This is a genomic window from Streptacidiphilus sp. PAMC 29251, assembly GCF_054208735.2.
In genome coordinates, this window is sequence record NZ_CM135725.2 from 2,268,231 (window position 1) to 2,495,230 (window position 227,000).

Sequence of the window (227,000 nt, forward strand, 5' to 3'; positions counted from 1 at the left end):
GTTGATCAGCGACTCCAGCACCCAGCGGGCCACCCGCTCGTGCTCGGTCCAGGGGCGCTGCGGGGCCTGGGCGGCGACTCTCGGCTGCAGCCGGGCCAGCACCTGGTCCCGGTCGGCGCCGGTGTCGAAGTCCATCTGCAGGGTGACCAGGTCGATCGCGGACAAAGCCACCTCGGCCATGCCGTAGACGGCGTACTCGCCCGCCAGGTTGGCCTTGCGGCTGTCCAGGTCGTGCAGCGGGGCGGTGCAGGCGAGCGCGCGCAGCCGCCGGGCCAGCCCCTCGTCGGCGGCCGGACCCAGCGCCGGGCGACTGGTGTCGGCGGTCGTGGTCATGGAGCAAAGGTTAGGGGGTGGTACTGACAAGCTCCCAAACACCACAGATTGCGGGCAATTGTGTGACCTTGCACACGCGGCCGCTCCCCTAGGATCTCGGAGCATGGTGACGATCGATCTGAACGCGGACCTCGGCGAAGGCTTCGGGCGCTGGACGTTGACCGAGGACGAGGCCCTGCTCGGCGTGGTGACCAGTGCGAACGTCGCCTGCGGCTTCCATGCGGGAGACCCTTCGACGATGCGACGGGTGTGCGAGTCCGCGGCCCGGCGCGGGGTGCGGATCGGGGCCCAGGTTTCCTACCGCGATCTGGCCGGGTTCGGACGGCGGGCGATGGACGTGCCGCGAACCGAACTGGCGGACGAAATCGCCTACCAGCTCGGCGCGCTGGACCTGTTCGCGCGGGCGGCCGGGACCGGGGTCGGCTATCTGAAGCCGCACGGGGCGCTCTACAACCGGGTGGTGCGGGACGAGCAGCAGGCCGGGGCGGTGGTGGACGCGGTACTGGCCTACCGGCGGGCGGACGGACGGGGCCTGCCGGTGCTGGGCCTGCCGGGATCGGCGCTGCTCGCGGCCGCGGAGGCGGCCGGGCTGCCGGTGGTGCCCGAGGCCTTCGCGGACCGCGGGTACACCCCGGAGGGGACGCTGGTGCCGCGGACCGAGGCCGGGGCGGTGGTGCACGACCCGGACCAGGTGGTGGCCCGGGCGGTACGGATGGCCAGGGACGGCGAGGTGGTGGCGGTGGACGGCTCGCTGGTCGCGGTCCGGGCGCGGTCGCTGTGCGTGCACGGGGACACCCCCGGCGCGGCGGCGCTGGCGGGGCGGGTGCGGGAGGCGCTGGCCGCCGCCGGGGTCACCGTGCAGGCGTTCGTATGAGTGTGACGGTGCGTCAGGTGGGGCGGGCGGCACTGCTGCTGGAGGCCGGCGGGGACGCGGAAGTGGCGGGCCTCTACGCCGAGTTGACGAGATGTCAAAATGCGGGCCTGTTGGGCCGGGTGGCGGAGATCGTCCCGGCGGCGCGGACGGTGCTGCTGGACGGGGTGGAGCAACCGGCCCTGGTCACCGCCCGGTTCGAGGGGTGGCGGCCGGAAACGGTGGCGGCCGCGGACGGGCCGCTGGTGGAGGTCCCGACGGTGTACGACGGGGCGGATCTGGCCGAGGTGGCCGAGCTGTGGGGGGTGTCCGCGGAGGCGGCGCAGCGGATCCACGCGGAGCGGGAGTACCGGGTGGCCTTCTGCGGCTTCGCCCCAGGCTTCGCCTATCTGACCGGTCTGCCCTCCCGGTACGCGGTTCCGCGGCGGGCCACGCCGAGGACCCGGGTCCCGGCCGGGTCGGTGGCCCTGGCCGGGACCTACACCGGCGTCTACCCGGGGGCCTCGCCCGGCGGCTGGCAGCTGCTCGGGCGCACCGGACTGCCCCTGTGGGACCCGAGGCGCGAGCCTGCGGCGCTGCTGGCTCCGGGCACCCGGGTCCGCTTCCGCGCGGTGCGGCCCGGCGCGGCAGTTGGGGGCGTGAAGCCCGGCGGGGAGGCTGGGGCGCCCGGGCCGGGTCACGTTGGCGGTGCTCGGGTGGTGGAGGTGACTCGGGCGGGCCGTTGACGACGGTGCAGGACGCCGGGCGGAGCGGGGTCGCGGCGTTGGGGGTGCCTCGGGCCGGGGCGATGGATCCGGAGGCGTTTCGGCTCGCGAATCTGCTGGTCGGCAATGCGCCCGGGGCCGCCCTGCTGGAGACCACGCTGGGCGGGGTGGGCCTCCGGGCCCACGCCCCGCTGGTGGCGGCGGTGACCGGCGCGCCCGCGCCGGTCACGGTGGACGGCCGGGCCGTCGCCTGGGGCGCGCCGATCGCGGTCCCGGCCGGCGCGGTGCTGGAGCTGGGGGCAGCGACAGCCGGGCTCCGCTGCTGGCTGGCGCTGAGCGGCGGGGTGGAGCTGCCCCGGGTGCTGGGCAGCCGCTCGGCGGATCTGCTGTCCGGGCTGGGCCCCGCCCCGCTGGCGCCCGGGCAGCTGCTGCCGCTGGGCCCGGTCACCGGCCCCCCGCGCTGGATCGACGGGCTGCCACTGCCCGCGCCGCCGCGCGAACTACTGCTGCGGCTGGACCTCGGCCCGCGCCAGGACTGGTTCACCGTCGACGCCCTGCGACTGCTGCTGACCACGGCGTACGCGGTCTCCCCTGCCAGCAACCGGGTCGGGCTGCGACTGACCGGCCCGGCGCTCGAACGGCTGCCGGGCCGAGGCGAGCTGCCGAGCGAGGGCATGGTGCTGGGAGCGGTGCAGGTGCCGCCGGACGGGCTGCCGGTGGTGTTCCTGGCCGACCATCCCACCACTGGCGGCTATCCCGTGGTCGGGGTGGTCAGGCCCGAGGACCTGCGGGCCGCCGCCCAGGCCATCCCAGGAACAAGGGTTCGATTTATTCGCTCGTCCCGGTGAAAGACGCGAGGCGCGCTGCCCGCGCAGAATGAAAGGAGGATGGAACCGGCGTGGAAGGAGTGGTCCGCGATGGGTGAGGTACTGCTGGCCGTCGGCACGGCCAAGGGACTGTTCCTGGGGCGCAGCGGGGACCGCCGCGCCTGGACCTGGAGCGGCCCGCACTTTGTGATGCAGGGCGTCTACTCGGTGGCGATCGACCGCCGCAGCGGCCGGCCCCGGATCCTGGTGGGCGCGGACAGCAGCCACTGGGGCCCCTCGGTGTTCCACTCCGACGATCTGGGCGCCAGCTGGCAGGAGCCCAAGCAGCCCGCCGTGCGCTTCCCCGAGTCGACCGGAACCTCACTCGAACGGGTCTGGCAGTTGCAGCCCGCGGGTCCGGGGGAACCCGCCGTGGTCTACGCCGGGACGGAGCCCGCCGCGCTGTTCCGCTCCACCGACGGCGGCGAGTCCTTCGCGCTGCTGGAGCAGCTCTGGGAGCACCCGCAGCGCAAGGACTGGGGCGCCGGCTTCGGCGGCCAGGGGCTGCACACCATCCTGGTCCACCCGGCCGACTCCGACCTGCTCACCGTGGCCGTCTCCACCGGCGGCGTCTACCGCTCGCCGGACCGCGGCGAGAGCTGGGCGGCGTCCAACACCGGGGTGGAGGCCCGGTTCCAGCCGGACCGCTACCCGGAGTTCGGGCAGTGCGTGCACAAGATCGCGGCCGATGCCGGGGACCCCTCCCGGCTGTATCTGCAGAACCACGGCGGGGTCTACCGCAGCGACGACGCGGGGGCGACCTGGCAGCCGATCGACGCGGGCCTGCCCGCCGACTTCGGCTTCGCCGTCGCCGCTCACCCGCACCGCTCCGGCACCGCCTATGTGTTCCCGCTGGTGGCCGACTACGAGCGGCTACCGCCCGAGCACCGCTGCCGGGTCTACCGCACCGAGGACGCGGGCGGGACCTGGCAGCCGCTGTCGGCAGGCCTGCCGCAGGGGGCGCACTACGGGGTGGTGCTGCGGGACGCGCTGAGCCTGGACGACGCCGATCCGGCCGGGGTGTACTTCGGCAACCGCAACGGCGAGGTCTACGGCAGCGCGGACGAGGGGGACTCCTGGCAGTTGCTCACCGAGCACCTGCCGAGCGTGCTCTGCGTCCGCGCGGCGGTGGTCAGCTGACCGCCCGCAGCGGGCCCGCCGATCCTGCCGCAGCGGCCGTGCGCCGGAAGCGGGGTTCGGCGAGGACCTCGTCGTAGTGGCCGATCAGCTGGTCGCCGACCGACTCCCAGGTCCGGCCCGCGACCTCGGTCCGGGCGGCCTCGCCGTAGCGGGCACGCAGGGCCGGGTCGGCGGCCAGGGCGGCGACCGCGGCGGTGACCGCGCGGGCCTCCCTGGGCTGCACCAGCAGGCCGGTCCTGCGGTGGGCCACCAGGTCGAGCGGGCCGCCGACGGCGGGGCCGACCACGGCGACGCCGCTGGCCATGGCCTCCTGGATGGTCTGGCAGAAGGTCTCCATCGGCCCGGTGTGGACGAAGACGTCCAGCGTGGCGAACAGCGCCGCCAGCTCGTCCCCGGTCATGCCGCCCAGGAAGGCGGCGCCGGGCAGGGCCTGCCGCAGCATCGGCTCGCTGGGGCCCTCGCCGACCACCACCGGGACGCCCGGCAGGCCGCAGACGCCGGCCAGCAGGTCCACCCGCTTCTCGGGGCGAGCCGCCCGACGTAGCCGACCAGCACCTCGCCGTCCGGGGCCAGCCGCCGGTGCAGCCGCTGGTCGCGGTGCTTCGGGTGGAACCGCACCGAGTCGACCCCGCGCGGCCACAGCCGCACCCGGGGCACGCCGTGGGCGGTGAGGTCCTGCGCGGCGGGGGTGGAAGGGGCCAGGGTCCGCGCGGCGCGCCGTGCACGGCGCGCAGCCGGCGCCAGGCCGCGACCTCGCCCAGGCTGCTGCCGGCCCGGTAGGCGCGGGCGTAGCCGGCCAGGTCGGTCTGGTAGACGGCGACGGCGGGGATCCCGAGCCGGTCGGCGGCGGTCATGCCGCGTGCGCCGAGCACGAAGGGGCCGGCCAGGTGGACCAGGTCGGGTCGGTGGCCGGCGATGAGCTGGTCCAGCCGCCGGGTCGGCAGGGCCAGCCGCACCTGGGGGTACCCGGGCAGCGGCACGGCCGGGAGCCGGACCACCGGGCAGGGGTCGGCAGCGGTGGCGGGGGCGGCCGAGGCCGGTGCGATCACGAGTGGCTGGTGGCCGCGTCGCACCAGGTGCTCAGCCGTGCGGAGGACGGAGTGGGCGACGCCGTTGATGTCCGGCGGGAAGGATTCGGTGACGATGGCGACACGCATACCTGCGTTATGTCCAGGCCCGACGTGCGCCGGGCCACGGGGATCTTTCGCACGGACGAACGACTCCCGAACCCTGGCCTCCGTCGAGCGAACCCTCGCCTCCGCCCGTCAGACGGCGTCCCGCCGGGTCAGCCCGAGCTCAGCCGGCCCCTCACCGCGGCGTGGACCTCGGCTTCCTCGCCGGGATCGGCGGCGAGCCGGCGCAGCCGGTCCAGGACCTTGCCGTCGCCCTTGGTGAGCACATGGCGCGCGGCGAGCTCCCTGGTGGCCTCCTCGCAGTCCCAGAGGCACTCCACGGCCGCTCCGGTCGGGAAGCAGGGATCCGTGGCGGCCAGGCTGCGGGCGGCGCTGCCGCGCAGCTGCGAGCAGCTGGTCTCGGCGTAGATGTGGCGCAGGGCGGTCACCCCGGCGGCGGCCGCCAGCCGCCCGACGCCCTCGACCAGCACGGTGAGCCCGTCGCCCTCGGCGCCGCGCTGGTAGACCCAGCGGTGCAGGGCGGCGACCACCAGCGGGGCGTCGGCCGGTTCGCCGACGCAGGCCAGCAGCCCGGCCGCGGCGTCGGCCAGCGGGCCGCCCCCGGTGTCGGCGGCCCAGACCCTGGCCCTGGCCACGAAACGGGTGCTTCGCATCCGGGCCAGCGTCGCCAGGCCGAAATCGGCGACCTGGCGCGAGGCGGCGTCCTCGGCGGCGCGGCCGACCAGCTCGGGCGCCTGGGCGTGGTCGTGGTCGGCGAGGTGCCGCAGCGCGGCGCAGCGGGCGCCGTCCTGACCGTCGCGGGCGGTATCGAGCAGCAGCGGCAGGTCCTCGGGGCCGACCACCGCGTCCAGGCAGCGGGCGGCGGCGACGACCCGCCGTTCGAAGCCGTCGGGCCCGGCCGAGGCGCCGGCCGGATTGGCGTCCGCCCAGGCCAGTACGGCCGCGGTGCTCCAGGCCGGAGCGTTGGTCGGCCGGTCGAGCTGTCGTTGCCAGAGGTCGAAGGGCGCCTGCTCGGTGGCGGCGGCGACCCGGGGTTGGGATTGGGCCCAGAGGTGCCAGGGCCGGGGTTCATAGGCGTTGCGGACGGCCGCGCGCAGGGCGGCGTCGCCCTCCGGGCCCTCCGGGAAGCGGGCCAGTACCGGCGCGGCCAGGGTCTCCAGCGCGGCGTCGTCCTCGCGGACGGCCAGCTCGTCCAGGGCCCAAGCCCAGTTGCTGCCGGCCGCGGCATAGCGGTGCAGCAGCAGCACGGCGTCGCGGCGGCCGTAGCCGGCCAGTCGGCCGAGCACGGCCAGGGTGAGGCCGGTGCGTGACTCCTCCTCGTCGAGGAGGTCCTCGACATGGAAGAGGTGGTCCTCCAGGCCCTGCAGCGGGGCCTCCAGCTCCATGTACAGGCGGGCGTAGTAGAGCGACCGGTTCTCCACCTGCCAGTCGCGGCGGGGATCGCGGGTGACGCACTCCTCAAGGGCGGCGAGAGCGTCGAGACGCTCGGCCGCCAGAGCGTGCAGGGTGCCGTCTCCCCGGCCCCGCTGAAGCAGGCCGAGAAGGGAGGCGCTGGGCGCTATCGCGGGCTCGAACATGAGGTCAGCATCCGTTGCGGCGGTCCTGGAGGCAAAGGGATTTCCCTGCGGGATACCCATACGGCTGGTCGACGGGCACCTCCGGACCGATTCCTACCGGTAGGAGGCACGGAATCGTACCGTCCAGGTGGCGACCTGCGCACCTTTGCCTTGCGGACCAATCACACGATCTGCGGCCTGCTGTGCTCGGGCATCGCCCGGAGGATGTTCGCGCGCAGTTCCTTGACCTCGGAGAGCTGCTCGTAGCGGCCGGTGAGCCGGTACATCTCGCGGAGCCGGTCCCAGGTGCGGTGGGAGGACATCTCGCTGGTGGACTCCAGCGCCATCGTGGCGTAGTTGCCGGCCTCCTCGGCTTGTTGGCGATGTAGCAGGCGGAGGCCAGCGACAGCCGGTCGAACAGCATCGAGCGCTCGTGGCCGCCGGTCCGCAGGTCTATGGCCTGCTTGGCGTGGTACTGGGCCAGCGGGGCGGCGGAGGGGTCGTGCTCGGCCAGGGTCCGGTAGGCCAGGGCCTCCATCCCGTGCAGGTCGGCGCGGTCGAAGAACTGGAGCCAGCTGGGGCCCGGTTCGCCGTTGTCCTGGGCGAACAGGTCCTCGGCCTCGCCGAGGGTGCGCCGGGTGGCCTGGCCGCGGCCCATCGAGGCGTGCGCCCAGGCCTCGACCGTGCGCAGCATCGCCCTGGTCCGGGGCAGGGCGTCCTCGCCGCTGCCGCTGTCGGCCACCCGCATCAGGTCCAGGGCGTCATTGGGACGTCCCAGGTGCACCATCTGCCGGGCGGCGCGGGACAGCGCCTCGCCCGCGCGGGGCTTGTCGCCGGCCTCGCGGGCCGCGTGCACGGCCATCACGAAGTACTTCTGCGCGGTCGGTTCCAGGCCCACGTCGTGGGACATCCAGCCGGCCAGCACCGAAAGGTTGGCGGCCACGTTCCAGAGCCGCTTGGACAGCGCCTCGGGGTGCTGGAAGGTGAGCATGCCGCCGACCTCGTTCAGCTGGCCGACCACGGCCTTGCGCTGCAGGCCGCCGCCCCGGGAGGCGTCCCAGGCGCGGAAGACGTCGACGGAGGCCTCCAGCGCCGCCACCTCCTCCTGGCCGACCGGTCCTGCCTCGTAGAAGTCGCCCGCGGGCAGCGCGGCGACGCCGGGGGTGCGTACGTAGGCGCCGGAGGGGACGTCGCCGGCGACGTCCCGGCCGGTCATCCAGTCGTGCAGCGGGTTCGCGATGGCCGCGCCCGCGGCGAGCGCGGTGCTCGCGCCCATCAGTCCGCGTCGGTTGAGCATGAGGTCCATTCCCGTGAACTCGGTGAGGACCTCCGCGGTGCGACCTGGATCACAGGAGGGTTCGTCCGACGCGTCCTTCGCGCCGCCGTTCGAGCCTGCGTGCCGGTGTCGCTGGAACCCGAGGTCCTCAGTGGTGACAACACGGCCGAGCCGCTCGGTGAACAGGGCAGCCAGCACCCTGGGCACCGGATCACGCGGAACCTCTCCGCGTTCGATCCAGCGCCGTACTCGCGAGGTGTCGGTGGACAGCTGCTGCTGCCCACCGCCGCACCCCGCCGGTTGACCAACCTCGCCAGCTCGCCCTTGGACCATCCGGTCAGGGCGAACAGGTCGGCGAATCGGGTGTTGGGTCCTCTGCTCACGTCAAGCCCCCAGGTTCCTCGGCAGTTCTGAGGCTATCCGTGCGTCATGTGCCAGGCGAGCATTCGCCAGGGTTCGCCAGGGTGCGCCAACTGATGCGCCAGGAGCGATCGGGTGTCATGTAGGAAAGCGCCACCCCGACCCCACTGCCACCAGGCTTGTGTAAGTGGAGGCAGGGCGGGTTTCAGGAGTGGCGCAAAGGGGTGGCGCGGGCTTCGCCGCACGCCAGGGAACCCCCGGACGGCGCACTCCCCAGGGCGCGCCGTACGGGATCACTCAAGGGCGTGCACTCCGGCGCCCGCGCCCCCTCGGAAGCACCGCAGCAAGAACAGAACGGCAACAGAACGGCAGTTGGCACGACACAGCACACGCGGTGGGCCGATCCGGCCCACCGGCGGCAGCCCGCCAGGAAGGGACCCGGATCCACCCATGTACTCTCCTTCGCTCTCCCCCGCCCCAGTAACGGCCTCCCGGGTCACCGCACCGCCGCGCCACCGCCCTGCCATCGGCGCCGACCCGAGGACCCGCGAGCGGGATCCGTACGGCCAGCCGGTCCGGCCGCAGGCCGCCCCCTCCGTCCCCCGCCGGCCCGGCGCGCCCGACGGCCGCCGGGCGCTCCCCGGCACGGCCGCGCCGCGGCTGGACAACCCGGCCGAGCAGTCGCCGGTGCTGCGGGCCGCGCTGGCCGGGATAGCCAGGATCTGTCCCGCCTTCGTCCCCCGGCAGCTGCTGCGCGAGGACCGCCAGCACGTCCTGGTGGCCGGCACCGCCGGGCGCACCCCGGTCGTCGCCAAGTGCCTCACCCCGTCCCTGGCCGGACGCGAGACCACCAGGGCCGGCCGCGAGTCGGCCGAGCTGCTGCGCCGCGAGGTGGCGGCGTACCGGACCTTCGTCCGGCACCGTCCGCCGGTCCGGCTGCCGAAGCTGGTCGCGGCCGACAGCGACCGCTGCGTGCTGCTGATGGAGCGGGTGCCGGGACGGCCCGCCGCCCGCGAGCGGCACCCGGTCAACACCCCCTCGCCGGGCGAGGTCAGGGCGATCCTCGGCGCGGTGCGGTCGCTCAACCTGTGGCGCCCGCCGACCGGTTCCTTCGACGCGCCGCTGGACTACCCGCGCGAGATCGCCCGCTACCACGCGCTCGGGCTGCTCACCGACCGGGACGCCGGCGACCTGCAGCACCTGCTGCACGGCCTGGCGCACACCGCGCCGCAGTTCTGCCACGGGGACGCGCTGCTGACCAATGTGCTGCTGGCCCCCTCGGGACCGGTGCTGGTGGACTGGGAGCAGGCCGGCTGGTACCTGCCCGGCTACGACCTGGCGGTGCTGTGGACGGTGCTCTCCGGGGACACCGCGGCCCGGCGGCAGATCAGCCAGGTGGCCCAGTCCTCGGGCACGCTGCCCAGGGACGCCTTCCTGGTGAACCTGATCCTGGTACTCATCCGGGAGATCCGGCTGCACGACGTGCCGGGGGCGAACGAGGAGCAGCGGATACTGATCCGGCGGCTGCACGAGGACGCGACGATGGCGCGGCGCGCGGTGCGGGCGGCGGTCGGCACCCGCTGACCCGCGCTCAACCACCGCTCAGGGCTTGCCGTTCCAGGGTGTACGGCTCAGGGCCTGCCGCTCAGGGCCTGCCGCTCAGGGCCCGCCGCTCAGGGCCCGCCGCCCGGCCTCGGCGAGCAGGTCGGGGGTGCGCGGGCCGTGGGTGCGGGCGTGCTGCACATCACGGAAGTGGCGTTCCAGCGGGTGCGCCCGGCTCAGTCCGGCGCTGCCGCTGAGCGCCACCGCCTGCTCCACCACGCCGATCGCGGTCCGGGTGGCGACGATCCGCCCGGCGGCGGTCCGGGCCGGGCCGGCTGGGTCGCCCTCGTCGATCCGGCGGGCCAGGGAGTGCAGCAGCTCCCCCGCGGTGACCAGGTCGACCTCGATACTGCCCAGGGCGGCGTGCAGTTGGCCGTCCGCGGCGCCCTGCCGAAGCGTGGCGACCAGCCAGTCCCTGGCGGCGAGGGCGACCCCGAGGTAGACCGCGGGCAGCGCCAGGTCCAGCCAGGACGGGTCGAGCACCGGCGAGGCGGTGTGCACCACCGCGTCGGCGCCGACCTGGACCTGGTCGAACAGCACGTCGTGGCTGGCGGTGGCACGCAGGCCGAGCTGGTCCCAGGTCGGCTCGACCTGCACGCCGGGGGTGTCCCCCTGGACCAGGAACAGGCCGACCTCGTCCTGCTGCTCGCCGTCCGGCTCCTCGCCGACCTGCTGCTCCCCGGTGCGGGCGCAGACCACCATCCAGGCCAGCGCCTCGGCGCCGGCCACCCGCGGGGTGCGGCCGGTCAGCCGCCAGTCCGAGCCGTCCCGCAGCGCGGTGACGCCAGGGGCTCCGTCCTCGGGGCCGAGCACGCCGACCAGTGCGGGACCGCGCACCGAGTCGGCGAGCAGGTCCGCGTACACCGGCTCGGGCCAGTAGGGGGCGTGTGCCTGCTGCGCATGGGTGAGCAGGGTGAGCGCGCTGACCAGGGCGACCGAGGGGTCGCCCCGGCCGAGCTCGGTGAGCACCCGGACGGTGTCGGCCAGACCGCAGCCGGGGCCGCCGTACCGCTCCGCCACGGTCAGGGTGAGCAGGCCCGCCTCGTGCACGGCCTCGATCCCCCGGTACGGGAATCCGGCGTCGCGGTCGTGCTCCTCGGCGCGGGCGGCGAGCAGGTCGACCACCCGCGGCAACCGGGCGAGAGCGTCGGCGAGCAGGGGCTGGCGTGCTGCGGTGGTCATGCGCGGAATGTACGAAGTCGACAAGGCAGCCGTCAATTAAACCTCTGCGGCCGAAAATCTCGGTAGCAGAGGACTTCTACGCCTGGAACATCTCCGCAGGCAGCGGCTTCAGCAGTTTGTAGAGGTCATCGGTGATGGGGCGTCCCAGGTGGTGACGGTGACCTGGATTCCGTCGCTGCGGCCGAACTGGACGCAGGACACCCGGCTTTCCGAGAGTTTGACCTTCTTCACGATCAGCAGGTCGTCGCCGAGCATCACCGGGAAGTCCTCGGTGTCGACCACGCCGACCGGCTCGTCGTTGCCGATCGCGGCCAGCAGCTGGCGGACCTCGAACGGCACGCCGTCCTCGGGCTCACGGGCCGGGGAGCCCTCGCACAGGTTGCCGATCAGCATCGAGGGGCCGCGGCCGGCCAGCAGGTCGTAGCTCAGGAAGACTCCCTGACAGCTGCCGTCCTCGGGGTCAGCGAGCAGGGCTGCGCCGAAGTCGCCGGGCCAGTCGTCGGGATCCATCGCGAGAACGTCGAAATCCGGACCTGCCGGTGTGCCGGAACGGCGGCGGAGGAAAGCCATGGGGACATCGTACGTGGCACCGCGAGGACAGTGGAACCGCCCTGCTCCGCACGCGATCGAGGCCGCCCCCGCCGCGCATTTCCGGACATCTGAAGCCGTTGGTTGACGGATTGACAGTTGACTCACCCATCACGTTCCGATTACGGTCAGCGACATGGGGAGATCAGTACGACTTGTTCGTCGGGGTCATGTCGACTTTCAGCGCGTTGCGTCCGCACGTTGTCCGTGAAGTTCACCGGTCAAGGTCAATTCCGCTGAGGAACACAGTTACGTGTCCCGTTGTTCATTGTCGAGTGTTTTCCTATTCACCGAGCACGCCCGCGGATCGCACCACCGGCCGACCAGGCCCTGGTGTCCTGCGGGCGGGTCTGTCGCCTCGCCGCGTGGGGGTGTGCGAGAGACGGACCGCAGGATGCGCCGCGTCGGCCCCGTGGGGGTGGCCGGCGCGGCGCATCCTTTCCCTATCTATTCCCTGTCAGTGCCCTGAGCTGCCAAAACTCGGGCCGCTCGGATTCAGGTGAGGTCGAACTCCCCGTCCCGGGCGCCGAGCACAAAGGCCCGCCACTCCGCCGGGGTGAAGATCAACGCGGGGCCCTCCGGGCTGCGCCCGTCCCGCATGGCGATGTAGCCCTCGACGAAGGCGATCTGGACATCACCCACTCCGTTGCTGCTGGACAGCCACTCGGCCTCGGTCAGGTCGAGCTGCGGCTTCTTCATCTCGGATCCCTCATCGAGCAGACTGCGCTGGATGAGGACGCCGGCCCCCGCACTGTCACCAAAGAATGCGTCGCTTGCCACGTCGTGATCCTCCCGTCATCGTCATGCCACTGTAACTTCCGGCAGCGGGCCTAGAGGAGGGCTTTGACCGGATCCACCCGCATGGATTCACCGGTGCGATTCAGACCTCCCGGCCGGAGGTCTCAGCGGTTCGGGGGTTCACTGCCGACCAGCCACATGGCGAAGAACTGGGCACCCCCGCCATAGGCATGACCGAGGGCCAGCCGGGCGCCGTCGATCTGGTGCTCACCCGCGCGTCCGCGCACCTGCAGCGCGGCCTCGGCGAAGCGGATCATGCCGGACGCTCCGATCGGATTGCTGGAGAGCACCCCGCCGGACGGATTGACCGGGAGGTCCCCGCCCATCTCGGTGACCCCGGACTCGACCAGCTTCCAGCCCTCGCCCTCGGCGGCGAAGCCGAGGTTCTCCAGCCACATCGGCTCGTACCAGGAGAACGGCACATACATCTCCACCACGTCGATCTGCCGGCGCGGATCGGCCACCCCGGCCTGCCGGTAGACGTCGGCGGCGCAGTCCCGGCCGGCCTGCGGGCTGACGTAGTCCTTGCCGGCGAAGATGGTCGGCTCGCTGCGCATCGCGCCGCCGTGCACCCAGGCCGGACGGTGCGGGGCCCGGGCGGCGCCGCGGGCGTCGCTGAGCACCATGGCGCAGGCGCCGTCCGAGGAGGGGCAGGTCTCGGAGTAGCGGATCGGGTCCCAGAGCATCGGCGCGGCCCTGACCTTCTCCAGCGTCAGATCCCGCTCATGGAGGTGGGCGAAAGGGTTCTTCAGGGCGTTGCGGCGGTCCTTGAAGGCGACCAGCGAGCCGATGTGGTCCGGGGCTCCGGTCCGGCGCATATAGGCGCGCACATGCGGCGCGAAGAACCCGCCCGCGCCCGCGGTCAGCGGGGCCGTGAACGGGACCGGCAGTGACAGACCCCACATCGCGTTGGACTCCGACTGCTTCTCGAAGGCCACGGTGAGCACCGTCCCGTGCACCCGGGCGGCGACCAGGTTCGCGGCCACCAGGGCGGTGGAGCCGCCGACCGAACCTGCGGTGTGCACCCGCAGCATCGGCTTGCCGACCGCGCCCAGCGCCTCGGCCAGGTAGAGCTCCGGCATCATCACCCCCTCGAAGAAGTCCGGGGCCTTGCCGAGCACGACGGCGTCGATGTCCGCCCAGGTCAGCTCGGCGTCCTCGAGCGCACGGACGGCGGCCTCGCGGACCAGTCCGGCGATGGAGACGTCCTGACGGGCCGCCACATGGTGGGTCTGGCCGACACCGATCACGGCCACTGGTTCACGGGCGCTCACTGATCCGCGGGTGCTCACTGGTCTCCCTCCAGAACTGCCACCAGGTTCTGCTGCAGGCACGGCCCGGAGGTGGCGTGGGCCACCGCCCGCCGGGACTCGCCGCGATGGATCCGGGCGGCTGCCTCGCCGATCCGGATCAGCCCGGCGGCCATCATCGGATTGGCGGCCAGCGGGCCGCCGGACGGGTTCACGGTCACCTCCTCGCCCATCCCCAGCTCCCGGCGCAGGATCAGTTCCTGCCCGGTGAAGGGCGCGTGCAGCTCGGCGGTGTCCACCGGGGCGTCGAAGAACCCGGCCCTGCTGGCCGCGAGCCGGGTGGACGGCGAGCCGGTGAGGTCGCGCACGCCGGGCTGGTGCGCCTCGATCCGGTGGTCGATCCCCCGGATCCAGGCCGGACGGGGGTGCAGGGCGCGGGCGGTGTCGCCGACGGCGAGGATCACCGCGACCGCCCCGTCGCTGATCGGCGGGCAGTCGTGCCGGCGCAGCGGCTGCACCTCGTAGGGCTGCCGCAGCAGCTCCTCCACGTCCGCGCTGCCGCGCAGTTGGGCATGCGGATTGGACTCGGCCGCGCGGCGGGAGCGGACCGCGGTGGCGGCCAGCGCGCGCTCGTCGGTGAGCCCGGCGTCGATCAGGGCCTGGGTCTGCAGCGCGGCCAGCGCAATGGCATCGGGCCAGAGCGGGGCCAGGGTGTAGGGGTCGAGCTGACGGGTCAGCACATCGCGGACGCTGCCGGGCGAGGACTTCCCGTAGGAATAGACCAGGGCGGTGTCCGCCTGCCCGGTGCGCAGCTTCACCCAGGCCTCGTAGAGGGCCCAGGCGCCGTCCATCTCGACATGGGACTCGGAGATCGGCGGCCAGGCGCCGACGCCGTCCAGGGTCATGGTGAAGGAGAAGGCGCGGCCGGCCAGGTAGTCGCTGCTGCCGGAGCAGGTGAAGCCGATCCGGTCGGTGGTCAGCCCGGTCTGCTTGAGCACGTCCTGGAGCACCGGCAGCACCAGCTCCAACTCGGACAGCTGGTCGGTGCTGCGGCGGTGGCTGGTCTGGGCCACGGCGACGACGGCGACGTCGCGGTTGTCGTTCGGCATGGCTACATCCACCTCAGATAGGTCTCGGGGTCGGCGTCGGGGTCGCCGGTGGGACGGAAGTGGCTGATGGCGGCGAGGCTGGGCCGGACCTCCTGGCCCTCGGACCCGCTCTGCTCGCGCCAGACCGGTTCGACCCGCTGCCCGACATGGACCTGGTCGTGCGGGATGTCGCCGATCCTGGCGTGCAGCCCGACGTGCGCACCGTCGATCAGCACATAGGCGTAGCAGTAGGGGACCTCCACATCGAGGCCCTTGGCGGCGATGTTGACGATGCAGAAGGTGGTCACCGTGCCGATGTGGGGCAGGTCCAGCTGCTCGGTGGTGGCGATGCCGCAGGTGGGGCAGACGCCCCTGGCTGGCAGGTAGACCCGGGTGCAGGAGGGGCAGCGCTCGGCCAGCAGCCGGCGCTCGGTCAGCGCGTTGAGGAAGCGGGACTGGGCCCCGCCGGGGGTGTAGACGTAGTCGAGCCGGGCCGGAATGGTGACCCGGGTGACCGGTTCCGCGCCGGCCAGGGCCGGGATGGCGGCGAGCAGTTCGGCGGCGGTGGTCATTCCGCACCTGCCTCGGTGATCGGTTCATTGGTCGGTTCATTGGTCGGCTCCGTGGTCGGGTCAATGACCGGCTCAGTGATCGGCTCGAAGCAGGCGATGTCGGTGATGGCGCCGCTGCGCTCCTCGGCCCAGCGGACCCGCACCCGCAGCCCGGTGCGGACCTCGTCCGGCTCGCCGCTGCCGGGCGGTGGCGCGTCCAGGGCGTGCAGCAGGGCGGTGTCCGCGCCGTCCAGCCGGACCAGCACCCAGGCGAAAGGGGTGGCCAGCGGCTGGAACCGGCGCGGGGCGGGGTTCCAGGCCCAGGTGGTGACGGTTCCGGTGCCGGGGAGTTGGACCAGCTCCGCCAACGCCTCGGCGGTGACCGGGTCGTACTCGGCCGGCGGGCAGAGCACCCGGCCGTTGCTGCCGCGGATGCCGAGGACGACGCGTTCGCGCAGCCCGGTCAGGAAGGCGCCGATGACGGGTCCGGTGGAGCGGGTGAAGGGAAACTCGACGACCATGGGTGCGCTGAGTACGTCAGGCATCTGCAGTCCTCTGCTGATGGGTGGGGAACCTGGCTGGTGGCGGGTGGTGGCCGGTGGCCCCGGCTAGTGCCGCAGGAAGACCGGGGCACGGCGTTCGGCGAAGGCGCGGGGGCCCTCCTTGGCGTCCTCGGTGGCGAAGATCGGCCAGCCGATCTCCAACTCCCGGGCCAACCCCTCCTCCTCGCTGAGCGACGCCGTCTCGTAGACGCTCCTTTTGACCGCCTCGACGGCCAGCGGCGCGGCCTCGTTGACCGCCTCGGCCAGCTCCAGCGCGCGCTTGAGGGCGGTGCCGTCCGGGACCACGCTGCCGACCAGGCCGATCGCCGCGGCCTCGGCGGCGCTGTAGCGGCGGCCGGTGAGCAGCATCTCCAGGGCGTGGGTGCGCGGGATCTGGCGCTGCAGCCGGACGGTGGAGCCGCCGACCGGGAACAGCCCGCGGCGCACCTCGAACAGGCCGAAGCTCGCCGATTCGGCGGCCACCCGGATGTCGGTGCCCTGCAGGATCTCGGTGCCTCCGGCCACGCAGACGCCCTCGACCGCGGCGATCACCGGCTTGCGCGGCCGGTAGTGCCGGAGCATCGCCTTCCAGTGCAGATCGGGGTCGGCGGCCATCCGGGCCCGGTAAGGGTCGTCCTCGGCGAAGCCGCCGCCGGTGCCGCCCTGGGCCAGGGCCTTGAGGTCCATCCCCGCGCAGAAGGCGCCGCCGGCGCCGGTCAGCACGACCGAGCGGATCTCGTCGTCGGCGTCGGCCTCCAGCCAGGCGTCGTGCAGGCCGACCAGCATCGGGATCGAAAACGCGTTCTTGGCCTCGGGCCGGTTCAGGGTGAGCACCAGAGTCGATCCGTGCCGTTCTGTCAGCAGATGTTCGGTGCCGCCCATGCGCAGACCCCTCTTTTTTGACACACCGTCAGATCTAGAACAGGTTGCAGTCTTCTTCCATGGTTTTCAAGGGCGTCACCGCTCTGGAGTTCTCTGCCTGGCGCTCCTACTCTCCGCGCATGGAATTCAACCTGGCCGATCTGTTCGAGCAAGCGGTTGACCACTTCCCCGGACGCGAGGCCATCGCCTGCGCCCGCGTCGACACCACCACCGTCCAGCGGCGGACCTTCGCCGAGTTGGACGAACGGGCCAACCGGCTGGCCCACCACCTGCTGGAGACCGGCGTCGGCCCCGGCGACCGGGTGGGCGTCTATGCCCTCAACCGCGCCGAGTGGGTGGAGTCGCTGCTCGCGATCTGCAAGGTGCGCGCGGTCTGCGTCAATGTCAACTACCGCTATGTCGCCGATGAGTTGAGCTACCTACTGGGGATGGCCGAGCCCAGCACACTGATCTACCAGGAGCGTTACGCGCCCGAGGTGGCCGCGGTGCTTCCTGGCCTGCCGGGGCTGCGGCACCTGCTGGTGATCGAGGACGGCGACGGCAGCAAGGGCGGCAGCAGCGAGGACGGCGACGGCGGGGGCAGTTCCGAGGTACAGCTGCCGGCCGTCCCCTATGAGAAGGCACTGGCCGACGGCGGGCCGCAGCGGGACTTCGGGCCGCGCTCGCCCGACGACCACTACCTGCTGTTCACCGGCGGCACCACCGGGCTGCCCAAGGGAGTGGTCTGGCGGCAGGAGGATGTCTTCTTCGCGCTCGGCGGCGGCATCGACGTCACCAACGGCCATCGGATGGCCACGCCCGAGGAGATCGTCGGCACCGCCTACGACAATCAGCTGACCTTCTTCCCGATCGCCCCGCTGATGCACGGCGCCACCCAGTGGGGCCTGATGCAGCAGTTGTTCCGGGGGAACCGGGCGGTACTGCTGGACCGGTTCGACGCCCGGCGGGTGTGGGAGCTGACCGCGTCCGAGAAGATCAACCTGGTGATGATCACCGGCGATGCGATGGGTCGGCCGCTGATCGAGGAGCTCGACGCCGCCGACGGGCCCGACTACGAGCTGAGCGCCTTCTTCGGGCTGGTCAGCAGCGCGGCGCTGTTCTCAGGCTCGGTGAAGCAGCGCTTTCTTGACCGCTTCCCCACCCTCTACCTCAGCGACGCCATCGGCTCCTCCGAGGGCGGCGCGGGCGGCATCAGCCAGTACAGCAGCGGCGCGACCGGCGCGGGCAGCTCCACCGGCGGGGTCACCACCACGGCGATCGGCGACTCCGAGGTGCTGGACGAGGACCTCAACCCGCTGCCGCCGGGCGTGGTCGGACGGCTGGCGCGCCGGGGCAACGTACCGCTGCGCTACCTGGGCGACCCGGTCAAGAGCGCGGAGGTGTTCCGCACCGCCGCCGACGGCACCCGCTACGCCATCCCCGGCGACTGGGCCAGGCGTGAGGAGGACGGCCGGATCACCCTGCTCGGACGGGGCTCCTCCTGCATCAACTCCGGTGGGGAGAAGATCTTCCCGGAGGAGGTCGAGGCCGTGATCAAGGCCCATCCGGCGGTCTACGACACCGTGGTCGTCGGCGCGGCCGACGAGCGCTGGGGCGAGACGGTGGTGGCTCTGGTCCAAGCCCGTTCAGGGACAGGCGAACTGACGCTGCAACAGCTCCAGGAGCACTGCCGGGCGCATCTGGCCCGCTACAAGGTCCCACGGCGGCTGCACCTGGTCGCCGAGGTCAGGCGCACCCCGACCGGCAAGCCGGACATGCGCTGGGCCCAGGGGCTGGTGGTCGCCGAGTGACGGATCGTCAGACCGCTTTGGCCGGCACCCCGTGCGGCGAGGCCTCGGCCAGGACCACGCGCTCATCGGCTCCCTGACGGACACTCAGTCGGAAGCGGAACCGCTCGCCGACCCGCTCCGGCTCGAAGGCGATGAGGGCGAACGGCGCCTCCGGCGTGCTCGACGCCGCCAGTCGGTCGAGCTCAAGCTCTACCCTGGCCCATTCCTCGGCCGGGACGTACTGGCGCATGATCGAGTGCCACACCACGGTCAGTGTGCCGGTGCTGGTGCGCACCCCGGCGAGGAACTCCGCCGCGCCCAACGGCCTTACCGTCACCGGCAGTTCCGCGGCCAGCCGCAGCGCACCGGCCAGCCGGGCGTGCCGGGCGGCCTGGTCCGGCCAGACATAGGCACGCAGGGCCAGCGAGCCGGTCGCGGAGAGCGGGTCGATCGGGCTCGGATCGCAGCCCTGGCGTTCGACGACGGTGATCTCGGGATGCGCGGCGGCGGCCGCCACCAGCCAGCCGGGCGCGCCCCCGGTCCAGGCGTCGGCGAGCAGCACCGGCGAGTCGGCCGGCCCCCAGCCGAAGCCGTCCGCGGCCGCTGCTGCTGGCGCTGGCGCTGGCGCTGCTGCTGCTGCTGCCGTGTAGCGGAACTGCTCCGGGCGCAGATTGAGCCCCGAGCTGGAGCCGAGCTCAAACAGCCGCACCGGCAGCGGGGACGGCGACGGCAGCGGCGACGGCACCGGCACGGTTCCGAGTACCTGGAGCAGCCCGGCGATCAGCAGGTTCGCCCGGCCGACCTCATTGGTCTGCGGCGGACGCGTCATCCAGTCCCGCACCCACGGCAGCTCGGCGGCGACGGCGGCCCGGAACGCCTGCCAGCAGCGCTCGGCGTCCTCGGCTGCATACGCGCCACCGGCGGAGGGGTAGTACGCGGCGAGGGCGGGCGCGCGCCCGGTCAGTACCAGGGCGTGGACGCCGCCGGCCAGGCGCAGCGCGATGGCGTCGGGGCCCGGCGCGTCCTCGTACCCGGCGACGGCGTCGGCGCAGGGGCCGCCGGCCCGGATGTCGTCGGCGACGCGGGCCAGCAGCTCCCCGTACAGGGCGGAGCCGATCGAGGAGCAGCCCCGGGCCTGCTCCTCGAACATCCGCGCGGCACGTTCGCGCGCCGGGGTGGCGGCGGGTGAGGGGGTGGACATGCGGCGGCTCCTCGACACGATCGGTTCCTCGACACGACAGGAAGACGATCATGCCCCCTCGCCCCGGCCGCGCACACCCACCACCCACGTGACGTGCCTCACCGGCCCGAGGCCGGACGTCAGGGCGTGAAGGACGGGTCGGGGACATAGGTGGACGGATCCGATGAAGTGGAGGACATGAACGCCCACAGCCCGAAGCCGCCGCCGGCGAAGAGCAGGCCGACCAGCACGAACATCGCGCAGACCACCAGCGCGATGAGCAGCCCGCAGCCGGTCGCCGCACCGCCGCCGACCTCGACCAGGAAGGCCAGCTCAGGGCGCTCGGGGTCATAGCGGACCGTCACGAAGTCCCCGGGGACGATCGGGGTGTGAATGGCCGGCTGGATCCTGATCTCGCGACCCTCGCGGGTGGTGAAGGTCAGGACGGCATGCCGGGTACTGGCCCCCTCGGTATTGCTCCGGCTGTAGGTGTCCAGGCAGCGTGCCTCCACGGTCACACCGGTGGCCAGCACCCGGTTGCGCTTGAGCACGCTCCGGATCAGCAGGATCGCGATCACGACGCCGACCAGCGCGAACAGCAGTCCGGCCGTGCCGAACACAGCACTCGTTCCTTCCACCATGAGAACCCCCGTTGTGGAGCTGTGACCAGCTCTGTGACGCGAAGGATGCACCACGGCGGACAACGGTTCCACGCCGGGGCCGCCAAATATTCCGATGCGCCGGCAGCCGGTCCGGAATAGCGTGCTCGGGTCAGTCAGCCGCACCGAAAGGCCCCCGTGCCATGCCCCAGCTCGCCACCCTCGCCCCGATGGCCTCCGCACTCGCCGATCCGGCCAGGCAGCGCCTCTACGCCCAGCTCGTCCTGGCCGGGGCGGACGGCCTGGACGTCGCCGTGCTGGGGGCCGGGGCCGGACGGCTGCTGGCCCGGCTGGCGCAGGCCGGGCTGGTCGAGCTGACAGCGGAGGGCAGCCGGGCCGCCGTCCGCGAGCAGGCCTTCGCCGACGCGCTGCGCGCCGAGTCGGACCCCGCCGCGGACGAGGGCGCCAAGCTGCTCAAGGACGGCCGGATCGCCGAGATGCCGGTCCGCCCGGCCCGGCGCCAGGCGCTGCTGGAGTACCTGACTCGCCGGGTCTTCGAGCCCGGGGTCAGCTACGGCGAGCCGGAGGTCAACATCGCGCTGCGGCAGTACTGGGAGGACACCTCCGCGCTGCGGCGCTACCTGGTGGACGCCCGGCTGCTCACCCGCTCCGCGGACGGCCGCAGCTACCGGGTCACCGCGGCGCTCGGGTAACTACACCTGCCGGGTCCGCCCCTCCCAGTAGGGCTCGCGCAGCCGCCGCTTGTAGAGCTTGCCGTTGGGGTCGCGGGGCAGTTCGGCGATGAAGTCGATCGAGCGGGGGCACTTGTACTTGGCCAACTGCCGTTCGCAGTGGGCCAGGATGTCCGCCGCCAGCGCGTCCCCGGGTTCGTGCCCGGCCGCCGGTTCGATCACGGCCTTGACCTGCTCGCCCCAGTCGTCGTGCGGGATCCCGAAGGCCGCGGCGTCGGCCACGGCCGGGTGGGCGAGCAGGGCCGACTCGATCTCGGCGGGGTAGATGTTGACCCCGCCGGAGATGATCATGTCGATCTTGCGGTCGCGCAGATAGAGGTAGCCGTCCTCGTCCAGCAGCCCCAGGTCGCCGACCGTGAAGAAGTCGCCGACCCGGTTCTGCCGGGTCTTGCCCTCGTCCTTGTGGTAGCTGAAGCCGCCGGTGTTCATCTTCATGTAGACGGTCCCCAACTCCCCTGCCGGGACCGGCTTTCCCTCGTCGTCCAGCACCGTGACCTCGCTGATCGGCCAGGGTCTGCCGACCGTCCCCGGGCGCTGCAGCCACTCCCCCGCCGTGGCGAAGGTGCCGCCGCCCTCGCTGGCCGCGTAGTACTCCTCGACGCACTCGCCCCACCAGTCGATCATGGCCCGTTTGACGTGGTCGGGGCAGGGCGCGGCGCCGTGGATGGCGTGCCGCATGGACGACACGTCGTAGCGGGCCCGGGTCTCCTCGGGCAGCGCCAGCAGCCGGTGGAACTGCGTCGGCACCATATGGGTGTGGGTGACCTGGTGACGGTCGATCAGCCGAAGCATCTCCTCCGGCGTCCAACGGTCCATCAGCACCACCAGGTGGCCCAGGTGCAGCGAGGCGGCCGCGAACTGGAGCACGGCGGTGTGGTAGAGCGGCGAGCAGACCAGGTGGACGTTTCCACCGCCCGGCCTGATGCCGAAGATGCCCAGGAATCCGCCGAGCGGGGTCTGCTCCGGGGGTCGACCGGGCAGCGGGCGGCGGATGCCGCGCGGGCGGCCGGTCGTCCCCGAGGTGTAGTTCATCACCCAGCCGGTGGTGCGGTCGGCCGGCACCGCGGCCGACTGGCCGACCAGCAGGTCCGCATACGGGCGGAAGCCCGGCAGCTCGCCGACGGCGTAGCGGCGCTCCTTGGGCAGCCCGGCCTCGTCCGCCGCCGCGGTGGACGCCTCGGCGAAGCGCTCATGGGCGATCAGCACCTTCGCTCCGCTGTCGGAGACGATCCAGGCGATCTCCGGGCCCACCAGGTGGTGGTTCACCGGCACCAGGTAGAAGCCGGCCTGGGCGGCGGCCAGGTAGGCGGTGAACAGCTCGATGCCGTTGGGCAGCACCGCCGCGAAGGCGTCGCCCGCGGTCAGCCCGGCCTCGCGCAGCCCGTGCACCAGCTGGTTGGCGGCGGCGTGCAGCCGTCCGGCGGTCCAGGGGGTGCCGTCCGGGGCGATCATGGCGATCCGGTCGTAGTCGGCGCCGGCCTGGGCCCAGAATCCGGCCGGTCCGGCCGCGGGGGTGCTCATACCTGGTCTCCCTTCGTCGTGCTCCTGCTCGTTGCTTTCGGGCTCGGGCTCGGGTTCGGGCTCGGGCTCGTCCTCGGGCTCGTCGTCCTCGGGCTCGGCCCGCCCGGGCCCTGGTCGGCGGCGATCCGGTCCAGCCGGGCCACCGCCCGTTCGAATCCCCTGGTCAGCTCGTCCATCACGGCGGCGACCGAGCGCTCCTCGGTCATCTGGCCGACGATCTGCCCGACCGGGGTGCCGATCAGCTCGGCGGTCTCATAGGTCTGGATCCGGCTGACCGCGTCGGCGACCAGCAGGCCCTGCAGCGGCATCGGCAGAGTGGCCGGGCTGTCCGGCTGCTCCCAGGCGTCGGTCCACTCGGTCCGCAGCTGGCGGGCCGGCTTGCCGGTCAGCGCCCGGGAGCGGACGGTGTCGCCGGAGCCGGCCGCGAGCAGCTTGGCCCGCAGCACCGGCGAGGCCAGGTCGGACTCGGTGACGGTGAGCCAGACCGAGCCCAGCCAGACGCCCTCCGCGCCCAGCGCGATCCCGGCCGCGGCCTGGGCCCCGGTGCCGATGCCGCCGGCCGCGAGCACCGGGATCGGGGCGACCGCGGCGACGATCTCCGGCACCAGCACCATGGTGCCGATCTCCCCGGTGTGGCCGCCGGCCTCGTAGCCCTGGGCGATCACCAGGTCGATCCCGGCCTCGGCGTGGTGCCGGGCGTGCCGGGCGCTGCCGGCCAGGGCGGCGACCAGCACCCCGGCGGCATGGGCCCGGTCGATGACATCGGCCGGCGGATGGCCCAGCGCGCTGGCCAGCAGCTTGATCGGGTGCTCCAGCGCGACGTCGACATGGGAGCGGGCCACGTCCTCCATCCAGCCGGTGATCCGCCAGCCGCCCCGCTCGCCCTCGGGCAGGTCAGGGACGCCGTAGCGGGCCAGGGTCTCCCGGACGAAGGCGCGGTGGCCCTCCGGGATCATCGCCTCGACCTGGGCGACGGTGACGTCCTCGACCTTCTTGGCCGGCATCACCACGTCGACGCCGTAGGGCAGGCCGCCGACATGGGCGTCCATCCAGTCGAGCTCCTTGGCCAGCTCCTCCGCGGTGCCGTAGCGGACCGCGCCGAGGACGCCGAGGCCGCCCGCGCGGGTGATCGCGGCGGCGACGGCGGGGAAGGGCGTGAAGCCGAAGATGGCGTGCTCGATACCGAGCCGTTCGCTGAGTTCCGTCCTCATGCAGGGCAGCATGGCGCAGCGGCCCGAAGACCGGAAGAGATTTTCTGACGGTCAATCAGATATGTTGCGGAGCCGACTTCTCGGTCACCCAGCTGCGGGTCAGCTCGGCCACCGCGGGGCTCTCCCTGACCACCCGCACCAGCGAGACGGGGATCGGCCCCATCTCCAGCGCCCAGTCCGGCAGCGGCAGGCTGAGCTGCGCCATCGTCCCGGTCCGCCCGGCCGGGTTGAGCTCGTCCAACCGGCGCAGCACCTCGCGGGCGTCGGCCGGACGGTCCTCCGGGTCCTTGGCCAGCAGGTCGAGGACGATGTCCTCCAGCAGCCGGGGGATCTCCCGGCGCAGCTCGCGGGGCGGGCGGGGCGGGGTGTCCCGGTGGTCCAGCAGGATCACCAGCGGGTCGCCGACCGAGAACGGCGGCGCGCCGACCAGCAGTTCGTAGAGCACACAGCCGAAGGAGTAGAGGTCGCTGCGGTGGTCGACGTCGGTGCCGTCGATCTGCTCCGGGGACATGTAGTACGGCGTGCCGACCGGGAACGCGCCGCCGCCGAGCCGGGAGGTCAGGCCGGTGTCGCCGCCGAGCCGGGCGATGCCGAAGTCGCAGATCTTGACGGTGCCGTCGCCGGTGCGGATCAGGTTGCCCGGCTTGAGGTCGCGGTGGATCACGTCGCGGGCGTGCGTGTACGCCAGCGCGGAGGCGATCTGGCGGGCCGTGGACAGGGCCTCGGCCAGCGGCAGCCTGCGGTCCGGCGCCGCGTCCAGCACCGCGCCCAGGTCGCTGCCGTCCAGCAGCTCCATCACCAGGTACGGGGCGCCCTCGGCCTGGCCGAAGTCGTGCACCACGGTGATGCCCGGGTGCTGCAGCCCGGCGGCCAGGCGGGCCTCGCGGCGGAAGCGCTCCTGCATCAGCTCGGCCTGGCGCGGATTGCGGTGCGGGGTCTCGGCGCGCAGGCACTTCACCGCGACCGGGCGGCCCAGCGCCTCGTCCTCGGCCCGCCAGACCTCCCCCATGCCACCCCGGCCCAGCAGGCCCAGCAGCCGGTAACGGCCCTGGATCAGGGTTCCCTCGTCCACCTGCCCGCCGCCCCCGTCCGCTCCGCTGCCCACGGCGACCACAGTAGTGCCCGTCGGCACCGTCGCGGGGCGTCAGGCCCCGGCGGGGCGCGTCAGGCGCTTTCTGCGGCGGCCGGAGGCGATGACGCCGAGGAATCCGCCGACCACGATCCAGCCGAACCCGGCCGGGGCCAGCAGGTTCCAGAGCAGGTCGGAACCGGCGTGGCGGAGCACCAGCACCGCCGGGAGCCCGGCCAGGACGGCGGTGGCAGCCAGCGAAGCCGTGCTCCAGCCGTCGGCGGCGAGGGTCCGCCGGGTGGTTCCGCGACCGATCCAGTAGTCGATGCCCAGCGTCCCGACCGCCACCACCACCGGGACGGCCGCCAACTGCAGCCAGGCCCACCAGGACGCGGGGGTCTGCCCGTCCGCCCTGGCAGCGGTGAGGAACATCGCGGGCATGCTGAGCAGCGCGACCGCCGCGGCGCCCAGCGGCGCGCCCCCGTGCAGTTGCTCGGCGGTGGCGAACCGCCGCCGGGTCAGCTCCCGACTGGCGGCGGCGTACTCGCGGACGCCCTTGCCCCGGCGGCGGATAGCCAGCGCCTGCAGCACCACCAGGGCGAGGCCCAGCAGCGCGAACACCACGATCCGGCCGGGGGTGCCCGCGGCGTCGCCGGTTCCGAGGACCTTGACGGCCAGCAGGACGACGACGACGGCCAGGCAGCCGGGCCAGATCCGCCCGTCGCGCCGGGGCCGCTTCAGCTCGATCGGGTCCGCGCCCAGCTCAAGGGCCCGGTCGAGCTCGGCGGTGGCCTCCTCGGCGTACCGCTTCTTGGACGGTGTCATCGAACGCAGGGCGAAGGCCAGCGCGAGGTGGGTGCGCGGCTCGCCGGGGGCGCAGGCGACGGCGCGGCGGGCGTGGGTCACAGCCTCGCTGGCCAGGTTGCGTGCGGCCACCACCTCGGCGAGGGCCGCGTGGCCGCGCCAGTCGGCGGGGTCCAGGTCCACGGCGCAGCGGGCGGCCAGCTCGGCCTGGCGGGCGTCGCCGAGCAGCAGCAGCACCCCGGCGGCTGCCGCCTCGGCCCGCGCGTCCACCGGTGCTGCTTCGGCCAGCGCCGCCGCCAGCGCGGCCCGGGCCCGGGGCCGTTCGCGCTGCCGCGCCAGCAGCCCGGCCCGGGCGATGAGCAGCATGAACCTGTCCTCGTCGGCGCCGGTCCCGGGGTCGGCTTTCTGTGCCTCGACCGTCTGCGGGGCGGTCGTCTGCGGGGCGACCGTCCGCGGGGCGGCCAGCGCGCTGTCGAGCAGGGCGTGCGCCGCGTCGAAGTCGTGCTGGTCCACCAGGGCGCGCAGGCGCACCCGCAGCGGGCGGGGTCGATCCGCGGTCATGTCCGTGCCGTCCGTTCCAGGGCGGTGGAGAGGCATGATCACCGCGCGCGGGCATGCTAACCCGCGACTTCTACGGCCCTCGGCCCGGGTCGCTCAGCTCCAGTCGAAGGTCAGCAGGGCCAGCCGTTCGACCGGCTCGAAGAACAGCAGGATCTGGTCGGCGCCGCTGTCCCGGTAGTGCCAGCCGGGGACCGACGCCACAAAATGGAACCGGTTGCCAGCCGGGCTGACCGGCCAGATCCGGTCGCCGTCGTACTCGCGGCGGAACAGGCCCGACTCGGCCCAGTTGCCGGCCGGGTCGGCGTGGCCGCCGAGTTGGTCCAGCAGCGCCACCTCCTCGTCCGTCCCGTACAGCGGGGAGCCGTCCTCCTCGAACCTGCGCAGCCGGCCGTCCTGACGGAAGGCGTCCCGGTGGGCCCGGAAACTGCGTTCCTGGCACTCGCAGTGCTCGTCGAGGCGGGCCCGGAAGCCGGGTTCGGGATCGGGCAGCTCCTCCGGAGCAGTCTCCCGCACGAAGTAGCGCCGGTCGCCGAGCAGGCGGTAACGGTCGCCGTCCATGGCGAATCCGAGCCAGTTGCTGGTCTGCAGGGCGGAGTGGAAGGCCTCGGTGTGGTCGCCGAGATAGCCCTCGGCCGGTTCCAACGGGCTGACCAGGTGGATCCAGCCCTGCCAGGCCGGGTCGACCTGGGCCAGCTCGATCGAGACCAGCGGATGCAGATGCCGGGCCAGATCGAGCTGGTCGGCGACGAAGACGGAAGCCGGGTCGGGGTGGACCCGCAGGCCCGGTCCGGCCGTCATCACGTCCTCCCGCATGGCCGGCTCTCCCCCGGCCGCGGGAGACTCCTTCGTGGACATGGACAGCCCTTCTGTCACCGCACCCGGTCGGCCGGTCGACTGAGAGTGTCCGGCACTCCGAGCACCGACCCTACCGACCGGGACCGACAGACACGGCCGGTCCCCGGCGCGGGATGCGCCGGGGACCGGTCCGAACCTGATAGGACGGTCAATCAGGCGGGGAGGTGCCACTGCTGGTTGGCGCCGCCGGAGCAGTCCCAGATCTGCAGCCGGGTGCCGTTGGCGGAGCTGGGTCCTGTGGCGTCCAGGCAGCGGCCGGAGCCGGTGTTGACCAGGGTGTTGTTGCTGCCCACGGTCCATTTCTGGGCGTTGCTGCCGTTGCAGTCGTAGAGCTGGACCTTGGTGCCGTTGGCGGTGCCCGCGGCGGTGACGTCCATGCACTTGCCGAGGGCCTGGATCGACCCGTCGGCGCCGACGGTCCAGCTCTGCGCGGCGGTGCCGTTGCAGTCGTAGAGCTGGACGGCGGTGCCGTTGGCGTTGCTGGCCGCGTTGACGTCCACGCACTTGCCGCCGTAGCCGGTGATCGCACCGGTGTGGCCGGTGCCCCCGCCGCCGCTGCCGGTGGTGGTGTACGCCGCCACATAGCCCACGCTCATGGTCGCGCCGGAGGTGGTGGCGGAGGTGGGCGAGGTGCAGCCGCAGACGCCGTTGGGGAAGCCCCCGCCCATCGCCAGGTCGAAGATGATGGACAGATTGTGGTCGAACGCCTGCTGCCAGGTACCGGTGCCGACCTGGCTCTCACTCACGCTGAAGTACTGGGCGCCGTCCAGGTACCAGGTGATGCTCTCGGCCGAGGTGTTGGTGCGGTCCAGGATCATCGAGTAGGTGTGGTAGCCGGTCTGGCAGCCGGTGCAGGCCTTCAGCCCGCTGCCGATGCCGTTGCCCTCGTTGCACACGCCGCCGGGCGAGGTGCCGCAGTGGATGGTGCCGGCCACCTGGGAACGCGCGTTGACGTCCTCCATGATGTCGATCTCGCCGTTCTCGGGCCACTGGCCCGGGCCCAGCATCCAGAACGCGGGCCAGTAGCCGAGCCCGCTGCTGGGGTTCGGCTGCTCGATCGACGCGGTGACCTGCAGCTTGCCGCCGGCCGGCGCGCCCACGTCGGCGGTCGGGGTCTGGATCCGGCCCGAGGTCCAACTACTGCCGTTACGAAGGGCGGTGATGTCCAGATGACCGCTGCCGTCCAGGTGGACGTTGCTGGTCGAGTTGGTCATCGTCTCGATCTCACCGGTGCCGAAGTTCGACCCGGGACCGGTGTCGTAGATCCAGTTGGACGAGGACGGCGCGGTGCCGGCCGCGCCGGCGAAGCTGTCACTGAACGCGGTGGTCCAACCCGAGGGCGGCGCGGGCACGGTGACCGCGCCGGCCGAGGTCGGAAACGCGGTAAAGGCCGCCAGCAGTGCGGCCGCTGTCAGCGCGACGACGCGCCGACAGCGGCGAGCGAACGAACGCGGGGCAGTGGACCCGCGCGTGGTTTCGGTTCCGGATCTCATCCGTCGCTCCCGGTGGGGGTGGGGGTACGCCAGGACTGGACGCGGAGCGGACGCGGGCAGGCAGGGACCCCGCGGAAGCGCTCCCAGCGCCACTTTGTTCAGGACTTGATTGAACTCATTCCGCATGGCCGCGTCAATGGTCTGGGCCAATTTCCCAAGCCGGGCGGAACCGGTCGCAGGTGGGGCGGGGCCGGTCGCGGCCGGGGCAAACCCGGTTGCAGGCAGCCGAGTTGGGCCGCGACCGGTCCACACCGCTGCGGCGGGACCGGGAGCGGGTCTAGGACGACGTGATGCGGCGTGCGGTCGCGGCCAAGTTCGCCGCGCACACCGACATCCGCGACATCCTGTTGTCCACCGGCGACGAGGACATCGTCGAGGACACCACGACCGACCACTACTGGGGCCGGGACAGTCACCGGGTCAGTCGCGGAAGTAGGAGGCCTCACGGCGTCGGCGGTCGACCCGTACCTCGAAGACGTCGGGCCGGCTGTAGTGGCCGGTCGGGTCGAAGTTCTGCCGTTCCGCGGCGACCAGGGCGAGATCGAGGTCGGCGACCACCAGCCGCTCCTCGTCGACGACCGGCTCGACGATCCAGCTGCCGTCTGGCGCCGCGATGGCGGACCCGCCCCGGCAGTAGTCGGCGATACCGGCCTCCTCCAGCTCGGCGCGCAGCGGGAAGTCGGCCGGGACGTCGGCCAGCCCGAGCAGGCCGTTGGCCGCCAGCGAGAACACCCGTCCTTCGCGGGCCAGGAAGCGGGTGATGTCGGCGGTGTTGTGCGGGTTGCCGGGCCAGACGCTGACGTGCAGTTCCTCGCCCTGCGCATACAGGGCGTGCCGGGCCTGGGGCATCCAGTTCTCCCAGCAGTTGAGGCCGCCCACCCTGGTGGCCCCGACCTGGTGCACCCGCAGCCCGTTCCCGTCGCCGATGCCCCAGACCAGCCGTTCCTCGTGGGTCGGCACCAGCTTGCGGTGGGCGCTGACGACGCCCGCGGCGGGGTCGATCGCGACCAGGGTGCAGAACACCGTCCCCCGGGCGTTGCCGGTGCCCCGCTCGGTGGTGCCCAGGTAGACGAAGACGCCCAGGTCGCGTGCGGCCTCGGTGACCAGGGCCAGCTCCGGGCCGTCCAGCTCGACCGCGGCGTTCAGGTACGCGGCGTAGGCGCGCTTCTGCAGGGCGTCGTCGAAGCGGGCGCCGCCGGTGTGCTCCAGCCAGGACGGGTAGCCGGACAGGAAGGTCTCCGGGAAGGCGACCAGCTCGACGCCCTCGGCCGCCGCGGTCTCCAGCCAGGCGACGACCTTCTTGGTGGTCGCGGACGGGTCGAGCCAGTGCGGCCTGGCCTGGGCGGCGGCAACGCGCATAGCAGTCCTCCTTGATGGATGTCGGGATGTTAACATGCAGACAAGATGACAAGAGAGGGCGGAATGGCCGAGCAGGGCGGCATGGCACCGGCCCGCAGACGCGGGATGGCGAACGAGGTAGCCGACCGGATCCGGGAGGCGATCTTCTCCGGGATCTACGCACCCGGCGCCCCGCTGCGCGAGGTCGAACTCGCCACGGTGCTCCAGGTCAGCCGCGGCCCGGTGCGGGAGGCGCTGCTGCGGCTGGAGCGCGAGGGCCTGGTCCAGAGCGAGTGGCACCGCGGCACCACCGTGACCACCCTGACCGCCGAGGACGCGGCCGAGCTGTACAGCCTGCGCGGCGCCCTGGAGCAGCTGGCGGTCGAACGGCTGCTGAGCCACGCCACCGAAGCGGACCTGGCGGCCGTGGAGCGAACCGCCGACCGGATGGCGCACGCGGAGGACAAGCACGCGGTGGTCCGCCTCGACCTCGCCTTCCACGACGCCGTCTACGCCGCCGCCCACCACCGCCGGCTGGAGACGGCCTGGCAGGCGATCCGCTCCCAGGTCCACCTCTTCCTGCTGACGCGGATGGGCCTGAGCGGCGACGACTACGCCGCGCACATCTCGGCGGAGCACCGCGAACTCGCCGCCGCGCTCCGCGCCCGCGACTCCGAACGCGCGCTGCGGCTGTTCGCCGAACACCGGGACCAGGCCTTCGAGGTGCTGACGGGCGTGCTGGCAGGGGTGTTGGCAGGCGTGCCGGAGGGCGTCCGGGCCGGGGCGGCCGGAGGCTCATGAGCGACGGTCCCGAACATCCGCGCAAGCTGCTCGGCCGGCTCACGTTGACCTCGATCGCCATGATCGTGGTGGGGCTCTGCACCTTCGCGGCGCTCATGGTGTTCACCGTGCCGGGCCACACCAGGGTGACCCTCGCGCTGAAGAGTCGCGGGGTGCAGACCCGGGCCACAGTCACGGAATGCGCGCAGGCCCTGCACGACGAGAACGGCGCCGAGCTGCCGGTTGCCTGTACGGTGCGGTTCACCCCGCCGGGCGGGAGCCCGGTCGAATCCCCGCTGGCCTTCAGCACCCACCGGGTCGCCACCGGCCATACCGTGCTGGTGGTCTACGACCCCCGGGACACCGGCACCGTGGCCCTTCCGTCGGACCTCGGCTACTGGACCACCGTGGTCAGGAACGCCGGCGATGTGCTGCTGCTGCTCATCTCAGCGGCCATGGTCCCGTTGGGCCTGGCCGGCCTGGCCCTGCGGAGGTTCCTCGGGCCGTCCTGAGTTCCTCAGACGGCTCAGCTCCACCACCACCCAGCCATGGGCATGGCGTCACCGAAGTGGCTCGCCGCCGGCGACACCGTGCGCATCGAGATGGCCGGGCTCGGCCGCATGGAGTCCACCGTCAGCGAGGAAGCCATTGGCTGACAGTTCATCAACTGGCAGTCCGTCAGTTGACAGCTCGTCAGTTGACAGTCCGGCGGCCGACGGGCAGGCGCCCGCCTGCTCCCCGGGCAGGCACTCCTCGGCCCAGCGGCCGAGTTCGACCAGCGCGGGGCGCAGCGCGGCCCCGACCTCGGTCAGCCGGTAGCTGACCCGCAGCGGGGGTCCGGGGTCGACGTCCCGGAGCACCAGTCCCGCGGTTCCGAGTTCGGCGAGCCGATCCGAGAGCACCCGTTCGCTGATGCCGGGGACCGCGCGGCGGAACTCGGCGAAGCGGACCGGGCCGCCCATCAGCGCGGCGACGATCATCCCGATCCAGCGCTTGCCCAACAGCTTGAAGACACGTTCCACCGCGCTGCCGGCCCCGGTGCAGATCGCCTCGGCCTGCTCGTACCCCTGTGGTTCGCGCTGTGTCGTCATACGGCCAGCCTACGCACATCGAGCTGTAGAAAAGTAAGTAGATAGGATACCGTTAGCTACGTACTAATAATTCTCCTTGCTTCCAAGGATCCCCGGAAAGGCGGCATCGCCATGCCCAGCAACACGACCGACCCCACGTCCTCGACCTCCACCGCCGCGCTCGCAGACCTCAGCGTCGGCCACTGGACCCTGGACCCGGCCGCGTCCTCCATCGGCATCAAGCACAAGTCGATGTGGGGCCTGGTCACGGTCCAGGGCTCCTTCACCCGGCTCAGCGGTGAGGGCGAGATCGGACCCGAGGGCACCGGCCACGGCACCCTGGTCGTCGACGCCGCCTCGATCGACACCAAGAAGGCCAGGCTCGACACCCACCTGCGCTCCGCCGACTTCTTCGACGTCGCCAAGCACCCGACCTTCACCTTCACCGCCACCAGCGTCGCCCCCGACGCCAGTGGCAACGCCGTGGTCACCGGCGACCTCACCGTCCTCGGCACGACCGCCCGCTGAGCTTCACCGCCCGCGCGACCGCCGTCGGCAGCACGGACGTCACCCTCACCGGCGAGGCCGTCGTCAACCGCGACGACTTCGGCATGAGCTGGAACCGGGGTGGCATGCTCAAGGGCCTCACCACCGTCGTCCTCAGCACCCGCTTCAACCGCGGCTGATCAACCGCGGCTGACGCCACCCCGCGACAGGCCGGGCACGGGGGCCCGGCAGGGGATCTGATTTCCCGTCAGCTTGTTCGCGCCACGGTCGGCGGAACCGTGGCTGCGATGCTGCGACGGCCTGCAAACGGTGGGGACGGTCGCGACAGGAGTAGGGCGTGGATGACGAAACCCGCTTTCGCGAGCTCTTCGCCCGCGCCTATCCGGCGCTGCGCCGTTATGCCCATCATCGGGGGCTGTCCGCCGCCGACTCCGACGACCTCGTGGCCGGGACACTGGAGGTCGCCTGGCGGCGGTTCTCCGACGTCCCGACGGACGAGCCGATGCCGTGGCTCTACACGGTCGCGCACAACCTCTGGCGGAACCAGCACCGCACGGAAGGCCGCCGGGCCTCCATCCTGGCGCGCTTCGGCGCGCCGCCGGCCGTCAGCGGTGATCATCCCGGCGATCCCGGCGACCGCGGGGATCCAGGAGGTCTGGACGAGGGGGCGCTGCGTGCCGCCTTCGCCGACCTCGGCGCCGACGACCAGGAACTGCTGCGCCTGATCGCCTGGGACGGGCTCACGCCGGCCCAGGCCGCGACCGTCCTTGGCTGCACGCCGGTCGCCGCGCGCAGCCGACTGCACCGGGCCAGGAACCGGCTCGCGTCCCGGATCGGCATCGATCCGCGAGCCGCCGCCGTGCAACAAGCCGCCGTGCAACAAGCCGCCGACGCGCAACGAGCCGCCGTGCAACAGAGCGGGGCGAAGCGACAGATACCGGGTGAAGGCTTCACTCTCCAGGAGGTGCTCAATGACCCCGCTCGCTAGGCCCTTGCGCGGCGAGGAGTCGGATCCGGTATCGGACCCCGTCATGGCCGCGCTGCGCTCGGCCCGCCCGGTGCTCGACCCGGCCCCCGACCCCGCCGCACCGGAGTCGACGGCCATGCTGGCGGCGATCCTCGCCACGCCGACAGGTGCGCGGAGCCCCGTGGCGTCGCCCGCGCGGCCCACCCGGTTGCGCCGCCGGTGGACGATCGGCGTCCCGGCCGGTCTCGCCGCCGCGGTGGTCGCTGTCGTCGTCCTCTCCCCCGCGGGCGGCGTTCCGGCCGGCGGCGGGCAGGCCGCAGCGCCGTCCCGAGTGCCGATCGCCCCGTCCGCGCCGCTCTCCCCCTCCGAGACCGCACTGCGTGTCGCGGTGCTGGCCGCCTTCGACACCTCGGCCGACAAGATCTCCCACACCGTCAGCACCCTGACCGCCACCGGTGAGCAGCCCAGCACCCTGGAAGTGTGGAGCTGTCCCGCCCTGCCCAAGCCGGGGGACCAGGTCGTCTTCCGCAGTCTGCTCAGCCGGCAGGGAAGGCCCGTCCAGGACACCGAGATCCGTTTCACCATGCCTGCCTCGACCGGGGATCCGGCGCGGGACGCCAAGGTGCAGACCCTCGGCGAGTCGATCGACGTCGAGTACGGCAGCCGCACCTGGTCCGACCAGCGTCGGACCCCGGTCAGCACACTGACCGACCAGGGTGCGGCCGCCGTCCGACAGCGGCTCGCGGCCGGCGGATTCTCGGTCTCGGGCCCGCTGACCCTGGACGGGCGCACCGCCATCGAGCTGACCTGGTCGGCCCTCCCCGGGACGACCTCGCAGCTGTGGGTCGACGCGAGCAGTTACGTCCCGTTGAAGTCCAGCGTCAGCAGCAGGGTCGGCAACGCCGACCAGTCCTTCACCAGCACCAGCGTCACCTCCTACGACTACCTGACCGCCAGCGACGCGAACAGGGCGCTGCTCACCGCCACCGCGCCACCCGGATTCCGGAGGACCACGGCCCCGGACACCAGGCCCGGCGGCTGACCGGTCGCCTGTTGGGCACCGCCCCGTAGCCGGCGACCGGGGCGGGGCCCGGCGGGCGGAATCGCCCCGCAGCCGCAGACGCAGACGCAATGGCAATCGGCTACCGGCGGACGCGGGGCATGCCGAGGCCGATCCAGGAGATGATCTCGCGCTGGATCTCGTTGTTGCCGCCGCCGAAGGTGAAGATCACCGAACTGCGGTAGCCGCGTTCCAGGTTGCCCTGGAGCACCGAGCCGGCCGAACCCTCCTTGAGCGGGCCGGCCGCGCCGACCACCTCCATCAGCCAGGAGTAGGCGTCGCGCCGGGCCTCGCTGCCGTAGACCTTGACCGCGGAGGCGTCCTGCGGGGTCAGCACGTCGCGCTGGACCGCGTCCACCATCTGCCAGTTGAGCAGTTTCACGGCGTCCAGCCGAGTGTGCGTACGGGCCAGCCGCTGGCGGACCCAGGGCAGGTCGATGACTCGCTTGCCGTCGCTCAAGTCGGTCTCGCGGGCCCACTGCTGGACCTCGGCGAGGGCCCGGTTGGCCATCGTGGTGTGTGCGGCGAGGGTGACCCGCTCGTGGTTGAGCTGGTTGGTGATCAGCCGCCAGCCCCCGTTCTCGGCGCCGACCCGGCGACTGACCGGGACGCGGATGTCCTGGTAGTAGCTGGCGGTGGTGTCGTGCCCGGCCAGGGTGCGGATGACGGTGGTGGAGTAGCCGGGGTCGGTGGTGTCGACCAGCAGCATGGTGATGCCCTTGTGCGGCGGGGCGTCCGGGTCGGTGCGCACCGCGAGCCAGACCCAGTCGGCGGTGTCGCCGTTGGTGGTCCAGATCTTCTGGCCGTTGACCACGTACTCGTCCCCGTCGCGGACGGCCCTGGTCTTCAGCGCGGCCAGGTCGGTGCCCGCGTCGGGCTCGGAGTAGCCGATGGCGATGTCCAGTTCGCCGGCCAGGATCCGGGGCAGGAAGTAGGCCTTCTGCTCCTCGGTGCCGAACTTCATGATCGAGGGGCCGACCGTGTTCAGCGCCATGATCGGCAGCGGGACGCCGGCCTGCGCGGCCTCGTCGAAGAACACGAACTGGTCCACCGGGCTCATCCCCCGGCCGCCGTACTCGACCGGCCAGCCGACGCCCAGCCAGCGGTCGGCGCCGAGGCGGCGGTTGACCTCGCGGTAGAAGGTCTTCTGCCGCTTGGGGTCGTTGAGCCGCCCGTGCGCCTCCGGCGGCATCAGCTCGGCGAAGTACGCGCGCAGTTCGGCGCGGAGTCGCTGCTGCTCGGGCGTGTAGTCGAGGTGCATCGCGGTCCCCTCGGGTCGGCACGGTCTGGTGACCGGTGGTCACGCTAGAACACGTTCTAGAAGAAGGGAAGGCACGCGCCCGGACAAGGCAGTTCCCGCGCGGCGCGGTGGACGACGGGGCCCGGCCGCCTAGGTTGGTGACTGCGGCGGCGCGGGCACCATGGACCCGGGTGGCAGCGCGGGTGATGCGGGTGGCGTGGGTCATGCGGGTGATACGGGTGACCTGAGTGATGCGGGTGGACAGCGCGGGCGACGCAGGCAGGCACGGAGGGCAGGGAGCGGCGGAGATGGGTGGCGAGGCGCGGGTGATGGCGTTGCGGCCGGAGGCGGAGGAGGCCGAGGGGGACGTGGCCGTGGTGCCCGCCGCCCGGTCGCTGCGGGTACTGCCGCTGGCCGGTCTCGACCGGGTCGGCGTGGTCCTGGTGTCGCACAGCGCGCGGGTCGCGGACGCCGTCGCCGCGCTGGCCGTGGAACTGCTCGGCACCGGCGATCCCGGCCCGTTGGCGACCGCGGGCGGCGACGCGGACGGCGGGGTCGGCACCAGTGCCGCGCTGGTGGTCGCCGCCGCGAAGCAGGCCGACCAGGGCATGGGGGTCGCGGTGGTCGCCGACCTGGGCGGTGCGGTGACGACCGTTCAGGAGGTGCTGGCCACTGCCGAGGCGCGCGGACTCCCCTTCCCGGTGCGGCTCGCCGACGCGCCGTTCCTGGAGGGCGCGGTCGCCGCGGTGGCCACCGCCTCGGCGGGCGGCGACCTTGCGGCGGTGATCGAGGCGGCGGAGGACGGTTACCTGGTGCGCAAGCTCTGATCCCGGTGCGGGGTGGGGCCGTTCGGGTTGTTCTTGTCGTGCGGGCTGTGCGGGCTGTGCGGGCTGGTGGAGTTTCGCGGGTCGTGCGGGTCGTTGCTGTGGTCGGGGTCAGGGGCGATGGGAGCCGGAGCGGTGGGGGCCGGGGCGAGGTGGAAGTGGGCTTCGGAGGCGCCGCTGAGGGCGTGCCGCAGCCGGTGCAGGGCGGACTCGCCGAGATCCTCCGGCAGGGCGTCCCGGTCGAACCAGCCGACCTCGAGTGACTCGTCGTCATTGACCCGTGCCTCGCCGCCGATCGCGCGGCAGAGGAAGGTCAGTTCCAGGTACTGCGCCTGGTCCCCGTTGGCGTGCACGATCGGGGCGGAGACGGAGACGCCGGTCAGCCGTTCCGGGACGACCTGGACCCCGGTCTCCTCCAGGCACTCCCGCACGGCGGCGTCGGCCGGCTGCTCGCCCGGGTCGATGATGCCGGTGATGAGGGCCCAGCGGCCGTTGTCCGAGCGCCGCCCCAGCAGCACCCGTCCGTCCTCGTCGAGCACCACCGCGGTGACGCCGGACATCCACAGCGGGCGTTGGCCGATGGCGGCGCGCAACTCGCGCACGAACTCAGGAATGGGCATGGCTCGACACTAACGGGAAACGGAACGGCGGACCACGTCATGGCGAAGCGTGGTGAGCTGGGGTGTCATGGACAGCGAATCTTTGTACGAGGCGGGGCCATTCGGCCGATCACGGTCTACCGTAGGGCTCGCCCGGGCACGGACGGCTGCTGCGCCGCACCGCCGGGGGGACCGCGCTGGGGGTGGTATGAGGGCCGTCGGCACGTCGTCGTCCGATCGGATTCCCGTTGCCCTGTCCGGCGCGGAGGGCTCCGCGGCGGACGTGGTCGGAGCCCTGCTGCTGGCCGGCTGCGCCGCCTGGACCCTGTATACCGCGAACGGCCGCGACACCCATCCCGAGGGCGTCCTGCTGGGGCTGTTGGCCGTCGCCGCCGGCTACGCGGCGGACGGGTCGCCGGGGCCGTCGTCCCGGTCGGCGCGCCGGCCGTGGTGGCCCTGGCCGTGGGTGTGGTCACGCTGCTCGTCCCCGCCGGCCTCTCCGGTGACCCGGCCGCCCTTCCGCTGGGCGACATGGACGCTGACGCCGCGCTGCTGGCCCTGGCGGTCGGCGCGGCCTGCTGCGCGGTGCAGGCCGCGCACGGGCGGACCCGGCTGCTGCTCGGCGCCCTCGCCTTCGGGATCAGCGCCGAGGCGTTGGCGACCGGCTCGGTGGCCGGCCTGCTGGCCTGCGGAGCGACCCTGGTCGTGGCCAGGGCAGTGACCGTGGTCCGGCGGCGGGTGCCGGTCCTGCTGCTGCTCGCACTGTGCGCGGGGCTCGCCGCCGGGGCGCCGCTGCTACTGGCCCGTCCGGACAGTCGGCCGGAGGGTGTGCTGAGCAGTGCCACTCCGCTCGCCGACCAGCGCGGGGCGCTGTGGCACGACGCCGTCAGCGAGGCCGAGGGAGCGCCGCTGCGCGGGGTCGGGCCCGGGCGGTTCGCCGAACTGAGCCCCGCCGCACAGGAGTCGGCGACGCCGGGGGGCGCCTCCTCGGCGGCGCTGCAGGCCGCGGCCGAGGAGGGCGTGCCGGGGGTGTGCCTGCTGGCCGCGTCGTTCGGCTGGATGCTGTGGACGTTGCGGCGCTCGCCCGGGCCGACGGCGGTGGTCCTCACCGCCGCGGGCGCGCTCACGGCGCTGGCCGCCGAGGCGGCGGTGAGCCCGGTGCTGAGCTATCCGGGGATCACGGCGGGGGCGGGCCTGCTGGTCGGCATGGCGACGGCGCGGCCGCTGGCCCAGAGCCAGGCTCGGGGCGTGCCGGGGGCGGGGGCGGCACCAGGGCGGACGGCGCAGGGGCAGGGGCGCGCGGCGCCGGGGTACGAGCGGGGCGGCAGCGCGGCGGACTGAGGCGGGGCCGGGCCCGGCGGGGCGGGTTCGGACGGGTTCGGGCGGGTTCGGACGGAGCAGGGCTGGACAGGCGGGACGGGCTGAGCCGGCGGGGGTCTGGCGAAGGTGGGGTCAGGGGGTTTCCGGGAGGCCGAGGAAGTCGGCGATCTCCTCGATGGTGTGGGCGAAAAAAGGCGTCGGCGGGGTCGGCGGAGCCGACGAAGTGGCCGAAGAGTTCAAAGCTGACCAGGCCGAAGAGCTGGGTCCAGGCCGAGAGCCCTCGGGCGAGCAGGGCCGGCGGCAGGCCGGGCACGGCGCGGGACGCGAGGTCGGCGAGCTGCTCGGCCAGCGGACCGCGCAGCGGGCGGACCGGGGCCGGGATGGCGAACCTGCCGACGGTGTCCTGCAGCAGCCCGACCAGCACCAGCGGCACCCGCGCGGCCGGGGCGACGGTCTGCTCGGGGGCGCTGTAGCCGGGGACCGGGGTGCCGTAGAGCAGGGCGTACTCATGGGGGTGCGCCCTGGCCCAGGCCCGGACGGTGACGCAGGCGGCGAACCAGCGGGCACGGGTGTCCGAGCGCGGGACGGTACTGGAGACGGCCTGCTCCACCTGGTCGCCGAGGGCGTTGTAGGCGTCGATGATCAGCGCGGTGAGCAGGTCGTCGCGACTGGGGAAGTAGCGGTAGAGGGCAGAGGACACCATGCCGAGCTCGCGGGCGACCGCGCGCAGCGAGAGTTTCTGCGGGCCCTCGACGGCGAGCTGCCGCCGGGCCTCCTCCTTGATCTCGTGGGTGAGTTTCCTCACGGGCTCGCTCGCGGGCACCTCGAATCGCAACCATGCCGGAAGTCTGCCACAAACGAGAGCACTGAACCACAACAAGAGCAGTGCTCTTGACACGGTGCACTGCCCCAGCCATAGTGGAGAAGGAAGCGAGAGCAGTGCTCTCGAATGAGATCGGTGCACACGAAATCCTTCATGACAGGGAGACTCACGATGTCCGAGACCGCCGCCCAGCCCGCACCGCAGAGCGCCGCACCCCGCCTGGTCACCACCGAGGGCCGTCTCATGCGGAGCGTCGACGGCGCGAGCCGCCGGGTCATGATCTGGCTCGGCCGGATCGGCATCAGCGTGATGGGGTCGCGCACCCTCGCCGTCCGCGGCCGCAAGAGCGGCGAATGGCGCACCACCCCGGTCAACCTGCTGCCCTTCGAGGGCGAGCGCTACCTGGTCGCGCCGCGCGGCCACACCCAGTGGGTCCGCAACATGCGCACGGCGGGCGGCGGCGAACTGCGGCTGGGCCGCCGGGCCGAGAGCTTCCACGCGGTCGAGATCCCCGACGCGGACAAGCCCGCCATCCTGCGCGAGTACCTGCGGCGCTGGGCCTGGGAGGTCGGCATGTTCTTCGAGGACGTGGACGCCAAGTCGCCGGAGAGCCGGCTGCTGGAGATCGCCCCCGGCTTCCCGGTCTTCCGGATCACGCCCGGCGCCTGAGCCCCGCCCGACGCCCCGCCCCGCCACCCGGCCACCGGGCTACCCAGCCCAGCCCAGCCCCGCCCGTCCCGTACCCACGCCGCCCCGCACCTGGCCGTGGCGAACCGGCCGCGTGGCGCGCGGTCAGCCGGCCCGTGTGGCACCCGGCGCACCCACGCCTGGCCACCCCGCCCCATGCCACCCCCGCGCCGCATGCCCTGGCGCACGCCCCGCGCCCCGCGCCTGCCCCTCCCCCACTCCCCCCAGAGCCTCAGCCCGTCCCGCTCAGGCCCCGCCTCCGCGGCCGCTCAGGGCCCCACCAAGCCCAGTGCCGCTCAGGGCCCCAAGCCCAGCGCCGCCCAAGGCCTCGGCCCGACCCCGCCTATCGCCCGAGATCCTCGCGCACCCACTGCGCGAGGATCTTGGCGCAGGTGTCCACCGAGTCACGCCAGGTCTTGGCCGCCCCCTCCACCGCCTCGTCGCTGACGTACTTGACCAGCCGCACCCGCACCCCGGCCGCACGGGCCACGCTGGCCAGCGCGTACCCCTCCATGTCGACCAGGTGCGCCCGCTCGGCGAGCCGCTGCCGGGCTGACTCCTCCGCCACGAACAGGTCGCCGGTCGCCAGCACCAGTCCGTCCGCCGCGCGGCCCGGCAGGTCCAGGGTCAGCGGCGCACCGATGGTCTCGCCGGTGAGGCTCCGCAGCACGTCGGTGTCCAGGTCGTGCTGGAGCACGGTGCCGATCTCGTGCGTGGTCCCCTCAAGTCCGGGGCGCAGCGCGCCCGCCGTGCCCAGGTTGACCACCTCGGACGGGTGCGGTCCCCGGGCCAGCACGGTGGCGAGCGCGGCGCTCGCGTTCACCTTGCCCATGCCGGTGAGCAGGACCGGGAACTCCTCGCCGAGGTGCGCCGCCTCCTCCGCGACGGCGACGACAAGCAGCGGACGGGCGGGGTCGATGTCTCCGATGAGGCGCATGCCGACAATCGTAGGACGACCACGTCGAAGACTCGTCGGGCCATCCCCGACCGCTGCCGTCGGTCAGTTGCCGTAGGCACGCCGCCGGAGGGTACGTTGCCGGTGGACGACTTTGCCGGTACCGCGTCGAGGAGACTCCCGTATGAGCACGCATGAGCAGCACGAGCAGTGGAACGCAGTCGACAGCTACCTCAGCGACACCCTGGGGCTGGCCGACCCGGCACTGGAGGCCGCGCTGAAGGCCAGCGACGCCGCCGGGCTGCCGCAGATCGCCGTGTCCGCGCCGCACGGCCGGCTGCTGCAGCTGCTGGCCCGGATCCACGGAGCCCGCCGGATCCTGGAGATCGGCACCCTGGGCGGCTACTCCGCCATCTGCCTGGCCCGGGCGCTGCCGGAGGGCGGCAAGCTGGTGACGCTGGAGTTCGACCCCCGGCACGCCGAGGTGGCCCGGGCCAACATCGCCGCCGCCGGGCTCGCGGACAAGGTCGAGGTACGGGTCGGCCCGGCGCTGGAGACCCTGCCGCTGCTGCAGCGGGAGGGCGCGGAACCGTTCGACCTGGCCTTCATCGACGCCGACAAGGTGAACAACCCCAACTATGTCCGCTGGGCGCTGGAGCTGGGCCGGCCCGGGAGTCTGATCATCGTCGACAACGTCATCCGCGACGGCAAGGTCGTGGACGCGGAGAGCGAGGACCCGGCGATCAGGGGCACCCGCGAGGCGCTGGAGTTCATCGCCGCCGAGCCCCGGCTGACCGGCACCGCGATCCAGACCGTGGGCTCCAAGGGCTACGACGGCTTCGCCGTGGCCGTGGTGACGGAGTAGCACCGGGAGCACCGGCAGCAGCAGGAGCAACGGAGCAGCCGACTCACCGGACGCCCCGTCAGCCGCCGATGCTGAACGCCCCGTCCGGCGGCGCCGGGGAGGCCACGGCGGTGGCGTCGGTGACCGGACGGGCCCGGCCCACCAGCAGGTCGAGCCGGTCGCCGTGGACGACCCGGGCCGGGAAGACGTCCCCGGCGGTGCGCCGGGCCAGCTCGGCGACCGGGAACCCGCGTCGCCCGGCCAGCAGCACCAGGTTGCCGTAGCGGCGTCCGCGCAGCACCGAGGGCTCGGCGATCAGGCAGACCTCGGGGAAGACCGCCCGGAGGCCGGCCAGCTGGGAGCGGGCGAAGTCCAGCGGCGCGGCGTCGGCGAGGTTCGCCAGGTAGAGGCCGTCCGGGCGGAGCACCCTGGCGGCCTCCCGGACCAGCTCGACCGAGGTGAGGTGGGCCGGGATCCGCGAGCCGCCGAAGACGTCGGCGACGATCAGGTCGGCGTCCGCGTCCGGGGTGTCGGCGAGGGCGGCCCTGGCGTCCGCCGCCCGGACCTCGATGCCGTGCGCGGGCGGGTCCCAGGGCAGGTACTCGCGGACCAGCCCGGTCAGCGCGGCGTCCAGCTCGATGACGCGCTGGCGCGAGCCCGGCCGGGTGGCGGCCAGGTAGCGGGGCAGGGTGAGCGCGCCGCCGCCGAGGTGCAGTACGTCCACCGGCTGCCCGGAGGGAGCGGCCAGGTCGGCGGCGTGGGCGAGCCGCTGGACGTACTCGAACTCCAGGAACAGCGGGTCGTCGAGGTCGACATAAGACTGCGGGGCCCCGTCCATGGTGAGCAGCCAGCCGCGGGGGCGGTCCAGGTCCGGGAGCAGGCGGGCGACGCCGAGGTCGACGCGGCGCTCGACGGGGCGGGGGTCGTTCGACAACTCGGTCACAGGTGCATTCTCCCGGGAACCGTAAGGGGTCGGAAACTCGTCCGAAACTTCTCCCCGAAAGCAGTACAACCTTCTCCCCCATGAGCGGGTCTTCCTTACGTCTTGAGTGACAGCGCGCCGGTACTCCCTCCCACCGGCCGCTCGGCGCGACGGAAAGGAAGTCCGTGCGACAGCCGAACCTCGCCACCATGCCCAGGCCGGTCGAGCACCTCGGAACGGAGCGGCCGCGAGGCCGCGCCGCCCGGCGGCTCTCCGTGCTCACCTTTCCGGGGGCCGGCGACCCGTCGGTGTTCCGGGCGCAGGTGGAGCGGCTGGTCCGCACCGCGAGCCCGGTCTCCCTCCCGCAGGTCCAGGAGGCGCTGACGAGCGGTGCGCCACTGCCCCCGCACGCCGTGCTGGTCAGCTTCGAGCACGGCCACCGCAGCGCGGTGACCACGGCGCTGCCCGTGCTGGCCGCGCGCGGGATCCCCGCCGTGGCCTTCGTGGTCGCCGGACTGGTCGACACCGAGCGGCCGTACTGGTGGCAGGAGGCGGAGTTCCTGGTCGAGCAGGGCGGACGGGCCCGCAACCTGTCCGTACGGGAGCCCGGCGGGGTGGCGGCGGCCATGGCCGCGCTGCCCGACCCGGACCGGCGGAGCTGCCTGCAGGAGCTGCGGGTGACGGCCCGTCGGCCCGCCCCGGGACAGCCCCAGCTGACGACGGCGGACCTGCTGGCACTGCGCGACGGCGGCGTGGAGATCGGCAACCACACCTACGGCGACGCCAGGCTGGCCACCTGCGACGACTACGTGGTCCGGGAGGAGGTGGTGGGCGCGCACGAGCGGCTGACCAAGCTGACCGGCATCGAGCCCAGCGCCTTCGCCCATCCGGGCGGGGTCGCCGACATCCGGGCCGAGGCACTGCTGCGCGGCCTCGGCTACCGCAGTGCCTTCCTCGGCGACGGACACACGTTCGACCTGCGGCCGACCGCCGTCTCCCGGCCCAACCCGCTGCGGATCAGCCGGCTCTCGGTGAACGGCCGCACCTCGCGCAACCTGTTCGACGCCGTGCTGGCCGGCTGGAGCCCCACCGTGCGGAAGCTCCGCGGCGCGGTGGCCTGCCGGTAGCGGCGGCCCGCAGGTAGCGGTGGCCCGCAGGCAGCCGAGCCCTCAGACCTGGACGCCCGCTCCGGCGAGCAGCGCCCGCCCCTCGGGGTAGTGCAGCGCGGCCGGGGGCAGTTCCTCGGTGCGTCCGCTGCGGAGGACCAGCAGGGTGCCGACGCCGACCGCCGCGACGGCAGCGGGGTCGGCCCGGCGCAGCGCCTGCCCGACCACGGCCTGCGCGGAGTCGTGCAGGGTCAGCGCGTCGGCGCCCATGTCGAGCCGGGAGCCCAGCGCGGCCCTGATCGGGGCGTGCAGCAGCTCGTAGTGGGTGCAGCCGAGGACCAGCGCCCGGATCCGGGCCGGCGTGCGCTCGGCCGCGTCGGCCACCGCCGCGGCGATGGCGTCCTCGTCCGCGTGTTCGACCGCGTCGGCGAGCCCGGGGCAGGCGATCTCGGTGACGTCCAGACCGGGGGCGAACTCGCTGATCAGCCCGCGCTGGTAGGCGCTGCCGGTGGTGGCCGGGGTGGCCCAGATGGCGACCGGGCCGCCGGTCACGGCGGCGGGCTTGATCGCGGGCACCGTGCCGATCACCGGGATGCCGGGCTCCAGCTCGGCCCTGATCGCCTCCAGGGCGTGCACCGAGGCGGTGTTGCAGGCGACGATCAGCGCGTCCGGACGGTGCACGGCCGCCGCGCGGGCGCAGCCGAGCGCGTGCTCGGCGATGTCGGCCGGGGTGCGCGGGCCCCAGGGCAGTCCGTCCGGGTCGGTGGACAGCACCAGGTCCGCGTCCGGGCGCAGCGTACGCAGCGCGGCGGCGGCGGGGAGCAGGCCCAGCCCGGAGTCAATGAGTGCGATCTTCACAACGCCCGACCTTAGTCGATGGACCCGCCCGGACACCGGGCGACCGGCTCAGGTCGAGTCTGCGGCATACTCGCGCAGGTGACCGTACTGATGTGGGTGACGAGGGCGTCCTTGCTGGCCTGGCTGTGGCTGACGTTCCTTCAGGGTGGCTTCTGGCGGACCGACCAGCGGCTGCCGCCGCGTCCCGAGTCGGCCCGGCGGGCCAGCGTGGCGATCATCGTCCCGGCCCGGGACGAGGCCGAGGTACTGCCGCTGAGCCTGCCCTCGCTGCTGGCCCAGCAGTACGAGGGCGCGGCGCGGGTGATCCTGGTCGACGACAACAGCTCCGACGGCACCGGCGAGCTGGCCCGGCGGCTGGGCGAGGCCCCCGGCTCGCTGCCGCTCACGGTCACCACGCCCGGCGAGCCGCCGGAGGGCTGGACCGGCAAGCTCTGGGCGCTGCGGCACGGCGTGGAGCTGGCCGGGGACGCCGAGTACCTGCTGCTCACCGACGCGGACATCGCCCACGGCCCCTACTCGCTGGACAGCCTGGTGGCCGCCGCCGTGGGCTCGCCCACCGAGTCCTACGACCTGGTGTCGCAGATGGCACGGCTGCGGACGGAGACCCGCTGGGAGCGGCTGATCGTGCCGGCCTTCGTCTACTTCTTCGCTCAGCTGTACCCGTTCCGCTGGGTCAACAAGGCCGGTTCCCGCACGGCCGCCGCGGCCGGCGGCTGCACCCTGGTCCGCCGGGAGGCGCTGGAACGGGCCGGCGGGGTGGCCGCGATCCGCGGCGCGGTGATCGACGACGTCAATCTGGCGAAGGCGGTGCAGCGCAGCGGCGGCCGGATCTGGCTGGGCCTGGCCGACCGGGTGGACAGCGTGCGCCCGTACCCGGAGTTCGGCCAGCTGTGGCGGATGATCTCGCGCAGCGCCTACGCGCAGCTGCGGCACTCGGTGCTGCTGCTGGTGGGGACGGTGCTGGGGCTGACCCTGGTCTACCTGGTACCGCCGGTCCTGCTGGTCACCGGCCTGGCCGCCGGGAACTTCGGGCTGGCCTACACCGCCGCGCTGGCCTGGGTGCTGATGGCGGCCACCTTCGGCCCGATGCTCCGCTACTACCGGCAGCCGCCCGCCGCCGCGCTGCTGCTGCCGTTCACCGCGGCGCTTTACCTGCTGATGACGGTCGACTCGGCGGTCCAGCACTGGCGCGGACGCGGCGCGGCCTGGAAGGGCCGGACCTACCCGGCGCCCTCGGCGGCGTCCCAGGCGTCCGAGGCGAACATCCCCAGGTAGCGGTCGGCCAGGTCGAGCGCCACCTCGGCCGCCGCCTCGATCCCGGCCTCGACCTCCGCCTCGGCCTCGGATGAGCAGGCGCGGTGGAACGCAGCCTCCACGGCGGCGCGGAGCCCGGCCGAGCGCAGCCAGGCGACGACCTGCGGGACGGCCGCCCGCTGCCAGAAGGCGTTCGCCAGCCGGGTGCCCCGGCGCTTGAACAGCACCGCGGCGTTCGCCTCGACGAACTCCGCGAGGTGCTGTGCAGCAGCGGCGGACCCGCCGTCCAGGGCGGCCGTCCAGCGGTCCAGGAAAGAGGTGAGGTCGGCCACCGCACCACTCAGGGCGCACAGGATCTCGTCGATGGAGTAGGCGGTCGTGAAGCAGGCCAGTGAGGCGTCCCAGAAGGCATCGAGGACCTCACCCACGGCTGTCCGCTCGGCCTCGGACCAGGACGTCCATCCGGCAGCCCCGAGCCGGCCGAGGGCAATCTCGATGTCGAGGTGCTTGAGGTCGCCCGACACGACCAGCTCCAACACCCGAGGGGCGAAGTAGCGGAAGTCCTCGGCCGTTCCGACCGTGTGCATCGCGGAACGCAGGTACTGGTCCAGCTGCTCCGCGTCCATGCTGCGCAGCGGGGGGCGCAGCAGCTCCGCGATCTCCTCGGGCGTGATGCAGCAGGGACAGCCCTGCATGCCGAGCGGCTTCGCCACCCCCGCGAACGCCTCGTACAGCCCTTCCACCGCCACCCCCCGGGGTCAGCTCAGAGTGCCACTCCCAGCAGCGCGTCCACCGTACGGGAGATCACGCCGGGGGCACCGGTGTCGTGGCCGCCGAAGTCGTCCTGCTTCGTGGCCCAGGCGTCGATGACGGCCAGGGCGCGCGGGGCGTTCAGGTCGTCGGCGAGGGCGGCGCGGACCTCGGCCAGGGTCTCGGTGGCATCGGGGCCGTCCGGACGGGAGACCGCGGCGCGCCAGCGGGCCAGCCGGTGCTGGGCGCGGAGCAGGTCGGCGTCGGTCCACTCCCAGTCCGAGCGGTAGTGGTGGCCGAGCAGCGCGAGCCGGATCGCGGCCGGTTCCACGCCGTCGCGGCGCAGCCGGGAGACGAACACCAGGTTGCCGCGCGACTTGGACATCTTCTCGCCCTCGAGGGCGACCATGCCGGCGTGGACGTAGGCGCGGGCGAACGGGTGCAGCTTGGTCAGCACCTGGGCGTGCGAGGCGCCCATCTCGTGGTGCGGGAAGGCCAGGTCGCTGCCGCCGCCCTGGATGTCGAACTCCATGCCGAGGTGGTCCAGCGCGATGGCCACGCACTCGATGTGCCAGCCGGGGCGGCCGCGGCCGATCTCGGAGTCCCAGGCGGGCTCGTCCGGACGGGCGGCGAGCCACAGCAGCGGGTCGAGCCGGTGCTTCTTGCCGGGACGGTCGGGGTCGCCGCCGCGCTCGCCGAAGAGGCGCAGCATCTGCTCCTCGCCGAGCCGGGAGACCTCGCCGAAGTGCGGGTCGGACGCGACCGAGAAGTAGATGTCGCCGTCGAGCTCATAGGCCGCGCCGGACGTCAGCAGCTCCTTGATCAGCGGGACTATGCCGGGGATGGCCTCGACCGCGCCGATGTAGTGCGCGGGGGGCAGCATCCGCAGCGCGGTCATGTCCTCGCGGAACAGCGCGGTCTCCCGCTCGGCCAGCTCGGTCCAGTCGATGCCGGTGGCGGTGGCGCGCTCCAGCAGCGGGTCGTCGACGTCGGTGACGTTCTGGACGTAGACCACCTCGTGGCCGGCGTCCCGCCAGACCCGCTGGATCAGGTCGAAGGCGTTGTAGGTGGCCGCGTGCCCGAGGTGGGTGGCGTCGTAGGGGGTGATCCCGCACACGTAGAGCCGGGCGGTCGGGCCCGGCTCCGTGGTCCGCACGGCTCCTGCGGAGGTGTCGAAGATACGCAGGGGACTCCCCTGGCCGGGGAGTGCGGGGACGTCGGTGGCGGGCCAGGCATACATACAGATGACTCTAACCGGACTTGGTTGATCTTCGCACCAGTGCCTCCCCCGGCCGCCGGATCTCCGGCGCCCGCCTAGGCCGGCCGCTCGGCGCTCGGCCCGGCCCACGGGTCGGGCTGCTCGGCGGCGGCCCGCAGCACCTCCTCGGGCACCAGCGCGGCGAACCACGCCAGGGTGTCGACCAGTTGGAGCATCGCCGCCGGGGGGCGGTGGTCCGGCGCCACGGCGAGGAGGGCGCGGCCCTCCATCCGCCAGTCCAGGCCCAGCGCGCGGCTCCGGCCGAGGACCTCCGGGGTGAACAGCGCCGCGGCCGCCCCCGGATCGAGGGAGTAGCCGCGCAGCCCCGCCCAGAGCGGTCCGAAGGTGGCCTCGTTGTAGGACTGGGCGTGGCCGTCGCCGACCGGGACCGGGGTCGCCGCCTCGGCGGGGTCGCCGGTCGGACGCACGGACACACTCGGCAGCGGTCGCGGGACGACCACGGAGGCGACCGTCCAGGCGGTGACGACCGCACTCTTGTTCTGCCGGTAGGTGGTGCTGAAGTGGAACACCTCCGCCTGCGCCCCGCCGGGCAGCGGACCGTACAGGAGGGTGCGGAAGCCCGGGTTGGGCCCGTTGAACGGCCGGCCGCTGCGGTAGCGCCGGTGCAGGCCGCCGGGGGCCGGTGCGGTGACGCCGGTCCAACCGGGGCGCAGCACCGCGACGGCGTCCACCGCCTGCCGGGACCGCTGCTCACGGTGGCGCACCACCAGCACCAGCGGGATCACGACCAGTGCGCCGAGGAGCGGCAGGCCCACCACCACGAACAGCAGAAAGGGGGTGACGATCACTGGGGAACCTCCACGGCGCCGTCGAGACCCTGGTTCTGCTCCGGAAGGGTGGGGTTGTTGTTGAGCGCCCCCTCCAGCGCGCCGCCCGCTCCGTAGACCGCGCCGTTGCCGCCGATCTCGACGGTGACCGGAGTCAGCGGGTTGGGTGCGGCGTGCTTGCCGGTGCTGTTGGTGGTGCTCTTCACCGAGCCGGCCAGGCCCGCGCCGACCCCGCCGGTCAACCCGTCGGTGACGGTGTCGACCACGGTGGCGCGCAGCCCGTTGCCCTCGACGCCGTCGGCGAGGGCGCCTCCGGCCGCGCTGGTGACCGCGCCCATGCCGATCGTCCTGACCGTGTTCATGCCGCTGCTGAGGCCGTCGCCGCTGAGGAGCTGGACTATCCGGCTCGGCGGCGCGGCGTGGGCGCCCTTGGACGTCAGGGCGCCGCCGACGCCCTCCAGGGCGCTGCCGAGGCCGGCCGCGCCGAAGCCGGCCAGCCCTGCGGTCTCCGCGTCCTTGGCGCCGATCAGGCCCTTGCCCGACATCAGGTTGCTCAGTTGGGTGCCCAGCAGGTTCATCGAGGTGTTCTTGAGCCCGTCGACCAGGATCCGGGGGACCACTCCGAGCTTCCTGATGTCCTCGACCAGTTCGGTGATCACCCGCTCCGCTTTCTGGGCCATCTCGATGAAACGGTCCAGCAGTTGGACGATCTTCAGCGCCCGCTCCCCCGAGGCCGCCGCGCTGACGGCGTCGGAGATCCCGGCGGTGAACACCGTCAGCAGGGCTCCGGCCAGCTCGAACTCGGCTATCTGCAGCGCGATGTCGACGATCGCCGCGATGATCTGCTCCGCCTCGTCGGCGTAGGCGTCGAGTTCCTTCGCCACCGCCTGGAAGTTCTTGGCGCTGTCGAGCAGGGCCTGGTGCTGCGCGGCCCAGTGCGCGGCGAAGGAGTCAGCGGCCGAGCCCTCCCAGGACGAGCCGACCACCCCGTGCACGGCGCCGTCGAGATGCTCCGCGGTCGTGGTCAACCGACCGGCCAGGGACCGCCATTCACGGGCGAGCCGGCGCAGGGCGTCCGGGTCCCCGCCCGGCCAGGGGAGGTCGATCATGGACAGCACCTTGGCGACCTTGCCGGCGACCGCCCCGTTGATGTTCAGGCCCATGCGCTCAGTTCCCCCCGAGCAGAAGCGAGTTGTGACGGTCCGTGCTGCGGTAGAAGGCGGCGTTGAAGTCCAGCCCCTGCTGGTCGCCGTCCAGCACCTCGGCCAGCTGGTTCAGGCCGGTCACGGTGTGCCGCACCAGGTTCTGGTACTGGTCGGCGGCGCCGGTGCAGGCTCCGAGCAGCCCGAACGCCTCACCGACCGCGAACACGTCGCTCTCGAATCCGGGGATCGCGTGCTGCAGGTTCTCCGCCGCGGTACGGAACTCGCCTGCCAGCTTCTGGATGGCCTGCGGATCCGCGAGGAACGTCGGCTTCATCGGTTGCCCCCTCGTCACTGTGCGGTGCGTACACCGACTGTGCGGTGTCCACCGACGACGGGAAGCAGGATGCCACAGCCGGTCCGGCGCCGGACCGCAGGGGGTGGGTGCTGCTCAGATCGGCGGCCAGGGGACGGCGGGCCAGTCGCCGGAGGGGACCGGGTGCAGTCCGGTGCGCAGCAGATCCGCGACCCGGAGCCGCAGGGCGTCGATCTCGGCGGGGGTGAGCAGCGGCGCCAACTCCTTGGCGAGCGTCCCCTTGAGCTCGGCGGCGAGGGCGGTGAGGACGGCCACCGCCTCGTCGTCCAGCGGCTCTCCGGCCCAGCCCCAGAGCAGGGTGCGCAGCTTGCCGGGGACGGCGAAGGAGACCCCGTGGTCGATGCCGTAGAGCCGGCCGTCCACCGCGGGCAGCAGGTGGCCGCCCTTGCGGTCGCCGTTGTTGATCACGGCGTCCAGCACGGCCAGGCGGCGCAGCCGGACGTCCTCGGCGTGCACCAGCAGCGCGGTCCTGCCCCGCCGACCTCGGCCCTGGCGATGGGCCGCCAGCCCCGCTCGGCCTCCTGCACGTCCTGCAGGGCCAGCAGTTGGGCCTCCGGGTCGGCCTCCACCCAGATCTGGCACATGCCCAGGCCGAGCGGGCCCTCGCGGAGCACGGTCGGCGGCACCAGGCCCCAGCCGGTCGCGGCGGAGACCAGGTAGGCGGCGGTCTCCCGGCCGGCCAGCGTGCCGTCCGGGAAGTCCCAGAGCGGGCGCTCGCCGCGGACCGGCTTGTAGACGCAGACCGCCTCGCCCCGGCCGTCGCTGACGGTGCAGTAGAAGACGCCGTTGGATGCCTCGGTGAGCTGGCCGTGGATCCGCAGCTCGCCGCCGCGGAGCAGGGCCAGGGCCCGTCCCGGGTCGGCGGCGAGGGCGGCCGAGGCGACCGGGTCGGCCTCGGGCGGCTCGGGGGTCTCGTCGGAGGTCCCGTCGGAGGTCTCGTCGAGGGCCTCAGGCGCCTCGGGGAGCTCGTCGGAGGCGTCCCGGCCGGTGTCGGCGCCCGTGCCGGGGGCGTCCGGGGGCCTGCTCAGCGCCGGTATCCGTTCTGGCGCGGGCACACATGGCCCTGGGGGTCCAGCGGGAGGCTGCAGAACGGGCACGGCGGCCGTCCCGCCGAGACGAGCTCCAGGGCCCGCTTGGCGAAGACCCGGGCCATCGCACCGCTGAGGCGGACCCGCAGCATCGGCGGACCGTTCTCGTCGTCCTCGAAGATGTTCTGGTCGTCGGGGTCGCCCTCCGGGTCGACCTCGATCAGCGCCTGGGCCTCCACGATCAGCCGGTCGATGGACTCGTCCCAGGCCAGGGCCATGGTGCCGACCCGGAACTCCTCCTGCACCGGCTGGTCCAGCGGGGCGCTGTCGATCAGTTCGGACGGGGCCACGGCCGGGACCGCGGTGCTGCCGCCGCTGCGCCGGACCACCTCGTCCAGCAGCTCCTCGACACGTTCGGCCAGCGCCGCCACCTGGGTTTTCTCCAGGAGCACGCTGGTCACCCGCCCTCGCGCGCTGGCCTGCAGGTAGAAGGCACGCGAACCGGGTTCGCCGACCGTACCGGCCACGAATCGCTCGGGCGGATCATAGAAGAACACCTGGCGGGGCACGGCTTGCTCCAGATCTGGACGTCGCTGTTCGAGCCAACCCTACCTACGCGTCAGCGGACTCCGGTGTCTCCCCCGATCACTGCGTCCCCCGAACCGTCCTCGGCGGCCCCGTCCGCGGTCTTCTCCGAGGTCGGGCGGGGGGCGAAGCCGCTGAGGTCACCGGTGTCGCCGAGGCGCAGCAGGAAGGGCCGCAGCGGGGTGTAGCGGATGACGGTGACCGAGCAGGGCTCGACCGAGATCCGCTGGAAGTTGTCCAGATGCAGGCCGAGCGCGTCGGCGACGATCGCCTTGATCACGTCGCCGTGGCTGCAGGCCAGCCAGACCGCGTCGGCCCCGTGCTCGCGCTCGATCTCGGCGTCCCACTCACGGACGCTCTCCACCGCGCGGTGGCTCAGCTCGCGCATGGACTCGCCCTCGGGCCCGGGGAAGACCACGGCGGACGGGTGCGCCTGCACGGTCTTCCACAGCGGCTCGGCCGCCAGCTCGGCCAGCGGACGGCCGGTCCAGTCGCCGTAGCGGCACTCGCCGAGCCGCTCGTCCAGCCGCTGGACCAGCTCGGGGCGGGCCTCCAGCAGCGGCGCCAGGGTCTGCCGACAGCGGTCCAGCGGACTGCTGACGACCCCCGCGAGCGGCACCCCGGCCAGGCGTTCGGCCAGGTCCTTGGCCTGCTGCTCGCCGTGCGGGTCGAGGTCCACGCCGGGGGTCCACCCGGCGAGGATCCCGGAGGAGTTGGCGGTGGAACGGCCGTGGCGGACGAGCAGCAGGGTCGGCATGGGATCAGCCTACGACGCGCCCCCGCCGACCGGCCGCCGGGCCGGTCCCGCCGCCGACCGTCAGCTCTCGATCACGGCCGTGCCCGTGTGCCGCCGCGGCAGCTTCCACCCCGGCCGGATGAAGTGGCAGGTGTAGCCGGCCGGGTAGCGCTCCAGGTAGTCCTGGTGCTCGGGCTCCGCCTCCCAGAACGGCCCTGCGGGTGCCACCTCGGTGACGACCTTCCCCGGCCACAGACCGGAGGCGTCGACGTCCGCGATGGTGTCCTCGGCGATCCGCTTCTGCTCGTCGTCCTGGTAGAAGATCGCCGAACGGTAGCTGGAACCGATGTCGTTGCCCTGGCGGTTCGTCGTGCTGGGGTCGTGGATCTGGAAGAAGAACTCCAGGATCGAGCGGAAGTCGGTGCCGTCGGGATCGTAAGTGATCTCGATCGACTCGGCATGCGTCCCGTGGTTGCGGTAGGTGGCGTTCGGGACGTCGCCCCCGGCGTAGCCGACGCGGGTGTCGACCACTCCGGGCTGTCGACGGATCAGCGCCTCCATCCCCCAGAAACACCCGCCTGCCAACACGGCCTTCTGCGTCTGCGTGCCCACCGGTTCCTCCTCAGGATCGTGTTCACTCCACGCAACGCACCGACACCACCCCGGAATTCCACGATCACGGTCCCGATCCCCGGGACGGGTGGAGAGACACGGTGCAACTCTGCGCTGCGGGCCTCGCCTGGCTGGCCAGAGGGGTGTTCGTCGACCTGCGCGACCGCTGGTCGGGTGGATTCGTCGAGCAGACGGACCAGGCGATCATTCGGTCGATTTCCCGCTTCGGAAAGAAATACCGGGATTCCATCCTGCCGAAAGTCCGGGGATTCGACGAGAAAGGGCAGGGAATTTTCGGGTGAGCCAGGTGAACCAGGTGAGCCAGGCCATGCTGGCCGACCTACCGGACGACGCCATCGGGCGCAAGGATCTCACTCTTGATGCCCTGCGCCGAGGCGCCTGAAAACCCCGACGAGGCTTCAGCCGCACCCGGCGCCGGGACCCGACCGGTGCTGAACGCCCGGAGAGAGTCCCCTCAGGCCAGGCCGGCCTGCTCCACCGCCGCCACGGCGGTGCGGAGGGCCTCGACGCGTTCGTCCAGGGTGAAGCCGCCCGGGGAGAGGTTCAGCGTGGTGACGCCGGCGGCGGCGAAGGCCTGCAGGCGGTCGGCGAGGCGGTCCTTGGTGCCGATCAGGGTGGTGGAGTCGATCAGTTGCTGCGGGACCGCGGCAGCGGCGCCGGCGTAGTCCTTGGCCAGGTACTTCTCCTGGATCTCGTCGGCGGCCTGGTCGTAGCCCATCCGCCGGGCGATCCGGTTGTAGAAGTTCTGGTCCTTGCTGCCCATGCCGCCGACGTAGAGCGCGGTGTACTGGCGGAACAGGTTGCCCGCCGCCGCCAGGTCCTCCGGCTTGTCGCTGGCGCTGACCGCGATCGGGACGTTGGGCGCGACGTCGAAGCCGTCCAGGGTCTTGCCGACCTTGGCGCGGCCCGCGGTGAGGTGCTCCAGCGACAGCTCGGCCTGCTCGGGGGCGAAGAAGATGCCCAGCCAGCCGTCCGCGATCTCGCCGGTCAGCTCGAGGTTCTTGGGGCCGATCGCGGCGATGTAGAGCGGGATGTGCTCGCGCACCGGGTGCACGGTCAGCTTCAGCGGCTTGCCGGGGCCGCCGGGCAGCGGCAGCGTCCAGTTGGCGCCGTCGTGGACCACCCGCTCGCGGGCCATCGCCATCCGGATGATCTCCACGTACTCGCGGGTCCGGGCCAGCGGCTTGTCGAACTTGACGCCATACCAGCCCTCGGAGACCTGCGGCCCGGAGACCCCGAGGCCGAGCCGGAACCGGCCGCCGGAGAGGGTGTCCAGGGTGGCCGCGGTCATCGCGGTCATGGTGGGGGTGCGGGCCGGGATCTGGAAGATCGCCGAGCCGACGTCGATCCGCTCGGTCTTGGCGGCGACGAAGGCGAGGACGGTCGCGGCGTCCGAACCGTACGCCTCGGCCGCCCAGCAGACCGCGAAGCCGAGCCGGTCCGCCTCCTGCGCGACGGCGATGTTGTCGGCGTCGTTGCCGAGGCCCCAGTAGCCGAGATTGATGCCGAGTCGCACGGTGCTGCCTCCGTTGGTATGGGCGTCACCGCGACTGTATCGGGGGCGGGGCCCGGAAGCTACCGACGAGTATCGAGCTGTGGCCTGCGTCGCACCCGGCCGTGCGACCACTACGCTCACCGGTCATGGAACTGCGACATCTGGGCCGGACCGGGCTGCGCGTCTCCCGGATCGGTCTCGGCACCATGACCTGGGGCCAGGGCATGGACGAACTCGACGCGGCGGAGCAGCTCAAGACCTTCGTCGAGGCCGGCGGCAACCTCGTCGACACCGCCGACGTGTACGCGGACGGGGGCGCGGAGTACCTGCTCTCGCGCCTGATCGAGGAGTTCGTGCCCCGTTCCGAACTGGTGATCGCCACCAAGGCCGGCAGCGTGCCGGACCCGGACCGGCGCTTCGACGGCTCGCGCGGACATCTGCTGTCCTCCCTGGACGCCTCGCTGCGCCGGCTCGGCACCGACTACGTCGACCTGTGGCAGGTCCATGCGTTCGACCCGGGCACCCCGACCGAGGAGACCCTGCACGCGCTGGACCTCGCCGTCTCCTCAGGCCGCGCCCGCTATGTGGGGGTGTCCAACTTCTGCGGCTGGCAGCTCGCCAAGGCCGCCACCTGGCAGCGCGCGGTGCCCGGCCGCACGCCCCTGGCGTGCACCCAGATGGAGTACTCGCTGCTCCAGCGCGGAATAGAGCGCGAGGTGCTGCCCGCGGCCGTCGACAGCGACATGGGCCTGCTCGCGGCCTCGCCGCTCGGGCGCGGCGTGCTCACCGGCAAGTACCGGCACGGGACTCCCGCCGACTCCCGTGGCGCCTCCCCCTACCTGGCCGCCTTCGTCCAGCCCTACCTGGACGAGCGGGGCCGGCGGATCGTCGACGCGGTCGCCACCGCGGCGGACGGCCTCGGCGCGACCCCGCTGCAGGTCGCCCTGGCCTGGGTGCGGGACCGCCCCGGCGTGGTCGCACCGATCGTGGGCGCACGGAACGCCGCGCAGCTCGCGGCGGCGTTGTCAGTGGAGTCCCTTACGCTCCCGGGAGAGATCTGCAGAGCACTGGACGAGATCTCGGCGCCGATCCACTTCTACCCCGACCACGACTGGAGCGCCCTGTGAGCGTGGAACCGACATCGACCACAGACCCCGCCGCCACGGCGGGGGACGCGGCAGAGCAGGCGGCTGCGCCGGAGGGGGGCGCGGGCGCTCCCGCGGGCTCGGCTGCGGAGCAGGTAGCTGCGTCGGGCGGGGCGGAAGGAGCGGCTGCGGAGCAGGTCGTAGGCTCAGCCTCGGGCGGGGCCACGGCCGCGATGTTGGCGCAGGCGATGCGGGCGATCGACGGCGGGACCGGCGTCATCGTGACCCGCCGGCCCCCGCCCCCGCGCGTGGACCCGGACGAGGACTCGGACGACGAGGGCGAGGGCGGCAGCGAGGGCCCGGAGGGCCGCCAGGCGGCGGCTGAGCAGGACGGGGGTCCGGCCGGCCGCGCCGAGAGCCACGCCCCTCCCTCGGAGGACGCAGCACGGCCCTCCACCGAGCAGCTCGCCGACGCCATCCGCGCCGTCGGCGGAGCCGACGTTCCCGCCGCCCGCACCGACTCACACCCCGACCCAGCCAACGACGACGACGCCGTCGGCGCAGGCGGCGCTCCCGCTGCCTCCCGCCCTGCACCGGCTACCGACGCCGACAGCTTCTCCCCCGCGACCGCGTCTGCGGCGCCGCCCGCCCAGCCCGCTGCACCCGCCGACCCGTCCCGTCGCTCCCCCTCAGGCCAGGCGGCCTCAGGTCAGGCCCGCTCGGCCCCCGCCGCCGCGTCCTCGCCCGCCCCGCGGGCGGACGCGCTGCGGGCCACCGCTGAGGTCCTCGCCGCCGGCGGCGCCCCCGCCGAACTGGTCACCGCGACCGTGGCCACCCTCGGCGAGGCCGCGCCCGTACTGCTACGGGAGAACCCCTGGGCCGTCCTGGGCGTCCCCGGGGTCCGTCCCGAGCACGCTGACGGCTTCGCCCGCGGGCTGCTCGGCGCCGCCTGCGGGCCGGACGACCCGCGCCGGGCCCAGGCCCTCGCGGTCTGGCTGCTGTCACGGGCCGCCCTGCGCGGACACACCGCCGTGGAGCTGACCGACGTCAGCGCCGGCCTGGAGAAGCAGGGCGTCACGGACGCGCCCGGCGCTCTGGTCCAGATGCTCGGCGAGGGCGGCGACGGCTCGGTGATGCACTTCCCCGAGGCCCTGCCGCAGGAACCCGGCTCACACCGCGCCGCCGGCCCCTCCGCCTCCTCCGCCGACGAGGAGGACGAGGAGGAGCCGCCGGTCCGCGTCCTGCTCGCCCTGGACCGGCTGGCGCTGGCCGAGGACAGCCTCGCGGACGGCCTGGTCCGGCTGATCTCCACCTTCGAGGGCGATCCCGTCCCCGCCACTGACGGCTCCGACACCGACGGCTCCGACGCTGACGGCTCCGACACCGAACCCGACGTGCCCGCCGAGCCCGCCGCACCCGCCCTGGACTGGGACGCGGCCGCCTCCGCCGCCCCCTCCCCCTCCGCCGCCGCGCTGATCCGCGCCGTCGCCGAGGCCGGCCTCGTGCTGCACACCGGCGGCGAAGCCGCCCGCGCCGAACCCGTCGCGCTGGTGCGCGCGGCCCGCGGCCTCGGACTGCGCGCCTGGGTCGCCGCCGCGACCGCCGACGGACGGCGGCGGCTGGCCGACGAGAACGCCGTGACGCTGGCCGGGCTGCTCGCAGGCGCCGAGGGCCCGGGCCGCTCCGCCGACGGGACGCTGGCCCTGGACCTGCTGGTGGTCTGCGACTCCCCCACCCTGGACGTCGAGTCGGCCGCCACCCTGGTCGAGTCGGTCGCCGACGGGGCCCGGCTGGTGCTCAGCGGCGACCCCGCCGAGCTGTGGTCGGCCGGTCCCGGACGGGTCTTCGCCGACATCCTGGCCGCCAAGGCCTGCCCGGCCGTCGCCTCCCGCACGCCCGACTTCGGGCCGATCGGCGAGCTGGCGTCCGGGGTCGGCGTGGGCGAGCTGCTGCCGGTCGAGGCGCCGGACAAGGAGGTCGTCATCGTCACCGCCAAGGACGGCGCCGAGGCCGTGCACCGGGCGCTGCAGCTGGTCGGCGACTCGATCCCGCGTGCCCTGGGCATCCCGGCCGAGCAGGTCCGGGTGCTGACCGCCGGCCACGGCGGCCCGGCCGGGACCAGGGCCCTCAACGCGGCGCTCAAGCAGCGCTTCAACCCGGGCCCCGGCACCTTCGGCGGCTTCGACGCGGGCGACGCCGTGGTGCACTCCCCCGTGCCCGGCACGGCCCGTCCCGGCACGGTCCGGGCGGGCGGGCCGCAGGGTCTGCTGCTGGACTGCGAGGGCGAGGAGGTACGGGTGCCCCGCGAGCAGGTCGGCACGGTCCGGCACGGCTGGGCGCTGACCGGCCATCAGGCGGTGGGACGGCGCTGGCCCGGCGTGGTGGTGCTGCTCGCGCCGGACGCGGCGAGCGAGCTGACCCGGCAGTGGGTCTACACCGCGTTCAGCCGGGCCGAACGGCACCTCTCCGTGGTCCACGCGGTGGGCCCGGCCCTGGTCCAGGCGGTGGCGGCGGTCCCGGCCCAGGGCAGGACCACCCGCCTGCGCGGCGTCCTGGCCGAGCAGACGGCCGACCTGCAGGGCTGAGGCCCGGAGCCCTCAGGGCTCCGGGCCTCAGGCCGCCGTCCGCCCAAGGGCGGCTGCTGCTCAGTGCTCCTCGGGGTCCAACGACTCCAACTCGTCGTCGTAGACCTCGCTGACGTCGAAACGGCAGATCAGCAGGTCGGGGTCGGCGTCGTCGAAGGGCTCGGCCAGCCAGTCCCCCGGCTCGGCCGGGTCCGCGGCGGTGACCCAGAGCGTGGAGTCGCCCTCCTCAAGACCGAACTCCTCGGAGCGGGAGGCGATCTCGTCCGGCTCGTACTCGCCGAAGATCGCACCGAGGGCGCTGGAGACGCTGGCCGAGACCGGGCCGGGGTCGGCGACCGTGGTGCCGTCGATCCGGAGCGCGGCCGCCCGGAGCCGCAGCGGATCGGTGATCAGGTAGTCCCGGCGGATCAGCACGCTGATCGCCTCCGGGTCGTCCGGGTCGGCGAACTGGGAGAGATCGCTGTCGTGCGGCACCTCGAACGGGGTGACCTCGTCGTAGGCGTCGTAGAGGGCCTCGTCATAGGCGTCGGCGGCCTCCGCCAGCGCCGCGTAGGCGGTGGCGACCCCCGGGTCGTTCTCCCCGGTGCGGGCCTCGACAGCGGCCAGATGGCGGTCAATGGCGGCCTTGACCGCCTCGGCGGCGCTACGTACCTCGGCGATGGTGGGCTGCGCGACATCAGGCATGGTGCTGACGCTATCCGCTGTTGGGCCCGTAGTGCACAGAAGTTATCCGCTCGCGCCCGATTCGAGTGGAACTGCACACCTTGCGGATCCGGCAGATCACGGAATCGAGAGCGTTTCGTGCCATGAACGTGGCCCAGAATGGGCATCACCCGTCCGTGCGACCCGACGTAGGCTGGCACCGTTGCGTTCTGCAGGAGGAAGAGACTTGGCCGCACCAAAGTTCGTCCAACAGCCCGAATACGAGTTCCGCTCACTCCTGCTGGCCAGGGACGTCTCGCGCAACGAGGCGAGGCGGCTGCTGACCGAGGAGGCGGAGTACGGCCACTGGGAGCTCGACCGGCTGAGACTGTTCCCGGACGGGCGACGCAAGGTGGTCCTGCGACGGAAGATCATCCGTCAGGTCCGCACCTGGTCCTACCTGGCAGAGTGACGGCGCTGCGCGCTGACGGCGCCCCAGCCCGACGGCGAGGGATGACGACGAGGGGTGGTGCCACCCGGAAGCCCCGGGAAAGCACCACCCCTCGTCGCCCCTCGTTACCAAACGGCGCTCAGCGCTGGGCGACCCGGGAGCGGCGGTAGAGCAGCAGCCCGCCGAGCGCCATCGCGGCGCCGGCCGGGGCGAGCAGCAACGTGCCCGCGTCCGCGCCGGTGGAGGCCAGGACGGCCTGCGTCGGCGGCGTCGCACGGGCCGGGGCGGGCGGCGGGGGCGGCGGGTTGTGGTGGACGGCCGGCGGGGTCACCGGCGGCTTGCTGTGCTTCGGCGGCGGGGGCTGCGGGTGGCCGTGGTTCGGCGGCGGGGTGCAGGAGCAGTGCTCCGGCGGGGCGGGGGTGCCCCCTCCACCGCCGTGCGTGGCGCACTGGTTGCCGAAGGCCGGGTTGGCCAGGCCGATGACGCTCGCCGAGTCACCGCAGAGGTTGACCGGGGCGCCGATCGGCGCCTGGACGGTGTTCCCGGCGCCCACGCCGGGAGAGTGGCTCGCGCCGCCCTGGCTCCCCGCGGCGGGCGCGCCGCCGTGCCAGGGAGTCCCGTGCTGGGAGCCTCCGGACTGCGAATCACCGGACTGCGAACCACCGGACTGGGAGCCTCCGGACTGGGGGCCTCCGTGCTTAGAGCCCCCGTGCTGGGAGCCGTTGGCGCAGTTGTTGCCCATGGCCGGGTTGAGCAGCCCGACCACGTTGATCGTGTTCCCGCAGACGTTCACCGGGACATCGATGGGGACCTGCACGTTGTTGCCGGATCCGACGCCCGGCGACTCGGCGGCCGTCCCCACGGCACCGGCGTCCGCGTAGGCGTAACCCGCGGTGGACGCGAGAACGCTCCCGGTCGCCATGACCGTGAGAAGTCCGCGTCTGGCAGCTTGTCGCATGGATTGCCCTGCCCTCATTTTGTCTTTTAATTCTGTACGGGACCTATGACCTGCACTCTCGCTGTCAATTCACGTAACGAGAGCGCGGGGTCGCGGTACATGGCGCGCCTCGCCTTTCATTCGTCCGAGTGAGCCCATCCGATGGGGTGACGCCCGACGAACGACGACATGGCCCCGGGAGGCATGGCTCGCCTCCCGGGACCACATGACTAAGAGCCCGCGCAGATAGGCGTGTGCTCATGGGCGGTGGTTCGGGCGATCGTCCCAGCGGTGGGTGGTCCATGCCTGTCGGATCAGGCTACGGACGGTTATGACGGTGTCGGCGAGGTCGAAGAAGGCGTTGATGACGTGGGTGCGGCGTTCGTAGCAGCGGGCGAGTCGGTGGAAGGCGTTCTGCCAGGCGTGTGTGCGTTCGACCTGCCAGCGCTGGCTGGCCTGGATCGGTGCTTTCTCGCCCTTGTGCGCGATGCGGCCGTGCAGCTTGCGCGCGCTCAGTTCGCTCCGGGTCTTGTCCGAGTCGTAGCCGGCGTCCAGGTGCACGGTGATGTCGTCGGGTAGCGGGCCGAGGTCGTCCAGCAGGTCCAGGGTCGGGGCGAGCAGTGGGGAGTCGTGGCGGTTCGCGCCGGCGAGGATCCGGCCGAGCGGGATTCCGTAGCCATCGGTCATTCCCGAGCGTTTCAGGCCCTGTTTGCCGCGATCGACCGGTGATCGTCCGGCGGCCTCGCCGCCACCGGGGGCCTTGGTGATGGAGCCGTCGATGGCGATCTGGTCGAGCACGAGCCCGACCATCCGGTCGTAGGACTCGAGCGCGATCTGCTTGAACCGGGCGAAGACGCCGAGCCGGATCCACTCGTCGCGGCGGTTGCGGATAGTGGTCGCCGAACAGGTCGAGTCGGCGATGGCTTCGTAGGAGCAGCCGAACCGCAGCAGTTGCAGCAGCTTGTCGAACACGATCCGGTCGCTGATGCGGGGGCGGTGGCACCCCAGCGGATGGGTCGGATCGACTGTCGGCCGCTCGGGCAGCAGGGCTGCGAATTGGTCCCAGAGCGGGTCGGTCAGCCATGATGGCAGGACGGGCACAGGTCTCCCCGGTGATCACAGAGCGTCGTAACTCCATGATCGCCGGGACCTGTGCCCGCCTTGCTGCCGGGGCTCCCCACACCGCCTATCTGCACGGGCTCTAAAGGTCCGGATTCATCCGGAAGACGCTCAGAAGTTCTGGCAGTTGTTGCCGAAGGCCGGGTTGAGCAGCCCGATCACGCTGATGGTGTTGCCGCAGAGGTTCACCGGAATGTGGATCGGCACCTGGATGGTGTTGCCCGAGAGGACGCCCGGGGAGCCCCAGGTAGCGCCCTCGGCGGTGGCGCCGCCATGGGCGGACGCGGCACCGGCGCCGGCGAGAACCAGACCACCCGTAGCGGCAGCAATCGCAACGATCTTCTTGACCTGCATAATGTCCTCCTAGTTCCGTCGCAGCCCGTTCGGCGGGCTGCATATGAGTGAACGAGGCTCCGGCAAACGGGGTACTAGTACGCACGGGCATTCACCCGCAACGGTGATCAATACGCACGGCTGAGCGAAAATAATCGAAGCATTTATCTGCTGCGCGGCCGTCCTCGCCCGCACATGCGAAAGACCCGCCGCTCCCACCCCTCGGAGGGGGGAGCGGCGGGCCTCGGCAGTTCCAGGGCAGGGCCCTCAGCGGCCGTCAGCAGGCGTCGATGAAACGGTCCAGCACCCGGACCCCGAACTTCAGGCCGTCCACCGGCACCCGCTCGTCCACGCCGTGGAACATCCCGGCGAAGTCGAGGTCCGGCGGCAGCTGCAGCGGGGCGAAGCCGAAGCAGCGGATGCCCAGCTCGGAGAACGACTTGGCGTCCGTGCCGCCGGAGAGGCAGTAGGGGACGGCGCGGGCGATCGGGTCCTCCGCCTTCAGCGCGGTCTGCATGGCGGCGACCAGCGCGCCGTCGAAGTCCGTCTCCACCGCCTTGTCCGCGTGCACGGTCTCGCGGCGGATCCGCGGGCCGAGGACCCGGTCGAGCTCGGCGTGGAACTCGTCCTCCAAGCCGGGCAGATAGCGGCCGTCGACGTGCGCGGTGGCCTGCCCCGGGATCACGTTCACCTTGTAGCCGGCGCCGAGCATGGTCGGCTGCGCGGTGTTGCGCAGCGTCGCGCCGATCAGCTTGGCGATGCCGCCGAGGCGCTCCAGCACCGAGTCCATGTCCTCGGGGTCCAGCTCCATCCCGAGCGCGTCGGACAGCTCGTCCAGGAAGTGCCGGACGCTCTTGGTGACCCGCACCGGGAACTGGTGCCGGCCGAGCCGGGCCACGGCCTCGCACAGCTCGGTGATGGCGTTGTCCTTGTTGGTCATCGAGCCGTGCCCGGCGGTGCCGTCCACGGTGAGACGCATCCAGTGCATCCCCTTCTCCGCGGTCTCCACCAGGTAGAGGCGGAGGTTCTCGTTCACGGTGAAGGAGAAGCCGCCGACCTCGCCGATGGCCTCACTGACGCCCTCGAACAGCCCGGGGTGCTTGTCGACCAGGTGGTGCGCGCCGAAGACGCCGCCGGCCTCCTCGTCCGCGAGGAAGGCGAGCACGATGTCGCGCGGGGGCTTGCGACCGGTGCGCAGCCGGTCGCGGACGACCGCGAGGGTCATCGCGTCCATGTCCTTCATGTCGACCGCGCCGCGCCCCCAGACGCAGCCGTCGGCGATCTCCCCGGCGAAGGGGTGGTGGGTCCAGTCGTCCGCGTTGGCCGGGACCACGTCGGTGTGCCCGTGGATCAGCAGCGCGGGACGGGACGGGTCCTCGCCGGCGATCCGGGCCACCGTGCTGGCCCGGCCCTTGGCCGACTCGAAGATCTGCGGCTCGAGACCGAACTCGGCCAGCTTCTCGGCCACGTACTCGGCGGCGGCACGCTCACCGGGGCCCGATCCGTCGCCGTAGTTGCTGGTGTCGATCCGGATCAGCTCCCGACAGAGGTCGGCGACCTCGTCCTCGCCGGTGACCTGACCGCCCTTGCTCTGTCCCTGGGTCTGCCCCTGGCTGCGGCTCTGGTTCGGATTGGTCCCGCTCACGCTGCACCACCTCTCTCGTGGTAGCCGGCCCCCTCCGCCCGACCTCCGGGGGACGCACCGGCATGATCCCTGCCATCCTCTCTCCTGCCCACCCGGAACCCCAACCCCCACCCCGGCCGCCACCTCTTCCGCCCTTCATCCGCCCGTCATCCGCTCCTCTTCCGCTCCTCTTCCGCTCCCCCGCCCACCGCCCGCATCACCGCAGGTCCAGCCGCCAGCAATGCGTTCGGAACCACAGCTGATCTTTGCTATGGTTATCCACGTCAGCCCGGCGGAGACGCCGCGTTGATCACCCGGTCCGGGTGGCGGAATGGCAGACGCGCTAGCTTGAGGTGCTAGTGCCCTTCGGGGCGTGGGGGTTCAAGTCCCCCCTCGGACACAGACCATTTCCCCACGGGGAAGTGAAGGTGCAGCAACCAGGTGCGGTTCGAGGTTCGCCTTGATCCGCACCTGCTGCTTTCCGGGGTGGTACGTCCCCCGGTGCCGAGGGCGCGGTAGACCGGGACTCACCTCGCGGGACGCCGGGCAGAAGTGCAGGCTCGGTGTCGGGTCATCAGGCGCTCGAGTCACTGCGCGCCCCATCTTCCGCTTCCACGAGCACCGGCCAGCGGAGCACCACAGTCTGGTCAACGCCTTGGTCCCGCATCGCCTGAGTCCGGTGCTGCCCGTTCGTCAGGTGCGTCGACCTGCGCCCGAACATGATGGCCTCGCTGGGAACGAAGAGGAACCTCACCTCTCTGCGGTCCCTCTTGCCGGGGGGCACCGTGTCGAGTCCGGCCTGTACGTAGTCGTAGACCTCGCGCGCGTAGACAAGGCCGTCGCGTCGGGCACCATCGAGCAGCACCATGGCCGCTTCGGAGATCGCGCACTGTCGACCTAAGAGTGACCAGCAAATGGTGGCCGTCGTCCCTTCCTGGCCGCGGCTGTCCGGGCGAGCGCAGGAGTTCTCCGACCCCCGGCCGGGACCCGGGGGTCAGTGGCGGGCGCGTAGCCTGTGCGGATCAACATGGGGATCTTGGGTCTTGGGGGCAAAGGCATGCGAGCGTGGGTTGTACGAGCCGGAGAGGAGGCCGCGCAGGCGCAGGAGGCCCTCGATCAAGAGGTGGTGGTCGTCGGCTGGGACGAAGTCGGTGATCTCAGCGGCCTGCGCACCCGCGAGGACGTCCGGACAGCCGTGGCCGAGACGTACCCGGACCAGGGCAGTCGCACGGTCGGCAACTGGACCGGCCAGCTCTTCCGCTTGCGGGAGGAAATTGAGGTCGGCGACCTGGTCATGCTGCCGCTCAGGTTGCGTCGTGTGGCCATCGGCCGCGTGGTCGGGCCCTACCGGTACCGGCCGGACGCCGGTGATGGCCTGCGTAATACCCGCCCGGTCCAATGGCTCGTCCGCGACCTGGAGCGATCAGCCATCCAGCAGGACCTGCTGAACAGCATCGGCTCGGTGCTCACCGTGTTCGAGCTGGTCCGCAACAACGCGGCCGTGCGGATCGCCGCCCTCGCCGAGACCGGGGTCGACCCCGGACCGCAGTCGACGCCAGGCGCTGTTGCCATTCTCCCGAATACGCCGTCCCTCCTTCGTGAAGCCGTCGAGCAACGGCGAGCTGCCGACCCGCTGCGCATGACCGTTGAGGATTTCCTCGCCATTTGGAATGCTCCGGGCCGGTTGTCCAGTGCCGTCGATCACATACGCGTCGATCTCGACCGGATGGGACTCACCACCCGCCCGTCGTTCACTGAGGGCTCATTGAAAAGCGAGATCACGGTGATGGCGATCGGCGAGGCGCTGAGCGCCCGCCGAACCAGCTCGACGGCACAGCTGGCGGATACAAACACGGACACGGACACGGTCACGGACGCTGTCGCGGGGCGAGCGGAAGCGGACAGGAGCCCCATTGCCTATCTGGTCAGCAACATCCCCTCGGCCATTCTCACGCCCAGGTCCTCCCTGACAGCGGTGCGCCTCACCGACTCCCTGACGGTGGCTGTCACCAAGATGATCAGCAGCCGCTGCAGTCAACTGCCCGTGCTCGACGAAGCCGATCATCTGCGTGGGGCGGTCAGTTGGGAGTCCGTCGGCCGGGCGCGGATGTCGACGGCCACGCCCAGTCTGGAGGACGCGACGGACAGTCAAGCCCGCGTTGCCCGGCACGACGACGACCTCCTGCGGTGGATTTCGGAGATTCACGAGCACGGTTACGTCTTCGTTCAGGACCACGACCTCAAGGTCTGTGGCATCGTCACCACCGCTGATCTCACTCTCCAGTTCGACATCCGGGTACGACCGATGGTGCTGCTCGAAGAGGTCGAACAGCGCCTGCGTCGCACCGTCGACGAGCGGTTCACCCTTGACGAGATACGCCGGGCTGCCCGGGGGCGTCGACCCGAGGAGGTTCTCTCCGCCTCGGCTCTCAATTTCGGCAACTACCAGCACCTCCTGGGCCCGGAGGAGCACTGGAACCGTCTGGGCTGGGGCGCGGACCACCAGCTCTTTCTCGCTCAACTCGATCTTGCCCGACAGGTCCGGAACAACCTCATGCACTTCAGCCCCGACCCGGTCTCTGTGAACCAACTCGGGCCCGTCCAAGGACTTCTGGACCTGCTGCGTTCGCTCGACCCGCGCTCGTGAGATGCCGGTCGGCCAACGACTCCGCGCCCGAATGACGCGCACGTTTTCGAGATCACAGTGCTGTGCTGCCGGGTAGGACGTAGAGCGGTGCGCGGGATATTTCTTGCTGCCGAGGGGGCTAGGGGGAGCGATGGGTTGGCGCGAAGAGATCGCCACGGCGTTGGATGCCTGGATCGCCGACGAGGGTGGTTCCGGCAGAGCTCACTGGCAGCGCGTCGGCGCGGCGGTACGGGGTGCGGAGCCGGGTGAGTTCAGCGTGGACACGCGTGGCGCGGAGATCAGCGCCGACCTGCTCGACAAGTTGAGGCTCGACGGTCCCGGCGAACCCGACGACGAGTCCGGGTTCCCCGTGATGGAGGCGACCAGCGAGGGCGCGGTGCTACGGGTGAAAGTGGCGGAGTTCGCCGAACTTCCCGAGCCGTACCTGTGGCTCTACCGGGAGGTACCCACGTTCCTGATCACGGCGTTGAAGGACGGCCTGGCTGCGCTGACGGACGCCGGTCTCGCCGATCGACTGGCGCGCGGTGAACTGGGTGGCTCGCCGGGGCCGCTGCTGGTGCCCACCGGACTGCTCGCCGCTCAGGAGGAGGCGTATCGCGCCTGCCTGGGCACGGGGGTGTGGCTGGTCTGGGGGCCGCCCGGCACAGGCAAGACCCGACTGCTGCGCCGGGCGATCGGCGACCTGATCGGGGCCGGCAAGCGGGTCCTTCTGGTCTCCGGAACGAATATCGCTGTGGACAACGCCCTGCTCGGCGTAGTGCGGGAGAAGTCCCACGGCCCCGGGCAGATCGTCCGGGTGGGACCACCGCAGCTGCGGGAGATCGCCGACGACCCGGGCGTGTGCCTGCCGTTGATGGTGCGCAGCCGACTCAGCGAGGTGGAGGAGCAGCGCCTGGCACTCTCCGCGAACCTGCTCCGAGCTCGTCGACGTGCCGAGGAACTGCAGAAGTTGGAAGCATGCCTGGTGGGATTCGACGTGGCGTCCCATCGTGCGGCCCTGGCTTTTACGGATCGCCCGGAGCACGATGAGTCGGCTCTGTCGGCTTCCCTGGCCAGGGCCCGTGCTCGGGTGGCTGCGGTGTCGGAGGAGATCGGTACAGCGGAGTGGTCTCTGGTCGCTGCCCGCGCAGCAGCGGAGGAAGCCGAGCTGTCGCGGGACCTGTGGCAGTCGGCGGACGTGAAAGGGAAGGAGTGTCAGGAGGTCGAGCAGGCAGCGGTTCAGGCGGAGGGAGACGCGCTGGTGGACCGCGCCGAGGTTCGACGTCTGGAAGTCGGAATCGAGGCACTCCGGAACGACTCCGGCAAGATCCGCCGACGTGATCGCGCCTCGGTCCGGGACCTGCAGGACCGACTCGCCACCGCGGATCAAAGGATGCGCGAGAGCAGCCGGACCGCTGGTACAGCCCGTGCCACAGCGGATCGGTTCACCGCGCAGATGCGGGAGCACCTACGGGTCTTCGAGGCTGCCATCCCCCACTCTCGGATGGAGATCCAACGGCGGCAGGAGACCGCCCAACTGGCGCAGCTCCATGTGACGGAACTTCGCCGACAGGAACGCATCTGCACCGAAGAGCTCGCCACGGCACGTCAACTCAGCGATCTGGCCGTCGACTTCCGTGCCTTGATCGAACAATCTCGACTCCGGGACTGGCCGGCGCTCCATGTTCGGGCCGAAGAGGTACGCCCCCGGGTAGCCATGGACCGTGCACAGCAGGTTTCCCTGGAGAAGCAGTACGCCGAACTGCAGGGCGTATACGACAAACTGGCGCGCGATGCTCAGGGAGAGATCATTCGCTCGGCCCGACTGGTGGCCACTACGCTTGCCCGGCTGCGCACCACCAAGGCTGTCCTGGAGGGCCCCTACGACGTTGTCCTCGTGGACGAGGCGGGGGCCGCCACCTTGCCCGAGGTGCTCCTCGCCGCTGCCAAGGCCAAGGACGCCGTGGTGTTGTTGGGCGACTTCATGCAGCTCGGCGCGGTACTGCCCAAGGCACTGAAGGAGAAGAGGCGCCCCGATATCCAGCGCTGGATTCTCCCCGACGTCTTTGCTCACTGCGGGATCGTTTCCCCCGAGGCCGCCGACCGACGCGCCGGCTGCATCGTACTGGACACCCAACACCGTTTCGGCCCGGTCGTCATGGACCTGGCCAATGCCATCGCCTACGACGGGACCCTCAAAGCCGGACCGAATGTCCGAGCACACAGCCCGGACGATCCGGAGATCGTGCTGGTCGACACCGATGACATGAACGAACTGACCGAGGTTCGGCTGATCAGTGCCGCCAGCGGGTGGTGGCCTGCGGGTGTGCTACTCGCCCGTGTCCTGGCCGATTACCACAACGAGGTTGATGCCACCGAGGCCGTGGGGGTGGTCACTCCCTACCGCACGCAGGCCCGGGCCACATTGGAAGCCCTGCGGGATGTGGAGGGCACTGGACGCGCCCTGGCCGAGGTGGGCACCGCGCACCGCTTCCAGGGCCGTGAGTTTCCCGTTGTCATCTTCGACACGGTCGAGAGTCTGCACGGGACAGCCATGTGGATGGCCAAGGCCTCACGGCTGCCGGACGCCGGCGACTGGGCCCGTGACGGTGCCCGGCTGTTCAACGTGGCTGTCACCCGCACCCAGGCCCGGCTGTACGTCATTGCGAGCAAGGAGCGGATCGGTCACGCCAGACCCGGAACCGCACTGGCGCACCTCGCCCAGCTGATGAGAGAGGGAGGTGTGCGCACCGTTCCCGGCCGGAGCCTGGTGACTCCCAACGACCCGGGGGTGCCACCTCTCGGGGAAATCGGCAAACAGCTCGCCGACGTACTCGCCCGCCATGTGGAAGTCTCCGCGATCGACGACGAACGCTCGTTCTACGACACCTTCGCGGATCATCTGGACACGGCCCGGGAGTCGGTCTGGCTCTGGGCCCCCTGGGTCGCCAGTCGGGTGCACTCTCTGCTTCCCGTCCTGAAGCGCGCCGTTGACCGAGGCGTGCGCGTCACCGTCTTCGTTCGGGATCCCACCGACAATCTGCAGCGAAAGAATCCGCAGTACGTCACTCAGTTGCGCGAAATAGTGCCCACCGTTGTCCCCGTCAACGTGATGCACCAGAAGATCGTCGTCATCGATGAACGGATCACCCTGATCGGCAGCCTCAACCCGCTGTCCCAGAAGTGGACCCGGGAGACCATGGTCACCCTCCGCGGCCGCCATTTCGCCCGCTGGCTCCTCAGCGAACAACACGCCGAGGACTTCGCCCAACCACCCACGTGCGACCGCTGCGGCCTCGATCAGGTCGACCTGCGTCGTGGGAAGGGCGACAACTGGTGGTGGCACTGCTACAACACCGAGTGCCCGGCCCGCAACGGCACCCGCGCCTGGAAGAAGGACATCCGGCTGACCCGAGCCCGTCACTGACGACCGTTGGAGCAGCCATCACCCCGATCGGCAGGAACCATAGGCGCCGCGAACAGGGCCGCCGGGACGGCAACGGGTGAAATGGGGAGGCGTGGCGGTCGGGTGGGCTGGTACGTTCCGGTCTGCGGGACGGCTCTCGGGTGTGCTTCCTTCTCCATACCTCTCTGATACGAGTGCGCCCACTCTCCGTCCCGCCTCTCGACTTTTGTGTCGCGCCGGCCTCCTTCGGGGTCGGCGCGACACTGTTCACCCCCCCAGTGGGGCGCGCGGAGGAGACGGCGACGATGACCGCAGCAGGGACCCGTCCGAAGAACAACACCGGCAACGGCACCGGCAACACCGCCGGCAGCGCGACCTCGTTGCGGAGCCCGGCTGCCGTGATGCTGGCTCGGCGCGGAAGCGTCTACCTGCCGGCATCCGTGACGGAGCCCGCCGCCGGGCAACTGGCCGGCACCGCCCTGCTGGAGGCGGATCTGCTGGAACGCGGCTACCTGCTCTCGGCGCCGCTGCGCTCGGCGCTGGCGTCGCGATCCTCTGCGGCGCTCACCGCCGCCGGTCGGGAGCTGCTGGCCGGCATCGACCACGAGTTGGGCGCGGACCGGCCGCACCTTCCGCTGTTCCGGGACTTCCCGCACAGCATTCCCACGGACACCGTCGCCTTCTACGTCGACCGGGTGCTGACCGTGCTGTTCCAGCACCCGGAGCAGCCCTGTGTCCTGTGCGGGACGCACGGCACCGTGCACGCGGTGTCACCCTGTGCGCACCTGGTGTGCCGCGCCTGTTTCGACGGCTCGGACTTCAGCGCCTGCCCGATCTGCCACCGTCGCATCGACGTCGACGACCCGTTCCTGCTGCCCCGCGCTCCCCGCCGGAGGAAGTCGGGCGCGAGCGGTGGCCCGGTGCGGCTGCGGCTCCTGGCCCATGGCGGAACCGGCACGGACCTCATCGCCGACGCGGCCGAAGAACTGCGGACCCTGTTGGCCCGACCCGGCGCGCTCAGCCCCTCGGACGCCGACGACCTCATCGTCCTGTTGGACTGTCACAGCCGCAGCGACCTCGCCTGGCTTCCAGCGAACATCCCCGGCCGCGAGACCAAGGCCCGCACCCTGACCTGGCTCCTGGCCGCCATCGACCCGGGCAGCCTGGCCGCGGCGGCGGAGCAGTTGGACACCGCCACCGACGTCCTGCGCCTGCTCGCCGTACGCTCCGGCGGTGACCCGGGCCTGTTCGACGTACCGAGGTTCACCAAGGTCCCACGCCCGCTGCGACGCACCCTGCTCGCATGCCTGGACCGGTTGGACCCGGCGACCGCCGTCGAGGAGATGCGCCGCCGCCGACGTCTGTGGCTCCACGCCGCTGAACGGCTGCACCCCTTCGAACACGCCTCCCGCCACCCGCGTGCGGCCCTGGCCTTCGCCGCTCTCCGCGGCACCCCGCTGACCGGCGACGCGCCGGACGGCCGCGCAGCGCGCCAGGAGCCGGGGCCCGCGCCAGTACCGGCGCCGGCACAGGCACATGCATCGGCGCCGACACAGGCACAGGCGCGGAAGGCTCGGCTTTCGGCGCTTCTACGGACCGCGGCCGCCGAGGCCCCCGGCGTCGACGTGTCCGGTGACACGGTCCTCGCGCGGGGCTGGGGCGCCCGGGTCGAGGTGGCGTTCGCCGCATGCGACACGGTGACCGCGACCACGCTGCTGGCCCAGCGCCCCGGAGAACTCCTCCGTCGGCTGGACCACCTGTTGCGAACCTCGCAAGCGGACGACTCCCTGGACGGTTCCGGGGCCGACTCCGTCGTGGCCGCCCTCGCACGGGTGGTCGGGCGGGTGTCGCCCGCCGTGCTGCTGTCCGCGCTCGGCGAGATCCGGGGCCGGACCCGTCCCGCGGGCCGGGACCGGGTGTTCTTCCCCAAGGGCGGTTCCGCGCGAATTCACCTGATCGAGGACGAACGCCCGCCCCTGCCAAGTGCGTTGGTGGAGGACGTGGTCACCGTCCTGATCGACGAGGTACTTCGTCGGGCGGCTCGCGGTGCGCGCGTGCCGGTCGCGGTGATCGACGCCGACCTGGACGCGATGATCGCCCCGTTCACGCAGCGGACCGCGTCGCGGTCGCTGGTCGCGGTGCCGCGCGGCAGCGCGCTGCGACTGCCGCAGGGCCGGACGCTGCGACTGTTTCTGCATTGGATGGAGAGTGAGACCTCGGGGCGGGTGGACCTGGACCTGTCGATCGCGATGTTCGACGCCGACTGGAACCACATCGGCACCTGCGACTTCGGCAACCTGCGGTGCCACGACGCGGCCGTCCACTCGGGCGACCTCACGAGCGCGCCGCCGCCCCTGGGCGCGGCCGAGTTCGTCGACCTCGACCTCGACCGGCTCCACGCGGCGGGAGTCCGCTACGCGGTGCCGGTCGCGTTCTCCTACAACAACGTCGCCTTCGAGGACCTCGCCGAGGCCTTCGCCGGGATCATGGTCCGCGACCAGCCCGGCGACACGGGCGAGGTGTTCGACGCGCGTGCCGTGGAACAGCGGTTCGACCTCACCGGCCGTTCCCGCGCGAGCGTGCCGCTGATCGTGGACACCGCGGAGCGGACCATGCGTTGGCTGGACGTGGTCAAGGGAGTCACCGGCACCGATCATTCCATCGGCCGCCACGCGGACGACCTTGCGCTCCTGGGCCGGGCCCTGACCGAGCAATTCGCCTCCGGCAACCGGATCAGCCTGGGCGAACTCGCCCGCTGGCAGGCCGCCGCCCGCACCGACACCGTCCTGCTCCGCCGCGCCGACCACACCGCCGGCAGCTACCGGCGTCGCGCCGGCGAGGTCGACCGGGCCTTCGCCACCCGCATCGGCTCACCCGACACCGACACCGACAGCGACACCAAGTCCGACACCGCGCCCGCGTCCGCGACGGCAGGAGGGGCCGGGCTCGCCTACCTTCTGCGCGGTGATCTTCTCCTGCCCAAGGGCTGCGAGGTCTTCGCCCTCTACCCGGCGGACCTGGACGCCGGCGCGGTCAAGCTGCTGACCGCCGACGACATAGTCACCGCACTCGCCGCGGACTGAGGACCACCGGTATTAAGACCGCACTGATGACGGTCAGGATTGATTTCGCTCAGCCTCAACATATTTCTGCGGCGAGGACGGTCAACGGAAATCGGACTCAAGGCCGGCCGAAAGCTTGTCGAGAAGAGTCCGCAACTCCTCTGCGCCGGACCGGCCGAGAATCGCGACGATCGACTTCTCCAGATCCTCCACTTCGGCCTCGGCCAGCGCGAGCAGCCGGCTCCCCTCCGGGGTCAGCCAGGTCTCCAGGACCTGTCGGTGCCGCTCGTGCGGGTGGCGTTCGATCAGCCCACTGCCGACCAGACGGGCGGCGAGTCCGGCGATGTTCTGCGGCGAGACACCCAGTTCGCGGGCCAGCTCGGCACCGGTGATGCCGGGGTTGGCTTCGACCGCGGCGAGCAGCGAGTAGTGCGCTGTCACCAGGCCGAGCGGACGCAGCCGCAGTTCCTTCGCCGACTGGAGCGCCACCCCGGCCCGCCGTGCGGACCAGATCACCCTGGTCAGAGCCTGATTATGCATTGTCACATGGTATCTGACGAGACAACAGAGCGCTCCGGCCTCAGCAGCAGCGGATAGCCGCCGGGGGCGGGGGCGGGGCTGGAGCGGGGCCGGGGTGGGGCCGGGGCGGCCCGCCTACCAGCGCGAACCATCAACCACTTGACGGATATCCAGCACTTGTCGAAGATGGAGAACAGGCACCCTGCCGGCGCCGCCGCGTATGGGCGGTGGGCACCCGTGGCATGCCCGTCACCCGGGTCGGCGACTCTGGCCAGGAGTTACCGGTGCCCGTCGATACAGATCCAACCATTTCGTTTCACGTGATCGCGTGCTCCATCTGGTCTGACATCATTCGTCTACGCAAGGAGTCCAAGGTGGCGAAAAGCAAGACGGGAAAAGCGGACCGCGGCAATAACTCGGCCGTACCCAAGAAATGGAATACCGCCAACATTCCGAGCCAGGCCGGCGCGCTCGCCGTGGTGACCGGCGCCAACAGCGGCCTCGGCCTCGTCACGGCCCGGGAGCTCGCCCGGGCCGGCGCCCAGGTGGTGCTCGCCTGCCGCGACACCGGCAAGGGTCAGGACGCCGCCTCCGAGCTGCGCGCCGCCGTCCCGGGCGCCCGGCTCGACGTCCAGCGCCTCGACCTGGCCGATCTGGACTCCGTGCGGACCTTCGCGGCCGACTTCTCACGCAGGTACGACCATCTCGACCTGCTGATCAACAACGCCGGGGTGATGGCGCCGCCCAGGCGCACCACCGCGGACGGCTTCGAACTCCAGCTCGGCACCAACCACCTGGGCCACTTCGCGCTGACCGGGCTGCTGCTGCCCCGGCTGCTGGCCGCGAGCGACCCCCGGGTGGTCACCGTGAGCAGCACCCTGCACGCCTACGGCAGGATCGACCTCGACGACCTCCAGCGCGAGAAGCACTACCAGCGCTATCTCGCCTATGGGCAGTCGAAGTTGGCGAACCTGCTCTTCACCTTCGAGCTCGACCGGCGCTCCCGGACAACCGGCACCCAGCTGCGCGCCATGGCCGCGCACCCCGGTTACGCGGCCACCAACCTCCAGCTGGCGGGCCTCGGCCGGTCGCCGCTGCGCTCGATCATGGCCGCCGGCAACCAGCTGTTCGCCCTCAGCCCGCTGATGGGCGCGCTTCCCACGCTCTGCGCGGCCACCCAGCCCGACCTGCCCGGCGGATCCTTTCTGGGCCCGAGCCGGATGATGGGCTACCGCGGCCACCCCGGGCTCGCCAAGGCCCACAAGCGCGCCACCGACCAGGACACCGCCCGCCGGCTCTGGGACCTCTCCGAAGCCGCGACCGGGGTCCGGTTCAGCTTCACGGCCGACACGCTGCAGGCCTGAGGCCATGGGCGTCTGCCGAGGCAGGCCCTGCCCGCCACGCCGTCAGTCGGCCGCCACCGCCGTCTCGACCACGGGGGTCGGCGCGACGGCCGGCGCGTCCGATCCGCGCAGGGCCAAGGTGGCGTAGAGGCCGCCGGCGACGACCGCGACTCCCCCGATCAGGTACAGGGTGTCGATGGGGCGGACAGGGCTCCGACCACCGCGCCGACGCCTTCCCCCATGCCGATCGCGCCGAACCAACTGGCTTCCGCGTGCAGGTTCCTGGGGACGAAGAACACACTCAGCGAGTTCAGCGTCGTCGCGCCCAGGGTGAGCACGGCCAAGGTCCCCAGCAGCACTCGCAGCACCTTCGTCGAAGAAGATCCATCCGTTCTGCCCATGCGGACTGCCGCGGCGCAAATCAGCGGATCCAGCGGGGAAGACGGCGAGGAAGCCGACTGCCCCTTGCTGTGCGGAAAGTGCGACCAAGCCGCACCACAAGTTCGTGCCCAAGGGCGGCGGCAACAACTACGGCGACCTCGGCGGAGCGGACGCCCCCGGGGGAGACCGGGCGGCCCGGCCCGCACCGGCTGGCGCAGCCAGGTGCGGGCCCTCCCCGTCCCCGCCCACGGCGATCCTCACCCGCCGTTGGTACGCACACCACATATCGCCCTTGCCAGCCCGCCGCAGCCGCGCTACGCCGGAAGGGTCGCCCCATGCCCCCTGCTGCGGAGCCCTCCATGCCCCCGATCTCCTACCACGAAAGACTGGTGACGGCGTTCGTTGAACTGGCCGACACACTCACCACCGACTTCGATGTGATCGCCTTCCTGCACACCCTGACCGAGCACTGCGTGGACCTGCTCGACGTCCGAGCGGCCGGAGTCCTGCTGGCCACTCCCCAGGGCCACATCGTCGACGCGGCCGCGTCCGACGCGGACACCAGGAGGCTGGAACTCAACAGCATCGAGTGGGAGGAGGGCCCCTGCCACGACTGCTTCCACTCCCGGGAGCCGGCCGGCGAACTCGCCCAGCACCGCCGGGTCAGCGTGGACGAGGCGTTCACCCTGTTGCGCGACCACGCCCGCGCTCACCAGCGACTGCTGGCCGACCTGGCCCGCGAGGTGATCGAGGGCATCGCGGACCAGAGCCTCCTCGCCCCGCCACCCGCTGAGCGGCCCCGACCGCAGGAGGAGACTCCCCGCACCGCTTGAGCGACTCCCAGCGACACCTGAGCGACTCCTGCACAGCACCTGCCACCCGATCCGTGCGCCGGAGGTTCCAGAAGTGACCAGTCCGTCCATGGTCCGCCTGCTCCGACACATCGGCGAGCACAGCGGGCCGGACATGCTGCCGCTGCCGCTGCGGGAATGCGCGGTGCTGCTCGGCCTGGACGGCCTGGCGCTCTCCCTCGACGCCGACTCCCACTCCGAGCTGCTCGACTACACCGGCGCACGCACCACGCAACTGGACGACCTGCAGTTCACCCAGGGGCACGGTCCCAGCATCGACGCCTCGCGCAGCGGAGCCCTGATGCTGCTGCCCGACCTGGACCGGGTCGCTCCGGGCCGCTGGCCGGACCTGGTGCCGGCCATCGACGCGCTGGGCGTCCGGGCCGTCTTCGCCTTTCCGCTGCTGATCGGCGCGATCCACCTGGGCGTCCTCACCGGCCACCGCACCACCCGCGGCTTCCTGACCGAATCCCAGCTCGCCGACGCGCTCACGCTGACCATCGGCCTCACCCTGTTGCTGCTCGGCACCTCGGCCCATCCGCACGATCCGGCCGCCTGGCTCAACGAGGAGCCGGCCCTGCACCGCGCCGAGGTGCACCAGGCCACCGGAATGCTCGCGGCGCAACGGGACATCAGCTGTGCGGAGGCGCTGCTCCGCATCCGGGCCCACGCCTACCAGCGGAGCAAGCCGATCCTGGACATCGCCCGGAGCATCCTCGACCGCAGCCTGGACCTCAGCGGCGACTGAACCGGCGATCGGGGCCGGGCGTCAAGGGGGCATCAGAGTTGGCGCCCCGACGGTCAACGGGGCGCCAGGGGCGTACGGGTCAGCCGAACGGGCTGGTCACGCCGCGTGAGTGCTGCGGGTCCATCGGGCCGGCAGGGTCATCGGCTCGCCGTCGCGGGCGGCCTGCTCCAGCGCGTCCAGCAGCTCGGACGGCGGCACGGCGGTCACCGCGCAATGGGCGTGCGCCAGGCAGTAGCGGCTCACGGAGCCGTGGAACACCCGGGCCAACCGGCCCTGCCGACCGGTGCTGACCAGCAAGTGGTCCCCGGGCTGGTCGGCGATCTCCACCAGGGCGCGTCCGGGCTGCTCGTCGCGGACGACCATCGGCTGGATCCGCAGGTCACTGGGGTACCCGCCGAAGCACTGCTCGAACGCGGTGTCCAGGCGCTTGCACGCCGCCTGGTGCCAGACCTGGAGCAGCGGCGGGCACGGGTGCGAGCGGTAGGCGAACTCCCCGCCGACCGGGTGCCAGACCAGCACCGGCACCAGCACCGCGTCCAGCCGCCGGGCCTCCGCCACGGCGTGGTGCAGTGCGGCCAGGCTGCTCAGTGATCCACTGACGCCGACGACGACAACACCAGTGCGTTAAGCCTGTGACCTGCGGCGCAACCCCGGCGTGAACGTCGAACGGGACTCCTGATAGATCATCTTGCTGCCAAGCTCGGATGATCATCGGGAGTCCCGTTGCGCGATCAGTCTGCCACCACGCCCGCCATGCAGGTGATCCCGGGGGTCTACGCGCCGGGCCACTTGGGCGAGTTGACCCAGATCGTGGATTTTGCCCTGGTGGACGCCGTGCTGGAGGAGACCGGGGCGCGGGAGAAGCGGCTGCGGCTGCTGCCCGCCCGCGTGATGGTGTACTTCGTCCTGGCTCTCGCGCTGTTCGAGCACGCCTCGTACCGGGCGGTGTGGGGAAAGCTGACCGCGCACCTGCCCGCGGCCGTGATCGTCCGGCCAGCCGTCTCCTCGCTCGCCCGGGCGAGGCGCCGCCTGGGTGCCCGCCCCCTCAAGGTGCTGTTCGAGACGCTGGCGGGTCCTGTCGGCGAGCGCCACCGCCCCGGCTCCTTCTACCGGGGGCTGCGCACAGTGGCCGTCGACGGCACCAGTCTGCACGTGCCCGAAGACGCGCAGGTCACCTGGCTCTATCCCAAACGGGTCGGCGAGAAGAGGGAGTTCGGCTACCCGCTGCTACGCCTGCTGGTGATCGTCGAGTGCGGCACCCGGGCTCTGCTGGGCGCGGCCTTCGGCCCCGAGGCAACCGGTGAACTACCCTACGCCACACGCCTGTTGCACGTGCTAGACGCGTCGATGCTGCTGCTGGCCGACGCGGGCTTCGACGCCGTGCACTTCCTGGCCGACACCGCCGCGACCGGCGCCCACTTCCTGGTGCGCTCGGGCGCCAGCCGCTGCCCCACCGCCCTTCAACACCTCGCAGACGGCTCCTACCTGGCCCGCCTGCGCGCCCCCTACCGGGCCGGCCTGGGCTACTCGCCCCTGCCGGTGCGCGTGATCGAGGCCGAGGTCACCGTGACTCTGTCCGACGGCACCGTACGCACCGAGCAGTGGCGCCTGCTCACCAGCCTCCTCGACCACACCACCCACCCCGCAAGCGAACTCCTGCACCTCTACCACGAGCGATGGCAGGCGGAGACCGCCTATTTTTCGATCAAGGCCAGCATCCTGGACGGCCGCGTCCTACGCTCGCGCAGCATCGACGGCCTCGACCAGGAGGTCTGGGCACTGCTGACCGCCTACCAGGTGCTGATTCGCGCCGCTGCCGACGCGATCACCGACCAGCCCGCCCTGGATATGGACCGCCTCAGCTTCACCGTGCTGCTGCAGGCCGCCGCAGACACCGTCCTGACCGCCGCCGGCACCACGATCCAGGACAAGGCCGACCTGGTGGGAAGGATCGGCGCAGCGATCCTCGCCGACCTGTGGCCCGCGCACCGCCGACAGCGCGTCAAGGCCCGCAGCAAGAAGAACACCACCAGCAAATACGCCCCGAACGCGGGCAAGCACCCCCAGAGCGCACCCACCTACACCTTCAGCGCCAAGATCGGAATGCTGGAGAACGGACTCACTGCCCGCCCACGACGCTGACAGCCACGCAGGCCACGGTTGCACCGCAGGTCAACGCCCTAACGCACTGGTGTTGCCGACGACGACCCGGATGTTCTCAGCCATGACGTTTCGCTTCCCTTACGTTTCCAAGGAGGATCCGTTGAACTCCCTCGTATTCATAAAACATCCACCACCCAGCCCTTGCAAAGTGCCTTAACGCTTCCCATATACAGACCATCGCCCCCTTGACGCCGCCTTGACCGCCGCGGCTACCGCGCGTCGCGTGGTGCGAGGAGCGCACGCATGGCGGAGACGGGAAGCGAGGGGTTGGCGGCAGCCGCGCAGCGGACCTGTGAGCGGGGGTCGTCCATGAGTCCGGCGAGGACCGGTCCTGGCAGTGCGGGGTGGGCAGCCGCCGCTGGGCCGCCCTGGGGGTCGGAAAGGCACAGCAGCAGCGTCTCGGGGGTCGCCGCCGGATGCCGGGCGATCGCCCGCAGGGCTTTGGTGACCGGTGCCGCACCCAGGGCCATGCGGTGCAGCAGGCCGGCCGGGCAGTGGGGGTTCCGGGCCAGTGCGGCGTACAGCCGTGGTCCGTGGCGTTCGGCCAGGGCGCGCATCTGGTCCGGGTCCAGGTCGGGGTCGGGGGCGATCCGCTTGGCGACACCCGGGTCCGGGTCGGCGGCCAGCCTGGCGAGCAGGTCCGCGGGCAGGTTGCGCCGGTCCGCGACCATGGCTCGGACCTGGGCGGTGGGTGACATGGCGAGTCGGCGCAGTTCCTCTTCGGAAGCGGCGAGGATCCGGGGCAGGGGTGCCGGTCCCAGCCGGTCGGCGGGCGCCGACCGTTCGAGCAGGGGCAGCGGAAAGGACGGGTTGAGGGCGGCGGCGCGGCGCACCCTCGGTTCGGGGTCGTCGGCGAGCAACTGGATCAGCGCCGGGGCGAGGACCGGGTTCTCCGCGAGCGCCGCGCGCACCTGCGGCTGCGGGTCGGCGGCCAGCCGCCGCTGGAGCGGTTCCGGCAGGTCGGGGCGCTGGGCGAGGTCGGCCCGGCCCCACAGGTCGGGAAAGTCGACGAACCGCTCCAGGCCGGCGGACGGGGTGCTGGGGTTGCCCAGCGCGGCAGCCTGGATCACCACGATGCCCGCGCGATGGTCGCCACACCGTTCGCGCCGCTCAGCCTCGTCCGGCAACTGGCGGCAGACCCCGCAGCAGCTCAGCGGCGAGCCCCCGCCGTCAGCGAGCAGAGCGGCGAGGACCTCGGGCGGTACAGCGGGGTTGTGGGCCAGGGCTGCCCGGACGACCTGGTCCGGATGCGCCGCGAGCTGCCTGGCCGACTCGGCCGGGAGGGCCCGGTGCTCCGCCACGGCGCAGGCGACGGCGACCTCCGGATCCCGGGCCAGCAGGAGCAGCAGGACAGCGGGGAGGTCGTCACGTTCAGCGATCTCCTGCCGGACCTCCGGATCGGGGTGGCGGGCCAACCCTTCGATATGAGCAGGCGTCAGATCGCTGCGGCGGGCGACGCCGACACCCGCGTCCTGGCCGTACCGTGGGACGTCGGCCAGCGGGATCCGGCCGCCCGCGATCAGCGCGAAGGCCACCTGCGAGCCGCCGCCGCGGACCGCAAGGCGGTGCGCCTGACCCGGGGTCAGATCGTCGCGTTCGGCGAGATCAACGCACAGCTCCGGGTCGGCAACGGCGATGAAGCGGTCCAGGAGGTCCGGTGGCAGCGCCGGATTCTCCGCCAGCCGACACAACTGCGCGGAGTGCGGCAGCCCTCCGACCGTCACCATTGCCGCACCTGTTCGAATGAGGACCGGCCGGTGGCCGGGTGGTCGGTCAGGGTGACGACGGTGATCCCGTCAGCGGCGGCGACCGCGAAACGGGTGCCTGAAGGATGCACGGCCACCGGGGGTACAGATGCCCTGTTGATGATGCTGGACTCCTGGTGGCCGGTGACGAGATCCGGCCAGTCCTGCACTACCTCGCCTGAATTGGTGTCGACGACCTTCGGGTGGCCGTACAGGCTGAGCACGAGGGCGCCGTGCAGCGTGAGCATGGTGCCGATGCGGACGTCCATGGTGTGACGGGTGGTCCAGGCAGAGTCGGTGAGCGACCACACACCGATCTCGTCGGGGCGCAGGTCGTCGTCGGGGCCGACCGCGTCTCTACCGCTCCAAAACGGGTCGGGCAGGCCGGAGAGGACCAGCGAGTCGTCGGACAGCCAGCAGGCGGACTCGATCTCCGACTCGAATCCGAAACCGGCCGCCAGCAGACCCTCGCCGTCGAGCGTGGCGGGGTCCGCGAGGGCGGTGGCGACGTCGAAGACCATGGCGCTGCTGATGGGGTGCCAGCCCCAGCCCGCGGACAGCAGCCGGCGCCCGTTGGGGCTGAAGGCGAGCCGGGAGTGGAAGAAGTCCTCACTTTCGCCGTCACGCGCGGTGAGGCGGCGGCCGGTGGCGAGTTCGTCGATGTGGAGCCGGTCGTAGACCTCCGGGCAGTGCGCTATCACCTCACGCCCGTCCGGAAGCCAGCCCAGCGCGATGGGGTACTCGTAGGCTCCGGAGGAGTAGCGGGAGCGGTTGATCTCGCGCAACTTCTCGGTCCGGTCGAAGATCGCGCCCTTGGTCCCCCGCACCCGGTAGACGGCGTGGAAGCGGCTCGAGGGTGAGGAGACGGCTCGGTCGAAGTCGAACCCGTGGTGATGGAAGGCCAGCACCTCGGTTCCGTCAGCCTGCCAACGGCGGTTGCCGCCGGCCCAGTCGACCAGTTCGTCACCATCCCAGTTCAGCGACAGGACCGGAGCGGTGAGGGGCCAACGAACGACTGACATGGGGCGCATCCTCGCAGCAGCACCCGCAGGCTGTCGCCGGAGTTTCGCCGGATGGGCCAAACGCCTCTATGAATGATCACGATCCGTTCGTGATCTTGTCGCTCGTCGGGGAGCATCGCGTCGACTGCGTGGTGGGGAGGACGGCACTGATGGTGATGGCGGGAGGGGAAGTTGTTGCACCGGAGCGGGTTCCTGCCCATCGACTGTGTCCATACCGGGCAACATGTCCTGGCCCGTAGGTGGCCGGGAGCCAGTCGTATGTGCAGGCGGTTCCAGGACACCACGACGAGTCAGTTCGGCAACGTCAATGAGCGTTCCGGAAACCACACGATCGAGCAGCGAGGCTTGCTCTGGCTCCAGTTGGGTCAGATGACGCAGTACGTTGAGAATCTCGATGAACTCGGTGCTCCAGTCCGGGCTCCAGCGCCTGTTGCGTATCCCGTCCAACTGGCTTCCGACTCTTCCCGTGGGGCGGCTGCCGCGGGCGGACAGCCAGTGGTCCAGGACACTGCGGCCGCCCACATCGTAGGCGCGCATACGTTCAGTGACTCCGGTGAACATCCCCGCACCGACGCAGAGTTCCTGGCTGGCCGGGTCGTAGATCAGCGATTCAGGCAACGGGGTGGGAGCGATACCCCGGGCGTACTGGATGTCGGGGTAGGCCTGGCGCAGCCCCGCACGCCCTGCAGCGCGGTGATCATCTACGTCGACATACCGCTCACCGAAACTGGAGGCCCAGATGACGCGCCGCCCGAGCCGAACGCCTTCACGCCACAGGTCATGCTCCGCGGTGAGTGGGAGGTGTATACCCGGCGAGTTGAGGTCCTCGGCGAATAACTGCGTGAATCGGGGATGCGCCGAGACACCGGCGATGTAGGCGGCCAAGTCGTCGACTGTGACTGTCTGGAGCCCGTAGGAATTGGCCAAGTGCTCCAACAGGCCAGGGGCCAACGTCGCTTGGGAAGCTCATGATCGGCTAAGGTCTGGATCTTGTGCCACGTGATCACATAGCTGGTGAGAGCTACCCGGAGCGGCTGCGGATGGGGCTGCTGTCGCGCACCTTTACGCCCGAGTTGGTCGACTTCGTCGTCGATGAGGCCGGGGCGCGGGAGGAGCGGACCAAGTCCCTGCCCTCGTCGCTGATGGTCAACTTCGTTCTGACGATGTGGCTGTTCACCGGCTACGGCTACGGGCTGGTGCTGCGCGAGCTGGTGGAGAACTGGCCGCGCCGTGCGGGCGAGACCTGGCGGCCGGCGACCACGGGAGCCCTGACCGAGGCGCGGGCGCGGGTGGGGCCCGGTCCGCTGCGGCTGCTGTTCGACCGGGTCGCCGGCGCCAGGGGGACGCCCGCCACACCGGGGGCGTTCTGGCGCGGACTGCGCCTGGCCTCCATGGACGGAACCCTGGTCGACGTCCCCGACAGCGAGAAGAACACCGCCGCGTACACGCGCTCCTCGAACGCCGCCGGCCCGGGGCCGTATCCGCAGGTACGACTGCTGGCCCTGGTGGAGTGCGGCACCAAGGCGATGATCGGGGCCGTCTTCGACTCCTTCGCGGTCGGCGAGCGGACCCTGGCGCTGCGGCTGCTGCCCCTGCTGGGGCCAGAGATGCTGCTGCTGGCAGACCGGGGCTTCCCCGCCTACGGCCTGTGCACCGACACCGCGGCCACCGGGGCCCAACTCCTGTGGCGCGTCTCGCAGTCGTTCGCCCTGCCGCTGGTCCAGGTGCTGCCCGACGGCACCTACCTGAGCGAACTGCGCGGGCGACGCAAGGGCGAGCGGATGCCGGTGCGGGTCATCGAGTACACCGTGACCACGACCACCTGGGGCCCCGACGGGACCACGGAGGAGACCTCGGAGCTGTTTTGCCTGATCACAACCCTGCTCGACCCCGTCACCGCGCCCGCACAGGAGCTGGCCGAGCTCTACACGTCCCGCTGGACCAGCGAGACGATCTTCAAGCACATCAAGATCGAACAGCGCGGCGGGCGCACCGCCACCCTGCGCTCGAACAGCCCCGCCATGGTCGAGCAGGAACTGTGGGCGATGCTCTGCGTCTACCAGGCAGTCCACGAGCTGGCCCTCGACTCCGCCGAGCAGGCCCACGTTCCCGCCGCGGAGATCAGCTTCAAGAACACCCTCGCCGCCGTCCGACGCACCGTCGGGACGGCTTTTCCCCCCTCGCCAGCTGGCCGCCAAGGCCCGTGACGTCCGCGCCGACCTCATCCGCCAGGCCGTCACACCCCGACCCGGACGCGCCGCACCCCGTGCCGCCAAGCGCAGCGGCACCGGATACCGCACCCTGAAACCCGACGAGCCCGCCACCACCCGCGTCACACACACCGTCAAGCTGCAGCTCTTCCCCCAGGCACACCGACCCGGCAACCCGGCAACCGTCGTCACCCTCTGCACCCACAACAACCTTGACGAACAATCACGAACACTCGAACACTTCACCGCCGCGGCCTAGCCAAGCGACGTTGGGCCAGGGGCAGTGTTGGGGGAGCCGTCGGCGTGCCGCACGGGCAGGACACGGCCTCCGTTGTTGTTGAAGTAGTGCATGTCAGGGACGAGTCGGGAGAAGGCAACGGCGGGACCGCTAGACAGTGGCTGTAGATTCTGTTCGACAAGGAACACCTGCTGGTCAGCCTTGAGGGCATCCCACAGGGGCCGCCGAGGATAGTCAACGACGCGGTTGTCTGGGATCAGCCACTGCCGGTCGAAGCTTCGGTGGGCCACTCTCACCGGCTCCAGGCAGCGGTCGTGTTCGTCCAGCAGTGGTGTTCTTCCGTCGGACCGACCAGGGAACGACTGGACGAGTTGCTCGATCCTACGGTCGCGGGTTTCCTTGAGCAGCTCTCTTTTCACTTCGGGATCACGCTCGTGGGTCAGCCGCTCCCAGCGCTCCTTCAAGACCTCGGGGTCTGGGCTGTAGACCCAGGTGCGGTTCGTCTTGATGCCGGGCTCGTGCCAGGGCATCAGCGATCCGAGCGCGGGATACTCGTCCCAGCCGCTCTCGGAGGCGGGCGTGAAGGGTGCAAAGGGCGCCGTACGGACGGTACGCCAACCAGGCCCACCAATATGCAGCCCCTGAAGTTGGTGGAGTTTCTCTTCCCGGTTGCCGGTGAGCGCGGCGTAGTGGACCGCAGCCGAGGGCTGTTCAGTTTCACCTCGGCGCCTGACAAACAGTGCGATCGCGAGTTCCTGCTGCACACCAGGGAAGAAGCGGCTTGCCACCGGTGGCTGCTTGCCCTCCGGTGTGAGATCGATGATCCAGCCCTCGCTGCACATACCACGCAGATACGCCCGCATGCCCTGAAACCCGGGCCCCCGAAGGAATCCGGCAGTGGAGACAAAGCAGACCACACCTTGCTTGTGGTCTGGCGCTTCGTCCTCGAAGACCTTGCGGGTAGCCCAGCGCCAGAAGTAGACGTATAGGTTCTTGAGTTTGTTCTCGTACCGGCCATTGGCGCCGCCGAGGCGGAACGCATCAAGAGGTGGCGGCCCCTGCCCGGGCGATCCCAACTCGATCCAGCCTCCCTCGCCTTGAGCACGTTCCCGGTCGGGCGGGTTGCCGATGACGACGGTCACCGGCTCGTCCCGCTGGATCTCGCTCGCAGCCTCGGCGTCCATGCGCAGTGCGGCCATGGCAGCACCGCCGTAACCGAACAGTGTGGCGGGGCGCCAGGGGTCACTCAGCGTGTCGGTCAGGTGAAGACGCAGATCTCGCAGCCGGATATGGGCGTGCTGGGCACGGAGCGTCTGAGAGATTCGCATCTGAGCCACAGCGAACGCAGCCATCTGCTTCTCAAACCCGATGAGACGACGGGCGAGTTGCTCGACTGCCTCAGCACGGAAGCCAAGGTTGCCACCTGCGGACTGGCGGTCGGCGACGAGGTCGATGATCGCACTGAGAAAGGTACCTGTCCCCATCGCCGGATCGATGACGGTGACGCGCGAGTCGGCAAAACCCTCGGTGCACTCAAGCCGCTCCTGTAGGACCTCATCCACCAGGCGGACCATCTCGTGCACCAGGGGCGCCGGCGTGTAGTAGGTTCCTGACGCTTTGCGCAGATCCCGGTCGTATTCCTGGAGAAAGTGTTCATAGAGGTGGACATGAGCACCGGGCTCCCGCTCGAGGATCGCTGGCCAGTCCACGGCATCCAGGACCCGAACAAGCATGTCGAGGCCGTTCTTGAAGTGTTCCCCCACCGGGTCGGTGAGAATCTGCAGCGCCCGACCCATGACCGTGTGGTCGGCACCGAGAAGACCGCCGATCTCATGGAGGCCGTGGCTGGTCAGGGAGATCCCCTCGGCACGGGCCAATAGCAACGCAAAGGTGACAGTCTGTGCGTAGCGGTCCGCGAAGGCCGTGTGCCGGTCCCGTTCATCCGTGCGCGGGAACAGAACGTCCTCCCATACCTGGGCCAGTTCGGTGAAGGGACGCTCCCGGGCACGTTGTCCGCTGACGGGCGTTCGGGACTCCTCTTCGAGACGGTCACGAACCTCGGCGCGGAGCAGCCGGCACAAGGGGGCCGCTGAGCTGACCAACTGGCTGATCGTGCGCAGCGGCTCGGGCTGCCAGCTAAGGAAGTCCCGCAGCAGCCGCTCAAATGCGACGCCGATCGAACCGGGTGCTCGTAGCCGGCTTCCGGCCTGGTACAGATCCCCGGCCAGATGCACAGTCTCACCGCGCTGTTGACCGCCTCGGTACAAGATCCATGTCTGTCCGTTCGTGTAGATCAAATTCGGTAACTTGGACATCCCCTCCCACTGCTTACGGTCGCCGCCACGAAGACCGCCAGGGCTGATGTCCTTCTTCCCAGGACTCTTGAGCTCGATGTAGCCGACAATGCGGCCCTTGCTGGGGCCGACTCTGGCGGCAAGGTCAGGGCGGATTCCAAGATCTGGTCGGCGCGCCTCAGGATGGAGATGGAGCTCCAGCCCAAGTTGGCCAGCTGCCCCTTCAAGCAGGTCTTCGACCGCCCGACGGATGGCCGCCTCATCCTCTGCGACATCCCCAAGGATCTGCTTGCACCGCGTACCGAACTTGCTGACGAGCCGTTCGACCCATTCACTGGCCTCCACGTACTGCCCCCCGAGTCCGGCGCCATATCCGCACGAACTACTCACGGTAAGGTTCGGAGTACAGTGCGTCGAGAGGGCCTGCAGATACCTGCGTGATGGATGACTCAGGACTGGAGATCACCTCGCCCCATTACCTTCTTGGTGGCCCCGCAATGGGGCGCCCGGCCTGCGCGTCCGGCATGACTGTCTCCCCCCCTGTCGAACGCATGGCCCAGGGGGGTGGTGTCACCGGCCCAGAGGCATCGACAGACCGCTGATTAGGGGCATGACCACAGGCTTGCCCTCAGGTCGGGAGGCCTTGACGTTTAACCACTTGTGATCGTCATTGGAACACGTGGTCCGTGGTGATCATCATGCGGAAGAGTGTGTGCGTGACGCTTCCTACTCTGCTTGCCGCTGCTGAAGAGATCCACGACTACCTCATTGATCAGCTCAACCTCGCCCTTCGCCGGCCCGGGATGTTCGGGGGCGAGGTGGCCCTTCGGGTCCTGGTTGACCACCTGCTGTTCGTGGAGCGCCAGCCTGAGGTGTGGGCCGAGTTGGTGCAGGGCTGGGAAGATCGGGGGCACTGGACCCCCATCGGCCCCAGCGGGGCCTTCCAGGATGTCTTCCCCAGGCAGGTCGACTGCTCCGAAGTGGCCTCGGTGTATGCGGAGTTCGCGCAGCAACGCGGCTGGCTCAAGCCCGATCGGGTTCTCACCGGGGAGGAGTACGAGGTTCTCACGGGGCGAGTCCGGCGGTGGGCTGCGGTTGACCGCACCTGGGCTGACGTGACGGCGGAGTTCGGCCCTTCCTCTGTGCTGTTCGGAGGGAACAATCCTCTGTACGGGAAGACACTCGGCTACCTCTCGGAGGACCCGCACCAGCCGATGGTGGTCTTCCACCTGTGGAACGGCAGCGAACCGGGGGCCGAATCATGGCCACCTGAGCATGAGCAACCGTTGCTCCTCGCAGTGCATTTCGGCGGCGGCTCGTTCCGCGGATCGTTGATCTTCACTCCCGAGGGCGAGCGGAGAAAGCCGACGATCGGGGATCGTAGCCTGACTCAGTAGCAGGCCCGACGGCGAGTGCAGGTCACCCACTTGGGGATTTCCAGGACAGCGGATCCGCCTCCGCATGATTCTGAACCTCCAAGGGGTACAGGACTCGACGCGAAGGCCGTGCTGGTGAGCGTGGTGGAACAGGGCGAGCAAGGCGATCTACACGCGGAACTGTCACGCTTCCGATGGGTCTTCTACGACTGCCTGACCGGGCGGCGCGACGCGCTGTTCGAGCTGACCGATGCCGTGCTGTGCACCGACGGGCTGGTGCGGACGCTGGTGGATCTGGCACTGGCGCCCGAGCACCGGCGCGCCCACGGAGCCCTGTACGCCGCGCTGAACAAGGGCCGCCTCGACGTCGACCGGCTGCGGTCGGAGCTGGCCGGCCTGCCGCTGCCCCGCGCCGCCGACGGCCACCTGGTCGGTGGACCTGGCTGGTGGTCGCTGCCCACACCCAGCTCCGCCTCGCCCGCTCGCTCGTCGCCGACCTCCGCCACCCGTGGGAGAAGCCGGCGGACCGAACAGGCTCACCCCCGCCCGCGTCCGACGCGGGTTCAGGAACCTCCATAGGAAGGCCCCCTCACCAGCGCAAGCGTCGAAACTCACCCGCCCCGGCCCTGGCCGGCCACCCGGCTCGAAGAACAACCGGCCCGCCGGCCGCTACGAGGTGGGAAGAGTCCTGGCCACCGGCGAGGCGTACGCACGGCCGCCCACCACAAGAAGGGCACCAAGCCCCGACGAACCACTACACGCGGTTACACGACAAGCCCAGCGTTCACCGCCCTGGCCGACCCCACCTCGCGGACCTACTACGACAAGAAAATCGCTCAGGGAAAGCACAACACCCAGGCCCTGCTCTGCCTCGCCCGACGCCTAGCCGACGTCCTGTTCGCCATGCTTCGCGACGGCACCCTCTTCAAACCCTCACCGCTGAACACGGCGGCAGTCCAGAGGGGTCAGACCATGCTCAGCAAGTGGCCGGTGGGCCCGTAGTCGATCTTCCAGTCGACATAGGCACCTACAGCTCCATCCTGCCGACACCGCAAACCAACGGTCACCCAACGGACCGATCCGCCGTCGGCGAGCGAGAACGCAACAGCTGCCTCGAACTCCTCCTCCCCCCACACACAGGCAGCCAGCTAGCCGCACCAGGTCCGCATCCTCCCAGAACTCCCCGCTGTCTGCGACAAACGCACGACTGCCACAGCCAGAGCACTCCCGCTCAGCTCCGCCCTCGACGTCATCAACCAGCATGAAGAACAGGCGGCCGCCGCACACGCCGCACACAGAAGGAGCGATCTTCACCGGGCAGTCGTCGACGGCGTCTCGGAGGAACGCCGCGAGCTCTGCAGGGACACCGTCACCAACCTGATCATCAACATGCACAGGCACATCCTTTCAGACGGCCCGAACCAGCACCCGTCCAGCTTGATCAAACGCATAGGAGCACACCCCGATGACCGCAGGCGTCAGTGTCGGCATCGTCGAGCGGGCGAGCACCTACTGGGGACGGAGCGACGGGGTTCGGGCGGCGACAGGGGGAGTATCCAGGGCCGGGGCGGTGAGGAAGAGGCGGCCGCGGAGGGCTACTTCGAGTTCAAAGCGGGCGTCGGGGTCGTTCAGTGCCGCTCCGAACAACTCCTGGACCCGGTGCAGTCGTTGACGGGCCGTCTGCGGGTGGATGCCCAGCCGGGCGGCGACCTCGGGGGCGCTGCCGCGGTTGGTCTGCAGCCAGGCCAGCAGGGTCACCCCGAGCCGCTCGCTCTGCTTGGGCGTCATTCCGGCCAGGGGCTGGAGCCGGCGTTGCGCCATCAGCCGGACCAGCGGCGCGTCCGCGAGCAGCAGCAGGTCCGGCAGTCGGCCGTCGCAGGTCAACGGCTCGCTGCCGGATCTCGGCCGGGCTCCGGCGGCGACGGCCCTGGCCCAGCGCAGCGAGTCGGTCGCCAGGTCGAACGGCACGGTCGGGCCGACCACCGCCCCCCGTTCCAGCATCACCGCCCGCACCTGGCCGTCCTGCAGGAACAGCGCCGGCTGCGGCACCAGCAGGAACGGGGCCGGGCCGTCCAGGTCCGACAGGACCAGGTCGGGCAGCCGCAGTCGGCCGCCCCGGCGCCGGCCTGCCTGGTTGAGGGCCACGCAGGCCGCCTGTTCCGGCAGCGGCCAGTCGGCTGCCGCCGCCGCCTTCTCCACCTGCTCCCTGGTCGCACCGTCGACCAGCAGGTCCAGCAGGCTCCGGCGCAGCCGGACCAGCGTCCCGGCGTCGTCGGCCTTCGCTTCGGCGTAGCCCTGGACCGAGGCGGAGGCGATCTCGTCGATATGGGCGAAGACCGCCTCGGCGACGGCGACCAGGAGGTCGGGGCTCAGGCCGCTGCGGCGTGCGGTGCGGGCGTAGCGCCGCCAGGCGACCCGCGCGCCGAGCCGGTACGCGGCCTGGAGCGCGTCCAGGCTCCGCCCCTCCGCGAACTCGCCCCGGCCGAGCGCACGATAGACGCACAGTCGTTCCTCGGCGGATTTCAACTGCACGCCCGCGACGAGGTCGGCGAACCCGGCCAGCGCCGTCTCCACGCCGTACTGAATTCCGACGCCGAATTTCCCGTCGAGCGGGCGGGCGAATTCGGGGATCTGCTGCCTGATCTCCCGTATGATCTCGGCGGCCAGGGTCTGCCGCTCTTTTCCCAGCTCGACCGCGAATTGGCGCGGCAGAGCAGCCCACGGTCCGGTCAACTGCCGCTCCTCCGCCACTCCCCCGACCAGGGCTCCGCGGCCATGGAGGCGGAGCCACCCGACGTGAGTATGAGCCGATGTTACTGGCGAGTCAATACTTCTGACATGGCCCTTTGTCTCAACACGGGCCACCTGCCCGGTCGGTGTGCGCTGTGGTGCGGCGATGCGCCGGAAGCGGTACCGCTAGGTTTGATGACAGCCGCCCGATCCGCCGCCGGAAGATTCCTTGCATCTGATCGCGCACTTTCCGGTAGCGCTTGCGTAAACCGTTGACGGGCACCTGCCCCACTCCTAGCGTCACCGTCCGTTCGTAGGTCCGGAAATCCCACTCGATTCCGGACCAGGGGTTTCTGAAATTCCACGACAAGGGACGGTACTCGACATGAAAGCCAACCTGGGAAACGGCCGACTGCGCGTTCTGGCCGCAGCCGCGGCGGCCGGCGCCATGAGCCTGGCGGTCGCCGGCGCACAGCCTGCGACGGCCTCGACCTCGTACCCGGTGAACTACAACTTCGCGACGGGGGTGCTGGCCGGGGCGCTCACCCCGACCGTCGCGCCGCCCGGCGCCGACAACTGGTCCTGCAAGCCGAGTACCGCCCACCCCTACCCGGTCGTCCTGGTCAACGGCACCTTCGCGAACATGCACGACAACTGGGCCGGGGCCTCGCCGCTGCTCGCCAACAACGGGTACTGCGTCTTCGCGTTCAACTACGGCGGCAGCTCGCCCACCGCGATCCTGCAGAGCACCGGTGACATCGCCACCAGCGCCGGGCAGTTGTCGGCCTTCGTCGACCAGGTGACGGCCGCCACCGGCACCGCCAAGGTCGACCTGGTCGGCCACTCCCAGGGCGGGATGATGCCCCGCTACTACCTGAAGAACCTGGGCGGGGCCGCCAAGGTCGACAAGCTGGTGGCGCTCGCCCCCAGCAACAACGGCACCACCCTCGACGGCATCACCGAGCTGGGCCGGCAGCTCAACATCATCGACCCGATCAACGGCCTGCTGAACGGGCCCTGCGCGGCCTGCGTCGAGCAGGAGGAGGGCTCCCCCTTCCTGACCGCGCTCAACGCCGGCGGCGAGACCGTGCCGGGCGTGCAGTACACCGTGATCGAGTCCAGGGACGACGAGGTGGTCACCCCGTACACCAACGCCTTCCTCCCGGCGGCGTCCAACGTCACCAACATCCTGCTGCAGAACCAGTGCGCGCTGGACGGCACCGACCACCTGGAGATCGCCGCCGACCCGATCGCGCTGACCGACGTGCTCAACGCGCTGGACCCGGCGCACAGGCGCAGCGTCCCCTGCGAGGTGGTACTGCCGATCACCGGGCCGCTGTTCTGACCGGTCGTCAACCAACAGTGGAGTGGCGGGACGGCTGGGGTCAGGCCCAGCCGAGCCAGCCGAGCAGGGTCTGCACCAGCAGGATGGTGGACATGGCCGCGACGCCGACCACCACCACGGTGGCGGCGATCCGGTAGCGGGGCCCGTTCGCGGCCGGGCCCAGCACCGCGCGACGATTGGTCAGCACCAGCAGGTAGACCAGCACGACCGGGCTGATCAGCCCCTGCAGCACCTGGGTGCCGATGAGGAGTTTGATCACGTCGATCGGGGTCATCGCCACCGCAGCGCCCAGGATGATCTGGGCCGTGAACAGGCCCAGGAACAGCGGTGCGTCGCGGAAGCGGCGGGAGACCGAGCGCTCGACGCCCGCAGCCTCGCCGACCGCGTAGCTGGCGGACAGCGGGACCACGGCGCCGGCCAGCGCGGAGGCACCGATCAGGCCGAAGGCGAACAGCAGTTCCGCCCCCTGCCCGGCCACCGGCTTCAGCGCCTCGGCCGCCTGGGCGGCGGACTGGAGCGGCCCGGTGCCGCCGATCGCGGAGGCGGTGGCGATGATGATGGTCAGACTGATCACGCAGGCGAAGACCGCGCCCAGCACGGCGTCCGCCCGGATCAGCTTGTAGTCCTCCGGCTTGGCGCCGCGGTCCACCACCCCGGCCGCGGCGTAGAACTGCATGTACGGGCTGACCGTGGTGCCGATCAGCGCGACCGCGAGCAGGATGAACGCCTTGTCGGCCTGGACGTGCGGCACGACCAGGTGCGAGCCGACCTCGCCCCAGTGCGGGTGCCCCAGGATCATCGCCACCGGGTAGGCGAAGAACGCCAGCGACATCAGCAGGAAGATCCGCTCGGCCCAGCGGTAGGAGCCGAACAGCACCAGCGACCACAGCAGCAGCGCGGCCGGCGGGATGACCGCCCACTTGGGCACCCCGAGCAGCTCGAACGCGGCGCCGATGCCCGCGAACTCGGAGACCACGAGGCCGGTGTTGGCCAGCAGCAGGCAGAACACCGCCAGCGCGGTCAGCCGCAGGCTGAACTGCTCGCGGATCAGCGCGCCCAGGCCCTTGCCGGTGTAGGCCCCGAGGCGCACCGCCATCTCCTGGACCATGACCAGGGCGATGGTGACCAGCACCATGAAGAACAGGGTGCCGTAGATGAACTCGGAGCCGGCGCTGGCGTAGGTGGCGATACCGGCCGCGTCGTTGCCCGCGTTCGCGGCGACCAGACCGGGCCCGGCAATGGCCGCGACGGCGGTCAGCCGGCGCAGCCCGCGGCGACGGCCCGGGGTGCGGCCGGAAGCGGCGGACCCGGGCGCGTCGGACCCGGCTCGGGCGGCAGGCACGGCCGGGCCGGCGGGGTTCAGGTCGGTGCTGCCCAGGTCGGCAGGGTTCAGGTCGGCAGTGTTCAGGTCGGCAGGATTCAGGTCGCGGGTCACTGGAGGAACCTCCGGAAGTGGCGGCGCCCGCGCTGGGGCATCAGGGAGTCGAGGACGTCGTCGGCGAGGATCCGGCCGACCGGGCGTTCGCCGGCGTCGACCACCAGCAGCGAGGAGGCCCGTGAGCCGACCAGGTGGTCGGCGGCCCGGTCGAGCCGGGTGTCAGGGCCGACCACGACCTGCGGGCCGAACTGGGCCAGCCAGTCGGTGACCTCCCCCATCGTCGCCGCGTCCTCGGCAACGGTGAGGTGGAACAGCGGCACGTCGGCGAGCAGCCGACCCTGCGGGTCGAGCACGGCCACCGCGTCGATCTCGGTGCGGTGTTCGGCCTGCTCCGCCAGCAGCGCGCGGACCTCGGCGACGGTGTGCTCGCGCCCCGCCGTCACCAGACGGGTGGTCATGGCGCCGCCCGCGGTGCCCTCGCGGTGGGCCAGCAGTCCGCGCAGCCCGGTGGCCTGGGCGGCGGGCATCCGCCCCAGCAGGTTCTCGCGCTCGCCGGAGTCCAGGTCGCGCAGGGCGTCCACGGCCTCGTCCGGCTCCATCTCCTCCATCAGCCGCGCGGCACGCTGCGGCTCGACCTCGCGCAGCAGGTTCTCCAGCTCGCCGGGCTCCATCTCCTCCAGCGCGTCGGCGGCCTGGCCCGGTTCCAGCCAGGCCAGCAGCTGCTGGCGCTCGGCCCGGCCCAGGTCCTCCAGGACGTCGGCCAGGTCGGCGGGCCGCATCCGGTGCAGTGCCGAGCGCGGGGCGCGCAGCTGCACCTGGGCCGGTCCGTCGGTGGCGTGCTCGGCGAAGGGGGCCACCGCCTGCCAGTCCAGCACCCGGTCCGGGGTGGGCCGCACCTGCCAGCGGCGCGGGCCCAGCCGCCGCAGCAGCGTGGGCAGCGACACGTCCACCCCGACCAGGACCGTCCGGTCGGACAGCGGGGCCAGGTAGAGGTCGGCGGCGCGGGTGACCTGGAAGCCGTCCACGTCCACGAGTTGGTGGTCCAGCAGGTCCCGGGCGAGCAGCACCTCGCCGGGGCGGCGGCCGTACTCGCGCAGGTCCATCCGGGAGGTGCGCAGCCGCACCCGGCCCGCTTGGAGCTGCTCGACCGCGTCCGCGACCAGGAACGCCCGGCGCCGTCCGACCCGGACCACCAGGCCGGTCACCGGTGGATAGGGGTCGCTGCCGTAGAGGCGGGCGACCACGTCCACCACCCGGCCGACCTCCTCGCCGGCCTGGTTGGTCACCGGTCCGCCGATCAGCCCGGCCAGTGAGACCAAGGAGCCGCGGACCGCCTTGGACGCGGTCGCGCGGCGCTCCAGTAGCACCCGGCGGTCGCGCAGACGGGCTGAAGCGGTCATGAAAAGAGCGTTGGAAGCCACAGTGGAACACCCCCTGGCCCCGATCGAGCGGGGCACCGGGCAGCACCGGGCAGCCGGACCGACCCGGCACCGCCGACGCGACTCGGCGCCCCCGGTCGCGGCTCCCGTCGCGGGGAGTCGTCAGGGGTGGGCGGGTCGGGCTGGGGCAGTTACCGGAGGGGCTGTCTGGTGCCGCGGAAGAACATGCCGCGAGGACACGGCAGGGACGGCAAGGACTGTGCGGAGTGGGGCCGACTATGGCCCGGACTGCTGTCCATCTCGCCTCCCTGCGGTCGGGCGCGCTGCGCACCGGACATGCGGCTGCGGGAGAATTCCGCGGGCAGAGGCCCGCCAAGCTCACCCCTACTCGTCAGAGCTTTGGCACTCCACGGCGTAATCCCCGGTTCGGGGAAGCCACTTGGGATCACCCCTTAGGTCGGGGAGACCTGTCCTGATCCGGAGCGTCTCTCGACGGGTGGGATCAGTGGCCTGTGTCCGTGAAGACGCCTCACCGAACGAGGTGCCTTGAACGGTGCGTACCCTACGCCTTCACGGCACGTCCACGCCAACCGGGTTCAGCGGGGCTGCCCGGGCCGCTTCAGTCGGACCGCCCCGGTTGGTCCTGCTGGTCCTGCCCCGCCAGCAGTTCCACCGCGCGTTCGCGCATCTCGACCTTGCGGATCTTGCCGGTGACCGTCATCGGGAAGCCGTCCACCAGATGGAGGTAGCGCGGGATCTTGTAGTGGGCCAGCTTGCCGGAGCAGAACGCGCGCAACTGCTCCACCGTCAGCTGCGGCGCACCGGGACGCAGTCGGACCCAGGCCATCAACTCCTCGCCGTAGCGGGCGTCGGGGACCCCGATCACCTGCACGTCCTCGATGTCGGGATGGGCGTAGAGGAACTCCTCGACCTCGCGCGGGTAGACGTTCTCGCCGCCGCGGATGACCATGTCCTTGATTCGTCCCACGATTGACACATAGCCGTCGGAGGCCATCTCGGCCAAGTCCCCGGTGTGCATCCAGCCCTCCGGATCCACTGCCTCGGCGGTGCGGTCGGGGTCCTCCCAGTAGCCGAGCATCACCGAGTAGCCGCGGGTGCACAGCTCGCCCGGCGTCCCGGTCGGCACGGTCGCGCCGGTCTGCGGATCCACCACCTTGATCTCGACGTGCGGATGCACCCGGCCGACGGTGGCCACCCGGTGCTCCACCGAGTCATTGCGCCGGGTCTGGGTGGAGACGGGTGAGGTCTCGGTCATGCCATAGGCGATGGTCACCTCGGTCATGCCCATCTCCCCCATCACCCGCTTCATCACCTCCACCGGGCAGGGTGAGCCGGCCATGGCCCCGGTCCGCAGCGAGGACAGATCCCAACGACCCGGCGCGGCCGCCAACTGCGCCAGCTCGGCGATGAACATGGTCGGCACCCCGTACAGCACCGTGCAGCGCTCGGCCTGCACCGCGTCCAGGGTCTGCACCGGATCGAACAGGACGCCGGGGACCACGATGCACGCGCCGTGCGAGGTCGCGCCGAGGTTGCCCATGACCATGCCGAAACAGTGGTAGAACGGGACGGGCAGGCAGACCCGGTCGGCCTCGGTCCAGCCCTGGATCTCGGCGACCTGGAAGCCGTTGCCCAGGATGTTGCGGTGCGAGAGCGTGGCGCCCTTGGGGAAGCCGGTGGTGCCGGAGGTGTACTGGATGTTCACCGGGTCCTCGGGGCTCAGCCCGGCCTCCCGCTCGCGCAGCCGCTCCAGCGGGACGGCGCGGCCCGCGTCGACCAGCCCGTCCCAGTCGGGCGTGCCGATGTGCACCACCCGCTCCAGCGCCGGGCAGTCCCCGCGCACGGCCCCGATCATGGCGACGTAGTCGCTGCTCTTCACCACGGTGGCCGCGACCAGCAGCCTGGTCCCGGAGTGGCGCAGGGTGAAGCCGATCTCATGCTCGCGATAGGCCGGGTTGAGGTTCACCAGGATCGCGCCGACCCGGGCGGCGGCGTACTGCAGCAGCACCCACTCGGCGCAGTTGGGCGACCAGATCCCGACCCGGTCGCCGACCTCGACGCCGGCCGAGAGCAGGCCCCGGGCCAGGTCGTCGACGGCGGTGTCGAACGCGGCATAGGTCCAGCGGCGTCCGCTCGCGCACTCCACCAGCGCCTCGCTGTCGGGGAACGCCCGCGCGGTCCTGGCCAGGTCCGCGCCGATGGTGAGCTCCGGCAGCGGCGGCTCCGTCCCGCCCCTGCGCTGCGACAGCTGCGGATCGAGATCAACGGACATCGTCGTCCTCCTGCTCGAGTGCCAAGATTGCGCTCAGTCTCGCAGCAGGGACGGCAGCGTGCCGAGAGGTCAGGCCGTCACGGTCCGCCGGTCCCGGTCCCGGTCCCGGTCCTGCTCTCTGCCCTGGCCCCCCTGGCCCCTCGCCCGGCTCCGGCTACGGCTCCGCCTCCGGAGCGGCGCGATCAGGAAGGTCGCGGCGTAGACCGCGGTGGCCGCGGCCATGATGGCGAAGCTGGGCGGCAGGCTGGGGAACAGCGCGCTCGCGGCCAGGCCGGCCCACATCTCGCCGACCGCCAGCCCCGCGGACAGCGCCAGCCCGTGGAACGGACGGTCCGTCAGCCGGACCGCCGCCCCGGCCGGGGCCGCCAGCAGGCCCAGCAGCAGCAGCGACCCGACGGCCTGGGTGGCCTCCCCCGCGCAGGCCCCGACCAGGGCCAGAAAGCCGAAGCCCAGTACCCGGGTCGGGATGCCCCGCGCGGAGGCGACCGCCTCGTCCAAGGTGGCGAACAGCAGCGGGCGGGCGATCAGCACCACAGCCGTGCTGATCGCGGCGGCGACCAGCACGGCGACCAGGGCCTGCCCGGCGCTGAGGCCGAAGATCGAGCCGAACAGCACGGTCGTCCCGGCGCCGCCGACCATGGAGCCGCTGCGCGAGGTGGTGTAGAGGGTCAGGAAGAAGGAGCCCAGGCCGAGGATCCAGGCGAAGGCCGCGCCGATGACCACGTCGTCGGCCCGCCCGGCGCGGCCGATCCCGGCCAGCAGCAGCCCGGCCCCGACGCAGCCGACGAACAACCCGACCCGCAGGTCGTAGCCGCCGGCCAGGGCCGCCATCGCACCGGTGAAGGCGACATGGCTGAGCGCGTCCCCGGTGAACACCTGGGCCCGCAGCACCAGGAAATAACCGACCAGCCCGGCCGCGAGGGCGATGAACGTCCCGGCGAGCAGCGCGTGGTGGAAGAACGGCTGGGACCAGGCGGAGCCGGCGAGCGTGGAGCTGGCGGCCGGTGAGGTGGCGAGCAGGGAGGGGTTCATGCCGGTGCTCCCAGCGGACGGGGTCGCGCCGCGCGCAGCGGGCGGGCACCGCCGAGTGCGCGGACCGCGGTGGCGGCCAGGAAGGCGGCGAAGGCGAAGCTGGTGACGAAGAACCCCAACGGATACGGCCAGTAGAAGGCCGCGATCAGGCCCAGCCAGGTGACCGCGAAGCCGATCAGCACACTCAGCGCCAGTCCGAGACCGGGACGGGCGGTGAGCCGCTGCGCGGTGGCGGCGGGGAGCACCAGCAGCGCGAAGACCAGCAGCGCCCCGGTGATCTGGGCGGCCTCGGCGGTGGCCGCCCCCAGCAGCACCAGGAACAGCGTCGACAGCAGCCGTACCCGGACCCCGCGTCCGGCCGCGACCTGCGGGTCGACCGAGGCGAACAGCAGCGGGCGGCCGATCGCGGCGAGGCAGGCCAGGGTGACCACGCCCACCACGGCCAGGGTGACGACCTGGGCCGAGGTGATGCCGAGGAAGCTGCCGAAGAGCAGCGACTGCGGGCCCTGCATCAACCCCTTGTAGAGGGCGGTGAAGAGGTAGCCGCAGGCCAGCAGGAACGCCTGGACGATGCCGGTGGCGGCGGACTCGTGCGCGCTGTCGGCCTGGCCTCCGTCGACCTGTCCGCTGCCGGCCTGTCCATTGCCTGCCCGGCCGCCGTTGGCCCGGCCACCGTTGGCCCGGCCGCCGCGCCGCAGCACCGCGATGACCAGGGCGGCGGCGATGCAGAAGCCGAAGTAGCCCAGGCTCAAACTGGCCCCGACCAGGGTCGCGAAGGCCGCGCCGGGGAAGGCCACCACCGAGAGGGTGTGCCCGGCGAAGGTCTGCCGACGCAACACCATGAACCAGCCCACCGCCCCGGCGACCACGGCCACCACCGCGCCCGCCCGGAAGGCGTTGACCATGAAGGGATAGGACCACATCACCTGAAGGTTCGTCAGAAGATTCCAGGAGAAGGCAGGTGACGTTGCGTCAGCGAGATGCATGGTGACCCCCGTGGGTGGACGGAGCCTCGGGCTGGCCGACCACGACCAGCCGTCCGTCGCCGGTGCGCAGCACCTCGACCGGGGTGCGGTAGAGCCGGGTCAAGGTCTCCGAGGTGATCACCTCGGCCGGGGTCCCGATCACGGCACCGCCCTCGGCGAGATACACCACCCGGTCCAGGTGGTGCAGGATCGGGTTGACGTCGTGGGCGACCATCACCACGGCGACCCCCTGCTGGTGGCAGATCCGTCCGATCAGGGCGGCCACCGCACTCTGGTTGGGCAGGTCCAGACTGTCCAACGGCTCGTCCAGCAACAGCAGTTCGGGGCGGCTGACCAGCGCCTGGGCGATCAGCAACCGTTGCTGCTCACCACCCGAGCACTGCCCGATCGGACGGTGCGCGTACGCGCTCGCGCCGACCAGTTCGACCACCTCGTCGACCCGCTCCCGATCCCGGCGGCGGGCCCGACCGAACGGCAGCGGGACGCCCCAGCGGTCGCCGTCCAGGCCGAGCCGCACCACGTCCAGGCCGCGGATCCGCAGGCTCGCGTCGAAGCTGCGGCGCTGCGGCAGATAGCCGATCCGCGGCCCGGCTCCGCCGGGTGGCCGCCCCAGCACCCGAACCTGGCCCGCGGCGGCGGGAAGCAGTCCGAGCAGCAGCTTGACCAGGGTGGACTTGCCGACGCCATTGGGACCGAGGACGGCGACGAACTCCCCCGCCAGGACCGCGAGATCGACATCCGACCACAGCGTCCGACCGCCGATGTGCACGGCCGCGCCGTGCAGTTCCAGCACGGGTTCCGCTGCTGGTGACGGCGGCTGCACTGGGGGCTGGGCCGGATTCGCGGTTGGATTCATGGTCCGCACTACTTCCCGGTCGCCTTGGCGAGGGCTGCTTTGATCCCCTGCAACTCGGCGACCTGCCACTGCTGGAAGGTGTCACCGGCCGGACTGAGGGTCTCGGTGACGGTCGCCACCGGGATCCCCTCCGACTTGGCGAGCTTGACCTGGGCGTCGACGTCCGGGGTGGAGTTCTGGCTGTTGTAGACGTAGACCTTGATCTGCTTGGTCCTGATCTGCTGGTCGATGGTCGCCTTGTCGGCGGCGGTGGGGTCGGTGCCCTCGCTCATGGCGTCCAGGAAGCTCTCAGGGGTGAGCATCTTCAGCCCCAGGCCCTGCGCCAGCGGGGTCACGATGGACTCGGAGGCGCCGATCGGGGTGCCCGGGTAGGTGGTCTTGATATCTGCTATCAGCTGGTTGTACTCACCCAGCGTCTTGGTCTCGAAGTTCTGCTTCTGCTGGTCGAAGTAGGCGGCGTCGGCCGGGTCGAGCTTCTTGTAGTCGGCGGTGATCTGCTCGATCACCTGGTGCACGTTGTCCGGCGAGTACCAGCGGTGCGGGTTGTCACCGGGCTTGAGCCCGACCAGGTCGCCGACCTTCAACTCGGCCCGGCCGTTGCCCGGGTTGGTGGACAGCAGCTTGTCGGCCCAGGCGTCGTAGCCGATGCCGTTGACGATGGCGTACTGGGCCGTGGTGACCGTACGGGCGTCGGCGGCGGTGGGCTCGTAGTCGTGCGGGTCGGTGTCCGGGTTGCTGATGATGCTGTCCACCTGGACCCGGTCACCGCCGAGCTGGGTGGCGATACTGCCCCAGAAGTTCTCCGCCGCCACCACCCGGATCACCTTGCCGCCGGCGGCGCTGGTGGCACCGCCTTGGCTGCTGCTCGGGGCGGCGGCAGGCGCCGTGCTGGTGGAGCAGCCCGTGGTGACAGCGAGTGCCATGACACCCGCGGTGCCAAGCACCCACCGAAGGGGCCTGCGGCGAGCGGGTACGGAGCGGGGGTTCATGGACGCGGTTCTCCTCGGACAGGTCGGATCGGGGTGCGTCCACCACTCTAGATGGAAACGATTTCCATCTCCACTTCGATCAAAGAAGAGATGAAAACCATTACCAAAACTTGACCGGACCCGTTGCCGCCTCCAGGTCTCCCCGGACAGCTACTGCCTGCCGCCGCGCGGAGGCCCATCTGCGGGCGCACGCTTGAAGCATGCGCAGAACCCTCACCCTCACCGTCTGCGCGGCCACCCTCGCTCTCGCCGCGTGCAGCAGCACCGCAACCAGCATCACCACACCCGCCACATCACCGCCCAACACCACGGCCGCCCCGCCGACAAGCTTCAAGCCCAGCCCCCTGAGCCGCACACCAGCCACAGAACCCACCACGAAAAGGCCGACGACCCGGCCTCCGACGCCCGTGCCACCCCCCACCACCCATGCCCCGCCGCCGCCCACGACCTATCGGCCACCCGCGCCGCCGACTCACACGTACAAGCCCGCGCCGACGCCCGTGCCGCCCCCTCCACCCGCTGACAACAACGTGCTCAAGGCACCGTCCGGCAACTTCTACAGCGCGGGCGAATACTGCCCCACCAAGGATGCTGGGCTGTCCACCGTTGACGGCAGCGGGAACACCATCACCTGCGTCTTCGAATCGGGCCGCTACCACTGGCACCACTGACGACGGGACCACCAGAAGCGTGCTGCCGCGCTCAGCGCAGGAGGTTGGCCAACTGGGCGCCGAGGACGGCCGGGGCGTCGGCCAGGGAGGGGCCGTACCAGGTGAGGTGGCGGCCGCTGAGGAGGGCGGCGGGGACGCCGGGGAAGGCCTCGGGGCCGTCGGTGGGGGTGAAGCGGTAGGGCTCGTCGGGGAGGACCACCAGGTCCGGACCCGCGGCCAGCAACTCCGGTAGCGGGACCGCCGGGTAGCGCTCGGGGTGGGCGGCGTGGAGGTGCTGGACGCCGAGGCGGGCCAACAGGTCGCCGGCGAAGGTGTCGCGGCCCACCACCATCCAGGGCCGCCGCCAGATCGGGACGACCGCGCGCAGCGCCCGCGCCGTCGGAGTCACCGCCTGCCAGGCCCCCTCGGCCTGGTCGAGCCAGGACGGACGGTCCAGGCCGCAGGCGAGGGTCAGCATCCGGTCCAGGGAGCGGAACGCCTGGTCCAGGGTGCGGATCTCGGTCACCCAGACCACGACTCCGGCCGCCCTGAGCGCGGCCAGATCGGGTGCCCGGTTCTCCTCCTCGTTGGCGAGCACCAGGTCGGGCTCCAGCGCCAGGATCCGCGCGACGTCGGGGTTCTTGGTGCCGCCGATGCGCGCCACCGCCAGCTCGGCCGGGTGGCTGCACCAGTCGGTGGCCCCCACCAGCAGGCCGGGCGCGGTGGCGGCCACCGCCTCGGTCAGCGAGGGCACCAGCGAGACGACCCGGCGGACCGGGCCCAGACTCATCACCGTGCCCTGGTCGTCCCGCTGCGTCATGTGCGTCGTTGGAGCCATGGCGTCACCGTACAAGGCGCCAGCCTGCGCTATTCGGGCCAGGCCGAGCCCAGGATGATCTCGACGAAGTCCTCCCGGACGAAGCCGGGTACGAAGTGGGCCAGGACGTCGTCGTTCATGGTCCCGAAGGTGGTGTCGGGCCGGTCCCTCATCCCGTCGGTGAAGGCCTTCAGGATGTCCTGCTTGAAGTTCGGCCGCTGGTGCGCCTCGGTGACCGCGGCGATCTGCTCGGCGGTGATCTCGTCCAGGTCCAGCCCGAGGACGTCGGTCTCCACTCCCGCGGTGACCAGGGCGGTCTCCGGCTCCAGGTGTTCGACGATCCCGGGCGTGGTGTGCAGGGCGATGCCCAGCCAGACCGCCCGGGCGTCGGCCTGGCTGCGGCCGTGCGCCAGCAGGAAGTCCCTGGCCAGGTCCGCCCCGTCGACCTCGAAGCGCTGGTCGGTACGGCGGTGCCGCTCGGTCAGCCCCAGGTCGTGGAACATGGCGCCGACGTAGAGCAGCTCGGGGTCGGCGTTGAGGCCCCGGTGTCGGCCCTTGAGGGAACCGAACAGGAACACCCGGCGCGAGTGGTCGAACAGCAGCGGCGAGGCGGCGGCCCGGACCAGTTCGGTCGCCTCCCGGGCGAGTGCCGTGTCGGGGATCGCGATTCCGGCGATGGTCTCGGTCATCATGCTCTCCGTCGCTCTGAGGGATGTAGCTCTGAGGGATGTAGCTCTTGAGGGATGCCGCTCTGGTGGGATCTGCCTGCGCGGTGTGCTGGGCTTGTGCTTATAGCCTGGGTCCGACGGCAGCTCGCGCGCTCCGCGTGACCGGCCACGCTTCCCACGGATTCGGACGCATGACACCGAGCTGCATGACACCGACCTGCACAGCCCGGAGCCGCACGCCATGAGCACCGCGCGCAACCCCCGCCCGCACCGGGTCGGCGTGGTGGTCTTCGACGGGGTGAAACTGCTCGACGTGGCCGGCCCCAGCGAGGTGTTCAGCGAGGCGAACCGGATCGGCGCCGACTACACGCTGACGCTCTGCTCGGTCGGCGGCCGCCAGGTGGCCTCCTCCACCGGCCTGCGGATCCCGGTCGACGCGGACGCCGCAGCCGAGGGCCTCGGTTTCGACACCCTGCTGGTCATGGGCGGCGACGCCGTGCCGACCCGTCCGATCGACCCCGCGCTGCGCGACTCGGTCGGCGCCCTGGCCGCCCGTTCCGGACGGGTCTGCTCGATCTGCACCGGGGCGTTCATCCTGGCCGCGACGGGCCTGCTGGACGGCCGCCGGGCGACCACGCACTGGCGGCACACCCGGCTGCTCGCCCGCGCCCACCCCGGGGTCACCGTCGAACCGGACGCGATCTTCGTCCGTGACGGCCGCACCTTCACCTCAGCCGGTGTCACGGCCGGGATCGACCTGGCGCTGGCGCTGCTGGAGGACGACCACGGCGAGGACATGGCCAGGCAGGTGGCCCAGTCCCTGGTGGTGTTCCTGCAGCGGCCCGGCGGCCAGTCCCAGTTCTCGCCGACCCTGCTCGGCCCGCGCCCCCACACCTCGGCGCTGCGCTCGGTGTTCGACGCGGTGGCGGCCGACCCCGCCGCGGACCACACCGTCCCGGCTCTGGCCGCACTCGCCGCGCTGAGCCCCCGTCATCTGACCAGGCTGTTCCGCGAGGAGTTGGACACCACGCCCGCGCGGTACGTCGAGGCGGTGCGCTTCGACAGCGCCAAAGCCGCGCTGGAGGTCGGCCGCAGTGTCGGCGAGGCCGCGATGCTGGCCGGCTACGGCAGCGCGGAGACGCTGCGGCGGGCGTTCGTGTCCCGGCTCGGGGTGTCCCCCCGGACCTACCAGCAGCGCTTCCGCTCGGCGCAGCGGTCCGACGCCGGCTGAGCCGGCGCCGGCTGAACCGAAGCCGTAGTGGCGATGCCGCAACAGCAAGCCGGGGCCCGGTTATGCTGCCTGGACTGCACCGCCACCACCGGGATCCGGGAGACAGGCATGGCCGAGGTCAACATCCGTCTGGACGCCGCGCTGGTCGTGGAGGTGATGCTGCTGTCCGGGGTCAACAACCCGCAGGACGCCGTGGAACTGCTGGTCCGCGACTACCTCGCACGCGGCCACCGCACCGAGGCCCGGACGGGCTCGGTGGACCAGCAGCTGAAGGACATCGAGAGCCGCCCGCAGCGCCCAGCCGAGCACGGCTGAGGCACGACAGAGGCACGGCTGAGGTACCGCCCAGGCACAACGCATGCGGAACTGATTTGCCATGTTCCATTCAAGTCCTCGTTGCCGGACCATGGGGGAACACGCCACCGCGAACGTCCAGGCTTCTTGCTGGCACTCGCCTACGCGCGTAGCGAAACCTCTGTCCCCCAGCCCGAGGAGTTCGACGGATGATCAGAAACCGTACGGCAGCCCTGTGCACCGCCGCCCTGGCCGCACTGGCCACCCTCGCCGCCGCCCACTCCGCCGTGGCCGGCACGGCTGCCGCGACCGGCACGTCGACCGGCACCGTCGCCCCCGCCGCGGCTGCCCCCGCCGCCACCGCACAGCACCGGGTGCTGTTCGACAACACCAAGGCCGAGACGGCCGGCAACGCCGACTGGGTGATCAGCACCAGCCAGCCCGACCCGCTGGCCCAGAACGCCAACCCCACCTCGGAGACCAGCTGGACCGGCGCGCTGTCCGCCTGGGGCGTCGCCCTGCAGAAGACCGGGAACTACAGCCTGAAGACGCTGCCCTCGGGCAACACCATCAGCTACGGCAACAGCGCCAATGCCCTGGACCTCTCCAACTTCGACACCTTCGTCCTGGACGAGCCCAACGTCCGGCTCAGCGCGGCCGAGAAGACCGCTGTGCTGACCTTCGTCCAGAACGGCGGCGGGCTGTTCCTGATCTCGGACCACAACGGCAGCGACCGCAACAACGACGGCTACGACTCCCCCGCCGTCATCAATGACCTGCTGACCAGCAACGGCGTCGACAACACCGACCCGTTCGGCTTCTCCGTCGACATCAAGGACATCTCCACCGACAACCCGCGTGCCATCACCGACGCCACCAACCCGGTGCTGCACGGCCCGTTCGGCGCGGTCACCGGCAGCATCCTGCGCGACGGCACCACCTTCACCCTCAAGCCCGCCGACAACCCGGCGGTCAAGGGCCTGCTCTACCTGAGCACGGGCGCGAGCGGCGGCAACACCAACGCCTTCTTCGTCACCAGCACCTTCGGCCAGGGCCGGGTCGCCATCTGGGGCGACAGCTCCCCGGTCGACGACGGCACCGGCAGCAGCGGCAACACCCTCTACAACGGCTGGGACGACCCGGCCGGCACCGATGCCGCGCTCGCCCTGAACGCCACCGCCTGGCTGGCCACCGGCTCCGGAACCACCGGCGGCGGTGGCGGTGGCGGAACCGGCAGCTGCACCGCAACTCAGCTGCTTGGCAACCCCGGATTTGAGACCGGCAGCGCCGCCCCCTGGACCGAGACCGACTCGGCCGGTGGCAGCGCCGTCAACAGCAGCTCGACCGAACCCGCCCACAGCGGCAGCTACGACGCCTGGCTCGACGGCAACGGCAGCGCCACCACCGACACCCTCGCCCAGACCGTCACCGTGCCGAGCGGCTGCAACAACTCCACGCTCAGCTTCTGGCTGCACGTCAACACCGCCGAAACCGGGACCAAGGTCTACGACACCCTCAAGGTGCAGGTCCTCAACTCCTCCGGCACGGTGCTGTCCACGCTGGCCACCTACTCCAACGCCGACGCGGCCGGCGGCTACGCCCAGCACAGCCTCAGCCTCGCCGCCTACGCCGGACAGACGGTGACGCTGAAGTTCACCGGCGCCGAGGACTACACCAAGCAGACCTCGTTCGTCCTGGACGACACCGCCGTCACCACCGGCTGACCCGCTGCCCACCGGGTCGGGTGCGGCGCCCCCACGGCGCCGCACCCGATCCGGCTACGACCGCTACGACCCGGCGCCGCCCCGACGGGCCCGCCAGCCTCTGACCGCCGCGACCGCACGGCGGAGCAGGTGGCGGCGCTTCGGCGGAACGACCGGAAGGCCGAGCGGCATGATCGGCTGTGGTGTACTCATCTGTGCTCTCCCCGTGAATGAGTGACTGACCATCATGGTGTCACCAGGGCCGGTCGGTTACTACTCCCTTCGGCCGGCCGAGCGCCGTACCACGCGCAGCAGGTAGTCCTTCCGGTGCAGCGGGTCATGGTCGGTCCGCGACCGGGTCGGGGCCGGGCCCTGGACCGGCCGATAGTGGTCGAAGGCGGACTCCAGCACGCCCTCGCCCCGGGTCAGCCCCGGCAGCTGCTGCTCAAGGGCATGCACCGACGCGGCCGGGATGTCACCCTCCACCAGGTACGACGCACCCCGGGTCGCCGGGGCCCGCGGCACCGCCCGCAGCTTGGCCAGGGCCGGCACCAGCACACCGAACGCGTCGGCCGGGAGCTCTACTTGGAACCGGTGCATCGGCTCGCACACCACGGTCCCGGCCTGCCGCAGGGCGTCCATCAGCACCAGCGGGGTGAGCAGCCGGAAATCCCCCGCCGTGCTCGACATACTCTTGTCGAAAACCGCATGGGCATGGCTCTGCCGAGGCCAATATCCGGAATGGGTCATGGTGACGGTGCAGTCGGGAACCTCCCAGCCGTGAATTCCCTGCAGCAATGTCTCCCGCACGGTTTCCTCGACTGCTTTGAAGAAAGCGAAAGGCATCGAACCGAGTTCGACCTCCAATCGGAATTCCACCCCACGGCCGACGGCCGCGGGGTCGACCCGGAGTCCGACGGTCGCCAGGAACGGATTGGGCTCCTGGTCGATGATCTCGGCAGCGGCCCCGGTCCCCACCAGCCGTTCCGTGCAGATGGTGGTCGTTCCGCGGAATTCCACAGCGATGCCGAACTCGGCGGCCAGGGTCTCCTGGATGACCTCCTTCTGCACCTCCCCGTAGAGGGAGAGCGAGATCTCCTGCCGGATCGGGTCCTGGCGCAGCCCGATCAGCGGATCCTGCTCGGCAAGCTGGGTGAGGGCCGCATGCAGTGCTCCGGCGTCGGAACGGTGGCACGGCAGGACGACGGTCTCCAGCGTCGGCGGGGCGAAGTGGTGCAGCAGGGCGTCGGCGCTGCCGCGCGGCACTCCCACTGCATCGCCGATCCTGATGTCGCCGAGCCCCCAGAGCCGGCCGATCTGCCCCGCGCCGACCGAGGAGCGCGAGACGGCCGCGCCCTGCTCGAAGACACTGATCGCGGTGACCTTCTCCTCACCGTGCCCCTGCGTGCCCTCACGGCCGAATCGCAGCAGTTCACGCACCCGCACCGTGCCGGAGAACAGCCGGACACAGGCGATCTTCTCCCCGGCCGGGCCGCGTTCGACCTTGAAGACCGTGCCCGAGACCGGGCCGGACGCATCGCCCACGACCGCGGGGAGCAGGTCCCTGATCCCGCCGATCAGCGCGTCCACACCGGCCCCGGTGATGGCCGAGCCGAAGAAGACGGGTTGCAGCAGCGCCCGGCCGGTCTGCGCCGCCAGCGCGTCCCGGAGCCGGTCGTACGAGGCCGCGGCCTCGTCGTCGAGGTAGTCGGCCAGCAGCGCGTCGTCGTGGTCGGCGAGCAGCTCGACCAGCCGTGCGGTGAAGCCGGCGTCCTCGGCGGTGTAGGGGCAGCTGACGGCGTCCCGGGTGCCGAGGCCGCCGACCGAACCCATCGGGACGATCGCCGGGGTCAGCTTCTCGGCGATGCCGCGGAGCACCCCGTGCTCCTGCGCACCGGACCGGTCGACCTTGTTCACAAAGATCAGCGTGGGGATGCGCAGCCGCTGCAGCGTCCGCATCAGTACCCGCGTCTGTGCCTGAACGCCCTCCACGGCGGAGACGACCAGGACGGCGCCGTCGAGCACGCCGAGCACCCGCTCCACCTCGGCGATGAAGTCCGGATGGCCGGGGGTGTCGATCAGATTGACCGTGGTGTCCTCGTCGATCAGGAACGACACCACCGCGGACTTGATGGTGATTCCGCGCTGCCGTTCCAGCGCCAGGGAATCGGTCTGGGTGCTGCCGTCGTCAACACTGCCGATCTCGTCGATCACGCCGACGGAGTGGAGCAGCCGCTCGGTCAGGCTGGTCTTACCGGCGTCGACATGCGCCAGGATCCCGAGGTTCAACGTTCGCATACTGCTTCATGTCCTCTAGATAGGTGGTGATTACCTTCTGGATGGGCATGGAAGCTCGGCGCACAATCGTCTCCTCGGTGAAACAGCTGCATCGGACAGGTCGTCAGGAATTAGAGCACCCAAATCCTCCCCGAGCAACGGATTAAATTCGGACGCACCCCGCGGACCTTCCGCGGGGTGCGCCGACGGAGGGTCAGCCCGGTATCAGTGAGAAGCTGCCGCCGTTGAGGGCGGTCGGGACGTACTGGCCGCTGGCGAGCGGGATCGGGTTGTAGGCGCTGAAGGTGTTGCCGTTGACGGTGATGCCGGTGAAGGTCAGCGACTTGAAGGTGGGGTAGCTCTGGGTGGGCGACTCGATGATGGCCTCGGCGCTGACGTTCGCCCCGCGCAGCCGCTGGGTGGTGGTGTAGGTCCAGCCCTTGGTGTTGTCCGTCAGGACGAGCTTGTAGCTGCCGCTGCCCGCCGTGGTGACCGACCCGGTGAAGCTGTCGCCGACCGAGACGGCGTTGCCCAGGTAGACCGGCTGGGCCGGGTACATCTCGTACCAGGCGCGGTAGACCGGACGGCCGCTGGAGCAGGAGGTCTCGACGCCGGTCTGCTCGACGGTCTGCGAGCCGTAGCCGTCGATGCCGACCCAGGGGGCGAAGAGGTTGTTGCTGCTGGTGCAGGTCACCGCGGGCTCGGTCCAGGAGCCGACGATGCTGCGGAAGCCGCTGCCGGTGGCCGCGTAGCCGCCCCAGGGGCTGCTGCTGGCCAGCGGGCCGATGCCGTGGCCGTGAACGACGGGCGCGATCGGCGCGTAGCTGTACCCGTGCGGCTGCACCACGGAAGCGGCAGCAGCGGTGGCGGTGGACGGGAGCGGCGCGACGGCGGCGAGCGCGCCGACGGCCGCCAGGGCGAGGGCAGTGCGGACCAGACGCGGCGAAGTGGAGATGGGCATGCGGAACTCCGGGGTGTGGGAAGTGGGGGATGGGGCGGCCCCGCGGGGAGGGGGTGCGAGGACTGGGCCGCGTCTGAATGCTCGTGAGTTGCGGGGGGCGGCGGAAGCACTCGCGCATTGCGGGATCCAGACATGACAGGTTTCCGTCAACTTCATCTGCGATGATGTCCCGAGCAGGCCGAACGACAGGAAGAGGTGCCGTGCCCGCAGTGCACGCAGACAGCCCGGAGGGGTCGGACGGGATCAGCAGGACGCAGGAGGCCGCCTACGTCGAGCTCTGCCGCCGGGGTCCGACCAGCCTCGCCGAACTCGCCCTCGCACTGGGGGTGGACCCGGCGACGCTGCTGCAGCAACTGGCCGCGCTGGACGCCCGCGCCCTCGCCCGTCCGCCCAAACCGCGTACGGAGACCGGACGGTGGACGGCCGTCGCCCCGGATCTGGCGCTCCAGCGGATCCTGCGCGACCGCGAGGCCGAGTCCCGTCGTATGCAGGAGGAGATCACCCGGCTGCTCGACGGCTACCACCGAGCCCGCGGCCACCGCGACCCGGCCCTGCGCGACCTGGTCGAGGTGGTGACCGGCCGGGAGGCCATCGCCGACCTCTGGCTCGGCCTGCTGGACGGGGCGGCCGAGCAGGTCGACATCCTCGACAAGCCGCCGTTCGTCCAGATCGACAACGCGGGCCCGGAACTGTCCGTCCTCTCCCGCGGCACCCCGGTCCGCTCGGTCTACGAGCGCGCGGCGCTGCTGCAGCCGGAGAAGCTGGAGGAGGTCCGGCAGCTGGTCGCGGCGGGCGAGCAGGCGGGCACGGTGGCCGACCTGCCGTTCAAGCTGGCGCTGGTGGACCGGCGCTGGGCCCTGCTGCCGCTGGCCACCGGGGCCGAGCTGAGCGGCGCCCTACTGGTCCGCCCGTCCCCGCTGCTGGACGCGCTGGCGCAGACCTTCGACGCCCAGTGGGCGCAGTCGATCCCGGTCCCCACCCCGGACCGGCAGCCGGACGCGGACCACTTCGAGCTGCTCACCCTGCTCGCGGCGGGCATGACCGACGACGGCATCGCCCGCCACCTCGGCATCTCGGCCCGTACCGTGCAGCGCCGGGTCAGCGCGCTGATGGCCGGGCTGAGCGCGGGCAACCGGTTCCAGGCGGGGGTCCAGGCGGCGCGGCGCGGACTGCTCTGACCCGCCACCGCCACCCGTGGGTCAGCGCTCCGGGGTCAGTACTCCTTCCAGCAGATCAGCACCGTCTGCGCCACCGTGCGGGCCGCCGTGGCCCGCGGCCGCACCGGCTCGCCGACGTTCACCGGCAGCGCGGTCACATCGACGACCATCACCGCGTTGTCCTTGCGTACCACGACATTGCCGTTCGGCTCCTGGAAGGCGCCGTCGCCCATGCCGCTGAGCGCGGTGCTGCCGGCCGCGGCTGTCCGCAGCGAGGTGAACCAGGCGGTGGTGGCCGCCTGGTCGGGGAGGTCCTTGACCGAGAGCCGCAGCGAGCCCGTGCTGAAGACATAGCGGCAGGCGTAGGTGTGGTCGGTCCAGGTCGGCGCGAGCGGCTTGGTGGTGTCGATGCCGAGCGCCCCGGTGATCTGGGTCTGCGCGGTGCCGGTGCAGACGATGTGCGCGGCATCCGACGGACCGTCACTCTGGGTTGCGGAGACTGTCGCTGCGGCCGTCGCTGCGGCCGTCGCCGAGACAGCGGCGGGGTGACTCGAAGCGCACCCGCTGACAACACCGGTCACCAGCAGGGCCGTGGCAGCAATCCAACGTGCTTTCATTGCAGGCTTCCTGACGATGGGACGGGGACGGGCTCCCGGTCCATCTCCCGCCGCAACGGGGGATGGTGGACCGGGAGCCCTGGGGAGGAAATCGTGCTGGTCAGGTCAGAGCAGGTAGCCCTGGCTGTTGAGAACCGCGCCCTTCTGCGGCTGGCTCTGGTCGTAGCCGGTGTCGTCGCACTGGAGCCCGCCGTTGATGCAGTGGGTCACCATTCCGGCCAGGGTGGCCGGGTCCCAGCCGTTGTAGAAGTCGTAGTGGAAGGAGAAGCCGCGCCCGCTGGAGAGGTGCACCTGCGACATGTCGCCGCTCACCGGGAAGGCCATCTTGAACTCGATCATCGGCAGCGCGACCGGGTGGTCGTTCGGGCAGACGCCGTTGACCGGGTAGGCCATGTGGCTCTTGTGGTCGGGGGTGTCCAGGTGGATGCCGTCCCAGCAGCTGGGGGCCTGGTAGCGGATCTCCAGCTGGCTGCCGGCCGCACAGGTGACCGGGATGTCGATGCTGTTGTAGGTGTCGCCGCACTCCCAACCGGCCACGTAGCCGGGGTCGGTGGCGAACTGGGTGGCGGTCGCCGCCGGGCTGCCGACCAGGAACCGCAGGCCGACCGGGAACGGCCGGACGCTGGTGTAGTCGGTCACGCCGGTCTTGTAGTAGATGGTCTGGGTGCCGACCGGGATGATCTGGGTGGTCCCGTTGAGCACGGTGGGCATCCAGTAGCCGGACTTGTCGAGCGGGGCGAAGCAGGTGCTGGTGCTCGCCTGCAGCGACGCGACCGTGGTGGCCGCGTTGGTGCCGGTGTTGCCCAGGAAGGTGTGCAGGTGTGAGGCGCCGGGCTGGTTCGGGAAGACGATCGGGTCGTCCGGCAGCACGTGGTTCGCGGCGCACTGCGCCTGGAACTCATGGAAGTAGGCGTGCGGGGGGGTGTTGGTGGACGGCACCACACCGGTGACCGGCGGGTTGGCGAAGACATAGCCGGTGGTCGAAGCCGTGGCCGTGCCGTAGACCTTGAACTCGTACAGCGAGTAGCCGTACTGGGTGCCCCTCGCGGTGCCGTACATCCGGATGTAGCGGCCGGCGCCGGTCACATTGAGGACCTGGTTACCGCCGGTGCTGGTGGTGGTGCTGTAGATCGACGTCCAGGTGGTGCCGTCGGTCGAGGTCTGCAGCTGGTAGGCGCTGGCGTACGCGACCTCCCAGTCCAGCTCGACCTGGCTGATGGTGGCTCCGGCGCCCAGGTCGATCTGGATCCACTGCGGGTCGCTGTTCTGGATGCTGGCCCAGCGGGTGGTCTGGTCGCCGTCGACGACCGCGCCGGCCGGGAAGTTGGCGCTTTCCAGGGACGAGGCGAGGACCGGCCGGGACTGCGAGATCAGCGTCCCGGCGGCGCTCGCGGTGGGGGCGAAGGTACCGCCGAAACCGAGCATGGCCAGCAGGACGGCGATGGTGACGGACAGTGCGGTTCGCCGGTAGCGGCGTGGACGCTGGGTCCACCGTCCGGCGGCCGACCGTCCGGAAAACAGGGAGCGGGGCCTCATGAAGACCTACCAATCCAGAGGGTATGGGTGGGGGGTGTGGTGCGCCGCCCCGGGGTCGTTGCCGCCTGCCCGACCCCGACCCCGGGGCAGCTCAGTGCTCGTCCCGACTCAGCTGTAGACGCCGAACTCGTACAGCGAGTAGCCGTACGCGGTGCCGCGCTGGGTCAGGTTCAGCCGCACATAGCGGCCTGACCCGGTGACGTCGAAGTCGTCGACGCCGCCGGACGCTGTGGTGGTGGAGTAGACGTTGGTCCAGTTGGTGCCGTCGTTGGACACCTGGACCTGGTACGCCTTGCCGTAGGCGGACTCCCAGCCGAGCTGGATGTGCTTGATGCTGGTGGTCTGGCCCAGGTCGACCTGGAGCCACTCGGCGTCGTCCCAGTTGCTGGCCCAACGCGTGGACCAGTCACCGTCGGTGGCCTGTCCAGGGGTGAAGTTGCCGAGCGTGGTCTGGTACGACGAGGCGGTGGTGGTCTTGCCCTTGGCCACGTTGGTACCACTCACCGGCGGGGCGATGACCTTGAAGGAGCGGGTCTCGATCCCCACGTTGCCGTGGCCGTCGGAGGCGTAGACGTAGACCTTCCAGGTGCCCAGGGTCTTGGGCGCGGTGACGGTGAACTGCCCGTCCCCGGTCTGGGTGAAGGCCACCTGCTGCAGCCCGGTGCCGCCGTCGACGTACTTGCTGGTGTACATCAGGTTGTAGCGGATCAGGTCGCCGTCGGGATCGGTGGTGCTGGTCGCGACGTTGAAGGTGCCGCCGGCCGGGACGGTCGCGGTGTTGCTCAGCGTCATGCTGCTGATCACCGGCGGGGTGTTGGCCTGCGGCGTGCCGCCGAAGTCCTTGGCCACCGAGTAGTACGCCAGCCGCTTCCAGCCCTCCGGGATCAGGTTGAACCAGACCCCGCCGAAGTCGTTCTCGATGCCGTAGCTGAACATCGTGCCGCCGAAGGAGACCCCGGTGTGCCCGGCGATGCAGTTCCAGGCACTGGTGTACCCGTCACGCATCTGCTGGTCGGTGGGCTGGGTCGGCACCCCGTTGGCATCGTTGGGGACCTCCCACTCACCCGAGTCACCGGACTCGGTGACAATGTACGGCTTGGTGTAGCCGCCGCTGGTCCAGTCGCCCTTGACACTGCACACCGCGCCGTAGGAGTTCACGGCGTAGAGGTCCAGGTCGGGGGTGTACTGCTTGTAGTAGGGCCAGGCGCCGGTGTACGCGTCGGTGGAGGTCACCGGGTGGTTCGGGTCCGCGGCGTGGATCGCCTGGACGATCTGCTCCACGTACTGCGCGTAGGCGATCCGCTGCTGCTCCACGGCAGCCCCGGTGTAGTGGTCCTGGGTGGTCAGGATGACCTCGTTGCCGACGTCCCACATCAGCACGCCGGGGTGGCTCTTGTAGGTGTTCACCCACTGCACGATCGAGTTGAGCGTGCTGGTCTTGTAGGCGGTGTCATTGACGTAGTCGGCGCCCTGGTTCAGCCAGAAGCCGTTGATCACCTTCAGCCCGTTGGCAGCCGCGGCGTCCAGCAGCGGCTTGGTGGTGGCGTCGGTGCCCCAGGTGCGGACGGTGTTGACGCCCATCGACTTGAGGTCGCGCATGTGGGCGCCGGCGGTGTCGGTGCCCGGGCCCCAGGTGACGCCCTTGACCTGCCACGGCGAGCCGTTGACATTGAGCTGCCAGTTGCCCTGGGAACCGGTCACCTTGACCACGCTGGGCGTGGTCGGCACCGGCGGGTCGGTCAGCGGGGCCGGCGCGGTGCCGGTGGTCTGCGCCACGGTCACGGCGCCGATGCTCAGCGTGCCGCCGGAACTGGTGCCGCTGCTCGGCGAGGTGCAGCCGCAGACGGCGTTGGGGTACGAGCCGCCGATGGAGAGGTTGGCCTGCAGGTAGAAGCCGTGGTCCACGGCCGCCTGCCAGGTGGCGACGCCGACCTGGGACTCATTGACCTGCCACACCTGGTAGCCGTCCAGGTAGAAGCGGATCTGCTCGTCGGTCTTGGTCCGGTCGATCACCTCGGAGTAGGTGTGGTAACCGGTCTGGCAGTTGGTGCAACTGGCGAGGCCGCTGGTCAGGCCGTTGTACTCATTGCAGTTGCCGTTGGGCGCGGTACCGCAGTGCAGCGTCGCGGAGAGCTGGCTGCGCCCGTTGACGTCCTCCAGGATGTCCCCCTCGCCCATCGCGGGCCAGGTGGTCGGAGCGGTGCGGTAGGCGGCGCCGACGGCCTTGAAAGCGGGCCAGTAGCCGAGCCCGTTGGCCACGTTGGGCTGCTTGATGGAGGCCTGGATCAGCAGCTGGCCACCCGCCGGGGCGGCGAAGTCGCTGCGCTTGGTCTCCACCCGGCCCGAGGTCCAGTTGCCGCCGCCGTCCTTGAGCGCGGTCAGGTTGAGGTGGTTGCTGCCGTCGACCGAGACGTTGGCGGCCGCGTTGGTGTTGGTCTCCACCTCACTGGTGCCGTAGTTCGCCGGACCGCCCGCGTAGGCGGTGGTGCCGGTGTCCGTGGTCCAGTCGGCGGCCGAGGGCGCGCTGCCGGCCGCACCGCCGAAGTTGTCGCTCCACACCGGGGTCCAGTTGCCGGGCGGAGTCGTCCCGTTCGGCGGCGGAGAGGTGGGCGGGGTGGTGGTGGGCGGGGTGGTGGTCGGCGGCGCGGTGGTGCCGGCCGTCCCGTAGACCTTGAACTCGTAGAGCGCGTAGCCGTAGCCGTTGGAGCGCACGGTGCCGTACATCCGGACATAGCGGCCGCTGCCGCTGATGTTCAGCGTCTCGGTGCCGCCGGGGCTGTTGGCGGTGGTGTAGATGCTGGTCCAGTTGGTGCCGTCGTTGGACGTCTGGATCTGGTACGCCTTGGCCGCGTTCTCCCACTGGAGCACCACCTGACTGATGCTCGCGGTGGCCCCGAGGTCGACCTGCAGCCACTGCGGGTCGGCCCAGGCACTGGCCCAGCGGGTCGTCCCGTCACCGTCGACCGCGTTCGCCGGGCCGAGCCCCGCGCCCTCGACCGAGGAGGCGGTGGCGGTCTTGCCCTGCGACAGCAGCGCCCCTCCGCCCTGCGGCGGGGTCGTGGTCGGCGGCGCGGTGGTCGGCGGCGGCGTGGTGGCGCCGGTCGTCCCGTAGACCTTGAACTCCCAGAGCGCGTAGCCGTAGCCGTTGGAGCGCACGGTGCCGTTCATCCGCACGTAGCGCCCGGTGCCGCTGACGCTCAGCGTCTCGGTTCCGCCGGGGCCGGTGGTGGTGCTGTAGATGTTGGTCCAGTTGGTCCCGTCGTTGGACGTCTGGATCTGATACGCCTTGGCCGCGTTCTCCCACTGCAGGACGACCTTGTCCAGCGTGTAGCTGGCGCCCAGGTCGACCTGCAGCCACTGCGGGTCGGCCCAGGCACTGGCCCAGCGGGTCGTCCCGTCACCGTCGACCGCGTTCGCCGCGCCGAGACCCGCGCCCTCGACCGAGGACGCCGTGGCGGTCTTCCCCTGCGACAGCAGGGTGTCGTCCGCGTGGGCCGCGACCGGCCCGGCGACGAGAGCGTAGAAGAAGAGCGAGAAGGCCACGACGGCCAGCACGGCCACCCGTATCGGCGCGGGTGGTCGCAGCAGCCTCGGAGGTGCGGGGGCTTGCATGGGGGCTCCTGACGGGTGGGTACGAGGGCTTGGAGAGCGCTCACCAAGAGAGCGCTCTCCCATCGGGCCGATGGTTGCGCTCTTGTTTCGGGGACGTCAAGAGTTTTGTCAGAATGAGTGGTTCCGGTACTGCCTGAACGTTGACTGGCAGTCATATACCGGTTAATTGCGACAAAGCGACGGGCTGATTTGTGGTTCCGCATCAGCGCCGCCCTTGACGGACTCAACCTCGGTGCGAGACCTTTGCAACGCGGGAGAGCGCTCTCCCATGCGGGGGTGCCTCCCCGCACGAATCCGGGACGCCTCTCCGACCTGACCGCGGAGGGGCGCCCCCTCGCCGGCTCCGCGGGGGCCACCGCCGGGCGGCCACCTGGCCGCCACCGGACGCCGCCACCCCGGCCGCGACGGCCTCAGCGGCCGCTACCGCCGCAGGCGCCCGCGCGCATGGCTACGCCGGACACCCCGCAGCGCCGGACACCCCGCAGCGGCGCCCGCGCACCCGCCTACCCGGACTGCCGCACCACCAGCACCGGGTCGAAGACCGCGGACTTCGGCCCGGAGGACGTCCCCTCGATCAGCTCCAGCAGCATCCGGGTCATCTCCGCCGCCATCTCCTCCACCGGCTGCCGCACCGTGGTCAGGGCCGGCCGGCTGGCGGTGGCCGCGCTGCTGTCGTCGAAGCCGATCACGCTGACGTCCTCCGGCACCCGCCGCCCGTGCTCCCGCAGGATGTGCAGCGCCCCCTGGGCCATCAGGTCGTTGGCGGCGAACACCCCGTCCAGCTCCGGGAGTTCGGCGAGCAGGCGGAGCATCGCCTGCTCCCCGCTGGCCTGGGTGAAGTTCCCCACGGCGGTCGGGACCACCGGCACCCCCTGCCGCGCCATCGCCTCCAGGAAGCCGTCCCGCCGTTCCCGCGCCGCCCGGACGTCCAGCGGCCCGGAGATCAGCACCACCCGGCGGCAGCCGTTGTCGAGCAGCCGGGCCGCGGCCAGCCGCGCGCCCTCCTGGTGCGCCAGATCCACGAAGCCGATCGGCACAGGCCCCGGCGGGCGGGCGAACAGCACCGCCGGCAGCCCGGCCCGGACCAGCAGCTCGGGCAGGGGGTCGTCCGCGTGGGTGGAGACCACCACCGCCCCGTCCGCGTTGCCCTGCCGCAGGAAGGCGACCACCTGGTCGCGCGCCTCGGGGGTCTCGGCGAGCATCAGCACCGGGTGCATGCCCTGGGGGCGGAGGAAGCCCATCACCCCGTTGATCACCCGGCTGAAGAAGGGGTCGGTGAACACCTGGTTCCGGAACTCCTCCTCCATCCCCTCCCCGCGCCGGAGACCACCAGGGCCACCGACCCGGTCCGTCGGGTGATCAGCGACCGGGCGGCGCTGTTGGGCACATAGCCGGTCTCGGCGATGGCCCGACGCACGGCCTCCTGGATCACCGGGTCGACATTGCGGGTGTGGTTCACCACCCGGGACACGGTGGCCCGGGACACGCCGGCCACCCGGGCGACATCCTCCAAGGTCGGAGCGGTTCCGGCGAGTGCGCTTCGGGGCTCGTCCATGGGGCTGTTATAGCAGAGGCGGAGAGCGCTCTCCAGCTGATTCGGAGAGAGCGGGGAATTAGCTGAGTCAAACTCACTATTAGCAGGAATAACTATGCGCTACCCTCAGTTGAACGTACCGACAGAATCGAAGCCTCTCTGGAGCCGCCCGTGAAACCCCAAGGCCCTGCCTGGACTCCCCCCGTCCGTGACCCCAGCACCCCCAAACCGCCCGCGCAGCTCCGCCGGATCCTGCGCCTGTTCCGCCCCTACCGGCGCAAGCTGCTCATCGTCGGCGTGTTCGTCGGCCTGTCCTCCCTGGTCTCCGTCGCGTCGCCGTTCCTGCTGCGGGCGATCCTGGACACCGCCATCCCGCAGGGGCGCACCGGGCTGCTGAGCCTGCTCGCGCTCGGCATGATCGCGGTCGCCGTCGCCAACTCGGTGTTCAACGTGCTGCAGACCTATCTCAGCACCAGTGTCGGCCAGCGCGTCATGCACGACCTGCGCACCAGCGTCTACAGCCATCTGCAGCGGATGCCGCTCGCCTTCTTCACCCGCACCCGCACCGGCGAGGTGCAGTCCCGGATCGCCAACGACATCGGCGGCATGCAGTCGACCGTGACCAGCACCGCGACCTCGCTGGTCTCCAACCTGACCACCGTCCTGGCGACCATCGTCGCCATGGTCGCGCTGGACTGGAAGCTGACCATCGTCTCGCTGCTGCTGCTCCCGCTCTTCGTGTGGATCAGCCGCCGGGTCGGCAACGAGCGCCGCAAGATCGCGACCCAGCGACAGAAGCAGCTCGCCGCCATCTCCTCCATCATGCAGGAGTCGCTCTCCGTCAGCGGCATCCTGCTCGGCCGCACCATGGGCCGCTCCCGGGCGCTCAGCGACGAGTTCTCGCGCGAGTCGAACTCCCTGGCCGACCTCGAGGTCCGCGCCGACATGGCCGGCCGCTGGCGCCAGTCGACGATCCAGATCGTGATGGCCGCGATGCCCGCGGTGATCTACTGGACCGCAGGCCTCACCACCGGCCACGGCGTCGGTTCCGCGGTGTCCATCGGCACCCTGGTCGCCTTCACCTCGCTGCAGCAGAACCTGTTCCGCCCCACCGTCCAGCTGCTCCAGGTCGGCGTCGCCGTGCAGGTGTCGCTCGCCCTGTTCCAGCGGATCTTCGAGTACCTGGACCTGGTCCCCGACATCACCGAGCGCCAGGACCCGGTCACCCTCCCCCGCCGCAGCGGGAACGCCCGCAGCGGCGAGGTCCGCTTCGACCAGGTCGGCTTCTCCTACGAGCCGGACGCGGGCACCCCGCCCACCCTGGACGGCATCGACCTCACCGTCCCGGCCGGCAGCAGCCTCGCCGTGGTCGGCGAGACCGGCTCCGGCAAGACCACGCTCAGCTACCTGGTCCCCCGCCTCTACGACGTGCTGGCCGGGCGGGTCCTGGTCGACGGCGTGGACGTGCGCGACCTCAGCTTCGAGTCGCTGGCCGACACGGTCGGCGTGGTCTCCCAGGAGACCTACCTGTTCCACGCCTCGGTCGCCGAGAACCTGCGCTTCGCCAAGCCCGACGCCTCCGACGAGGAACTCTACGAGGCCGCCCGCGCGGCCCAGATCCACGAGCACATCGCCGGCCTCCCGGACGGCTACGACACCATGGTCGGCGAACGCGGCTACCGCTTCTCCGGCGGCGAGAAGCAGCGGCTGGCGATCGCCCGCACCATCCTGCGCGACCCGCCGGTGCTGGTCCTGGACGAGGCGACCAGCGCGCTGGACACCCAGACCGAGCAGGCCGTGCAGACCGCGCTGGACGCGCTCACAGCGGGCCGGACGACGATCACCATCGCGCACCGGCTCTCCACCGTCCGCGACGCCGACCAGATCGTGGTCCTGGACGCCGGGCGGATCGCGGAGCGCGGCACCCACGACGAGCTGCTCGCCCTGGGCGGCCACTACGCGGCGCTGGTCTCCCGCGACAGCACCCTCACCCCGGCCTGAGCCGGGTTTTTCGGATCACCGGCCTGAGGCCTGCCTGTCGGGTCACCGGCCCGAGCCCGGACTGTCGAGTCACCGGTCTGAGCCCGGACTGTCAGGTCACCGGCCGGCGTGCTGGCCGGCGAAGTACAGCAACATCGCAAAGCCCGCGAAGACATGCAGGCCGATGACGTAGATGAACACCCGTACGTTCACCCCGCGTCCGGTCCGGGTGCTTCCGTCCTCGACGGGATAACGGTTCGTGGCCATGGCTTCCTCCTTTGATTCTGCTACGGCTGACGGCTAGTGAAGGCAGAGTTCCGAGGTCGGGCTCTGCAGCAGGGTGTGCAGGAACAGCAGTTCCACCCCCGGCTCCCCGCCGCGACCAGCCGGTGCGGCCGCATCGAGTCGAAGTGCGCGGAGTCGCCCGGATCGAGTTGATGCTGCTCCCGGTCAAGGGTGAGCAGCAGCCGCCCCTGCAGGACGTACAGCCACTCCTCGCCGGGGTGGACCCGGACCACCTCGTCCTGCACCCGGACCGGGATGTGGACCCGCAGCGCCTGCATCGCCCGTCCCGGCACGCCCGCCGGACGGTACGTCCAGCCGCCGGCCGAGGTGGGCTCGCCCTCGCCGGCCCGGACCACGGGGGCGCGGACGACCGGTGAGGGCTCGCCGCCCTCGCCCAGCAGGACCTCCACCGGCACCCCGTAGGCTCGGGAGAGCCCGAGCAGCACCGGCAGCGAGGGCTGCCGCTTGGCGGTTTCCAGCCGGGACAGATGCGCGGGTGAGAGCCCCACCCGGGCGGCGGCGACCTCCAGCGTGAGCCGACTGCTCAGCCGCCGCTCCCGCAGCCGGGCGCCGAGCCCGGGCAGATCCTCGCCTGCGGCGGTGCCTGCGGCCGGGTCGGTGCCGGTGTCCGTGTCGGTGTCCATGCCCCCAGGTTCACACCACCACCGAGCCTCAGGCAAGCAACTTGCCTCTGAGGCAAACCACCTCGATGAGGGGCGTCAGCAGATCTGGTCGAGCCAGGCACGGAAGTGGCTCCTGAAGGGTTCCGCACCCGTGCGCAGCGCGGTCTGGAGCCAGTCGGCCGACGCCGCAGCCCGCGCGATGACGTCCGGCGGGTACGCGTACCGGACCTGGTGGTCGGCGAACTCGTCCTCGTCATCGACGAAGATCTCGCCCCCTTCGCGTACCCGGCAGACGTCGAGACCCAGGTCGACCATGGTGACCTCGCCGGAATTCGGCCACCAGGACGGCGTGGTGACGTCGCAGTAGGCGTCCAAGCGCTGGGGCGCGTCCAGGAAGAGCGCCGTCCATCAGGCATCGCGAGGGATGAGCTTGACCCGGGCCTCTTGCGACTCGTACACCGGCCCCTGGTCGCCCTTGCTGTGCACAGTGCCAGCTGGCATGCCGAGCCAGACGCCATGGTCGTCTTCGCCCAGCCGGAACATGGTGCAGTGCCAGTGCAGGCTTCCGTCGTACTTGCGGGCGGAGAACAGAACCTCGGCAGCGTCCACGACCAGAACGCTACCGCGAGGACGCATTCGGGGCCGTGTGCTCCACAGGACCACTCCGCGCAGAACTCGGACGCGACGGCGCCTTGATCCTTTCTGTTCGGAGCCTGTTCAATCAGCAGATGAGTGAGAGCGATGCTGCCCCGGGTGGCTGGGCCGCGCTGTGGAAGGGCTACCAGCCCTCCGCGTGCACGGCTGCCGCGTGGTTGGGCGGTTTGGGCTTCAACCGGGGCGCATCGGCGGAGGCCCTGGTCAATCTCTTCGACACGGGCAAGCCGCTCTTCGTGCATTTCCTGTACCGCGCTGACCTCCCGTCCAGCGTCCTGGACGCGGCAGTAGTCCACCCCATGAGGGCAGTCCGCCTCACAGCGGCAGAATCGGGGAAACTCTCGCCCGAGCAGTGGGGCCGACTGCTCGCCGCCACCGCAGGAACGGCGCTCCGCGAGGTTCTGGCGGACCTGGCAGCGGAGCAGGCCACCCAGCGGGTTTCCGGAGCACGGGTCGGTATCGAGGGAGCGCCGGACTCCGAGTCCCGACCGCCTACGAGTCCGGCCGAGATCGCGGCGCTGGCGGCCACCGTTCCGCACGTCACCACTGATCACCACACACACGCGGTGTGGTGGATCGCCGCCCTCCACGATGACGCCGACGCGATGCGCCAGCTCGCGATGTCGCCGAACTTGCTGATCCGGCGCAGCGTGGCCCGTGCCCGGCACCTGCCGCCGGAGGTGGCGGACCTCCTCGCCCACGACGAGGACCGCATCGTGCGCCTCTTCCTCACCGAATCCTGCGACGATGCCCCAGCGGACGTGCTCCTGGACGTGTGGAACTGGTGGCCCGGCAGCTTCTCGTTCCCGGGACGCCCCCGCAACCACCCCAACTTCCCCTGCCACGACCTGCTCCGCTTCGCCGAGGACCCGGAACCCCGCATCCGCCTGCTGGCGCTCGACGATCACGCGTCGGACGCCGCCCTCGTCGAACGCTTCAGCCGCGATCCCGAAGCCCAGGTGCGAAGCGCTGCCGCCGCCGACCCGCGCCTGTCGCCCGAATCCGCAGTCAGGCTGGTCGACGATGCGGACCAGTCCGTCCGCAGCTTGGCCCGGAGGAACCCGGCCCTGCCGCCGGATGCTCTGATCCCCTTGCTCCTAGACGAACACAGCGCCGAGGACGCCGCCCAGAACCCGGCGATTCCGACGGCCGCCATGCACCGCATGATCGCCCTGGCCACCGCGCGCCCTGACACCCATGCGAGCAAGCGGCTGCCTGGGTCGGCCGACCCAGGCAAAAGCGATGCTGTGCCTAAGTCTGTGACTGGGCCACGATCATGACGGAGCACCCCGGTGTCGGCGTGATGCTGGCGTGTTTGCTGGAGCACAGAGAACTCAGCGGGCAGGATCTGGCAGATCGCGCCGGGTTGTCGGAAAGCGGAATCCGCGCGCTGCTCGCGGGAGAAGCCCCCAGTGAGGGGCTGCTCCGACGGATCGCCCCTGCCATTGGTTTCCACGCTGTCGACCTCTTCATCCTCGCTGGGTTGGAGGTCCCGGCGACATGGCGCCGTTGGACGCCGCGGCCGAGCGGGGGGCACCGTGTCAGCCGCGCCACCGTCCACCGCGTCCTCGAACGCGCCGCTCATGGCAGTAGGGTGGACTGGCATGAGACACCGGGAGGCCGAGTCCGACCGAGACATGGCCGCACTTCTGGCGACCATGGCGTTCATCGAGATCCGGCATCTGGCCGGGGGCGCACGGCGCGTGGCACAGGACAACTCCCATGACGAGGCTCTGGACCGCATCAGGTTCCTGGCTGACTTGAGCCACAACCTTCCGGGCGTCGCACGGCCACTTCCCAGGAGGCCGTCCCGCCAGGGCAAGCCTCTCGGGAGCTTCGACCAGGCGATGGCCGACCGACCGATGAGCTGGGCTTGGAATACCGCCGGCCCGGAAGCCCGCGCATGGATGCTGCGTCACATCGACCAGGCAGGGCGAAGCTGGACGCCGCCCCCGCCGCTGCCGCAATCCCGCAAAGACCCGTCGCCGATGACGTGGCGGCAACAGATGGACTTGCTACTCAGACGCTGGCCGGTCAAGGCCCCTGCCGGGCGCCGGCCACTATCGGCGGAAGCGAATGTTCTCAAGGCTCTCGACACTGAAGCGGTTTGCGTCTTGCACGAGGAGGCCGGACGGCTCCGGCTCGGCCTGGGTGGAGGCGGATCATGGCTCCGGGCGCATCTTGATCCAGACGGCGTGCACTATCTGCTACCGGATCCGGCGAGCTACTACTGGCCCGGAAACCCGAACGGTCGCGGCGGCGAGATCGACTGGTGGCAGTGCACCACGCTGCTCCAGATGTTCAACGGAGAGCAGGTCAGCGGCATGGTCGCCGTACTTCCGGAGACCTTCACAGCATTGGCCTCAACCATGCCCCGGAAGGAACAGCTCCGACTCGCCCACCGAGTCCGCTCCATCGAGCGAGATGCCTCCCAATGGGGCCGGGGCCACAAGGCCGAATGCGCACCTCAGCTTTGCGGCTACGTCCCCGAAGCAACCAACAGCGCTCCGCCGACAGAACTCCCGCCCGGCAAATGATCGCGGTCACCGCATTAGGCTTCAGCCATGAACGTGATCCTCTTCGGTGCCACCGGCATGATCGGTCAGGGTGTGCTCCGCGAGTGCCTGCGGGACGAGCGGGTCGAGCGGGTGCTGGTCGTGGGCCGGACGGCCCTGGGCGGCGGCATGGAGCACCCCAAGTTGCGCGAGGTCGTCCAGCCCGACCTGACCGACCTCTCCGGCTTTGAGGCCGAACTCGCCGACTACGACGCCTGCTTCTTCTGCCTCGGCGTCTCCTCCGTCGGCATGAAGGAGGAGGCCTATCGTCGGGTCACCTACGACCTGACCCTCTCGGTCGGACGCACCCTGGCCGCCGCCAACCCCGAGCTGACCTTCATCTATGTCTCGGGCCAGGGGACGGACAGCAGCGAGCGCGGACGCACCATGTGGGCCCGGGTGAAGGGCAAGACCGAGAACGACCTGCTCCAACTCCCCTTCCACGCCTACATGTTCCGCCCAGGCTTTGTTCAGCCCATGGACGCCGTGGTCTCCAGGACCCGCCTCTACCGCATCGCCTATGCCATCACCGGCCCGCTGATCCCGCTGCTCAAGCGGCTCGCCCCGAACGCGGTCAACGACAACCGCCAGATCGGCCGCGCGATGCTGGCCGTGGCCGCGTCCGGCCCGGAGACCCGCGTCTTCAGCCCCAAGGACATCAACACCCTGGCCACCCCGCAGCCGAACCACTGACGGACCGCGTGCGGGCCCTATGCGGTTGGCCCTGGGGCGGGGGCAGGCTGGGAGACCGTGGTCGTCCAGCCCTGGTCGAGCAGGAGGCAGGCCTGGTCGATAGCGGCGGCGGGGTCAGGACGGGAGCCGGCGAACGCGAGGGCTTCGAGGGCGAAGCGGGCGTAGGCGGCGCAGATGAGGTCGTCCTGCGGCCGGCCGGTCTGGTCGGCGAGCGCGCGGGCCAGCGCGTGCTCGTGGCGCAGCCACATCGTGCGGGAGTACTCGCGCAGGACCGGGGTCTCCTGGATGAGCTGCTGGAATTCGGCGAAGCGGGGATCCCGGGTGTGGGTCGAGTCGACGAAGCCGATGAGGTAGGCGCGTAGGGCCTGAGGGACGGTCTGACCCGGCGGCCGATCGGTGACCACGCTGACCAGCGCGGCCTCGTTGCGGGCTTCCTGGTCGAAGACCAGGGCCTCTTTGCCCTGGGGGAAGTAGTTGAACAGGGTCGACACCGACACGTCGGCTCCCTCGGCGATCTCGCGTACGCCCACCTGCTCGTAGCCGCGTTGCAGGAACAGCCGCAGCGCCGTGTCGGCGATCGCCTGGCGGGTGGCGGCCTTCTTCCGTTCGCGCCGCCCACCTGTTCCCACGCCGCCGATCGTCTCTGCCATGTCCGCAACCCTACCGGGTGTGCGCCAAACTTGGAACTGTTGTATATTTGGAGCCGTTGCATAAACGCACGCATCGACGAAGGGAATCACCATGAGCTCCGCGAACCGCATCACACCTGGCCAGGCCAGGATCAGCATCATCGGCGCCGGCCCCGGCGGGCTGACCTGCGCCCGTATCCTCCAGCGGCGCGGCCTGACGGTCACCGTCTACGACCGTGACACCGGCCCCGACGCGCGCAACCAGGGCGGCACCCTGGATCTGCACGCCGACAACGGCCAGATCGCCCTGCGCGAGGCCGGTCTGCTGGAGGAGTTCTTCACGCTGGCCCGCCCCGAGGGGCAGGAAATGCGCCAGTTGGATTCGACCGGCACGCTCACCTCGCACCGGGTCCCGGAGCCCGATGAGCTCTTCAAGCCGGAAATCGACCGCGGCCAGCTGCGCGACCTGCTGCTCGGCTCCCTGCAACCGGAGACGGTGCGGTGGGGGCAGGCTCTCGACGGGATCACCGGTCCCGACGACGGGCCACGGCGGCTGCACTTCGCCGACGGCACGTCCATAGAGACCGATCTGGTCATCGGCGCCGACGGCGCCTCCTCCCGGGTACGCCCGGCCGTGTCCCCCGCCGTCCCCGGGTACACCGGGGTGAGCTTCCTGGAGGCCTGGTTCTCCGATGTCGACGCCCGCCACCCCGACCTTGCCGAACTGGTCGGCCAAGGCGGCGCCCACGCCGCCGACGGCGACCGCGGCATGTTCGCCCAGCGCAACAGCGGAAACCACATCCGGGTCTATCTCGTCCGGCGGGTCCCGGTCGACTGGATAGGCAGGAGCGGCCGCAGCATCGACGACACCGAGGGCATCCGCACCCTGCTCCTGGACGAGTACGCGCACTGGTCGCCCGGCTGCGCCGGATGATCACCGACAACGAGGGCCGCTACGTCGACCGGCCGATCTTCGCCCTGCCCGTCCCGCACACCTGGGCGCACAACCCGACGGTGACCCTGCTCGGCGACGCCGCCCACCTGATGCCCCCGCTCGGCGTCGGCGTCAACCTCGCCATGCTCGACGCCAGCGAACTCGCCCTGGCCCTGGCCGACTCCGCCACCGTCGACGACGCCATCCGCGCCTATGAGGCGACCATGCTCCCCCGCTCCACCGAGACGGCCAAGATCCTCGAAGGCGGCGCCGAGCACCTGCTGTCCACCGACATACCCGACTTCGACGAGGGCGACGCCCCCCAGGCCTGAGCCCTGAGCCCTGAGCCCTGACCCCCGAACCGTGCCCAGGGCTCAGCCGCAGGCGCCGATGACGGCGTCGCTGATCCTGCTTTCGTAACGGGAGCCCTCGCTCTGGGCGACAAGGTGGTTGGTGAAGTGGACAAAGACCAGGTCGCGGGTGGGGTCGGCCCAGGCCAGGCAGGTGCTGCTGCCGTTGTGGCCGAAGGCCTGCGGGCTGCCGAGCTGGCCCATCGGGCGGCCGGCCGCGGGGTCGGGTCCTGCGGCGCCCAGTTGGAAGCCGTGCGACCAGCGCACCCGCATCTGCAGGAAGTGGTCGAGGTCGCCCTCCTCAGCGGTGGACAGCCGCCTGGCCTCTGCGACCGAGGCCGGTTCGAGCACCCGCACCCCGTCCAACTCCCCACCGCGCAAAAGCATCTCGTAGAAGCGGGCGAGGTCGCGCGCGGTGGTGGACAGCCCGGACGCGGGGACGACAGCCCGCCGTACCGCGCGGCGGTTGAAGAACATCCGGCGGAGCCGGTCGGCCCGGCGCGAGGTGGACACCAGCGGCACCGCCCGGTGCCGCAGCTCGCGACCCACGCCGAGGTGCGTGTCCCGCAGCCCGAGCGGTTCCAGGAACTCCGTCCTGAGCAGTTCCCTGACCGGGGCGCCGCTGACCCGCCGGAGCAGCTCACCGAGGATGTAGCCATAGCTGATGATGTGATAGGCGGCTACCTCCCCGGCGGGTACGCGGGCCGGGCCCGCTCGATGTGGCGTACTGACCGCTCCCAGTCCGTCATCGCCCAGGCGTCCCGCAGCAGACTCCGGGCCACCGGCACGCCCGCGCGGTGCTGGAGCACCTGGCGGACGGTGACCGCTTCCTTGCCATTGCGGCCGAACTCCGGCCAGTACGCGGCCACCCGCTCGTCCAGCGACAGTTCACCGCGCTCGGCGAGCTTGTGCACCAGCAGCGCGGTGAGCGGCTTGCCGGCCGAGAAGGTCAGGAACAGCGCGTCGGGCCCGCAGCCGAACCTGCGGTCCAGCACCACCCGGCCCTTCCGCAGGACGCAGAGCTGACCGGCGGTGCCGCGTGCCTGGGCCAGCTCCCAGGCCCGGTCCAGCCCGTCCGGATCCATGCCGACCTCGGCAGGCCGGGACTCTTCCCAGTCGAACACCCGTCCCCCTTGACTGTCGATCACGAACTGCCCAGCACCGACTGCCCAGCACGATGGCTCCTGTTGCCGCACACCATCCTCCCGCACCGCGAGCGCCGCCGGACGCCGCTGAACAGCGCCGCAGGGGAAGCGTGCGAGGATTCGCCATGTTGAGGCTGGATGGAACGACCGCTGCGAGTGGAAGAAGATGACCGGCATGGGCGATGTGATCCTGGTCCGACACGGTGCGACGGACTGGAGCGAGGCCGGGCGCCACACCAGCTACACCGACCGTCCGCTGAGCCCCCACGGCGAGGAGCAGGCCGCCGCGCTCGCCGGGATACTGGCCGAGCACCCGGTCGGGTACGCCCTGAGCAGCCCGCTGCTGCGGGCCAGGACCACCGCCAAGCTGGCCGGCCTGGACAACCCGCAGATCGTCCCGGACATGCACGAGTGGGACTACGGCGGCTACGAGGGCATCACCACCGCGGAGATCCACCAGACCCGCCCCGACTGGAACCTGTGGACCGACGGCGTGGTCCCCGGCCCGGAGGGCCACCCGGGCGAGTCCCCGGACGAGATCGGCGCCCGTGCGGACCGGGTGCTGGCCCTGGTGGACGAGAAGCTGCGCGCCGCGGACGGCCGGGACGTCGCGCTGGTGGCGCACGCCCACTTCCTCCGCGTGCTGACGGCCCGTTACCTGGGCCTCCCCGCCTCCGCGGGCTCGCTGTTCATGCTGGCCACCGGCACCATCAGCCGACTGGGCACCGAGCACGGCCACCACGCCGTCGCCGCCTGGAACGAGCGCCCGCGGCGGTAGCGGCGGCGGCACCGGCACCGGCAAAAGACACCCAGGCAACACCACGAACACGGCCCCTCGGCGAATGATCGCCGGGGGGCCGCCCGCTGCGCCCTGTCTTATGCTCCTTTTGATCCCATAACGGACATATGGTGCTATCGGGGCGCGTCCCGCCGGTGCCGCGGACGGAGGCAGTTCCCTTGGGCGCGAGCGAGGTCACCCCCTTGGACCAGGCGGACCCCAGCCAGGACCACTCCTTCTTCGGCCACCCGCGCGGACTGCTCACCCTCTTCGGCACCGAGATGTGGGAGCGCTTCTCCTACCTCGGCATGACCGCCATCCTGACCCTCTACTTCACCGAGTCGGTCGCCGACGGCGGCATGGGGATGTCGGACAGCACGGCCTCCTCCGTCTACGCCGCCTACAGCACGATGATCTACCTGGTCTCGGTCGGCGGCGGCTGGCTCGCCGACCGGGTGCTCGGCTCGTACCGGGCGGTCCTCTTCGGCGGCATCTGCAATCGCCTGCGGGCACTACGTCATGGCCATCCCCACCACCAGCATGACCTGGATCGGCCTCGGTCTGATCATCGTCGGCACCGGCCTGCTGAAGCCCAATGTCTCCACCCTGGTCGGCAAGCTCTACGCCACCGAGGACGAACGCCGCGACGCCGGCTTCGCGCTCTACTACATGGGCATCAACATCGGCGCCTTCCTCGGCCCGCTGGTGGCCGGCTGGCTGGGCCAGAAGATCGGCTACCACTGGGGCTTCTCGGCCGCCGCGATCGGAATGACCTTCGGCGTGGCGCAGTACGTGCTGGGCCGGCGCCATCTGGCCGGGCGTCAGGACGGCGCCGAGTCCGCGCTGCCGCCCGAGGCGATGCGACGTTCGGTCCGGCTGATCGGGGCCGGGGCGGCGGCCGTCGCCGTGCTCTTCGGCGTGCTGGCCCTGGCCGGGGTGCTGACCATGTCGCTGGTGGTCGACATCGTCACCGCGGTCTCGATCCTGGCCCCGATCGCCTACTTCGCCTTCCTCTTCCGCAGCCCCAGGGTCACCCCCGCCGAACGCGGCCGGCTGCGCCCTACCTGGTGCTGTTCGCCGCCTCGGTGGCCTTCAACCTGGTGCTGTTCCAGTCGTACTCGACCATGAACCTGCTGGCGCTGAACCACGCCGACACCGAGTTCTTCGGCTGGCACTTCCCGTCCTCCTGGTACGGGTCGGTGCTCGGCGTCGCCGAGGTGGCGCTGGCGCCGGTGGTGGCCGCGGTCTGGGTGCGGCTGGGCCACCGTCAGCCGCACGCGTCCAACAAGATCGCCTACGGGGTGATCCTCGGTGGGCTGTCCTTTCTGATCATGGTTCCGGCGACGATGAACCGCACCGGCGACTGGGTGATGGCCGGGTGGTGGCTGATCGTCTGCTACCTGGTGCTCGGCCTCGGCGACATCCTGCTGGAGACCACCGGCATGTCGGTCACCACCAAGATCGCCCCGGTGGCCTTCGCCAGCCAGGCGATGGCGCTGTGGTTCCTCTCGCTGGCACTGGCCAACGGCGTCCAGGCGCAGACCGTGAAGCTCTACGGGCGGATCTCCGACCCGGCCTACTTCGCCGTCAACGGCAGCTTCGTGGTGCTGGTCGGCCTCGCCGTGATCGCCGCCGGGCCGTGGCTGCGCCGCACCATGGCCCCCATCCGCTGACCGCCGCCCGCTGCGCCCCTGACCGCTGACCGCCGCCCGCCGACCTCTGACCGCCCGCTGCACCCCTCAGCACCGACCCCGGGAGGACCGGACCATGCGCTACCGCGAGGACTTCCCGTACCGGACCACCTGCGAGGACGTCCGCATCCCGCTCCCGGACCGGACCGAGCTGTACGCCCGGATCTGGCGCCCCGTCACCACCGCACCCGTTCCCGCGCTGCTGGAGTACCTGCCCTACCGGCTCAGCGACTGGACCGCGCCGCGCGACGCCCAGCGGCACCCCTGGTACGCCGGGCACGGCTACGCCTCGGTCCGGGTGGACATCCGCGGCCACGGCAACTCCGACGGCCTGCCCGGGGACGAGTACGACGCCACCGAGCTGGCCGACGGCGTGACCGTGGTGGAGTGGCTGGCGGAGCAGCCCTGGTGCAGCGGGAAAGTGGGGATGTTCGGGATCTCCTGGGGCGGCTTCAACAGTCTGCAGATCGCCGCTCTCGCCCCGAACCGCTGAAGGCGATCGTCACCGTCTGCTCCACCGACGACCGCTACGACAACGATGTGCACTACCTGGGCGGCTCGGTGCTGGCCGTGGACATGCATGCCTGGTCGGCCACCATGCTGGCCTTCGCCGCCCGCCCGCCGGATCCGGCGTTCGTCGGCGGACCGCTGGCGCGCGATGTGGCTGGAACGGCTCGAACACCTTGACCCGCTGATCCACACCTGGCTGCAGCACCAGGCCAGGGACGACTACTGGCGGCACGGCAGCGTCTTGCGAGGACTACTCCTCGATCAAGGCCGCGGTACTCGCCGTCGGCGGCTGGGCCGACCCGTACCGGGACAACCGTGTTCCGGCTGGCCCAGCACCTGGACGCGCCGATGCGCGGGCCTGGTCGGCCCCTGGTCGCACCAGTACCCCGACCGCGGCCTGCCGCCAGGCCCGGCCATCGGCTTCCTCCAGGAGACCCTGCGCTGGTGGGACCACTGGCTCAAGGACGGCCACCCGACCGAAGACCGGTCAGCCGAAGGCCGCTCAAGCACCGGAATCATGGCCGAGCCCAAGCTCAGGACCTGGATGAACGAGTCCGTCCCGCCGGCCACCCACTACGACCAGCGCCCGGGCCGCTGGGTCGGCGACGATGCCTGGCCCTCCGCCAATGTCACCATGACGCCCTATCGACTCGACGACAGGCTTGAGGACCAGCGTCCCCGGCCCGGTCGCGGTGGTCTCCCCGCAGCACACCGGCGTCGACGCGGGCCGCTTCTTCCCCTTCGGCAACCTCACCGACCTGCCGCCGGACCAGCGCGAGGAGGACGGCCGCTCGGTCTGCTTCGACTCCGCCCCGCTGGACGCCAGGGTCGAGATCCTCGGCAACGCCCGGCTGCGGCTGCGGGTCACCAGCCCCACCGCGCGCGGCCAGATCGTCGCCCGGCTCTGCGACGTGGCTCCGGACGGCTCGTCCACCCTGGTCACCCGGGGTGTGCTCAACCTGCTGAGCCGGCACGGCCGGGAGCGTACGGTCGCGTGGGTGCCGGGCGAGACCGAGGACCTCTCCTTCGACCTGATCGGCATCGCCCACGCCTTCCCGCCCGGGCACCGGCTGCGGCTGGCGCTCTCCTCCGCGTACTGGCCCTGGTCTGGCCGCAGCCCGCCGACCTGGGCTTCACCGTGGACCCGGGGGCCAGCGCGCTGCTGCTCCCGGTGCGCGACCACAGCACCGACCGGGCCAGGCTCCCGATCACCTTCGACGAGCCCGAGCAGTCCCCGCCGCTGGCGGTGGTCTACGCCGACCCGGACACCCTCGGTCCCGAACGCGTGGTCCGACACGATCTCGCCACCCGCGAATGGCTGCAGCAGGTCGACCCCCGCTACGGCGGCTCGCGCACCTACCCGGACGGCCTGGAGTTCAGCGAGGACGCCCTGGAGAGCTACCGCATCCGCAGCGACGACCCGCTCAGCGCCCACACCCGCTCGGACTGGACGGTCGGCCTCAGCCGCCCCGACCTGGGCTGGACGGTGCGGATCCGGACCCGCTCGGAGATCCGCGCCGACTCCGACCACTTCCTGACGGACAACCAGGTCACCGCCGAGGAGGACGGCACCGTCCTGTTCGACCGCCGCTGGCAGCGCCGGATCCCCCGCACCCACGGCTGATGCCTGGGCCGCACCCGGTTCTGGCCCTCGCGTCAGGCCGGCCCGGCCCCCGCGCCCGGCTAGCCTGGCCACCATGCCCTGGATCACGGCCCTGCGCAGCACCGCCCGCACCGGCTTCACGCTGGAGCGGGCCTACAACGAGCCGCTGCTGGCCGCGCGCGGGGCGCTGGGCGTAGCCCTGGTGCTGTTCACCGCGCTGGCGCTGGGCTCCCCCGCGCTGGCCACCTCCGCCGCGCTCGGCGCGTTCATCGCCGGGACCGCGACCTTCCAGCGCAGCTACCGGCCGCGTCCGGTGCTCGCCCTGGTGGCGGGCGCCGGGCTGTCGCTGAGCACCCTGCTCGGCTATCTCGCCTCGCCCTGGTCGCCGCTGTTCGTGCTGGTGGTGGGCCTGTGGGCGTTCACCGCCGGGCTGGCCTGGGCGCTCGGGCCGACCGCGGGGGTGGTCGCCGCCACCACCGTCTCGGTGATGCTGGTCGTGGTCAACCTCACCGAGAGCGTGCCGCAGGCCCTGGAGCACGCCGGGGTGATCGCGATCGGCGGCGTGGTCCAGGCGCTGCTGGTGGTGCTGATCCCGATCCGGCGCTGGGGCGCGCAGCGGGACGCGCTCGCCGACGCCTACGCGTCCATGGCCGACTACGCCGGCGGCTGCGGCACGACCCCTTCGCGGCGTTCGACCCGGAGGCGCTGATGACCGCGCGCAACGCCGCCGCGCTGACCCGGGGCCAGGCCCGGCGCCGGCCGGCCGAGCTCGGCGGCCGGCGCAACCCGATGGAGCGGATGCGCCCGGTGATGGCCGCGCTGGCGGACCCCCGGGTCGGCGCGGCCGAGGAGGGCCCCGAGCGGGACCGGGCCAGGGAGATCCTGGGCGCGGCGGCCGAGGTGCTGGACGCGGTGGCGCGCTCGATCCGCAGCGGGCTGCCGACCCCGGTGGCGGACCGGACCTACCGCGCGCTGGCCGTTCCGGCCGCGGGTCCGGTGCTCAGCGGCCCGGCCCGGCAGTCGGCGCTGCTGCTGGTGGGGCTGCTCGCGGACACCGCCGACTCGCTGGAGGCCCCCGCCGCCACCGGCCGGGACGCGGACAACGACGAGGTGGGCCATCTGCCCCGCCCCTCGGTGCCGGAGATGCTGCCGATCGCGGCCCACGCGGTGCGCCGCAACTGGACCTGGTCCTCCCCGGTGCTGCGGCACGCGGTCCGGGTCGGCGCGGTCGCCGCGATCGGCGAGACCATCGGGCTGCTGCTGCCCTTCGGCCACGGCTACTGGGCGCCGCTGACGGCGGTGATGGTGATGCGGCCCGACTTCTCGCAGACCTACTCCAGGGGCGTGGCCAGGATCGCCGGAACGGTCCTCGGGGTTGCTGGTGGCCAGCCTGGTGATCCTGCTGGCCGCCCCGGACGACTGGGCCTGCTCGGCGCTGGCCGTGCTCTGCATCGGCGGCGCCTACGTCACCATCAGGACCGGGTACGCGGCGATGAGCGCCTGCGTCACCGGTTATGTGGTGTTCCTGCTGGCCATGGGCGGCGGCAGCGTCACCGTGACGGCCGAGGACCGGATCGGCCAGACCCTGCTCGGCGGCGCGCTGGCGCTGGCCTCCTACGCGCTCTTCCCGACCTGGCAGACGGTACGGCTGCCGGACCGGCTCGCCGCCTACATCGAGGCCGGCGGACGCTACGCGGCCGCGGCCGTCGCCGCCTTCGGCGCCCCCTCCTCGGCGAACCGCCGCGCCGTGCGGGAGACCCTGTTGGACCACCGGCAGGCCCGTGCCGACCTGCTGACGTCCAGTCAGCAGGCGGCGGTGGAGCCGGTACGGCACCGCGGGCTGCGGCACTCCCAGGTCACCGCGGCCCGCTCGGCGATGGCGGCGCTGGGCCGCACCGCGCTGCTGCTGGAGGCCCATCTGCCGCCCCCGCACACCAAGCCCGCCCCGGAGCCCGTCCCCGGCGCGGACCGCTTCGCGGCGGTGCTGCGCGAGGAGACCGCCCGCGCCGCCCAGGCGGTCCGCCTGGAACAGCCGGTGGACCTCACCGCCCTGCGGCTCCACTACGACGCCTGGACCCTGGAACTCCCCGCCCCGCCCGACGCCAGCACCAACCCGGCCCACCTCCTGGTCCGCGACGCCGGCTTCCTGGTCGACGCCCTGGAAGGCCTCCAGAAGGCCCTGGACAGCTGACCGGTAGGCTGCGGGGCCATGACGTCGCAGCCCGCACCCGTACCGCCGCAGGCAGGGGACCCGCAGACGGCGGTCCCGCTGGCAGGGGTCCCGCAGGCAGGGACCCCGCAGATCGTGGTCCCGCCGTGGAACCCGCCCGCCGGGCTGGAGCTCGGCCCGCTCCCCCGCCGCTCGCGCGGTCGACTGTGGTTCCAGTACCGGGCCCAGTGGCTGTATGTGGCGCCGCTCTACGCGGTCCTCGGGATCCTGTGGGTGCTGTGCCTCTTCAGCGACAGCGCCAGCCCCTTCGGGGACGGACGCGGGCAGCACCATCCGCCACTGGCGGCTGACGAAGCGCCAGTACCTGATGGAGCGTGACGGGACGGTGGCGGACTGGCACGGCTACGCCGCCGAAGACCTGTCCAACCGCTGCGGGACCGCGATCGCGTCCGAGCTGGGAACCCGGGCCTGGGCCCGCACCGCGGTGACCAAGAAGATCAAGAACCGCCCGCACGCCCAGCCGTCCGTCCTGCTCCCGGTGCGCGCCTACCGGGGCCTGGGCATCCACGGCGTCGCCGAGCTCGCCAACGCGGAGCACTGGGCGATCGTGTGGAGCAGCAGCCGCGACCCCCGCAAGGCGCTGGTGCTCCGATACCTGCGGCCGATCGACGAGGCCGCTTGAAGCACGAGACAGCGCGGCAGTGTGGCGCGTTTGCAATAGTCAGCGTCTGCAATTACCTTCGAAGGGAAGCAACCGTACCCCTGGAAAGGCAGCACCATGCAGATCGACCTCACCGGACGTACCGCCCTGGTCACCGGATCGACCTCGGGCATCGGGCGGGCCATCGCCGTCGGCTTCGCCGCCGCGGGGGCCGCGGTGGTGGTCAACGGCCGGGATGCCCAGCGGACCCAGGCGGCGGCCCGGGAGATCGCCGAGGAGACCGGGAGCGCGCTGGTGACCGGCGTGGCCGCGGACGTGGCGACCGCCGAGGGCGCGGCCGCGCTGATCGCCGCGGTGCCGGACGTGGACGTGCTGGTGAACAATGCCGGGATCTTCGCGGCGGTGCCGGTGTTCGACATCCCGGACGCCGAGTGGCTGCGGTTCTTCGAGGTCAATGTGCTCAGCGGGATCCGGCTGGCCCGGCACTACACCCCGCGCATGGTCGGCCGCGGGTGGGGCCGGGTGGTGTTCGTCAGCAGCGAGTCCGCGGTGATGACGCCGACCGAGATGGTGCACTACGGCATGACCAAGACGGCGCAGCTCGCGGTGTCGCGAGGCATGGCTCAGGAGGTCGCGGGTAGCGGTGTGACGGTGAACTCCGTACTTCCCGGCCCCACGCTCACCCCCGGGGTGGAGGAGTTCATCGCGTCGCGGGTCGGCGCGGGCACGGACTTCGCCGAGGCGGAGCGCCGGTTCATCGCCGAGGAGCGGCCGACCTCGCTGCTGGGCCGGCTGATCCGGCCCGAGGAGGTCGCGAACCTGGTGCTCTACACCAGCTCGCCGCTCGCCTCGGCGACCACCGGCGCGGCGCTGCGGGTCGACGGCGGCGTGGCCGCGACCCTGTGACCAGCAGGATCAGCCCGACCAGCCCGGCCGGTCCCACCAGCACGATGACTACGAAAGGCACCCCATGAACCACCCCACCGTCACCCTCAACAACGGCGTGGAGATCCCGCAGCTGGGCTTCGGCGTGTTCCAGGTCCCCGACGCCGAGACCACCGAGGCCGTCGCCAACGCCCTGCGGACCGGCTACCGCAGCATCGACACCGCCGCCGCGTACCAGAACGAGCGCGGTGTCGGCGACGCCATCGCCGCGTCCGGGCTGCGCCGGGACGAGCTGTTCGTGACCACCAAGCTCTGGAACAGCGACCAGGGCTACGACAGCGCCCTCGCCGCCTTCGACGCCAGCATGAAGAAGCTGCGGCTGGACCAGGTCGACCTCTACCTGATCCACTGGCCGACCCCGGCCAAGGACCGCTATGTCGACACCTGGCGCGCGCTGGAGAAGCTGCTCGCCGACGGCCGCACCCGTGCCATCGGCGTGTCCAACTTCCAGCCGGCGCATCTGCAGCGGCTGCTGGACGAGACCGGCATCGTCCCGGCCGTGAACCAGGTGGAGCTGCACCCGCAGCTGCAGCAGGCCGAGCTGCGGGCCTTCCACGCCAAGCACAGCATCGCCACCGAGGCCTGGAGCCCGCTGGCGCAGGGCGCGCTGCTGAAGGACCCGCTGCTGACCCGGATCGCCGAGCGGCTCGGGAAGACGCCCGCACAGGTGATCCTGCGCTGGCACCTCCAGCTGGGCAACATCGTCATCCCGAAGTCGGTCACCCCGGCCCGGATCAAGGAGAACGCCGACGTCTTCGGCTTCGCGCTGACGGACGAGGACCTGGTCGACATCGCCGGCCTGGACCGGGGCGAGCGCACCGGTCCGAACCCGGACGAGTTCAACTGACGCCAGATCGACCCTGATCGGCCCAGATCAGCCCTGATCAGGACCGGGCCGGCTGGCGAACCAGCTGGCGGCCAGGTCCTGGCCGCCGTGGCCCTGCGCCTCGGCGCGGGCCAGGCGGGTGACGGACGCCTCGGCCAGGTCGAGGGTGAGTCCGGCCCCGCGTCCGGCCGAGGCGATCAGCCGGGCGTCCTTGACGCCGCCCTCCACGGTGAAGCTCGGCTCGAAGTCGCCGTCGAGCATGGCCGCGCCCTTGGCCTGCAGGTAGCCGACGTCCAGCGGGCCGCCGGCCACCGTCTCCAGGAAGGCGCGCGGGTCGACGCCCAGACCCTCGGCCAGGGTCAGCGCCTCGGCGGTGCCGTTGACCAGGGTCAGCACCCAGCCGTTGAGCACCAGCTTGAGCCGGGTGCCGGCCCCCGAGGCGGCGTCCTCGGACAGCCAGCGGGTGCTGGCGCCGATCACCTCGAACACCTGGTCGGCCAGCGCCCGCGCCGAGGACGGGCCTGCGGCGAGCACGCTGAGCTGCCCGTTCTCCGCCGGCTGCCGCGTCCCCAGCACCGGCGCGTCGACCAGCTGGAGCCCGTGCGCGTCGGCGAAGGCGGCCAGCTCGGCCAGGGCCTCGATGCCGACCGTGCTGCACTGGGTCCAGACCGTGCCGGGCCGCAGCGCGGGCGCGGCGTCCCGCATCGCGGCCAGCACCGACGGGCCGTCCAGCAGTATCGTCAGCACCAGATCGGCGTCACGCACGGCCTCGGCCGGATCGGCGGCGATCACGGCGCCGTCGGACGCGAGGGGCTCGGCGCGGGCCGCGGTGCGGTTCCACACGGTCACCTGGTGCCCGGCCTTGAGCAGGTTGCGGGCCATCGCGGCGCCCATGATGCCGGTGCCGAGCAGGGCCACCTTGAGAGTGTCGGTCATGCCCCCACGCTACGGGCCCGGCCGGGGCGGTGGTCAACCGACCCGGCCGGGTGTCTCGGACACCCCCCGGTCACCACACTGCTGAAAAGCTGTCAGCTCGGCACGCCCCGCGCCGACCTGGCCTCCTCGTCCGCGGCGCCGCCGCGGCCGACCAGGCCGCGCCGGGTGTCGGCGGTCTCCCGCAGCCGGGGCTCCAGCTTGCGCAGCTGCAGCGGGGCGATCCGGCCCAGCACCCCGGGGATCTGACCCCGGATCAACTGGTAGCCGCGCAGCCAGCCCTGGGCGTAGACATGCGGCGAGCGGCGGGCGATCCCGTCCGCGATCCGCTGCACGGCGGGGGCCAGCGGGTAGGTGCGGTTGGTCGGCCAGGGCAGGCTGGCCCGCATCTCGCGCATCACCTCGTCCTCGTCCGCGCCGCGCACCATGTCGGTGTCGGTCCAGCTGAGGTAGCCGACGCCGACCCGGACCCCCTGGTTGGCGACCTCGCCGCGCAGCGCGTGGGCGAAGGCCTCCACCCCGGACTTGCTGGCGCAGTAGGCCGTCATCAGCGGCGCCGGGATCATCGCCGCGAGCGAGGCGATCTGCAGCAGGTAGCCGCGGGAGGCGATCAGCGCGGGCAGGAAGGCGCGGGCGGTGGTGGTGCTGCCGAGCAGGTTGACCTCGATCACCCGTTGGAAGGCGACCGGGTCGGAGTCGAGGAAGCTGCCGCCGATGGCGATGCCGGCGTTGGCCACCACGATGTCGACCCGGCCGAAGCGCTCGACCACCTGCTCGGCGACGGTGCTCAGCGCCGCCAGGTCGGTGACGTCGGCCTCCCACCAGCCGACGCCGCCGGCCGAGCCGCCGCACTCGGCGGCGGCCCGCTCCAGCTCCTTGGGCTCCAGGCCGACCAGGGCGACGGTCGCGCCGCGGGCGGCGAGGGCCCGGGCCAGCTCGGCGCCGACCCCCCGGGCCGCCCCGGTGACCACGGCGACCTGGCCGCTGAGGGAGTTCTTGGGCATGGCGTGCTCCTTTCGGACAGCGACGTCGGACAGCGACGTCGGACAGCGACGTCGGACAGCGACGTCGGACAGTGACGTCAGACAGCAACGGAAGGGGTGGCACCAACAGCCTTGCGGACCAACTGGTACTCCGAAAGGTCCACACTGCGGGTCTCCCGCCGGAAGTGCGCGGTGGTGCCGGGCCAGAGCACGGTGTTGTTGCCGTTGCCGTCCAGGTACCAGCTGCGGCAGCCGCCGTTGTTCCAGACCGTGCGGGCCATCCGCCGCTGCACCTCCTCGTTCCAGCGGCGCTGGGCGTCCGGGGTGGCGTCCAGGGCGGCCGCGCCGGAGGCGTCGAGCCGACGGAGGTAGTCGGCGAGGTAGTTCAGCTGGGACTCGATCATCAGCACCATCGAGCTGTTGCCGAGGCCGGTGTTGGGGCCGATCACGAACAGCAGGTTGGGGAAGCCGCTGACGGTGCTGCCGCGCAGCGCGGCCATGCCGTCCTTCCACTCCTCGCCGAGGGTGCGCCCGGCCGCGCCGGTGATCCTGGAGCCGATCGGCATGTCGGTGACATGGAAGCCGGTGCCGAAGATGATCGCGTCGACCTCGTGCTCGGTGCCGTCGGCGGCGACCACGGTGCTGCCGCGCACCTCCTTGAGCCCGGAGGCGACCAGGTCCACATTGGGCTGGGCCAGCGCCGGGTAGTAGCTGCTGGACAGCAGCACCCGCTTGCAGCCGAAAGCGGTAGTCCGGGGTCAGCTTGGCGCGCAGCGCCGGGTCCTTGATGTGCCGGTCGATATTGCGCTTGGCCAGCGCCTCGGCGGCCTTCAGCATGCCGGGGCGCTTGACGAAGGCGCCGACCTGGGATTCGCGCAGGCTCCACAGCGCGGCCCGCAGCGCCCGCTGGGTGGCCGGCACCCGGCGGTAGAGTCGGCGCTCGGCGGAGGTGATGTCCCGGTCCATCCGCGGCATCACCCACGGCGGGGTGCGCTGCAGCAGCACCAGCTGGTCGACCTTCGGCTGGATCATCGGCACGATCTGGATCGCGGACGCCCCGGTGCCGACCACGGCGACCCGCTTGCCGGTCAGGTCGTAGTCGTGGTCCCAGCGGGCCGAGTGGAACACCCGGCCGGGGAAGTCGGCCAACCCGGGCAGGTCGGGGACGGCCGGGTCGGACAGCGGGCCGCAGGCCGCCACCATCACGTCCGCGGTGTAGCGGCCCTGGCTGGTGTCCAGCTCCCAGTGCGAGGCCTCGGCGTCCCAGCGGGCGCCGAGCACCTCGTGGTCGAAGCGCAGGTGCGGGCGCAGCTGGAAGCGGTCGGCGACGCGCTCCAGGTAGGCGCGGATCTCGGGCTGCCCGGAGAAGGTGCGGGGCCAGTCCGGATTGGGCGCGAAGGAGAAGGAGTAGAGGTGCGAGGGGACGTCGCAGGCGCAGCCCGGGTAGCTGTTGTCGCGCCAGGTGCCGCCGACGGATCCGGCGCGTTCCAGGACCAGGAAGTCGGTGACGCCCTCCTGGCGCAGCCGTACCGCCGCCCCGAGGCCGCCGAAGCCTGAGCCGACGACCATGACGCGTACGTGCTGAACCACCGTTTCGGTGCCGCTCATTCTGTCTCCCATCGTGCCAGTAATCAGTGGCGCAATCAGGAGACTAGGGCACAGCTCCGCCCTCGGGAAGAGTTATGACTCGCGAGTAACAACGGATCGGCCGACGGATCCGGCCGACCGGATACGGGCGGAGCGCTACGCCGACACGCCCGGGACCGCATTCACTCCGCGGCCGAGTCCGGCCAGCAGCCGCTCCAGCACCAGGCCCGCCTCCTCGCGCGCCCGGACATGGTCCTCGGCCCGGGCGATGTACAGGCTGGCCTCGGAGATCAGCGCCGCCAGCATCCTGGTCAGCGGCGCGACCGGCAGGTCCTGGACGTTGCCCTCGCGGATCGCCTCGGCCAGCACCTCCCCCAGCAGGACGTAGCCGTGCTCCTCCACCAGGGCGTCCCAGGCGCTGTGCCCCAGCACGGCGGGGCCGTCGATCAGTACGATGCGCTGGAAGTGCGCGTCGTTGCAGGCGTCCAGGAAGGACTGGAAGCCGCTGCGGAGCAGCTGCCAGGCGTCGCCCGGCTGCAGCTCGGCCCGCGCGGTCTCCTGCTCCACCAGGCGTTGTGCCATCTCCTGGGCGCATTCGGCCATCACCGCACGGAACAGGTCGGCCTTGTCCTTGAAGTGGTGGTAAAGCGCGCCACGGGTGACGTCGGCCGCGGCCACGATGTCCTCGGTGCCGGTCGCGACGTACCCGCGCTCGGCGAAGAGTTCACGCGCGGCGTGCAACAGCGCACGCCGGGTGTCCGCCACATGGTCCGCACGACGACTCCGTCTGATTCTGGGCGCTGGCATACCTTCATCCTGTTCCATACAGTCTGTATGTTAGTGGAGGGTCTCAACCCTTGGGGCCCGGGGGAACGGAGACAGTGATCATGGGACTCCCACTTAATCTGACCGTCAAGATGGGCACGTACCTCCTCAAGCAGAAGATCCGTCGGGTGAAGAAGTTCCCGCTGATCGTGGAGGTCGAACCGCTTTTCGCCTGCAACCTGTCCTGTGCGGGCTGCGGGAAGATCCAGGAACCTGCCAGCATGCTCAAGCAGCGGATGACGGTCGACAAGGTGCTCAACGCCGTGATGGAGGCCGGCGCGCCGATGGTGTCGCTGGCCGGCGGCGAGCCGCTGATGCACCCGCAGATCGCCGAGATGACGCAGGCGCTGCTGGACAAGCACAAGTTCGTGGTGCTCTGCACCAACGCCGTGCTGCTGCCGAAGCACCTGCACAAGTTCAAGCCGAACCGGAACTTCGCCTGGATGGTGCACATCGACGGGCTGCGCGAGCGGCACGACGAGTCGGTGAGCAAGGTCGGCGTGTTCGACCAGGCCATCGAGGCGATCAAGCAGGCCAAGGCGGCCGGCTTCACGGTGTTCACCAACTCGACCTTCTTCAACAACGACAGCCCGCAGGACGTCATCGACGTACTCACGTACCTCAACGACGACCTCAAGGTCGACCGGATGCAGCTCTCGCCCGGCTACGCCTACGAGAAGGCCCCGGACCAGGACCGCTTCCTCGGCGTCGAGCAGACCAGGTCGATGTTCAAGAAGGCCTTCGCGGAGGGCCGCCGGAAGAGCTGGCGGCTCAACCACTCGGCCCTCTACCTGGACTTCCTGGAGGGCAAGGTCGACTTCGAGTGCACCCCCTGGGCGATCCCCTCCTATTCGCTGAAGGGGTGGCAGAAGCCCTGCTACCTGATGTCGGACGGATACGTGGACACCTACCAGGAGCTGCTGGACAGCACCGAGTGGGACAACTACGGCCGCGGCAAGGACCCCCGCTGCGACAACTGCATGGCCCACTGCGGATACGAACCGACCGCCGTGCTGGCCACCATGGGCTCGCTCAAGGAGAGCCTGCGCGCCATCACCGCGGGCTGACCTGCCTCCCCTCCCTTTTCCCCGCCTCCGCACCGGACCCGAAACCGGCACTGGCCCTGGGCGCCACCGCGTCACTACCATGGGCCGACTCCGGGCCCGGGGCGGAAAAGGAGGGGGATTCCCATGGCACAGGCCGATGACGATGCGTTCTACGTACTGAGTGCGGTGCTGCTGACGCCGGGGCAGTTCCCGAGCGTGCTCGGCGACGACTACCCCGCCGCCTGCGAGGCGCTGGGGCAGGAGCCCTGGGCGGACGGCTACGGACTGCTGTTCGGACAGGACCGGTCCGGCGCCCGCTGGACCGTGGTGTCGGACGACGCCGCGCTGGTCGGCTGCGCCATCGCCGCCTGGGACTGCGGGATGCCCTACGACCTCTCCCCGCCGGAGCGCACCGTGGTGGACTCGCTGCCCGGGTGGCCGCTCGGTCTGTCCGTGAGCGCCCCCGGGCTGCCCGAGCCGCACGACCCGGAGCCCGACCCCGAGGACGGCGGACGCCCGCCGCTCAGCCCGCCCGACCCGGAGGCCTGGGGCCCGGCCCAGCGCCGGATGGGGGCCGACGAGGTCGCCAAGCAGTGGTCCGCCTGGCGCGAGCGGATCACCGCCACGGTGACCTTCGACCAGGCCACCGGCAACGCCCCGGCCGAGGACGTCGGCCGGGTGCTCGCTGAGGCGCACGCCTACACCCGCACGCCCCCGCCGGCCGGCCGGATCCGCTCGGCCCCGGCGGCCGACGGCGCCCGGCTGGTACGGGCGGACGGCCCCGGCTGGAGCCTGGCCGCCCGTACCGACGACATCGCCGTGGTGCTGCTGGACGAGCGGCCCGGCGAGGTGGTGCCGATCGGGCGGGGGCCCGACCTCCCCGCCCTGCTGCACGCCCTGGACCGGATGGCCCGCGCGTCCATCTGAGGCCGGTACTTCCGCGACTCCGTCAGTGCGCGGGCGCCGCCACCTCGGCCGCGTCCGCGCCGTCCTTGCTGCTCAGCGGCTTCTCCTTGAGGAAGAGGCCGAAGACCAGGGCGATCGCGATGAACGGCACGCCCGCCAGGAAGAGGTTGCCGATGGCGTGCGCGAAGGCCGCCGTGACGTGCTCCTTCACCGGGGCGGGCAGGTGGTGGATCGCCTGCACGTTGTTGGCGTCGATCTTCGCGCCGCCGGCCCCGCCGGTTCCGCCGGGGAACTCCTGCTTCATGTAGTGGGCCAGCCGGCTGGTCAGCACCGTGCCGAAGATGGCGGTGCCGATGGAGGCCCCGATCTGCCGGAAGAAGGTGGCCGAGGCGGTGGCCACGCCCATGTCGCGGAAGTCGACCGAGTTCTGAATGGCCGTCACCAGGGTCTGCAGGGTCAGCCCGAGGCCCGCGCCGAAGCCGAAGGCGTAGATCGCGACCTGCCAGTACGGGGTGGTGTTGGTGAGCGTGCTGAGCAGGGCCAGCGAGGTGATGATCACCACGGCGCCGACGATCGGGAAGATCTTGTAGCGGCCGGTCTTCGCCATCAGCCGGCCGGAGCCGACCGAGGTGAGCATGATCCCGGCGACGGCCGGCAGCATGCCCAGACCTGACTTGGTGGCGGACATGCCCTGCACGGCCTGCAGATAGACCGGCAGGTAGATGATGCCGCCGAACATGGCGAAGCCGGCGAAGAAGCCGAAGCCGTTGCCGACCGAGAAGATCGGGTTGCGGAACAGCCGCAGCGGCAGGATCGGCTCGACCGCCCGGCGCTCGACGAAGACGAAGCCGACCGTCAGCAGCACCGAGCCGCCGAGCAGCAGCAGGCCCTGCCAGGAGTACCAGCCGTAGGCCGTCCCGGCCCAGTTCAGGTAGAGCAGCAGGCTGGTGACCCCGGTGACGATGGCGGCCGAGCCCAGGTAGTCGATCGAGTGCTCGCGCCGGTTGACCGGGAGCTTGAGCGCGAAGGAGCAGACCACCAGGGCGCCGATGCCGATCGGCAGGTTGATGTAGAAGATCCAGCGCCAGCCGATGCTGTCGGTGAACCAGCCGCCCAGCAGCGGTCCGGCGACGCTGGCCAGGCCGAAGACCGCGCCCATCAGGCCCTGGTAGCGCCCGCGCTCACGCGGGGGTATGACGTCGCCGATGATGGCGAAGGCGAGTGACATCAGACCGCCGCCGCCGATGCCCTGGACCGCGCGGAAGCCGATCAGCTCGCCCATGTTCTGGCTCAGCCCGGCCAGCGCCGAACCGACCAGGAAGATCACGATCGCGGCCTGGAAGATGATCCGGCGGCCGTAGATGTCGGAGATCTTGCCCCAGAGCGGGGTGGCCGCGGTGGAGGTCAGCAGGTAGGCGGTCACCACCCAGGAGAGCTTGTCGATGCCGCCGAGCTGGCTGACGATCGTGGGCAGCGCGGTGCCGACGATGCTCTGGTCGAGGGCGGCGAGCAGCATTCCGGCCATCAGGCCGCCCATCACCACCATGATCTGCTTGTGGCTCAGGTAGTTGGGCCCATCGGCGGGCGGGGCGGGGTCGGTCGCTGTGTCGACCGGGGACTGTGACATGCGGCAGGGCTCCAGGGTGGTTCACCGTCGCTGCTCGGGACCGGGCAGGAGGGCACCGTACCGCGAGGCACCGACAGCCCCGGATCCGGGGCTTGCCTTACGGCAGGTAAGCAGCAGGGCCCCGGTCGCCGAGGAGCGCGACCGGGGCCCTGTTTCAAGCGTTCATGCAGGTCGGGCAATTGTCAGGATCAGGAGACGCTGACCGCGGTGTCGTCGATGACGAAGCTGGTCTGCAGGCTGCTGTCCTCGGCGCCGGTGAACTTCAGCGTGACCGTCTTCCCCACGTAGGAGGAGAGGTTGACCGTCCGCAGGGTGTAGCCGGTGGCCTTGTTGAGGTTGGAGTAGGTCACCAGCGTGGTGGTGGTGCTGCCGGTGGTGCCCGTGACCTTGAGGGTGTCGTAGGCGGTGCTGGTGGTGGTCTCCGCGGTGTCGATGTGGAGGTAGTAGGTCAGCGTGGCGCTGGTGCAGCTGGCCGGGATGGTCACCGACTGGGACAGGGTGTCGGTGTGGGTGGTGCCGTAGCCGTTCAGCCAGGCCTTCCAGCTGCCGGAGTGGGCGGGCTCACCGGTGGAGCTGTCGATGACGCCGGCCGTGGCGGTCCAGGGCGAGGCGCTGCCGGTCTCGAAGCCGGGGTTGCCGAGCAGCTGGGCCGCGGTGCAGCCGCCGCCGCCACCGCCGGTGCCGGCGATGGTCCAGGTGAAGGAGGAGCTGCCGCTGGCGCCGGTGGTGTCGGTGGCGGTGGCGGTGACCGAGTACGTCCCGGCCGTGGTCGGGGTGCCCGAGATCAGGCCGGTGGAGGAGTTGACGGACAGTCCGGCGGGCAGGCCGCTGGCGCTGTAGGTCAGGGTCTGGCCGGTGGCCGAGTCGGTGGCGTGCAGCTGCAGCGAGGCCGCGGTGCCGACCGTGCCGCTCTGGTTGCCGGGCGCGGTGACGGTGACCGTGTTGCCGGTGCCGCCTCCGCCGCCGCTGGTGAAGGCGGTCAGACCGTTCGGGGTGCCGAGGCCGGTCGGGCCGTCGTAGCCGGTGCCCGCGGTGCAGAGGTACGTCGGCGAGCAGGAGCCGTTGTTGCCGCTGGTCACGTCATTGAGGGCGGTGGTGTGCTGGTAGGGGTACTGGGCCGGGTACGTGCCCGCGGCCGGGGTGCCGGCGTCGGCGTAGACGCTGGCGATGATCGGGGAGGAGGCGCTGGTGCCGCCGTAGACGGCCCAGCCGCTGCCGCCGTAGGTCTGGTAGACCGCGACACCGGTGGCCGGGTCGGCGACCGCCGAGACGTCGGCGATGGTGCGCTTGGAGCAGCCGGTGTCGGTCTGCCAGGTGGGCTTGGCGTCGTAGGCGGAGCAGCCGGAGCCGGTGCCCTCGGTGCTGCTGGTGCTCCAGACCGTCTCGGTCCAGCCGCGGGCGTTGGAGGCGGTCCTCAGCGCGGTGCCGCCGACCGCGGTGACGTACTTGGACGCGGCCGGGTACTCCGCGCCGTAGGCCTCGTCACCGGAGGAGACGGTGATGGCGACGCCGGGGTGGTTGAAGTAGCTGCTGTCCGACGCGGTGTCGGTGGAGTCCTCGGAGCCGCCGTAGCTGTTGGAGACGTACTTGGCGCCGAGGGCGACCGCCTCGTTGACGGCGGTGCCCAGGTCGCTCATGTTCGCCGAGGTGGCCTCGACCAGGATGATGTGGGCGGCGGGGGCGACCGCGGAGACCATGTCGAGGTCCAGCGAGATCTCCCCGGCCCAGCCGGTGTCGGCGGTCGGGTAGCTGGTGCCGCCGGTCTGGTTGACCTTCTTGAAGCAGCCGTTGGCCGTGGTGCAGGCGGAGAGCCCGAACTGGGTCCGGTAGGCGGCCAGGTCGGATTCGGCGTTGGGGTCGTCCTGCGCGTCCACGATGGCGACGGTGGCGCCGGCGCCGCCGTTGGCCGGGAGGGCGTAGGCGCTCTTCAGGTCGGTCGGGCCGTAGCCGGAGGGGGTCGCCAGCGGCGAGACCGCGTTGGCGATCAGCGCGGCGGGCTGGGTGACGTCGGTGCGCACCAGGGCCAGGCAGGCCATCTGGCCGACATGGCTGGGCGCGGCACAGGCGTGCTTCACGTGGACGGCGGTGGAGGAGGCGCTGGTCTGACCGGCCGCCGCGTCGGCCGGGGCGGCGGCCGCGAGGACGCCCCCGATCAGTGCGGCGACGGAGAAGGAGGCTGCCGCGGCCTTGCGCAGGGCGCGGCGTGGCCTTCTCGGCATGGGGCTGGGTGTCGTGCTGGGGGTTTGCAACGGACGGCCCTCCATGGGGGGTGAGGACGGCACCCGGGCCCGCTCTTGTGGAGCGGCCCGCCACCGACAGGGGGTCCCAGGTCCAGGGCATGACTGATCAGCATGATCATGTCATTTCATGGGATCTGACACCCCGTTGAGTGGTGCTCAGCGCCATGAAGATAGCGAATGCATGACAACGGCACAAGAACCCCGTAGCGTCGCCACCCCCACCGCAAGATCAGCGGCGAAGGGGCCGCGGAAACCGCCAGATGGTCGCCACTTGCCAAATGAGGGACCAACGCCGCTACGGTGCAGCCATGCATACGGACGACAGGCGCGCAGCTGACCTCGAAGAGCTCGGCCTCACCAACTACGAGGCGCGGGTCTACCTCGCCCTGATCCGCCGGGACATCTTCACCGCGGCCGAGGTCGCCCGCGAGGCCCAGGTCCCCCGGCAACGGGTCTACGACGTGCTGGAGGGCCTGACCCGGCGCCAGCTCGCGGTGCTCCATCCGGGGAAGGTGGCCGGCTACTCCGCGGTCGCCCCGGAGATCGCGGTGGACCGGCTGATGGAGCAGCAGCGGCGCTCGCTCGGCCGGCTCGAACGGCTCTCCGACGAGCTCGCCCAGGAGCTGCTGCCGACCTGGGACAGCGGCCGTACCCACACCGACCCGCTGGACTACGTCGAGGTGCTGCGGGACGCCGCCGACATCAGCGACCGCTTCGACCGGATCCAGTCCGAGGCCGAGCGGGAGCTGCTGAGCTTCTCCCGGCCGCCGTGGGTGACCCCGTCCGAGAACCTGGCCGGGCTGGAGGCCTCGGCCCGGCTGCACGCCGCCGGACGGGCCGTCCGCTCGCTCTACAGCCGGGACGTGCTGGACGACCCGGTGATGCTGGAGGTGGTCCGCCGCTTCGGCGAGGCCGGCGAGGAGATCCGGATCGCCGACTCACTGCCGCTGAAGCTGATCGTCGCGGACGGCTCCACCGTGCTCTGCGACATGCCCGACCCGGTGGCCCGGGCCGGCGCGACCACCTCGCTGGTGATCCGTCACCCCTCGCTGGCGCAGACCCTGCGGATGGCCTTCCAGAGCATCTGGGAGCAGTCGCCGACCCTGGAGGAGGCGCTCAAGCTGCAGCAGGGGGCGCTGGAGGCCGCCGCGGCTGCTTCGGCCGCGCAGACGGAGGAGGCGGGCCAGGCGGAGGCGGTACCGGCGGCGGAGTGACCCGACGGCGTCAGCCGTCCTCACCCCTGAGCGCCTCGTCCCTGAGCACCCGGCGGAGCACCTTGCCGAGCAGGTTGCGCGGCAGCGGGTCGACCCGGAACTCGACGATCTTGGGCACCTTGTAGCCGGTCAGCCGCTCGTGGCAGTAGCCGATCAGCGCGCCCTCGGTCAGCCGGGCGCCCTCCCTGACGATCACGCATGCCTTGACCGTCTCGCCCCGGTAGGCGTCCGGCACGCCGACCACGGCCGCGTCCGCCACCGCCGGGTGCGCCAGCAGCACCTCCTCGATCTCGCTGGGGAAGACCGAGAAGCCGCTGGCGATGATCACGTCGCGCTTGCGGTCGATCACGGTGACGAAGCCGTCCGGGCTCATCACCGCGATGTCGCCGGTGAACAGCCAGCCGTCGTGCAGCATCCGGGCGCTGTCCTCGCGCTCGTGCCAGTACCCGGCGAAGACCTGCGGCCCGCGGACGATCAGCTCACCGGCGGTGCCGGCCGGCTGCTCGCGGTCGGGGTCGTCCTCGTCGACGATCCTGGCCTCGGTGCCGGGCAGCGGGACGCCGACCGTTCCCGGCCGGGCGTTGGCGTTCAGCGGGTTGGCGAGGACCACGGGGGACGCCTCGGACAGGCCGTAGCCCTCGACCAGCCGGGCCCCGGTCAGCTCCTGGAACCGGTCCACGGTCTCCGGTTCCAGCCGCATCGCGCCGCTGATGCAGTAGCGCACCGAGCGCAGTCCGCGCAGCCGCGCGGCGCCGTGCTCGCTGCCCTCGGTCATCAGCGCCTGGTACATCGGCGGCACGCCGGGGAACAGCGTGGGGCGCCAGCGGACCAGCGCCTTGACCACCAGGCCGACGTCGAAGACCGGCAGCAGCACGGTCCTGGCCCCGGCCAGGGTGGCCACGGTGAGGCACATGGTCATCCCGTAGACGTGGAACATCGGCAGGGTTCCCAGCAGCGTCTCCCGGCCCTGCCGCAACTGCGGGTACCAGGCCCGGACCTGGTGGGCGTTGGCGACCAGGTTGCGGTGGGTCAGCATCGCCCCCTTCGGCGTCCCGGTGGTGCCGCCGGTGTACTGGAGCACGGCCACCGCGGTGCGCGGGCTGACCGGTCCCGCGCCGGCCGCGGCCGACCGCGGTCCGCGGGCGACGGTGGCGAAGGGCACCGAGTCGGCCCCCTCCGGCAGCCCCGGGCCCAGCCGCTTCCGCAGCGCGCGGGACCGGGCCAGCGGCAGCCGCAGCAGCAGCCGCGAGCGCAGCGGCAGCGCCTCGGCCAGTGCGGTGGTGACCACGGTCCGCACTCCGGCCTGAGCCCGGACCGCGTCGACGGTGCGGAAGGCGCCGTCGTACACGATCACCACGGTGCTGCCGGAGTCCTGCAGCTGATGGGTGAGCTCGGACTCGGTGTAGAGCGGATTGGTGGGCACCACGATCGCGCCGAGCCGCAGCACCGCGTAGAAGGCGACCACGTACTGCGGGCAGTTGGGCAGCACCAGCGCCACCCGGTCGCCCCGGCCCACCCCGAGCCCGACCAGCCCCCCGGCGAACCGGTCCACGGCCTTCCGCAGCGCCCGGTAGCTGGTGCGCCGGCCGAAGAAGACCAGCGCGGTACGGCGGCCGTGCCGCGCCGCGGCCTCGTCCAGCAGCGCGGTCACCGGCACCGTGGGAATGGCCAGTTTGTGCGGTACCCCGGCCGCGTAGAAGCGGTGCCAGGGCCGCGCCGATCTGTCGGTGGTCGCCACCGGGCCGCCCCCCTCTGAACGCTGTTGACGTCAGGTCTCACAGCTTTCCAAGATCGTGGCAGCGATTCCTGGTGTATGTCCAGAGATGGGGACGACCCGGTGGGGTCTTAGGAGGGAACAACAGGTACGACTAGTACCAGTTGTTGGCCTGCCAGAACTGCCAGGCGGCGTTCGGGCTGCCGTAGCGGTCGTTCATGTAGCCGAGGGCCCAGCGGATCTGGGTGGCGGCGCTGTCCTGCCAGTCGGATCCCGCGGAGGCCATCTTGGAGCCGGGCAGGGCCTGGGCCAGGCCGTAGGCGCCGGAGGAGGCGTTGGTGGCGTGGACGTCCCAGCCGCTCTCGTGCGAGATGATCTCGCTGAACGAGGCCAGCTGGTCGGCCGGAACGATCTGCGCCGCTATGGCCTGCGGGCTCCCGCTGAGCGTGCTGCGGGTCTCCGAGCGGGAGGCGGCCTGCTGGTCGGCGGCGGCGCGGGCCGCAGCGGCCTTCTGGGCGGCGGCACGGTCGGCGGCGGCCTTCTGGGCCGCCTTCTGCGCCACGGCCTTGGCCGCGGCGGCCTTGAGCGCCGCTGCCTTCTTTGCGGCGGCCTTCTGGGCGGCGACCTTGGCGGCCGCGGCCTTCGCTGCCGCCGCCTGCTGTGCGGCGGCGGTGGAGGCCGAAGCAGAGGCCGAGGCGGACGCGGCGGCGGAGGCGGCGGTGGACGCCTGCAGGTCGGCGACCTTGGCCAGGGAGTCGGCCTGCGGGCTCACGGAGGTGCTGGGCGTGCTCGCCGAGGACTCGACGACGACCCCGCCGGCGATGGCGAGACCGCTGACGGACACCGCGGTGACGATGGCCACGGTGCGCTTTCGGACATGCAGAACAGGCTTGCGTACGGACATGGGAGAAGACCTCAATCGGCTGGCTGTCTCGGCATACCGGCCGACTGGTTCCGCACGGCGGGACAGGTGCCCTGCGGAGCCGGCTCAGCGCCAGGGGCACCCCAGTTTCGGTTGGTGCCGGACTGAAGGCGGCCAGGCTGTGATCAGCTCGGGCCGCCGTGACGACTTCGCCATTCTTAACGGGTCTCCACACCAGAACCAAGAACCCCCTCTACTATCGGGGTCCGTAGTAGAACACTGTTCGTGCAAGCTGGTCGGACGGCGCGGGTTCCCCTCCCGGCGCGCCGCGAAACCTGTGAGCCCACTGTTCGAAAAACCGCTCCGCACGCTGCGAGCTGGCGATACGTCCAGGAGCGGCGGCGCTCATACCTCAGCAGGACCCCGGCCCCCGCCGAATGGCGGAGACGGGGGTCCCGGGTAAGGAAAGGATCAACTACCGGGCTTCGTGGACGCCCTCCGCGCTGTGGCGGGGGTCACTCCGCCGAGGCCTGACCAGCCCCATCCGCCACGCAGTTTGCCGCGATATTCGCTGCGTTATCTGCTGCGTTCCCGGTAGCGGCGCAGCAGCCAGCCGAGCGCGACGCCGACCACCAGGATCACCAGCAGCACGATCCACAGCGGCGAGGTGGCCGTGGAAAGCCCCCAGAGATGGATCTTCACCGAGGCGGTGTTCATCAGGATGAACCAGACGGCAAGGATCGCAACGACGACGAAGCCCACCGTCCGGGCGTTCACCGGGACTCCGCCGATCCTGCGTTCGGTCGTGGCGTCGCTCTTCTTCACCATGACTCCATCCTCCGCACAGCCTGCCGCGCGGCGCGCGTCGACACGTCCAAATGCGTCCGGAGGTGTAGACAGCGGGGGCCAAATTAAGTTAAGTATCTTAACTAGTACAGTGATCAGGAATGATCAGGGTGGGAGCACCGGAGAGAGGCAGTCGAGCGCAGGATGACCGAGCCCAGCAGTGAGCCGCACGCCGAGCATGTGGTCGACCACCGGTGGAACCGCCGGCGGCTGCGCAGCAACAACGAATGGCTGCTGCTGGAGCGGCTGCGCACAGCCGGGCCCGCCTCCCGGGCCCAGTTGGCCAGGGATTCCGGCCTCTCCAAACCCACCGTCTCCACCGCCCTGGCCGCGCTGGAGCAGGCCGGCCTGGTCCGCGAGGCCGGCACGGTCGCCCCGGACCGGGGCCGGATCGCCGTCCTCTACGAGTCGGACCCCACCGCCGGCTACGTGCTCGGTGTGGACATCGGCCGGGCCTGGCTGCGGCTGGCGGTCGCGGACCTGGCCGGCACCGTCGTGGCCCGGGCCGACGTCCCCAACCGGGGGCGCAGCGCCAGCGCCGTCGCCCGCGCCGTGGTCAACGCCGCGGCGCAGGTGACCGAGGAGGCCGGGCTGCGGAGCGAGGACATCGTCGAGGCCGTGGTGGGCACCCCCGGCGTGTTCGACGAGCAGTCCGACCGGGTCCGCTACGCGGTCAACCTGCCCGGGTGGGGCCGCAGCGGCCTGATCGCCGGGATGCGACAGGGCCTGGGCACCTCGGTGACCGTGCACAACGACGCCAACCTGGCCGCGCTCGGCGAGTACGCCTTCGGCGCCGGGGCCGACAGCAGGCTCTTCCTCTACATCCTGATCGGCACCGGCCTGGGCATGGGCGTGGTGGCCGAGGGCGAGCTGTTCCGGGGCGCCCACGGCGCCGCCGGCGAGATCGGCTTCCTGCCGCTGCTGACCCAGCCGATGCCGGGCGAGGCCGCCCCCGAGGGGCTGCCCCGCCGGGGCATGCTGGAGGACGCCGTGTCCGGCGACGCCGTGGTCCGCACCGCGCGCGAACTGGGCATGACCGGACCGCTCACCGCCAAGCAGGTGTTCGACGAGGCCAGGACCGGCACCCCGGCCGCGGTGGCCGCGGTCCGGCAGGAGGCGCAGCGGCTGGCCCATGTGGTCGCCGCGGTGTCCTCGGTGCTGGACCCGGACCTGGTGGTGCTCGGCGGCGGCGTCGGACACAGCGCCGACCTGCTGCTGAGCACGGTGGAGGAGACCCTGCACCAGCTCACCCCGCTGCGCCCCCGGGTCGCCGCCAGCGCGCTCGGCGAGGACGCGGTGCTGCTCGGCGCCATCGCCACGGCGCTGCGCACCGCCCGCCCGCAGGTCTTCGACCGGCGGACGGGCGAGCTGTAGCGGCCGAGCACCGGGGACCGGTTACTCCGTCCCCTCGTCGCGCCAGGACTGCCAGAGCGCCGCGTACGGGCCGCCGGCCGCGATCAGCTCGGGGTGGCTGCCGTACTCGGTGATCCGGCCGTCCTCGACCACGGCGATCCGGTCGGCGTCGTGGGCGGTGTGCAGCCGGTGCGCGATGGCGATCACCGTGCGGCCGTCCAGCACCCGGGCCAGCGAGCGCTCCAGGTGCCGGGCGGCGCGCGGGTCCAGCAGCGAGGTGGCCTCGTCCAGGACCAGGGTGTGCGGGTCGGCCAGCACCAGCCGGGCCAGGGCCAGCTGCTGGGCCTGCGGCGGCGTCAGCTGGGTGCCGCCGCCGGAGCCGACCTCGGTGTCCAGGCCGTCCGGGAGGGCCTGGAACCAGCGCCCCGCGTCCACCGCGTCCAGCGCTCCGCGCAGTTCCTGGTCGTCCGCCTCCGGTCGGGCCAGCCGCAGATTGTCGCGGAGGGTGCCGACGAAGACATGGTGCTCCTGGTTGACCAGGGCGACCTGGGCCCTGACCCGCTCCGGCGGCATCGCCGCGAGCCGGGCGCCGCCGAGGGTGACCTCGCCGGTGCGCGGGGCGTAGATCCCGGCCAGCAGCCGCCCCAGCGTGGACTTGCCCGCGCCGGACGGGCCGACCAGCGCGATCCGCTGCCCCGGCCGCACGTCCAGGCTGATCCCGTGCAGCACGTCGGCGCCCTCGCGGTAGCCGAAGCGGACCTCGTCGGCCCGCACCGTGCGGCCCAGCGGGTGCAGCGTGTCGTCGGCGTCCTGGTCGGGCACCTCGCGGACGCCGACCAGCCGGGCCATCGACGCCTGTCCGATCTGCAGCTCGTCGTACCAGCGCAGGATCATGTCGACCGGGCCGACGTACATCTGTGCGTAGAGCACCCCCGCGGTGAGCTGGCCCGGGGTGGTCCAGCCGTGCAGGGTGTAGAGGCCGCCGAAGGTGAGGGTGGCGATCAGGCAGAGGGTGTAGGGGAAGTCGACGGCCGGGAAGAAGACGGTGCGCAGCCACAGGGTGTAGCGGGCCCAGTCGATCCAGTGCCGGATCCTGGCGTCGGTCAGCTCCACCCGGCCGTCGCCCAGCCGCAGTGCCTCCACGGTCTGACCGGCGTCCACGGTCTCGGCCAGCACCGTGTTGATGGCCGAGTAGGCCGCGGCCTCGTCCCGGTAGGCCTGCGGGGCGCGGCGGAAGTACCAGCGGCAGCCGGCCAGCAGCAGCGGCAGGCCGACCAGCGAGGTGACCGCCAGCAGCGGCGAGGTGACCAGCAGCGCGCCCATGATCAGCACCAGCGAGACCACCGCCACCGAGAGCTCCGGCAGCGCGTCCCGGACCGAGGTGGCCAGCCGGTCGACGTCGGTGGTGGCCCGGGAGACCAGGTCCCCGGTGCCGGCCCGCTCCAGCACGCCGGGCGGCAGCGCGACCGAGCGGACCAGGAAGTCCTCGCGCAGGTCGGCCAGGATCTCCTCGCCGAGGATCCCGCCGCGCAGCCGGGAGAGGCCGGTGAAGACGGCCTGCACCAGCAGCGCGGCCAGGTAGAACAGCGCCACCTGGGCGATGTAGCCGTCGGTGGTGCCGGCGCCCAGGCTCTGCACCAGGTCGCCGAGCACCCAGGGGCCGACCAGCGCGGCGGCCGCACCCACCGCGTGCAGGCCGACCACCGCGCCGAAGCCCCGGCGGTGCCGGGAGGCGAGCAGCCGCAGATAGCCGCGCACGGCGGCGGGCGACCCGACCGGGAGCATGGTCGCGGTCTGTTCCGCCGGACGTTCCGGGGCCTTCATCGGTTCTCCTCCAGCTGTGCGGCGACGGCCTGCAGGGCGACCGGGTCCTCGCGGGTGACCACGGCCCGGTACTCGGGTTGACTGTGCATCAGTTCGCGGTGCGTCCCCTGCCCGGCGACCCGGCCCTGCTGGAGCAGCACCACCCGGTCGGCCCGGTCCAGGATCAGCGGGCTGGTCGCGAAGACCACCGTGGTCCGGCCCCGGCGCAGCTGGGCGATGCCTGCCGCCACCCGGCTCTCGGTGTGGGAGTCCACCGCGCTGGTGGGCTCGTCCAGCACCAGCACCGGCGGGTCCGCGACCAGGGCCCGGGCCAGCGCCAGCCGCTGCCGCTGGCCGCCGGAGAGCGAGCGGCCGCGTTCGGTGATCCTGGCCCGCATCGGTTCGCCGCCGGCCGCGGGCGAGCCGTCCACCAGGGCGGCCAGCACGTCCTCGGCGCAGGCGGCGGCGAGGGCCTCGGCCGGGTCGACCCGGCCGGACCGGGGGATGTCGAAGAGTTCGGCCAGGGTGCCGGAGAGCAGCACCGGGTCCTTGTCGTGGACCAGCACGGCGGCGCGGGCCGCGCCCAGCGGGAGCGCGTCCAGCGGCTGCCCGCCCAGGGTGGCCGAGGGCGGCCGGGACGCCACGCCCTCGCCGTCCACGGCGTCCGCCCCGTCCAGCGGCACATGGCCGCCGAGCCGGGCCGCGACCGCGCCGGCCAGGTCCGGGTCGCCGCAGACCACGGCGGTGAGCCGGCCCGCGTGGGCGGTGAGCCCGGTGGCCGGATCGTGCAGGTCGGCCCGCTCGGGGGCGGTCAGCGGCGCCGCCGCCGTCCCGTCGCCGGCCTGGTCCCGCTGCACGGCGAGCACCCGGACCGCGCGGGCCGCGGCGACCCTGGCGGCGGTCCAGGCCTCGGCGGTCTCGCCGAGGATCCGCAGCGGTCCGGCCAGGAAGGCGCAGGCGCCGTAGACGGCCACCAGCTCGCCGACCCCGATCCGCCCGGTGACCACCAGGTGCGCGCCGTACCAGGTGGTGCCGACCACGAACATGCCGGGCAGCAGCACCTGCTGGGCCTGCATCAGGGCCCAGGTGCGGTTGGTCCGCACGGCGGCGCCCCGTACCTTCTGCGAGGCGGTGCGGTAGCGGTCCAGGAACAGCTCCTCACCGCCGATGCCGCGCAGCACCCGCAGCCCGGCCACGGTGTCGGCGGCCAGTTCGGCGGCCTTGCCGCCGAGCTCGCGCTGCCGGGTGAGGCGGGCCTCCAGCGGGCTCAGCAGCGGCCAGACCGCGCCCGCCAGCACCGGGACGCCGAGCAGCACGGCCAGGCCCAGCTGCGGCTCGCGCCAGAGCACGGCGACGGAGACGCCGAGCCAGACCAGCACGGCGGCGCCGCAGCGGGAGGAGACCTCGACGAACCAGCCGATCTTCTCCACGTCGCCGGAGCTGACCGCGACGATCTCGCCGGTGGCGATCCGCCGGGAGAGCCCGGCGCCGAGCGCGGAGGCCTGGCGGGCGACCAGCTGGCGGACCTGGGAGGCGGCGGTGACCCAGTTCCAGACGGCCTGGCGGTGCAGCAGCACCGAGCCGGCCACCTGGACCAGGCCGAGCAGCAGGGCCCCGGCCCCGGCCAGCCAGACCCGGCGCTCCTGGTGGTTGATCGCGGCCTGGATGCCGATGCCGACCAGGAAGGGGGTGGCGGCCTGGCCGCCCATCAGCAGGGAGCCCCAGAGCACGGACAGCAGCTGGCCCTTGCGCTGGGAGCGTCCCAGCCAGGCCAGCAGTCGCAGCGGGGAGCGGAGATCGGGACTGCCCGGTTCGGACATGGGCAGGTGCAGCAAGGACATGACGCTCCGTCAGGTCGGGGTGCGGGCGGGCGGAGCCGCAGTCCCCGAAGGGTCACTCGCGCAGGGGCGCGAGGACACGGGGCGCGGGCGATGACGTCATGTCAGCAGGTGGCCATACCCCGTGACGATCCGCCATCGCCCGCGCCCCCGCAAGCGATTTATTGTCCGTTACGTGCTGCCCGACGAGGGCGCGCCGCTGCTACTCGTCCGTCTCCGCCAGCCGGGCGATGACCGCGAGCAGGTCCACGATCCGCTCCCGCTCGGCCTCCTCCAGCGGTGCCAGCAGCTCGAACTGCACCGTCCTGACCCCGGCGCCGACCTGGTCCAGCAGCTGCGTCCCGGCCGGGGACAGCGCCAGCAGGTTGCGCCGGCCGTCGGCCGGATCCCGGCGGCGCAGCACCAGGCCGCGGCGCACCAACCGGCTCACCAGTTCGGCCATGGTGGCCTTGTCCAGCGAGGCCCGCTCCCCCACCGTGCGCTGGTCGATCCCCGGCTCCTCGGCCAGGGCGGCCAGCACCGCGTGCTGCGGGGCGGTGAGCTCGCCGGAGGCGTGCTCGGTCCACAGCCGGGTGTGCACCTGCTGGGCGACCCGGATCAGATAGCCGACCACCCGCGGCGCGTCCAGGATCGGCCGGGCGTCGACCATGGTCTCCAGGGCCATGTCCTCCATCCGGGCCATCCGGGCCAGCCCGGTCATCAGCTCGGTGCGCTGGGCCTCGTTCAGCGGCGCCAGCAGCTGCTGCTGCACCAGCGCCACGCCCGGGGAGACGTCCGCCACCAGCTGGGTGCCCAGCGGCGACAGGGTGAGCAGCTTGCGCCGGCCGTCGGCCGGATCCCGGCGCCGCAGCACCAGGCCGCGGCGCACCAGCCGGCCCACCATCTCCGCCATCGTCGCCTTGTCCAGCGACGCCCGCTCACCGACCGTGCGCTGGTCGGCGCCCGGTTCGACGGCGAGCGCGATCAGCGCGGCGTACTGCGGCGCCGTGAGCTCCTGTCCGACGTGCTCGGCCCAGAGCCGGGTATGCACTTGCTGGGCTATCCGGATCAGCTGCCCAGGTGCCTGAGAGAGGCGGAGTGGAGAACCCGTCATGTCGATCTCCCCCAGAACCATGGAACCGTCCTCATGTCTTACGCCTTCGCACGACCCCTGTGGGGGACCGGGCGGCATGGCAGCGGCATACCCGCTTCCCGCGGGCTCCATGTGAGAGCTTTGTGTGCGGGGAGGCTGACCGAGCAGCCGACGGCTGCTGGCGCACACTATACAAACCAACCGAAGCCAGGCGACACGCCCATAGGACCTGCGGCCTAATCGTGATCCGGGATGGTCGATTCCGGTCCTACTCGATCATCAAGGCCCCTGAGCAACAAGTCGGCAAAGGTTTCTCCGATCGATTCGGGTGCCAACTCTCCGTCCGCGTGGTACCAGGTGCCGAGGTGGTGCACTCCGCCGAAGAACTGGTGCGCGGCCAGGTCGGCGGAGATGTCGCTGCGCAGCACCCCCTCGGCCTGCCCCTGCTCGATCAGGGCCCGGAACCGCTCGTGGAAGTGCCGGCGCTCCAGCCGCACCTCGGCCATCCGCTCGGGCGGCAGCATGTGCATCGAGCGCCAGGACACGGTGGCGTCGTCCAGGTTCTCCAGGGTGCTGACCACCAGGTCGGCGGCGGCGGCCCGGAGCCGCTCGCGCACCGGCACGCCGGGGGCGTCGGCGATGGCGATCAGCCGGACCGACTGCCCGGCCAGCAGCCGGCTGTAGATCTGCTGCAGCAGATCGTCCTTGGACGCGTAGTAGTGGTACATCGCACCCTTGGTGACACCGGCCCGTTCGACGATCTCCTGGACCGAGGTCAGCGCGAAGCCGCGCTCGGCGAAAAGCCGACTGGCCGCGGTGAGCAGCCGCTCCTGGACCGGCGTCCCGTCGTCCGGAGCCTCGGCCGGCTCCCGGACCGGGCCGGGCAGGAGCGCGGCGCGGCTGCCCCTGCTCCCCACTGCCCTGCGTGCTGCGGCCACATGAGCCCCTCGTGTGCGTCCTGGTGTGTGCTGCGTGCGTGCTGCGTCCGAGTGTGACGCGTGCTGGTGTGTGACGTGCCACTCTAGCCGACATACCTACCAGTCGGTATGGTGGCGACGACGGCGGCACAGCACCACTCTGCCGCATCCCGAGCCAGGAGGGCCGCATGTCCGAGCAACACCTACCAGGCCTGGATCTGGTCAGGCTGCGCGCCCACCTGGAGCGCGACAGGCCCGAACTGGTGGACGGGCCGCTCACGGCGGAGCTGATCACCGGGGGCAAGTCCAATCTCACCTACCTGCTGCGCGACGACCGGCACCACTGGGTGCTGCGCCGTCCGCCGCTCGGCCACGTCCTGGCCACCGCGCACGACATGTCCCGCGAGTACCGGGTGATCGCCGCCCTGGCCGGCACCCCGGTCCCGGTCCCGGGAGTGCATCTGCTCTGCACCGACGAGGAGGTCCTCGGGGCGCCCTTCTACCTGATGGACGAGGTGCCCGGGCTGGTCTACCGCTCGGCCGAGGACTCGGCCGGGCTCGGCCCCGAGCGCGCCCGGGCGATCTCCTACCGGCTGATGGACGTGCTGGCGGAGCTGCACTCGATCGACCCGGCGGAGGTGGGCCTGGGCGACTTCGGCCGCCCCGACGGCTATCTGGAACGCCAGGTCTCCCGCTGGTTCCGGCAGTTCGAGTCCTCCCGGAGCCGCGACATCCCCGGCATGGACGAGCTGCAGCAGCGGCTCAGCCACGGCATCCCGGCGAGCCAGCGGACCACGATCGTGCACGGCGACTACCGTCTGGACAACACGGTCGTCGCGGCCGACGACACCATCGCCGCCGTGCTGGACTGGGAGATGGCGACGCTGGGCGATCCGCTCGCCGACCTCGGGCTGATGAAGGTGTACTGGGAGATCGCCGGAGACATCCCCGGCAACCCGGTCGCCCAGGCGGTCAACCCCTCGGCCGGCTTCCCCGGCATGGACGAGCTGGCCGGGCACTACGCCGGACGCACCGGCCTGGATCTCACCCCCCTGCCCTGGTACACGGCCTTCGCCGGCTACAAACTCGCGGTGATCGCCGAGGGCATCCACTTCCGCTACACCCAGGGCAAGACCGTCGGGGAGGGCTTCTCGTTCATGGGCAGCCTGGTTCCGCCGCTGGTCACCGCGTCCCTGGAGACCCTGCTCAAGCTGGAGGCGCACTGATGGACTTCCTCTACGACGACCGCACCCGCGAGCTGCAGCAGCAGCTGCTCGCCTTCATGGACGAGGTGATCTACCCGGCCGAGCCCTTCGCCGGCGCGGTGGACGAGTGGTCCCGCCCGGCGATCATGGCGGAGCTGAAGGCGGAGGCCCGCAAGCGCGGCCTCTGGAACCTCTTCCTACCGGATCGGGAGCACGGCGCGGGGCTGACCAACCTGCAGTACGCGCCGCTCGCCGAGATCACCGGCCGCAGCCCGCACCTCGCCCCCGAGGCCCTGAACTGCGCCGCCCCCGACACCGGCAACATGGAGGTGCTGGCCCAGTTCGGCACCCCCGAGCAGCAGAAGCGCTGGCTCACCCCGCTGCTGGAGGGCGAGATCCGGTCCGCCTTCTGTATGACCGAGCCCGAGGTCGCCTCCTCCGACGCGGCCAATATCGCCACCAGGATCGAGCGCGACGGCGACAACTACGTGATCAACGGCCGGAAGTGGTGGTCCTCCGGCGCGATGGACCCGGCCTGCGAGATCCTGATCGTCATGGGCCGCACCGATCCCGACGCGCCGAAGCACCGGCAGCAGAGCATGATCCTGGTCCCCAGGGACACCCCGGGCGTGGAGGTCAAGCGCGGGATGCATGTCTTCGGCTACACCGACGGCGCGCACGGCGGCCATGCCGAGATCGTCTTCCACGACGTCAGGGTGCCCGCGGAGAACCTGATCGCCGGGGCCGGCGAGGGCTTCGCGATCGCCCAGGCCCGGCTCGGCCCCGGCCGGATCCACCACTGCATGCGGCTGATCGGCATGGCCGAGCGCGGTCTGGAACTGATGTGCCGTCGGGCGATCGACCGGACCGCCTTCGGCAAGCCGCTGGCTGAGCAGGGCGTGGTGCAGGAGTGGATCGCCGAGTCCCGGGTGCGGATCGAGCAGCTGCGGCTGCTGGTGCTGAAGACCGCCTGGCTGATGGACACCGTCGGCAACAAGGGCGCGCACAGCGAGATCCAGGCCATCAAGATCGCCACCCCGGCCACCGTGGAGTGGATCCTGGACAAGGCGATCCAGGCCCACGGCGGCGGCGGTGTCTCCCAGGACTTCCCGCTGGCCCAGCTCTGGGCCGGTGCCCGCACCCTGCGCTTCGCGGACGGCCCGGACGAGGTGCACCGCCGCTCGCTGGCCCGGCGCGAGCTCAAGAAGTACCTCACCGAGCCGGCCAACTGACCCGTACCACTTCTCCCTTCCTCTTTTCCCCTCAACTGAAGGAATGACCGGACCCATGACTGACCAGACCACCCCCCGCGTCGCCATCGTCACCGGCGCGGCCCGCGGCATCGGTGCCGCCACCGCGATCCGCCTCGCCGCCGACGGCTTCGCCGTGGCCGTGGTGGACCTGGAGGAGGCAGCGGGCAAGGACACCGTGGAGAAGATCACCGCGGCCGGCGGCCGGGCGCTCGCCGTGGGCGCGGACGTCAGCAACGCCGAGCAGGTCACTGCGGCCGTCAGCAGGATCGCGGCCGAGCTGGGCGCGCCGACCGTGCTGGTCAACAACGCCGGTGTGCTGCGCGACAACCTGTTGTTCAAGATGTCCGAGCTGGACTGGGACACGGTCATGAACGTGCACCTCAAGGGCGCGTTCCTGATGTCCAAGGCGGTCCAGAAGCACATGGTGGACGCCGGCTACGGACGGATCGTCAACCTCTCCTCCTCCTCCGCGCTGGGCAACCGGGGCCAGGCCAACTACTCCGCCGCCAAGGCCGGGCTGCAGGGCTTCACCAAGACCCTGGCCAAGGAGCTCGGCAAGTTCGGCGTCACCGCCAACGCGGTCGCGCCCGGGTTCATCGCCACCGACATGACCGCGGCGACCGCCGAGCGGGTCGGCCTCGGCTTCGAGGACTTCAAGGCCATGGCCGCCAGCCAGATCCCGGTGGCCCGGGTCGGCGTGCCGGACGACATCGCGCACACCGTCTCGTTCCTGGTGAGCGAGGGCGCGGGCTTTGTCTCCGGCCAGGTCGTCTACGTGGCCGGCGGCCCGCTCGACTAGTCGTCCCGCCGGTGTCCCCTCCCGGTGCGCCGCGATGGCTGCGGCGCACCGGGCCACCCGTCCGTCCCGCTCACCGCCGAGAGGGCTCCATGTCATGAGCACACCACTTACCGAAGCCGGACTGCGCGACGCGGTCCAGGAGCTGCTGGCCGCGCACGATCCGCTGACCACCCCGGTCGGCGAGTTCCTCGGCGCCCGCTACGACGCCGGGCTCGCCTGGATCCACTTCCCGGTCGGCCACGGCGGCCTGGGCGCGCCGCGCTCGCTGCAGCAGGGCGTCAACGACGCCTTCGCCGCCGCCGGGGCGCCCACCCTGGACCCGGGCCGGCACGGCATCGGCCTGGGCATGGCCGCGCCGACCATCCTCGCCTTCGGCGACGAGAGCGTCCGCACCCGCTTCCTGCGCCCGCTGTGGACCGGCGAGCAGGTCTGGTGCCAGCTGTTCAGCGAGCCGGGCGCCGGCTCCGACCTGGCCGCCCTCGGCACCAGGGCGGTCCGCGACGAGGACGGCGCAACCTGGACCGTGGACGGCCAGAAGGTGTGGACCTCGATGGCGCACGAGGCCGACTGGGCGATCCTGGTCACCCGCAGCGACCCGGGCGTGCCCAAGCACCGCGGCATGACCTACTTCGTCTGCGACATGAAGGCCCCGGGCGTGGACGTCCGGCCGCTGCGCCAGGCCACCGGCGAGGCGGAGTTCAACGAGGTCTTCCTGACCGGCGTGCGGATCCCCGACAGCCAGCGGCTCGGCGAGGTCGGCGACGGCTGGCGGGTGGCCACCACCACCCTGATGAACGAGCGGGTCGCCATCGGCGGCCACGCCATGCCCCGGGAGGGCGGGCTGATCGGGCTCGCCGCGGAGACCTGGCGGGAGCGGCCCGAACTGCGCACCCCGGGGCTGCAGGACACCCTGCTCCGGCTCTGGGTGGAGGCCGAGGCGGTCCGGCTCACCGGCGAACGGCTGCGCCAGCAGCTCGCCTCCGGACAGCCGGGGCCCGAGGGCAGCGCCGCCAAGCTCGGCTTCGCCCGGCTGAACCAGCAGATCTCCGGCTTCGAGCTGGAGCTCCTCGGCGACGAGGGCCTCCGCTACGACGACTGGAGCTTCCGCCGCCCGGACCGGCCCTCGATGGAGGGCGGTACGCCCGGCTACCGCTATCTGCGGGCCAAGGGCAACTCGATCGAGGGCGGGACCTCCGAGATCCTGCGCAACATCATCGCCGAACGGGTGCTCGGCCTCCCCCAGGAGATCCGGGTCGACAAGGACGTCGCATGGAAGGACCTGCCCCGATGAGCCAGACCCCGGATCTCCAGTACTCCGAGATCGAGCAGGAGCTGCGCGGCAACGTCCGGGCGCTGCTCGCCGCCCGCGCGCCGCACTCGGCGACGCTGGCCCGTACCGAGAGCGAGCAGCCGGTGGACACCGGGCTGTGGCGCGCGCTGGCCGTCGAGCTGGGCGTGACCGGGCTCGCCGTGCCGGAGAAGTCCGGCGGCGCGGGTGCCAGCTGGCGCGAGACCGCGGTGGTGCTGGAGGAGCTGGGCCGCGCCGCCGCGGCCGTCCCCTACCTCGGCAGCGCGGTGCTGGCGACGGCGCTGCTGCTGGCGGCCGACGAGTCGGCGCTGCTGCCCACGGTCGCCTCCGGCGAGCATGTGGCCGCGGTGGCGGTGCCCTTCGGCACCGCGCCCGGCGCCGCCTTCCCCGAGGCCGTCCGGGCCGACGCCGAAGGGCTGCTGCACGGCACGGTCCGGCTGGTCGCCGACGCCAGGACGGCCGATGTGCTGCTGGTCCCGGCCCGTTCCGCCGCGGGCCCGGCGCTGTACGCGGTCGGGCAGTTCACCGCCGAGCCTGTGGTCAGCCTGGACATGACCAGGCCGCTGGCCGACCTGGTGCTCGACGCCGCCCCCGGCCGCATGATCGCCGAGGGCGACGCGGCGGTCCAGGCCCTGGACGCCGCGCTGACGGCCGGGGCGGCCCTGCTCGCCTCGGAGCAGCTCGGGGTGGCCGAGTGGGCGCTGGAGACGACGCTGGCCTATGTGAAGGAGCGGCACCAGTTCGGCCGCCCGATCGGCTCCTTCCAGGCGGTGAAGCACCGGCTGGCCGACCTCTGGGTCTCGGTGGCCCAGCTGCGCGCGGTGGCCCGCAACGCCGCCGACGCGCTGGCCACCGGCTCGGCCGACGCCCCGGTCGCCGCGGCGCTGGCACAGGCCTTCGCCTCGCAGCTGGCGGTGACCGCCGCCGAGGAGGCGGTGCAGTTGCACGGCGGCATCGGCTTCACCTGGGAGCACCCGGCCCACCTCTACCTCAAGCGGGCCAAGAGCAGCTCCATCGCCCTGGGCACCGCCGACCGGCACCGGGCCAGGCTGGCCGTGCTGGTCAACCTCCCCTCCTGACCCCCTCTATCTCTGTAGGAGACGAGCACAGTGACAACGGACAACACCGCCGGGACCGGGAAGGTCGCGCTGATCACCGGCGCCAGCCGGGGCATCGGCCTCGCCGTGGCCGAGGCCCTGGTCGCCAGGGGCGAGCAGGTCGTGATCACCGGCCGGGACGCGGGCAGCCTGGCCGAGGCCGTCGCCCAGCTGGGCGGCGAGGAGCGGGTGCTGGCCATCGCCGGCAAGAGCCATGACGAGGCCCACCGCACCGAGGTGGTGGAGCGCACGATGGAGCGCTTCGGCCGGATCGACTCGCTGGTCAACAATGTCGGCACCAACCCGGCCTACGGCACCATGGTCGACCTCGACCTGAACGTCGCCCGGAAGATCCTGGACATCAACCTGGTGTCGACGCTGGGCTGGGTGCAGCTGGTCCACAAGGCCTCGCTGGGCGAGCACGGCGGGGCGATCGTCAATGTCTCCTCGGTCAGCGCCCTCGGCCCGGCCCCCGGCATCGGCATGTACGGGGCGAGCAAGGCGGCGCTGATCCAGCTCACCCAGCAGCTGGCCCTGGAGCTGTCCCCCACGGTACGGGTCAACGCGGTGGCCCCCGCCGTGGTCCGCACCCGCTTCGCCGAGGCGCTGTACGCCGGGCACGAGGAGCAGGTCGCGGCGACCTACCCGCTGAAGCGGCTGGGCGTTCCCGAGGACGTGGGCGCGGCGGTGGCCTTCCTGCTGTCCGACCAGGCCTCCTGGATCACCGGCCAGACCCTGGTGCTCGACGGCGGGATCACCCTCGGCGGCGGACTGGCCTGACCCGGCCGCCGCCCCGGGCCGCCGTCCGGGGCCCGGTTCCCGGGGAATTCACATTTCTTTCCCCGGGAATCGGACAATGGCAGGGACGCGGTGACCGCGGATTTGATTTCCGTCGCCCGAAACGCTATAGGATACTGTTCTCATGGGATTCTTACTGACATGTAGAACCTGGCATTCCGCTTTGAATCCGCCATGTCTGCCCGCAAGCTCGCCGGTCAAACCTCTGTACGACAGAATCTGACGCTTCCCGCGCCCAATGCTTGGCATATCCGACCACTCCTCACTGGCGCCTGGCGGCGTTTATCCGGAGCTTTCGCTCAATCAGGTCACATGGTTATTACGAACAACTGATCGGCGTCGGCGCCCACAGCAGCGCACTGTAACGTCAAAGGCGTGCGTAACCAGAGGAATGAGGTCGCCCTACTCGAGCGTCCGCAGACGACAGCCCCGCGGCCACCCGAGCGACCTCTTCGCTGGCGGCCGCTGAGCCGTGCCCACAAGGGCCTCTTCGTCGGGACGACGGCCTTCTACCTGGTCGTCATCGTCGCGGTGCTCACGACCTCGCGCCTGGTCGCGTTCGACTGGTCGGTCATGATGTTCCGGCCCTACGAGCACTGGCCCGCGATCCAGTCCTTCCTCAACGTCTATGTGATCGCCGGTCAGCGCGGCCCCTCGGCCATCGCCGTCGCGATCTGGCTGGGCTGGCGCTGCTGGCGCACCCGGAGCATGCGGCCGCTGCTGGTCCTGGGCGTGGCCCTGGTGCTGCTGAACATGTCGGTCGGGGCAGTGAAGATCAGCATGGGACGGCTGGGCCCGCACTACGCCCACGTCGCGGGCTCCAACGAGATATTCCTCGGCGGCGGCATCTTCCCCTCGGGGCACACCGCCAACGCCGTGGTGACCTGGGGCGTCCTCGCCTACCTGGCCTCGCGCTGGCGGCGGAGCGGGGCGGTGGTGGCCGGCTTCATGGGCCTCAGCGTCGGACTGACCACCGTCTACCTCGGCACGCACTGGGTGACCGACGTGCTCGCGGGCTGGGCCGCCGGCGTCCTGGTGATGCTCGCGCTGCCGCTGTTCGAGCCGGTGGTCGCCAGCGCGGACGAGCGGATCCAGCGGGCCTGGGCGGACCGCCGGGCGCTCTGGGCCAAGCTGCTCCGGCGGCCGGCGCCGTCGGAACCGGCGCTCGCACCGGCACTGGCGGAACGTGAGCCGGCCGCCGAGCCGACCGCCGCCGCGGTCCCGGTAAAGCGCGTGGTCAGCCAGCGCGCGGCCGGCGAGCACTCGGGCGCCAGGGGATAACACTTCACTGTTACCTTCGTCACAGGCGAAGGTCTTTTTGGCGTTCCCGGGGACCGGTCGGACGGCATTTTCCCGGCCCACTTCGGCGTCGAAACGGTGTCGTAGAAAAGAAGGGCACTAAAGGACATCCAGCGATCAACAACAGTCGCCCCATCGTCCCCTTCTGATCACTTTCGCCCAAGCGGCATGTGCCGCTGGATGGCTCTCCTAGGGTCGGTAAGAGCGGGGGCCACGAACGGTCCACGCGATTGTTGACCCGTTCCAGGAGGATGCCCGGACATGTCGAACATGGAGACCGCACTCAAAGAGGCCATGAGCGTCGATGGAGCGCTGGGCGTGGCGATCGTCGACTACAGCAGCGGCCTGGCCCTGGGCACCCTCGGTGCCACCAAGGAGCTCGACCTCAACGTCGCCGCCGCGGGCAACACCGACGTGGTCCGCGCCAAGATGCGGACCATGGAGATGCTCAATCTCCACAACGAGACGATCGAGGACATCCTGATCACCCTGACCAACCAGTACCACATCATCCGACCGCTGACCCGGCACAGCAGCAAGGGCATCTTCCTCTACCTGGCCCTCGACCGGGTCCGCGCCAACCTCGCGCTGGCGCGGCACCGGATGAAGCAGATCGAGGAGAACCTCGAGGTCTGAGGCCCGGACTCCGGGCCCCGGCAGGTCTAGCGGTTGGCGACGGCCTGCTTGATCAGGGTGCGGCCGAAGTCCCGCATCAGGCCGGTGCCGCTGTGGGCCTCGTCCATGATCTCGGCGAAGGCGTCGACGAAGCGGTCCACCTCGGCCTCGCCGATGGTGAGCGGCGGGATCAGCTTGATGACCTCCAGATGGTCCCCCGAGACCTGGGTCAGGATCCGGTGCTTCTGCATCAGCGGCACCACGACCATCTGGGCGAACAGCCCCTTGCGGGCGGCCTGCAGCGCCGTCCAGCCGGTGCGCAGCTTCAGCGACTGCGGGCGGCCGAACTCGATGCCGATCATCAGGCCGCGGCCGCGGACGTCGGCCAGCATCTCGTACCTGGGCTTCAGCGCGCTGAGCCGTTCCCGGAACAGGTCGCCGACCCGGCGGGCGTTCGCCACCACCTGCTCGTCCTCCATGACGTGCAGGGTGGCGAGCCCCGCCGCCATGGCCTGGGCGTTGGAGCCGAAACTGGCGGAGTGCACCAGCACCCGGTCCATCGAGGAGTACACCTTCTCGAAGATCCAGGCCTTGCCCAGGGTCGCCCCGACCGGCACGTAGCCGCCGGAGAGCGCCTTGGCCGCGCAGACCAGGTCGGGTTCCACCCCGTCCTCGTGCTGGTAGGCGAAGAAGTCACCGGTGCGGCCGATGCCGGTCTGCACCTCGTCGGCGATCAGCAGCGCCTTGTGCTTGTGCAGCAGCTCCTGAGCGGCCTTGAGGTAGCCGGGCGGGGTGGCGTGCACCCCCTTGCCCTGGATCGGCTCCACGATCAGGGCGGCGACATCGCCCTTCTTCAGCTCGCGCTCCAGCGCGGCCAGGTCGCCCAGCGGCAGCGCCGTGTCCGGCAGCAGCGGGGCGAAGCCCTTGCGGAAGCCGTCCTCGCCGTTGACCGAGAGCGAGCCCGTGGTCAGCCCGTGGAAGGCGTGGTCGCAGTAGAGCACGCGGCGCTTGCCGGTGGCGTAGCGGGCGAACTTCAGCGCGGTCTCGACCGCCTCGGTCCCGCTGTTGCCGAAGAACACCCGGTCCAGGTGCGGGGTGTACGAGAGCAGCTTCTCGGCGAGCAGCCCCGGCAGCGGCTGGCAGTCGAACCGGGTCAGGTCGGCCAGGTCCAGGTCCATCACCTGGTGCACCGCGTCGCGGACCACCGGGTGGTGCCGGCCGAGGGCGAAGATGCCGAAGCCGGCCAGCATGTCGAGGTAGTCGTTGCCCTCGGCGTCGTAGAAGTAGGCGCCCTGGGCCCGCTCGTACACCTTGTCGAAGCCGATGGTGTGCAGCATCCGCGGCAGCTGGTGGTTCAGGTACTCGCTGTGCAGCTTGTAGCGCTCCGCGCCGCGCTCCGCGAGCAGGGCGGCCACGTCGAACGGCTTGGCCGTCGGCGCCGGGTCCGGCACTGTGTCCGGGGCCGCGTCCGATGCCGCCGAGAGCGGTGCTGCCGTGTCAGATGCCACGCTGGGAATCCCCTCCTGTGATGCTGCTCGGTACCCGTGTCTCCTGCTGGCGGCCGAGGCCGATCGCCTTGGCGAACCCCGCCGTCTGCGCCGCGATACCGGGCCCGGTGAGCCCGATCTCGTCCAGGATCTCACTCCTGCTGGCATGGGTGAGGAACTGCTGGGGGATCCCGAGCTCCCGTGTCGGGACGTCGATCTCGGCGTCCCGCAGCGCCATCGCCACGGCCGCGCCGACCCCGCCCACCCGCCCGTTGTCCTCGACCGTGACCACCAGCCGGTGCCGGGCGGCCAGCTCGGTCAGCGCCGGATCGACCGGCTTGACCCAGCGCGGATCGACCACGGTGGCGGTGAGCCCGTCGGCGGTCAGCAGCGCCGCGGCGTCCAGACAGGCCGGGGCCATGGTGCCGACCGCGACCAGCAGGATGTCCGGGGCGCTGCCCGGCGCCGCGGTCCGCAGCAGCACGTCGACCCCGCCGATCCGCTCGACCGCGGGGATCGGCGGGCCGACCTCGGCCTTGGGGAAGCGGACCACGGTGGGGGCGTCGTCGACGGCCAGGGCCTCGCGCAGTTCGGCGCGCAGTTGGTCGGCGTCGCGCGGGGCGGCGATCCGCAGCCCGGGCACGACCTGCAGGATCGACATGTCCCACATGCCGTTGTGGCTGGCCCCGTCGGTGCCGGTGACGCCGGCCCGGTCCAGCACGAAGGTGACCCCGCACTTGTGCAGCGCCACGTCCATCAGCACCTGGTCGAAGGCCCGGTTCAGGAAGGTCGCGTAGACCGCGACCACCGGGTGCAGCCCGCCGGTGGCAAGACCGGCCGCGCTGACGGTGGCGTGCTGCTCGGCGATGCCGACGTCGAAGATCCGGTCGGGGAACTCCTTGGCGAACTTGCCGAGGCCGACCGGCTGCAGCATCGCGGCGGTGATCGCCACCACGTCGGGGCGCTCCTTGCCGATCGCGACCAGCTCGGTGCCGAACACCGAGGTCCAGGAGATGCCGCTGGACGGGCGCAACGGCTCGCAGGTGATCGGGTCGATCGCGCCGACCTGGTGGAAGTGGTCGGCCTCGTCCAGCTCGGCCGGGCGGTAGCCGCGCCCCTTCTCGGTGAGGCAGTGCACGATGACCGGACCGCCGAAGCCCTTGGCGCGCTTGAGCGCGGACTCCAGGGCCGGGGTGTCGTGGCCGTCGATCGGGCCGATGTACTTCAGCCCCAGGTCCTCGAACATGCCCTGCGGGGCGACCGCGTCCTTGAAGCCCTTCTTCGCTCCGTGCAGGGCCTCGTAGATCGGGGTGCCGAAGGCCGGGGTGCGCTGCAGCGTCTCCTTGCCCCAGGACAGGAAGCGCTCATAGCCCTGGGTGGTGCGCAGGGTGGCCAGGTGGTTCGCCATGCCGCCGATGGTGGGGGCGTAGGAGCGCTCGTTGTCGTTGACCACGATCACCAGCGGACGGTCCACCGACTCGGCGATGTTGTTCAGGGCCTCCCAGGCCATGCCGCCGGTGAGCGCGCCGTCGCCGATCACCGCGACCACGGTGCGGTCCTCGTGGCCCTGCAGCTGGTTGGCCTTGGCCAGGCCGTCGGCGTAGCCGAGGACGGTGGAGGCGTGCGAGTTCTCGATCACGTCGTGCGCGGACTCGGCCCGGGAGGGGTAGCCGGACAGGCCGCCCCTGGCCTTGAGCCGGGTGAAGTCCTGACGGCCGGTGAGCAGCTTGTGGACGTAGCTCTGGTGGCCGGTGTCGAAGAGGATCCGGTCCTTCGGGGAGTCGAAGACGCGGTGCAGCGCGATGGTGAGCTCGACCACGCCGAGGTTGGGACCGAGGTGTCCGCCCGTTCGGGTGACGGCCTCGATCAGAAAGTCGCGGATCTCCTCCGCGAGCCTGGGGAGCTCGGCTGCGGGGAGCATCCGAAGATCGGCGGGGCCTTGGATGGACTCCAGTAGCGACATGGGATCACCTTCGTTCTGCGGCAGGTCGGTTGGCCGTTCTGGTCCGGAGGGTCCGTCAGCTGACGGCGACGGTGGGCTCGCCCGAGGCGACGCCCGCATCCTGCATCTGCTCCGCCAACTTCAGTGCCCCCTCGATCAGCGTCTCCACGATCTTGGATTCCGGCACAGTCTTGATCACCTCGCCCTTGACGAAGATCTGCCCCTTGCCATTGCCCGACGCCACCCCCAGATCCGCCTCACGCGCCTCACCGGGACCATTGACGACACAGCCCATCACGGCCACCCGCAGCGGCACCTCCATGCCCTCAAGCCCCGCGGTGACCTCCTCCGCCAACTTGTACACATCCACCTGCGCCCGCCCACAGGACGGGCAGGACACGATCTCCAGACCCCGCTGCCGCAGATTCAACGACTCCAGGATCTGATTCCCCACCTTGATCTCCTCCGCCGGCGGAGCCGACAACGAGACCCGGATCGTGTCCCCGATCCCCTCCGACAGCAGCGCCCCGAACGCCACCGCCGACTTGATCGTCCCCTGGAACGAGGGACCCGCCTCGGTCACCCCCAGGTGCAGCGGATAGTCGCACGACGCCGCCAGCAGCCGGTACGCCGCGATCATCACCACCGGGTCGTTGTGCTTCACCGAGATCTTGATGTCCCGGAACCCGTGCTCCTCGAACAACGAGCACTCCCACAACGCCGACTCCACCAGAGCCTCCGGCGTCGCCTTCCCGTACTTCGCCAAAAGCCGCGCATCCAGCGAACCCGCGTTCACCCCGATCCGGATCGGCACCCCCGCCGCCCCCGCCGCCCGCGCGATCTCCTTGACCTTGTCGTCGAACTGCCGAATGTTCCCCGGATTCACCCGCACCGCCGCACACCCCGCGTCGATCGCCGCGAACACGTACTTCGGCTGGAAGTGAATATCCGCGATCACCGGAATCTGCGACTTGCGCGCGATCGTCGCCAACGCATCAGCATCATCCTGCGAGGGACACGCCACCCGCACGATCTGACACCCCGACGCCGTCAACTCAGCGATCTGCTGCAACGTCGCATTGATGTCCGAGGTCACCGTCGTGGTCATCGACTGCACCGAGATCGGCGCATCCCCACCCACCGCCACACTGCCGACCATGATCTGACGACTCTTCCGCCGCACAGCAAGCGGCTTGAGCGGAGCGGACGGCATTCCGAGCGAGATCGCGGTCATGCGTTGTACCGAGCCTTTCAGAGGTACCAGGTGGCGAGGACGGGGGCGGCGGTGCGAAGGGCGCGCCAGGCGCGCAGGCCGTGGAGCAGGATGCCGGGACGCAGCAGCTCGTGCTCGGGGGTGTCCACCACCACCCGCACGGCCGCGGCCGGCGTCCCCCGGGCAGGGCCAGCAGCGCCCCGGCCGTCTCCATCTCCACGCCCAGCACGCCTTCGGCATGCAGGGTCGCCCGCCGGGCCCCCCGCACCACCCGCTCCGCGCTGAACAGCGGACCGGTGTGCACGGTCAGCCCGACATGGCGCAGTGCCCCGGCGAGCGCATCCGGGCACGGTAGTTCGATCGATCCACTGTCGGCATCGCGCACCTCAGTGGCAACCAGGACGTCTCCGGGCTGTATTCCCGGTCCCACCGCAGCTCCGAAGCCCGCGAAGAGGAACGCGCCGGGAGCGCGCGCCCCCTGCGCCAGCGCGTCGCTGACGGAGCGTCGCGCCCGCTGCTGGCCCATCCCGGTACGGAGCAGGGTGGTCCCGGCCGCGGAGCGCGCGCCCGCGCGCAGAGCCGCCTGTTCGGCGGTCAGCGCGCAGGCGAGCAGCAGCGGCCCGGGTTCCGGCTCCGGGCCTGCGGCCCCCGGTCTGGCGGGCTCCTTGGTCATGTCGGTGACACCTTCATCTCGACCGCCCTCACCGCGACCGCCTTCCGGTCAGCGACGGCAGCAGCCGTGCCGGGGGCGGAAGCTCGGCGGTGAGCCGGGCCATCGCGGCCCGCTCGTCGGAGGGGACGCCTCCGTCCAGCTCCGGGGTTCCATGGAGGTAGCGGCCGAGTGCGGTGACCGGGAACACCAGCCGGTAGAGGTTGTAGTTGATGGAGAAGTCCCAGGGGAAGCCGGTCCCGGTGAACTCCGGCTCGTCCCAGGTGCCCTCGGGGAGCTGGGTGGCGGCCAGCCAGCCGATACCCCGGTCGACCACCTCGCCGGTCTCGCCGGCCGCGAGCAGCGCCATCAGCGCCCAGGCGGTCTGCGAGGCGGTGGAGGTGCCCCGGCCGGCCCAGCTGCGGTCGCTGTAGGAGCGCATGTCCTCGCCCCAGCCGCCGTCCGCGTTCTGGTGCTGCTCCAGCCACTCCACGGCACGGCGGATCGCCTGGTGGCCGGCCGGGAGCCCGGCCGCGACCAGCGCGGGGAGGACCGAGCCGACCCCGTAGATGTAGTTGGTGCCCCAACGGCCGAACCAGGAGCCGTCCTCCTCCTGCTCGCGCAGCAGCCAGTCGATGCCCCGACGCACCCGCGGGTCGCCGGCCCGGCCGACCGCGGCGAGCATCTCCACCACATGGGCGGTGACATCGGCCGACGGCGGGTCGACCACCTCGCCGAAGTCGCAGAACGGCAGCTTGTTGGGCAGGGTGCTGGTGTTGTCCACGTCGAACGCGGCCCAGGCGCCGTTCTTGGACTGCATGCCCATGGTCCACTGGACCCCGCGCTCCACCGCCGCGTCCACCCGCGCGGGCTCCGGGTGCTGCACCCGGCGCAGGGCCAGCACCACCTCGGCGGTGTCGTCGATGTCGGGGTAGTTGTCGTTCTCGAACTCGAAGGCCCAGCCGCCCGGGCTGAGCTCGGGCCGCTGCACGGCCCAGTCCCCCGGGCTGGTGATCTCCTCGCCCAGCATCCAGTCGCTGGCGCTGACCAGCGCCGGGTGGTCCTTGGGCAGCCCGGCGTCGGCCAGCGCGACCACGGCCAGGCAGGTGTCCCAGACCGGGGACTGGCAGGCCTCGATCCAGCGGTGCCCCTCGTCGGTGTGCACGGTGAAGCGTTCGAACGCGGCCAGTCCGGCCTCCATCACCGGGTGGTCCAGCGGGTAGCCGAGCAGGTGCAGGGCGATCAGCGAGTAGACCGCGGGGGGCTGGATCCCGCCCCAGCAGCCGTCGGCCTCCTGCCGGTCCACGATCCACTTGGCGGCCTGGCTGAGGGCCATCCGGCGGACCGGGCGGACCGGCATCCGGTGGTACAGGTGCAGCACCCGGTCGAGCCGCTCGAACACGCCGTCCCAGGTGTACGGGGCGGCGAACGGCCGGACCGGGTACGGGTCGGCCCGGTCGGCGTGCAGCTCGTCCAGGTCGAACGGGGCCGGGCGGACCGGGCGGTGCGCCGAGACCACGGTCAGCGGCACGATGGTCTGCCGGGCCCAGCAGCCGAACGAGTAGATGTTCAGCGGGAAGCCGCGGGGCAGGAAGATGACCTCGGGCGGGAGCTCCGGCAGCCGGTCCCAGGGCCACCAGCCGAACAGCGCCAGCCAGATCCTGGTGAACACCCTGGCCGCGGCGAGGCCCCCCTGCGCGCGGACGAACCCGGCGGCCCTGAGCATGTGCGGGGCCTGCGGGTCGTCCCCGGCCAGCTTCAGCGCGACATACGCCTCGACCGTGGTGGACAGCTCGGCGGGGCCCCCGTAGAAGGTGGCCCAGGTGCCGTCCGGCTGCTGCTGGGAGCGGATCCAGTCGGCGGTGGCGCGGGTCTGCTCCTCCGTCCTGATCCCCAGGAACTGACGCAGCAGCAGGTCCTCGGCGTCCATGGTGACGTTGGTCTCCAGGTTGCCCTTCCACCAGCCCTCGGCGTCCTGCAGGCCGAGCAGGTGGGCGGTGGCCCGCTCCAGCGTCTCGGCCGCCAGCGCGCGCACGTCCCGGACCGTCCCGGCCGGCTCCGCCGCCGCTGACTCCGATTCGGGCCCCTCCCCCTCCTCGGCGGTACTGCTCTCCGCGGCCGGCTCTGCCTCGTACTGTGGGTCGAGCCGGCCGTCCGCGGTTGCTGTCATCCCGTCACCTCTCCCTGACCACGACGAATTCGGCGAGCGCTGCGAACTGCTCCCGAACGACGGCGGACATGGGTACCTCGTCGAGGGCTGCCAGCGCGGTCCGGTGCTGGCGGCGTGCCTCCTCGGCGGTCCAGGCACGACCGCCCGCCTCCTCGATCAAAGCCGCGCGGACCGCGAGTTGTTCCTCGTCCTCGTCACCGCGTCCCTCCGGGTCGGCCAGCAGCTCGGCCAGCCGGACCGAGGCCCGGCCCCCCTCAGCCAGCGCGGCCGAGACCGGGAGCGACTTCTTGCGCTGCCGCAGGTCGCCGAAGTTGGGCTTTCCGGTGACCTCGGTGGCGCCCCAGATCCCCAGCAGGTCGTCCACCGCCTGGAAGGCCAGGCCCAGGTGGTAGCCGTAGCGCTCCAGCGCGTCGGCGCCGGCGTCGTCGATCCCGGCGAGCACCGCGCCGACCGAGGCCGAGGCGGCGAGCAGGGCGCCGGTCTTGTTGCCCTCCATCTCCAGGCACTCCTCGACGCTGACCCGGTCGCGGTGCTCGAAGGAGAGGTCCTGGGCCTGACCGTCGATCAGTTTGCGGGTGGCCAGGGTGAGCCGCTGCACCGCGCGCCCCGCGTCCACGCCGGTGGCGCCGCCGTTGTCGGCGGCCTCCAGCAGCACCTCGTTGGCCAGCGCGAACATCGCGTCACCGACCAGGATCGCCTGGGCCGGGCCGAACACCGTCCACACCGTGGCCCGGTGCCGGCGCTGCTCGTCGCCGTCCATCAGGTCGTCGTGCAGCAGCGAGAAGTTGTGCACCAGTTCGACCGCGACCCCGCCGGGGATGCCGATCTCGGCCGGGACCCCGGCCGCCTGGGCGGAGAGCAGCGCCAGCGCCGGGCGCACCGCCTTGCCGCCGTCGCCCTCGGTGGGACGCCCCTCGGCGTCGGTCCAGCCGAAGTGGTAGGCGGAGACCCGGTCCATGGGTGCTGCCAGTCGTCCGATGGCCTCCCGCAGGACGGGAGTGCAGAGGGTTCGTCCTCGTTCGAGCAGGGCCCGCACATCCACCGACGACCCGACCGGCCGCACCGGGCGGGTCTCTTCAGGGCTCGAAACCACGCTTGCTCCCTCTCCGTTCTGGTTGTTCGTCAGGGGCACTGCTGTCGCTGTCATAACCAACCTGTCTACGGTCCGTCAGTTCGTGCCGCTGAAATCCATGAGGGCCGCCCGGGCCGCGGAGTTGCCGCTGCGAACAGCGCCCTCCATGGTCGCGGGCCAGCCGGTGGCGGTCCATGCCCCGGCCAGGTACAGGCCGGGACTGAGGGTACGGGCAGAGGGCCGCAGCCTGGCGGACCCCGGTGCTGGTGCGAAGGTCGCGGTGCGCTCCCTGGTGACGAAGAACTCGGTGACCGATGCCTCTCTGGACGCCGGCAGCAGCCGCTCCAGTTCCGGCAGATAGCGCTGCCGCAGCTCGGCCACCGGCAGGTCGATCTCGTCCCGCACGGCGGACTGGGACAGGGCCAGGTACTGGCCCGGGCCGCGCAGCCCGGAGTGCCGGGTGCGGTCGAACACCCACTGGATCGGCGAGCCGAGAGCGGCCAGGAACGGCCGGTCCAGCACCACCCGGTCGTAGACCACATGGACGTTCAGGATCGGCGCGTAGTCGAGTTCGAGCAGCCGTTCGGGGTGCTCCAGGCTGCCCGGCGGCAGCAGCTCGTGGGCGGCGTCCTGGGCCACCGCGAGCACCAGCGCGTCCACGTCCTCGATCCGCTCCGCGCCGCCGTCCAGGCGCTCGCCCTCCAGCAGCACGCTGTGGCCGCGCGGCGAGCTGGCCTTGACCTCCGCCACCCGCGCCCGCAGCAGCACCCGCACCCCGGCGCGTTCCAGCACCGCGCGCGCCGCCTCGTCGTGCAGCGCGCCCAGCGGCACCTTGGCGAAACCGATGTCGGAGGCGCCCGGGTCGCTCAGCAGTCCGGTCTTGAACACCATCGCCGCCAGCGCCAGCGAGGACTCCTCCGCGGTGGCGTTCAGGGTGGCCACCCCGACCAGGTCCCAGAGCGACTCCACCGCGCGGTCGGACTGGCCGTGCCGGCGCAGCCAGGCGCCGAAGGACTCCTCGTCCAGGGCCGGATCGTCCAGGTCGAGGCCGCGCAGCGCCAGCGCGGCGCGGCCTGTGGCCGCCTTGTCGGCCAGGCTCATGTGCGGGTACAGCGCCAGGCTCTTCACCAGGTGCAGCGGCACCGGCAGCCCGGCCCGGCGCAGCGACCCGGTCCGCCCGGTGGCGACGTCCCGCACCGGGACGTCCAGCCGGGGCTGGATCTCCACCTGGTCGGTCACCCCGAGCCGCTGCAGCAGACCGCGGTAGGCCGTGCAGCAGCGCAGGAACACATGCTGGCCGTTGTCGACCCAGAGCTCCCCGCGCTTGAAGGAGAAGGCCAGCCCCCGAGCCGGGGGCGCGCCTCGACCAGGGTGACCGCCATTCCCGCGTCCGCGAGGCGGAGCGCCGCGGTGATCCCCGCGAGCCCCCCGCCGACGACCACGGCCGTCCGCCCGTTCATGCGCCTCTCCCTGTTCGTGTCCCGGTTCGTACCGCTCGTACCGCACCCTCGTTGTCTGCTCTGGTGACTCCCCGGCAACTCTGTGTGACAAACGCACCACGCCACGTCGTCAGCATCCGACGGGCCCGCGGCACCTGTCTCAAGAAGCACGCCCTCCGGCGAGACCGGCGAACGCCACATAGGCCTTCTCCCAGGCCGGAAGGGACATCCGGCCCCGGAGCACGGCCTCGGGCTCGCGCACGATCCGCTCCAGCAGCCGGTGGTAGATCCCGGCCATCGCCGCCACACAGGCCCGACTGCGGCGGTCCAGCATCGGCAGCAGCAGCAGCCCCTCGTCGAAGTACTCCTGGGCCCGGCGCGCCTCGAACAGCACCAGGCCGCGGAAGTCCGCGTCCGGGGCCGGACTGCCGCCGAAGCCCTGCTCGCAGCCGAACCTGGCCAGATCCTCGGCCGGGAGGTAGGTACGCCCGTTGGCGGCGTCCTCGCGGACGTCGCGGAGGATGTTGGTGAGCTGCAGGCCCAGGCCCAGGGTGTCGGCGAACTCGGCCCCGCGCTTGGGGTCGGCGCAGCCGAACACGCCGAGCGAGAGCCGGCCGACCGTGCCGGCCACGCAGCGGCAGTAGACCCGCAGCTGTTCGAACGTCTGGTAGTCGGTGCCCCTGACGTCCATCTCCACGCCGTCGATCAGCTCGTCGAAGGCGTCCAGCGGGATCGCGAAGCGGGAGCAGGCGTCGGCCAGCGCCAGTTTCACCGGGTCGGTGTCCAGCGGGTCGACCCCGCCCTCGCGGACCTCGTCCAGCAGTGTCCTGGTCCGGCCCAGGTACTCGGCCTTGCGCTCGTCGGGCCAGTCGCCGTCGCCGATGTCGTCGATCCGCCGGGCCAGCGCGTAGATCGCGGACATGGCCTGGCGCTTGGCGCCGGGCAGCAGCCTGATCCCGTACGAGAAGTTGCGCGCCTGCGCGCCGGTCACCGCCTCGCAGTACCGGTACGCCGCCGCGGCCTGCGGGGACACCGGCCGGGAGACCAGTAGCGAACCCTCTGAGGAGCCCTCCATTCGCCGACTCACCTTCCTCTCACCAATGTCGCCGCGACCTCACGCAGGAGGCGGCTCTTGCGGGGCTTGGGCGCCCCGGCCAGCACATCGTTGTCGACCGCCGCGACGGCGTCGAGGGCGGCGTAGCCGCCGGCCGCGAAGCCGGCCAGCAGCAGCCGGAGCCGGCCGCCGACCGAGCCGACCAGCGGGGCTCCCTGGTCCAGCAGCTCGCGGGCACGCTGCGCCTCGTACCCGATCAGGGCACGGAGGGCGGGCCCGGCGTGCGGGGCGTCCAGGTCGGACTCGGCGACGCCAAAGCGTTCGAGGTCGGCCAGCGGAAGGTAGATCCGGCCGTTGCCGCGGTCCTCGGCGACGTCCTGCAGGTGTTCGACCACCTGGAGCGCGCTGCAGATCGCGTCGGAGCGGCGGATCCGCTCGGGGGTGGCCAGCCCGGCCAGCTGCAGCACCAGCAGCCCGACCGGGTTGGCGGAGAGCTCGCAGTAGCCCAGCAGCGCGTCGAAGTCGGCGTAGCGGGTGGTGACCTGGTCGACCCGGTTGGCCTGGATCAGCGCCCGGAACGGCTCGGGGGTGAGGCCGTGCGCGTCCACCACCGGGACCAGCGCGGCCAGCAGCGGATGCCGCGGCGGCCGGGCGCCGGGCGAGCCGAGGACGGTTTCGAACACCCGGTCGAGATCGGCTTCGAGGCCGTCGAGCAGAGCCAGCCGGAAGGCGGTCTCCGCCGCGGCGTCGGCGGGGGCGGGCACCGGGGCGAGGCCGAGGGTGGCGGCGGTGTCCGCGGGGTCGGCGAGATCGCCGTCACCCGCGTCGTCGACCAGCCGGGCGAAGCCGTAGACGGCCATCAGCCCGGTGCGCATCACGGGGGGCATGAAGAAAGGGGCGACGGGGAAGTTCTCCCGGTCCGCCTTGTCCAGCACAGCGCCTGGCCCCACCTGATCCAGAGTCTGCCGACGCACTGTCATGACCGCCACCCCCCCGTTCTACACCGATCTTCACGACCTGCCCACAGCGGACACACCCGGAGACGATCCGGGGGGATCTTGTCCATAGCTTAGGACTCTGGTGTGACAACCCGTCGCCGGGGTGGTGCGAACGGGCTGTCACATCGTCACCAATCCTGCCGCAAGGACTCTTGTCCCGTGCTTACCTCTTCTTCATCCAGGCCTCGTACTCGTTCACGATCTCGTTGGTCGGGCCGTCGGCCCTGATCACGCCGTGCTCCAGCCAGATGGTCCGGTCGCAGGTGTCCCGGATCGACGCGCTGCTGTGCGACACCAGGAAGACCGTGCCGGCCTGCTTGCGCAGTTCCTTGATCCGGGCCTCGCTGCGGCGCTGGAACGAGGCGTCACCGGTCGACAGCGCCTCGTCGATCAGCAGCACGTCGTGGGTCTTGGCCGCCGCGATCGAGAACCGCAGTCGCGCCGCCATGCCGGAGGAGTAGGTCCGCATCGGCAGCGAGATGAAGTCGCCCTTCTCGTTGATCCCGGAGAAGTCCACGATCTCCTGGTAGCGCTCGCGCACCTCGGCGTAGCTCATCCCCATCGCCAGGCAGCCGAGGACCACGTTCCGCTCGCCGCTGAGGTCGTTCATCATCGCCGCGTTCACCCCGAGCAGCGAGGGCTGCCCGTCGGTGTAGATCGCCCCCGAGGCCGTCGGCAGCAGGCCGGCGACCGCGGACAGGGTGGTCGACTTCCCGGAGCCGTTGGAGCCGATCAGGCCCACCGCCTCGCCCTTGTAGGCGGTGAAGCTGATCCCGCGCACCGCGTGCACCTCGGTGATCGCCGGGGAGGCCTTGCGCCGCACGATCCGGGAGAGGGCCGAGGTGGCCGAGCCCTTGCCGCTGCCGCCGCCGTAGACCTTGTAGATGATGTGGACGTCGTCCACGATCACCGTCGGCGTCCGGGCCTCGACCGGGGCCGGCTCCGGCGCGCTGTCGGCACTCACGTTGGCGTCCACGTTCGCGTCCACGCTCACATCCGTCGAAGTCTCAGCCACGGCCGTACTCCTCCTCTGCCTTCCAGAAGAACAGGTATCCACCGATGCCGATCACGACCGCCCAGGCCAGGGCCATCGGCCAGACGTGCGCCGGGAGATTGCTGGCGGGGTAGGAGTCGAGCAGGGCGTAGCGCATCAGGCTGATGAAGATCAGCGCCGGGTTGGCCTCGATCACCAGCGTCACCCAGTGCGGGGCGTGGTCGGTGATGGACGAGATGCTCCAGAAGATGCCCGACATGTACATCCAGGTGCGGATGATGAAGGGCATCAGCTGCGCCAGGTCGGTCGTCTTGGCCCCGATCCTGGCCATGAACATCGCCACGCCGGTGTTGAAGACGGACTGCAGCAGCAGCACCGGCACCAGCAGCAGCCAGCGCAGCGTCAGCGGCTCGCCGGTGGCCAGCACGATCACGCCGAGCACGCCCATCGAGAACAGCAGCTGCTGCAGCTGGATCAGGGTGGAGGCGATCGGCATGCAGGCCCGCGGGAAGTGCAGGGCCCGGATCAGACCGAGGTTGCCAGCGATCGCCCGGGTCCCGTTCAGCACCGCGGACTGGGTGAACTGGAAGACGAAGACGCCGGTGCAGAGGTAGGCGATGAAGTTGGGAATGTCACGCTTGGTCCCCAGCAGCAGACCGAAGATCAGGTAGTAGACGGCCGCGTTCAGCAGCGGCGTCATGACCTGCCAGACCTGGCCGAGCTTGGCCGTGGTGTACATCGCGCTCAGCTTCGCCGTGGAGTAGGCCACGATGAAGTGGCGCCTCCCCCACAGCTGCCGGGCGTACTCCACCGCGCCGGGGCGGCGCCCGCTGACGGTCAACCCGTACTTGGCCGCCAAATCACCCGGGCTGAGGCCCGAGTCCTGACCGAGGCCGGTGACCCCGGCCACCCGCTGCTCGTACACCGTAGACACGCTACTCCCAAGACTTTCGTCCCCGACCGACACGACGGAACGGTATCGTCTCGTCGCAATAAGAGGAAACTAAGGGGTCCGAGGAGAGAACGCAACCGTTCCGTCCTCACGCTAGACTCACTCTCATGCTGACCGGGGAGCCTTCCAATGCCGCCAAACCGCGGACGCTGAAACGCGCCCCGGCGGGCGCCGCCGTGCTGCGCGACGACGTGACCGAGGCGATCCGCGGCGCGGTCTTCGAGGAGCTCGCCGTCAGCGGGTACAGCAGGCTCTCGATCGAGGCCGTCGCCCGTCGCGCGGGTGTCGGCAAGACCGCGGTCTACCGCCGCTGGCGCTCGAAACTCCCCATGGTGATCGACGTGGTCTCGGAGGTCGCCTCGCTCGGGCTGATCCTGCCGGACACCGGCTCGCTGCACAATGATCTGCGGATGTTCGTGCATGTGGTCGCCCGGGTGCTGCGGCATCCGCTGGCCGCCCAGATCGTGCCGGACCTGCTGGCCGAGGCGGCCCGGAACCCGGAGATCGCCGAGACCCTGGCCGGCGCCCTGAACGAGGCCCAGCGGCAGAGCAGCGCCGCGCTGGTGCGCAAGGCCGTCGCCCGCGGCGAACTCGCCCCCGGCACCGACCCGGATCTGGCGCTGGACCTGATCGCGGGCCCGCTGTACTGGCGGCTCGCCGTGGTGCGGACCCCCATCGGCAAGGACTACCTGGACCGGCTGGCGGCCTCGATCGCCGCCGCCCTCGGCGCGGCGCCGGCCTGAGCCCGTCGTTCCTGCTGTTCCTACTGCTCCTGCGGCCGGTCCTTCAGCAGGGCCGGCGCCTCGGTCGGGGGCGCCGGGGAGACCGGTTCGGCCGCCGGAGCGGGCGCGGCGGGCACCGTCCCCCGTGCCGGCGGGGAACCCGGCGGGGCACGGCGCGGCGCAGCTGCACCATCCGCAGCGTGCCGCCGATCACCGCGACCAGCGCGCCGCCGGCGACCGCCGCGAGCAGCGCCACCGCCAGCGGGAACCGCCCGTGCAGCATCAGGAACGAGACGTCCACCGGGTGCGTGTTCTGGGCGATGAAAATGACCAGCAGGATCAGCAGCAGCACCGCCGTGACGATCGACGCCCAGGCCGTTCCGGTCCTGGTCCGCGGCAGCCCCCGGCCGTGTTTCACGGTCGGCTCGTGAGCGGGCCCGGCATCGGGCGCGATCGGCTGGGTCGGTGCGGTCGTCGGGGTCGGTGGCACCGGCTGCTCGTCGGAAGGGACGGCCATGGTTCTCACATCCTCACGTCCCCCAGCGCGTTCCCCGCTTTCCCCGGCTCATTCCAGGCTCATTCCAGGCTCATCCTGGAGCTAGCATGTTCGCCACCCCAGCCGAGCCCAGGAGCAAGCATGGCCGCGACGGCCCCCGTCCCGATGACCGTCCGCGAGCTGCTGTTCGGGGTGCCGATGCTGGCCCCGCCGCTGCCCTCGTTCGACCCCCGCGCCGTCCCCGACGCGCCCTTTCCGCTGTTCCTGGACTGGCTGCGGCTGGCCGTGGCGGCGGGGGTCAGCGAGCCGCACGCAATGACGCTGGCGACCGTCGACGCCGACGGCTGCCCGGATCTGCGGATCGTGGCGCTGCGGGACGCCGCCCCGGACGGCTGGACCTTCGCCACCGGCGCGGGGAGCGCCAAGGGCCGGCAGCTGGCGGCGCAGCCGCAGGCCGCGCTCGGCTTCCACTGGCGCGAGCAGGGACGGCAGATCCGGCTGCGCGGCCCGGTGCTCCAGGCCGACCCGGACGCCGCCGCGGCCGACTTCCTGTCCCGGCTGCCCGGCTCCCGGGCGGCGAGCCTGGTCGGCCACCAGAGCGAGCCGCTGGCCGACCAGGAGCTGCTCGCCGCCGCCTTCGCCGAGGCGCTGGACCGGGTCACCGCCGACCCCGGACTGGTCGATCCGGAGCATGCCGTCTTCACCGTCCGGCCGACCGACGTCGAGTTCTGGCAGGGCGTCCCGGGGCGGGGCCACACCCGGCTCCGTTACACGGCCGAGGGCGGCTCCTGGACCCGTGAGCTGCTCTGGCCCTGACCGGCCCGGCCCTGACCGGCTGATGGGCCGTCAGGAGCGGCTCAGTGGTGGAAGCCGGTCGAGGTCTCCGGCCGGCGCAGCGGGCCGGGCTGCTCCTGGAGTTCCGGGAGCAACCGGGTCAGGTCCGCGATCAGCAGGTCGGCGAGGTCGTTGGAGAAGCCGTTGCGGCAGACGATGCGCAGCGCGGCCAGGTCGGTGCGGTTCGCCGGGAAGGTGTACGCGGGCACCAGCCAGCCGCGTTCGCGCAGCCGCCGGGACACGTCGAAGACGTCGAACGCGGTGACCTCGTCCTTGGTGGTGAAGGCGAAGACCGGCAGCTCGTCCCCCTTGCTGAGCAGCCGGAACGGCCCCAGCGCGGCGATCCGCCGGGCCAGCGAGACCGCAATGTCGCGGCTGGCCTGCTGCACCGCGCGGTAGCCGTGGAAGCCGAGCCGCAGAAAGGCGTAGTACTGGGCGACCACCTCCGCGCCCGGCCGGGAGAAGTTGAGGGCGAAGGTCGGCATCTCGCCGCCCAAGTAGTTGACCTTGAAGACCAGTTCCTCCGGCAGCGCCTCCCGGTCGCGCCACAGCGCCCAGCCCACGCCGGGGTAGACCAGGCCGTACTTGTGGCCCGAGGTGTTGATCGAGGCCACCCGGGGCTGGCGGAAGTCCCAGCGCAGGCCGGGGTCGAGGAAGGGCGCCACCATCGCCCCTGACGCCCCGTCCACATGGACCGGGATATCCAGCCCAGTGCGCTGCTGGAGGTCGTCCAGGGCCGCGCAGATGTCCCAGACCGGCTCGTAGGAGCCGTCGAAGGTGGAGCCGAGGATGGCGACCACGCCGATGGTGTCCTGGTCGCACAGCGCCGCGGCGGAGGCGGCGTCCAGCTGGTAGCGCTCGCCCTCCATCGGCACGGTGCGCGGCTCGACCTCCCAGAAGTTGCAGAACTTCTCCCAGCAGACCTGGACGTTGATGCCCATCACCAGGTTGGGGCGGTGCCCGGCGGCGTAGCGCTCCGGGTTGCGGCGCATCCAGCGGCGCTTCAGCGCCATCCCGGCCAGCATGCAGGCCTCGCTCGACCCGGTGGTGGAGCAGCCGATGGCGTGCTCCGGGTCGGGCGCGTGCCACAGGTCGGCGAGCATGGCCACGCAGCGCCGCTCCAGCTCGGCGGTCTGCGGGTACTCATCCTTGTCGATCATGTTCTTGTCGACCGACTCGGCCATCAGCGCCGCCGCCTGGGGCTCCATCCAGGTGGTGACGAAGGTGGCCAGGTTCAGCCGGGCGTTGCCGTCCAGCATCAGCTCGTCGTGGACCACCTGGTAGGCCGTGTCGGCCGCCATCGGCCCGTCCGGGAGCCGGTGCTTGGGCGGGGCGCTCTCCATGCCGGGGACCGGGTTGGCGGCGCCCAGGAACGGGTTCACCGACACCCGGGTGCTGTGGTCGTCCGGTTCGCCGCGGTGCAGTGGCATGGAGCGCGTCCTTTACTTCTTGGCCCAGCGGTCGCGGCCGTCGGATCCGGCGGCGCAGACCAGGGCGACGTTACTCGCGTTGGTGGCGGTGCTGCCGGGGGTGGCGCAGAAGGAGCCGGCGTTGGCCTTGGTGCCGGACACCGCGGCGGACTTCCAGCGGTTCTTGCCGCTGCTGTCGGCCGCACAGGTCACCGCGAGGCCCTTGGCGGTCTCGCCGCTGGCGCCCTTGGCCGAGCAGAAGCCGCCGACCGCGGCGTTCTTGGTGAGCGCGCCGGCGCTGGCCGAGGAACTGGCCTTGGCCTGCGCCGAGGACTTCGCCGAGGCGAGCGCGGAGGCCTTGGCGGAGACCGCGGAGGCGGCGCCGCCGGCCGCGCCGGCCGCCTTGCTCTTGGCGGCCGAGGCGAGCGACCCCGCCTTGTCGGTGACCGAGTTGCTGGTACCGCTGGAGCAGGCCGCGGTGGCGGTCAGCACCAGCACGCTGAGGCCGACGGAGACTCCGGTGGCGAGGGTACGGCTGTGCTTGCGCATGGGGGACGCCCTCTCATGGCGGGGGTGCCCGTGGTGGTACGGGCGGGACCGATACGAACGAACGTACGGCCGCCCCGGCGCCCCCGCCCGGTGCGCTACTCCATCAGCGCACTGTCACTCCGTCAGTGCACCGTCTGCCCCTTGCCCAGCGCCACCACTCCCCCGGCCGAGATGGTGTAGAGCTCGCGGTCGCGGACCGGGTCGACGCCGATCACGGCGCCGGGCGGGACCACCACGTTCTTGTCCAGGATCGCCTTGCGGACCACCGCGCCGCGGCCCACCCGCACGCCGTCCATCAGCACCGACTCCTGGACCACCGCGCCGGACTCGACCACCACGCCCGGGCCCAGCACCGAGCCGGTGACCTGGCCGCTGACGATGCAGCCGGCGGCCACCATGGACTCGGCGACCATGCCGCCGGCCACCACCTTGGCCGGGGGCCGCTGCGGCGGGTGGCTGAAGATCGGCCAGTGCCGGTTGTAGAGGTTGAACACCGGGCGCACCGAGATCAGGTCGATGTGGGCGTCGTAGTAGGCGTCCAGGGTGCCGACGTCGCGCCAGTAGCCGTGGTCCCGCTCGGTCTCCCCCGGCACCTTGTTGTCGTCGAAGTCGTAGACCTCGGCCTGGCCGGTCCCGGTCAGCATCGGCAGGATGCTGCCGCCCATGTCGTGCACCGAGCTCTCGTCCTCGGCGTCCCGCTGCAGCGCGTCCAGCAGCACCTTGGTGGTGAAGATGTAGTTGCCCATGGACGCGAAGACCCGGTCCGGGTCGCCGGGCAGGCCGGGCGGGTCGGCCGGCTTCTCCAGGAAGCCCTCGACCCGGCGGCCGTCCTCGGCGGTGGTGATGATCCCGAACTCGGAGGCCTGGCTGCGCGGCACCTTGATCCCGGCGACGGTCACCCCGGCCCCGGACTCGATGTGCCGCTGCAGCATCTGCTGCGGGTCCATCCGGTACACGTGGTCGGCGCCGAAGACCACGATGTAGTCCGGCTGCTCGTCGTAGACCAGGTTCAGCGACTGGTAGATCGCGTCGGCGCTGCCGAGGTACCAGCGCGGGCCCAGCCGCTGCTGGGCCGGGACCGGGGTGACGTAGTCGCCGCGGATGCTGGTCATCCGCCAGGTCTGCGAGACATGGCGGTCCAGGCTGTGGCTCTTGTACTGGGTGAGCACGCAGATCCGGTTGATCCCCCCGTTCACCATGTTGGACAGCACGAAGTCGATCAGCCGGTACGCGCCGCCGAAGGGGACGGCCGGCTTGGCCCGGTCCGCGGTCAGCGGCATCAGCCGCTTCCCCTCCCCACCGGCGAGGACTATTCCGAGTACTGACGGGCCACCAGCCATGCACACTCCCTGCGGGTAGATCGTTCTGATGCCAGAGTGGCGCAGTCATCCTGCTGCGGCCAGGGCCGTGCGGTAGACCTCGACCGTGCGGGCCGCGATGGCGTCCCAGCCGAACTCGGCCACCGCGCGCTCGCGGCCGGCCGCGCCGTACCGGGCGGCGCGCTCGGGATCCAGCGCCAGGCTGTCCACCGCCGCCGCGAAGGACCGCTCGAAGTCCTCGGCGCCCCGGCCCTCGTAGGGCACCAGCAGCCCGGTCCGGCCGTCCGCGACCACCTCGGGTATGCCGCCGACGGCCGAGGCGACCACCGCGGTTCCGCAGGCCATCGCCTCCAGGTTGACGATGCCCAGCGGCTCGTACACCGAGGGGCAGACGAACACGGTGGCGTGCGAGAGCAGCTGCACGATGTCGGGGCGGGGCAGCATCTCGGAGATCCAGTGCACGTTCTCCCGCGCGGCGCTCAGCTCGGCGAACAGCGTGCGGAACTCCCGGTCCACCTCCTCGGTGTCCGACGCTCCCGCGCACAGCACCAGCTGCACCGAGGGGTCGAACCGGCGGGCGGCGCGGAGCAGGTGCGGCACGCCCTTCTGCCGGGTGATCCGGCCGACGAAGACCACGGTCGGCAGCGCCGGGTCGATGCCGAGCCGCTCCAGCACGTCGGTGCCGGGATCGGGGCGGTAGAGGTCGGTGTCGATGCCGTTGTGCACCACCTGGACCCTGGCCGGGTCCAGCGCGGGATAGCAGGCCAGCAGGTCCCGGCGCATCCCGGCGGACACCGCGATCACCGCGTCGGCGGCCTCGACCGCGGTCTTCTCGACCCAGCTGGAGACGGCGTAGCCGCCGCCCAGCTGCTCGGCCTTCCAGGGGCGCAGCGGCTCCAGCGAATGGGCGGTCAGGACGTGCGGGATGCCGTGCAGCAGCTTGGCGAGGTGGCCGGCCAGGTTCGCGTACCAGGTGTGCGAGTGCACCAGCTGGCGGTCGGCGACGGCGGCGGCCAGGGCGAGGTCGACCGAGAGGGTCCGCAGCGCCGGGTTGGCGTCCTCCAGACCGGGGGCGGCGGCGTGCCGGCTCACCTCGGCGGTGTCGACCAGGCCGGGACCGGCCCAGCTGTGCACCGAGAGGTCGACCAGGCCCTGCAGCTCCCGGGCCAGGAACTCCACATGGACGCCGGCCCCGCCGTAGACGTCCGGCGGGAACTCCCGCGTCAACAGCCCGACCCGCAAGACGTCGTCACTCATCCCGTGCACCTCCGCCTGACGGACCGCCCCGAGCGTCCGTGCAGGGGTACCCCTGCCCGCCAGACTCGTGTTCGATCCCCGACCCGACCGATTGATCAATACTTTCGGATACCGGGCGGTAGATCATCCCTGTGGACCGAGTTAACCGAAGCTTCATCGCGCCGACACAGCTGCGGGCATGCCGAACCCGGCCATGACATGAGGTCATGGCCGGGCGTGCGGAGGCCTACTTGCGGCCGCCGAAGAGCGAGCGGGTGAGACGCCTGAGCGGCGCGAGCAGCACCATCCGGGCACCCCGATTGGGGCGGGCCGAGGGGGCGCTGACCCCACGGGGCGTCAGCTCCCTTATCAGGCCGACCGCTTCCGCCACGTCCACCTGCGGGAGCGCAGGTGCGCCGAGCACAGCAAGATGACGGTCGAGCCGTCGGCTCGCCGCGCCAGTGCCGCACTGCACCGCGGGAACCCGCGGCCTGCTGCGCACATGCTGAATCTGATTCATATCCCACCCCTTGGAAGGCACCAGGGCCGTGGAGCGAAGACTATCCGCCTTGGGAGGTCGGCGCGCAACTGTTCCGTTCAGCTGCCTACGGTACTCCGCCTGGCGGTCACCCGTACGAGCAGGTCCCCAGTGGGGCGCGCGAGTTGATCGTTCACCTCGAATTCCCTCGTCAGGGGTGGTCGCCCGGCCGGACCTCGACCGGGATCCCGTTCAGGACCGCCGTTCCCGACAGCGGGTCCAGCGGCTCCTCGTCGGTGAGCAGATTGCTGTTGACCCCGGGGGACAGCGCGGCGGTCGCGCCGCGGGTGGCCGGGTCGCTGTGGCCCCAGCCGTGCGGCAGGCTGACCACCCCGCGCATCAGGCCGGGGACCAGCTCGGCCGCCGCCTCCAGCTCGCCGACCCGGGAGCGCACGGTCACCCGCTGCCCGTCGGCGATGCCCAGCCGCTCGGCGTCGCCCGGATTGAGCTGCAGGGTGCAGCTGTTGCTGCCGCCCGCCAGCAGCGGCACATTGTGCATCCAGGAGTTGTTGGACCGCAGTTGGCGGCGGCCGACCAGGAGCAGGCCGCCGTCCGGCGCGGCGGTCAGCTCGGCCAGGTGCTCCGCCAGCCGCCGGGCCTCGGCCAGCAGCTGCGGCGGGGCGAGCTCCACCCGGCCGCTGGGGGTGCGCAGCACGCCGGGCAGCCGGGGCCGGAGCGGGCCCAGGTCGAGCCCGTGCGGGGCCGCCTCCAGTGCCGCCAGGGTCAGCCCCTCCGGCTTGGCGCCGAAGCCGTCGCCGTGCGGTCCGCCGCGCAGCATCAGGTCGAGCAGGCGCTCCTGGCGGCTGCGGTGGGCGACCGCGGCGAGCAGCTCCAGCGGGTCCCGGCCGAACGCCGGGGAGGACGGGTCGGCGCTGATCCGGCGGGCGGTGTCGGCGGCGGTGAGCTGGTCCAGTTGGTCCGGGGTGGTTCCGTCGCCGAGGGCGGCGCAGGTCAGCCGGAGCAGCACCTCGCCCTCGTCCAGGTCGCCGGGGCGCAGCGGCAGGCTGGGCGGCGAGTAGTCCGCCTGGTCCCTGATCGCGAAGCCGGTGAACACCAGGTCGTAGTGGCTGCGGGCGAGCGGGGAGGCGGCCGGCAGCACCACGTGCGCGTGCCGGGTGGTCTCGTTGAGGTAGGCGTCCACGCTGACCATGGCGTCCAGCGAGGCCAGGGCCGCGCCCAGGCGGGCGCTGTTGGGGGTGGACAGCACCGGGTTGCCGGCCAGGGTGACCAGCCCGCGCAGCCTGGTCCCGTCCGCCGACGGGGTGTCGATCTCCTCGGCCAGCGCGGCGGCGGGGAACTCCCCGAAGACGCTGGGCAGCCCGCGCACCCTGGTCCGGCGGGAGCCGGGGATCCGCACGCCGCGGCCGCGGCCGGGCTCGCCGCTGGTGTTGGGCGAGCCCGAGGCGGGCTCGGGCCACATCACCCCGCCGGGGCGGTCCAGATTGCCGGTCAGCGTGTTGACCACGTCGACCAGCCAGCTGGCGGCGGTGCCGAAGGCGGTGGTGGTGGTCCCGATCCGGCCGTAGACGGCGGCGCTGGGGGCCGCCGCCAGCTCCCTGGCCAGCCTGCGGACGGTGGCCGCGGGGACGTGGGTGGCCGTGGCGACCGCCTCCGGGGAGAACGGGCGCAGCGCCTCCCCCAGCTCGGCCAGGCCGTTGAGGTGGGCCGATGCCGCCCCCGGGTCGGCCAGGCCCTCGTCCAGCAGGGTCCGGGCGATCCCGGCCAGCAGCAGCGCGTCCGTGCCCGGGCGGATCGCCAGGTGCTCGTCCGCGATCTCGGCGGTACGGGTGCGGCGCGGGTCCACCACCACCAGCCGGCCGCCGCGCCGGCGCAGCGCGCGCAGCCGTCCCGGCAGGTCGGGGGCGGTGAACAGGCTGCCGTTGGACACCATCGGGTTGGCCCCGAGCACCAGCAGGTAGTCGGTGCGGTCGAGGTCGGGGATGGTGATGGACAGCTCGGTCCCGTACATCAGTCCGCAGGCGACCTGCTTGGGCATCTGGTCGACGGTGCTGGCGCTGAAGCGGTAGCCGGTGCCCAGGGCCTGGATCAGCACCCGGCTGTAGAGGCCGAGCCCGAGGTTGTGGACCACCGGGTTGCCGAGGTAGACCCCGACGCTGTCCGGGCCGTGCCGCCGGACCAGCGGCGCCAGCAGCCGTCCGGCCTCGGCGAAGGCCTCGTCCCAGCCGACCTCGGTCCACTCGGCGCCGCGGCGGACCAACGGGGTGCGCAGCCGGTCCGGGTCGCTGTGCAGCTGGCCGAGGGCGACCCCCTTGGGGCAGATGTAGCCCCGGCTGAACGGGTCGTCCGCGTCCCCCCTGACCGCGACGTCCTCGGGCCCGGGCCCGGTGGTCACGGTCAGCCCGCAGGTGGCCTCGCAGAGCGGGCAGGTGCGGTGGGTGACGGCGGTCGCGTCCTTCGTACCGATCGGTAGCACGCTCATGCCCGCGAGCGTAATCGCCTGGCGCGGGCCCCGGAACCCTGAGACGGGGGGCTTCTCGGGTGCGGGCCGTAGGTGGTTGGGCGCGCAGTTCCCCGCGCCCCCAGGGGGTTGCCACTGGGCCGGTTGCAGACGCGCAGGGGCGCGGGGAACTGCGCGCCCGACCATGCACGCGCTGCACCTTACGTCCCCGGCCTCCACCCCGGGACCGGGACGGCGGCGCGCAAGGCGCGGGTGTACTCCTCGGCCGGGGCGTCCAGGACCTGGTCACAGAGCCCCTGCTCGACCACCCGGCCGCGGCGCAGCACCAGCACCGTGTCGCAGAGCTGCCGGACCACCGCCAGGTCGTGCGAGATCAGCAGGTAGGCGATGCCGCTGGCGGCCCGGATGTCGGCCAGCAGATTGAGGATCTGCGCCTGGATCGAGACGTCCAGCGCGGACACCGCCTCGTCCAGCACCAGCACCTGCGGCTCGGCCGCCAGGGCGCGGGCGATGGCCACCCGCTGGCGCTGGCCGCCGGACAGGTCCCGGGGGCGGGCCAGCACCTGCCGCCGGGTCAGCCCGACCTGGTCCATCAGCTCGGCGAGCCGGGCCGCCCGCTCCTTCTCCGCGCTCCCGCCGTGGTGCTTGTCGTGGTGCCTGCCGTGGTGCCTGAGCACCTCGTCCACCGCGGAGCCGACGCTCTGGCCCGGGTCCAGCGAGGTGTAGGGGTCCTGGAAGACGATCTGCAGCTCACGGGCCCGCCGGTTGCGCTCGGCCGCGCCCCGGGCCGGGGCCGAGCGGTCCCGGCCGAGGACGCTGATGCTGCCGCCGCTGGCCCGCTCCAGGCCGACCAGCATCCGGGCGATGGTGGTCTTGCCGGAGCCCGACTCCCCCACGATGCCCAGCGAGCCGCCCGCCCGGACGGTGAAGCCGACCCCGTCCACCGCGCGGTGCCGGGTCTGCCCGCCCTTGCCGTCCGGCACCCGGAACTCCTTGCCGAGACCTGATACTTCGACCGCCGCCGCGCTGATGCCGGTGCTCATGCCGTGGCCTCCTCAAGGCTGATCTCGGCGACCCGGTGACAGCGCACCAGGCCGCCCCGGAAGGGTTCCAGCTCCGGGCGCTGCTCCCGGCAGACCGGCCGGACATGGGCGCAGCGCTCCGCGAAGGCGCAGCCCGGGCCCGCCTCGAAGGCGGAGACCGGGCGCCCGGGAATGGCGCTGAGCCGCTCGGCCCGGGCCTCGATCGAGGGGCGCGAGCCGAGCAGCCCCAGCGTGTACGGGTGGGACGCGCGCCGGTGCAGCTCGGCCGACTCGCGGATCTCCACGATCCGGCCCGCGTACATCACCGCGACCCGGCGGCAGACCGCGAGGGCCAGGTCCAGGTCGTGGGTGATGAAGACCATGCCCATCCCGCGCTCGCGGCGCAGCCGGTCCAGGATGCCGACCACCTCGGCCTGGATGGTGACGTCCAGGGCGGTGGTGGGTTCGTCGGCGAGGATCAGCCGGGGCTCGGCCAGCAGCACCGAGGCGATCATCACCCGCTGCAGCATGCCGCCGGACAGCTCGTGCGGGTACTGCCGGAGCCGGCGCAGCGGGTCGTCGATGCCGACCTCGGCCAGTACCGCCGCGGCGCGGGCCTCGGCCTCCCGGCGGGCGGTGCCCCGGTTGCGGACCAGCGCCTCGGTGAGGAAGGCGCCGATCCGCCGGGTCGGGTTGATGTGGGCGCGCGGGTCCTGGAAGATCATGCCGACCCCGCGGTCGCGGTAGCCGCGCAGCGCGGCGGCGTCCATCGCGGCGACGTCCCGGCCCTCGAAGCGGATGGTCCCGCCCTGGTCGGCGCCGGGCGGCAGCAGCCGGGTGACCGCGCGTACGGTCATCGACTTGCCGGATCCGGACTCGCCGACCAGCCCGAGCGCCTCGCCGGGGGCGAGGGTGAGGTCGACCCCGTCCAGGACCGGCCGCTGTTCCGGGGCGTCGGCGCCGAGGTGGACGGTGAGCCGGGAGATCTCCAGCAGCGGGGCGGTCATCGGGTGGCTCCCTCGGTGGCGGCCGGCCGGCGGGGCCGGCGGCGCAGATAGGACGGGGGCTTGTCGCCGCTGATCCGCGCGCCCAGCACGGTCAGCGAGAGCACGCTGAGCACGATCAGCACGCCGGGCGCGATCACCGGCAGCCAGTGCCCCTTGATCAGCGCGTCGGTGTCGCTGACCATGACCCCCCAGTCCGAGGTGGGGGCCTGGACCGCGAGCCCCAGGAAGGACAGCGAGGCGAGGTCGAGCAGCGCGTAGCCGAAGGCGATCGCGGCCTGCCCGAGCACCACCGGGGCGATATTGCGCAGGATGTGACGGACCATGATCCGGACCACCCCGAAGCCCTGCACCGCGAGCGCGTCGACATAGGGACTTGTCCGCTGCTGCCGGGCCGCGGCCCGGACGATCCGGGCTAGGAAGGGGATGTAGGCGATGGACAGGGCGGCCACCGCCGGGGTGAGCCCGGGGCCGAACAGGGCCACCGCCAGCACCGCGAGCAGCAGCCCGGGCAGGGCGTAGACCAGGTCGAAGACCCGGGCCACCACCGCGTCCACGGCTCCCCCGTACCAGGCGGCGAGCAGGGCCAGCGGGATGCCGACAAGGAGTGATATCGACACCACCAGGGCCGGGCCGAGCAGGCTGGTCCTGCTGCCGAACATCAGCCGGGAGAGGATGTCCCGGCCGATGCCGTCCGCGCCGAGCAGGTGCGCGCCCGAGGGCGCGGCATAGGAGTCCAGCAGCGACTGGGCGCTGGGGTCGTACGGCGCCAGCAGCGGTGCGGCCAGCGCCAGCAGCAGCACCAGCAGCAGGAAGAGCGCGGCGGCGGTGCCGGAGGGGCCGAGCGCCTGCCGGATCCGCCGGAGCCGGTGCCCGCCGGGCCGGGTCGCGGGTTCGGCGACCGCGGTGGGGGCGGTGAGCTGGTCCGTCGTCATGAGGTCCTCCCCAGGGTGCGCAGCCGCGGGTCGATCAGGGCCTGGACCAGGTCGCTGACCGCGTTGCAGACCACGAAGGCAGCCACCAGCAGCAGGGCCACGGCCTGGACCACCGGGAAGTCCTTCTGCGCCACCGACTGGATGGTGAGCTGGCCGATGCCGGGCACCGCGAACGCCGACTCCACCACCAGGGTGGAGGCGAACAGCCCGGCGGTGACCAGCCCGGCCGCGGTGATGATCGGCGGGAGCGCGTTGCGGAACACATGGTCGCGCAGCACCACCCGCCGGGGCAGGCCGCGCACCAGCGCGGTCTGCACGTGCTCGCGTCCCAGCTGCTCGCGCAGCGCGTTCCTGGTGACCTGGGCCAGGAAGCCGCAGGAGGCCAGCGCCAGCGCGAAGGCCGGCAGCACCAGCCCGCGCAGATGGCCCACCAGGCCCGGCTGGACCCCGGAGGAGGGGAACCAGCCGAGCTTCACCGCGAAGACCGCGATCAGCACGGTGGAGGCGACGAACGGCGGGACCGTCACCGACAACGAGGTGGCCGCGCTCGCGGCGGCGTCCACCCGGCCCGGGCGCAGCGCGGCGACCGTGCCGAGGCCGATCCCGAGCAGGACCACCAGCGCCATGCTCAGCGCGACCAGCAGCAGGGTGGTGCCGAGCCCGGCGCCGACCCGGCCGGACACGCTCTGCCCGGTGACCATGGAGTGGCCGAGATCGCCGCGCAGCACACCGGTCAGCCAGTCCCAGTAGCGCACCGGCAGCGGCTGGTCCAAGCGCAGCTGGTGCCTGACTGCCGCCCGGGCGGCGGCGGACGGGGCCCGGCTGCCGAACAGGACGTTCTCCGGGCTGCCCGGGGCCAGGTAGAGGCTGCCGAAGATCACCACGCTGGACAGCAGCAGGGTGGTCAGCAGCCCGCCCAGGCGGTGCAGCAGGAGCCGGCCCATCAGGGCGCGCCCACACGGGCGGCCCAGGCGTTGTCCATGTACGAGAAGGTCAGCGGGGCGCCGGTGACCGCCTTGTTCTGGAACAGCAGGGCCCGCGGCTGGACGATCGGGATCCAGGGCAGGTCGCGGTCGATCACCGTCTGCGCGGCGAGCACGAAGCCGGACCGCTCGACCGGGTCGGCCGTGCCCTGGGCCTTGTCGAGGTTCTGCTCGACCACGGCGTTGCTGTAGCCGTTGAAGTTCTGCGCGCCGCCCTTGGTCGCGTAGCTGATGTACATGTTGGCGGCCTCGGGGTACTCCATGTAGTTGATGGTGAGGAAGGCGTCGTAGGCGGAGCGGGCCTTGGCGTCGATGAACAGCGAGCCGTACTGCTGGTCCGGCAGTCCGACGATCTTCACCTTGAGGCCGATCGAGGCACCGGTCTGCTGCAGCACCTGGGCCAGCTGGACCTGGGTGGGGATGCCGGCCGCGTAGCCGATGACCACCTGCTTGCCGGTCGCCCCGGCCTCCTTGACCAGCTTGGTCGCCCCGGCCAGGTCGGGCTTCTTGACCAGGGCGGAATAGGCCTTCTGGTAGGCGCTCCTGGCCGGGCTGGTCTCCCAGAAGCCGGGCCCCGCCACCGCGTACAGCGGGTCGGCCGCGCCGCCGAAGAGGGTGCTGGCGATGCCCTGCCGGTCGATCGCCATGGACATCGCCTGGCGCACCCGGGCGTCGGCGAAGCCGCCGGTGAACTTGGAGATCAGCAGGTCGATGTTCTGGGTGGTGGAGCCCTCGGCGCCGACGTAGAGCTTGCCGTCGGCAGCCTTGCGCAGCTGGTCCAGGGCGGCGCTGGGCAGGTCGAAGGCGCCCTGGAGGCTGCCCGAGGTGAGCGCGTTGGCGAGGGCGGAGGGGTCGCCGATGAACTTGAAGGTGACCTGCTCCGCCTTGGCGGCGCGGCTGGGGTCCCAGTAGTGCGCGTTGCGCTTCAGCACCAGGGAGTTGGTGCCGTCGAAGGAGGCGATCGTGTAGGGCCCGGAGCACATCACCCGGTCTCCGCGGTGCCGAACTTGTGCCCCGCCTTGACCGCGAAGTCCTTCTCGACCACCGAGCCGCCGAGGATGCCGAGCAGGCCGACGAAGAGGTAGTCGTCCTTGCTGAAGGTGATGGTGACCTGCTCGGCGCCGGTGGCCTTGATCGAGCTGACGTCCTCGTAGGAGTCGGCGTAGTTGCTGGCCACCTGGGGTCCTGGTTGCGCAGCAGGCTGTAGACCACGTCGGCGGTGGTGACCGGGTGCCCGTCGCTGAAGGTGGCCCGCGGGTCCAGGTCCAGCACAAGGTGCCGGGCGTCGGTCTGCTTCCAGGACTTCGCCAGCCCCGGGTTGAGGCTGTAGTCGGCGCCGGTGCGCAGCAGCGACTCGCAGACATTGCCGAGGATGGTCTCCTCGGGATAGTCGGCGGTGGTCAGCGGGTCCTCGGAGTACGGGGCGCGGTAGTCGCCGGACCAGGTGACCGAGGCCAGCGGCTTGCCGGGGCGGTGGTGACCTGGGTGGTGCTGAAGTTGCTCTTCGGCGCGGCTTTGGCGGCGGGGGCCGCGGAGCTGCCGCAGGCGCTGAGGGCGCCGGTGGCGAGGAGCGCGAGCGGCAGGACCACGCTCAGGGTTCTTTTCTGGGCCGGGGTTCTCTCCTGGGCCGGGGTTCTTCTCTGCATCGGGGAGCCTCTCCTGGGGACGGACGACGGGCTGTTCTTCACTCGGCCGCTCTTCACTCCGCGGCGTGGACCAGGGCGCCCTCGACATAGGTCCGCAGCACCCGGGTGTCGCCGATCGCCATGGCGGGTCCGGCGAACGGGTCGCGGTCGAGGACCACCAGGTCGGCGTACTTGCCGGGCTGCACCGAGCCGGTGTCGGCGTCGAGGTGGTTCACCCGGGCGCTGCCGGCCGTGTACGCGGTGAGCGCGGTGCCCAGGTCGATCCGCTGCTCCGGGCCGAGCACCCGGTCGCTGCTCTCGTCGGCGCGCCGGTTGACCGCGACATGGACGCCGAGCATCACGTCGGGGGTGCTGACCGACCAGTCGCTGCCCATGGCGAGCATCGCCCCGGCCCGGTGCAGCGCGCCGAAGGGGTACTGCCAGCCGGCCCGGCGCTCGCCCAGGAAGGGGATGGTCAGCTCGTCCATCTGCGGCTCGTGGCAGGCCCAGAGCGGCTGCAGGTTGGCGGTGGCGCCGAGCGTCCGGAAGCGCGGGATGTCCTCCGGGTGCACCACCTGGAGGTGCGCCAGGTGGTGCCGGTTGCCGCGGTTGCCGTTGCGGCGCAGCGCCTCCTCGACCGCGTCCAGCGCGGTGCGCACCGCGCGGTCGCCCAGGGCGTGGAAGTGGACCTGGAAGCCGGCCGCGTCGATCTCGCTGACATAGCCGCCGAGCTTCTCCGGGTCGATGAAGTCCAGGCCGGAGCCGCCGCTGGAGCAGCCGCAGCCGTCCAGGTAGGGCTCCAGCATGGCCGCGGTGTGGTTCTCGGCGACGCCGTCCAGCATCATCTTGACGCTGCCGGCCCGGAACCGTCCGGCGCCGTCGTGCAGGGCCTCGGCCTGGGCCCGGCGGTCCTGGAAGCCGGCCAGCTGCTCCAGGCCGCCCTCGCGGTCCCACCACTGGGCGGCGCGGACCCGGGCGGTGAGGCTGCCGTCGGTGGCCGCGGCCAGGTAGGCGCCGTAGACGTCGCCGGGGCCGAAGCCGGTGCCGACGGCGGCGTCCTGCCAGCCGGTGATGCCGAAGCCGTGCAGATGGGCCTGGCCGGCCAGCAGGCCCTGGTAGTGCTCCTGCTCGGTGGGCGGCGGGACATGACGCAGCACCAGGTCGGCGGCGCCCTCCTGGAGCATCCCGGTCGGGGTGCCGTCGGCCTCGCGCTCGATCCGGCCGTCGGCCGGGTCGGGGGTGGCGGCGGTGATCCCGGCGATCTCCAGGGCCCGGCTGTTGGCCCAGAGGCCGTGGCCGTCCCGGTTGGGCAGGGCGACCGGGCGGTCCGGGACCACGGCGTCCAGCAGGGCGCGGTGCGGGGTGCCGCCGGGGAAGGCCTCCATGCTCCAGCCGCCGCCGGTGATCCAGGCCCGGTCCGGGTTGGCGGCGGCGTAGGCGGCGACGGCGTCCTGGTAGTCCTGGGCGCTCTCCAGCTGGTGCAGGTCGCAGCTGCGCAGGGTGGTCCCGGCCAGCACCGGGTGGACGTGGGCGTCCTGGAAGCCGGGGAGCAGCAGCCGTCCGGCGAGGTCGACGACCTCGGTGCCGGCGCCGATCAGCGGCCGTACGTCGTGGTCCTCGCCGACGACGACGATGCGGCCGTCGCGGACGGCGACGGCTCCGGCCCAGGAGCGGGCCGGATCGACGGTGAAGACGGGTCCGCCGGTGAAGACGAGATCGGCGAAGTGGTGGTCGCGGGGCACAGTGCCCTCCGAACGAAGGTGGGGCGGCCGGTCGAGACGGCCCGATGAGTGAGCATCACACTCGATGACAATGCCGCTGTCAATGCCGTTGACAACGGAGGACCGGTTACGATCAGATGAAGTCGTTGGGGGCCGGGCTCGGCCGTACACGGGAGGAACCGCGATGGCGGAGCAGGGCACGACCACGGCCAGGCGGCGGGTGGCGCTGACGCGCGAGGCCATCGTCGAGGCGGCCATCCGGCTCTGCTCGCCGGAGGGCGGCGGGGTGCTGACGTTCAGTCGGCTGGGCAAGGAGCTGGGCGCCGACCCCACCGCCGTCTACCGGCACTTCCGCGACAAGGACGAGCTGATCCTTGCCATGACCGACGTCATGGTCGAGGAGGCGGTGGCGCTGGCCGCGGTGGACGCGCTGGGCCCGGACCGCTGGCGGGAGTTCCTGAGCTCCACCGCCCGCGCGGTCCGCGCGGTCTACCTGGAACGTCCGGCGCTGGCCGTGCTGGCCGCCATCAGGACGACCGCGAGCACCGCCGAGACGGCCAGCGTGGAGAAGATCATCGGGGTGCTGCACGGCGCCGGGCTGCCGGTGATCGAGGCCGCCGAGTGCTACCGGATGCTGCTCGACCTCACCCTGGCGATGACCCAGGCCTCGGCCTCGTTCATGATCCTGGACGAGGAGTCGCAGGCCAAGGACGACGCCGCCTGGGCGGTCAGGTACGGACTGCTGCCGGAGGCCCGCTTCCCGCTGCTGCACCGGAGCGCGCCGCGGCTGACCGAGCTGTTCCGCGACGACGCCCAGGTGTTCGAGCTGGTGCTCGCAACCTTCCTGGACGGGATCGCGCTGAAGATCGAAAGGGCCTCAGCCGCCGGCTGAGTCCTCCGCCTCCTGCTTGGAACGGGCCGCCCGCTGCTCCTCCTCGAACCACAGCTCGTGCTCGCGCCGGGCCCAGTTCCGGGACACCCGCCCGGTGCGCATGCCGTGCCGGGACTCCGGGTCCTTCATCGCCATCCGGATGTGCCCGATCACCAGCACGCCCACGATCAGCGCCAGCCAGTCGTGCACGAAGGTGGAGCCGGTGCGCCAGCTCAGCGAGGTGAGGTGGGGGAACCACATCAGCAGGCCGGTGCCCATCATCACCAGGGTCGCCCCGGCGATCATCGCCGAGTACCACTTCTGCCCGGCGTTGAACTTGCCGGCCGCCCCGGCGGCGCGGGTGCCGTAGCGCATCGCGCGCCAGGCCCAGCCCTTGTCCTGCGGGCCGAAACGGTTCAGCCGGCGCAGGTCGGCGCGCAGCGAGCGGAAGAAGATGCCGCCGATCAGCGGCACCGGCAGCACGATCCCGGCCCACTCGTGCACGGTCACCAGCAGCCTGCGCCGGCCCACGATCTCGGCCAGGAACGGCAGGTAGAGAAAGGCCGCGGTGACGATCGCGACCATCATCAGCGTGGAGGTGGTCCGGTGCACCCAGCGCTCGGCGGTGCTGAACCGGAACAGCTCGGCGGGCTCAGCCGGAGGTCGGGTCATCGTTGCGCCCGTTGGACCGGCCGACCCATGCTTCGACGTCATAGCCGTAGTGCTCCCAGTAGCCGGGCATGACCCGGTCGGTGACGGTGATCCCGGACAGCCACTTGGCCGACTTGTAGAAGTACATGGGCGCCGCGTAGAGCCGGACCGGGCCGCCGTGGGCGTCGGTGACCGGGGCGCCGTTCATCTGGTGCGCCACCATCATGTCCGGACGCCGGGCCTCGGCCAGGGTCAGGCTCTCGCTGTAGACGCCGTCGAAGCAGGTGAAGCGGATCGCCTTGCCCTCCGGCTTCACCCCGGCCGCGTCCAGCAGCCGCGACAGCTGGACCCCGGTGAACTCGGTGTTGGGCACCCGCCACCCGGTCACGCACTGCACGTCCTTGACCAGCTTGGTCTGCGGCAGCGCCAGCAGTTCCGCCAGCGAGTAGGTGGCCGGCTTGTCCACCAGGCCGTCCACGGTCAGCTTGTAGTCGGCGGCGGTGCGGTGCGGGATGGAGTTGGAGACGGAGTAGAAGCGGAAGCCCCCGCCACCGGGCAGCAGCCCGGTCAGACCGGTCGGGTCCTTGCTGCTCACGGTGGCCAGCACACCGTCCAGACTGTTCTGGATCTTCGCCCCGAAAGCCACTCCCGCCGCGCCCAGCGCGGCCACGCCGAGCACGACCCTTCGCCCCACCGGCTTGCCGGCCGCCGTGCCGTCCCTGTCCATACCTCGATTGGAACACTTGACAGGGTCAATGACCAGTAAAGAAGACGGTCTGTCAGGGTTCGGTAAGGTCTTCGACGCCGCTCAGCAGGGTCGCGGTGAGCATGTCCGCGATCCAGCGCCGGTATTCCTCCGCCGCCCAGGCCCTGACCTGGGTGAGCTGGGCGAAGAGCTGCGGAGCGGTCAGCACCCAGCAGGCTTCGGCGGCGCGGGACTCGTCCAGGCCCGGGCGCAGTACCCCCTCCTCGGCGAGATGGGCGACGAAGGCACGCAGCCCGTGCAGCCGCTCCTGCTCGGTGGCGGCCCTGATCTCGGCGAGCTCCGGGTCGGCCGCGGCGAGGACGGCGGTCAGGGCGCCCAGGCGCTGGTGCAGGTCGCAGACGAAGGCGGCGTACAGCGCGAGTTTGCGGTGCGGGTCGGCGGTGGCCAGGACCTCGCGCAGGGCCGGTCGGCGGCCGATCGGGACCGGCTCGTGGTCCCCGGCCAGGGCCACGTCGTAGACGGCCTTCATCAGCTGCTGCTTGCCGCCGAAGGCCTTGTAGACCGTCTCGGCGGAGACCCCGGCCCGCTCGGCCACGGCGCGGACGGTGGTCGCCTGGTAGCCGTCCCGCTCCAGCAGCTCCCGGGCGGCGCGGACCACGGCCTCGCGGTTGCGCTCGGCGGCGGCCCGACGTCCCGAGGTGTCGTACGAGCGGGTGGAGGGGGTGGAAGGAGGCATCGGGCCACTCTAGCGACTTCGGTTCCATTTGACTGTATTGAATACAGTGAGCTGTAATGGATTCATGAACACACAGCAGAGCGAGATCGCCCCCGGAGTGCACCGGCTCGGGGATCAGATGACGAACTTCTATGTGGTCGAGGACGGTGACAGCGGCGGTGTCACCGTCATTGACACCGGCCTTCCGGCCCATGCCCACCAGCTCTCCGAGCACCTGGCCCGGATCGGACGCAGCCCCAAGGACGTCCGGGCGGTGCTGGTCACCCACGGCCATCCGGACCACCTCGGCCTGGCCGAGCGGATCCGCGAGCAGAGCGAAGGCGCGGCCACGGTCTGGGTGCACCAGGCGGACGCGCCGCTGCTGGCGAAGCCGGGCAAGTCCACCAGCGAGTCCAAGCCGGAGCGCTCGATACTCCCCTATCTGCTGCGCCGCCCGGCCATGCTCGGCCTCCCGCTGCACCTGGCCCGCAGCGGCGGCTTCCGCACCCCGGCGGTCCAGGAGCTGAGCACCTTCGACCGGCGGCAGCAGCTGGACCTGCCCGGTCGGCCGCTCGCCGTCCCGGTCCCCGGCCACACCGGCGGCAGCGCCGCCTACCTCTTCGCCGACCGGGGCCTGCTGTTCACCGGCGACGCCCTGATCACCCACGACGGCGTGACCGGCCTGACCGGCCCGCGGCTCGTCTGCCGCGCCTTCACCCACGACAGCGCGACCGCCCTGGCCTCGCTCGACCTGCTGGCCGAGTTCGAGGTCCCGCTGCTGCTGCCAGGACACGGCCCGGCGATGACCGAGGGCACCGCCGCAGCGGTCGCCGCGGCCCGGCAGGCCGGCATCAGCTGAACCGACACCGACCCGCCGCGCTCCGTCCCCACCAAGACCCGGGAGGACTACGCGTACAGCGGCACGCCCGCGCGGACCAGGCGCCAGCCCGGGTTGGCCGCGAAGTCGGCCGGGTTGATCTCGCCCTTGGCCTTCACCCAGGCGATCATCGTGTTGCGGATCTCGTCCGAGCTGGTCCAGATCTGCGTCGCCGACGCGACATGCGGGAAGTTGCCGCCGCCGCTGGCCCGGTAGTTGTTGATCGCCAGCACGAACTGCTGGGCCGGGTCGATCGCGGCGCCCTCGAAGTCCAGGTTGTAGATCCTGGAGCCGACCGGCTTGGAGACGTCGATGTCGTAGGAGACCCCGTACACCTCGTCGTAGTTGTAGTCGGGCAGGTTGTTGGCGTTGGTGAGGGTCGCCTCGTCGATGGGCGCGCCCACCGCCAGGGTGTTGTAGTAGGTCGCCGAGAACTCCAGGTAGTCCTTGATCTGGGCGCCGGTGAGGACGACCGCGGCCAGGGTGTTCTCGTAGATGTAGAGGCCCGCCGCGTCGCGCAGCCGGACCTGTCCGGCCGGGATGTCGGCGGTGCGGTTGAACGGAGCGGCCTGCGCCAGCACCGGCAGGGCGGCGTAGGAGGTCCCGACCAGACCGGCCTTCACCGTGTCCACCTGCACCTTGCCGATCAGGTCGACGATCGGGACGTTCTGGAACGGGGCCCGGGCGATCGACAGCTCGGTGGTCGAGGTGCCGATCACCTGGTTCACATAGGTGACGACGGCCGCGTGCTCCTTCGCCAGCAGCGCGACGACCTCGGGGTCCTCAGCCACCGTGTTGGAGTTGAGCACCTTGGAGCTGACGGAAGTGACCTGCCAGCTGCCGTGCACCAGCTCGACCTCGAAGTCGAAGCGGCTGATCCGCATGCCCCACTTCAGCGGCTCGGAGAGGACCACGGTCTTGCCGGTCTTGGTGTTGGTGATCAGGCGCTGGTCCACCTCCACATGGGTGTGGCCGACCAGGACCGCGTCGATGCCGGGCACATTGGCGGCCATCTCGCCGGCCGCGTCCTCAGGCCAGGGCAGCTGGTCGCCGTAGGAGGTGGCCTCGTCGATCCCGGTGTGCGCGGTGACCATGACGATGTCCGCGCCCGCGCTGCGCACCTTGGGCACGAAGATCGCCGCCTGCTCGGCCACCCCGGGGAAGGTCATCTGCCCGGACACATTGGCCTTGTCCCAGATGGCGATGCCGGGGTTGGTCAGGCCGAGGATGCCGATCTTGATGTCGGGCTGGTGCGGCACCCGGATCCGCCTGATGATGTACGGCGTGAAGGCGGGCTTGGAGGTCTTGCTGTCAATGGCGTTGGCCGCGAGCAGCGGGAAGTCGCACTGCTTCTCAAAGGCCCGCAGCAGCGGGATGCCGTAGTTGAACTCATGGTTGCCGAGCGCCGCCGCGTCATAGCCGATGTGGTTCATGGCCAGCGCCATCGGGTGCTTGGGGGCCTTGTGGTGGCCGACGTTGATCGGCTCGACCCGGGCGAAGTAGTAGCTGAGCTGGGTGCCCTGGATCATGTCGCCGGCGTCGATCAGCAGGCTGCGGCCGTGCCCGATCTCCTCGCGGAGCTGGGTGACCAGGGTGGAGATCTTCGCCAGGCCGACGTCGTTGTGGGCGGCGTCGTCGTACTCGTGGTCGCTGAAGTAGTCCCAGTTGAGGCAGTTGCCGTGGACGTCCGTCGTCCCCAGCACGCTGAAGCTGTAGGTCGGGTTCGGCGTGGGGTGCCGGTCGGGGTGCTTCTTCGACTCCGCCTCGGCGGAGCCGGCGGTCGCGGAGGCGGCGACGGCGGTTCCGGCGGCCACGGCGGCGGAGCGGGCGACGAAGTCACGGCGGTTCAGAGGCACAGAATCTCCATGCAGACAGGGCGGGCAGGACGGACAGAGGGTCGGACGCGCGTAGATGGACGCGCGTAGAAGTCTGTACCTGACAATGCGCCCGGCGCTAGACCCGTGAGGTTGCCGTCAGGTTTCCGGCTGCCGAACATGCTCGCGCAGGAAGGCCGCGAGCCGGTCCGCGGGCGGCGCGGTGGCCGGTCCGCGGGCAGTGACGGCCAGGGCCGCGGCGGCATTGGCGGTCAGCGCGGCCTCGGCCGGGGCGGCGCCGGACGCCAGCGCGGCGAGGAAGACGCCGGTGTGGGCGTCGCCCGCGCCGTTGAGATCCACCGCCTTCACCGCGAAGCCGGGGATCACCTCGGGCGCGGCCTCAGCTTTGGTCGCACCGGGTGGCAGCAGCAGGCAGCCGTCGGGGCCGGTCCTGACCAGCACCCCGCCCCTGCCGAGGGAGCGTCCGAGGGCGACGGCCGCGGCCGACGGGTCGTCAGATCCGGTCAGCAGCTCCGCCTCGCGGGCGTTGCAGCTCCACCAGTCGGCCCGGGCGCGGAGCAGCCGCAGGGTGTCCGCCGGGATGTCGGCGACCAGCGGCCCCGGGTCGAACAGCACCGGCGTCCGGTCCGGCAGGGCGCGCAGCCAGCCGGTCAGCGCCTGCCGGTTGGAGCGGTGCAGCATGCTGTAGCCGGAGAGGTAGACCAGGTCGCCGGGGCCGGAGCGGACCCGGTCCAGGTCGGCACTGTCGAGGGTGGCCTCGGCCCCGGGGCTGGTGACGAAGGTGCGCTCGCCGCCGGCGTCCAGCAGGGTGACGACCAGTCCGGTGTCGGTGTTCCGCTTGGGCGGCTGCAGCACCTCGATCCCGGCGTCCCGCATCGCGGCCCTGGCCCTGTCCCCGTACGGCCCGGTGCCGTGGGCGCCGCCGTAGGCCACCCGCAGGCCCTGGCGGGCGGCGGCGACCATGGAGTTGAGGCCGCCGCCGGGGGTGCTGGCGGCGGCCGTGGCCAGCATGTCGCCGCCGCGTTCCGGCAGTTCGGGGATGTCCAGGACGAGGTCGACCACGATGTTGCCGAGGTGCAGCAGCCGGTCGTGGGTGCGGCTCATCGCGGCAGGCCCGGTCCGGTCGGCGAGGCCGGCAACGTCGCCGCCGCTGCTGCGTCGCGCAGCGTCAGCAGCCGGGCTGCCGTCTCGCTCAGCTTCAGCCCGTTGACCTGGTCCAGCGTCGCCCGCGCCGAGGCCGGGAAGGCCTCCACCCCGTGGCACGCGCCGCCGACCGCTCCGGCGATGGCGGCGATGGTGTCGCAGTCGCCGCCGACCGAGGCGGCCAGCAGCACCGCCTGCCAGGGGTCCTCCCGGCAGGCCCAGAGCATGGCGAAGGCGGCGGGCACCGACTCCTGGGTGGCCAGGCTGGTGCCGACCAGGGTGTAGACCCGGTCGGCAGCCCGCTCCGGGGTGAGGCCCTCGACCAGGCCGACGGCCCAGCTGATCCGGGCCGAGACATCGGCCGCGGCGACCCAGTGCCCGCGTCCGGCGGCCAGGGTGGCGGCCCGCTCGGCCAGGCGTACCGCCTCGGGCACCGAGGCCCCGCCCACCCCCGCACTGACGGCCGCGGCCACCGCCGCCGCCCCGGCCAGCGCCACGCCGGTGTCATGGGTGAGCCGGCTGGCCTCGACCACCCGGTCCACCAGCGCGTCCAGGTCGGCGCAGCCGAAGGCGATGCCGACCGGGGCGATCCGCATCGCCGCGCCATTGGTGGTGCCGAAGCGTCCGGCCTTGTCCACGTCGGCGCCGGCCAGCACCTCGGCGACGGCGCGCTTGGTGGAGGGGCCGAGCAGGTCCAGCGAGCCGCGGGCCCGCATCGCGTCCTCCCAGGCGACCAGCCGCCGGGCGAGCTCGGCCGGGTCGATCCGGCCGTCCGAGTCCACCAGTAGGTCGGCCAGCAGCAGCGCCTGCTCGGTGTCGTCGGTGACGGACCCGGCGGGCATGCCCGCGGCCAGCGGGTGGTCCGCCGGCGCGGCGTGGAAGCCGTCCAGGACCGGGCCGTAGCGGGCGGTGATCTGCGGGCGGGACAGCATCTGGGTGGGCATGCCCAGGGCGTCGCCGAGGGCGAGGCCGTAGAGGGAGCCCGCGGCGCGGTCCTGCGGTGTGGTGCTGCTCATGGATGCCTTACGGGAACTGGAGCGAGAGATGGAAGTGGTCGGGGTCGAGCAGGCTTTCGACATGCTCGATGAAGGCTCCGTCGGCGGCCCAACTGGTGCGCTGGGTGCTCAGGAACCAGGCGCCCGGCTCGCGCCGCAGCAGCGCGGCTTCGGCCGCGTCGAGGCGGCGGCCGGACAGCCGCTGCTCGCCGTGGTCCGGATAGAGGCCTGCGACGGTGAGCACGGCGGTGATGGACTCACCGTCAAGTCCCTGCAGCGGCAGGTCGCGTATGCCCGCCACCGGCGGGAGGTGGCTCCGCTCGTAGGAGACGACGCTGTCGTCGGCCAGCTCACGGATTCGCTCGACCACGACGAACTCGTCCGACTCCAGGCCGAGCCGAGCGGCCAGCCCCGGCTGCCGGGCGGCGGTGATGGCCAGCACCCTGGTCCGGCTGTCCACCCCCTGGGCGGCCAGCGCGTGGGCCCAGCCGAGGCTGTCGTCCAGCGGGTGCCCGTCGAACAGCACATAGGAGCCCTTGCCGGTCCTGGTGGCGATCAGCCCGGCGTCGTTCAGCTGGGCCAGGGCGGCCCGGACGGTGGTGCGGCTGACGCCGAAGCGTTTGGCGAGGGCCATCTCGCCGGGCAGTTGCTGGCCCCTGGCCGCCGCGCCGGTGCGGATCTCCCGCTCCAGCTCGGCGGTGATCCGCTCGTGCTTGAGGTGGACCACCCGGACCGTGCGCTCAGGTCGGACCCGGCTCATCGTGCGGCCTCCGCGGGAGTCTCTTCGAGGGTTTCGGCGAGGGTCTCGCCAGGAGTCTCGGCAAGGGTTTCGGCGAGCACCTGGTCGACGGTGACCAGCCGGATCAGCGGGGCGTAGAGCCCCAGCACGTGCAGCGCCCGGCGGTGGCTGTCGTCGTCCACGCCCGCGCAGGCGTCGGTCACCACCTGGACGTTCATCCGGCGTCGGCCGCCGCGACCGCCGTGGCGAGGACGCAGCAGTCGGTGGTCACCCCGGCCAGCACCAGCGCGTCGCAGCCCGCGGTCCTGGCGGCCAGCTCGGGGGTCCACTTGCTGAAGGTGGTGGCGTCCACGGTGGGGCCGGCCAGCGCCGCGAACTCCTCGGTCAGCCGGTAGAGCGGGGCGTCCGGCGGCTGCAGCGCGAACGGCCACTGCTCGTAGTAGGGCACCCAACTGCCGGTCGGCTGCTCCGGGGCGACGAACCGGGTGAAGACCACGCGGGGCCCGAACGCGGGCAGCAGTCGGCCGATCGGAGCGGTGATCTCGTCGATCCTGGGGGTGGCCCAGGGGCTGTCGGGCTCGGCGAACACCCGCTGCATGTCGATCACCGCGAGCCAGGAAGCACTGGCAGGCCGGGACGCACCCGCGAGCCGGAGGGAACTCGCAGGCCGGGGCGCGTTCATGCCTGCATCGCCTCCGCTCCCGCTCCCGCGTCCGGGGCGTTGGCCGCGACCGGGGCCAGCCTCTCCTGGGCCCGCACCCGGCCCCGCCCGAGTACCAGGGTAACGAGGAAGCCCAGCGCCAGGGCCACCAGCACGCCGAGGTTGGCCGCGGCCCAGGCTCCGGTCCTGCCGCCGAGTCCGACCGGTCCCAGCAGGTAGCCCTGCCAGTTCAGCCAGCTCGCTGCGGCATTGGTGACCAGGCCCCAGCCGACCGCGGTGCCGACCAGGGTGAGCGCCATCGGCAGCAGGGCGACGTCCCCGTAGCGGCCCCGGGGCCGGTAGAGGTCCGTCTCGTCGTAGTCGCTGCGGCGCAGCAGCAGATCGGCCAGCATGACGCCGCACCAGGCGGCCACCGGCACGCCGAGAGTGGTCAGGAAGCCGATGAACTGGCCCAGGAAGTCGCTGCTGAGGAAGACGATGTAGACCGTTCCGGCGATCATCAGCACCCCGTCCACCAGCGCGGCGGCGTAGCGGGGCACCCGCAGTCCGGCGGCCAGCAGGGCCAGCCCGGAGGAGTAGATGTCCAGCACCGCGCCGCCGACCAGGCCGAGCACGGCCACCACCGCGAAGGGGACCAGGAACCAGACCGGCAGGATGGTGGTCAGCGCGCCGATCGGGTCGGCCGCGATCGCCGTGTTCAGGTCCTTGGACGAGCCGGCCAGCAGCAGCCCGAAGACCAGCAGCACCAGCGGCGCCACCGACGCCCCGAAGGTGGTCCAGCCGATCACGCCGCGGCTGGAGGAGCGCTTGGGCAGGTAGCGGGAGTAGTCGGCGGCGGCGTTGACCCAGCCCAGCCCGAACCCGGTCATCATGAACACCAGGGCCCCGATGAACTCCTGGTTCGAGCCTGACGGGAGGCTGCTGACGATGTGCCAGTGGATGTGGCCGGCCACCAGCCCGATGTAGACGACCGTCAGCACCCCGGTGACCACGGTGATCACTGTCTGCAGCCGCATGATCAGGTCGAAGCCCATCACCCCGCCGGCCACGATCAGGGCGCAGACCACGATCAGGGCGATCACCTTGGTGGAGGTCCCGCCGCCCCAGCCGAGCCGGGTGAAGACGGTGGCGGTGGCCAGCGTCGCCAGGGCGGCGAGCACCGTCTCCCAGCCCACCGTCAGCACCCAGGACACCACCGAGGGCAGCCGGTTGCCGCGCACTCCGTAGGCGGCCCGGCTGAGCACCATGGTCGGCGCGGAGCCGCGCTTGCCCGCCACCGCGATCAGGCCGCAGAGCAGGAAGGACAGCAGGATGCCGATCACCCCGGCGGCCAGCGCCTGCCAGAAGGAGATGCCGAAGCCCAGGGCGAACGAGCCGTAGCTCAGCCCGAGGATGGAGACGTTGGCGCCGAACCAGGGCCAGAACAGCTGCCGGGGCGTGCCTTTGCGGTCCTCGTCGCCGATCACGTCGATGCCGTGGGCCTCGACCTTGAGCTGGCGACCTGCCTGTCTGTCCTGTCTGTCCTGAGTGTCCTGAGTGTCAGCCATCTGCCTACCTGTCTAGACGTGTTTAAAAGACCGTAGGCCCGGCCCCCGGCCACGTCAATGGGTCGGCACCGGCCCGGCACCGGCCCGGCACGGGCTCGGCGCCACCTCGTCCACGCCGGGGGCACCCGTCCGGGGATCCGACCCGCCTAGACTGTGGTCATGTCCACCACCCTGCTCACAGCCCTCGACTCCGTGCCCGCCGGGGATACCTCCGACTGGGCATACTCCATTTTCGCGGGCTGGGCGGAGGAGCGCGGGATCACCCTCTACCCCGCGCAGGAGGAGGCGCTGATCGAGATCGTCTCCGGTTCCAACGTCATCCTGAACACCCCCACCGGCTCCGGAAAGAGCCTGGTCGCGGCGGGCGCGCACTTCGCCGCCCTGGCCCGCGGCGAGCGCACCTTCTACACCGCGCCGATCAAGGCCCTGGTCTCGGAGAAGTTCTTCGACCTGGTGAAGATGTTCGGGACCAAGAACGTCGGCATGATGACCGGCGACGCCAGCGTCAACCCGATGGCTCCGCTCATCTGCTGCACCGCCGAGGTGCTGGCCAGCATCGCGCTGCGGGACGGCGCGCAGGCCGACGTCGGCCAGGTGGTGATGGACGAGTTCCACTTCTACGCCGAGCCGGACCGCGGCTGGGCCTGGCAGGTGCCGCTGATCGAGCTGCCCCAGGCGCAGTTCCTGCTGATGTCGGCGACCCTCGGCGACGTCCGCCGCTTCGAGGCCGACCTCAAGCGCCGCACCGGCCGCCCGACCACCACCGTCAGCTCGGTGACCCGCCCGGTCCCGCTGTTCTACGAGTACCAGCGCACCCCCATCCACGACACCCTGGAGACGCTGCTCTCCACCGGGCAGGCCCCGGTCTACGTGGTGCACTTCACCCAGGCCGCCGCGGTGGAGCGGGCGCAGGCGCTGATGAGCATCAACATGTGCTCCAAGACCGAGAAGGACGCCATCGCGTCGCTGATCGGCAACTTCCGCTTCACCACCAAGTTCGGCCGCAACCTCTCCCGCTTCGTGCGGCACGGCATCGGGGTGCACCACGCCGGGATGCTGCCCAAGTACCGGCGGCTGGTGGAACGGCTGGCCCAGGCCGGGCTGCTCAAGGTCATCTGCGGCACCGACACCCTGGGCGTCGGCGTCAACGTCCCGATCCGCACCGTGCTGTTCACCGCGCTGGCCAAGTACGACGGGCAGCGGGTGCGGCTGCTGCGCGCCCGTGAGTTCCACCAGATCGCCGGACGGGCCGGCCGGGCCGGGTTCGACACCGTCGGCACGGTCGTCGCCCAGGCCCCAGAGCACGTCACCGAGAACGACAAGGCGCTGGCCAAGGCCGGCAGCGACCCCAAGAAGAAGCGCAAGGTGGTCCGTAAGAAGGCTCCTGACGGCTTCATCTCCTGGGGCGAGGAGACCTTCACCAAGCTGATCGACGCCCAACCCGAGCCGCTGGTCTCCAAGTTCCGGGTCAGCCATCTGATGCTGCTGTCGGTGATCAACCGCCCGGGCAACGCCTTCGAGGCGATGCGGCACCTGCTGCTGGACAACGACGACGACCCCAAGGCCCGCCGCCGCCACATCAGCGAGGCCATCGCCATCTACCGCTCGCTGCTGGCCGGCGGGGTGATCGAGCGGCTGGACACCCCGGACGAGACCGGGCGGATCGTCCGGCTCACCGTCGACCTGCAGTCCGACTTCTCGCTGACCCAGCCGCTGTCGACGTTCGCCCTCGCCGCGTTCGAGCTGCTGGACGTGGAGTCCCCCGGCTACGCCCTGGACGTGCTCAGCGTGGTCGAGGCGACCCTGGACGACCCGCGGCAGATCGTCGGCGCCCAGGAGAACAAGGCCCGCGGCGAGGCCATCGGCGAGATGAAGCGCGAGGGCATCGAGTACGAGGAGCGGATGGAGCGGCTGCAGGAGATCACCTACCCCAAGCCGCTGGAGGAGCTGCTCGACCACGCCTACGAGGTCTACCGGCAGGTGCACCCCTGGATCGGCGACCACCCGCTGCGTCCCAAGTCGATCGCCCGCGACCTCTACGAGCGCGCGATGACCTTCACCGAGTACGTCGGCTTCTACGAGCTGGCCCGCACCGAGGGCCTGGTACTGCGCTACCTGGCCGGCGCCTACAAGGCGCTGGAGCACACCATCCCGGACGACCTCAAATCCGAGGACCTGCGCGACCTGATCTCCTGGCTCGGCGAGCTGGTCCGCCAGGTCGACTCCAGCCTACTGGACGAGTGGGAGAAGCTGGCCAACCCCGAGGACGAGATCGAGGCCGCCCAGTCCCTCGAGGAGAAGATCACCCCGGTCACCGCCAATGTCCGGGCGTTCCGGGTGCTGGTCCGCAACGCCATGTTCCGCCGGGTCGAACTCGCCGCGCTGGAGCGCTACTACGACCTCGGCGAGCTGGACGCCGAGGGCGGGGTCGCCGCGGGCGGCTGGGACCAGGAGAAGTGGGCCGAGGCCATGGACGGCTACTGGGACGAGCACGACGACCTGGGCACCGGACCCGACGCCCGCGGGCCGAAGATGCTGATCATCGACGACGAGTCGATCCAGGGCGCCTGGCTGGTCCGGCAGATCTTCGACGACCCGGCCGGGGACCACGACTGGGGCATCAGCGCCGAGGTCGACCTCGCCTCCTCGGACGAGGAGGGCCGCGCGGTCCTCCGGGTCACCGGCGTCGACCGGATGTGAGCACGGCCGCTCAGGCGTGGCGCCGTAGTACCGGGCAGTATTTGCTGTGGGGGAATCTGCCACCGGCTCCTTCGCAGGCCTCACAGCAGGTCTGGTTGATAATGGCGTCGAGGTAGATGTTGATGGGGGCGTCGAGGTCGAGGTCCACGTGCGGCTGTCCCCAGCCGAGGCAGTCGGGGCAGAGGTCACGTTCGGGCGGGTCGCAGGTGCAGCCGTCCGGGCCGGGCAGGATGCCTGCGACCTCACGGTCGTACAGCCGCTGGTACTCGCCGACGGTGTCCCCGAATGCCGGGCCGCCGAGCCTCTGGAGACGCCCGTCCCGGCGGTCGACCACGATGGGGCCGGTCCCGACCCACAGATGGCGGTCATGGCGGGTCTCGAGGTATTTCGAGCTCTGGTAGGTGAACTGCCAGCCGAACCGGTGCTCCTGGGTCGCGATGAGCACGGCGTGTCCTGCGCCGGAGTCGGCTTAGGGCTCCACCCGGCACGTGGCCGGGCGATGCCCCCGCTCGTGCTCCTGGGCCACCAGCGGCGCGCCGAGGTCCGCCGCTGTTCCGCCGCCGACCAGCAGCCGGTGTGCGCCGAGGATCCGCTCCGCGCCACATGGGCCGGCCGGCGGCGCTGCTCCGGGCCGCCCGGCGCGGCGCCGTGGACCTGGATGCTGCCCTCGGTGGGCTGCGGCAGGTCGGCCGCCAGGGCGAGCAGGGTGCTCTTGCCGGCGCCGTTCGGCCCGACCACCCCGCCGCTCCCCCGGTCAAGCCCAGCCCGGCCCCTGCCCGCTAGAGTCCTCCGCCGTGGCGACTTCCTCGACCGACTCCTGGCTCGACCGCTGGGCGGCGGACCCGCTCCCGCCCGCGACCTGGGACCGGCTCACCCGGCCTGACCTGCCGCGCGGGGTGACGCTGCTGTCGATCCCCTCCTTCGGCGGGAACTGGTACCACCGGCGCTTCGCCTACTGGCGGCAGCGGGCCCTCCTGCTGGTGCTCTTCGGCGGGATGGCCTTCCTCCAGCTCTGGATCGGCAAGGTCATCCTCTGGAACGTCTGGCACGCGGGGGCGGACGGCCTCCGCTACTGGGTGGCCCTCGCGGTCTACCTGGCCGCCACCGCGGACGGCCTGGCCGCTTGGCTCAGGGGCAGGAGCGCGCTGGCGGCGGCCCGGGACCTGTCGGCGGGGCCGGGCAGAACCCTGGCGGCGGCCGCGGCGACACTGCTGCTGGTGCTGGCCGGGACGGTGGCGCCCGGCCTCATGCTGATGTTCACCCTGGACCTGCTGCGCCCCCGCACCCGCAACGAACGCATCGCCCGCGCCGACCTGGAAGAGCAGCTCGCCAAGAGAAGGGGTCGGGCCTAGGGCCGCTGCAGCAGGACCAGGCCGTCGTGGTCGACCAGTTGGCGGTAGCCGTCCGCGCGGTACTGGGCCAGCAGGCGTTCGGTGTCGGCGATCGCGCAGGGGACCTTGACGCTGGGGTCGGTGAGGTCGGCCACGACCCACTGCGGGCGGAGCTGGTCCGGGCCCTGCGGCTGGCACACCAGCATCACCGTGTCACGGTGCGTCAGCTGGGCCGAGAGGTGGTTGGAGGCGGCGACGGTGGCGCCGTCGGGTATTCGGGCCAGCAGCTGCTTGGTCTCGGTGATCCGCGGGGTGCTGCTCCAGGCCTCCGGCATGACCACCTCGTGCAGCGGATAGAGCGGCAGAGTGACGGCGGTGACCAGGGTGCCCACCGCCAACGCGCGCCGGGCCGTCCTCGCCGGGGCGCGGCCCAGCGCGTCGATCATCGCCGCGAAGACCAGCGGCATCAGCACCGCGCTGTAGTGGTAGCTGATGCCCCAGTAGTGCGGATTGTCCGACAGCAGCCGCCAGGCCAGGGTCGGCACGCAGAGCAGCGCCAGCCGGGAGCGCAGGCAGAGGAAACCGGTCGGTGCGGCGAGCATCAGCAGCAGCAGCCACTTCACCGGCGGCCAGCCGACGTGCAGCGCGGCGTGCAGCACGCCGCCCCCGGCCGGGGTGCCCGAGCCGGTGCCGCCCGGCAGCTGGTTCCAGTAGTCGAAGCCGCCGTGCTGGTTCATGGCCGGCAGCAGCACCAGCACCTCGACCGCGGTGCCGACCAGGCCGAGGACGGCCAGGCCGATCCCCAGCCAGCGGATGGCCCGCCGCTCCCGGCCGCCCTGCCAGGCGATATAGCCGCCGATCGCGGCGATCGTCAGGCCCTGGTCCTCCTTGACGAACAGCAGCGGCAGCGACCAGAGTGCGGCGGCGCGCCAGCGGCGGTGACCGAGAGCAGTGCTCACAAACGCGAGCAGTGGTACCGCGAAGGCGATCTCGTGGAAGTCGTCGGAGACCGCCTTGACGATCCCCCAGGACGCGCCGACCGCGAAGCCGACCAGCAGCGCCGTCCGCGGCCCGCGCACCTCGTACGCCCAGCGGGTCAGCGGCACCACGGCCAGCGCCATCAGCGCGGCCTGGGCCACCAGCAGGGTGATCGCCGAGGGGAACACCCGGTAGAACGGCGCGAGCAGCGCCAGGATCGGGTGGAAGTGGTCGCCGAGCAGGTTGTAGCCGGGCCCCTTGAGGGGCACGATCGGCGCCCGGCCGTGCGCGTAGGCGCGGACCGCCTCCTCGAAGATGCCCAGATCGTAGCCCTGGCTGATCAGCCGCTCGTAGCGGCGGATCGACACGCAGCAGTAGAGCGCGAAGAACACCGTGGCCAGCGACCAGGCCAGCTGGTTCGGGGATATCCGGCGGCGGGCGGGGGCGGTCGACTCGATCGTGGCGGGCTGGGAGGCAAGCAAGGCGGGGCACTCTTTCGGTATGCGCGAACTGCACACACTGCTGCACGCCCGCTCCATCGTCAAACAGCTGATCGACTCATCGGCACGCCATGGAACCGCGCCCCACCCCGCTCTCGTACTCTCTTAGAGGCACCGCCCCCACCCAGATTGCAGAGGTCCCGCGTTGATCCGTGTGGTCATCGTCGACGACGAGACGCTCGTCCGGTCCGGACTGAGCCTGATCGTGGGTTCGGCGCCCGACATCGAGGTCGTCGCCACCTGCTCCGGCGGGGAGGCCGTGGCCACCGTCGGCAAGTACGCGCCGCAGGTGGTGCTGCTCGACATCCGGATGCCGGACGTGGACGGGCTGACCGTGCTGCGCTCGCTGCGGGCGCTCCCGCACCCGCCGACCGTGGCGATGCTCACCACCTTCGACACCGACGAGTACATCGGCACCGCGCTGCGCGGCGGAGCGGCCGGCTTCCTGCTCAAGGACACCGACCCGGAGCAGCTGATGCACGCGGTCCGGGTGCTGGCGGCCGGCGGCCGGATGCTCTCCCCCGCCGTGACCGACACCGTCATCGCCGGATACCTGGACGCCGGACCCGACCGGCAGACCGCCGACCGGCTGCGCACCATGACCACCCGCGAGCTGGACGTGCTCACCCTGCTCGGCGAGGGCCTGTCCAACGCGGAGATCGCCGCCCGGCTGTTCCTCAGCACCGGCACGGTGAAGGACCACATCAGCGCCATCCTGGCGAAGCTCGGCACCTCCAACCGGGTCCAGGCCGCGGTCTTCGCGCACCAGGCCGGGCTGCTCGACGGCGGAGACCCGACGCAGTGACCGAACCGCAGCAGCCGCCCCTGCCGCCGTCCCCGCCGCCGTCCCAGCCGCCGCCCCCGCGCTGGTACCTCCGGCGCTGGATCCTGCTGGCGGTGCCGGTGCTGCTGGCGGTGGCGGACGCCCTGCTCGCCAACGACCTGAGCTCCCCGCTGCAGATGTCCACCTCGCTGCTGGCGGCCGCCGCGCTGCTGCTCCGCGACCGCTGGCCGATCCCGGTGCTGCTGCTCACCCTGCCCGGGCTGCAGCTCAGCTACATCTGGCTGGCGCCGATGCTGGCCCTCTACACCGTCGCGGCGGTCGAGCGCCGCCGCCCGGTGGTGGCCGGCAGCGCGCTGCTGCTGGCGGTGGCCCAATTCCTGCCCTGGCCCTACGGCGGCGCGATGGACTGGGACCGGACCACCGTGCTGGCCGCGATGTACTCGCTGATGACGGCCGGCGCCCCGGTAGTGCTCGGCCTGCTGGTGCAGACCCGGCGCGAGCTGGCGGTGCGGCTGGAGGAACTGACCCGGGGTCAGGAGCGGGAGCAGCGGCTGCTGGCGCAGAACGTGCTGTCCACCGAGCGGGCCCGGCTGGCCCGGGAGATGCACGACGTGGTGTCGCATCAGGTCAGCCTGATCTCGATCCAGGCCGGCGTGCTCCAGGTGCGCTCGGACGATCCGGCGGCCACCGCCGAGGGCGCCCGGACGATACGTCAGCTGGCGGTGCGGACCCTGGAGGAGCTGCGGCAGATGGTCGGCGTGCTGCGCGCGGCCGGCGGCGAAGGACGCGAGCTCACCCCGCAGCCGACCCTGGCCGACCTGCCTCGGCTGGTCGCCGGCAGCGGCCTGGACGCGCGGCTGGACGCCGAGTTCGGCCCGCGCCGGCACTGGCCCGAGCCGGTCGAACGGGCCGCCTACCGCACCGTGCAGGAGGCGCTGACCAACATCCGCAAGTACGCGCCGGGGTCCTCGGTGGCGGTACGGCTGCGGTCGGAGGGCGGCCGGCTGTATGTGGAGGTGCGCAACGGTCCGGCCGCGCCGGGGGCCGAACCGCTGCTGCTGCCCAGCGGCGGCCACGGCCTGGTCGGCCTGCGGGAGCGGGCCCAGCAACTGGGCGGCACCCTGGACACCCGGCCCACCGAGGACGGCGGCTACCTGGTCAGCGCCGCCCTCCCGCTGGTCGTCCCGGTCACCTAGCGACCCGCCCGCCCCCGCGGGCCGCCCAGCCTCAAGCCGGAGGCCTACGCCGCGCGTTCCAGCACCGGCTTCTGCGCCTCGACCGCGCTGCCGCGACGGCGGCGGCCGAGCAGCGAGGGCAGCCGGGGCGCCGCGATGAAGCCCTCGGCGCACGCGTTGACCAGGGCGATCCTGGGCAGGTCGCGGCTGCGCTCGAACAGCAGGTAGCGCGGCTCCCACTGCGGCCGGTACTTGGCGTTGGCCCGGTACAGCGACTCGATCTGCCACCAGCGCGAGAAGAACATCAGCACCGAGCGCCAGGCCCGCAGGAACGGTCCCGCGCCCAGCTTGGAGCCGCGTTCGAACACCGCCCGGAACACCGCGAAGTTCAGCGAGACCCGCTGGATCCCAGCTGCTCGGCGCCCTGCAGCAGCTCGATCACCATGAACTCGAGCAGCCCGTTGTCGGACTCCCGGTCCCGTCGCATCAGGTCCAGCGAGAGGCCGTTCTCGCCCCAGGGCACAAAGCTGAGCAGCGCCCGCAGCTCGCCATCGCCGTCCCGGCACTCCAGCATCATGCAGCGGCCGTCGGCCGGGTCGCCGAGCCGGCCCAGCGCCATCGAGAAGCCGCGCTCGGTCTGGCCGTCGCGCCACTGGTCGGCTCGGCGGACCAGGGTCTCCATCTCGGCGTCGGCGATGTCGCCGTGCCGGCGGAGCATCACGCTGTATCCGGCGCGACGCACCTTGTTGTGCGCCTGGCGCACCCCGCGCATCGCGCGCCCCTCCAGCGTGAACTCGTCCACCTCGACGATCGCCTCGTCGCCCAGTTCCAGCGCGTCCAGGCCGTGCCGGGCGTAGACGGTGCCGCCCTCCTCACTGGCGCCGGTGACGGCCGGGACCCAGGCGTGCTCGCGGGCCTGCTCCAGCCAGCGCTCGATCGCGCCGGGCCAGGCCTCGATGTCCCCGATCGGGTCGCCGGAGGCCAGCGACACCCCGCCGAGCACCCGGTAGGTGACCGCCGCCTTGCCGGACGGGGAGAAGACCACCGACTTGTCCCGGCGCAGCGCGAAGTAGCCCAGCGAGTCCCGCTCGCCGTGCCGCTCCAGCAGCGTCCGCAGCCGGGTCTCGTCCTCGTCGCCGAGGAACTCCTTGCCGCGGCAGGTGCGGAACATCGCGAACAGCACCAGCAGCAGCAGTCCCACGCTGAGCACGTTGATCGCCACGTCCACCCAGCGCGGCACCGCGACCGAGTGGATGTTGTTGCCGGGGAAGCCCAGGCTGACCACCCGCAGCAGCACGTAGTGGATCCGGTCGCCGAGCGAGGCCCCGGTGTCGGTGTTGGTCGCGCCCACCAGCAGCAGCCCGGCCAGCAGGGTGACCAGGCCCCCGCCGAGCAGCGCGCCCAGCGCCAGCCGGGGGTTCGCCGGATCGCCCTTGGCCTGGAACTCCCGGCGGCCGAGCAGCATCGCCACCGCGAACAGCAGGGCGACCCCCGCGGTGACCCAGTTGAAGGGGTGCGACCTGGTCTGCGGTGCATCGCCATGGCCCGCACCAGATCCGCCAGCAGCAGCGTGCTGAGCACCGCGTTGGCGATCCAGGCGGCCCGCTTGTGACGGTTCATCATCACCGCCATGACCAGGGCGAACAGCCCCGAGGCAAAGCCGGCGGTGAGCAGGTAGGGGGTGTAGAGATCCCCGGTGTTGTGGTGCCGCATCTGGTCCCGCAGCGAGACGGACACCGCCCCGAGCAGGTTGAGGCACGCGACCACCCGCAGATACCAGACAACGGCACGGGCACTGACACGCTGCGTACGCGACGCAACTGCGGTTCGAGACATCTGCTACGGCTCCGTGGGACCGACACGACAAGAGGACGGTGGCCGGGCGGCGCGCGGGTGGGCGCGCTCCTACCAGCACAATCAGCATGCAGCCGGGGAGCCGCCCCCGGCGTCCGTCCAGAGTTGTGACCGGACCCCGCCGATCGGCGGGAATCAGGTCACCCGGACGGATTCCGGGGGCAGAACGGGAACCGAACCCGCCCCGGCCTCAGACGTGCGCGGGTGTGGCAGGGGCCGTGGCGGGGGCCGTGGCAGGCGCCTTGGGCACCGCGCCGGTGGTGTACTCCGCCCAGGAGGACGGCTTGGCGCCCACGTCCAGCGTGCGCAACTTGGCCAGCACCGCCGGATCCTGCACCTCCAGCCACTCCACCAGCTGCCGGAACGACACCAGCCGCACATCCGGCTTGGACGCGATGTCCCGCAGCGCCTGCTCGACGGACTTCATGTAGATGCCGCCGTTCCAGCTCTCGAAGTGGTTGCCGATGAAGTACGGCGCCCGGTTGGTGCTGTAGGCCCGGTTGAACCCCGCCATGTACGACTCGTACGACTGCCGCTGCCAGTACGGGCGGGTCGCCGGATCGCCGTTGATGTTGGCGTTGGACTGGTTCGCGAGCATGTTGTAGTCCATCGACAGCACCTGGAAGCTGTGCCCCGGGAAGGGGATCGACTGCAGCGGGAACTCCCACAGCCCGCCCCGCATGCCCGGCCAGACCTGGTTGCCGCCCGGCGAGCTGGCGTCGTACTTCCACCCCAGCGACTTGGCCGTCGGCAGCAGGTTGTCCCGGCCCAGCAGGCACGGGGTGCGGCTGCCGATCAGCTCCTTGGTGTAGTCGAACGGCAGCGGCGGGAGGTCGGTGAAGCCGGTGTTGGTACGCCACTTGGTGACGAAGCCGACCGCCTGCTCGATCTCGCTGCGCCAGTCCGCCGAGGACCAGGTGCCCACGCCGTTGCTGGGGCTGCAGAAGTGGCCGTTGAAGTGGGTGCCGATCTCGTGCCCCTCCAGCCAGGCCGGGCCGACCTGCTGCAGGGTCCACCGGATGTGCTCGTCGGTGAGGTAGCCGATGTCGGAGGCGCCGGCCCGGTGGCCCGGCGGCCGGTAGATCTTCTGCTTGCTCTCCGGCACCAGGTAGATGCCGGACAGGAAGAAGGTCATGGTGGCCTTGGTCTCCTGCGCGACCTTGCGGAAGTGCGAGAACAGCTGCTTCTTGTCCTCGCCCGCGCCGTCCCAGGAGAACACCACGAACTGCGGCGGCCGCTGCCCCGGAGCGAGCTTCTCCGGCACCGGCTGGTTCGGCTGCGGCCCGGTGTCGGAGGTGGACCCGTCGCCGATCAGCCGCGCGCCGGCGGTCGTCGGGGACGCGGACGCGCCGGAGTGGCCCGACGTGCCCTTCACGGTGCGGCTGTCCCCCGAGGACGCCTTCCCCTGGTCCGAGCCGTCCGCGCAGGCGGTCACCCCCATCGCGGTGGCGGCTGCGACAGCGCCGCCGGCGAGTACGTTCCTGCGGGACATTGCGCCCATGGGGATTCTCCCGACTTTCGACTGGTACATCTGTGCAGATACAGGGACGACCGAACCCGCCCCACGGTTTCGCCCCTCACAGTACGCACATAGACTCGGCGCCCCGGGCAAGCTGGACACCTCGTGTGACCTTTCTTATCCGGAGCATCCGGTCTCCGCACGCCGCAGCGCCGCGGGCCCCACCCCGAACGGGTGAACCCCTACGCTGCTCCCATGACTGACTGGGCGACAGTTTCCAATCTGGCCACGGCCGGAGGCACCCTCGTACTGGCCACCGCGACCTTCTCCGCGATCCGCTCGGCGAGCAGATCCGCGCAGGCCGCAGAGCGTGCGGTGCAGGCCGCGCTGCGTCCGCTGCTGATCTCCTCCCGACTGGAGGCGCCGGACCAGAAGCTGATCTGGCAGGACGGCCATTGGGCCCATCTCCCCGGCAGCGCCGGATACCTCCGTCTGGCTGACGGCGCCCTCTATCTGGCCGCCTCCTTGCGCAATGTCGGCCCCGGTCTCGGTGTGATCCACGGCTGGCGTGTCGGCGAGCGCCCGCAGTACGCCGAGAACCAGCACCCGCCGGTGGACGCCTTCCGCCGGCAGGGCCGCGACCTCTACATAGCCCCCGGCGACACCAGCTTCTGGCACGCGGCGATCCGCGAGTCCGAGGACCCGGACCACGCGGTGCTGCTGCAGCAGATCAAGCAGCGGGACCGGGTCAACATCGACCTGCTCTACGGCGACCACGAGGGCGGGCAGCTCACCATCAGCCGGTTCGCCCTGATCGCCCGGCGCGACGACGAGGAGGCCTGGTTCTGCCAGGTCGTCCGGCACTGGAGCGTCGACCGACCGATCCGCGCTGACCCGTCTCCGTCAGGTGTACGGGGCTAGGGTTTGGCCATGAGCGACATACGCACCCTGCACCAGCGCGCCCTGACGGTGGCTCAGTCGGTGGTGGACCAGGTCGAGCCCGGCCGGCTCGACCTGCCGACCCCCTGCTCCGCCTGGACCCTCGGCCAGCTGCTGGCCCATATGACCGTCCAGAACCACGGCTTCGCCGCCTCAGCCCGGGGCGAGTCCGCGGACCTGTCCATCTGGCACGACCGCCCGGTCGGCCAGGACCCGGCCGGCGTCTTCGCCGCCTCGGCCGCGGACGTGATCACCGCGTTCGCCGAGGAGGGGGCGTTGCAGCGCACGCTCTGGCTGCCGGAGCTCCACCCGAGCTTCCGATTCCCGGCGGAGCAGGCGATCGGCTTCCAGTTCATCGACAGCGTGGTCCACGCCTGGGACGTCGCCGAGGCGATCGGCGTACCGGTGGCGTTCGACCAGGACCTGCTGGACGCCGCCCTGCCGATCGCCGAGTTCGTGCCGGACGGCGAGAACCGCCGGGCGCCGGGCGCGGCGTTCCAGCCCGGACTGGCCACGGGCGAGCCGCTGCCGACGCTGGAGCACATCCTCGCCCTGCTCGGCCGCTCCGCTTCGTGGCGCGGCTGAGCGCTGTGCTGCTGCGGGTCAGTTGAGGTCGGTGAGCTGCCGGAGCGCCTCCGCCGTGGCGAAGACGTCGGCGCGGCGCTCCTTGGCGTGCTCGACCAGATCCGCCAGCGCGAAGCTGTTCGGCAGTTGCTTGATCCCCGCCATCGCCAGGTACGAGCGGGTCAGCGTCGCCGCGTAGAACTCGTTCATGGGGCTGTCGAGCGGCGGACACACCGCCAGGGTGTGCAGCAGGGCCGCCGCCCGCCAGCAGATGTCGCGCGGTTCCTCGTCGGCGACCAGCACGATGTCACTCGCGTGCCGCGCTATCGCGGCGCTGATCCCCGAGGGGTCCCAGACCGTCGGGTCGGAGGGAAGGTGGTGCGCGAGAACGTTCCAGGCCCAGGCCTCGTCTGCCTTCACGCGCTCTTCCGCCCGAACCGCTCCTGGAAGTAGGCCCAGTTCTCTTCGGTGTTGAATTCGGCGGCCGCGTCCAGGGACCGCTGACGGTCGGCGTCAAGCTCGCGCTTGGCCACCTCGGTCACCAGTGCCGTGATCGTCGTGCCCTCGGCCGCCGCCCGCGCCGCCAGCCGGGCGTGGAACTCCTCGTCCACCCGAATGGTGATGTGCTTCGACATATCACCAATGTACAGCGACGGCGCTGTACAAGCGACGGCTTCTCACAGACAGCCCCACGCCCCACTTCCGGCTAGCCCTTTGCGGCTGCCGACTCCGCCGCCCTGACCGTCTGCTCCAGCAGCAGCGCGATCGTCATCGGACCCACCCCGCCCGGCACCGGCGTGAGCAGCCCCGCGCGTTCCCGCGCGCCTGCGGCGTCGACGTCCCCCACATTGCCCGCGTTGTAGCCGGCGTCGATCACCACCGCGCCGGGCTTGATGTCGACCCCCTTGATGAACTCCGGCCGGCCGACCGCGGCGACCAGGATGTCCGCCGTCGCGATCACGGAGGAGAGGTCGACCGTCCGCGAGTGGCAGTAGGTGACCGTGGCATCGCGGGCCAGCAGCAGCATCCCCATCGGCTTCCCCAGAATCGGGCTCCGCCCGACGACGACCGCCCGCTTCCCGGCCGGATCGACCCCGTAGGCGTCCAGCAGACGCATGATCCCGCCCGGCGTGCAGGAGGCGAAGCCGTCACTGCGGCCGAACGCCATCGCGGCGAACGACCACATGGTCACCCCGTCGACGTCCTTCGCCGGATCGATCGCCTCGAACGCGGCACGTTCGTCGATGTGGGCGGGCACCGGATGCTGGAGCAGGATCCCGTGCACTGACGGATCCTCGGACAGCCCCCTGATCACCGCCACCAGTTGCTCGGTCGTGGTCTCCGTCGGCAGCGGCACGTACCGCGACTCGATGCCCGCCTTGGCACAGCGGCTGCGCTTCATCGCCACATAGGTCATGGAGGCCGGGTCCTCGCCGACCAGCACGGTGGCCAGACACGGCCGGACCCCGGTCCCCGCCAGCAACGCCGCCGCACGCTCCGCGGCTTCGGCGACCAGTTCGCGGGCCAGGTCGGTGCCGTTCATCAACTCTGCAGACATGGGCAAACCCTCGGTCAGGGATGGATCGCCCAGGCGCACGGCTTCGTCAGAAGGCGGAACGCTCCCCGGTGGTTCACCCCACCCAAGCGCCAGTCACGTCCGCGCGATCAGCCTATCCCGTCCGGCGGGTACGCAGTCCGTCGATGACCAGATCGAGGATGCGCGCGGCGCGTCCTGGGCTGACAGCCCCGCCCAGCAGACCGTCCTTGACTGCGCGCGCAGCCTCCTCGCCCACGACGCCGTCCAGCGGACGGAGATCCACTGACTGGCATCATGTCGCCATGACAGCGGACGAGGTGGGGCAGTATCGGGCGGGCGAGACCGCGCTGATCGTCAAGATCCCCGAGGCGGAGCCGGTCGTGGGCTACTGGCGTGAACGTTTCGACGCGTCCGTCGGGACCGGGGTCCCGGCCCATGTGTCGGTGCTGGCCCCGTTTCTGCACCAGGACCGCATCGATAACCAGGTGTTGGACGTCCTCGGTGAGCTGTTCGGCTCCCACCGCGCTTTTGACCTGTGCTTCCGCGGGTGCAGCCGCTTCCCCGGGGTGCTCTTCCTGGCCCCGGAGCCAGCCGGCCCGCTGCGGGCACTGACCGAGGCCGTCGTCGACAGGTGGCCGGAGGCACCACCGTACGGAGGCCGGTTTGCAGAGGTCGTCCCGCATCTGACGGTGGCGATAGCTCAGCAAACGGATGTGCTGAACACCGTTGAAGTCGCCCTGGCCAGTCAACTGCCGATCACGGCGCAGGTCAGCTCGGTCCAGCTGCTGGTCTTCGATGGCATCCTCTGGCGCAAGCGGGCGGACTTCGCCCTGCGCCCTCTGGCGTTGCGGCACCAGCCCTGAAGGTCTCGTTGATCGATTCGATGACCTGTCGCAGCGGTTTGGACAGGGCCCATGGACCACACCACCAGGAGGACCCAGTGTCACACCCGCAACTGCTCACCCCTGAGGAAAAGCTCGCCGACGCCAAAGAGCTGTTGAGCCTCCCGCGTATCGTCGTGATCTGCGGTTCCACCCGCTTCATGACCGAGATGAACGAGGCCGATCTGCGGGAGACCAAAGCCGGAAGGATTGTCGTCAAACCGGGCTGTGACATGAAGTCGCCTCACGAATTTTGGTCCGATCCTGTCGAGGCCAAGGCGCTGAAGGTTCGACTCGACGATCTGCACCGGGCGAAGATCCGGCTCGCTGATGAGGTGCTCGTAGTCGGCGACTACATCGGAGACAGCACACGAGCCGAAATCGCCTACGCCCGGTCGCTGGGCAAGCCCATGCGGTTCACGCACCCCGAAGTCGACCCTGACGCCTGACCGCCCGCTGCCACGGTGTAGTGCCAACCCGGCTGCCAGGGGCCGGGGTTGAGCACCCGGCCCTCCAGCCGGGCCCCGGCCAACAGGCAGTCGAGCGACCAGCGGTTGGCCGAGTGCGCGATGAGAAGCACCCGGTTTCCGTACTGCCCTGCCGCCAGGTCGTGCAGGAAGTCTGCGGTGGCGGCGAGGACGTCGCGATAGCTCTGCCCCGAGGGGAAGGACAGGTCGATGTGCCGGGCCCGCAGCTGCTCGAGTTCCTCCCTCGACGTGCCATTGAGCTCGCCGTAGTTGCACTCGCGCAGCCGGGAGTCCTGATGCATCGGCAGCCCACTGCCGGCGAAGGCGATCCGCGCGGTCTCCATGGCCCGCTTCAGATCGGAACTGAACACGGCTGTGATCCCGTCGCCCCGCCGTCGCGTACCAAGGTCAGCTGCCTGCAGCCGCCCGGTCGGCGACAGCTCACCCGGCAGCCAACCGGTGGCGATACCGGCCTCGTTGTCGGTGGTGGAGGAGTGGGTCTCAAAGATGATTTCGATCACTGTCGCACCCCCTATGATGATCCACTCGGAGTCGAATGCAACGGAGCGGTGAGTATGAAGTTCAGGGTGACGGTCACACTGCCCCCTCTGCCCAGAACGATCCCATGCCGGCAATCACCGCAGCCATGCACCGCTTCGACCAGAACATTGATCTCGCTCCTGGGGGGAATACCAGGGCGAGTGGGACTGGTGGCACATGTCCAGCTACGACAACCTGGTCGTGCGCCCCGAGCACGACGCGGATTCCCGACTGCTGTACCAGCCGACCCAGCCGAACGGCGCCCCGCGCCCCCGAGGGCCGCTCCGTTGCGACGGCGCGCCCCGTGGCCTGCTCGACCTGGACGGTATGCGTGCGATCAGCGCCGCAGACGCCGAAGCCACCTGGGTGGTCTGGGCCCGCCTCGCAGCCGAGCACCCGCCTGCGGAACCCCTGTCCGCCTTCCTCTCCCGCCACGGCGCGACTGCCAATGATCGTTCGCCCCAGGCCGACCTGGCCAAACGCGACCACCTGGCCCAACCCCTGGTGCAGGCACTTGCCCAGTACGCGATCAGCGGAGAAGACAAACACTACCCAAATATGTTCGCCACGATGGATCCCGTCGCCCAATTCGCCTGCGGCAGGGAGAAGTACGTGGAGCGCACAGCGGTATTCGCCGTGCCTACCGCCGTGCTGCTGACCCTCGACGGTCAATGGACCGCTACCTGGAACGCCCGTCCCCTCGGGGAATTCCGCCCGGGCGAGTCCGAAGCGTCCGCGTACTGGCGCCTTGCCGACGCCTACCTACGCGGATTGGACGATGACGTGCTGATCGTCCAGCTCCTCTGCCACGGCTGAACGCAGTAAAGCCCCCTGACCGGTGGTCAGGGGGCTTTACTGTAATGGTTGTTCGGCGGCGTCCTACTCTCCCACAGGGTCCCCCCTGCAGTACCATCGGCGCTATGAGGCTTAGCTTCCGGGTTCGGGATGTTACCGGGCGTTTCCCTCACGCTATGACCACCGAAACACTATGAAGTTGACACTTGATTGCCCTTGCGGAGCAATGGGTCGTGACTTCAGAACTGCACAGTGGACGCGTAGCAACTATGGTCAAGCCCTCGGCCTATTAGTACCGGTCAGCTCCACCCCTTACAGGGCTTCCACATCCGGCCTATCAACCCAGTCGTCTACTGGGAGCCTTACCCACTCGATGGTGGTGGGAGTCCTCATCTCGAAGCAGGCTTCCCGCTTAGATGCTTTCAGCGGTTATCCTTTCCGAACGTAGCCAACCAGCCATGCCCTTGGCAGGACAACTGGCACACCAGAGGTTCGTCCGTCCCGGTCCTCTCGTACTAGGGACAGCCCTTCTCAAGACTCCTGCGCGCGCAGCGGATAGGGACCGAACTGTCTCACGACGTTCTAAACCCAGCTCGCGTACCGCTTTAATGGGCGAACAGCCCAACCCTTGGGACCTACTCCAGCCCCAGGATGCGACGAGCCGACATCGAGGTGCCAAACCATCCCGTCGATATGGACTCTTGGGGAAGATCAGCCTGTTATCCCCGGGGTACCTTTTATCCGTTGAGCGACGGCGCTTCCACAAGCCACCGCCGGATCACTAGTCCCTGCTTTCGCACCTGCTCGACCCGTCGGTCTCACAGTCAAGCTCCCTTGTGCACTTACACTCAACACCTGATTGCCAACCAGGCTGAGGGAACCTTTGGGCGCCTCCGTTACATTTTAGGAGGCAACCGCCCCAGTTAAACTACCCACCAGACACTGTCCCTGATCCGGATCACGGACCCAGGTTAGACATCCAGCACGACCAGAGTGGTATTTCAACGACGACTCCACCCAAACTGGCGTCTGAGCTTCAAAGTCTCCCACCTATCCTACACAAGCCGAACCGAACACCAATATCAAGCTATAGTAAAGGTCCCGGGGTCTTTCCGTCCTGCTGCGCGAAACGAGCATCTTTACTCGTAATGCAATTTCACCGGGCCTATGGTTGAGACAGTCGAGAAGTCGTTACGCCATTCGTGCAGGTCGGAACTTACCCGACAAGGAATTTCGCTACCTTAGGATGGTTATAGTTACCACCGCCGTTTACTGGCGCTTAAGTTCTCAGCCTCGCCACACCGAAGCGCAGCTAACCGGTCCCCTTAACGTTCCAGCACCGGGCAGGCGTCAGTCCGTATACATCGCCTTACGGCTTCGCACGGACCTGTGTTTTTAGTAAACAGTCGCTTCTCGCTGGTCTCTGCGGCCGGCCCCAGCTCAAGGAGCAAGTCCCATCACCAGTTCCGGCCCCCCTTCTCCCGAAGTTACGGGGGCATTTTGCCGAGTTCCTTAACCATAGTTCACCCGAACGCCTCGGTATTCTCTACCTGACCACCTGAGTCGGTTTGGGGTACGGGCCGCCATGAAACTCGCTAGAGGCTTTTCTCGACAGCATAGGATCATCCACTTCACCACAATCGGCTCGGCATCAGGTCTCAGACTATATGTGCGACGGATTTGCCTATCACACGTCCTACACCCTTACCCCGGGACAACCACCGCCCGGGCTGGACTACCTTCCTGCGTCACCCCATCGCTCACCTACTACCCTGTTGGGTCAGCGGCTCCACCACTCCTCTTCACCCGAAGGATCCGAGACGGCTTCGCGGCTTTAGCATTCAGAGGTTCGACGTTGGCGCTTCAAAGCGGGTACGGGAATATCAACCCGTTGTCCATCGACTACGCCTGTCGGCCTCGCCTTAGGTCCCGACTTACCCTGGGCAGATCAGCTTGACCCAGGAACCCTTGGTCAATCGGCGCAAGAGTTTCCCACTCTTGTATCGCTACTCATGCCTGCATTCTCACTCGTGAACCGTCCACGACTGGCTTCCGCCGCCGCTTCACCCGGCACACGACGCTCCCCTACCCATCACAACACCCGTTGGGGCTTCACGTTGCAATGACACGGCTTCGGCGGTGTACTTGAGCCCCGCTACATTGTCGGCGCGGAATCACTTGACCAGTGAGCTATTACGCACTCTTTAAAGGGTGGCTGCTTCTAAGCCAACCTCCTGGTTGTCTCTGCGACTCCACATCCTTTCCCACTTAGCACACGCTTAGGGGCCTTAGCCGGTGTTCTGGGCTGTTTCCCTCTCGACCATGGAGCTTATCCCCCACAGTCTCACTGCCGCGCTCTCACTTACCGGCATTCGGAGTTTGGCTAAGGTCAGTAACCCGGTGGGGCCCATCGCCTATCCAGTGCTCTACCTCCGGCAAGAAACACGCGACGCTGCACCTAAATGCATTTCGGGGAGAACCAGCTATCACGGAGTTTGATTGGCCTTTCACCCCTAACCACAGGTCATCCCCCAGGTTTTCAACCCTGGTGGGTTCGGTCCTCCACACGGTCTTA

The 227,000-nt window shown here is 71.4% G+C and carries 186 protein-coding genes, 1 tRNA gene, 2 rRNA genes, 27 pseudogenes and 2 riboswitches (2 of these 218 cut by a window edge); of the genes and pseudogenes, 83 read left to right on the top strand and 133 right to left on the bottom strand.

Going from position 1 to position 227,000, the window contains the following annotated elements; all coding sequences use genetic code 11:
* Positions 1-333, bottom strand: the start of a protein-coding gene (locus ACXKR8_RS10585) for a hypothetical protein (protein ID WP_458272648.1). 1,167 nt of this gene lie to the left of the window's left edge; 333 of the gene's 1,500 nt are visible here — the first part of the coding sequence; its start codon is at positions 331-333; its stop codon lies beyond the left edge, outside the window.
* A 103-nt stretch (positions 334-436) separates the two neighbouring features.
* Between ACXKR8_RS10585 and ACXKR8_RS10590 the strand changes: the two genes are divergently transcribed.
* From ACXKR8_RS10590 to ACXKR8_RS10605, 4 genes are all read left to right on the top strand, one after another.
* Positions 437-1,207, top strand: coding sequence for a LamB/YcsF family protein (locus ACXKR8_RS10590; protein WP_458272649.1), 771 nt, complete (start codon positions 437-439; stop codon positions 1,205-1,207).
* Entirely contained in the window at positions 1,204-1,929 is a 726-nt protein-coding gene (locus ACXKR8_RS10595; protein WP_462100444.1) for a 5-oxoprolinase subunit B family protein, read from the top strand. Before ACXKR8_RS10590 ends, ACXKR8_RS10595 begins: the two co-directional genes overlap by 4 nt.
* Complete coding sequence (locus ACXKR8_RS10600; protein ID WP_462100445.1) at positions 1,926-2,756, top strand: 5-oxoprolinase subunit C family protein; 831 nt, start codon at positions 1,926-1,928, stop codon at positions 2,754-2,756. The genes ACXKR8_RS10595 and ACXKR8_RS10600 overlap by 4 nt, the downstream gene beginning before the upstream one ends.
* Positions 2,757-2,825: 69 nt before the next feature.
* A complete protein-coding gene (locus tag ACXKR8_RS10605; protein WP_458272651.1) occupies positions 2,826-3,914 on the top strand; it encodes a WD40/YVTN/BNR-like repeat-containing protein in 1,089 nt (362 codons plus the stop codon).
* On the opposite strand, the pseudogene ACXKR8_RS10610 reads toward ACXKR8_RS10605, so the two are convergent.
* The 3 genes and pseudogenes from ACXKR8_RS10610 to ACXKR8_RS10620 all read right to left on the bottom strand — a co-directional run bounded on the left by ACXKR8_RS10610 (position 3,907) and on the right by ACXKR8_RS10620 (position 8,262).
* Positions 3,907-5,071 (bottom strand): annotated as a pseudogene (locus ACXKR8_RS10610) (glycosyltransferase family 4 protein). The gene ACXKR8_RS10605 and the pseudogene ACXKR8_RS10610 sit on opposite strands and share 8 nt — an antisense overlap.
* Positions 5,072-5,199: 128 nt before the next feature.
* A complete protein-coding gene (locus ACXKR8_RS10615) occupies positions 5,200-6,624 on the bottom strand; it encodes a HEAT repeat domain-containing protein (RefSeq protein WP_458272653.1) in 1,425 nt (474 codons plus the stop codon).
* A 161-nt stretch (positions 6,625-6,785) separates the two neighbouring features.
* Positions 6,786-8,262 (bottom strand): annotated as a pseudogene (locus tag ACXKR8_RS10620) (DNA-binding protein NsdB).
* 427 nt (positions 8,263-8,689) lie between these two features.
* Between ACXKR8_RS10620 and ACXKR8_RS10625 the strand changes: the two are divergent.
* A complete protein-coding gene (locus tag ACXKR8_RS10625; protein ID WP_458272655.1) occupies positions 8,690-9,823 on the top strand; it encodes an aminoglycoside phosphotransferase family protein in 1,134 nt (377 codons plus the stop codon).
* Between the two features lie 75 nt (positions 9,824-9,898).
* On the opposite strand, the gene ACXKR8_RS10630 is transcribed toward ACXKR8_RS10625, so the two are convergent.
* The 7 genes and pseudogenes from ACXKR8_RS10630 to ACXKR8_RS10660 all read right to left on the bottom strand — a co-directional run bounded on the left by ACXKR8_RS10630 (position 9,899) and on the right by ACXKR8_RS10660 (position 16,722).
* Positions 9,899-11,023, bottom strand: coding sequence for an acyl-CoA dehydrogenase family protein (locus ACXKR8_RS10630; protein ID WP_458272656.1), 1,125 nt, complete (start codon positions 11,021-11,023; stop codon positions 9,899-9,901).
* A gap of 76 nt (positions 11,024-11,099) precedes the next feature.
* A pseudogene (locus tag ACXKR8_RS10635) lies at positions 11,100-11,593 on the bottom strand (hypothetical protein).
* Between the two features lie 513 nt (positions 11,594-12,106).
* Positions 12,107-12,310, bottom strand: coding sequence for a DUF397 domain-containing protein (locus ACXKR8_RS10640; protein ID WP_458272658.1), 204 nt, complete (start codon positions 12,308-12,310; stop codon positions 12,107-12,109).
* 203 nt (positions 12,311-12,513) lie between these two features.
* Positions 12,514-13,683: a thiolase domain-containing protein gene (locus ACXKR8_RS10645; protein WP_458272659.1), complete on the bottom strand. Its 1,170-nt coding sequence runs from the start codon at positions 13,681-13,683 to the stop codon at positions 12,514-12,516.
* A 14-nt stretch (positions 13,684-13,697) separates the two neighbouring features.
* Positions 13,698-14,768, bottom strand: coding sequence for a thiolase domain-containing protein (locus ACXKR8_RS10650; protein ID WP_458272660.1), 1,071 nt, complete (start codon positions 14,766-14,768; stop codon positions 13,698-13,700).
* 2 nt (positions 14,769-14,770) lie between these two features.
* A pseudogene (locus tag ACXKR8_RS10655) lies at positions 14,771-15,843 on the bottom strand (Zn-ribbon domain-containing OB-fold protein).
* A 63-nt stretch (positions 15,844-15,906) separates the two neighbouring features.
* A complete protein-coding gene (locus ACXKR8_RS10660; protein ID WP_458272661.1) occupies positions 15,907-16,722 on the bottom strand; it encodes a crotonase/enoyl-CoA hydratase family protein in 816 nt (271 codons plus the stop codon).
* A 119-nt stretch (positions 16,723-16,841) separates the two neighbouring features.
* Between ACXKR8_RS10660 and ACXKR8_RS10665 the strand changes: the two genes are divergently transcribed.
* Positions 16,842-18,512, top strand: a complete 1,671-nt coding sequence (locus tag ACXKR8_RS10665; protein WP_458272662.1) for an acyl-CoA synthetase — start codon at positions 16,842-16,844, stop codon at positions 18,510-18,512.
* Between the two features lie 7 nt (positions 18,513-18,519).
* On the opposite strand, the gene ACXKR8_RS10670 is transcribed toward ACXKR8_RS10665, so the two are convergent.
* Together ACXKR8_RS10670 and ACXKR8_RS10675 are read right to left on the bottom strand one after the other, a co-directional pair.
* On the bottom strand, positions 18,520-19,692 hold the full coding sequence (locus ACXKR8_RS10670; protein ID WP_458272663.1) for a DUF2332 domain-containing protein: 1,173 nt from the start codon (positions 19,690-19,692) through the stop codon (positions 18,520-18,522).
* Positions 19,693-19,811: 119 nt separating this feature from the next.
* Positions 19,812-20,291, bottom strand: a complete 480-nt coding sequence (locus ACXKR8_RS10675; protein WP_462100446.1) for a DUF3592 domain-containing protein — start codon at positions 20,289-20,291, stop codon at positions 19,812-19,814.
* A gap of 182 nt (positions 20,292-20,473) precedes the next feature.
* Between ACXKR8_RS10675 and ACXKR8_RS10680 the strand changes: the two genes are divergently transcribed.
* Entirely contained in the window at positions 20,474-20,983 is a 510-nt protein-coding gene (locus ACXKR8_RS10680; RefSeq protein WP_458272665.1) for a DUF2087 domain-containing protein, read from the top strand.
* On the opposite strand, the gene ACXKR8_RS10685 is transcribed toward ACXKR8_RS10680, so the two are convergent.
* The 6 genes from ACXKR8_RS10685 to ACXKR8_RS10710 all read right to left on the bottom strand — a co-directional run bounded on the left by ACXKR8_RS10685 (position 20,984) and on the right by ACXKR8_RS10710 (position 28,536).
* Positions 20,984-22,543, bottom strand: a complete 1,560-nt coding sequence (locus ACXKR8_RS10685) for an acyl-CoA synthetase (protein ID WP_458272666.1) — start codon at positions 22,541-22,543, stop codon at positions 20,984-20,986. It abuts the gene before it with no gap.
* Positions 22,540-23,754 (bottom strand): NAD(P)H-dependent flavin oxidoreductase, encoded by a 1,215-nt coding sequence (locus tag ACXKR8_RS10690; protein WP_458272667.1) that lies wholly within the window; start codon positions 23,752-23,754, stop codon positions 22,540-22,542. The genes ACXKR8_RS10685 and ACXKR8_RS10690 overlap by 4 nt, the downstream gene beginning before the upstream one ends.
* 55 nt (positions 23,755-23,809) lie before the next feature.
* Positions 23,810-24,859 carry a serine/threonine-protein kinase gene (locus ACXKR8_RS10695; RefSeq protein ID WP_458272668.1) on the bottom strand — a complete coding sequence of 350 codons (1,050 nt, stop codon included), beginning with the start codon at positions 24,857-24,859 and terminating at the stop codon, positions 23,810-23,812.
* Between the two features lie 39 nt (positions 24,860-24,898).
* The gene (locus tag ACXKR8_RS10700) at positions 24,899-26,188 is read right to left on the bottom strand and encodes a hypothetical protein (RefSeq protein WP_458272669.1); all 1,290 of its coding nucleotides are present in this window, start codon (positions 26,186-26,188) and stop codon (positions 24,899-24,901) included.
* Between the two features lie 93 nt (positions 26,189-26,281).
* Positions 26,282-27,043 (bottom strand): hypothetical protein, encoded by a 762-nt coding sequence (locus tag ACXKR8_RS10705; protein WP_458272670.1) that lies wholly within the window; start codon positions 27,041-27,043, stop codon positions 26,282-26,284.
* Between the two features lie 152 nt (positions 27,044-27,195).
* Positions 27,196-28,536, bottom strand: a complete 1,341-nt coding sequence (locus ACXKR8_RS10710; RefSeq protein ID WP_458272671.1) for a ricin-type beta-trefoil lectin domain protein — start codon at positions 28,534-28,536, stop codon at positions 27,196-27,198.
* Positions 28,537-28,826: 290 nt separating this feature from the next.
* Here ACXKR8_RS10710 and ACXKR8_RS10715 point away from each other — a divergent pair.
* A pseudogene (locus ACXKR8_RS10715) lies at positions 28,827-28,943 on the top strand (NADAR domain-containing protein); the annotation flags it as partial.
* Positions 28,944-28,956: 13 nt separating this feature from the next.
* Here the strand turns inward: ACXKR8_RS10715 and ACXKR8_RS10720 are convergent.
* Positions 28,957-29,895, bottom strand: coding sequence for a carbon-nitrogen hydrolase family protein (locus tag ACXKR8_RS10720; protein ID WP_458272672.1), 939 nt, complete (start codon positions 29,893-29,895; stop codon positions 28,957-28,959).
* 45 nt (positions 29,896-29,940) lie between these two features.
* On the opposite strand from ACXKR8_RS10720, the gene ACXKR8_RS10725 reads away from it, so the two are divergent.
* Both ACXKR8_RS10725 and ACXKR8_RS10730 read left to right on the top strand, forming a co-directional pair.
* Positions 29,941-30,675 carry a GntR family transcriptional regulator gene (locus ACXKR8_RS10725; RefSeq protein ID WP_458272673.1) on the top strand — a complete coding sequence of 245 codons (735 nt, stop codon included), beginning with the start codon at positions 29,941-29,943 and terminating at the stop codon, positions 30,673-30,675.
* Complete coding sequence (locus tag ACXKR8_RS10730) at positions 30,672-31,166, top strand: hypothetical protein (RefSeq protein WP_458272674.1); 495 nt, start codon at positions 30,672-30,674, stop codon at positions 31,164-31,166. The genes ACXKR8_RS10725 and ACXKR8_RS10730 overlap by 4 nt, the downstream gene beginning before the upstream one ends.
* 204 nt (positions 31,167-31,370) lie before the next feature.
* On the opposite strand, the pseudogene ACXKR8_RS10735 reads toward ACXKR8_RS10730, so the two are convergent.
* Positions 31,371-31,745 (bottom strand): annotated as a pseudogene (locus tag ACXKR8_RS10735) (winged helix-turn-helix transcriptional regulator); the annotation flags it as partial.
* A gap of 111 nt (positions 31,746-31,856) precedes the next feature.
* On the opposite strand from ACXKR8_RS10735, the gene ACXKR8_RS10740 reads away from it, so the two are divergent.
* The 3 genes from ACXKR8_RS10740 (at position 31,857) to ACXKR8_RS10750 (ending at position 34,240) form a co-directional block, all read left to right on the top strand.
* Entirely contained in the window at positions 31,857-32,252 is a 396-nt protein-coding gene (locus tag ACXKR8_RS10740; protein ID WP_462100447.1) for a YceI family protein, read from the top strand.
* Between the two features lie 316 nt (positions 32,253-32,568).
* Positions 32,569-33,219 (top strand): RNA polymerase sigma factor, encoded by a 651-nt coding sequence (locus ACXKR8_RS10745; RefSeq protein ID WP_458272676.1) that lies wholly within the window; start codon positions 32,569-32,571, stop codon positions 33,217-33,219.
* Positions 33,203-34,240: a hypothetical protein gene (locus tag ACXKR8_RS10750; protein WP_458272677.1), complete on the top strand. Its 1,038-nt coding sequence runs from the start codon at positions 33,203-33,205 to the stop codon at positions 34,238-34,240. The genes ACXKR8_RS10745 and ACXKR8_RS10750 overlap by 17 nt, the downstream gene beginning before the upstream one ends.
* Before the next feature lie 100 nt (positions 34,241-34,340).
* Here the strand turns inward: ACXKR8_RS10750 and ACXKR8_RS10755 are convergent, their stop codons facing one another.
* Positions 34,341-35,519, bottom strand: coding sequence for an acyl-CoA dehydrogenase family protein (locus ACXKR8_RS10755; protein WP_458272678.1), 1,179 nt, complete (start codon positions 35,517-35,519; stop codon positions 34,341-34,343).
* Positions 35,520-35,806: 287 nt separating this feature from the next.
* Here ACXKR8_RS10755 and ACXKR8_RS10760 point away from each other — a divergent pair, with 287 nt between their 5' ends.
* Complete coding sequence (locus ACXKR8_RS10760; protein WP_458272679.1) at positions 35,807-36,325, top strand: PTS sugar transporter subunit IIA domain-containing protein; 519 nt, start codon at positions 35,807-35,809, stop codon at positions 36,323-36,325.
* Positions 36,326-36,492: 167 nt separating this feature from the next.
* Here ACXKR8_RS10760 and ACXKR8_RS10765 read toward each other — a convergent pair.
* Positions 36,493-36,942 (bottom strand): annotated as a pseudogene (locus ACXKR8_RS10765) (NUDIX hydrolase); the annotation flags it as partial.
* Positions 36,943-37,452: 510 nt separating this feature from the next.
* Here ACXKR8_RS10765 and ACXKR8_RS10770 point away from each other — a divergent pair.
* Positions 37,453-37,902: pseudogene (locus ACXKR8_RS10770) on the top strand (O-antigen ligase family protein); the annotation flags it as partial.
* 196 nt (positions 37,903-38,098) lie between these two features.
* Here the strand turns inward: ACXKR8_RS10770 and ACXKR8_RS10775 are convergent.
* Positions 38,099-39,046, bottom strand: a complete 948-nt coding sequence (locus ACXKR8_RS10775; protein ID WP_462100448.1) for a TetR/AcrR family transcriptional regulator — start codon at positions 39,044-39,046, stop codon at positions 38,099-38,101.
* A gap of 261 nt (positions 39,047-39,307) precedes the next feature.
* Between ACXKR8_RS10775 and ACXKR8_RS10780 the strand changes: the two genes are divergently transcribed.
* Entirely contained in the window at positions 39,308-39,733 is a 426-nt protein-coding gene (locus ACXKR8_RS10780) for a nitroreductase family deazaflavin-dependent oxidoreductase (RefSeq protein WP_458274945.1), read from the top strand.
* A 361-nt stretch (positions 39,734-40,094) separates the two neighbouring features.
* Here ACXKR8_RS10780 and ACXKR8_RS10785 read toward each other — a convergent pair whose 3' ends face one another.
* Positions 40,095-40,688 carry a nucleosidase gene (locus tag ACXKR8_RS10785; RefSeq protein WP_458272682.1) on the bottom strand — a complete coding sequence of 198 codons (594 nt, stop codon included), beginning with the start codon at positions 40,686-40,688 and terminating at the stop codon, positions 40,095-40,097.
* Positions 40,689-40,830: 142 nt separating this feature from the next.
* Between ACXKR8_RS10785 and ACXKR8_RS10790 the strand changes: the two genes are divergently transcribed.
* On the top strand, positions 40,831-41,511 hold the full coding sequence (locus tag ACXKR8_RS10790) for an O-methyltransferase (protein WP_458272683.1): 681 nt from the start codon (positions 40,831-40,833) through the stop codon (positions 41,509-41,511).
* 58 nt (positions 41,512-41,569) lie between these two features.
* On the opposite strand, the gene ACXKR8_RS10795 is transcribed toward ACXKR8_RS10790, so the two are convergent.
* The gene (locus tag ACXKR8_RS10795; protein ID WP_458272684.1) at positions 41,570-42,433 is read right to left on the bottom strand and encodes a spermidine synthase; all 864 of its coding nucleotides are present in this window, start codon (positions 42,431-42,433) and stop codon (positions 41,570-41,572) included.
* A gap of 164 nt (positions 42,434-42,597) precedes the next feature.
* Here ACXKR8_RS10795 and ACXKR8_RS10800 point away from each other — a divergent pair, with 164 nt between their 5' ends.
* Complete coding sequence (locus ACXKR8_RS10800; protein WP_458272685.1) at positions 42,598-43,539, top strand: polysaccharide deacetylase family protein; 942 nt, start codon at positions 42,598-42,600, stop codon at positions 43,537-43,539.
* A gap of 42 nt (positions 43,540-43,581) precedes the next feature.
* Here ACXKR8_RS10800 and ACXKR8_RS10805 read toward each other — a convergent pair whose 3' ends face one another.
* A complete protein-coding gene (locus ACXKR8_RS10805) occupies positions 43,582-44,376 on the bottom strand; it encodes a glutamate racemase (protein ID WP_458272686.1) in 795 nt (264 codons plus the stop codon).
* A gap of 90 nt (positions 44,377-44,466) precedes the next feature.
* Between ACXKR8_RS10805 and ACXKR8_RS10810 the strand changes: the two genes are divergently transcribed.
* Entirely contained in the window at positions 44,467-45,651 is a 1,185-nt protein-coding gene (locus ACXKR8_RS10810) for a glycosyltransferase (RefSeq protein WP_458274946.1), read from the top strand.
* Here the strand turns inward: ACXKR8_RS10810 and ACXKR8_RS10815 are convergent.
* From ACXKR8_RS10815 to msrA, 9 genes and pseudogenes are all read right to left on the bottom strand, one after another.
* Complete coding sequence (locus ACXKR8_RS10815) at positions 45,597-46,373, bottom strand: hypothetical protein (protein ID WP_458272687.1); 777 nt, start codon at positions 46,371-46,373, stop codon at positions 45,597-45,599. The genes ACXKR8_RS10810 and ACXKR8_RS10815 overlap by 55 nt on opposite strands.
* A gap of 20 nt (positions 46,374-46,393) precedes the next feature.
* Positions 46,394-47,620, bottom strand: coding sequence for a cysteine--1-D-myo-inosityl 2-amino-2-deoxy-alpha-D-glucopyranoside ligase (gene mshC / locus ACXKR8_RS10820; RefSeq protein ID WP_458272688.1), 1,227 nt, complete (start codon positions 47,618-47,620; stop codon positions 46,394-46,396).
* Positions 47,621-47,694: 74 nt separating this feature from the next.
* Positions 47,695-48,447: a hypothetical protein gene (locus ACXKR8_RS10825; protein WP_458272689.1), complete on the bottom strand. Its 753-nt coding sequence runs from the start codon at positions 48,445-48,447 to the stop codon at positions 47,695-47,697.
* The gene (locus tag ACXKR8_RS10830) at positions 48,444-49,589 is read right to left on the bottom strand and encodes a WXG100 family type VII secretion target (protein ID WP_458272690.1); all 1,146 of its coding nucleotides are present in this window, start codon (positions 49,587-49,589) and stop codon (positions 48,444-48,446) included. Before ACXKR8_RS10830 ends, ACXKR8_RS10825 begins: the two co-directional genes overlap by 4 nt.
* Before the next feature lie 4 nt (positions 49,590-49,593).
* Positions 49,594-49,905: a WXG100 family type VII secretion target gene (locus ACXKR8_RS10835; RefSeq protein ID WP_458272691.1), complete on the bottom strand. Its 312-nt coding sequence runs from the start codon at positions 49,903-49,905 to the stop codon at positions 49,594-49,596.
* A 114-nt stretch (positions 49,906-50,019) separates the two neighbouring features.
* A pseudogene (locus tag ACXKR8_RS10840) lies at positions 50,020-50,783 on the bottom strand (SCO1664 family protein).
* Between the two features lie 185 nt (positions 50,784-50,968).
* Positions 50,969-51,541: a DUF3090 domain-containing protein gene (locus ACXKR8_RS10845; RefSeq protein ID WP_458272692.1), complete on the bottom strand. Its 573-nt coding sequence runs from the start codon at positions 51,539-51,541 to the stop codon at positions 50,969-50,971.
* A 50-nt stretch (positions 51,542-51,591) separates the two neighbouring features.
* Positions 51,592-52,314, bottom strand: coding sequence for a histidine phosphatase family protein (locus ACXKR8_RS10850; RefSeq protein ID WP_458272693.1), 723 nt, complete (start codon positions 52,312-52,314; stop codon positions 51,592-51,594).
* Between the two features lie 60 nt (positions 52,315-52,374).
* The gene (gene msrA, locus ACXKR8_RS10855; protein WP_458272694.1) at positions 52,375-52,905 is read right to left on the bottom strand and encodes a peptide-methionine (S)-S-oxide reductase MsrA; all 531 of its coding nucleotides are present in this window, start codon (positions 52,903-52,905) and stop codon (positions 52,375-52,377) included.
* A 101-nt stretch (positions 52,906-53,006) separates the two neighbouring features.
* Here msrA and ACXKR8_RS10860 point away from each other — a divergent pair, with 101 nt between their 5' ends.
* Positions 53,007-53,207, top strand: a complete 201-nt coding sequence (locus ACXKR8_RS10860) for a hypothetical protein (RefSeq protein ID WP_458272695.1) — start codon at positions 53,007-53,009, stop codon at positions 53,205-53,207.
* Positions 53,208-53,380: 173 nt separating this feature from the next.
* Here the strand turns inward: ACXKR8_RS10860 and ACXKR8_RS10865 are convergent, their stop codons facing one another.
* Positions 53,381-54,442: an LLM class F420-dependent oxidoreductase gene (locus ACXKR8_RS10865; protein ID WP_458272696.1), complete on the bottom strand. Its 1,062-nt coding sequence runs from the start codon at positions 54,440-54,442 to the stop codon at positions 53,381-53,383.
* A gap of 125 nt (positions 54,443-54,567) precedes the next feature.
* Here ACXKR8_RS10865 and ACXKR8_RS10870 point away from each other — a divergent pair, with 125 nt between their 5' ends.
* Positions 54,568-55,548, top strand: coding sequence for an aldo/keto reductase (locus ACXKR8_RS10870; RefSeq protein ID WP_458272697.1), 981 nt, complete (start codon positions 54,568-54,570; stop codon positions 55,546-55,548).
* Positions 55,549-55,754: 206 nt separating this feature from the next.
* Entirely contained in the window at positions 55,755-58,091 is a 2,337-nt protein-coding gene (locus ACXKR8_RS10875; RefSeq protein ID WP_458272698.1) for an ATP-binding domain-containing protein, read from the top strand.
* A 60-nt stretch (positions 58,092-58,151) separates the two neighbouring features.
* Here ACXKR8_RS10875 and ACXKR8_RS10880 read toward each other — a convergent pair whose 3' ends face one another.
* Complete coding sequence (locus tag ACXKR8_RS10880) at positions 58,152-58,775, bottom strand: hypothetical protein (RefSeq protein ID WP_458272699.1); 624 nt, start codon at positions 58,773-58,775, stop codon at positions 58,152-58,154.
* A 205-nt stretch (positions 58,776-58,980) separates the two neighbouring features.
* Here ACXKR8_RS10880 and ACXKR8_RS10885 point away from each other — a divergent pair, with 205 nt between their 5' ends.
* Entirely contained in the window at positions 58,981-59,205 is a 225-nt protein-coding gene (locus ACXKR8_RS10885) for a DUF5703 family protein (protein ID WP_458272700.1), read from the top strand.
* Positions 59,206-59,323: 118 nt separating this feature from the next.
* Here ACXKR8_RS10885 and ACXKR8_RS10890 read toward each other — a convergent pair whose 3' ends face one another.
* From ACXKR8_RS10890 to ACXKR8_RS10905, 4 genes are all read right to left on the bottom strand, one after another.
* Positions 59,324-60,106, bottom strand: coding sequence for a chaplin (locus ACXKR8_RS10890; RefSeq protein WP_462100449.1), 783 nt, complete (start codon positions 60,104-60,106; stop codon positions 59,324-59,326).
* A gap of 273 nt (positions 60,107-60,379) precedes the next feature.
* Positions 60,380-61,222, bottom strand: a complete 843-nt coding sequence (locus ACXKR8_RS10895) for an IS5 family transposase (protein WP_458266681.1) — start codon at positions 61,220-61,222, stop codon at positions 60,380-60,382.
* A 129-nt stretch (positions 61,223-61,351) separates the two neighbouring features.
* Positions 61,352-61,594 carry a chaplin gene (locus ACXKR8_RS10900; protein WP_458272702.1) on the bottom strand — a complete coding sequence of 81 codons (243 nt, stop codon included), beginning with the start codon at positions 61,592-61,594 and terminating at the stop codon, positions 61,352-61,354.
* 256 nt (positions 61,595-61,850) lie between these two features.
* Positions 61,851-63,218, bottom strand: coding sequence for a M20/M25/M40 family metallo-hydrolase (locus ACXKR8_RS10905; RefSeq protein ID WP_458272703.1), 1,368 nt, complete (start codon positions 63,216-63,218; stop codon positions 61,851-61,853).
* A gap of 296 nt (positions 63,219-63,514) precedes the next feature.
* Here ACXKR8_RS10905 and ACXKR8_RS10910 point away from each other — a divergent pair.
* Positions 63,515-63,597, top strand: a tRNA-Leu gene (locus ACXKR8_RS10910).
* 174 nt (positions 63,598-63,771) lie between these two features.
* On the opposite strand, the gene ACXKR8_RS10915 is transcribed toward ACXKR8_RS10910, so the two are convergent.
* Positions 63,772-64,065, bottom strand: coding sequence for a hypothetical protein (locus tag ACXKR8_RS10915; protein WP_458272704.1), 294 nt, complete (start codon positions 64,063-64,065; stop codon positions 63,772-63,774).
* Positions 64,066-64,212: 147 nt separating this feature from the next.
* On the opposite strand from ACXKR8_RS10915, the gene ACXKR8_RS10920 reads away from it, so the two are divergent.
* The 3 genes from ACXKR8_RS10920 (at position 64,213) to ACXKR8_RS10930 (ending at position 72,312) form a co-directional block, all read left to right on the top strand.
* The gene (locus ACXKR8_RS10920) at positions 64,213-65,844 is read left to right on the top strand and encodes a CBS domain-containing protein (RefSeq protein WP_458272705.1); all 1,632 of its coding nucleotides are present in this window, start codon (positions 64,213-64,215) and stop codon (positions 65,842-65,844) included.
* A gap of 130 nt (positions 65,845-65,974) precedes the next feature.
* Positions 65,975-69,250 (top strand): AAA domain-containing protein, encoded by a 3,276-nt coding sequence (locus ACXKR8_RS10925; protein WP_458272706.1) that lies wholly within the window; start codon positions 65,975-65,977, stop codon positions 69,248-69,250.
* Between the two features lie 284 nt (positions 69,251-69,534).
* Positions 69,535-72,312, top strand: coding sequence for an MXAN_6230/SCO0854 family RING domain-containing protein (locus tag ACXKR8_RS10930; protein WP_458272707.1), 2,778 nt, complete (start codon positions 69,535-69,537; stop codon positions 72,310-72,312).
* An 81-nt stretch (positions 72,313-72,393) separates the two neighbouring features.
* On the opposite strand, the gene ACXKR8_RS10935 is transcribed toward ACXKR8_RS10930, so the two are convergent.
* Positions 72,394-72,831, bottom strand: a complete 438-nt coding sequence (locus ACXKR8_RS10935) for a MarR family winged helix-turn-helix transcriptional regulator (RefSeq protein WP_458272708.1) — start codon at positions 72,829-72,831, stop codon at positions 72,394-72,396.
* Between the two features lie 353 nt (positions 72,832-73,184).
* On the opposite strand from ACXKR8_RS10935, the gene ACXKR8_RS10940 reads away from it, so the two are divergent.
* Complete coding sequence (locus ACXKR8_RS10940) at positions 73,185-74,174, top strand: oxidoreductase (RefSeq protein WP_458272709.1); 990 nt, start codon at positions 73,185-73,187, stop codon at positions 74,172-74,174.
* Positions 74,175-74,332: 158 nt separating this feature from the next.
* On the opposite strand, the gene ACXKR8_RS10945 is transcribed toward ACXKR8_RS10940, so the two are convergent.
* Positions 74,333-74,512 (bottom strand): hypothetical protein, encoded by a 180-nt coding sequence (locus ACXKR8_RS10945; protein ID WP_458272710.1) that lies wholly within the window; start codon positions 74,510-74,512, stop codon positions 74,333-74,335.
* Between the two features lie 381 nt (positions 74,513-74,893).
* On the opposite strand from ACXKR8_RS10945, the gene ACXKR8_RS10950 reads away from it, so the two are divergent.
* The gene (locus ACXKR8_RS10950; RefSeq protein ID WP_458272711.1) at positions 74,894-75,367 is read left to right on the top strand and encodes an ANTAR domain-containing protein; all 474 of its coding nucleotides are present in this window, start codon (positions 74,894-74,896) and stop codon (positions 75,365-75,367) included.
* Positions 75,368-75,440: 73 nt separating this feature from the next.
* Complete coding sequence (locus ACXKR8_RS10955) at positions 75,441-76,133, top strand: ANTAR domain-containing protein (RefSeq protein WP_458272712.1); 693 nt, start codon at positions 75,441-75,443, stop codon at positions 76,131-76,133.
* Between the two features lie 96 nt (positions 76,134-76,229).
* On the opposite strand, the pseudogene ACXKR8_RS10960 reads toward ACXKR8_RS10955, so the two are convergent.
* A pseudogene (locus ACXKR8_RS10960) lies at positions 76,230-76,733 on the bottom strand (universal stress protein); the annotation flags it as partial.
* Between the two features lie 123 nt (positions 76,734-76,856).
* Between ACXKR8_RS10960 and ACXKR8_RS10965 the strand changes: the two are divergent.
* A complete protein-coding gene (locus tag ACXKR8_RS10965) occupies positions 76,857-78,275 on the top strand; it encodes an IS4 family transposase (protein ID WP_458267007.1) in 1,419 nt (472 codons plus the stop codon).
* Positions 78,276-78,505: 230 nt separating this feature from the next.
* Here ACXKR8_RS10965 and ACXKR8_RS10970 read toward each other — a convergent pair whose 3' ends face one another.
* From ACXKR8_RS10970 to ACXKR8_RS10980, 3 genes are all read right to left on the bottom strand, one after another.
* Positions 78,506-80,023 (bottom strand): variant leucine-rich repeat-containing protein, encoded by a 1,518-nt coding sequence (locus ACXKR8_RS10970; RefSeq protein ID WP_458272713.1) that lies wholly within the window; start codon positions 80,021-80,023, stop codon positions 78,506-78,508.
* Positions 80,017-81,063 carry a WD40 repeat domain-containing protein gene (locus ACXKR8_RS10975; RefSeq protein WP_458272714.1) on the bottom strand — a complete coding sequence of 349 codons (1,047 nt, stop codon included), beginning with the start codon at positions 81,061-81,063 and terminating at the stop codon, positions 80,017-80,019. The genes ACXKR8_RS10970 and ACXKR8_RS10975 overlap by 7 nt, the downstream gene beginning before the upstream one ends.
* A gap of 66 nt (positions 81,064-81,129) precedes the next feature.
* Positions 81,130-82,014, bottom strand: a complete 885-nt coding sequence (locus ACXKR8_RS10980) for a type ISP restriction/modification enzyme (protein ID WP_458272715.1) — start codon at positions 82,012-82,014, stop codon at positions 81,130-81,132.
* A 41-nt stretch (positions 82,015-82,055) separates the two neighbouring features.
* Here ACXKR8_RS10980 and ACXKR8_RS10985 point away from each other — a divergent pair, with 41 nt between their 5' ends.
* Entirely contained in the window at positions 82,056-83,270 is a 1,215-nt protein-coding gene (locus ACXKR8_RS10985) for an IS4 family transposase (protein WP_458267222.1), read from the top strand.
* A 258-nt stretch (positions 83,271-83,528) separates the two neighbouring features.
* On the opposite strand, the gene ACXKR8_RS10990 is transcribed toward ACXKR8_RS10985, so the two are convergent.
* On the bottom strand, positions 83,529-86,150 hold the full coding sequence (locus ACXKR8_RS10990) for a type ISP restriction/modification enzyme (protein WP_458272716.1): 2,622 nt from the start codon (positions 86,148-86,150) through the stop codon (positions 83,529-83,531).
* 341 nt (positions 86,151-86,491) lie between these two features.
* Here ACXKR8_RS10990 and ACXKR8_RS10995 point away from each other — a divergent pair, with 341 nt between their 5' ends.
* The 4 genes and pseudogenes from ACXKR8_RS10995 to ACXKR8_RS11010 form a co-directional block, all read left to right on the top strand.
* Positions 86,492-87,202: a hypothetical protein gene (locus ACXKR8_RS10995; protein ID WP_458272717.1), complete on the top strand. Its 711-nt coding sequence runs from the start codon at positions 86,492-86,494 to the stop codon at positions 87,200-87,202.
* A 234-nt stretch (positions 87,203-87,436) separates the two neighbouring features.
* Positions 87,437-87,553 (top strand): annotated as a pseudogene (locus ACXKR8_RS11000) (hypothetical protein); the annotation flags it as partial.
* Positions 87,554-87,588: 35 nt separating this feature from the next.
* Positions 87,589-87,884, top strand: a pseudogene (locus tag ACXKR8_RS11005) (NF041680 family putative transposase); the annotation flags it as partial.
* A 77-nt stretch (positions 87,885-87,961) separates the two neighbouring features.
* Positions 87,962-88,183 (top strand): annotated as a pseudogene (locus tag ACXKR8_RS11010) (hypothetical protein); the annotation flags it as partial.
* Positions 88,184-88,690: 507 nt separating this feature from the next.
* Here the strand turns inward: ACXKR8_RS11010 and ACXKR8_RS11015 are convergent.
* The gene (locus tag ACXKR8_RS11015; protein WP_458272718.1) at positions 88,691-89,914 is read right to left on the bottom strand and encodes a helix-turn-helix domain-containing protein; all 1,224 of its coding nucleotides are present in this window, start codon (positions 89,912-89,914) and stop codon (positions 88,691-88,693) included.
* Positions 89,915-90,296: 382 nt separating this feature from the next.
* Between ACXKR8_RS11015 and ACXKR8_RS11020 the strand changes: the two genes are divergently transcribed.
* A complete protein-coding gene (locus tag ACXKR8_RS11020) occupies positions 90,297-91,256 on the top strand; it encodes an esterase/lipase family protein (protein ID WP_458272719.1) in 960 nt (319 codons plus the stop codon).
* 40 nt (positions 91,257-91,296) lie between these two features.
* On the opposite strand, the gene ACXKR8_RS11025 is transcribed toward ACXKR8_RS11020, so the two are convergent.
* From ACXKR8_RS11025 to ACXKR8_RS11055, 7 genes are all read right to left on the bottom strand, one after another.
* Positions 91,297-92,691, bottom strand: coding sequence for an NRAMP family divalent metal transporter (locus tag ACXKR8_RS11025; RefSeq protein WP_458272720.1), 1,395 nt, complete (start codon positions 92,689-92,691; stop codon positions 91,297-91,299).
* A complete protein-coding gene (locus ACXKR8_RS11030) occupies positions 92,688-94,034 on the bottom strand; it encodes a magnesium transporter MgtE N-terminal domain-containing protein (protein ID WP_458272721.1) in 1,347 nt (448 codons plus the stop codon). Before ACXKR8_RS11030 ends, ACXKR8_RS11025 begins: the two co-directional genes overlap by 4 nt.
* Before the next feature lie 354 nt (positions 94,035-94,388).
* A riboswitch (M-box (ykoK) riboswitch) is annotated at positions 94,389-94,561 on the bottom strand.
* A gap of 71 nt (positions 94,562-94,632) precedes the next feature.
* Positions 94,633-96,306, bottom strand: a complete 1,674-nt coding sequence (locus ACXKR8_RS11035) for an AMP-binding protein (protein WP_458272722.1) — start codon at positions 96,304-96,306, stop codon at positions 94,633-94,635.
* 69 nt (positions 96,307-96,375) lie between these two features.
* Positions 96,376-97,338, bottom strand: a complete 963-nt coding sequence (locus tag ACXKR8_RS11040; protein WP_458272723.1) for a metal ABC transporter permease — start codon at positions 97,336-97,338, stop codon at positions 96,376-96,378.
* Positions 97,335-98,261, bottom strand: coding sequence for a metal ABC transporter permease (locus ACXKR8_RS11045; protein WP_458272724.1), 927 nt, complete (start codon positions 98,259-98,261; stop codon positions 97,335-97,337). The genes ACXKR8_RS11040 and ACXKR8_RS11045 overlap by 4 nt, the downstream gene beginning before the upstream one ends.
* 49 nt (positions 98,262-98,310) lie before the next feature.
* The gene (locus tag ACXKR8_RS11050) at positions 98,311-99,117 is read right to left on the bottom strand and encodes a metal ABC transporter ATP-binding protein (protein ID WP_462100450.1); all 807 of its coding nucleotides are present in this window, start codon (positions 99,115-99,117) and stop codon (positions 98,311-98,313) included.
* Between the two features lie 71 nt (positions 99,118-99,188).
* A complete protein-coding gene (locus ACXKR8_RS11055; RefSeq protein ID WP_458272726.1) occupies positions 99,189-100,103 on the bottom strand; it encodes a metal ABC transporter solute-binding protein, Zn/Mn family in 915 nt (304 codons plus the stop codon).
* A 319-nt stretch (positions 100,104-100,422) separates the two neighbouring features.
* Between ACXKR8_RS11055 and ACXKR8_RS11060 the strand changes: the two genes are divergently transcribed.
* On the top strand, positions 100,423-100,692 hold the full coding sequence (locus tag ACXKR8_RS11060; RefSeq protein WP_458272727.1) for a hypothetical protein: 270 nt from the start codon (positions 100,423-100,425) through the stop codon (positions 100,690-100,692).
* 7 nt (positions 100,693-100,699) lie between these two features.
* Positions 100,700-100,840 (top strand): hypothetical protein, encoded by a 141-nt coding sequence (locus tag ACXKR8_RS11065; protein WP_458272728.1) that lies wholly within the window; start codon positions 100,700-100,702, stop codon positions 100,838-100,840.
* 31 nt (positions 100,841-100,871) lie between these two features.
* Here the strand turns inward: ACXKR8_RS11065 and ACXKR8_RS11070 are convergent, their stop codons facing one another.
* A complete protein-coding gene (locus tag ACXKR8_RS11070) occupies positions 100,872-101,639 on the bottom strand; it encodes a helical backbone metal receptor (protein WP_458274948.1) in 768 nt (255 codons plus the stop codon).
* A gap of 47 nt (positions 101,640-101,686) precedes the next feature.
* Complete coding sequence (locus ACXKR8_RS11075) at positions 101,687-102,325, bottom strand: HD domain-containing protein (protein ID WP_458272729.1); 639 nt, start codon at positions 102,323-102,325, stop codon at positions 101,687-101,689.
* Between the two features lie 220 nt (positions 102,326-102,545).
* Between ACXKR8_RS11075 and ACXKR8_RS11080 the strand changes: the two genes are divergently transcribed.
* The 3 genes from ACXKR8_RS11080 to ACXKR8_RS11090 all read left to right on the top strand — a co-directional run bounded on the left by ACXKR8_RS11080 (position 102,546) and on the right by ACXKR8_RS11090 (position 105,553).
* Positions 102,546-103,535, top strand: coding sequence for a GlxA family transcriptional regulator (locus ACXKR8_RS11080; protein WP_458272730.1), 990 nt, complete (start codon positions 102,546-102,548; stop codon positions 103,533-103,535).
* 108 nt (positions 103,536-103,643) lie between these two features.
* Positions 103,644-103,850, top strand: coding sequence for a DUF2191 domain-containing protein (locus ACXKR8_RS11085; protein ID WP_458272731.1), 207 nt, complete (start codon positions 103,644-103,646; stop codon positions 103,848-103,850).
* A 188-nt stretch (positions 103,851-104,038) separates the two neighbouring features.
* A complete protein-coding gene (locus tag ACXKR8_RS11090; RefSeq protein ID WP_458272732.1) occupies positions 104,039-105,553 on the top strand; it encodes a hydrolase in 1,515 nt (504 codons plus the stop codon).
* 252 nt (positions 105,554-105,805) lie between these two features.
* On the opposite strand, the gene ACXKR8_RS11095 is transcribed toward ACXKR8_RS11090, so the two are convergent.
* Positions 105,806-107,830 carry a GTP-binding protein gene (locus ACXKR8_RS11095; protein WP_458272734.1) on the bottom strand — a complete coding sequence of 675 codons (2,025 nt, stop codon included), beginning with the start codon at positions 107,828-107,830 and terminating at the stop codon, positions 105,806-105,808.
* 193 nt (positions 107,831-108,023) lie between these two features.
* Positions 108,024-108,770: a G1 family glutamic endopeptidase gene (locus ACXKR8_RS11100; RefSeq protein ID WP_458272735.1), complete on the bottom strand. Its 747-nt coding sequence runs from the start codon at positions 108,768-108,770 to the stop codon at positions 108,024-108,026.
* Between the two features lie 209 nt (positions 108,771-108,979).
* Between ACXKR8_RS11100 and ACXKR8_RS11105 the strand changes: the two genes are divergently transcribed.
* Positions 108,980-109,948: a helix-turn-helix transcriptional regulator gene (locus tag ACXKR8_RS11105; RefSeq protein ID WP_462100451.1), complete on the top strand. Its 969-nt coding sequence runs from the start codon at positions 108,980-108,982 to the stop codon at positions 109,946-109,948.
* Between the two features lie 35 nt (positions 109,949-109,983).
* Here ACXKR8_RS11105 and ACXKR8_RS11110 read toward each other — a convergent pair whose 3' ends face one another.
* The 4 genes and pseudogenes from ACXKR8_RS11110 to ACXKR8_RS11125 all read right to left on the bottom strand — a co-directional run bounded on the left by ACXKR8_RS11110 (position 109,984) and on the right by ACXKR8_RS11125 (position 117,247).
* A complete protein-coding gene (locus ACXKR8_RS11110) occupies positions 109,984-110,544 on the bottom strand; it encodes a hypothetical protein (protein ID WP_458272737.1) in 561 nt (186 codons plus the stop codon).
* Positions 110,545-110,649: 105 nt separating this feature from the next.
* Positions 110,650-112,080: a DUF1996 domain-containing protein gene (locus tag ACXKR8_RS11115; protein WP_458272738.1), complete on the bottom strand. Its 1,431-nt coding sequence runs from the start codon at positions 112,078-112,080 to the stop codon at positions 110,650-110,652.
* A 108-nt stretch (positions 112,081-112,188) separates the two neighbouring features.
* Positions 112,189-115,692: a galactose-binding domain-containing protein gene (locus ACXKR8_RS11120; protein ID WP_458272739.1), complete on the bottom strand. Its 3,504-nt coding sequence runs from the start codon at positions 115,690-115,692 to the stop codon at positions 112,189-112,191.
* 503 nt (positions 115,693-116,195) lie between these two features.
* Positions 116,196-117,247, bottom strand: a pseudogene (locus tag ACXKR8_RS11125) (LacI family DNA-binding transcriptional regulator).
* A gap of 150 nt (positions 117,248-117,397) precedes the next feature.
* Here ACXKR8_RS11125 and ACXKR8_RS11130 point away from each other — a divergent pair.
* A complete protein-coding gene (locus tag ACXKR8_RS11130; RefSeq protein ID WP_458272741.1) occupies positions 117,398-119,227 on the top strand; it encodes an ABC transporter ATP-binding protein in 1,830 nt (609 codons plus the stop codon).
* A 96-nt stretch (positions 119,228-119,323) separates the two neighbouring features.
* Here the strand turns inward: ACXKR8_RS11130 and ACXKR8_RS11135 are convergent, their stop codons facing one another.
* The 4 genes and pseudogenes from ACXKR8_RS11135 to ACXKR8_RS11150 form a co-directional block, all read right to left on the bottom strand.
* Positions 119,324-119,473, bottom strand: coding sequence for a DUF6126 family protein (locus tag ACXKR8_RS11135; protein WP_458272742.1), 150 nt, complete (start codon positions 119,471-119,473; stop codon positions 119,324-119,326).
* Between the two features lie 33 nt (positions 119,474-119,506).
* Positions 119,507-120,135 (bottom strand): annotated as a pseudogene (locus ACXKR8_RS11140) (helix-turn-helix domain-containing protein).
* A gap of 75 nt (positions 120,136-120,210) precedes the next feature.
* Positions 120,211-120,507 carry a DUF402 domain-containing protein gene (locus tag ACXKR8_RS11145; protein WP_458274949.1) on the bottom strand — a complete coding sequence of 99 codons (297 nt, stop codon included), beginning with the start codon at positions 120,505-120,507 and terminating at the stop codon, positions 120,211-120,213.
* 15 nt (positions 120,508-120,522) lie between these two features.
* Positions 120,523-120,723, bottom strand: coding sequence for a hypothetical protein (locus tag ACXKR8_RS11150; protein ID WP_458272744.1), 201 nt, complete (start codon positions 120,721-120,723; stop codon positions 120,523-120,525).
* Positions 120,724-120,842: 119 nt separating this feature from the next.
* On the opposite strand from ACXKR8_RS11150, the gene ACXKR8_RS11155 reads away from it, so the two are divergent.
* The 3 genes from ACXKR8_RS11155 to ACXKR8_RS11165 all read left to right on the top strand — a co-directional run bounded on the left by ACXKR8_RS11155 (position 120,843) and on the right by ACXKR8_RS11165 (position 124,016).
* Complete coding sequence (locus tag ACXKR8_RS11155; RefSeq protein WP_458272745.1) at positions 120,843-122,048, top strand: hypothetical protein; 1,206 nt, start codon at positions 120,843-120,845, stop codon at positions 122,046-122,048.
* Positions 122,049-122,405: 357 nt separating this feature from the next.
* Positions 122,406-123,305 carry a hypothetical protein gene (locus ACXKR8_RS11160; protein ID WP_458272746.1) on the top strand — a complete coding sequence of 300 codons (900 nt, stop codon included), beginning with the start codon at positions 122,406-122,408 and terminating at the stop codon, positions 123,303-123,305.
* A gap of 27 nt (positions 123,306-123,332) precedes the next feature.
* A complete protein-coding gene (locus ACXKR8_RS11165) occupies positions 123,333-124,016 on the top strand; it encodes an NAD-dependent epimerase/dehydratase family protein (RefSeq protein ID WP_458272747.1) in 684 nt (227 codons plus the stop codon).
* Positions 124,017-124,033: 17 nt separating this feature from the next.
* Here the strand turns inward: ACXKR8_RS11165 and ACXKR8_RS11170 are convergent, their stop codons facing one another.
* Complete coding sequence (locus tag ACXKR8_RS11170) at positions 124,034-124,666, bottom strand: TetR/AcrR family transcriptional regulator (protein ID WP_458272748.1); 633 nt, start codon at positions 124,664-124,666, stop codon at positions 124,034-124,036.
* A 91-nt stretch (positions 124,667-124,757) separates the two neighbouring features.
* Between ACXKR8_RS11170 and ACXKR8_RS11175 the strand changes: the two are divergent.
* Positions 124,758-125,911, top strand: a pseudogene (locus ACXKR8_RS11175) (FAD-dependent oxidoreductase).
* Positions 125,912-125,953: 42 nt separating this feature from the next.
* Here ACXKR8_RS11175 and ACXKR8_RS11180 read toward each other — a convergent pair.
* Positions 125,954-127,251 (bottom strand): annotated as a pseudogene (locus tag ACXKR8_RS11180) (serine hydrolase domain-containing protein).
* Here ACXKR8_RS11180 and ACXKR8_RS11185 point away from each other — a divergent pair.
* From ACXKR8_RS11185 to ACXKR8_RS11200, 4 genes and pseudogenes are all read left to right on the top strand, one after another.
* The gene (locus ACXKR8_RS11185; protein WP_458272751.1) at positions 127,250-127,852 is read left to right on the top strand and encodes a histidine phosphatase family protein; all 603 of its coding nucleotides are present in this window, start codon (positions 127,250-127,252) and stop codon (positions 127,850-127,852) included. The pseudogene ACXKR8_RS11180 and the gene ACXKR8_RS11185 overlap by 2 nt on opposite strands.
* A 128-nt stretch (positions 127,853-127,980) precedes the next feature.
* Positions 127,981-129,525 (top strand): annotated as a pseudogene (locus ACXKR8_RS11190) (peptide MFS transporter).
* A 94-nt stretch (positions 129,526-129,619) separates the two neighbouring features.
* Positions 129,620-131,677 (top strand): annotated as a pseudogene (locus ACXKR8_RS11195) (CocE/NonD family hydrolase).
* A 73-nt stretch (positions 131,678-131,750) separates the two neighbouring features.
* Positions 131,751-132,365, top strand: a complete 615-nt coding sequence (locus tag ACXKR8_RS11200; protein ID WP_462100452.1) for an FUSC family membrane protein — start codon at positions 131,751-131,753, stop codon at positions 132,363-132,365.
* Between the two features lie 253 nt (positions 132,366-132,618).
* Here the strand turns inward: ACXKR8_RS11200 and ACXKR8_RS11205 are convergent, their stop codons facing one another.
* On the bottom strand, positions 132,619-132,906 hold the full coding sequence (locus ACXKR8_RS11205; protein WP_462100453.1) for a hypothetical protein: 288 nt from the start codon (positions 132,904-132,906) through the stop codon (positions 132,619-132,621).
* Between ACXKR8_RS11205 and ACXKR8_RS11210 the strand changes: the two are divergent.
* The 6 genes and pseudogenes from ACXKR8_RS11210 to ACXKR8_RS11235 all read left to right on the top strand — a co-directional run.
* A pseudogene (locus ACXKR8_RS11210) lies at positions 132,854-132,979 on the top strand (FUSC family protein); the annotation flags it as partial. The gene ACXKR8_RS11205 and the pseudogene ACXKR8_RS11210 overlap by 53 nt on opposite strands.
* A gap of 58 nt (positions 132,980-133,037) precedes the next feature.
* On the top strand, positions 133,038-133,847 hold the full coding sequence (locus ACXKR8_RS11215; RefSeq protein WP_462100454.1) for an FUSC family protein: 810 nt from the start codon (positions 133,038-133,040) through the stop codon (positions 133,845-133,847).
* Between the two features lie 18 nt (positions 133,848-133,865).
* The gene (locus tag ACXKR8_RS11220; RefSeq protein WP_462100455.1) at positions 133,866-134,204 is read left to right on the top strand and encodes a hypothetical protein; all 339 of its coding nucleotides are present in this window, start codon (positions 133,866-133,868) and stop codon (positions 134,202-134,204) included.
* A complete protein-coding gene (locus tag ACXKR8_RS11225; protein WP_462100456.1) occupies positions 134,194-134,508 on the top strand; it encodes a hypothetical protein in 315 nt (104 codons plus the stop codon). The genes ACXKR8_RS11220 and ACXKR8_RS11225 overlap by 11 nt, the downstream gene beginning before the upstream one ends.
* A gap of 96 nt (positions 134,509-134,604) precedes the next feature.
* Positions 134,605-135,393 (top strand): SDR family NAD(P)-dependent oxidoreductase, encoded by a 789-nt coding sequence (locus tag ACXKR8_RS11230; protein WP_458272756.1) that lies wholly within the window; start codon positions 134,605-134,607, stop codon positions 135,391-135,393.
* A 64-nt stretch (positions 135,394-135,457) separates the two neighbouring features.
* The gene (locus ACXKR8_RS11235) at positions 135,458-136,279 is read left to right on the top strand and encodes an aldo/keto reductase (protein ID WP_458272757.1); all 822 of its coding nucleotides are present in this window, start codon (positions 135,458-135,460) and stop codon (positions 136,277-136,279) included.
* 27 nt (positions 136,280-136,306) lie between these two features.
* Here the strand turns inward: ACXKR8_RS11235 and ACXKR8_RS11240 are convergent, their stop codons facing one another.
* From ACXKR8_RS11240 to ACXKR8_RS11255, 4 genes and pseudogenes are all read right to left on the bottom strand, one after another.
* Positions 136,307-137,194, bottom strand: a complete 888-nt coding sequence (locus ACXKR8_RS11240) for an NAD(P)-dependent oxidoreductase (RefSeq protein WP_458272758.1) — start codon at positions 137,192-137,194, stop codon at positions 136,307-136,309.
* Positions 137,195-137,286: 92 nt separating this feature from the next.
* Positions 137,287-138,195 carry an SDR family oxidoreductase gene (locus ACXKR8_RS11245; protein ID WP_458272759.1) on the bottom strand — a complete coding sequence of 303 codons (909 nt, stop codon included), beginning with the start codon at positions 138,193-138,195 and terminating at the stop codon, positions 137,287-137,289.
* Positions 138,196-138,272: 77 nt separating this feature from the next.
* Positions 138,273-139,782 (bottom strand): annotated as a pseudogene (locus ACXKR8_RS11250) (flavin-containing monooxygenase).
* 135 nt (positions 139,783-139,917) lie between these two features.
* Positions 139,918-140,568, bottom strand: a complete 651-nt coding sequence (locus ACXKR8_RS11255) for a TetR/AcrR family transcriptional regulator (protein WP_458272761.1) — start codon at positions 140,566-140,568, stop codon at positions 139,918-139,920.
* Between the two features lie 80 nt (positions 140,569-140,648).
* Between ACXKR8_RS11255 and hpnH the strand changes: the two genes are divergently transcribed.
* Positions 140,649-141,653 (top strand): adenosyl-hopene transferase HpnH, encoded by a 1,005-nt coding sequence (gene hpnH, locus ACXKR8_RS11260; RefSeq protein ID WP_458272762.1) that lies wholly within the window; start codon positions 140,649-140,651, stop codon positions 141,651-141,653.
* Between the two features lie 123 nt (positions 141,654-141,776).
* Positions 141,777-142,559, top strand: a complete 783-nt coding sequence (locus tag ACXKR8_RS11265; protein ID WP_458272763.1) for a hypothetical protein — start codon at positions 141,777-141,779, stop codon at positions 142,557-142,559.
* A gap of 22 nt (positions 142,560-142,581) precedes the next feature.
* Here ACXKR8_RS11265 and ACXKR8_RS11270 read toward each other — a convergent pair whose 3' ends face one another.
* Positions 142,582-144,165: an MDR family MFS transporter gene (locus tag ACXKR8_RS11270; protein ID WP_458272764.1), complete on the bottom strand. Its 1,584-nt coding sequence runs from the start codon at positions 144,163-144,165 to the stop codon at positions 142,582-142,584.
* A 188-nt stretch (positions 144,166-144,353) separates the two neighbouring features.
* Positions 144,354-146,384 (bottom strand): putative Ig domain-containing protein, encoded by a 2,031-nt coding sequence (locus tag ACXKR8_RS11275; protein WP_458272765.1) that lies wholly within the window; start codon positions 146,382-146,384, stop codon positions 144,354-144,356.
* Between the two features lie 329 nt (positions 146,385-146,713).
* On the opposite strand from ACXKR8_RS11275, the gene ACXKR8_RS11280 reads away from it, so the two are divergent.
* Complete coding sequence (locus tag ACXKR8_RS11280) at positions 146,714-147,619, top strand: TrmB family transcriptional regulator (RefSeq protein WP_458272766.1); 906 nt, start codon at positions 146,714-146,716, stop codon at positions 147,617-147,619.
* Between the two features lie 10 nt (positions 147,620-147,629).
* Here the strand turns inward: ACXKR8_RS11280 and ACXKR8_RS11285 are convergent, their stop codons facing one another.
* From ACXKR8_RS11285 to ACXKR8_RS11295, 3 genes are all read right to left on the bottom strand, one after another.
* Positions 147,630-149,357 (bottom strand): AMP-binding protein, encoded by a 1,728-nt coding sequence (locus tag ACXKR8_RS11285; protein ID WP_458272767.1) that lies wholly within the window; start codon positions 149,355-149,357, stop codon positions 147,630-147,632.
* 130 nt (positions 149,358-149,487) lie between these two features.
* Entirely contained in the window at positions 149,488-150,237 is a 750-nt protein-coding gene (locus ACXKR8_RS11290) for an aggregation-promoting factor C-terminal-like domain-containing protein (RefSeq protein ID WP_458272768.1), read from the bottom strand.
* 534 nt (positions 150,238-150,771) lie between these two features.
* Positions 150,772-151,023 carry a lipopolysaccharide assembly protein LapA domain-containing protein gene (locus ACXKR8_RS11295; RefSeq protein WP_458272769.1) on the bottom strand — a complete coding sequence of 84 codons (252 nt, stop codon included), beginning with the start codon at positions 151,021-151,023 and terminating at the stop codon, positions 150,772-150,774.
* Positions 151,024-151,185: 162 nt separating this feature from the next.
* Between ACXKR8_RS11295 and ACXKR8_RS11300 the strand changes: the two genes are divergently transcribed.
* Positions 151,186-152,415: an ROK family transcriptional regulator gene (locus ACXKR8_RS11300; RefSeq protein WP_458272770.1), complete on the top strand. Its 1,230-nt coding sequence runs from the start codon at positions 151,186-151,188 to the stop codon at positions 152,413-152,415.
* Between the two features lie 21 nt (positions 152,416-152,436).
* On the opposite strand, the gene ACXKR8_RS11305 is transcribed toward ACXKR8_RS11300, so the two are convergent.
* The 4 genes from ACXKR8_RS11305 to ACXKR8_RS11320 form a co-directional block, all read right to left on the bottom strand.
* Positions 152,437-154,218, bottom strand: coding sequence for an ABC transporter ATP-binding protein (locus tag ACXKR8_RS11305; RefSeq protein WP_458272771.1), 1,782 nt, complete (start codon positions 154,216-154,218; stop codon positions 152,437-152,439).
* Positions 154,215-156,038, bottom strand: coding sequence for an ABC transporter transmembrane domain-containing protein (locus ACXKR8_RS11310; RefSeq protein WP_458272772.1), 1,824 nt, complete (start codon positions 156,036-156,038; stop codon positions 154,215-154,217). The genes ACXKR8_RS11305 and ACXKR8_RS11310 overlap by 4 nt, the downstream gene beginning before the upstream one ends.
* A 199-nt stretch (positions 156,039-156,237) precedes the next feature.
* Positions 156,238-157,065: a MarR family winged helix-turn-helix transcriptional regulator gene (locus ACXKR8_RS11315; RefSeq protein WP_458272773.1), complete on the bottom strand. Its 828-nt coding sequence runs from the start codon at positions 157,063-157,065 to the stop codon at positions 156,238-156,240.
* Between the two features lie 278 nt (positions 157,066-157,343).
* Complete coding sequence (locus ACXKR8_RS11320; RefSeq protein WP_458274950.1) at positions 157,344-157,994, bottom strand: TetR/AcrR family transcriptional regulator; 651 nt, start codon at positions 157,992-157,994, stop codon at positions 157,344-157,346.
* A gap of 218 nt (positions 157,995-158,212) precedes the next feature.
* On the opposite strand from ACXKR8_RS11320, the gene ACXKR8_RS11325 reads away from it, so the two are divergent.
* From ACXKR8_RS11325 to ACXKR8_RS11360, 8 genes are all read left to right on the top strand, one after another.
* Entirely contained in the window at positions 158,213-159,250 is a 1,038-nt protein-coding gene (locus ACXKR8_RS11325; RefSeq protein WP_458272774.1) for a phosphotransferase family protein, read from the top strand.
* The gene (locus ACXKR8_RS11330; RefSeq protein WP_458272775.1) at positions 159,250-160,461 is read left to right on the top strand and encodes an acyl-CoA dehydrogenase family protein; all 1,212 of its coding nucleotides are present in this window, start codon (positions 159,250-159,252) and stop codon (positions 160,459-160,461) included. Before ACXKR8_RS11325 ends, ACXKR8_RS11330 begins: the two co-directional genes overlap by 1 nt.
* Before the next feature lie 55 nt (positions 160,462-160,516).
* Entirely contained in the window at positions 160,517-161,281 is a 765-nt protein-coding gene (locus tag ACXKR8_RS11335) for an SDR family oxidoreductase (protein WP_458272776.1), read from the top strand.
* Between the two features lie 94 nt (positions 161,282-161,375).
* The gene (locus tag ACXKR8_RS11340; RefSeq protein ID WP_458272777.1) at positions 161,376-162,572 is read left to right on the top strand and encodes an acyl-CoA dehydrogenase family protein; all 1,197 of its coding nucleotides are present in this window, start codon (positions 161,376-161,378) and stop codon (positions 162,570-162,572) included.
* Positions 162,569-163,669 carry an acyl-CoA dehydrogenase family protein gene (locus ACXKR8_RS11345; protein WP_458272778.1) on the top strand — a complete coding sequence of 367 codons (1,101 nt, stop codon included), beginning with the start codon at positions 162,569-162,571 and terminating at the stop codon, positions 163,667-163,669. The genes ACXKR8_RS11340 and ACXKR8_RS11345 overlap by 4 nt, the downstream gene beginning before the upstream one ends.
* A gap of 30 nt (positions 163,670-163,699) precedes the next feature.
* Positions 163,700-164,467, top strand: coding sequence for an SDR family oxidoreductase (locus tag ACXKR8_RS11350; RefSeq protein ID WP_458272779.1), 768 nt, complete (start codon positions 163,700-163,702; stop codon positions 164,465-164,467).
* 393 nt (positions 164,468-164,860) lie between these two features.
* On the top strand, positions 164,861-165,766 hold the full coding sequence (locus ACXKR8_RS11355) for a phosphatase PAP2 family protein (RefSeq protein ID WP_458272780.1): 906 nt from the start codon (positions 164,861-164,863) through the stop codon (positions 165,764-165,766).
* 279 nt (positions 165,767-166,045) lie between these two features.
* Positions 166,046-166,420: a hypothetical protein gene (locus ACXKR8_RS11360; protein WP_458272781.1), complete on the top strand. Its 375-nt coding sequence runs from the start codon at positions 166,046-166,048 to the stop codon at positions 166,418-166,420.
* A gap of 26 nt (positions 166,421-166,446) precedes the next feature.
* Here ACXKR8_RS11360 and ACXKR8_RS11365 read toward each other — a convergent pair whose 3' ends face one another.
* The 11 genes and pseudogenes from ACXKR8_RS11365 to ACXKR8_RS11415 form a co-directional block, all read right to left on the bottom strand.
* The gene (locus tag ACXKR8_RS11365) at positions 166,447-167,850 is read right to left on the bottom strand and encodes an aspartate aminotransferase family protein (protein ID WP_458274951.1); all 1,404 of its coding nucleotides are present in this window, start codon (positions 167,848-167,850) and stop codon (positions 166,447-166,449) included.
* 46 nt (positions 167,851-167,896) lie between these two features.
* Positions 167,897-169,849 (bottom strand): 1-deoxy-D-xylulose-5-phosphate synthase, encoded by a 1,953-nt coding sequence (gene dxs / locus ACXKR8_RS11370; protein ID WP_458272782.1) that lies wholly within the window; start codon positions 169,847-169,849, stop codon positions 167,897-167,899.
* A 55-nt stretch (positions 169,850-169,904) separates the two neighbouring features.
* Positions 169,905-171,062 carry a flavodoxin-dependent (E)-4-hydroxy-3-methylbut-2-enyl-diphosphate synthase gene (gene ispG / locus ACXKR8_RS11375; RefSeq protein ID WP_458272783.1) on the bottom strand — a complete coding sequence of 386 codons (1,158 nt, stop codon included), beginning with the start codon at positions 171,060-171,062 and terminating at the stop codon, positions 169,905-169,907.
* 238 nt (positions 171,063-171,300) lie between these two features.
* Positions 171,301-171,714, bottom strand: a pseudogene (locus ACXKR8_RS11380) (1-hydroxy-2-methyl-2-butenyl 4-diphosphate reductase); the annotation flags it as partial.
* A gap of 28 nt (positions 171,715-171,742) precedes the next feature.
* Positions 171,743-173,860, bottom strand: a complete 2,118-nt coding sequence (gene shc, locus ACXKR8_RS11385) for a squalene--hopene cyclase (RefSeq protein WP_458272785.1) — start codon at positions 173,858-173,860, stop codon at positions 171,743-171,745.
* A 4-nt stretch (positions 173,861-173,864) separates the two neighbouring features.
* Positions 173,865-174,953 (bottom strand): polyprenyl synthetase family protein, encoded by a 1,089-nt coding sequence (locus ACXKR8_RS11390; protein WP_458272786.1) that lies wholly within the window; start codon positions 174,951-174,953, stop codon positions 173,865-173,867.
* Positions 174,954-175,028: 75 nt separating this feature from the next.
* Positions 175,029-176,392: pseudogene (hpnE, locus tag ACXKR8_RS11395) on the bottom strand (hydroxysqualene dehydroxylase HpnE).
* 139 nt (positions 176,393-176,531) lie between these two features.
* On the bottom strand, positions 176,532-177,446 hold the full coding sequence (gene hpnD / locus ACXKR8_RS11400; protein WP_458272788.1) for a presqualene diphosphate synthase HpnD: 915 nt from the start codon (positions 177,444-177,446) through the stop codon (positions 176,532-176,534).
* Between the two features lie 8 nt (positions 177,447-177,454).
* Entirely contained in the window at positions 177,455-178,405 is a 951-nt protein-coding gene (hpnC, locus tag ACXKR8_RS11405) for a squalene synthase HpnC (protein ID WP_458272789.1), read from the bottom strand.
* 181 nt (positions 178,406-178,586) lie between these two features.
* Positions 178,587-179,387, bottom strand: a complete 801-nt coding sequence (locus ACXKR8_RS11410) for an ABC transporter ATP-binding protein (RefSeq protein ID WP_458274952.1) — start codon at positions 179,385-179,387, stop codon at positions 178,587-178,589.
* A gap of 43 nt (positions 179,388-179,430) precedes the next feature.
* On the bottom strand, positions 179,431-180,327 hold the full coding sequence (locus ACXKR8_RS11415; protein WP_458274953.1) for an ABC transporter permease: 897 nt from the start codon (positions 180,325-180,327) through the stop codon (positions 179,431-179,433).
* A 149-nt stretch (positions 180,328-180,476) separates the two neighbouring features.
* Here ACXKR8_RS11415 and ACXKR8_RS11420 point away from each other — a divergent pair, with 149 nt between their 5' ends.
* The gene (locus tag ACXKR8_RS11420) at positions 180,477-181,112 is read left to right on the top strand and encodes a TetR/AcrR family transcriptional regulator (protein ID WP_458272790.1); all 636 of its coding nucleotides are present in this window, start codon (positions 180,477-180,479) and stop codon (positions 181,110-181,112) included.
* Between the two features lie 43 nt (positions 181,113-181,155).
* Here the strand turns inward: ACXKR8_RS11420 and ACXKR8_RS11425 are convergent, their stop codons facing one another.
* Entirely contained in the window at positions 181,156-181,608 is a 453-nt protein-coding gene (locus ACXKR8_RS11425) for a lipopolysaccharide assembly protein LapA domain-containing protein (RefSeq protein ID WP_462100457.1), read from the bottom strand.
* Between the two features lie 120 nt (positions 181,609-181,728).
* On the opposite strand from ACXKR8_RS11425, the gene ACXKR8_RS11430 reads away from it, so the two are divergent.
* Complete coding sequence (locus tag ACXKR8_RS11430) at positions 181,729-182,403, top strand: pyridoxine/pyridoxamine 5'-phosphate oxidase (RefSeq protein WP_458272792.1); 675 nt, start codon at positions 181,729-181,731, stop codon at positions 182,401-182,403.
* A 41-nt stretch (positions 182,404-182,444) separates the two neighbouring features.
* Here the strand turns inward: ACXKR8_RS11430 and ACXKR8_RS11435 are convergent, their stop codons facing one another.
* The 15 genes and pseudogenes from ACXKR8_RS11435 to ACXKR8_RS11505 all read right to left on the bottom strand — a co-directional run bounded on the left by ACXKR8_RS11435 (position 182,445) and on the right by ACXKR8_RS11505 (position 197,202).
* The gene (locus ACXKR8_RS11435) at positions 182,445-183,851 is read right to left on the bottom strand and encodes a glutamate decarboxylase (protein WP_458272793.1); all 1,407 of its coding nucleotides are present in this window, start codon (positions 183,849-183,851) and stop codon (positions 182,445-182,447) included.
* Positions 183,852-183,863: 12 nt separating this feature from the next.
* Entirely contained in the window at positions 183,864-184,379 is a 516-nt protein-coding gene (locus tag ACXKR8_RS11440; protein ID WP_458272794.1) for a hypothetical protein, read from the bottom strand.
* A 122-nt stretch (positions 184,380-184,501) separates the two neighbouring features.
* A complete protein-coding gene (gene glgC / locus ACXKR8_RS11445) occupies positions 184,502-185,719 on the bottom strand; it encodes a glucose-1-phosphate adenylyltransferase (protein ID WP_458272795.1) in 1,218 nt (405 codons plus the stop codon).
* 45 nt (positions 185,720-185,764) lie between these two features.
* Positions 185,765-186,955, bottom strand: a complete 1,191-nt coding sequence (glgA, locus tag ACXKR8_RS11450) for a glycogen synthase (protein WP_458272796.1) — start codon at positions 186,953-186,955, stop codon at positions 185,765-185,767.
* Between the two features lie 226 nt (positions 186,956-187,181).
* The gene (locus ACXKR8_RS11455) at positions 187,182-187,454 is read right to left on the bottom strand and encodes a hypothetical protein (RefSeq protein ID WP_380513340.1); all 273 of its coding nucleotides are present in this window, start codon (positions 187,452-187,454) and stop codon (positions 187,182-187,184) included.
* Positions 187,455-187,623: 169 nt separating this feature from the next.
* Positions 187,624-189,912: a molybdopterin-dependent oxidoreductase gene (locus tag ACXKR8_RS11460; protein WP_458272797.1), complete on the bottom strand. Its 2,289-nt coding sequence runs from the start codon at positions 189,910-189,912 to the stop codon at positions 187,624-187,626.
* 179 nt (positions 189,913-190,091) lie between these two features.
* A complete protein-coding gene (locus ACXKR8_RS11465) occupies positions 190,092-190,934 on the bottom strand; it encodes an ABC transporter ATP-binding protein (RefSeq protein ID WP_458272798.1) in 843 nt (280 codons plus the stop codon).
* Positions 190,931-191,920 (bottom strand): ABC transporter ATP-binding protein, encoded by a 990-nt coding sequence (locus tag ACXKR8_RS11470; protein WP_458272799.1) that lies wholly within the window; start codon positions 191,918-191,920, stop codon positions 190,931-190,933. Before ACXKR8_RS11470 ends, ACXKR8_RS11465 begins: the two co-directional genes overlap by 4 nt.
* Complete coding sequence (locus ACXKR8_RS11475) at positions 191,917-192,852, bottom strand: ABC transporter permease (protein ID WP_458272800.1); 936 nt, start codon at positions 192,850-192,852, stop codon at positions 191,917-191,919. The genes ACXKR8_RS11470 and ACXKR8_RS11475 overlap by 4 nt, the downstream gene beginning before the upstream one ends.
* The gene (locus tag ACXKR8_RS11480) at positions 192,849-193,796 is read right to left on the bottom strand and encodes an ABC transporter permease (RefSeq protein WP_458272801.1); all 948 of its coding nucleotides are present in this window, start codon (positions 193,794-193,796) and stop codon (positions 192,849-192,851) included. The genes ACXKR8_RS11475 and ACXKR8_RS11480 overlap by 4 nt, the downstream gene beginning before the upstream one ends.
* Positions 193,796-194,818 carry an ABC transporter substrate-binding protein gene (locus ACXKR8_RS11485; protein ID WP_462100458.1) on the bottom strand — a complete coding sequence of 341 codons (1,023 nt, stop codon included), beginning with the start codon at positions 194,816-194,818 and terminating at the stop codon, positions 193,796-193,798. Before ACXKR8_RS11485 ends, ACXKR8_RS11480 begins: the two co-directional genes overlap by 1 nt.
* The gene (locus ACXKR8_RS11490) at positions 194,818-195,012 is read right to left on the bottom strand and encodes a hypothetical protein (RefSeq protein WP_462100459.1); all 195 of its coding nucleotides are present in this window, start codon (positions 195,010-195,012) and stop codon (positions 194,818-194,820) included. The genes ACXKR8_RS11485 and ACXKR8_RS11490 overlap by 1 nt, the downstream gene beginning before the upstream one ends.
* 44 nt (positions 195,013-195,056) lie before the next feature.
* Positions 195,057-195,107, bottom strand: a pseudogene (locus ACXKR8_RS11495) (hypothetical protein); the annotation flags it as partial.
* Between the two features lie 128 nt (positions 195,108-195,235).
* Positions 195,236-195,481 (bottom strand): hypothetical protein, encoded by a 246-nt coding sequence (locus ACXKR8_RS11500; RefSeq protein WP_462100460.1) that lies wholly within the window; start codon positions 195,479-195,481, stop codon positions 195,236-195,238.
* 53 nt (positions 195,482-195,534) lie between these two features.
* Positions 195,535-197,202 carry an amidohydrolase gene (locus ACXKR8_RS11505; protein WP_458272803.1) on the bottom strand — a complete coding sequence of 556 codons (1,668 nt, stop codon included), beginning with the start codon at positions 197,200-197,202 and terminating at the stop codon, positions 195,535-195,537.
* Positions 197,203-197,365: 163 nt separating this feature from the next.
* Between ACXKR8_RS11505 and ACXKR8_RS11510 the strand changes: the two genes are divergently transcribed.
* A complete protein-coding gene (locus ACXKR8_RS11510; RefSeq protein WP_458272804.1) occupies positions 197,366-198,073 on the top strand; it encodes a TetR/AcrR family transcriptional regulator in 708 nt (235 codons plus the stop codon).
* On the opposite strand, the gene ACXKR8_RS11515 is transcribed toward ACXKR8_RS11510, so the two are convergent.
* From ACXKR8_RS11515 to ACXKR8_RS11525, 3 genes are read right to left on the bottom strand one after another with little or no spacing between them, the layout of a single operon-like run.
* On the bottom strand, positions 198,059-198,724 hold the full coding sequence (locus ACXKR8_RS11515; RefSeq protein WP_458272805.1) for a cytochrome b/b6 domain-containing protein: 666 nt from the start codon (positions 198,722-198,724) through the stop codon (positions 198,059-198,061). The two genes, ACXKR8_RS11510 and ACXKR8_RS11515, sit on opposite strands and share 15 nt — an antisense overlap.
* Positions 198,705-199,430 (bottom strand): molybdopterin-dependent oxidoreductase, encoded by a 726-nt coding sequence (locus ACXKR8_RS11520; protein ID WP_458272806.1) that lies wholly within the window; start codon positions 199,428-199,430, stop codon positions 198,705-198,707. The genes ACXKR8_RS11515 and ACXKR8_RS11520 overlap by 20 nt, the downstream gene beginning before the upstream one ends.
* 52 nt (positions 199,431-199,482) lie before the next feature.
* Positions 199,483-200,145, bottom strand: a complete 663-nt coding sequence (locus ACXKR8_RS11525) for a TetR/AcrR family transcriptional regulator (protein ID WP_458272807.1) — start codon at positions 200,143-200,145, stop codon at positions 199,483-199,485.
* Positions 200,146-200,209: 64 nt separating this feature from the next.
* Between ACXKR8_RS11525 and ACXKR8_RS11530 the strand changes: the two genes are divergently transcribed.
* A complete protein-coding gene (locus ACXKR8_RS11530; RefSeq protein ID WP_458272808.1) occupies positions 200,210-200,983 on the top strand; it encodes an MBL fold metallo-hydrolase in 774 nt (257 codons plus the stop codon).
* 47 nt (positions 200,984-201,030) lie between these two features.
* Here the strand turns inward: ACXKR8_RS11530 and ACXKR8_RS11535 are convergent, their stop codons facing one another.
* The 6 genes and pseudogenes from ACXKR8_RS11535 to ACXKR8_RS11560 form a co-directional block, all read right to left on the bottom strand.
* Positions 201,031-202,857, bottom strand: coding sequence for a bifunctional metallophosphatase/5'-nucleotidase (locus ACXKR8_RS11535; protein WP_458272809.1), 1,827 nt, complete (start codon positions 202,855-202,857; stop codon positions 201,031-201,033).
* A 117-nt stretch (positions 202,858-202,974) separates the two neighbouring features.
* On the bottom strand, positions 202,975-203,940 hold the full coding sequence (locus ACXKR8_RS11540; RefSeq protein WP_458272810.1) for a PfkB family carbohydrate kinase: 966 nt from the start codon (positions 203,938-203,940) through the stop codon (positions 202,975-202,977).
* Positions 203,937-204,995 (bottom strand): ADP-ribosylglycohydrolase family protein, encoded by a 1,059-nt coding sequence (locus tag ACXKR8_RS11545; protein WP_458272811.1) that lies wholly within the window; start codon positions 204,993-204,995, stop codon positions 203,937-203,939. The genes ACXKR8_RS11540 and ACXKR8_RS11545 overlap by 4 nt, the downstream gene beginning before the upstream one ends.
* Positions 204,996-205,002: 7 nt before the next feature.
* Entirely contained in the window at positions 205,003-205,734 is a 732-nt protein-coding gene (locus ACXKR8_RS11550; RefSeq protein WP_458272812.1) for a GntR family transcriptional regulator, read from the bottom strand.
* 71 nt (positions 205,735-205,805) lie between these two features.
* Positions 205,806-206,311 (bottom strand): annotated as a pseudogene (locus tag ACXKR8_RS11555) (cysteine hydrolase family protein); the annotation flags it as partial.
* An 80-nt stretch (positions 206,312-206,391) separates the two neighbouring features.
* The gene (locus tag ACXKR8_RS11560; protein WP_458272814.1) at positions 206,392-207,921 is read right to left on the bottom strand and encodes a purine-cytosine permease family protein; all 1,530 of its coding nucleotides are present in this window, start codon (positions 207,919-207,921) and stop codon (positions 206,392-206,394) included.
* A 159-nt stretch (positions 207,922-208,080) separates the two neighbouring features.
* Here ACXKR8_RS11560 and ACXKR8_RS11565 point away from each other — a divergent pair, with 159 nt between their 5' ends.
* Positions 208,081-210,621, top strand: coding sequence for a DEAD/DEAH box helicase (locus ACXKR8_RS11565; RefSeq protein WP_458272815.1), 2,541 nt, complete (start codon positions 208,081-208,083; stop codon positions 210,619-210,621).
* Positions 210,622-210,631: 10 nt separating this feature from the next.
* Here the strand turns inward: ACXKR8_RS11565 and ACXKR8_RS11570 are convergent, their stop codons facing one another.
* Together ACXKR8_RS11570 and ACXKR8_RS11575 are read right to left on the bottom strand one after the other, a co-directional pair.
* Positions 210,632-211,066, bottom strand: a complete 435-nt coding sequence (locus tag ACXKR8_RS11570; protein WP_458272816.1) for a YrhB domain-containing protein — start codon at positions 211,064-211,066, stop codon at positions 210,632-210,634.
* 215 nt (positions 211,067-211,281) lie between these two features.
* Positions 211,282-211,359, bottom strand: a pseudogene (locus ACXKR8_RS11575) (ATP-binding cassette domain-containing protein); the annotation flags it as partial.
* Positions 211,360-211,415: 56 nt separating this feature from the next.
* On the opposite strand from ACXKR8_RS11575, the gene ACXKR8_RS11580 reads away from it, so the two are divergent.
* Positions 211,416-211,973, top strand: coding sequence for a hypothetical protein (locus ACXKR8_RS11580; RefSeq protein ID WP_458272817.1), 558 nt, complete (start codon positions 211,416-211,418; stop codon positions 211,971-211,973).
* On the opposite strand, the gene ACXKR8_RS11585 is transcribed toward ACXKR8_RS11580, so the two are convergent.
* Positions 211,970-213,412 carry a DUF2079 domain-containing protein gene (locus tag ACXKR8_RS11585; RefSeq protein ID WP_458272818.1) on the bottom strand — a complete coding sequence of 481 codons (1,443 nt, stop codon included), beginning with the start codon at positions 213,410-213,412 and terminating at the stop codon, positions 211,970-211,972. The two genes, ACXKR8_RS11580 and ACXKR8_RS11585, sit on opposite strands and share 4 nt — an antisense overlap.
* A gap of 163 nt (positions 213,413-213,575) precedes the next feature.
* Here ACXKR8_RS11585 and ACXKR8_RS11590 point away from each other — a divergent pair, with 163 nt between their 5' ends.
* Together ACXKR8_RS11590 and ACXKR8_RS11595 are read left to right on the top strand one after the other, a co-directional pair.
* The gene (locus tag ACXKR8_RS11590; RefSeq protein ID WP_458272819.1) at positions 213,576-214,235 is read left to right on the top strand and encodes a response regulator; all 660 of its coding nucleotides are present in this window, start codon (positions 213,576-213,578) and stop codon (positions 214,233-214,235) included.
* On the top strand, positions 214,232-215,410 hold the full coding sequence (locus ACXKR8_RS11595; RefSeq protein ID WP_458272820.1) for a sensor histidine kinase: 1,179 nt from the start codon (positions 214,232-214,234) through the stop codon (positions 215,408-215,410). The genes ACXKR8_RS11590 and ACXKR8_RS11595 overlap by 4 nt, the downstream gene beginning before the upstream one ends.
* A 44-nt stretch (positions 215,411-215,454) precedes the next feature.
* Here ACXKR8_RS11595 and ACXKR8_RS11600 read toward each other — a convergent pair.
* Both ACXKR8_RS11600 and ACXKR8_RS11605 read right to left on the bottom strand, forming a co-directional pair.
* Positions 215,455-217,225, bottom strand: a pseudogene (locus ACXKR8_RS11600) (phosphatidylglycerol lysyltransferase domain-containing protein).
* 208 nt (positions 217,226-217,433) lie between these two features.
* Complete coding sequence (locus ACXKR8_RS11605; RefSeq protein ID WP_458272822.1) at positions 217,434-218,744, bottom strand: polysaccharide deacetylase family protein; 1,311 nt, start codon at positions 218,742-218,744, stop codon at positions 217,434-217,436.
* A 213-nt stretch (positions 218,745-218,957) separates the two neighbouring features.
* On the opposite strand from ACXKR8_RS11605, the gene ACXKR8_RS11610 reads away from it, so the two are divergent.
* Positions 218,958-219,623: a hypothetical protein gene (locus tag ACXKR8_RS11610; protein WP_462100461.1), complete on the top strand. Its 666-nt coding sequence runs from the start codon at positions 218,958-218,960 to the stop codon at positions 219,621-219,623.
* A gap of 9 nt (positions 219,624-219,632) precedes the next feature.
* Complete coding sequence (locus tag ACXKR8_RS11615; protein WP_458272824.1) at positions 219,633-220,226, top strand: TIGR03086 family metal-binding protein; 594 nt, start codon at positions 219,633-219,635, stop codon at positions 220,224-220,226.
* A gap of 18 nt (positions 220,227-220,244) precedes the next feature.
* Here the strand turns inward: ACXKR8_RS11615 and ACXKR8_RS11620 are convergent, their stop codons facing one another.
* The 3 genes from ACXKR8_RS11620 to ACXKR8_RS11630 all read right to left on the bottom strand — a co-directional run bounded on the left by ACXKR8_RS11620 (position 220,245) and on the right by ACXKR8_RS11630 (position 221,763).
* The gene (locus ACXKR8_RS11620; protein WP_380513299.1) at positions 220,245-220,625 is read right to left on the bottom strand and encodes a hypothetical protein; all 381 of its coding nucleotides are present in this window, start codon (positions 220,623-220,625) and stop codon (positions 220,245-220,247) included.
* A complete protein-coding gene (locus tag ACXKR8_RS11625) occupies positions 220,622-220,840 on the bottom strand; it encodes a toxin-antitoxin system HicB family antitoxin (RefSeq protein WP_123494149.1) in 219 nt (72 codons plus the stop codon). The genes ACXKR8_RS11620 and ACXKR8_RS11625 overlap by 4 nt, the downstream gene beginning before the upstream one ends.
* A gap of 71 nt (positions 220,841-220,911) precedes the next feature.
* Positions 220,912-221,763 (bottom strand): bifunctional 5,10-methylenetetrahydrofolate dehydrogenase/5,10-methenyltetrahydrofolate cyclohydrolase, encoded by an 852-nt coding sequence (locus ACXKR8_RS11630; protein WP_458272825.1) that lies wholly within the window; start codon positions 221,761-221,763, stop codon positions 220,912-220,914.
* 20 nt (positions 221,764-221,783) lie between these two features.
* A riboswitch (ZMP/ZTP riboswitch) is annotated at positions 221,784-221,870 on the bottom strand.
* A gap of 174 nt (positions 221,871-222,044) precedes the next feature.
* Here ACXKR8_RS11630 and ACXKR8_RS11635 point away from each other — a divergent pair.
* Both ACXKR8_RS11635 and ACXKR8_RS11640 read left to right on the top strand, forming a co-directional pair.
* Positions 222,045-222,605 (top strand): 2'-5' RNA ligase family protein, encoded by a 561-nt coding sequence (locus ACXKR8_RS11635; protein ID WP_458272826.1) that lies wholly within the window; start codon positions 222,045-222,047, stop codon positions 222,603-222,605.
* Between the two features lie 77 nt (positions 222,606-222,682).
* On the top strand, positions 222,683-223,072 hold the full coding sequence (locus ACXKR8_RS11640; protein WP_458272827.1) for a hypothetical protein: 390 nt from the start codon (positions 222,683-222,685) through the stop codon (positions 223,070-223,072).
* Here ACXKR8_RS11640 and ACXKR8_RS11645 read toward each other — a convergent pair.
* Positions 223,009-223,611 (bottom strand): histidine phosphatase family protein, encoded by a 603-nt coding sequence (locus ACXKR8_RS11645; RefSeq protein WP_458272828.1) that lies wholly within the window; start codon positions 223,609-223,611, stop codon positions 223,009-223,011. The genes ACXKR8_RS11640 and ACXKR8_RS11645 overlap by 64 nt on opposite strands.
* Positions 223,612-223,807: 196 nt before the next feature.
* On the opposite strand from ACXKR8_RS11645, the gene ACXKR8_RS11650 reads away from it, so the two are divergent.
* Positions 223,808-224,446, top strand: coding sequence for a hypothetical protein (locus tag ACXKR8_RS11650; RefSeq protein ID WP_458272829.1), 639 nt, complete (start codon positions 223,808-223,810; stop codon positions 224,444-224,446).
* Between the two features lie 50 nt (positions 224,447-224,496).
* Here the strand turns inward: ACXKR8_RS11650 and rrf are convergent.
* Positions 224,497-224,613: ribosomal RNA gene (rrf, locus tag ACXKR8_RS11655) — 5S ribosomal RNA — on the bottom strand.
* Positions 224,614-224,694: 81 nt separating this feature from the next.
* A 23S ribosomal RNA gene (locus tag ACXKR8_RS11660) occupies positions 224,695-227,000 on the bottom strand (it continues 819 nt past the right edge of the window).

What these genes read in the sequence shown, in the direction of transcription:
- ACXKR8_RS10590 (WP_458272649.1), top strand. Translation starts at nt 437, where the DNA reads ATGGTGACGATCGATCTGAACGCGGACCTCGGCGAAGGCTTCGGGCGC.
- ACXKR8_RS10595 (WP_462100444.1), top strand. Translation starts at nt 1,204, where the DNA reads ATGAGTGTGACGGTGCGTCAGGTGGGGCGGGCGGCACTGCTGCTGGAG.
- ACXKR8_RS10605 (WP_458272651.1), top strand. Translation starts at nt 2,826, where the DNA reads ATGGGTGAGGTACTGCTGGCCGTCGGCACGGCCAAGGGACTGTTCCTG.
- ACXKR8_RS10615 (WP_458272653.1), bottom strand. Translation starts at nt 6,624, where the DNA reads ATGTTCGAGCCCGCGATAGCGCCCAGCGCCTCCCTTCTCGGCCTGCTT.
- ACXKR8_RS10625 (WP_458272655.1), top strand. Translation starts at nt 8,690, where the DNA reads ATGTACTCTCCTTCGCTCTCCCCCGCCCCAGTAACGGCCTCCCGGGTC.
- ACXKR8_RS10630 (WP_458272656.1), bottom strand. Translation starts at nt 11,023, where the DNA reads ATGACCACCGCAGCACGCCAGCCCCTGCTCGCCGACGCTCTCGCCCGG.
- ACXKR8_RS10640 (WP_458272658.1), bottom strand. Translation starts at nt 12,310, where the DNA reads ATGAAGAAGCCGCAGCTCGACCTGACCGAGGCCGAGTGGCTGTCCAGC.
- ACXKR8_RS10650 (WP_458272660.1), bottom strand. Translation starts at nt 14,768, where the DNA reads ATGCCGAACGACAACCGCGACGTCGCCGTCGTCGCCGTGGCCCAGACC.
- ACXKR8_RS10660 (WP_458272661.1), bottom strand. Translation starts at nt 16,722, where the DNA reads ATGGGCGGCACCGAACATCTGCTGACAGAACGGCACGGATCGACTCTG.
- ACXKR8_RS10665 (WP_458272662.1), top strand. Translation starts at nt 16,842, where the DNA reads ATGGAATTCAACCTGGCCGATCTGTTCGAGCAAGCGGTTGACCACTTC.
- ACXKR8_RS10670 (WP_458272663.1), bottom strand. Translation starts at nt 19,692, where the DNA reads ATGTCCACCCCCTCACCCGCCGCCACCCCGGCGCGCGAACGTGCCGCG.
- ACXKR8_RS10680 (WP_458272665.1), top strand. Translation starts at nt 20,474, where the DNA reads ATGCCCCAGCTCGCCACCCTCGCCCCGATGGCCTCCGCACTCGCCGAT.
- ACXKR8_RS10685 (WP_458272666.1), bottom strand. Translation starts at nt 22,543, where the DNA reads ATGAGCACCCCCGCGGCCGGACCGGCCGGATTCTGGGCCCAGGCCGGC.
- ACXKR8_RS10690 (WP_458272667.1), bottom strand. Translation starts at nt 23,754, where the DNA reads ATGAGGACGGAACTCAGCGAACGGCTCGGTATCGAGCACGCCATCTTC.
- ACXKR8_RS10700 (WP_458272669.1), bottom strand. Translation starts at nt 26,188, where the DNA reads ATGACCGCGGATCGACCCCGCCCGCTGCGGGTGCGCCTGCGCGCCCTG.
- ACXKR8_RS10705 (WP_458272670.1), bottom strand. Translation starts at nt 27,043, where the DNA reads ATGTCCACGAAGGAGTCTCCCGCGGCCGGGGGAGAGCCGGCCATGCGG.
- ACXKR8_RS10710 (WP_458272671.1), bottom strand. Translation starts at nt 28,536, where the DNA reads ATGAGATCCGGAACCGAAACCACGCGCGGGTCCACTGCCCCGCGTTCG.
- ACXKR8_RS10720 (WP_458272672.1), bottom strand. Translation starts at nt 29,895, where the DNA reads ATGCGCGTTGCCGCCGCCCAGGCCAGGCCGCACTGGCTCGACCCGTCC.
- ACXKR8_RS10725 (WP_458272673.1), top strand. Translation starts at nt 29,941, where the DNA reads ATGACAAGAGAGGGCGGAATGGCCGAGCAGGGCGGCATGGCACCGGCC.
- ACXKR8_RS10730 (WP_458272674.1), top strand. Translation starts at nt 30,672, where the DNA reads ATGAGCGACGGTCCCGAACATCCGCGCAAGCTGCTCGGCCGGCTCACG.
- ACXKR8_RS10740 (WP_462100447.1), top strand. Translation starts at nt 31,857, where the DNA reads ATGCCCAGCAACACGACCGACCCCACGTCCTCGACCTCCACCGCCGCG.
- ACXKR8_RS10750 (WP_458272677.1), top strand. Translation starts at nt 33,203, where the DNA reads ATGACCCCGCTCGCTAGGCCCTTGCGCGGCGAGGAGTCGGATCCGGTA.
- ACXKR8_RS10755 (WP_458272678.1), bottom strand. Translation starts at nt 35,519, where the DNA reads ATGCACCTCGACTACACGCCCGAGCAGCAGCGACTCCGCGCCGAACTG.
- ACXKR8_RS10760 (WP_458272679.1), top strand. Translation starts at nt 35,807, where the DNA reads ATGGGTGGCGAGGCGCGGGTGATGGCGTTGCGGCCGGAGGCGGAGGAG.
- ACXKR8_RS10780 (WP_458274945.1), top strand. Translation starts at nt 39,308, where the DNA reads ATGCGGAGCGTCGACGGCGCGAGCCGCCGGGTCATGATCTGGCTCGGC.
- ACXKR8_RS10785 (WP_458272682.1), bottom strand. Translation starts at nt 40,688, where the DNA reads ATGCGCCTCATCGGAGACATCGACCCCGCCCGTCCGCTGCTTGTCGTC.
- ACXKR8_RS10790 (WP_458272683.1), top strand. Translation starts at nt 40,831, where the DNA reads ATGAGCACGCATGAGCAGCACGAGCAGTGGAACGCAGTCGACAGCTAC.
- ACXKR8_RS10810 (WP_458274946.1), top strand. Translation starts at nt 44,467, where the DNA reads ATGTGGGTGACGAGGGCGTCCTTGCTGGCCTGGCTGTGGCTGACGTTC.
- mshC (WP_458272688.1), bottom strand. Translation starts at nt 47,620, where the DNA reads ATGTATGCCTGGCCCGCCACCGACGTCCCCGCACTCCCCGGCCAGGGG.
- ACXKR8_RS10830 (WP_458272690.1), bottom strand. Translation starts at nt 49,589, where the DNA reads ATGGGCCTGAACATCAACGGGGCGGTCGCCGGCAAGGTCGCCAAGGTG.
- ACXKR8_RS10835 (WP_458272691.1), bottom strand. Translation starts at nt 49,905, where the DNA reads ATGAAGCCGACGTTCCTCGCGGATCCGCAGGCCATCCAGAAGCTGGCA.
- ACXKR8_RS10850 (WP_458272693.1), bottom strand. Translation starts at nt 52,314, where the DNA reads ATGCCGACCCTGCTGCTCGTCCGCCACGGCCGTTCCACCGCCAACTCC.
- ACXKR8_RS10870 (WP_458272697.1), top strand. Translation starts at nt 54,568, where the DNA reads ATGGAACTGCGACATCTGGGCCGGACCGGGCTGCGCGTCTCCCGGATC.
- ACXKR8_RS10875 (WP_458272698.1), top strand. Translation starts at nt 55,755, where the DNA reads ATGCGGGCGATCGACGGCGGGACCGGCGTCATCGTGACCCGCCGGCCC.
- ACXKR8_RS10880 (WP_458272699.1), bottom strand. Translation starts at nt 58,775, where the DNA reads ATGCCTGATGTCGCGCAGCCCACCATCGCCGAGGTACGTAGCGCCGCC.
- ACXKR8_RS10890 (WP_462100449.1), bottom strand. Translation starts at nt 60,106, where the DNA reads ATGGCGACCGGGAGCGTTCTCGCGTCCACCGCGGGTTACGCCTACGCG.
- ACXKR8_RS10900 (WP_458272702.1), bottom strand. Translation starts at nt 61,594, where the DNA reads ATGCAGGTCAAGAAGATCGTTGCGATTGCTGCCGCTACGGGTGGTCTG.
- ACXKR8_RS10915 (WP_458272704.1), bottom strand. Translation starts at nt 64,065, where the DNA reads ATGGTGCTGCTCGATGGTGCCCGACGCGACGGCCTTGTCTACGCGCGC.
- ACXKR8_RS10925 (WP_458272706.1), top strand. Translation starts at nt 65,975, where the DNA reads ATGGGTTGGCGCGAAGAGATCGCCACGGCGTTGGATGCCTGGATCGCC.
- ACXKR8_RS10930 (WP_458272707.1), top strand. Translation starts at nt 69,535, where the DNA reads ATGACCGCAGCAGGGACCCGTCCGAAGAACAACACCGGCAACGGCACC.
- ACXKR8_RS10935 (WP_458272708.1), bottom strand. Translation starts at nt 72,831, where the DNA reads ATGCATAATCAGGCTCTGACCAGGGTGATCTGGTCCGCACGGCGGGCC.
- ACXKR8_RS10950 (WP_458272711.1), top strand. Translation starts at nt 74,894, where the DNA reads ATGCCCCCGATCTCCTACCACGAAAGACTGGTGACGGCGTTCGTTGAA.
- ACXKR8_RS10970 (WP_458272713.1), bottom strand. Translation starts at nt 80,023, where the DNA reads ATGGTGACGGTCGGAGGGCTGCCGCACTCCGCGCAGTTGTGTCGGCTG.
- ACXKR8_RS10975 (WP_458272714.1), bottom strand. Translation starts at nt 81,063, where the DNA reads ATGTCAGTCGTTCGTTGGCCCCTCACCGCTCCGGTCCTGTCGCTGAAC.
- ACXKR8_RS11020 (WP_458272719.1), top strand. Translation starts at nt 90,297, where the DNA reads ATGAAAGCCAACCTGGGAAACGGCCGACTGCGCGTTCTGGCCGCAGCC.
- ACXKR8_RS11030 (WP_458272721.1), bottom strand. Translation starts at nt 94,034, where the DNA reads ATGACCGCTTCAGCCCGTCTGCGCGACCGCCGGGTGCTACTGGAGCGC.
- ACXKR8_RS11035 (WP_458272722.1), bottom strand. Translation starts at nt 96,306, where the DNA reads ATGTCCGTTGATCTCGATCCGCAGCTGTCGCAGCGCAGGGGCGGGACG.
- ACXKR8_RS11040 (WP_458272723.1), bottom strand. Translation starts at nt 97,338, where the DNA reads ATGAACCCCTCCCTGCTCGCCACCTCACCGGCCGCCAGCTCCACGCTC.
- ACXKR8_RS11045 (WP_458272724.1), bottom strand. Translation starts at nt 98,261, where the DNA reads ATGTGGTCCTATCCCTTCATGGTCAACGCCTTCCGGGCGGGCGCGGTG.
- ACXKR8_RS11055 (WP_458272726.1), bottom strand. Translation starts at nt 100,103, where the DNA reads ATGGCACTCGCTGTCACCACGGGCTGCTCCACCAGCACGGCGCCTGCC.
- ACXKR8_RS11070 (WP_458274948.1), bottom strand. Translation starts at nt 101,639, where the DNA reads ATGACGCAGCGGGACGACCAGGGCACGGTGATGAGTCTGGGCCCGGTC.
- ACXKR8_RS11075 (WP_458272729.1), bottom strand. Translation starts at nt 102,325, where the DNA reads ATGACCGAGACCATCGCCGGAATCGCGATCCCCGACACGGCACTCGCC.
- ACXKR8_RS11080 (WP_458272730.1), top strand. Translation starts at nt 102,546, where the DNA reads ATGAGCACCGCGCGCAACCCCCGCCCGCACCGGGTCGGCGTGGTGGTC.
- ACXKR8_RS11085 (WP_458272731.1), top strand. Translation starts at nt 103,644, where the DNA reads ATGGCCGAGGTCAACATCCGTCTGGACGCCGCGCTGGTCGTGGAGGTG.
- ACXKR8_RS11090 (WP_458272732.1), top strand. Translation starts at nt 104,039, where the DNA reads ATGATCAGAAACCGTACGGCAGCCCTGTGCACCGCCGCCCTGGCCGCA.
- ACXKR8_RS11095 (WP_458272734.1), bottom strand. Translation starts at nt 107,830, where the DNA reads ATGCGAACGTTGAACCTCGGGATCCTGGCGCATGTCGACGCCGGTAAG.
- ACXKR8_RS11100 (WP_458272735.1), bottom strand. Translation starts at nt 108,770, where the DNA reads ATGCCCATCTCCACTTCGCCGCGTCTGGTCCGCACTGCCCTCGCCCTG.
- ACXKR8_RS11110 (WP_458272737.1), bottom strand. Translation starts at nt 110,544, where the DNA reads ATGAAAGCACGTTGGATTGCTGCCACGGCCCTGCTGGTGACCGGTGTT.
- ACXKR8_RS11115 (WP_458272738.1), bottom strand. Translation starts at nt 112,080, where the DNA reads ATGAGGCCCCGCTCCCTGTTTTCCGGACGGTCGGCCGCCGGACGGTGG.
- ACXKR8_RS11120 (WP_458272739.1), bottom strand. Translation starts at nt 115,692, where the DNA reads ATGCAAGCCCCCGCACCTCCGAGGCTGCTGCGACCACCCGCGCCGATA.
- ACXKR8_RS11135 (WP_458272742.1), bottom strand. Translation starts at nt 119,473, where the DNA reads ATGGCCACGAACCGTTATCCCGTCGAGGACGGAAGCACCCGGACCGGA.
- ACXKR8_RS11155 (WP_458272745.1), top strand. Translation starts at nt 120,843, where the DNA reads ATGAGTGAGAGCGATGCTGCCCCGGGTGGCTGGGCCGCGCTGTGGAAG.
- ACXKR8_RS11160 (WP_458272746.1), top strand. Translation starts at nt 122,406, where the DNA reads ATGGCCGCACTTCTGGCGACCATGGCGTTCATCGAGATCCGGCATCTG.
- ACXKR8_RS11165 (WP_458272747.1), top strand. Translation starts at nt 123,333, where the DNA reads ATGAACGTGATCCTCTTCGGTGCCACCGGCATGATCGGTCAGGGTGTG.
- ACXKR8_RS11170 (WP_458272748.1), bottom strand. Translation starts at nt 124,666, where the DNA reads ATGGCAGAGACGATCGGCGGCGTGGGAACAGGTGGGCGGCGCGAACGG.
- ACXKR8_RS11185 (WP_458272751.1), top strand. Translation starts at nt 127,250, where the DNA reads ATGGGCGATGTGATCCTGGTCCGACACGGTGCGACGGACTGGAGCGAG.
- ACXKR8_RS11200 (WP_462100452.1), top strand. Translation starts at nt 131,751, where the DNA reads ATGCCCTGGATCACGGCCCTGCGCAGCACCGCCCGCACCGGCTTCACG.
- ACXKR8_RS11205 (WP_462100453.1), bottom strand. Translation starts at nt 132,906, where the DNA reads ATGGTCTCGCCGATCGCGGCGACCGCGCCGACCCGGACCGCGTGCCGC.
- ACXKR8_RS11220 (WP_462100455.1), top strand. Translation starts at nt 133,866, where the DNA reads ATGACGTCGCAGCCCGCACCCGTACCGCCGCAGGCAGGGGACCCGCAG.
- ACXKR8_RS11225 (WP_462100456.1), top strand. Translation starts at nt 134,194, where the DNA reads ATGGAGCGTGACGGGACGGTGGCGGACTGGCACGGCTACGCCGCCGAA.
- ACXKR8_RS11230 (WP_458272756.1), top strand. Translation starts at nt 134,605, where the DNA reads ATGCAGATCGACCTCACCGGACGTACCGCCCTGGTCACCGGATCGACC.
- ACXKR8_RS11235 (WP_458272757.1), top strand. Translation starts at nt 135,458, where the DNA reads ATGAACCACCCCACCGTCACCCTCAACAACGGCGTGGAGATCCCGCAG.
- ACXKR8_RS11240 (WP_458272758.1), bottom strand. Translation starts at nt 137,194, where the DNA reads ATGACCGACACTCTCAAGGTGGCCCTGCTCGGCACCGGCATCATGGGC.
- ACXKR8_RS11245 (WP_458272759.1), bottom strand. Translation starts at nt 138,195, where the DNA reads ATGCCCAAGAACTCCCTCAGCGGCCAGGTCGCCGTGGTCACCGGGGCG.
- ACXKR8_RS11255 (WP_458272761.1), bottom strand. Translation starts at nt 140,568, where the DNA reads ATGCCAGCGCCCAGAATCAGACGGAGTCGTCGTGCGGACCATGTGGCG.
- hpnH (WP_458272762.1), top strand. Translation starts at nt 140,649, where the DNA reads ATGGGACTCCCACTTAATCTGACCGTCAAGATGGGCACGTACCTCCTC.
- ACXKR8_RS11265 (WP_458272763.1), top strand. Translation starts at nt 141,777, where the DNA reads ATGGCACAGGCCGATGACGATGCGTTCTACGTACTGAGTGCGGTGCTG.
- ACXKR8_RS11270 (WP_458272764.1), bottom strand. Translation starts at nt 144,165, where the DNA reads ATGTCACAGTCCCCGGTCGACACAGCGACCGACCCCGCCCCGCCCGCC.
- ACXKR8_RS11275 (WP_458272765.1), bottom strand. Translation starts at nt 146,384, where the DNA reads ATGCCGAGAAGGCCACGCCGCGCCCTGCGCAAGGCCGCGGCAGCCTCC.
- ACXKR8_RS11280 (WP_458272766.1), top strand. Translation starts at nt 146,714, where the DNA reads ATGCATACGGACGACAGGCGCGCAGCTGACCTCGAAGAGCTCGGCCTC.
- ACXKR8_RS11290 (WP_458272768.1), bottom strand. Translation starts at nt 150,237, where the DNA reads ATGTCCGTACGCAAGCCTGTTCTGCATGTCCGAAAGCGCACCGTGGCC.
- ACXKR8_RS11295 (WP_458272769.1), bottom strand. Translation starts at nt 151,023, where the DNA reads ATGGTGAAGAAGAGCGACGCCACGACCGAACGCAGGATCGGCGGAGTC.
- ACXKR8_RS11300 (WP_458272770.1), top strand. Translation starts at nt 151,186, where the DNA reads ATGACCGAGCCCAGCAGTGAGCCGCACGCCGAGCATGTGGTCGACCAC.
- ACXKR8_RS11305 (WP_458272771.1), bottom strand. Translation starts at nt 154,218, where the DNA reads ATGAAGGCCCCGGAACGTCCGGCGGAACAGACCGCGACCATGCTCCCG.
- ACXKR8_RS11310 (WP_458272772.1), bottom strand. Translation starts at nt 156,038, where the DNA reads ATGTCCTTGCTGCACCTGCCCATGTCCGAACCGGGCAGTCCCGATCTC.
- ACXKR8_RS11325 (WP_458272774.1), top strand. Translation starts at nt 158,213, where the DNA reads ATGTCCGAGCAACACCTACCAGGCCTGGATCTGGTCAGGCTGCGCGCC.
- ACXKR8_RS11330 (WP_458272775.1), top strand. Translation starts at nt 159,250, where the DNA reads ATGGACTTCCTCTACGACGACCGCACCCGCGAGCTGCAGCAGCAGCTG.
- ACXKR8_RS11335 (WP_458272776.1), top strand. Translation starts at nt 160,517, where the DNA reads ATGACTGACCAGACCACCCCCCGCGTCGCCATCGTCACCGGCGCGGCC.
- ACXKR8_RS11340 (WP_458272777.1), top strand. Translation starts at nt 161,376, where the DNA reads ATGAGCACACCACTTACCGAAGCCGGACTGCGCGACGCGGTCCAGGAG.
- ACXKR8_RS11345 (WP_458272778.1), top strand. Translation starts at nt 162,569, where the DNA reads ATGAGCCAGACCCCGGATCTCCAGTACTCCGAGATCGAGCAGGAGCTG.
- ACXKR8_RS11360 (WP_458272781.1), top strand. Translation starts at nt 166,046, where the DNA reads ATGTCGAACATGGAGACCGCACTCAAAGAGGCCATGAGCGTCGATGGA.
- dxs (WP_458272782.1), bottom strand. Translation starts at nt 169,849, where the DNA reads ATGTCGCTACTGGAGTCCATCCAAGGCCCCGCCGATCTTCGGATGCTC.
- ispG (WP_458272783.1), bottom strand. Translation starts at nt 171,062, where the DNA reads ATGACCGCGATCTCGCTCGGAATGCCGTCCGCTCCGCTCAAGCCGCTT.
- shc (WP_458272785.1), bottom strand. Translation starts at nt 173,860, where the DNA reads ATGACAGCAACCGCGGACGGCCGGCTCGACCCACAGTACGAGGCAGAG.
- hpnD (WP_458272788.1), bottom strand. Translation starts at nt 177,446, where the DNA reads ATGGAGGGCTCCTCAGAGGGTTCGCTACTGGTCTCCCGGCCGGTGTCC.
- hpnC (WP_458272789.1), bottom strand. Translation starts at nt 178,405, where the DNA reads ATGACAGTGCGTCGGCAGACTCTGGATCAGGTGGGGCCAGGCGCTGTG.
- ACXKR8_RS11420 (WP_458272790.1), top strand. Translation starts at nt 180,477, where the DNA reads ATGCTGACCGGGGAGCCTTCCAATGCCGCCAAACCGCGGACGCTGAAA.
- ACXKR8_RS11425 (WP_462100457.1), bottom strand. Translation starts at nt 181,608, where the DNA reads ATGGCCGTCCCTTCCGACGAGCAGCCGGTGCCACCGACCCCGACGACC.
- ACXKR8_RS11430 (WP_458272792.1), top strand. Translation starts at nt 181,729, where the DNA reads ATGGCCGCGACGGCCCCCGTCCCGATGACCGTCCGCGAGCTGCTGTTC.
- ACXKR8_RS11435 (WP_458272793.1), bottom strand. Translation starts at nt 183,851, where the DNA reads ATGCCACTGCACCGCGGCGAACCGGACGACCACAGCACCCGGGTGTCG.
- ACXKR8_RS11440 (WP_458272794.1), bottom strand. Translation starts at nt 184,379, where the DNA reads ATGCGCAAGCACAGCCGTACCCTCGCCACCGGAGTCTCCGTCGGCCTC.
- glgC (WP_458272795.1), bottom strand. Translation starts at nt 185,719, where the DNA reads ATGGCTGGTGGCCCGTCAGTACTCGGAATAGTCCTCGCCGGTGGGGAG.
- glgA (WP_458272796.1), bottom strand. Translation starts at nt 186,955, where the DNA reads ATGAGTGACGACGTCTTGCGGGTCGGGCTGTTGACGCGGGAGTTCCCG.
- ACXKR8_RS11455 (WP_380513340.1), bottom strand. Translation starts at nt 187,454, where the DNA reads ATGAATCAGATTCAGCATGTGCGCAGCAGGCCGCGGGTTCCCGCGGTG.
- ACXKR8_RS11460 (WP_458272797.1), bottom strand. Translation starts at nt 189,912, where the DNA reads ATGAGCGTGCTACCGATCGGTACGAAGGACGCGACCGCCGTCACCCAC.
- ACXKR8_RS11465 (WP_458272798.1), bottom strand. Translation starts at nt 190,934, where the DNA reads ATGAGCACCGGCATCAGCGCGGCGGCGGTCGAAGTATCAGGTCTCGGC.
- ACXKR8_RS11470 (WP_458272799.1), bottom strand. Translation starts at nt 191,920, where the DNA reads ATGACCGCCCCGCTGCTGGAGATCTCCCGGCTCACCGTCCACCTCGGC.
- ACXKR8_RS11475 (WP_458272800.1), bottom strand. Translation starts at nt 192,852, where the DNA reads ATGACGACGGACCAGCTCACCGCCCCCACCGCGGTCGCCGAACCCGCG.
- ACXKR8_RS11480 (WP_458272801.1), bottom strand. Translation starts at nt 193,796, where the DNA reads ATGGGCCGGCTCCTGCTGCACCGCCTGGGCGGGCTGCTGACCACCCTG.
- ACXKR8_RS11485 (WP_462100458.1), bottom strand. Translation starts at nt 194,818, where the DNA reads ATGTGCTCCGGGCCCTACACGATCGCCTCCTTCGACGGCACCAACTCC.
- ACXKR8_RS11500 (WP_462100460.1), bottom strand. Translation starts at nt 195,481, where the DNA reads ATGCAGAGAAGAACCCCGGCCCAGGAGAGAACCCCGGCCCAGAAAAGA.
- ACXKR8_RS11510 (WP_458272804.1), top strand. Translation starts at nt 197,366, where the DNA reads ATGGCGGAGCAGGGCACGACCACGGCCAGGCGGCGGGTGGCGCTGACG.
- ACXKR8_RS11515 (WP_458272805.1), bottom strand. Translation starts at nt 198,724, where the DNA reads ATGACCCGACCTCCGGCTGAGCCCGCCGAGCTGTTCCGGTTCAGCACC.
- ACXKR8_RS11520 (WP_458272806.1), bottom strand. Translation starts at nt 199,430, where the DNA reads ATGGACAGGGACGGCACGGCGGCCGGCAAGCCGGTGGGGCGAAGGGTC.
- ACXKR8_RS11525 (WP_458272807.1), bottom strand. Translation starts at nt 200,145, where the DNA reads ATGCCTCCTTCCACCCCCTCCACCCGCTCGTACGACACCTCGGGACGT.
- ACXKR8_RS11530 (WP_458272808.1), top strand. Translation starts at nt 200,210, where the DNA reads ATGAACACACAGCAGAGCGAGATCGCCCCCGGAGTGCACCGGCTCGGG.
- ACXKR8_RS11540 (WP_458272810.1), bottom strand. Translation starts at nt 203,940, where the DNA reads ATGAGCCGCACCCACGACCGGCTGCTGCACCTCGGCAACATCGTGGTC.
- ACXKR8_RS11545 (WP_458272811.1), bottom strand. Translation starts at nt 204,995, where the DNA reads ATGAGCAGCACCACACCGCAGGACCGCGCCGCGGGCTCCCTCTACGGC.
- ACXKR8_RS11550 (WP_458272812.1), bottom strand. Translation starts at nt 205,734, where the DNA reads ATGAGCCGGGTCCGACCTGAGCGCACGGTCCGGGTGGTCCACCTCAAG.
- ACXKR8_RS11560 (WP_458272814.1), bottom strand. Translation starts at nt 207,921, where the DNA reads ATGGCTGACACTCAGGACACTCAGGACAGACAGGACAGACAGGCAGGT.
- ACXKR8_RS11565 (WP_458272815.1), top strand. Translation starts at nt 208,081, where the DNA reads ATGTCCACCACCCTGCTCACAGCCCTCGACTCCGTGCCCGCCGGGGAT.
- ACXKR8_RS11605 (WP_458272822.1), bottom strand. Translation starts at nt 218,744, where the DNA reads ATGGGCGCAATGTCCCGCAGGAACGTACTCGCCGGCGGCGCTGTCGCA.
- ACXKR8_RS11610 (WP_462100461.1), top strand. Translation starts at nt 218,958, where the DNA reads ATGACTGACTGGGCGACAGTTTCCAATCTGGCCACGGCCGGAGGCACC.
- ACXKR8_RS11615 (WP_458272824.1), top strand. Translation starts at nt 219,633, where the DNA reads ATGAGCGACATACGCACCCTGCACCAGCGCGCCCTGACGGTGGCTCAG.
- ACXKR8_RS11625 (WP_123494149.1), bottom strand. Translation starts at nt 220,840, where the DNA reads ATGTCGAAGCACATCACCATTCGGGTGGACGAGGAGTTCCACGCCCGG.
- ACXKR8_RS11630 (WP_458272825.1), bottom strand. Translation starts at nt 221,763, where the DNA reads ATGTCTGCAGAGTTGATGAACGGCACCGACCTGGCCCGCGAACTGGTC.
- ACXKR8_RS11635 (WP_458272826.1), top strand. Translation starts at nt 222,045, where the DNA reads ATGACAGCGGACGAGGTGGGGCAGTATCGGGCGGGCGAGACCGCGCTG.
- ACXKR8_RS11650 (WP_458272829.1), top strand. Translation starts at nt 223,808, where the DNA reads ATGTCCAGCTACGACAACCTGGTCGTGCGCCCCGAGCACGACGCGGAT.